The sequence below is a fragment of the Aeromonas dhakensis genome (assembly GCF_000820305.1).
GTDB classification, from domain to species: domain Bacteria; phylum Pseudomonadota; class Gammaproteobacteria; order Enterobacterales; family Aeromonadaceae; genus Aeromonas; species Aeromonas dhakensis.
Window position 1 is genome coordinate 57,672 of record NZ_CDBH01000029.1, and the last position, 198,348, is coordinate 256,019.

Annotated in this window: 182 protein-coding genes, 5 tRNA genes and 1 pseudogene (1 of these 188 cut by a window edge); 118 read left to right on the top strand and 70 right to left on the bottom strand. The window is 60.9% G+C overall.

Translation table 11 applies throughout. The annotated features are described in order from the left end of the window. Nucleotides 1–502, bottom strand: partial view of an acyltransferase gene (locus BN1143_RS06375; protein ID WP_042005579.1) — the 5' portion only. It extends 413 nt beyond the left edge of the window; the window shows 502 of its 915 coding nt (coding positions 1–502); its start codon is at nt 500–502; its stop codon lies off the left edge, out of view. A gap of 115 nt (nt 503–617) precedes the next feature. Further along, entirely contained in the window at nt 618–2,132 is a 1,515-nt protein-coding gene (locus tag BN1143_RS06380) for a YifB family Mg chelatase-like AAA ATPase (protein WP_042050035.1), read from the bottom strand. Between the two features lie 384 nt (nt 2,133–2,516). Here BN1143_RS06380 and ilvG point away from each other — a divergent pair, with 384 nt between their 5' ends. The 6 genes from ilvG (at nt 2,517) to ompA (ending at nt 10,332) form a co-directional block, all read left to right on the top strand. After that, on the top strand, nt 2,517–4,163 hold the full coding sequence (gene ilvG / locus BN1143_RS06385; protein ID WP_042050036.1) for an acetolactate synthase 2 catalytic subunit: 1,647 nt from the start codon (nt 2,517–2,519) through the stop codon (nt 4,161–4,163). After that, the gene (gene ilvM / locus BN1143_RS06390; RefSeq protein ID WP_005306810.1) at nt 4,160–4,411 is read left to right on the top strand and encodes an acetolactate synthase 2 small subunit; all 252 of its coding nucleotides are present in this window, start codon (nt 4,160–4,162) and stop codon (nt 4,409–4,411) included. Before ilvG ends, ilvM begins: the two co-directional genes overlap by 4 nt. A 12-nt stretch (nt 4,412–4,423) precedes the next feature. Then, nucleotides 4,424–5,368, top strand: coding sequence for a branched-chain amino acid transaminase (locus BN1143_RS06395; RefSeq protein WP_042050037.1), 945 nt, complete (start codon nt 4,424–4,426; stop codon nt 5,366–5,368). Between the two features lie 145 nt (nt 5,369–5,513). Continuing rightward, nucleotides 5,514–7,355, top strand: a complete 1,842-nt coding sequence (gene ilvD / locus BN1143_RS06400; RefSeq protein WP_026141908.1) for a dihydroxy-acid dehydratase — start codon at nt 5,514–5,516, stop codon at nt 7,353–7,355. A gap of 104 nt (nt 7,356–7,459) precedes the next feature. Then, nucleotides 7,460–8,980: a threonine ammonia-lyase, biosynthetic gene (gene ilvA / locus BN1143_RS06405; protein ID WP_042050038.1), complete on the top strand. Its 1,521-nt coding sequence runs from the start codon at nt 7,460–7,462 to the stop codon at nt 8,978–8,980. Between the two features lie 245 nt (nt 8,981–9,225). Further along, nucleotides 9,226–10,332, top strand: a complete 1,107-nt coding sequence (gene ompA, locus BN1143_RS06410; protein ID WP_042050039.1) for a porin OmpA — start codon at nt 9,226–9,228, stop codon at nt 10,330–10,332. A gap of 50 nt (nt 10,333–10,382) precedes the next feature. On the opposite strand, the gene BN1143_RS06415 is transcribed toward ompA, so the two are convergent. Beyond that, a complete protein-coding gene (locus BN1143_RS06415) occupies nt 10,383–10,838 on the bottom strand; it encodes an HPP family protein (protein ID WP_041203044.1) in 456 nt (151 codons plus the stop codon). Between the two features lie 80 nt (nt 10,839–10,918). On the opposite strand from BN1143_RS06415, the gene BN1143_RS06420 reads away from it, so the two are divergent. Together BN1143_RS06420 and BN1143_RS06425 are read left to right on the top strand one after the other, a co-directional pair. Beyond that, nucleotides 10,919–11,473: a TetR/AcrR family transcriptional regulator gene (locus BN1143_RS06420; RefSeq protein WP_010635717.1), complete on the top strand. Its 555-nt coding sequence runs from the start codon at nt 10,919–10,921 to the stop codon at nt 11,471–11,473. A gap of 52 nt (nt 11,474–11,525) precedes the next feature. Beyond that, on the top strand, nt 11,526–12,650 hold the full coding sequence (locus BN1143_RS06425) for a hypothetical protein (protein ID WP_042050040.1): 1,125 nt from the start codon (nt 11,526–11,528) through the stop codon (nt 12,648–12,650). Between the two features lie 79 nt (nt 12,651–12,729). Here the strand turns inward: BN1143_RS06425 and priA are convergent, their stop codons facing one another. Then, complete coding sequence (gene priA, locus BN1143_RS06430; RefSeq protein ID WP_082038460.1) at nt 12,730–14,937, bottom strand: primosomal protein N'; 2,208 nt, start codon at nt 14,935–14,937, stop codon at nt 12,730–12,732. A 148-nt stretch (nt 14,938–15,085) separates the two neighbouring features. On the opposite strand from priA, the gene rpmE reads away from it, so the two are divergent. From rpmE to BN1143_RS06445, 3 genes are all read left to right on the top strand, one after another. After that, a complete protein-coding gene (gene rpmE / locus BN1143_RS06435; protein WP_005306787.1) occupies nt 15,086–15,301 on the top strand; it encodes a 50S ribosomal protein L31 in 216 nt (71 codons plus the stop codon). Nucleotides 15,302–15,428: 127 nt separating this feature from the next. Beyond that, the gene (locus tag BN1143_RS06440) at nt 15,429–16,862 is read left to right on the top strand and encodes a DUF2867 domain-containing protein (protein ID WP_042050041.1); all 1,434 of its coding nucleotides are present in this window, start codon (nt 15,429–15,431) and stop codon (nt 16,860–16,862) included. Nucleotides 16,863–17,042: 180 nt separating this feature from the next. Beyond that, nucleotides 17,043–18,299 carry a malic enzyme-like NAD(P)-binding protein gene (locus BN1143_RS06445; RefSeq protein WP_019840331.1) on the top strand — a complete coding sequence of 419 codons (1,257 nt, stop codon included), beginning with the start codon at nt 17,043–17,045 and terminating at the stop codon, nt 18,297–18,299. 76 nt (nt 18,300–18,375) lie between these two features. Here the strand turns inward: BN1143_RS06445 and BN1143_RS06450 are convergent, their stop codons facing one another. The 4 genes from BN1143_RS06450 to trmA form a co-directional block, all read right to left on the bottom strand. Then, on the bottom strand, nt 18,376–18,558 hold the full coding sequence (locus BN1143_RS06450; RefSeq protein WP_010635722.1) for a hypothetical protein: 183 nt from the start codon (nt 18,556–18,558) through the stop codon (nt 18,376–18,378). 54 nt (nt 18,559–18,612) lie between these two features. Beyond that, nucleotides 18,613–19,938 carry a two-component system sensor histidine kinase RstB gene (gene rstB, locus BN1143_RS06455; RefSeq protein ID WP_017784236.1) on the bottom strand — a complete coding sequence of 442 codons (1,326 nt, stop codon included), beginning with the start codon at nt 19,936–19,938 and terminating at the stop codon, nt 18,613–18,615. 116 nt (nt 19,939–20,054) lie between these two features. Next, entirely contained in the window at nt 20,055–20,765 is a 711-nt protein-coding gene (gene rstA / locus BN1143_RS06460) for a two-component system response regulator RstA (RefSeq protein ID WP_042050134.1), read from the bottom strand. A gap of 148 nt (nt 20,766–20,913) precedes the next feature. Continuing rightward, nucleotides 20,914–22,047, bottom strand: coding sequence for a tRNA (uridine(54)-C5)-methyltransferase TrmA (gene trmA, locus BN1143_RS06465; RefSeq protein WP_042050042.1), 1,134 nt, complete (start codon nt 22,045–22,047; stop codon nt 20,914–20,916). Nucleotides 22,048–22,217: 170 nt separating this feature from the next. Here trmA and BN1143_RS06470 point away from each other — a divergent pair, with 170 nt between their 5' ends. From BN1143_RS06470 to BN1143_RS06500, 7 genes are all read left to right on the top strand, one after another. Continuing rightward, complete coding sequence (locus BN1143_RS06470) at nt 22,218–23,360, top strand: DUF5610 domain-containing protein (RefSeq protein ID WP_042050043.1); 1,143 nt, start codon at nt 22,218–22,220, stop codon at nt 23,358–23,360. Nucleotides 23,361–23,450: 90 nt separating this feature from the next. Next, nucleotides 23,451–23,984 (top strand): ATP--cob(I)alamin adenosyltransferase, encoded by a 534-nt coding sequence (locus BN1143_RS06475; RefSeq protein ID WP_042050044.1) that lies wholly within the window; start codon nt 23,451–23,453, stop codon nt 23,982–23,984. A 96-nt stretch (nt 23,985–24,080) separates the two neighbouring features. Next, on the top strand, nt 24,081–25,763 hold the full coding sequence (locus tag BN1143_RS06480) for an HAD-IIIC family phosphatase (RefSeq protein ID WP_042050045.1): 1,683 nt from the start codon (nt 24,081–24,083) through the stop codon (nt 25,761–25,763). Further along, entirely contained in the window at nt 25,756–25,980 is a 225-nt protein-coding gene (locus BN1143_RS06485; protein ID WP_005306755.1) for an acyl carrier protein, read from the top strand. Before BN1143_RS06480 ends, BN1143_RS06485 begins: the two co-directional genes overlap by 8 nt. After that, on the top strand, nt 25,977–26,741 hold the full coding sequence (locus BN1143_RS06490) for an AAC(3) family N-acetyltransferase (RefSeq protein ID WP_042050047.1): 765 nt from the start codon (nt 25,977–25,979) through the stop codon (nt 26,739–26,741). Before BN1143_RS06485 ends, BN1143_RS06490 begins: the two co-directional genes overlap by 4 nt. Then, on the top strand, nt 26,731–27,135 hold the full coding sequence (locus BN1143_RS06495) for a VOC family protein (RefSeq protein ID WP_042050048.1): 405 nt from the start codon (nt 26,731–26,733) through the stop codon (nt 27,133–27,135). The genes BN1143_RS06490 and BN1143_RS06495 overlap by 11 nt, the downstream gene beginning before the upstream one ends. Continuing rightward, nucleotides 27,132–28,469, top strand: a complete 1,338-nt coding sequence (locus tag BN1143_RS06500) for a DUF4910 domain-containing protein (RefSeq protein WP_042050049.1) — start codon at nt 27,132–27,134, stop codon at nt 28,467–28,469. Before BN1143_RS06495 ends, BN1143_RS06500 begins: the two co-directional genes overlap by 4 nt. Before the next feature lie 5 nt (nt 28,470–28,474). Here BN1143_RS06500 and BN1143_RS06505 read toward each other — a convergent pair whose 3' ends face one another. From BN1143_RS06505 to pseF, 6 genes are read right to left on the bottom strand one after another with little or no spacing between them, the layout of a single operon-like run. After that, nucleotides 28,475–29,221: a crotonobetainyl-CoA--carnitine CoA-transferase gene (locus BN1143_RS06505; RefSeq protein WP_042050050.1), complete on the bottom strand. Its 747-nt coding sequence runs from the start codon at nt 29,219–29,221 to the stop codon at nt 28,475–28,477. Further along, nucleotides 29,221–29,481, bottom strand: coding sequence for a hypothetical protein (locus BN1143_RS06510; RefSeq protein ID WP_042005608.1), 261 nt, complete (start codon nt 29,479–29,481; stop codon nt 29,221–29,223). The genes BN1143_RS06505 and BN1143_RS06510 overlap by 1 nt, the downstream gene beginning before the upstream one ends. After that, a complete protein-coding gene (locus BN1143_RS06515) occupies nt 29,478–30,773 on the bottom strand; it encodes a motility associated factor glycosyltransferase family protein (RefSeq protein ID WP_042050051.1) in 1,296 nt (431 codons plus the stop codon). Before BN1143_RS06515 ends, BN1143_RS06510 begins: the two co-directional genes overlap by 4 nt. After that, nucleotides 30,766–31,812, bottom strand: a complete 1,047-nt coding sequence (pseI, locus tag BN1143_RS06520; RefSeq protein ID WP_042050052.1) for a pseudaminic acid synthase — start codon at nt 31,810–31,812, stop codon at nt 30,766–30,768. Before pseI ends, BN1143_RS06515 begins: the two co-directional genes overlap by 8 nt. A gap of 6 nt (nt 31,813–31,818) precedes the next feature. Continuing rightward, nucleotides 31,819–33,075, bottom strand: a complete 1,257-nt coding sequence (gene pseG / locus BN1143_RS06525; protein WP_017779502.1) for a UDP-2,4-diacetamido-2,4,6-trideoxy-beta-L-altropyranose hydrolase — start codon at nt 33,073–33,075, stop codon at nt 31,819–31,821. Then, on the bottom strand, nt 33,065–33,760 hold the full coding sequence (gene pseF, locus BN1143_RS06530; protein ID WP_042050053.1) for a pseudaminic acid cytidylyltransferase: 696 nt from the start codon (nt 33,758–33,760) through the stop codon (nt 33,065–33,067). Before pseF ends, pseG begins: the two co-directional genes overlap by 11 nt. Nucleotides 33,761–33,924: 164 nt before the next feature. Between pseF and BN1143_RS06535 the strand changes: the two genes are divergently transcribed. From BN1143_RS06535 to BN1143_RS06600, 19 genes and pseudogenes are all read left to right on the top strand, one after another. Next, on the top strand, nt 33,925–34,461 hold the full coding sequence (locus tag BN1143_RS06535) for a GNAT family N-acetyltransferase (protein ID WP_017779503.1): 537 nt from the start codon (nt 33,925–33,927) through the stop codon (nt 34,459–34,461). Then, nucleotides 34,458–34,691, top strand: coding sequence for an acyl carrier protein (locus BN1143_RS06540; protein ID WP_005306726.1), 234 nt, complete (start codon nt 34,458–34,460; stop codon nt 34,689–34,691). Before BN1143_RS06535 ends, BN1143_RS06540 begins: the two co-directional genes overlap by 4 nt. After that, a complete protein-coding gene (locus tag BN1143_RS06545; RefSeq protein WP_024942674.1) occupies nt 34,691–35,440 on the top strand; it encodes an SDR family NAD(P)-dependent oxidoreductase in 750 nt (249 codons plus the stop codon). The genes BN1143_RS06540 and BN1143_RS06545 overlap by 1 nt, the downstream gene beginning before the upstream one ends. Continuing rightward, nucleotides 35,440–36,810 carry an AMP-binding protein gene (locus BN1143_RS06550; protein WP_042050055.1) on the top strand — a complete coding sequence of 457 codons (1,371 nt, stop codon included), beginning with the start codon at nt 35,440–35,442 and terminating at the stop codon, nt 36,808–36,810. Before BN1143_RS06545 ends, BN1143_RS06550 begins: the two co-directional genes overlap by 1 nt. Continuing rightward, nucleotides 36,810–37,868, top strand: coding sequence for a LuxE/PaaK family acyltransferase (locus BN1143_RS06555; protein ID WP_042050057.1), 1,059 nt, complete (start codon nt 36,810–36,812; stop codon nt 37,866–37,868). Before BN1143_RS06550 ends, BN1143_RS06555 begins: the two co-directional genes overlap by 1 nt. Next, nucleotides 37,865–39,052 (top strand): acyl-CoA reductase, encoded by a 1,188-nt coding sequence (locus BN1143_RS06560; RefSeq protein WP_042050058.1) that lies wholly within the window; start codon nt 37,865–37,867, stop codon nt 39,050–39,052. Before BN1143_RS06555 ends, BN1143_RS06560 begins: the two co-directional genes overlap by 4 nt. Before the next feature lie 158 nt (nt 39,053–39,210). Beyond that, nucleotides 39,211–40,194: a glycosyltransferase family 2 protein gene (locus BN1143_RS06565; RefSeq protein WP_042050059.1), complete on the top strand. Its 984-nt coding sequence runs from the start codon at nt 39,211–39,213 to the stop codon at nt 40,192–40,194. A 44-nt stretch (nt 40,195–40,238) separates the two neighbouring features. Beyond that, nucleotides 40,239–41,333: pseudogene (gene glf / locus BN1143_RS22880) on the top strand (UDP-galactopyranose mutase); the annotation flags it as partial. 36 nt (nt 41,334–41,369) lie between these two features. After that, nucleotides 41,370–42,293 carry a glycosyltransferase family 2 protein gene (locus BN1143_RS22885; RefSeq protein ID WP_331428970.1) on the top strand — a complete coding sequence of 308 codons (924 nt, stop codon included), beginning with the start codon at nt 41,370–41,372 and terminating at the stop codon, nt 42,291–42,293. A gap of 11 nt (nt 42,294–42,304) precedes the next feature. After that, nucleotides 42,305–43,771: a glycosyltransferase gene (locus BN1143_RS21805; protein ID WP_197069849.1), complete on the top strand. Its 1,467-nt coding sequence runs from the start codon at nt 42,305–42,307 to the stop codon at nt 43,769–43,771. 1 nt (nt 43,772) lies between these two features. Then, nucleotides 43,773–45,194: a glycosyltransferase gene (locus BN1143_RS21810; RefSeq protein ID WP_197069850.1), complete on the top strand. Its 1,422-nt coding sequence runs from the start codon at nt 43,773–43,775 to the stop codon at nt 45,192–45,194. Nucleotides 45,195–45,202: 8 nt separating this feature from the next. Then, nucleotides 45,203–46,171: a hypothetical protein gene (locus BN1143_RS22320; protein ID WP_156141285.1), complete on the top strand. Its 969-nt coding sequence runs from the start codon at nt 45,203–45,205 to the stop codon at nt 46,169–46,171. After that, nucleotides 46,162–46,635, top strand: a complete 474-nt coding sequence (locus tag BN1143_RS22325) for a nucleoside-diphosphate sugar epimerase/dehydratase (protein ID WP_156141286.1) — start codon at nt 46,162–46,164, stop codon at nt 46,633–46,635. The genes BN1143_RS22320 and BN1143_RS22325 overlap by 10 nt, the downstream gene beginning before the upstream one ends. A 1-nt stretch (nt 46,636) precedes the next feature. Further along, nucleotides 46,637–47,632: a sulfotransferase family protein gene (locus BN1143_RS22330; protein WP_156141287.1), complete on the top strand. Its 996-nt coding sequence runs from the start codon at nt 46,637–46,639 to the stop codon at nt 47,630–47,632. Nucleotides 47,633–47,638: 6 nt separating this feature from the next. Continuing rightward, the gene (locus BN1143_RS21815) at nt 47,639–48,169 is read left to right on the top strand and encodes an adenylyl-sulfate kinase (protein ID WP_042050062.1); all 531 of its coding nucleotides are present in this window, start codon (nt 47,639–47,641) and stop codon (nt 48,167–48,169) included. After that, on the top strand, nt 48,156–48,944 hold the full coding sequence (locus BN1143_RS06585) for a class I SAM-dependent methyltransferase (RefSeq protein WP_042050064.1): 789 nt from the start codon (nt 48,156–48,158) through the stop codon (nt 48,942–48,944). Before BN1143_RS21815 ends, BN1143_RS06585 begins: the two co-directional genes overlap by 14 nt. A 95-nt stretch (nt 48,945–49,039) precedes the next feature. Continuing rightward, nucleotides 49,040–51,364 (top strand): PEP-utilizing enzyme, encoded by a 2,325-nt coding sequence (locus tag BN1143_RS06590; protein WP_042050065.1) that lies wholly within the window; start codon nt 49,040–49,042, stop codon nt 51,362–51,364. Between the two features lie 7 nt (nt 51,365–51,371). Next, nucleotides 51,372–51,965 carry a gamma-glutamyl-gamma-aminobutyrate hydrolase family protein gene (locus BN1143_RS06595; RefSeq protein ID WP_042050066.1) on the top strand — a complete coding sequence of 198 codons (594 nt, stop codon included), beginning with the start codon at nt 51,372–51,374 and terminating at the stop codon, nt 51,963–51,965. A 1-nt stretch (nt 51,966) separates the two neighbouring features. Continuing rightward, nucleotides 51,967–52,689, top strand: coding sequence for a phosphocholine cytidylyltransferase family protein (locus BN1143_RS06600; protein WP_042050067.1), 723 nt, complete (start codon nt 51,967–51,969; stop codon nt 52,687–52,689). 25 nt (nt 52,690–52,714) lie between these two features. Here the strand turns inward: BN1143_RS06600 and pseC are convergent, their stop codons facing one another. The 11 genes from pseC to BN1143_RS06655 all read right to left on the bottom strand — a co-directional run bounded on the left by pseC (nt 52,715) and on the right by BN1143_RS06655 (nt 63,381). Next, nucleotides 52,715–53,842, bottom strand: coding sequence for a UDP-4-amino-4,6-dideoxy-N-acetyl-beta-L-altrosamine transaminase (gene pseC / locus BN1143_RS06605; RefSeq protein WP_042050069.1), 1,128 nt, complete (start codon nt 53,840–53,842; stop codon nt 52,715–52,717). Continuing rightward, on the bottom strand, nt 53,839–54,843 hold the full coding sequence (pseB, locus tag BN1143_RS06610; protein ID WP_042050070.1) for a UDP-N-acetylglucosamine 4,6-dehydratase (inverting): 1,005 nt from the start codon (nt 54,841–54,843) through the stop codon (nt 53,839–53,841). Before pseB ends, pseC begins: the two co-directional genes overlap by 4 nt. A gap of 222 nt (nt 54,844–55,065) precedes the next feature. Beyond that, the gene (malZ, locus tag BN1143_RS06615) at nt 55,066–56,895 is read right to left on the bottom strand and encodes a maltodextrin glucosidase (RefSeq protein WP_042050071.1); all 1,830 of its coding nucleotides are present in this window, start codon (nt 56,893–56,895) and stop codon (nt 55,066–55,068) included. Nucleotides 56,896–56,900: 5 nt separating this feature from the next. Then, a complete protein-coding gene (locus tag BN1143_RS06620; protein ID WP_017764864.1) occupies nt 56,901–57,749 on the bottom strand; it encodes an HDOD domain-containing protein in 849 nt (282 codons plus the stop codon). A gap of 80 nt (nt 57,750–57,829) precedes the next feature. Then, nucleotides 57,830–58,249 carry an META domain-containing protein gene (locus tag BN1143_RS06625; protein WP_042050072.1) on the bottom strand — a complete coding sequence of 140 codons (420 nt, stop codon included), beginning with the start codon at nt 58,247–58,249 and terminating at the stop codon, nt 57,830–57,832. A gap of 176 nt (nt 58,250–58,425) precedes the next feature. After that, nucleotides 58,426–59,787: a molecular chaperone gene (yegD, locus tag BN1143_RS06630; RefSeq protein WP_010635764.1), complete on the bottom strand. Its 1,362-nt coding sequence runs from the start codon at nt 59,785–59,787 to the stop codon at nt 58,426–58,428. Between the two features lie 106 nt (nt 59,788–59,893). Beyond that, entirely contained in the window at nt 59,894–60,883 is a 990-nt protein-coding gene (locus tag BN1143_RS06635; RefSeq protein ID WP_042050073.1) for a 2-hydroxyacid dehydrogenase, read from the bottom strand. Between the two features lie 77 nt (nt 60,884–60,960). Next, a complete protein-coding gene (locus BN1143_RS06640) occupies nt 60,961–61,440 on the bottom strand; it encodes a CreA family protein (protein ID WP_042005633.1) in 480 nt (159 codons plus the stop codon). A 21-nt stretch (nt 61,441–61,461) separates the two neighbouring features. Further along, nucleotides 61,462–61,908: an Mpo1 family 2-hydroxy fatty acid dioxygenase gene (locus tag BN1143_RS06645; RefSeq protein ID WP_042050074.1), complete on the bottom strand. Its 447-nt coding sequence runs from the start codon at nt 61,906–61,908 to the stop codon at nt 61,462–61,464. Between the two features lie 53 nt (nt 61,909–61,961). Continuing rightward, nucleotides 61,962–62,819: a hypothetical protein gene (locus BN1143_RS06650; protein ID WP_024942065.1), complete on the bottom strand. Its 858-nt coding sequence runs from the start codon at nt 62,817–62,819 to the stop codon at nt 61,962–61,964. Between the two features lie 175 nt (nt 62,820–62,994). After that, nucleotides 62,995–63,381 (bottom strand): TraR/DksA family transcriptional regulator, encoded by a 387-nt coding sequence (locus BN1143_RS06655; protein ID WP_042050076.1) that lies wholly within the window; start codon nt 63,379–63,381, stop codon nt 62,995–62,997. A gap of 468 nt (nt 63,382–63,849) precedes the next feature. On the opposite strand from BN1143_RS06655, the gene BN1143_RS06660 reads away from it, so the two are divergent. From BN1143_RS06660 to BN1143_RS06700, 9 genes are all read left to right on the top strand, one after another. Further along, nucleotides 63,850–65,181 (top strand): glutamine synthetase family protein, encoded by a 1,332-nt coding sequence (locus BN1143_RS06660; RefSeq protein ID WP_017764859.1) that lies wholly within the window; start codon nt 63,850–63,852, stop codon nt 65,179–65,181. Nucleotides 65,182–65,356: 175 nt separating this feature from the next. Beyond that, entirely contained in the window at nt 65,357–66,718 is a 1,362-nt protein-coding gene (locus BN1143_RS06665; RefSeq protein ID WP_042050077.1) for an aspartate aminotransferase family protein, read from the top strand. 54 nt (nt 66,719–66,772) lie between these two features. Continuing rightward, the gene (locus BN1143_RS06670; protein WP_005306618.1) at nt 66,773–67,870 is read left to right on the top strand and encodes a polyamine ABC transporter substrate-binding protein; all 1,098 of its coding nucleotides are present in this window, start codon (nt 66,773–66,775) and stop codon (nt 67,868–67,870) included. A gap of 122 nt (nt 67,871–67,992) precedes the next feature. After that, nucleotides 67,993–69,072: a polyamine ABC transporter substrate-binding protein gene (locus tag BN1143_RS06675; RefSeq protein ID WP_005306614.1), complete on the top strand. Its 1,080-nt coding sequence runs from the start codon at nt 67,993–67,995 to the stop codon at nt 69,070–69,072. Nucleotides 69,073–69,147: 75 nt separating this feature from the next. Then, on the top strand, nt 69,148–70,302 hold the full coding sequence (gene potA, locus BN1143_RS06680; RefSeq protein WP_005306611.1) for a polyamine ABC transporter ATP-binding protein: 1,155 nt from the start codon (nt 69,148–69,150) through the stop codon (nt 70,300–70,302). Further along, complete coding sequence (locus BN1143_RS06685) at nt 70,299–71,204, top strand: ABC transporter permease subunit (protein ID WP_010635771.1); 906 nt, start codon at nt 70,299–70,301, stop codon at nt 71,202–71,204. The genes potA and BN1143_RS06685 overlap by 4 nt, the downstream gene beginning before the upstream one ends. Next, the gene (locus BN1143_RS06690; protein WP_010635772.1) at nt 71,201–72,046 is read left to right on the top strand and encodes an ABC transporter permease subunit; all 846 of its coding nucleotides are present in this window, start codon (nt 71,201–71,203) and stop codon (nt 72,044–72,046) included. The genes BN1143_RS06685 and BN1143_RS06690 overlap by 4 nt, the downstream gene beginning before the upstream one ends. A gap of 49 nt (nt 72,047–72,095) precedes the next feature. Then, the gene (locus BN1143_RS06695; RefSeq protein WP_042050078.1) at nt 72,096–72,800 is read left to right on the top strand and encodes an MOSC domain-containing protein; all 705 of its coding nucleotides are present in this window, start codon (nt 72,096–72,098) and stop codon (nt 72,798–72,800) included. Nucleotides 72,801–72,955: 155 nt separating this feature from the next. Continuing rightward, nucleotides 72,956–73,032: transfer RNA gene (locus BN1143_RS06700), tRNA-Pro, on the top strand. Between the two features lie 266 nt (nt 73,033–73,298). Here the strand turns inward: BN1143_RS06700 and BN1143_RS06705 are convergent. Both BN1143_RS06705 and BN1143_RS06710 read right to left on the bottom strand, forming a co-directional pair. Then, nucleotides 73,299–73,826 carry an AbiTii domain-containing protein gene (locus tag BN1143_RS06705; RefSeq protein ID WP_005306599.1) on the bottom strand — a complete coding sequence of 176 codons (528 nt, stop codon included), beginning with the start codon at nt 73,824–73,826 and terminating at the stop codon, nt 73,299–73,301. Between the two features lie 124 nt (nt 73,827–73,950). Then, nucleotides 73,951–74,415, bottom strand: a complete 465-nt coding sequence (locus BN1143_RS06710; protein ID WP_029306122.1) for a thioesterase family protein — start codon at nt 74,413–74,415, stop codon at nt 73,951–73,953. 133 nt (nt 74,416–74,548) lie between these two features. Between BN1143_RS06710 and recQ the strand changes: the two genes are divergently transcribed. Further along, nucleotides 74,549–76,384: an ATP-dependent DNA helicase RecQ gene (recQ, locus tag BN1143_RS06715; RefSeq protein WP_042050079.1), complete on the top strand. Its 1,836-nt coding sequence runs from the start codon at nt 74,549–74,551 to the stop codon at nt 76,382–76,384. Nucleotides 76,385–76,473: 89 nt separating this feature from the next. Here the strand turns inward: recQ and BN1143_RS06720 are convergent, their stop codons facing one another. Next, entirely contained in the window at nt 76,474–76,773 is a 300-nt protein-coding gene (locus tag BN1143_RS06720) for a c-type cytochrome (RefSeq protein WP_024942072.1), read from the bottom strand. A 103-nt stretch (nt 76,774–76,876) separates the two neighbouring features. Here BN1143_RS06720 and BN1143_RS06725 point away from each other — a divergent pair, with 103 nt between their 5' ends. The 3 genes from BN1143_RS06725 to BN1143_RS06735 all read left to right on the top strand — a co-directional run bounded on the left by BN1143_RS06725 (nt 76,877) and on the right by BN1143_RS06735 (nt 79,403). Beyond that, nucleotides 76,877–78,304, top strand: coding sequence for a protein adenylyltransferase SelO (locus BN1143_RS06725; protein WP_042050080.1), 1,428 nt, complete (start codon nt 76,877–76,879; stop codon nt 78,302–78,304). A gap of 10 nt (nt 78,305–78,314) precedes the next feature. Then, nucleotides 78,315–78,602: a DUF3630 family protein gene (locus BN1143_RS06730; protein ID WP_042050081.1), complete on the top strand. Its 288-nt coding sequence runs from the start codon at nt 78,315–78,317 to the stop codon at nt 78,600–78,602. A gap of 126 nt (nt 78,603–78,728) precedes the next feature. Further along, a complete protein-coding gene (locus BN1143_RS06735) occupies nt 78,729–79,403 on the top strand; it encodes a 7-cyano-7-deazaguanine/7-aminomethyl-7-deazaguanine transporter (protein WP_010635778.1) in 675 nt (224 codons plus the stop codon). Nucleotides 79,404–79,673: 270 nt separating this feature from the next. Here the strand turns inward: BN1143_RS06735 and rraA are convergent, their stop codons facing one another. Next, nucleotides 79,674–80,159 (bottom strand): ribonuclease E activity regulator RraA, encoded by a 486-nt coding sequence (gene rraA / locus BN1143_RS06740; RefSeq protein ID WP_005306574.1) that lies wholly within the window; start codon nt 80,157–80,159, stop codon nt 79,674–79,676. A 146-nt stretch (nt 80,160–80,305) separates the two neighbouring features. Here rraA and BN1143_RS06745 point away from each other — a divergent pair, with 146 nt between their 5' ends. Next, entirely contained in the window at nt 80,306–82,159 is a 1,854-nt protein-coding gene (locus tag BN1143_RS06745) for a methyl-accepting chemotaxis protein (RefSeq protein ID WP_042050082.1), read from the top strand. Nucleotides 82,160–82,216: 57 nt separating this feature from the next. Here the strand turns inward: BN1143_RS06745 and mgtE are convergent, their stop codons facing one another. The 6 genes from mgtE to BN1143_RS06775 form a co-directional block, all read right to left on the bottom strand. Further along, on the bottom strand, nt 82,217–83,641 hold the full coding sequence (gene mgtE / locus BN1143_RS06750) for a magnesium transporter (RefSeq protein WP_010635780.1): 1,425 nt from the start codon (nt 83,639–83,641) through the stop codon (nt 82,217–82,219). 132 nt (nt 83,642–83,773) lie between these two features. Next, nucleotides 83,774–85,180, bottom strand: coding sequence for a siroheme synthase CysG (gene cysG / locus BN1143_RS06755; protein ID WP_042050083.1), 1,407 nt, complete (start codon nt 85,178–85,180; stop codon nt 83,774–83,776). 12 nt (nt 85,181–85,192) lie between these two features. Beyond that, nucleotides 85,193–86,005: a nitrite transporter NirC gene (nirC, locus tag BN1143_RS06760; RefSeq protein ID WP_042050085.1), complete on the bottom strand. Its 813-nt coding sequence runs from the start codon at nt 86,003–86,005 to the stop codon at nt 85,193–85,195. Between the two features lie 57 nt (nt 86,006–86,062). Next, complete coding sequence (nirD, locus tag BN1143_RS06765; RefSeq protein WP_042050086.1) at nt 86,063–86,380, bottom strand: nitrite reductase small subunit NirD; 318 nt, start codon at nt 86,378–86,380, stop codon at nt 86,063–86,065. After that, a complete protein-coding gene (gene nirB, locus BN1143_RS06770) occupies nt 86,380–88,926 on the bottom strand; it encodes a nitrite reductase large subunit NirB (protein ID WP_042050088.1) in 2,547 nt (848 codons plus the stop codon). Before nirB ends, nirD begins: the two co-directional genes overlap by 1 nt. Before the next feature lie 305 nt (nt 88,927–89,231). Beyond that, entirely contained in the window at nt 89,232–90,143 is a 912-nt protein-coding gene (locus BN1143_RS06775) for a LysR family transcriptional regulator (RefSeq protein WP_042050089.1), read from the bottom strand. A 168-nt stretch (nt 90,144–90,311) separates the two neighbouring features. Between BN1143_RS06775 and BN1143_RS06780 the strand changes: the two genes are divergently transcribed. Next, on the top strand, nt 90,312–91,736 hold the full coding sequence (locus BN1143_RS06780; protein ID WP_042050090.1) for an MFS transporter: 1,425 nt from the start codon (nt 90,312–90,314) through the stop codon (nt 91,734–91,736). An 88-nt stretch (nt 91,737–91,824) separates the two neighbouring features. Here the strand turns inward: BN1143_RS06780 and hslU are convergent, their stop codons facing one another. The 4 genes from hslU to argS form a co-directional block, all read right to left on the bottom strand. Beyond that, nucleotides 91,825–93,153 (bottom strand): ATP-dependent protease ATPase subunit HslU, encoded by a 1,329-nt coding sequence (hslU, locus tag BN1143_RS06785; RefSeq protein ID WP_005306542.1) that lies wholly within the window; start codon nt 93,151–93,153, stop codon nt 91,825–91,827. 92 nt (nt 93,154–93,245) lie between these two features. Next, entirely contained in the window at nt 93,246–93,779 is a 534-nt protein-coding gene (gene hslV / locus BN1143_RS06790; RefSeq protein ID WP_005306539.1) for an ATP-dependent protease subunit HslV, read from the bottom strand. A 186-nt stretch (nt 93,780–93,965) separates the two neighbouring features. After that, nucleotides 93,966–94,805, bottom strand: a complete 840-nt coding sequence (locus BN1143_RS06795; RefSeq protein ID WP_042050091.1) for an SPOR domain-containing protein — start codon at nt 94,803–94,805, stop codon at nt 93,966–93,968. Between the two features lie 3 nt (nt 94,806–94,808). After that, a complete protein-coding gene (argS, locus tag BN1143_RS06800) occupies nt 94,809–96,554 on the bottom strand; it encodes an arginine--tRNA ligase (RefSeq protein ID WP_042050092.1) in 1,746 nt (581 codons plus the stop codon). Between the two features lie 312 nt (nt 96,555–96,866). Here argS and BN1143_RS06805 point away from each other — a divergent pair, with 312 nt between their 5' ends. From BN1143_RS06805 to BN1143_RS06815, 3 genes are all read left to right on the top strand, one after another. Beyond that, entirely contained in the window at nt 96,867–97,433 is a 567-nt protein-coding gene (locus BN1143_RS06805) for an LON peptidase substrate-binding domain-containing protein (protein ID WP_042050093.1), read from the top strand. Between the two features lie 133 nt (nt 97,434–97,566). Next, nucleotides 97,567–98,136, top strand: a complete 570-nt coding sequence (locus BN1143_RS06810; protein WP_005306525.1) for a sigma-70 family RNA polymerase sigma factor — start codon at nt 97,567–97,569, stop codon at nt 98,134–98,136. After that, the gene (locus BN1143_RS06815) at nt 98,129–98,794 is read left to right on the top strand and encodes a ChrR family anti-sigma-E factor (protein WP_042050094.1); all 666 of its coding nucleotides are present in this window, start codon (nt 98,129–98,131) and stop codon (nt 98,792–98,794) included. The genes BN1143_RS06810 and BN1143_RS06815 overlap by 8 nt, the downstream gene beginning before the upstream one ends. Nucleotides 98,795–98,855: 61 nt before the next feature. On the opposite strand, the gene bacA is transcribed toward BN1143_RS06815, so the two are convergent. The 6 genes from bacA to galE all read right to left on the bottom strand — a co-directional run bounded on the left by bacA (nt 98,856) and on the right by galE (nt 105,330). After that, a complete protein-coding gene (bacA, locus tag BN1143_RS06820; protein ID WP_042050095.1) occupies nt 98,856–99,671 on the bottom strand; it encodes an undecaprenyl-diphosphate phosphatase in 816 nt (271 codons plus the stop codon). Nucleotides 99,672–99,863: 192 nt separating this feature from the next. Beyond that, nucleotides 99,864–100,874, bottom strand: coding sequence for an aldo/keto reductase (locus BN1143_RS06825; RefSeq protein WP_042050096.1), 1,011 nt, complete (start codon nt 100,872–100,874; stop codon nt 99,864–99,866). Between the two features lie 98 nt (nt 100,875–100,972). Then, nucleotides 100,973–101,965, bottom strand: coding sequence for a galactose-1-epimerase (gene galM / locus BN1143_RS06830; protein WP_042050097.1), 993 nt, complete (start codon nt 101,963–101,965; stop codon nt 100,973–100,975). A 52-nt stretch (nt 101,966–102,017) separates the two neighbouring features. Continuing rightward, on the bottom strand, nt 102,018–103,166 hold the full coding sequence (galK, locus tag BN1143_RS06835; RefSeq protein ID WP_005306510.1) for a galactokinase: 1,149 nt from the start codon (nt 103,164–103,166) through the stop codon (nt 102,018–102,020). Continuing rightward, nucleotides 103,163–104,209 carry a UDP-glucose--hexose-1-phosphate uridylyltransferase gene (locus tag BN1143_RS06840; RefSeq protein WP_042050098.1) on the bottom strand — a complete coding sequence of 349 codons (1,047 nt, stop codon included), beginning with the start codon at nt 104,207–104,209 and terminating at the stop codon, nt 103,163–103,165. The genes galK and BN1143_RS06840 overlap by 4 nt, the downstream gene beginning before the upstream one ends. 107 nt (nt 104,210–104,316) lie before the next feature. Further along, on the bottom strand, nt 104,317–105,330 hold the full coding sequence (gene galE / locus BN1143_RS06845) for a UDP-glucose 4-epimerase GalE (protein ID WP_042050099.1): 1,014 nt from the start codon (nt 105,328–105,330) through the stop codon (nt 104,317–104,319). 205 nt (nt 105,331–105,535) lie between these two features. On the opposite strand from galE, the gene BN1143_RS06850 reads away from it, so the two are divergent. The 6 genes from BN1143_RS06850 (at nt 105,536) to BN1143_RS06875 (ending at nt 115,442) form a co-directional block, all read left to right on the top strand. Next, complete coding sequence (locus tag BN1143_RS06850) at nt 105,536–106,540, top strand: substrate-binding domain-containing protein (protein ID WP_017764831.1); 1,005 nt, start codon at nt 105,536–105,538, stop codon at nt 106,538–106,540. Between the two features lie 218 nt (nt 106,541–106,758). Then, nucleotides 106,759–109,836 (top strand): beta-galactosidase, encoded by a 3,078-nt coding sequence (locus BN1143_RS06855; RefSeq protein ID WP_042050100.1) that lies wholly within the window; start codon nt 106,759–106,761, stop codon nt 109,834–109,836. Nucleotides 109,837–110,070: 234 nt separating this feature from the next. After that, the gene (gene mglB / locus BN1143_RS06860) at nt 110,071–111,057 is read left to right on the top strand and encodes a galactose/glucose ABC transporter substrate-binding protein MglB (RefSeq protein ID WP_017781207.1); all 987 of its coding nucleotides are present in this window, start codon (nt 110,071–110,073) and stop codon (nt 111,055–111,057) included. Between the two features lie 52 nt (nt 111,058–111,109). Then, the gene (mglA, locus tag BN1143_RS06865) at nt 111,110–112,630 is read left to right on the top strand and encodes a galactose/methyl galactoside ABC transporter ATP-binding protein MglA (RefSeq protein ID WP_042050101.1); all 1,521 of its coding nucleotides are present in this window, start codon (nt 111,110–111,112) and stop codon (nt 112,628–112,630) included. A 16-nt stretch (nt 112,631–112,646) separates the two neighbouring features. Next, on the top strand, nt 112,647–113,657 hold the full coding sequence (gene mglC, locus BN1143_RS06870) for a galactose/methyl galactoside ABC transporter permease MglC (RefSeq protein WP_005306488.1): 1,011 nt from the start codon (nt 112,647–112,649) through the stop codon (nt 113,655–113,657). A 51-nt stretch (nt 113,658–113,708) separates the two neighbouring features. Continuing rightward, a complete protein-coding gene (locus BN1143_RS06875) occupies nt 113,709–115,442 on the top strand; it encodes a methyl-accepting chemotaxis protein (RefSeq protein ID WP_042050103.1) in 1,734 nt (577 codons plus the stop codon). 601 nt (nt 115,443–116,043) lie between these two features. On the opposite strand, the gene BN1143_RS06880 is transcribed toward BN1143_RS06875, so the two are convergent. From BN1143_RS06880 to BN1143_RS21820, 3 genes are all read right to left on the bottom strand, one after another. Beyond that, the gene (locus tag BN1143_RS06880; RefSeq protein WP_005306483.1) at nt 116,044–116,412 is read right to left on the bottom strand and encodes a hypothetical protein; all 369 of its coding nucleotides are present in this window, start codon (nt 116,410–116,412) and stop codon (nt 116,044–116,046) included. A gap of 1 nt (nt 116,413) precedes the next feature. Beyond that, nucleotides 116,414–117,061, bottom strand: a complete 648-nt coding sequence (locus BN1143_RS06885) for a nucleotide-binding protein (protein WP_005306480.1) — start codon at nt 117,059–117,061, stop codon at nt 116,414–116,416. 98 nt (nt 117,062–117,159) lie between these two features. Continuing rightward, nucleotides 117,160–117,336 carry a hypothetical protein gene (locus BN1143_RS21820; protein ID WP_005306477.1) on the bottom strand — a complete coding sequence of 59 codons (177 nt, stop codon included), beginning with the start codon at nt 117,334–117,336 and terminating at the stop codon, nt 117,160–117,162. 746 nt (nt 117,337–118,082) lie between these two features. Here BN1143_RS21820 and arcA point away from each other — a divergent pair. The 4 genes from arcA to BN1143_RS06905 all read left to right on the top strand — a co-directional run bounded on the left by arcA (nt 118,083) and on the right by BN1143_RS06905 (nt 122,906). Further along, nucleotides 118,083–119,303, top strand: a complete 1,221-nt coding sequence (arcA, locus tag BN1143_RS06890) for an arginine deiminase (RefSeq protein WP_017764826.1) — start codon at nt 118,083–118,085, stop codon at nt 119,301–119,303. Between the two features lie 62 nt (nt 119,304–119,365). Further along, entirely contained in the window at nt 119,366–120,292 is a 927-nt protein-coding gene (gene arcC / locus BN1143_RS06895; RefSeq protein ID WP_010635806.1) for a carbamate kinase, read from the top strand. A gap of 79 nt (nt 120,293–120,371) precedes the next feature. Then, the gene (gene argF, locus BN1143_RS06900; RefSeq protein WP_005306471.1) at nt 120,372–121,376 is read left to right on the top strand and encodes an ornithine carbamoyltransferase; all 1,005 of its coding nucleotides are present in this window, start codon (nt 120,372–120,374) and stop codon (nt 121,374–121,376) included. A 123-nt stretch (nt 121,377–121,499) separates the two neighbouring features. After that, a complete protein-coding gene (locus BN1143_RS06905) occupies nt 121,500–122,906 on the top strand; it encodes a YfcC family protein (protein ID WP_005306469.1) in 1,407 nt (468 codons plus the stop codon). A 148-nt stretch (nt 122,907–123,054) separates the two neighbouring features. Here BN1143_RS06905 and BN1143_RS06910 read toward each other — a convergent pair whose 3' ends face one another. The 5 genes from BN1143_RS06910 to BN1143_RS06925 form a co-directional block, all read right to left on the bottom strand. After that, entirely contained in the window at nt 123,055–123,546 is a 492-nt protein-coding gene (locus tag BN1143_RS06910; RefSeq protein WP_005306467.1) for an arginine repressor, read from the bottom strand. Between the two features lie 218 nt (nt 123,547–123,764). Beyond that, the gene (pyrI, locus tag BN1143_RS06915) at nt 123,765–124,229 is read right to left on the bottom strand and encodes an aspartate carbamoyltransferase regulatory subunit (protein WP_005306465.1); all 465 of its coding nucleotides are present in this window, start codon (nt 124,227–124,229) and stop codon (nt 123,765–123,767) included. Nucleotides 124,230–124,245: 16 nt separating this feature from the next. Next, entirely contained in the window at nt 124,246–125,166 is a 921-nt protein-coding gene (pyrB, locus tag BN1143_RS06920; RefSeq protein WP_005306463.1) for an aspartate carbamoyltransferase, read from the bottom strand. Beyond that, nucleotides 125,147–125,341: a hypothetical protein gene (locus BN1143_RS22605; RefSeq protein WP_139431056.1), complete on the bottom strand. Its 195-nt coding sequence runs from the start codon at nt 125,339–125,341 to the stop codon at nt 125,147–125,149. The genes pyrB and BN1143_RS22605 overlap by 20 nt, the downstream gene beginning before the upstream one ends. Nucleotides 125,342–125,440: 99 nt before the next feature. Then, nucleotides 125,441–125,983, bottom strand: a complete 543-nt coding sequence (locus tag BN1143_RS06925) for a hypothetical protein (protein WP_005306461.1) — start codon at nt 125,981–125,983, stop codon at nt 125,441–125,443. Nucleotides 125,984–126,192: 209 nt separating this feature from the next. Between BN1143_RS06925 and BN1143_RS06930 the strand changes: the two genes are divergently transcribed. Together BN1143_RS06930 and BN1143_RS06935 are read left to right on the top strand one after the other, a co-directional pair. Continuing rightward, a tRNA-Trp gene (locus tag BN1143_RS06930) sits at nt 126,193–126,269 on the top strand. A gap of 295 nt (nt 126,270–126,564) precedes the next feature. After that, a complete protein-coding gene (locus tag BN1143_RS06935; RefSeq protein WP_042050104.1) occupies nt 126,565–127,935 on the top strand; it encodes a phosphatidylserine decarboxylase family protein in 1,371 nt (456 codons plus the stop codon). A 49-nt stretch (nt 127,936–127,984) separates the two neighbouring features. Here BN1143_RS06935 and BN1143_RS06940 read toward each other — a convergent pair whose 3' ends face one another. After that, nucleotides 127,985–128,503, bottom strand: a complete 519-nt coding sequence (locus BN1143_RS06940) for a class IV adenylate cyclase (protein ID WP_042050105.1) — start codon at nt 128,501–128,503, stop codon at nt 127,985–127,987. 242 nt (nt 128,504–128,745) lie between these two features. On the opposite strand from BN1143_RS06940, the gene BN1143_RS06945 reads away from it, so the two are divergent. Next, nucleotides 128,746–130,638 (top strand): methyl-accepting chemotaxis protein, encoded by a 1,893-nt coding sequence (locus BN1143_RS06945; RefSeq protein ID WP_042050106.1) that lies wholly within the window; start codon nt 128,746–128,748, stop codon nt 130,636–130,638. Between the two features lie 49 nt (nt 130,639–130,687). On the opposite strand, the gene BN1143_RS06950 is transcribed toward BN1143_RS06945, so the two are convergent. Continuing rightward, entirely contained in the window at nt 130,688–131,215 is a 528-nt protein-coding gene (locus BN1143_RS06950) for a lipocalin family protein (protein WP_042050107.1), read from the bottom strand. Between the two features lie 17 nt (nt 131,216–131,232). After that, a complete protein-coding gene (locus tag BN1143_RS06955) occupies nt 131,233–132,135 on the bottom strand; it encodes an AraC family transcriptional regulator (protein ID WP_042050108.1) in 903 nt (300 codons plus the stop codon). Nucleotides 132,136–132,280: 145 nt separating this feature from the next. Between BN1143_RS06955 and yqhD the strand changes: the two genes are divergently transcribed. The 7 genes from yqhD to BN1143_RS06990 all read left to right on the top strand — a co-directional run bounded on the left by yqhD (nt 132,281) and on the right by BN1143_RS06990 (nt 142,420). Next, nucleotides 132,281–133,444, top strand: coding sequence for an alcohol dehydrogenase (gene yqhD / locus BN1143_RS06960; RefSeq protein WP_017764817.1), 1,164 nt, complete (start codon nt 132,281–132,283; stop codon nt 133,442–133,444). 507 nt (nt 133,445–133,951) lie between these two features. Continuing rightward, complete coding sequence (pntA, locus tag BN1143_RS06965; protein ID WP_010635814.1) at nt 133,952–135,478, top strand: Re/Si-specific NAD(P)(+) transhydrogenase subunit alpha; 1,527 nt, start codon at nt 133,952–133,954, stop codon at nt 135,476–135,478. Nucleotides 135,479–135,489: 11 nt separating this feature from the next. Beyond that, nucleotides 135,490–136,974 (top strand): Re/Si-specific NAD(P)(+) transhydrogenase subunit beta, encoded by a 1,485-nt coding sequence (pntB, locus tag BN1143_RS06970; RefSeq protein ID WP_005306445.1) that lies wholly within the window; start codon nt 135,490–135,492, stop codon nt 136,972–136,974. 96 nt (nt 136,975–137,070) lie between these two features. Beyond that, nucleotides 137,071–137,823, top strand: coding sequence for a substrate-binding periplasmic protein (locus tag BN1143_RS06975; protein ID WP_017781197.1), 753 nt, complete (start codon nt 137,071–137,073; stop codon nt 137,821–137,823). A gap of 315 nt (nt 137,824–138,138) precedes the next feature. After that, the gene (locus BN1143_RS06980) at nt 138,139–139,446 is read left to right on the top strand and encodes an L-cysteine desulfidase family protein (protein ID WP_042050136.1); all 1,308 of its coding nucleotides are present in this window, start codon (nt 138,139–138,141) and stop codon (nt 139,444–139,446) included. Between the two features lie 166 nt (nt 139,447–139,612). After that, complete coding sequence (locus BN1143_RS06985) at nt 139,613–141,013, top strand: L-cystine transporter (RefSeq protein WP_005306439.1); 1,401 nt, start codon at nt 139,613–139,615, stop codon at nt 141,011–141,013. A gap of 78 nt (nt 141,014–141,091) precedes the next feature. Next, nucleotides 141,092–142,420, top strand: coding sequence for a CoA-disulfide reductase (locus BN1143_RS06990; RefSeq protein WP_042050110.1), 1,329 nt, complete (start codon nt 141,092–141,094; stop codon nt 142,418–142,420). A 142-nt stretch (nt 142,421–142,562) separates the two neighbouring features. Here BN1143_RS06990 and BN1143_RS06995 read toward each other — a convergent pair whose 3' ends face one another. Further along, nucleotides 142,563–143,318: an outer membrane protein assembly factor BamD gene (locus BN1143_RS06995; RefSeq protein WP_005306434.1), complete on the bottom strand. Its 756-nt coding sequence runs from the start codon at nt 143,316–143,318 to the stop codon at nt 142,563–142,565. A 117-nt stretch (nt 143,319–143,435) separates the two neighbouring features. Between BN1143_RS06995 and rluD the strand changes: the two genes are divergently transcribed. From rluD to BN1143_RS07015, 4 genes are all read left to right on the top strand, one after another. Continuing rightward, entirely contained in the window at nt 143,436–144,416 is a 981-nt protein-coding gene (gene rluD, locus BN1143_RS07000) for a 23S rRNA pseudouridine(1911/1915/1917) synthase RluD (RefSeq protein ID WP_010635820.1), read from the top strand. 118 nt (nt 144,417–144,534) lie between these two features. Further along, entirely contained in the window at nt 144,535–145,272 is a 738-nt protein-coding gene (gene pgeF / locus BN1143_RS07005; RefSeq protein ID WP_042050111.1) for a peptidoglycan editing factor PgeF, read from the top strand. 173 nt (nt 145,273–145,445) lie between these two features. Then, nucleotides 145,446–148,019 (top strand): ATP-dependent chaperone ClpB, encoded by a 2,574-nt coding sequence (clpB, locus tag BN1143_RS07010; protein WP_010635822.1) that lies wholly within the window; start codon nt 145,446–145,448, stop codon nt 148,017–148,019. 58 nt (nt 148,020–148,077) lie between these two features. After that, nucleotides 148,078–148,902: an MBL fold metallo-hydrolase gene (locus BN1143_RS07015; protein WP_042050112.1), complete on the top strand. Its 825-nt coding sequence runs from the start codon at nt 148,078–148,080 to the stop codon at nt 148,900–148,902. A 209-nt stretch (nt 148,903–149,111) separates the two neighbouring features. Here BN1143_RS07015 and asnA read toward each other — a convergent pair whose 3' ends face one another. Continuing rightward, the gene (gene asnA / locus BN1143_RS07020) at nt 149,112–150,104 is read right to left on the bottom strand and encodes an aspartate--ammonia ligase (protein WP_010635824.1); all 993 of its coding nucleotides are present in this window, start codon (nt 150,102–150,104) and stop codon (nt 149,112–149,114) included. Between the two features lie 153 nt (nt 150,105–150,257). Here asnA and asnC point away from each other — a divergent pair, with 153 nt between their 5' ends. Next, entirely contained in the window at nt 150,258–150,719 is a 462-nt protein-coding gene (gene asnC, locus BN1143_RS07025; protein ID WP_042050137.1) for a transcriptional regulator AsnC, read from the top strand. 100 nt (nt 150,720–150,819) lie between these two features. Here asnC and BN1143_RS07030 read toward each other — a convergent pair whose 3' ends face one another. Next, nucleotides 150,820–151,584, bottom strand: a complete 765-nt coding sequence (locus BN1143_RS07030) for a substrate-binding periplasmic protein (RefSeq protein WP_042050113.1) — start codon at nt 151,582–151,584, stop codon at nt 150,820–150,822. 86 nt (nt 151,585–151,670) lie between these two features. Between BN1143_RS07030 and BN1143_RS07035 the strand changes: the two genes are divergently transcribed. Further along, complete coding sequence (locus BN1143_RS07035) at nt 151,671–152,207, top strand: DUF2301 domain-containing membrane protein (RefSeq protein ID WP_042050114.1); 537 nt, start codon at nt 151,671–151,673, stop codon at nt 152,205–152,207. Here BN1143_RS07035 and BN1143_RS07040 read toward each other — a convergent pair. Further along, the gene (locus BN1143_RS07040) at nt 152,204–152,608 is read right to left on the bottom strand and encodes a CBS domain-containing protein (RefSeq protein ID WP_042050115.1); all 405 of its coding nucleotides are present in this window, start codon (nt 152,606–152,608) and stop codon (nt 152,204–152,206) included. The two genes, BN1143_RS07035 and BN1143_RS07040, sit on opposite strands and share 4 nt — an antisense overlap. A gap of 116 nt (nt 152,609–152,724) precedes the next feature. On the opposite strand from BN1143_RS07040, the gene BN1143_RS07045 reads away from it, so the two are divergent. Further along, nucleotides 152,725–153,429, top strand: coding sequence for an SDR family oxidoreductase (locus BN1143_RS07045; protein ID WP_042050116.1), 705 nt, complete (start codon nt 152,725–152,727; stop codon nt 153,427–153,429). Between the two features lie 3 nt (nt 153,430–153,432). Here the strand turns inward: BN1143_RS07045 and BN1143_RS07050 are convergent, their stop codons facing one another. Beyond that, nucleotides 153,433–153,936: a 2-amino-4-hydroxy-6-hydroxymethyldihydropteridine diphosphokinase gene (locus tag BN1143_RS07050; protein ID WP_005306412.1), complete on the bottom strand. Its 504-nt coding sequence runs from the start codon at nt 153,934–153,936 to the stop codon at nt 153,433–153,435. Between the two features lie 129 nt (nt 153,937–154,065). Here BN1143_RS07050 and cydH point away from each other — a divergent pair, with 129 nt between their 5' ends. The 4 genes from cydH to BN1143_RS07065 all read left to right on the top strand — a co-directional run bounded on the left by cydH (nt 154,066) and on the right by BN1143_RS07065 (nt 157,457). After that, nucleotides 154,066–154,158: a cytochrome bd-I oxidase subunit CydH gene (gene cydH, locus BN1143_RS22340; protein ID WP_005306410.1), complete on the top strand. Its 93-nt coding sequence runs from the start codon at nt 154,066–154,068 to the stop codon at nt 154,156–154,158. 97 nt (nt 154,159–154,255) lie between these two features. Beyond that, nucleotides 154,256–155,656, top strand: a complete 1,401-nt coding sequence (locus BN1143_RS07055) for a sensor histidine kinase (protein ID WP_024942116.1) — start codon at nt 154,256–154,258, stop codon at nt 155,654–155,656. A gap of 8 nt (nt 155,657–155,664) precedes the next feature. Then, nucleotides 155,665–156,180 (top strand): hypothetical protein, encoded by a 516-nt coding sequence (locus BN1143_RS07060; RefSeq protein WP_017764803.1) that lies wholly within the window; start codon nt 155,665–155,667, stop codon nt 156,178–156,180. Further along, nucleotides 156,177–157,457: a sigma 54-interacting transcriptional regulator gene (locus BN1143_RS07065; protein ID WP_017779308.1), complete on the top strand. Its 1,281-nt coding sequence runs from the start codon at nt 156,177–156,179 to the stop codon at nt 157,455–157,457. The genes BN1143_RS07060 and BN1143_RS07065 overlap by 4 nt, the downstream gene beginning before the upstream one ends. Nucleotides 157,458–157,530: 73 nt before the next feature. Here the strand turns inward: BN1143_RS07065 and BN1143_RS07070 are convergent, their stop codons facing one another. After that, the gene (locus tag BN1143_RS07070; protein ID WP_005306399.1) at nt 157,531–158,013 is read right to left on the bottom strand and encodes a DUF1097 domain-containing protein; all 483 of its coding nucleotides are present in this window, start codon (nt 158,011–158,013) and stop codon (nt 157,531–157,533) included. Between the two features lie 370 nt (nt 158,014–158,383). On the opposite strand from BN1143_RS07070, the gene msrP reads away from it, so the two are divergent. Both msrP and msrQ read left to right on the top strand, forming a co-directional pair. Further along, nucleotides 158,384–159,385 (top strand): protein-methionine-sulfoxide reductase catalytic subunit MsrP, encoded by a 1,002-nt coding sequence (gene msrP, locus BN1143_RS07075; RefSeq protein WP_042050117.1) that lies wholly within the window; start codon nt 158,384–158,386, stop codon nt 159,383–159,385. Between the two features lie 19 nt (nt 159,386–159,404). Continuing rightward, a complete protein-coding gene (gene msrQ, locus BN1143_RS07080) occupies nt 159,405–160,037 on the top strand; it encodes a protein-methionine-sulfoxide reductase heme-binding subunit MsrQ (RefSeq protein WP_005306391.1) in 633 nt (210 codons plus the stop codon). 44 nt (nt 160,038–160,081) lie between these two features. Here msrQ and BN1143_RS07085 read toward each other — a convergent pair whose 3' ends face one another. After that, nucleotides 160,082–160,327: a PepSY domain-containing protein gene (locus BN1143_RS07085; protein WP_042050118.1), complete on the bottom strand. Its 246-nt coding sequence runs from the start codon at nt 160,325–160,327 to the stop codon at nt 160,082–160,084. Between the two features lie 63 nt (nt 160,328–160,390). Here BN1143_RS07085 and BN1143_RS07090 point away from each other — a divergent pair, with 63 nt between their 5' ends. The 4 genes from BN1143_RS07090 (at nt 160,391) to BN1143_RS07105 (ending at nt 163,354) form a co-directional block, all read left to right on the top strand. Continuing rightward, the gene (locus BN1143_RS07090) at nt 160,391–160,723 is read left to right on the top strand and encodes a PepSY domain-containing protein (protein WP_042050119.1); all 333 of its coding nucleotides are present in this window, start codon (nt 160,391–160,393) and stop codon (nt 160,721–160,723) included. 84 nt (nt 160,724–160,807) lie between these two features. After that, entirely contained in the window at nt 160,808–161,464 is a 657-nt protein-coding gene (locus BN1143_RS07095) for an AHA_4052 family stress response regulator transcription factor (RefSeq protein ID WP_005306366.1), read from the top strand. Nucleotides 161,465–161,501: 37 nt separating this feature from the next. Next, on the top strand, nt 161,502–162,851 hold the full coding sequence (locus BN1143_RS07100; RefSeq protein ID WP_005306363.1) for a sensor histidine kinase: 1,350 nt from the start codon (nt 161,502–161,504) through the stop codon (nt 162,849–162,851). A 41-nt stretch (nt 162,852–162,892) separates the two neighbouring features. Further along, entirely contained in the window at nt 162,893–163,354 is a 462-nt protein-coding gene (locus BN1143_RS07105; protein ID WP_042050120.1) for a hypothetical protein, read from the top strand. A 145-nt stretch (nt 163,355–163,499) separates the two neighbouring features. Here BN1143_RS07105 and torA read toward each other — a convergent pair whose 3' ends face one another. Both torA and BN1143_RS07115 read right to left on the bottom strand, forming a co-directional pair. Then, the gene (gene torA, locus BN1143_RS07110) at nt 163,500–165,980 is read right to left on the bottom strand and encodes a trimethylamine-N-oxide reductase TorA (protein ID WP_042050121.1); all 2,481 of its coding nucleotides are present in this window, start codon (nt 165,978–165,980) and stop codon (nt 163,500–163,502) included. Nucleotides 165,981–166,002: 22 nt separating this feature from the next. After that, entirely contained in the window at nt 166,003–167,133 is a 1,131-nt protein-coding gene (locus tag BN1143_RS07115; protein ID WP_042050122.1) for a NapC/NirT family cytochrome c, read from the bottom strand. 361 nt (nt 167,134–167,494) lie between these two features. Here BN1143_RS07115 and BN1143_RS07120 point away from each other — a divergent pair, with 361 nt between their 5' ends. Next, entirely contained in the window at nt 167,495–169,462 is a 1,968-nt protein-coding gene (locus tag BN1143_RS07120) for a DNA topoisomerase III (RefSeq protein WP_042050123.1), read from the top strand. A gap of 40 nt (nt 169,463–169,502) precedes the next feature. Here the strand turns inward: BN1143_RS07120 and BN1143_RS07125 are convergent, their stop codons facing one another. Together BN1143_RS07125 and BN1143_RS07130 are read right to left on the bottom strand one after the other, a co-directional pair. Next, nucleotides 169,503–169,937 carry a DUF417 family protein gene (locus BN1143_RS07125; RefSeq protein ID WP_042050124.1) on the bottom strand — a complete coding sequence of 145 codons (435 nt, stop codon included), beginning with the start codon at nt 169,935–169,937 and terminating at the stop codon, nt 169,503–169,505. A 13-nt stretch (nt 169,938–169,950) separates the two neighbouring features. Beyond that, nucleotides 169,951–170,484: a carboxymuconolactone decarboxylase family protein gene (locus BN1143_RS07130; RefSeq protein ID WP_042050125.1), complete on the bottom strand. Its 534-nt coding sequence runs from the start codon at nt 170,482–170,484 to the stop codon at nt 169,951–169,953. 100 nt (nt 170,485–170,584) lie between these two features. Here BN1143_RS07130 and BN1143_RS07135 point away from each other — a divergent pair, with 100 nt between their 5' ends. Continuing rightward, nucleotides 170,585–171,412 carry an AraC family transcriptional regulator gene (locus BN1143_RS07135; protein WP_042050126.1) on the top strand — a complete coding sequence of 276 codons (828 nt, stop codon included), beginning with the start codon at nt 170,585–170,587 and terminating at the stop codon, nt 171,410–171,412. Between the two features lie 27 nt (nt 171,413–171,439). Here the strand turns inward: BN1143_RS07135 and BN1143_RS07140 are convergent, their stop codons facing one another. Both BN1143_RS07140 and BN1143_RS07145 read right to left on the bottom strand, forming a co-directional pair. After that, entirely contained in the window at nt 171,440–172,795 is a 1,356-nt protein-coding gene (locus tag BN1143_RS07140) for a TrkH family potassium uptake protein (RefSeq protein ID WP_017764794.1), read from the bottom strand. Further along, on the bottom strand, nt 172,792–173,445 hold the full coding sequence (locus BN1143_RS07145) for a potassium channel family protein (RefSeq protein WP_005306338.1): 654 nt from the start codon (nt 173,443–173,445) through the stop codon (nt 172,792–172,794). Before BN1143_RS07145 ends, BN1143_RS07140 begins: the two co-directional genes overlap by 4 nt. Nucleotides 173,446–173,572: 127 nt before the next feature. Between BN1143_RS07145 and murB the strand changes: the two genes are divergently transcribed. Both murB and birA read left to right on the top strand, forming a co-directional pair. Further along, nucleotides 173,573–174,610 (top strand): UDP-N-acetylmuramate dehydrogenase, encoded by a 1,038-nt coding sequence (gene murB, locus BN1143_RS07150; protein WP_042050127.1) that lies wholly within the window; start codon nt 173,573–173,575, stop codon nt 174,608–174,610. Next, on the top strand, nt 174,607–175,572 hold the full coding sequence (gene birA, locus BN1143_RS07155; RefSeq protein ID WP_017764792.1) for a bifunctional biotin--[acetyl-CoA-carboxylase] ligase/biotin operon repressor BirA: 966 nt from the start codon (nt 174,607–174,609) through the stop codon (nt 175,570–175,572). The genes murB and birA overlap by 4 nt, the downstream gene beginning before the upstream one ends. A gap of 74 nt (nt 175,573–175,646) precedes the next feature. On the opposite strand, the gene coaA is transcribed toward birA, so the two are convergent. Next, a complete protein-coding gene (gene coaA, locus BN1143_RS07160; RefSeq protein WP_005306328.1) occupies nt 175,647–176,585 on the bottom strand; it encodes a type I pantothenate kinase in 939 nt (312 codons plus the stop codon). Between the two features lie 262 nt (nt 176,586–176,847). Between coaA and BN1143_RS07165 the strand changes: the two genes are divergently transcribed. From BN1143_RS07165 to gmhB, 22 genes are all read left to right on the top strand, one after another. Next, nucleotides 176,848–176,932, top strand: a tRNA-Tyr gene (locus BN1143_RS07165). Nucleotides 176,933–176,970: 38 nt separating this feature from the next. Next, a tRNA-Gly gene (locus BN1143_RS07170) sits at nt 176,971–177,045 on the top strand. A gap of 170 nt (nt 177,046–177,215) precedes the next feature. Next, on the top strand, nt 177,216–178,400 hold the full coding sequence (gene tuf / locus BN1143_RS07175) for an elongation factor Tu (RefSeq protein ID WP_005306325.1): 1,185 nt from the start codon (nt 177,216–177,218) through the stop codon (nt 178,398–178,400). A gap of 53 nt (nt 178,401–178,453) precedes the next feature. Beyond that, nucleotides 178,454–178,530: transfer RNA gene (locus BN1143_RS07180), tRNA-Trp, on the top strand. Nucleotides 178,531–178,590: 60 nt separating this feature from the next. Next, a complete protein-coding gene (secE, locus tag BN1143_RS07185) occupies nt 178,591–178,962 on the top strand; it encodes a preprotein translocase subunit SecE (RefSeq protein ID WP_005306322.1) in 372 nt (123 codons plus the stop codon). Nucleotides 178,963–178,971: 9 nt separating this feature from the next. Further along, nucleotides 178,972–179,523 (top strand): transcription termination/antitermination protein NusG, encoded by a 552-nt coding sequence (nusG, locus tag BN1143_RS07190; protein WP_005306318.1) that lies wholly within the window; start codon nt 178,972–178,974, stop codon nt 179,521–179,523. Nucleotides 179,524–179,656: 133 nt separating this feature from the next. Beyond that, nucleotides 179,657–180,085, top strand: a complete 429-nt coding sequence (rplK, locus tag BN1143_RS07195) for a 50S ribosomal protein L11 (RefSeq protein WP_005306313.1) — start codon at nt 179,657–179,659, stop codon at nt 180,083–180,085. Between the two features lie 4 nt (nt 180,086–180,089). After that, nucleotides 180,090–180,791 (top strand): 50S ribosomal protein L1, encoded by a 702-nt coding sequence (gene rplA / locus BN1143_RS07200; protein ID WP_005306309.1) that lies wholly within the window; start codon nt 180,090–180,092, stop codon nt 180,789–180,791. Nucleotides 180,792–181,047: 256 nt separating this feature from the next. Continuing rightward, nucleotides 181,048–181,548, top strand: a complete 501-nt coding sequence (gene rplJ / locus BN1143_RS07205) for a 50S ribosomal protein L10 (RefSeq protein ID WP_005306307.1) — start codon at nt 181,048–181,050, stop codon at nt 181,546–181,548. A 51-nt stretch (nt 181,549–181,599) separates the two neighbouring features. Then, nucleotides 181,600–181,965 (top strand): 50S ribosomal protein L7/L12, encoded by a 366-nt coding sequence (gene rplL / locus BN1143_RS07210; protein WP_005306304.1) that lies wholly within the window; start codon nt 181,600–181,602, stop codon nt 181,963–181,965. A 224-nt stretch (nt 181,966–182,189) separates the two neighbouring features. After that, nucleotides 182,190–186,218: a DNA-directed RNA polymerase subunit beta gene (gene rpoB, locus BN1143_RS07215; protein ID WP_010635847.1), complete on the top strand. Its 4,029-nt coding sequence runs from the start codon at nt 182,190–182,192 to the stop codon at nt 186,216–186,218. Nucleotides 186,219–186,298: 80 nt separating this feature from the next. Then, a complete protein-coding gene (gene rpoC, locus BN1143_RS07220) occupies nt 186,299–190,603 on the top strand; it encodes a DNA-directed RNA polymerase subunit beta' (protein ID WP_005306298.1) in 4,305 nt (1,434 codons plus the stop codon). Nucleotides 190,604–190,800: 197 nt separating this feature from the next. Then, nucleotides 190,801–191,517, top strand: coding sequence for a helix-turn-helix transcriptional regulator (locus tag BN1143_RS07225; protein WP_005306294.1), 717 nt, complete (start codon nt 190,801–190,803; stop codon nt 191,515–191,517). A 25-nt stretch (nt 191,518–191,542) separates the two neighbouring features. Continuing rightward, complete coding sequence (locus BN1143_RS07230) at nt 191,543–191,923, top strand: RidA family protein (protein WP_005306289.1); 381 nt, start codon at nt 191,543–191,545, stop codon at nt 191,921–191,923. Between the two features lie 86 nt (nt 191,924–192,009). Then, a complete protein-coding gene (tusD, locus tag BN1143_RS07235; protein ID WP_017765117.1) occupies nt 192,010–192,402 on the top strand; it encodes a sulfurtransferase complex subunit TusD in 393 nt (130 codons plus the stop codon). An 8-nt stretch (nt 192,403–192,410) separates the two neighbouring features. Then, a complete protein-coding gene (tusC, locus tag BN1143_RS07240; RefSeq protein WP_025202535.1) occupies nt 192,411–192,767 on the top strand; it encodes a sulfurtransferase complex subunit TusC in 357 nt (118 codons plus the stop codon). Nucleotides 192,768–192,774: 7 nt separating this feature from the next. Further along, nucleotides 192,775–193,053: a sulfurtransferase complex subunit TusB gene (gene tusB / locus BN1143_RS07245; RefSeq protein WP_019840192.1), complete on the top strand. Its 279-nt coding sequence runs from the start codon at nt 192,775–192,777 to the stop codon at nt 193,051–193,053. A 183-nt stretch (nt 193,054–193,236) separates the two neighbouring features. Then, nucleotides 193,237–193,611, top strand: coding sequence for a 30S ribosomal protein S12 (gene rpsL, locus BN1143_RS21830; protein WP_005306278.1), 375 nt, complete (start codon nt 193,237–193,239; stop codon nt 193,609–193,611). Nucleotides 193,612–193,704: 93 nt separating this feature from the next. After that, a complete protein-coding gene (gene rpsG, locus BN1143_RS07255) occupies nt 193,705–194,175 on the top strand; it encodes a 30S ribosomal protein S7 (RefSeq protein WP_005306266.1) in 471 nt (156 codons plus the stop codon). 75 nt (nt 194,176–194,250) lie between these two features. Further along, nucleotides 194,251–196,356 (top strand): elongation factor G, encoded by a 2,106-nt coding sequence (gene fusA / locus BN1143_RS07260; protein WP_005306261.1) that lies wholly within the window; start codon nt 194,251–194,253, stop codon nt 196,354–196,356. A gap of 54 nt (nt 196,357–196,410) precedes the next feature. Continuing rightward, entirely contained in the window at nt 196,411–197,595 is a 1,185-nt protein-coding gene (gene tuf, locus BN1143_RS07265) for an elongation factor Tu (protein WP_005306325.1), read from the top strand. A 113-nt stretch (nt 197,596–197,708) separates the two neighbouring features. Beyond that, a complete protein-coding gene (gene gmhB / locus BN1143_RS07270) occupies nt 197,709–198,251 on the top strand; it encodes a D-glycero-beta-D-manno-heptose 1,7-bisphosphate 7-phosphatase (protein WP_010635852.1) in 543 nt (180 codons plus the stop codon). Nucleotides 198,252–198,348 lie beyond the last annotated feature (97 nt).

Below are 198,348 nucleotides of genomic sequence, written 5' to 3' on the forward strand. Positions count from 1 at the left end.
CACAGGCCTTGCGCGTGGTCTCTATGTCTTTTCCCTTCAGATGGGGCTTCTTTTCCAGCAGTTTGCGGGAATATCGCTGCATGAAGGGGAAGTCCAGCGCCCACCAGGCCAGCCCGAGAAAAGGTACCCAAATCAGTTCTTTCTTGAGGAAAAACTTCAGGAAGGGGATTTTTTGATTAAAAACCCGCTGCAGTACCAGTATGTCGACCCAGGATTGATGGTTGGCAATCACCATATACCACTCATTCCGGTGCCCTTTGTCCACTCCGACCACATCGAAAGGGGTTCTGATGATGGTTTTCTGGATCAGGTTGTTGAAACCGATCCAGCAGCCGGCGCTGCCATCCAGCAGGGCATTGCAGAAGGTGCGCCAGCCCTTGAGGGGCAGCACCAGCTTGAGCAGGCCCAGCGAGAGAATGGGGATAAACCAGAACAGGGTGTTGAGAAAATAGAGCAGGGTCGAGAGGCTGCCGCGCAGTCGCTCAATCAGCTTGTTGGGCATGGGTCGGGTCCGTCTTGCTGTCGATAAAGGGCCATCAAGTGGTCAGATCTGTGGCCATAATATCAGCCGATGGCCCGCGAGACCATGCAGGGCCGTCAGGTGCGCTTGCGACCCATCAACCGCTGCGCAGCCGTGACAGCAGCCGATCCATGGCCCGATAGCCGAGCGCCTCAATCAGGTGCTCTCTTTCGATGGCGGCGTGCCCCGCCAGATCGGCGATGGTGCGCGATACCCGCAGGATGCGGTGCCAGGCCCGGATGCTGAGCCCAAGCTTCTGGATGGCGTTCTCCAGAAACTCGGCATCCTGCGGCGATAAGCGGCAAATTTCTTCGATTTCACGACTATCAAGCAAATTGTTGAGCTTGCCGTTGCGGCTCAGCATGCGCTCCCGCGCGCCCAGCACCCGTTCGCGGATCTGCTGGCTCGACTCCCCCCGCTCCGCCTTGCCGGTCAGGCTCCCCTTGGGCAGCAGCGGCACCTCCACCGTCAGGTCGAAGCGGTCGAGGAAGGGGCCGGAGAGCTTGCCGAGGTAGCGCAGGATCTGATCCGGGCTGGAGCGGGTCTGGCCATCGCCGTAGTGGCCGCAGGGGCTGGGGTTCATGGCGCCGACCAGCTGGAAGCGGGCGGGAAAATCGACCTGACGGGCGGCCCGGCTGATGGTGATGTGGCCCGTTTCCAGCGGCTCGCGCAGGGAGTCGAGCACCTTGCGCTCGAACTCCGGCAGTTCATCCAGAAACAGCACCCCGTTGTGGGCCAGGGATATTTCACCGGGCCGCGGGTGGCTGCCACCCCCCACCAGCGCCACCGCCGAGGCGCTGTGGTGCGGCGTGCGATAGGGTCTGTGGTGCCAGTGACCGGCGCGGGGGGTGAGGCCGCCAATGGAGTGGATGGCGGCGGTCTGCTGCGCCTCCTGTTCGCTGAGCGGTGGCAGTATGCCGGGCAAGCGGCTCGCCAGCATGCTCTTGCCGGTGCCGGGTGGGCCGATGAACAGCAGGTTGTGGCTGCCGGCGGCGGCGATCTCCAGCGCCCGCTTGGCCTGGGATTGGCCGATCACGTCCTGCAGGTCCGGCACATCGGGCAGGGCCTCCGTGGTCTGAGGATCCGGCAGCGGCAGCTCGTATTGACCCGCCAGCCAGGCGGTGACGGCCAGCAACTGATGGGCGGTGCGTACCTCGGCGTCCTGGATCAGCGAGGCCTCGGGGCCGTTCTCCTGCGGTACCAGCAGGGTGCGTCCCGCGTCCCGGCAGGCGAGCACGGCGGGCAGCACGCCGAGCACGGGACGGATCTCGCCGGTCAGGGCCAATTCGCCTAAAAATTCGTGATCGAGCAGGTATTTTGCGGGTATCTGCTTGGAAGCGGCGAGGATGCCGATGGCGATGGCCAGATCGAAACGGCCCCCCTCCTTGGGCAGATCGGCGGGGGCCAGATTAACCGTGATGTGCTTGCTCGGGAACTCGAAATTGCCGTTGAGCAGGGCGCTGCGCACCCGATCCCGCGACTCCTTCACCGAGGTTTCCGGTAGGCCCACCATGTTGAAGGCGGGCAGACCGTTGGAGAGGTGCACTTCCACCGTGACTTGCGGGGCCGCTATTCCCAGGCTGGCACGGCTATAAACCACAGCTAATGACATAAATCCCGTCCTTGGTCTGATGTATATGCTGGTTAACCGTTTTTTATTAGTCTTTTGTTCCAACTGACGCGATTGGACTCAGTGAAAATCAGAGTCTTGTCAGGCAAAAAACGCTTGCCCAATAAAATTCACCGTGCTAGTTCTAATAGCCATTCGCGGTAAAAACCGCCCCAATTTCACAGGATTTCCGGTTGTAACTATGAACATGGCCTCCCGTTTCGTCAGCATTATTGTGGTCCTAGTGGTGATTATTATCTCACCGCTCGGGGCTCGTTTAGCTGCACGGAACAAGGGATAGACCCACCACCGGACAGAACGAAACAAGCGACCCCCGAGCCTCACGGCCCGGGGGTTTTTTTTCGACCAAAGGACAGGATTTTCCAGATGAACGGCGCGCAGTTTTTGGTACAGGCTCTCAAGAAACAGGGTGTGACCCAGGTGTTTGGTTACCCGGGCGGGGCCATCATGCCGGTCTACGATGCCCTGTATGACGGCGGTCTGGCGCACCAGCTCTGCCGCCACGAGCAGGGGGCCGCCATGGCGGCGGTGGGGTATGCCCGCGCCTCCGGTCAGGTGGGGGTCTGCATCGCCACCTCGGGCCCCGGCGCCACCAACCTGGTGACTGGCCTTGCGGAGGCGCTGCTCGACTCGGTACCGCTGGTGGCCATCAGCGGCCAGGTGCCCTGCGCCGCCGTGGGGACCGATGCGTTCCAGGAAGTGGACGTGCTCGGTATGTCTCTCTCCTGCACCAAGCACTCCTTTATGGTGACGGACGTGGCGGATTTGCCTCAGGTGATTGCCGAGGCTTTCGCCATCGCCAGTGAAGGGCGCCCCGGCCCGGTATTGATCGATCTGCCCAAGGACGTGCAACTGGCCGCAGTGCCGGCCCAGAGTCCGCTGTTTGCGGTGGCGGAGCCTGAGCATCTCAATCCGGCCGAGCTGACAGCCGCTCGCACCCTGCTTGCTGCTGCCGAGCGTCCGGTGCTCTACGTCGGCGGCGGGGTGGGCATGGCTAATGCCGAGCAGCAGCTGCGCGACTTTGCCGTCGCCACCGGCATGCCTGCGGTCACCACCCTCAAGGGAATAGGCGCGCTCGACCCCGACAGCCCTGTTTATCTGGGCATGCTCGGCATGCACGGCACCAAGGCCGCCAACTATGCGGTGCAGCAGTGCGACCTGCTGGTGGTGGTGGGCGCTCGTTTCGATGATCGGGTGACCGGCAAGCTGGAGGAGTTCGCCCCCGAGGCCAAGGTGATCCACCTGGATGTGGACGCCGCCGAGTTCGGCAAGCGCCGCGCCGCCGAAGTGGGCATCACCCAGGATCTGAAACAGGTGCTGCCGCACCTCGCCATGACGTTGGCCATCGAGCCCTGGCGTGAGCACTGCGCGAACATGGCCCGCGAGTACGCCTTCCGCTACGACCATCCCGGCCAGCCCATCTATGCTCCGGCGCTGCTCAAGCAGCTCTCTGCCAGGTTGCCGGAGAGCAGCGTGGTGGCCTGCGACGTCGGTCAGCACCAGATGTGGGTGGCCCAGCACATGCGCTTCACCAGCCCGCGCAACCACCTCTCCAGCGCCGGTCTCGGCACCATGGGCTTCGGTCTGCCCGCCGCCATCGGCGCCAAGATGTCGCGCCCGGAAGATGAAGTGGTGCTGGTGAGCGGTGACGGCTCTTTCATGATGAACGTGCAGGAGCTTGGCACCATCCGCCGGGCCCAGCTCAAGGTGAAGATGGTGCTGCTGGACAACCAGCGCCTCGGCATGGTGCGCCAGTGGCAGGAGCTGTTCTTCGACGGCCGCTACAGCGAGACCATCCTCTCCGACAACCCCGATTTCGTCGCTCTGGCCGCCGCCTTCGGCATTCCGGGCGAGACCATCACATGCAAGGAGGAGATAGCCCCGGCCCTCGACCGCCTGCTGGCGAGTGAGAGCGCCTATCTGCTGCATGTGGCCATTTCAGAGGAAGAAAACGTCTGGCCCCTGGTTCCGCCAGGAGTCGCCAACCACCAGATGATGGAGCAACGCCCATGAGTCAGTTCAATACCTTGCAAATCCATGCCCAGCCCAGACCCGAAGTGATGGAGCGGGTGCTGCGGGTGGTGCGCCACCGCGGTTTCAACCTCTGCGCCCTCAACATGGAGCAGGATTGCCAACAACTGCGGATCACGGTTACTGTCGAGTCGGTGCGTCCCATCCAGCAGTTGTGGAGCCAGCTGGTCAAGCTGGTGGACGTCTCCCGGGTCGATGCACTGGAACAGCAACCCCGGATCAGAGCTTAAGGAGCCAAGCCAATGTCACAGCCTTCCCAATCCGCCACTCATCCCCAATACATCTGGTTCAACGGCAAACTGGTGCCCTGGCAGGATGCCCAGGTGCACGTGATGAGCCACGCCCTGCACTACGGCTCCTCGGTGTTTGAGGGGGTTCGCGCCTACGACACCCCCAAGGGGACCTGCATCTTCCGTTTGCAGGAGCACACCCGCCGCCTGTTCGACTCCGCCAAGATCTACTGGATGGAGGTCCCCTACAACGAGGCCGACGTGAATGAAGCCTGCCGCACCGTGGTGCGCGAAAATGGCCTGAAGAGCGGCTACCTGCGCCCGCTGGCTTTCATCGGTAACGTGGGCCTTGGCCTGCATCCTCCCAAGGATGCCAAGGCCGACGTGATCGTTGCGGCCATTCCCTGGGGCGCCTATCTGGGGGAAGAGGGGCTGAAGAACGGGGTGGATGTGTGCGTCACCTCCTGGAACCGGCTCGCCCCCAACACCATTCCCACCGGTGCCAAGGCGGGTGGCAACTATCTCTCCTCCCAGCTGATCAGCCGCGAGGCCAAGCGTAACGGCTTCGCCGAGGGGCTAGCGCTGGACGTGAACGGCTACCTGAGCGAAGGGGCGGGGGAGAACCTGTTCCTGGTGAAGAACGGCGTGCTGTTTACCCCGCCCGCCACCGCCGCCATCCTGCCCGGCATCACCCGCGACACCATCATGACGCTGGCCCGCGATCTGGGTTACGAGGTGCGCGAGCAGGCGCTGCCCCGTGAGGCCCTCTATGTGGCAGACGAGATCTTCATGACCGGCACCGCCGCTGAAGTGACCCCGGTGCGCTCCGTCGATCGGATGCAGGTGGGCGCCGGTTGCCGCGGCCCGGTGACCGAGCAGCTGCAGAACGCCTTCTTCGGCCTGTTCAACGGCCAGACCGAAGACAAGTGGGGCTGGCTGACGCCAGTCAACGACTGATGAGAGAGGGGAGGCGCTGTGCCTCCCCGAGTCGCTTCCGGTCAGGGCACTGCGCTGTGCCCTCACCAGGATCGATTCCCGATCCGAGAGTCACTTTTTCATTTCCAAAGATAATGAGCCCGCTGGGCATTCAGGGAGTAGAGACATGCCGAAGTTGAGATCCGCCACCACCACCCACGGACGTAACATGGCCGGGGCCCGCGCCCTCTGGCGCGCCACCGGCATGACCGATCAGGATTTCGGCAAGCCCATCATCGCCGTGGTCAACTCCTTCACCCAGTTCGTGCCGGGTCACGTCCACCTCAAGGATCTGGGCCAGCTGGTGGCGCGCGAGATCGAAGCCGCCGGCGGCGTCGCCAAGGAGTTCAACACCATCGCCGTGGATGACGGCATCGCCATGGGCCACGGTGGCATGCTCTACTCCCTGCCGTCGCGCGAGCTGATTGCCGACTCGGTGGAGTACATGGTCAACGCCCACTGTGCCGATGCCATGGTCTGCATCTCCAACTGCGACAAGATCACCCCGGGGATGCTGATGGCCGCCCTGCGCATCAACATCCCGGTGATCTTCGTCTCCGGCGGCCCCATGGAAGCGGGCAAGACCAAGCTCTCTGATCAGATCATCAAGCTGGATCTGGTGGACGCCATGATCCAGGGCGCCGACCCCAAGGTCTCCGATGCCCAGAGTGAACAGGTGGAGCGCAGCGCCTGTCCCACCTGCGGCTCCTGCTCCGGCATGTTTACCGCCAACTCCATGAACTGCCTGACCGAGGCCCTGGGCCTCTCCCAGCCGGGCAACGGTTCGCTGCTGGCGACCCATGCCGATCGCGAGCAACTGTTCAAGCTGGCGGGCCAGCGTATCGTGACCCTGGCCAAGCGCTGGTATGAACAAGATGATGCGAGTGCCCTGCCGCGCAATATCACCACCAAGGCGGCGTTCGAGAATGCCATGGCGCTCGACATCGCCATGGGCGGCTCCACCAATACCGTGTTGCACCTGCTGGCGGCGGCCCAGGAGGCGGGCGTCGACTTCACCATGGCCGACATTGACCGCATGTCGCGCAAGGTGCCCCAGCTGTGCAAGGTGGCGCCCTCCACCCAGAAGTACCACATGGAAGACGTGCACCGCGCCGGCGGCGTCATCGCCATCCTGGGCCAGCTGGAGAAGGCGGGTCTGGTGCACGGCGATGCCCGCAACGTGCTGGGTACCTCGCTGGTGGAGCTGCTGGCCGAGTATGACGTCAGCCGTCAGCCGAGCCAGGAGGTGGTGGACTTCTACCGCGCCGGCCCGGCCGGCATCCGCACCACCAAGGCGTTCAGCCAGGATTGCCGCTGGCCGGAGCTGGATCTGGACCGCGCCGAGGGTTGCATCCGCTCGCTGGACAATGCCTACAGCCTGGAAGGGGGCCTGGCCGTGCTCGCCGGCAACCTGGCGCTTAACGGCGCCATCGTCAAGACCGCCGGGGTGGACGAGGAGAACCTCACCTTCCGTGGCCCGGCCCGGGTATTCGAGAGCCAGGACACGGCGGTCGCCGGCATTCTGGACGGCACCGTGAAAGCGGGTGAAGTGGTGGTGATCCGCTACGAGGGCCCGAAAGGGGGCCCCGGCATGCAGGAGATGCTCTACCCCACCACCTATCTGAAATCCATGGGTCTCGGCAAGGCGTGTGCGCTGATCACCGACGGCCGCTTCTCCGGTGGCACCTCGGGCCTCTCCATCGGTCACGTCTCACCGGAGGCGGCCTCTGGCGGCACTATCGGTCTGGTGGAGGACGGCGACATCATCAACATCGACATCCCGGCTCGCAGCATGGTGCTGGAGGTGGCCGACAGCGTGCTGGCCGCCCGCCGCGTCGCCGTCGAAGCGCGCGGCTGGAAGCCGCTCGATCGCCAGCGTCAGGTATCCTTTGCCCTGCGCGCCTACGCCATGTTCGCCACCAGCGCCGATAAAGGTGCGGTGCGCGATCGCACCCTGTTGGGGGAATAAAGATGAATTCCAATATGAACTATGAGCAGTCGACCCGACGGGTCGGTCTTTGCGCCGACAAAGGGTTGATGTGGCGCGATCGCTCGATGCTGGGGGAATAACTCATGGTCTCTGCGGCGGATTATCTACGCAAGGTGCTGCTCTCCCCCGTCTACGAGGCGGCGCGGGTCACCCCCTTGCAAACCCTGAAAAAACTCTCCGAGCGGCTCGGCAATCACGTCAGCCTGAAGCGGGAGGATCTGCAACCGGTCCACTCCTTCAAGCTGCGCGGCGCCTATCACAAGATCGCCACCCTGACCCAGGAGCAGAAGGAGCGCGGCGTCATCGCCGCCTCTGCCGGCAACCACGCCCAGGGGGTCGCCCTGTCGGCCGCCAGGCTCGGCATCAAGGCGATCATCGTGATGCCCAAGACCACGCCGGACATCAAGATCGATGCGGTTCGCCGCCAGGGCGGCAACGTGCTGCTGTTTGGTAACAGCTTCGACGAGGCCTACGGCGAGAGCCGCCGTCTCGCCGAGTTGGAGGGCTACACCCTGATCCCGCCGTTTGACGACGTCGAGGTGATCGCCGGGCAGGGCACCATCGGCAAGGAGCTGCTGGAGCAGGATACCCATCTCACCCACGTCTTTGTGCCGGTGGGGGGCGGCGGGCTGGCCGCCGGGGTGGCGGTCTACATCAAACAGCTGCTGCCGGATGTGAAGGTGATCGGGGTGGAGGCGGAGGGCTCCGCCTCCCTCAAGGCTGCGCTGGCGGCCGGCGAGCCGGTCAATCTGGAGCGAGTCTCGCTGTTTGCGGACGGGGTGGCGGTCAAGCGCATCGGCGAGGAGACCTTTCGCCTCTGCAACCAGTATCTGGACGAGGTGGTGACCGTCTCCAACGACCAGATCTGCGCCGCGCTCAAAGACATCTTCGACGACTGCCGCGCCATTGCCGAGCCGTCGGGGGCCCTGTCGCTGGCGGGCCTCAAGGCCTACAGCGAGCGGGAGCAGGTCAAGGGTGGCCGGATGGCGGCCATTTTGTCCGGCGCCAACGTCAACTTCCACAGCCTGCGCTACGTGTCGGAGCGCTGCGAGATCGGCGAGAAGCGCGAGGGCATGCTGGCGGTGACCATCCCCGAGCGCAAGGGGGCCTTCCTCGACTTCTGCCGTCAGCTGGGGCCGCGCATGGTGACCGAGTTCAACTATCGCTACGCCGATGCCGAGCAGGCGTCGCTGTTCGTCTCGGTGCGCCTCACCGGCGGTGACGAGGAGCTGGGCCAGATCATCGATCAGCTCGGCGGCAATGGCTATCCGGTGGTCAACATGACCGAGAGCGAGCTGGCCAAGAACCACGTGCGTTACATGATTGGCGGCCGCCCTGCCCGGCCCCTCGGTGAACGTCTCTACAGCTTCAAGTTTCCGGAGCAGCCTGGCGCTTTGATGCGCTTTCTGGAGACCCTGGGTTGTCGCTGGAACATCAGCCTGTTCCACTACCGCAACCACGGTGCCGACTACGGCCGGGTGCTCTGCGCCTTCGAGCTGCCGGACGAGGACGTGGCCGCCTTCCACGACTACCTGCACGAGATTGGTTACGGCTGGAAAGAGGTGAGCGACGACCCCGCCTACCGGCTGTTTCTGGCCAGCTAGGTGCGTTGCAAACAACAAGAGGGAGGCCATCGGCCTCCCTTTTTCATGGCGCTGCCGGCGCACCCGCGGATACACCTGCATGGGGCGTTTTGCGGTCGGGAATGCCGGGCGCTTCACACTCTTGAGTCCCAAGTCATTTGAGGCTGACAACAGATGGGATAACCTGATGGGCGGGGCCGGGTTTGCCCCATCAGGGAAGAGAGGCGCAAGAGCGCCCATCACGACTCATTGCAGAGGCTTTTACCATGAACAAATCGATACTTGCCGTGCTGGTCAGCGGCCTGCTCGTCAGCGGGGCCGTGCAGGCTGCCGCTCAGGACAACACCTGGTACGTCGGCGGCAAGGCCGGCTGGTCCAAGTTTTTCGACGTGGATCAGAAGCAGGTCGTCTCCGACACCCTGGGGGCGTTGCAAAACACCAGCACCAGCAAGGATACGCTCGGGCTGGGCGCTTTTGCAGGCTATCAGCTCAACCCCAACCTGGGCTTCGAATTCGGCTATGACTGGTTCGGCAAGTACACCTCGTCCGGCGAATTGAGCGGGGTGAGGGTGGAAGGGGAAGCCAAGAGCCAGATGATCCAGACCACCATGAAGATAGGGTTCCCGGTCAACGATGCGCTGGATCTCTATGGCCGGATCGGCGGTGGCTACGCCTGGACCAACAGCGAACTGTCGGCCCAGACGGCCACTGACTTCATCAAGGATACCGGCAACAAGCATGGCGCCGTGTTCGTCGGGGCGCTGGGGGCCGAATACGCCATCGACCGTGACTGGGCCGCCCGCCTCGAATACCAGTACACCACCCCGCTCGGGGATACCTCCCTCGATCGTTCCGGCATCGAGATGGACAACGGCCTGCTGGCCTTCGCCATGCTCTATCGCTTCGGCCAGCAGGGCGGCGACGTGGCGGCGCCCACGCCGGCCCCGGCGGCGACACCTGCTCCCGCGGTGGTGGTGGTGCCCAAGACCTTCAGTCTGAGCTCGGACGTGCTGTTCGAGTTCAACAAGGCGACCCTGAAGCCGGCTGCCAGCCAGGCGCTCGACGCCCTGTTCAACCAGATAGTGGCGGCCAATCCGAAAGACGGGGTGGCGACCGTGATAGGCCACACCGATCGCATCGGCTCCGATGCCTACAACCAGGCGCTCTCCGAGCAGCGCGCCCGTAGCGTCGCCGACTACCTGATTGCGAAGGGGCTGTTTGCCGACAAGGTGCGGGTCGAGGGGCGTGGCAAGTCCTCACCGGTCACCGGCAACAACTGCAGCAGCGGCTCCAGACCGGCGCTGATCGCCTGCCTGGCACCGGATCGGCGGGTGGAAGTGCGACTGGAGGGGGTCTCCCAGCAGGCGCAATGACCAGGGTGTCAGCATGAACGACGAGGGAGGTCCAGGCCTCCCTCGTCTGTTTAGCCGGTACCAAGCCGTCGCTGCCATTTGACCCGCTGGAAGCCGTAGCCCAGCAGGATCAGCAGCAGGGCGCCGGGCAGCACCGTGTGCCACAGAAAGGGCCACTGTTGCCCCGTCATCAACACCAGCAGGGGGTTGGCGCCGGCGGGCGGGTGGATCAGATCCAGCCCCTGCATCAGCGCGATGGCCAGCCCCACGCCCAGGGCCAGTTGCAGCTCCAGCGGCAGGGGCAGCTCCTGTACCAGCAAGCCGACGGTGGCCGTCAGCAGATGTCCGCCAAGCACATTCCACGGCCGTGCCAGCGGGCTCGCCGGCAGGGAAAACAGCAGCACGCAGCTGGCCCCGAAGGGCGCCATGATCAGGGCGGCATGCCAGCTGATGTTCAACCAGCCCAGCACACCTATCGCCAGTGCCGCCCCCACTCCTGCCCACAAGGGGCCATACCATCTCGTCATCACGGTTTCCTTCTTGGTTTGTCAGCCGTGATTAGGCACATTAGGTAGACAGATCGGTGTACTTCAAGGGGAAAAACGCGATGAGCGAAAAACGGCAGCAGCTGATGGAGACGGCCTACCGTCTGTTCAACCGCCATGGTTTTCACGCCACCGGCATCGATCGCATCTGGGCGGAGGCCGGCAGCACCAAGCGCACCCTCTACCGCCATTTTCCCACCAAGGATGCCCTGATCGAGGAGGTGCTGCAGTCCCGCGAGCGGGAGTTTTTCGCCCTGCTGGAAGCGCGTCTGCAGGGACAGGAAGGGCGGGAGAGCCGTCTGCACGCTCTGTTCGACGGCTTCGGGGAGTGGTTTGGCCGCAGCGACTTCTATGGCTGCAACTTCATCAACGCCAGCGCCGAGTTTGCCGATCCCCGTCACCCGGTTCGCAAGCTGGTGGTGGCGCACAAGCAGGCGCTGCTGGACTGGGTCAGCACCAGGCTCGATTGCCACGAGGCACAAGCCACCGGCATCTGCCTGTTGTTGGAGGGGGCCGTGGTGATGGCGCACAGCTATCAGCAACCGCTGGCACTGGTGCAGGCAAGGTCGCTGGCATTGGCGCTGTTATGCGCCGACGGCGAGGCGTCTGCCGGCTGATATAGCCAATCGGTGTTAAGCCCGCCCCGGCCGCTGGTCGATAACTGACCAGATGTATGGCGCCGAGGGCGAAGATATGCGCATCGATCACTACGACCTCCAGGGGGAGGTGCAATACCAGCAGCAACAGGCCCAGGCCCGCAAGGTGCGCCGGCTCGGCCCCGTGCCGCCAGCCAGCCAGGTGCAGTCCCCTGCCACGGCGCCGGCGGACTCTGCACCCGTTGCTGCCAGCGGCAGCCAGCTCACCTTCACCCGCAGCAGCCTGCTGACGCTGCAGATGGCCAGCCGCAGCGCCGCCGGTGCGGTTCAGAGCGCTCCTGAACCGGCGTCGGCCAAGTCCACCGAGACCGGCAAGAGCGAACAGGATGGCATCCCTAACGACGGGCTCGACAATCGTCAGCGGCTCATCAAGCTGATGATCGAAGCCATGCTGGGCCACAAGATAGAGTTGCCGGAGCCCATCAAGCCGGCCGAGCAGGGCGCGGAGGGGGTGAGTACCCCGACGGGTGAGGGGACCCAGCCTGCTGCCGAGCCGGATCAGCTGGTGGAGGTGACCGACAGCCTGCTGCAAAAAGAGCAGCTCAACGTGGTGGCGGCGGCGAACTTGCAGACCCAGGATGGCCAGACCCTGCAGCTGGATCTGGGCTTTGTGCTGGACTGGCGCCAGCTCGACATCAGCCAGCGCCGCACCACCCTCAATGCCTTAAAGGATCCGCTGGTGCTCAGCCTGGACGGCAAGATAGCCGGCCTGACCGACGCCCGGGTCAATTTCGACCTCGATCAGGATGGCAAGGCCGACAGCCTGCCCGGCCTGAGTGAAGGGAGCGGCTTCGTGGCGCTGGATCGCAACGGCAACGGCACCATAGATGACGGCGGCGAGCTGTTCGGGGCCCGCTCCGGCAACGGGTTTGGCGAGCTGGCGACCCTGGATGAGGATGGCAACGGTGTGCTGGACGAGCGGGACAGCCAGTTCTCGGCGCTGCAGTTCTGGCAGCCGGACCAGTCACCCATCGCCCTGGTGGAGCTGGGGATCGGTGCCATCCTGCTGCATCCCCTCGACACCCCCTTCAACCATCTGGGGGAAAGCGGCAATCAGGGGGTGCTGCGTCAGTCCGGCCTCTATGTGACCGAGCAGGGCAAGGGAGGCTGGGTGCAGCAGGTCGACCTGCGAGTCTGAACCCTGCACCCGCATGGTAAACCCGGTCGCTGACGTTGCACGTTGGCGACCGCTTCACCCTCAGCAACCAGCACCTGACTCAATTCAGCTCGGTGGGGTCTATGTCGAGGCTCCAGCGTACCCGCTTGGTCTCGGGCCACCCCTCCAGCTCCTTCACCGCCCAATCCAGCAGCTGGGCCAGTGGCGCCCGGTTTGGCCCCTGCACCAGCAACTGCATGCGAAACTTGCCCGCCTTGCGTTCCATAAAGCCGCTGATGGGCCCCAGCACCTGCACATGTGGGTAGCGGGCGCTGCGCAGGGTGTCGGCGAGGCGGGCGAGGAACAGCTGCACCTCGTCGCGGCCGTTGGCCTCGGCCCGAAACAGCCCCTGATAGCTGAACGGGGGCAGCCCCAGCAGGCGGCGCTCCTTCAGCGCCGTGTCGGCGAAATGGCCGTAGCCATTCTGGGTCAGATCCTGCAGCAGGGCGTGTTCCGGATGGTGGCTCTGCAATACCACCAGCCCCGGCTTGCTGGCGCGACCGGCACGGCCCGCTACCTGGGTATAGAGCTGGGCCAGCTTTTCGGCGGCGCGAAAATCGGCGCTGAACAGGGCGCCATCCACATCCAGCAGCCCTACCAGTGTCACATCCGGGAAGTGGTGGCCCTTGGCCAGCATCTGGGTGCCGATCAGGATCTTGTACTTGCCCGCCTTGATGTCGCCGAGGTGGGTCTCCAGCTCCCCCTTGCGCCGGGTGTTGTCTCGATCGATGCGTACCACCGGATATTGCGGGAAAACGGTGCCGAGCAGCTGCTCCAGCTGTTCGGTGCCGACCCCGGATCCGATCAGATCAACGCTGCCACACTCGGGGCAGTGGTGGGGCAGGGGGCGCACACTGTCGCAGTGGTGGCAGTGCAGCCGTCGCCCGGCTTGGTGCCAGGTGTACCAGGCATCGCAGCGCTCGCAGGCGGCGCTCCAGCCGCACTGGTGGCAGATGAGGGCCGGGGCATAGCCACGACGGTTGAGGAACAGCATCACCTGGTTGCCGGCCGCCAGATGTTCTGCCATCAGCTGCTCCAGCTGGGGTGAGAGGCCGGCCTGCAGCCGCACGTTCTTGATGTCCAGGATCACCTGGCGGGCGGTCTGGGCGTTGCCGGCGCGCCGGGTCAGGCTGAGGTGGTGATACTTGCCGCTGCGGGCGTTGTGCAGCGTCTCCAGCGACGGGGTGGCCGAGCCCAGCAGGATCGGGATGCCGGCGCGATGGGCCCGCATCACCGCCAGATCCCGCGCGTGGTAACGAAAGCCGTCCTGCTGTTTGAAGGAGCCGTCGTGCTCCTCGTCGATGATGATGATGCCGAGGTCGTGAAACGGGGTGAACACCGCGGAGCGGGTGCCGATCAGGATGGCGGCACCGCCGTCGCGGCAGGCCAGCCAGGCGTCGAGCCGCTCCCGATCGTTCATGGCCGAGTTCATCGCCACCACGGGCACGTTGAAGCGGCGGCGAAAGCGGTTGATGGTCTGTGGGGTGAGGCCTATCTCCGGCACCATCACCAGCGCCTGCTTGCCCGCCTTGAGCAGGGGCTCGAGGATGCTCAGGTAGACCTCGGTCTTGCCGGAGCCGGTGATGCCGTCCAGCAAAAAGGCGCCGAACCTGTCGCTCTGGCTGGTGACGGCGGAGACCGCCAGCGCCTGCTCACCGTTGAGACGCAGCCCCTCGCCCGGCTCGAAGCGGGCGGCCCAGTCACCCTCATGGCTCGGCTCCAGCGAGCGCTTCTCCAGCAGCCCCTTCTTCTCCAGTGCGCTGAGTGCTGCACTCTGGATCTCCTCCTGCTTGAGGGCGGAGGGGGTCTGCGGCCCCTTGCGCAGCAAGGCGAGGGCCTGCTGCTGCTTGGCCGCCCGCTTGAGCTCGTTGAGATCTATGGCCATGCCGGCCTCGGTGGCAAACCAGAACTCCAGCTCGCGATAGGCGGCGGGCTCCCCCTTGCGCACCAGCACCGGCAGGGCGTGGGGCAGTACCTCCCCCAGTGGATGCTGGTAATAGCTGGCACTCCAGTTCATCAGCGCCAGAATATCCGGCCCCAGCACCGGCGCTGCGTCCAATACCCGCTTGATGGGTTTGAGCTTGTTGCGCGGTACCTGGCTCTCGGCCGGGTGATCCACCACCAGTCCGACCAAGGTTTGCGGGCCGAACGGGATCTCGACCCGGCAGCCGGGGGCAGGCAAGGGCAGGGGGGAGAGATAGTCGAAATGACGGCGTAACGGCACCGGCACAGCCACACGAACCAGATCCAGCGTTTGGGAAGAATTCACCAGAGATTGCCTATTTTTTCTGCGAAGCCACTTGCCTGATCTCAGGCATTTCCTATATTATTCGCAGCCTTTGAAACTGTGTTCAACAATCGTGTGGTGTCCGACAGAAGATCGGATGGCGACACGGCCTATTACTTTGAGGTTGTCCATGAAAGCTGGTATCCACCCTGACTACGTAGCCATCACCGCCAAGTGCTCTTGCGGTAACGTCATCAACACTTTCTCTACCGTTGGTAAAGATCTGAACCTGGACGTGTGCTCCGAGTGCCACCCGTTCTACACCGGCAAGCAGAAAGAAGTTTCTAGCGGCGGCCGCGTAGACAAGTTCAACAAGCGTTTCGGTGCGATGACCACCAAGAAGTAATTTTACTTCTGAAGAATTCTGAAAAAGGCGCCCGATGGGCGCCTTTTTTATTGGTCGGCGTTCTGTCAGGGCCCGCTTTGCCCTATGGTGGTGTGGTTGACGAGGGATGCAGAGCAGGAGCGAGTGAATGAGGAATTGTCTGGTGATGGGGGCGGCGGGTTACATAGGTTCTTACCTGGTGCCCCATCTGCAGGAGCTGGGTTATCGGGTGATTGCCGGGGCGCGGCGCCCCTGCCGGCTGCCGCCCGGGGTGGAGTTTCGCCTCGCCGACAGCCTCAAGCCCATCACCCTGTTGCCTGCGCTGGCGGGCATCGACACCGTCTTCTATCTGGTGCATGCCATGGGAGCGGGGGCAGACTTTCACCGGCTGGAGCAGCAGGGGGTGAAGAACTTCGCCGCCGCCGCCCGCGCCGCCGGGGTGCGCCGCATCATCTATCTCGGCGCCATCCAGCCCGAGCCCTGCAACAGCCGCCATCTCAACTCCCGCCGTCACTGTGGCGAGCTGTTTCGGGGGGCCGGCGTGCCGACGGTGGAGCTGCGCGCCGGCATCATCATTGGCCCCGGCTCGGCGGCGTTTGAGGTGATGCGGGATCTGGTGTTCAACCTGCCGCTGATGGTGACCCCCAAGTGGGTGCGCTCGCGCACGCCGCCAATTGCACTGTCCAACCTGTTGCACTATCTGGGCGGGCTGGTGGAGGCCGACGGGGTGGACGGCCAGATCTTCAACGCCGCCGGTCCCGAACTGCTCAGCTACCAGCAGCAGTTGCAGAAGTTTGCCGCCCATATCGGCAAGCGCTGCCCCATCATTCCCATCCCCTTCCTGAGCCCGCGCCTCTCCGCCTGGTGGCTGCAGTTCGTCACCTCGGTACCGCAACCTGTGGCCAAGGCGCTGGTGGGCGGCCTCAAGCACGACATCCCGGCCGATGACGGCTCGTTGCGGGCCCTGCTGCCGCAAACCCTACTCAGCTTCGACGAGGCGCTGGCGGAGAGCCTCTCTCTGGAGCAGCGGCTCGGCGCCGAACAGCAGGGGGAGGAGACCCCGCTCGGCCTGCGCTGGCGCCATCCCGAGTACGGCTTCTATGACCGCACCGCCAGCGGCGATGCCATCTGCCTCGCCTCGCCCGAGGTGGTGTGGCAGGTACTGCAGCAGCTGGGGGGCGAGCAGCGCTACTTCTACATGAACCAGCTGTGGGTGGTGCGTGAATGGATGGATCACCTGATCGGCGGCCCGGCCCTGACCCGTGGGCGCACCAACCCGGATCGCTTCGTGAAGGGGGACATGCTGGACTCCTGGCAGATCCTCGGGGTGGACGAGGGGCGTAGGCTGGATCTGCTGTTCAACATGCGGGCCCCCGGTGTCGGCCGGCTGGAGTTCAACATACTGCCGGAGGAGTCGGGGCTGACCCGGCTCAAGGTGACGGCCCACTGGCATCCGCAGGGGGCCTGGGGGCTGGCCTACTGGCTCGCCATGCTGCCGTTCCACCTCTTCATCTTCCAAGGAATGACGGAGGCGATCGCCCGGAAGGCGGAGGCCAGGGCGGGAATCCCCGTCATGGATTGAAACCATATCTATAACTAAATAGGTATTGGTGGGTGGTATGACATGCTGATTACTGGCTTGTCATTGGCGGGTTGGCGATACTTTCCTCTGTGAAAGCCCGGTGGTTTTCTTTATGATCCCCAGCCCTCGCCCGTGGGCGAGCCAATGCACCACTCATTCACTACCGTATCGGGGTCCCCCATGTCCGATCAGCAGCACGATCTCCGCCAACAGGCACTCGACTATCACGCCCAGCCCGTGCCGGGCAAAATCGCCATCGCCCTCACCAAGCCCGCCGAGACCGCCCGCGACCTGGCACTGGCCTACAGCCCGGGCGTCGCCGAGCCGGTGCGCGAGATCGCCGCCAACCCGGCCGATGCCTACCGTTATACCGGCAAGGGCAATCTGGTGGCCGTCATCTCCAACGGCACCGCCATTCTGGGGCTGGGCAATCTGGGCCCGCTGGCCTCCAAGCCAGTGATGGAGGGCAAGGCCCTGCTGTTCAAGCGCTTTGCCGGCATCGACGCCATCGACATCGAGGTGAAGCACGACACCAGCACCCAGTTCATCGACACGGTCGCCGCCATCGCCGACACCTTCGGTGGCATCAACCTGGAAGACATCAAGGCCCCCGAGTGCTTCGAGATTGAACAGGCGCTGATCGAGCGCTGCGACATCCCGGTGTTCCACGATGACCAGCACGGCACCGCCATCGTCACCGCCGCCGGCCTGCTCAACGCGCTGGAAGTGCAGGGCAAGCAGATTGGCGACAGCCGCATCGTCTGCATGGGTGCCGGCGCCGCCGCCACCGCCTGCATGGACCTGCTGATCAAGTGTGGCGCCAAGCCCCACAACATCTTCATGCTGGACCGTCAGGGCGTGATCCACAGCGGTCGCACCGATCTGAACCAGTACAAGCAGCGCTTCGCCAACGACACCCCTCTGCGCACCCTGATGGAGGTGATGGACGGGGCTGACGTGTTCGTCGGCGTCTCCGGCCCGGACGTGCTGCCTGCCGAGGCGGTGGCGCTGATGGCCGCCAACCCGGTGATCTTCGCCTGCTCCAACCCGGACCCCGAGATCAAGCCGGCGCTGGCCCACGGGGTACGTGGTGACCTCATCATGGGTACCGGTCGCTCCGACTACCCGAACCAGATCAACAACGTGCTCTGCTTCCCCTTCATCTTCCGCGGCGCTCTCGACGCCCGTGCCAGCCGCATCAACGATGCCATGAAGATTGCGGCGGTCGAGGCGATCCGTGGTCTGGCCAAGGAGCCGGTACCGGCCGAGGTGTTGACCGCCGCCGGCGTGAGCGAGCTCGCCTTCGGCAAGGACTACGTCATTCCCAAGCCGATGGATGCCCGTCTGCTGCCGCGCGTCGCCCGCGCCGTGGCGCTGGCAGCGGTGGAATCCGGTGTCGCCCGCATCGCCCTGCCGGCCGACTACATGCAGGGTTGAGTCACGGCAAGCGCGCAGAAAACAGAAGGGGCCCCATCTCGGGGCCCCTTTTCATTACGGGAAGCTTGCTGGTCGATTACTTGGTCTTGGGAGCAACCTTGACGGCCGGCGCCTTGGCGTGGGCAGCCTTGTGGTGTTTTTTCACGACCTTGGTCTGGGTAGCCTGGGGAGCGGCAGCCTTGGTCGGGGTGGCAGCCATGGTGAAGCCGGAGGTCAGGGCGAAGACAGCAGCCAGGCTCAGGGGGATCAGCTTGTTCATATTCCAGTTCCTCATTCGGGTTGATGACATGGAGCGTTTCTCCATGACTTCATCCTAGGGCTGTTCGACCTGTGGTTCAGTGAGTGACTGGTGACGGTTTGTATCCAAATGTACAGGCAGCATCAGGCAGAAACGGGCACCGCTGCTGCTTGGCAACAGCTGCACCTCGCCGCCGTGATGGCGGGCGATGCTGCGCACTATGGCCAGCCCCAGCCCGGCACCGCCGGTGCGTCGGTCCCGGCTCTGATCCAGCCGCACGAAGGGCTCGAAGATCTGCGGTGCCAATGCAGGATCGATGCCGGCACCGTCGTCGGCCACCTCCAGCAGATAGTGATCCTGCTGGCGCGCCATGCTGAGGGTGACCCGGCCGGCGGCGTGGCGCAGGGCGTTGCCGATGAGGTTCTCCAGCGCTCGATCGAGCAGGCGGATGTCGCCGCGCCAGGGCAGGGCCATGGCCGGGCGCACAAAGTCGAGCCGTTTGTCCGGTCGCAGCGCCTGCCAGTCGGCGAGGCGGCTGCCGGCCCAGCTGCCGAGCTCCAGCTCGCTGCACTGCAGCGGCAGCTCGGGGCGATCGAGCCTGGCGTAGGTGAGCATCTCCTCGATGAGGGCGTCCAGCGCGCCGAGATCCCGCTCCAGTCCCTGCTGCTCCTCGGCCGAGGGGGCGGGATCCAGCATGGCGAGCCGGTAGCGCAGCCGCACCAGCGGGGTGCGCAGCTCGTGGGCGATGGCGTCGGTCAGCTGCTTGCGGCTGGCCAGCATGGCCTGCAGCTGCTCGGTCATCTGGTCGAAGGTGCGGCCGACCCGACCCAGGCTGCTGCCGGGGGGCAAGCGGGTGCGGCAGGAGAGATCGCCGTCGCCGACCCGACGGGCGGTCTGTTCGAGCTGCTGCAGGCCGCGCCAGTGCGGGCGCAGCCAGAGCAGGATCGGCAGCCCCAGCGAGAGACCGATGGCCAGCAGCAGTCCCACGTCGACCCAGTGCAGCTCGTGCAGGTAGGAGAGATAGGGGACGGGGCCGACGATCAGCACCTGATCGGTGCCCGGAATGCGCTGCAGGAAGGTGTCATCCTCCTCGACGATGACGATGTTGCCGGCCTCCAGGAAGGCCTGATCCTCGCTGGCCAGCGGCTGGTTGGCGAGGGCGCCGATCTGCAGCGGCAGGGTGAGCTGGCGGCTCTGCTCCGCCATGCGGGCGGGCCAGTGTTCGGCCGGCAAGCGGGCCAGCTCGCCGGTGAGCAGGCCGAGAGAGCCCTGCATCATCCGCTCCAGATAGCGATCTCCCGCCCGCTCGGCGGTGACCTGATAGACCATGCCGACCAGCAGGATGGCTAGGGTGAAACAGCCGATCAGCAGCAGATAGAACTGGATAAACAGGCGTCGCATCGGGCTCTCCTCTTGCCTGGATTACGTCTGGGCATTGCCTTGTTGCCCCCTCATCCCCAACCCTTCTCCCGCAAGGGGATAAGGGAGCAGAGAGCATCAAGGTCATTCGGCGGGGCTTATTCCCAGGCGTGGGGTACCAGTAGATAACCCTTCTGGCGCACCGTCTTGATGCGGGTCGGGTTGCTGGTGTCGTCCCCCAGCTTGCGGCGCAGACGGGAGATGGCCACGTCCATGCTGCGATCCTGGCCGTCGTAGTCACGGCCGCGCAGGCTGCGAAACAGCGCCTCCCGCCCCAGGATCTGGCCGGCGTGGCAGGCCAGCTCCCACAGGAGATCGAAATCGGCGGTGGAGAGGGGGATGCTGTCGCCATCGAGGCGCACATCCCGGCCCGGCCCGTCGATCTGCAACCGGCCGAACTGCAGGCGCTGGGGCGGCGTACCGGCGACCACGGGTTGCGGGGCCTGTTGCCCCTGCTGGCGGAACTGGACCCGCAGCCGGGCCAGCAGCACGGGGGGCGGCGTGGTCTTGAGGATGTAGTCGTTGGCCCCCAGCTCCAGGCTCAGGATCTGGTTCATGTCGCTGTCGAGCGAAGTGAGCATGACGATGGGGCCGGCAAAGCGCGGGCGCAAATCCCGGCACAGGGAGAGACCATCCTGACCCGGCAGCATGATGTCGAGCAGCACCAGGTCCGGCTGCTCGGCCTCGACCCTGGCCAGCGCCAGATCGCCCCTCGGCTCCAGCAGCACTTCCATGTCGTGGCGGGCCAGCCAGCTGCTGATGAGCTGGCCTATCTCGGGATCATCTTCAACAAAAAGAATGCGTTGCATGGTGGCATGACACCCAGACTGTGGCGCGGATGCGCGTGCCGCCAGCATAGCGGCTCCGGCCGCCCCATGCACTGGGATAAATAATCAAACAGGGCCCGCGGGCCCTGTCTTGTCTTGCTGGTCGAGCGGGGGCTCTGCCCTGGCGGCATCAACCCGCCTTGCGCTTGAGATAGACGCCGGCTTCCATATGGTGAGTCCAGGGGAACTGATCGAACAGGGCGAAGCGGGCGATCTCGTGGGTGTCGCCGAGCACCGCCATGTTGGCCTGCAGGGTCTCGGGGTTGCAGGAGATGTAGAGGATGTTGTCGTAATCTTGCACCAGCTTGACGGTGGCGTCGTCGAGGCCGGCCCTGGGCGGGTCGACGAAGATGGTGTTGCACTGGTAGGCGGAGAGATCGACCCCCTTGAGGCGGTTGAACTCCCGCTCGCCGCGCATCGCCATGGTGAACTCCTCGGCCGACATGCGCAGGATGATCAGGTTGTCGACGCCGTTGGCGGCGATGTTGAACTGGGCGGAGTCCACGCTCGGCTTGGCGATCTCGGTGGCCAGCACCTTGCTAAAGTTCTGCGCCAGGGCGATGGAGAAGTTGCCGTTGCCGCAGTAGAGCTCCAGCAGGTCGCCCTCGCTCCCCCTGGTCACGTCCAGCGCCCAGCCCAGCATCTGTTCGTTGATAGCGGCGTTGGGTTGGGTGAAGCTGTTTTCCACCTGCTTGTAGATCAGCTCGCGCCCTTGCACATTCAACCGTTCGATGACGAACTCCTCCCCCAGGCAGATCTTCTGCTTGTGGGCGCGGCCAATCAGCTGCAGCTCGAACCCCTTGGCCCGCAGGTCGGCCTGCAGCGCCTCGGCGGCCTGCTGCCACTCGCTCTCCAGCTTGCGGTGATAGAGCAGGCTGACGCAGATCTGGCCGGACTGGGTGGAGAGGTAATCGATCTGGAACAGCTTGCGGCGCAGTACGGGGTGCGGGCGCAGCCCTTCCAGCAGCACCGGCATCAGCTGGTTGATGAGGCGGCTGGCGGTGGGGAACTGGTCGACCCGGATGATCTCCTTGGTGGCCGGCGCATACATGCAGTGGTACAGGTCGTCACCGTCGTGCCAGATGCGAAACTCGGCGCGCATCCGGTAGTGTTCGGCGGGGGAGGCGTGCACTTCCAGCGCAGGCAGGGTGAAGTCGGCAAACAACCCGCAGAGGCGCTCGCGCTTCTCGTCGAGCTGGGCCTGGTAGTCGGCCGGGGTTCGAAGGGGCGCCGGGTCGGCGGAAACCTGCTGGGATTGGGTCATGATTTACCTCACATGCACACCGGTCTGGCCGGGACGAAATCGGGGGAAGCCTGCGGCCACCCAAAGGGGCCCGATTTTAAAAGGCCGCTGCGGATTGTCCAGCATTTTGTGGTCAAGAAGTGTGCAGTCAGGCCGATAGCTGATCTACAGGCATGGTGGGAGGACACATTATGCAGATCGACGGAGTGGGCGCGGCCCAACCCAAGGGAGTGGGTGTTGCTCCCAAATCGCCCCAGCAGGCGGAATCAAAGCAGACCAACAACGAGGATGAAGTCTCGTTGCACAAGGCGCCGAAATGGGCGCAGGTGCTGGTGCAGCAGGCGCTGCAGTTCGCGCTGGAGATCAACGGCCAGGGCTACAAGGCGCCCAAGGCACAGGATCAGCCGGAGGCGGTGACCCCGGATACCCTGTTTGACTTCCAGTCGGTGGCCGACAACGTGCTGCAGTTCGTCACCGGCCGGCTGGGAGCTGCCCGGGCCGACGGCAAGTCGGACGACAGCCTGACCGGCATGATGGAGCAGGCCCGCAAGGGGGTGGACAAGGGCTTTGGCGACGCCAGAAAGCAGCTCGGCGACTGGGCAGACAACGAAGACATCAAGACCGGCATGGATCAGAGCTACAAGCTGATCCAGGAGGGGCTCGATCAGTTCGAGAAGGAGTTCTTCGGCAAGGTCTCCACCACTGATATGGGGCAGGCCGAGATGGCCAGCCGCCAGCAGGGCTCGCTGGAGATCCAGACCAAGGATGGTGACAAGGTGGTGCTGCGCTTCAACGACAGCTGGCAGACCAAGTCCCAGAAGGATGACAGCGGCAGCCAGTTCAGCCTCAAGTCGAGCCAGAGCTTCAGCTTCTCGCTGGAGGGCAACCTGAGCAGCGAGGAGATGGATTCCATCGGCAAGCTGGTCAAGGGGATCGACGATCTGGCCGGCAACTTTTTCTCCGGCAATTTCGACGACCTGTTGAAGAAGGCGGGCGAGCTGAAGCTGGATGACAGCCAGCTGGCCTCCTATTCGCTCAAGCTCAAGCAGAGCCTCAAGCTGAGCCAGACCTATCAGGGGGCGCACTCCCTGCAGGAGATGCTCAAGCCGCTGGCCGACTACCTGCCCAAGCTGGATCAGGTGCAGCAGCAGGCGGATGCCCTGCTGCCTGCATCCCAGCAGCAGGCGCTGACGCCGGCGGTACTGGCGGCCCGTGGCCAGAGCGATCCGGCCCAGGTGGGCAGTTTCACCAGCTTCAACCAGCGGATGCTGGATGCGCTGCGGATGATCGGCCAGTTCCAGCCGGCGACGGATGCCAGCAGCAAGAGCGTTTGAACCGTTTTGGATTGAGAAGGACCATGACCGGCCGTTTGCCAGCTCCTGCGGGGGCTGGCAAACTGGCCTTTTTCCCGATCCGGCCAGCCCATGAACCCGAAAAAGCCCAGAGACAAGCGCGAGCTTTGCTACCCCTTCATCTTCGAGACCCAGTTCCAGTGTGACTACGAGATCGCCACTGACGAGCTCTGCTGCCAGGTGGGCGCCGTGTTGTCACACCTGACTCCGGATGCCGAGATTGAGCCCATGCAGGCGGATCTCGCGGCGCTGCAGCGGCTTATCTACAACCTCAACGGCTCGGTGCGCGGCAGGCTCGGCATCTTCGAGGAGGATCTGGCGTGGCTGAAGGGGCGTTACGATCACTACAACGAGGCGAGCCGCGGCCGGGTGACCGGTTTCGTGCTGCCGCAAGGGCCGCAGCCGATCCCGACCCTGCATCTGTGCCGCTGCGGCAGCAAGAAGGTGGTGCGGCTGCTGGTGCGGCTGGAGGAGAGCGGGGTGCGCTTCGACCCCATCCTCTATCGTTTCGCCAACCTGCTGGCCAACTTCTTCTTCGTGCTGACTGTCTACCTCAAGCAGCTGTGGCAGGTGGAGGAGGTGCCCTACGTCAGCATCAACTACTGAATACGGCCAAAAAAGCTTTTGTTTTTCATGAAGATCAAACACGATCATCCCATTTTTCGGTTGCCGGGATGGTCCCGGTAGTGCAGGGGGAAGGTCATGACCATGCTTCATCTCAGTGGCAGTTCGTTCTTGATGCCGGGCAACCTCGCCTGGCGCCCCCTGGCTGAATACGGCGAAGTGCAGGTGGCCCCCCATGGCCAGTGGTTGCAGACCCTGATGAACCAGGGCGCCGAGGCTGCGGCCGGGACCCACATCATCATCTGGTTGTGGGAAGATCTGGTGCCTGCCCGGACCCTGCAGGAGTGGGGCCGTCTGGCGCAGGACGATCAGCAACTGGCGGTCGCCGCCTTCGTCGACGCGCTCTGCCAGCCTCTGTTGCAGCATCTGCAGCGCCGCCCGCAGGATCACCTGCTGGTGGGGGCCTGCAGCCATGCCCCGCTCTGTGTCTATGGCCCGGCCCCTGCCGTGCTCGCCGCGCTGGCCAGTGCGTTCGAGCAGCAGATGGCCCGCCTGCGCCTGCAGCAACCCGGCCTGGACGACCTGCATCTGCCGCTCTGGCTGCAGCAGCATGGCCACCAGCACTGCTTCGACCGGCGTAACCTCTATCTGATGTCCTGCCCCTTCTCCATGGCCGGTCTGGCCAGCCTGGCGCAGTGGATGCTTCCCTTGCTGCAGCGGTTGCAGCGACCCGCCCACAAGGTGTTGGTGCTCGACTGCGACAATACCCTGTGGGGCGGCGTGGTCGGTGAAGACGGTGTCGGCGGCGTCCTGCTGGGACAGGACGGGATGGGCCGGCTCTACCAGGCCTTCCAGCAGGCGGCCAGCCACTGGCACGGGCAGGGCATAGTGCTGGCGCTCTGCTCCAAGAATCTGGCGGACGATGTGTGGCGGCTGTTTGACGAGCATCCGGGCATGGTGCTGACACGGGCGCAGATCGCCGCCGCCGAAATCGGCTGGGAGCCCAAATCCCAGGGGCTGCAGCGGCTGGCAGCCCGCCTCAATGTCGGGCTGGACAGCCTGGTCTTCTGGGATGACAGCGAGCTGGAGCGAGCCGAGGTGCGGGCCAACTGCCCCGAGGTGCTGGTGATTACCCCGCCGGCCGATCTCTGGAGCTGGCCGGATGTCCTGCTGACGCTGCCGGCCCTGTGCAGTCGCCACCAGAGCCGGGATGACGGCCTGCGGCAGCACTCCTATCAGGCCCAGGCCGAGGCCGAGGCGGTGCGCCGGCAACTGGGCGACGAGCACGCCTTCCTGCGGCAATTGGCGTTGCAGGCCGACTGGCAGATGCTCTCCCCGGGCAACCAGTTGCGAGCCGAACAGCTCAGCCAGAAGACCAATCAGTTCAACCTCTCCGGCCGCCGCTATCAGGCGGCGGAGCTGGCCCGGCTGGCCGCCGAGGGGGGCTACGTCTGGCTGGCCGGCCTGCGAGACAGATTCGCCGATCACGGCATGACGGCGCTGCTGGTGGTGCGCCCGCTCGATGAGGGCAGGGCGCTGCTGGATACCCTGGCCATCAGCTGCCGGGTGCTGGGGCGCGGTTTCGAATACTGGCTGCTGGCGCAACTGGCCAACCATCTGCGGGCGCAAGGCGTGACCGAGCTGGTCATCAGCCTGGTTGCCACCACCCGCAACCAGCCGGCACGGGATTTTCTGGCGAGCCTGCCAACCCGGCCGATAACCACTCCAGCGGGGTTGCTGCCGCTGGCGGACGAGCTGTTCCTCAGTCTGGATCTCTGCTCTCTTTCTCTCCCGTTTTTGGAGTTTTATGCCAATGAATGACCTTATCGCGCTGGCACACCAGCAGTTCCCCCAGGCCAGCATCAACGCACAATCTGCCCTCGGCAGCTTTCCCGAGTGGGACTCTCTGGGGCACTTCAACCTGCTGTTGTTGGTCGAGCAGCACTATGCCGTGCGGTTCGAGCCGCAGGAGCTGGCCGAGTTGAAGAGCCTGGCCGACATCCAGCAAGCCTTGCAGAGTAAAGGGGTTGCCGTTTGAAACAGGCGCTCGAGCAGGCGCTGACCGAGCTGGGGATCCCCAGAGGCGGCGCCCTGATGGTGCACTCGGATGCCATGGTGGTGGCCCAGTTTGCCGGCATGGGCAACGCCGCGGGTATCGCGGCCTTCTGGACATGCCTCGAGCAGTGGCTGGGCGGGCACCTGCTGGTGCCGACCTTCAGTTACAGCCCGATGGCGGACGAGTGCTTCGACCCTGCGCAGACCCCGAGCAAGGTGGGCTTGATGACGGAGCTGTTCCGCCAGCGCGAAGGGGTGGTGCGCACGCGGGATCCCGTCTTCAGCATGGCAATCAGCGGCCCGCAGGGGCCTGCGCTGGTGGCCCGGGAGTGTCACGACTGTTTCGGTCAGGAGAGCCCGTTCGGCTGGCTGGCGGAGCAGGACGGCTGGCTGCTGGGGCTGGGTTGCCACCCCGACCGCATCACCTTCACCCACTACGTGGAGCAGCGGCTGGCCGTCCCCTACCGCTATCACAAGATGTTTGCGGGCCAGGTGCGCGTCGACGGCCAGGTGCGGGAGTGGCAGGCGGATTACTATGTGCGCGACCTGTCGCTGGCCAGCGAAATCGATCTCTCCCGGCTGGTGGCCCTGCTGCAGGAGCGGGGCGTCTGGCGCCAGACGCTGTGCCAGCGGGTGCCGGTCTGGGCGGTATCGTGCCGCGACTTCATCCTGGCTGCCGGCGAGTTGCTGGCGGCGGCCCCATACGCCCTGATCCGGGCGGGAGGAGAGTCCCATGCAGTTTGATCACATCGGACTGGTGGTGCCGGACCTGGCGAGCGGGGTGGCCTATTGCTGCGACGTGCTGGGGCTGAGCCGCTTCTCGGCGGCGGTGGAAGATCCGCTGCAACGGGTCTGGGTGCAGTTCGCGCACGACGATCATGGTCTCTGCTACGAGCTGGTCGCCCCGGCCGGCGAGGAGAGCCCGGTCGCTCAGGTGCTCAAGACCCGGCGCAACGTTATCAACCACCTTGCCTATCGGGTGAGCAACCTGCAGGAGAGTGCCGAACGGCTGCGCACACAGCGCCACCTGCCCCTCGGGCCCAGCCAGCCGGCCATCGCGTTTGGCGGCGCCCACGTCCAGTTTTTCCTGAGCCCCCTTGGCCACATTGTCGAATTGATCGAGGCACCCACCCCATGAGTTTTTCACCCAAGAGCGGCTATCTGCCCACCGACTGGGACGACCAGGCACAAGTCGGTGAACAGCTGCATCGGCTGCTCACCCTGTTGTTTCCGCTCAACCGCAGCCTGACCGGGGACGGGGTTCGGCAGTCGCTGGCCCTGTGGCGCGAGCACTGCCTGCCCGAGCTGCAGATCCATGAAGTAGCCAGCGGCACCGAGTGCTTCGACTGGACCGTGCCTGACGAGTGGAACGTGCGGGAGGCCTACATAGTGGGGCCGGATGGACGCAGGGTGGTGGATTTCCAGGATCACAATCTGCATCTGGTCGGCTACTCGGAGCCGGTGCGCTGCACCCTCTCGCTGGCCGAGCTGCAACCCCATCTTCACTCTATGCCCGAGCAGCCGGATGCCATTCCCTATGTGACCTCCTACTACAAGCGCCGCTGGGGCTTCTGTCTGCCCCATCGGCTGCGAGAGGCGCTGCCGGAGGGAGAATATCAGGTGGTGATCGATGCCACCCTGGCCCCGGGTTCGCTCACCTATGGCGACTGGGTGCTGCCGGGGGAGAGCGAGCAGGAGATCCTGCTGTCGAGCTACACCTGCCACCCCTCCATGGCCAACAACGAGCTCTCCGGCCCCTGCGTCGGCGTCTTCCTGATGGCCTGGCTGGCGTCACTGCCCACACGTCGCTACAGCTACCGGCTGATGCTGGTGCCCGAAACCCTGGGGGCCATCGTCTATCTCTCTCGCCATCTGGACCAGCTCAAGCAGCACACTCTGGCCGGGTTCAACCTGACCTGTCTTGGCGATGACCGCGGCTACTCCTTCCTGCCTTCCCGCCAGGGCAACACGCTGGCGGATCGCATCGGTCGCCATGTGCTCGGTCATCTGGCGCCGGGCTACAAGGCTTACAGCTTTCTGGAGCGTGGCTCCAACGAGCGGCAGCTGTGCGCGCCCGGCATCGATCTGCCGGTCACCTCGGTGATGCGCAGTCGATACGGCTGTTATGCCGAGTACCACACCTCGCTCGATGACCTCTCGCTGGTGACGCCGGCCGGTCTGGCCGGTGGCTTCATGGCGCTGCGCCGGGCCATCGAGTGTCTGGAGCTGGACGAGCGCTGCGAGGTCACCGTGCTGGGCGAGCCTCAGCTCGGCAAGCGGGGGCTCTACCCGGATTTGTCGACCCGCTATTCGGGCTGGCGGGTGCGGGAGATGATGAATCTGCTGGCCTACAGCGACGGCAAGCTGACCCTGTTCGAGATTGCCGAGACCATAGGGGCGCCATTCTGGCGGGTGGAGCCGCTGGCGCGGATGCTGCTGGATGCCGGGCTGCTGCGTCGCCTCAGCCCGTAACCGGACTACTCGATCACCAGATAGGCCGGGCCCGGGTTGTGCGGGGTGCGGCGGATGGCGTAGCGATCCAGCCCCAGCACCTCCTTGAGGGCCAGAGTCTCCCCCGGAAAGGCGGGCCAGTTGAGCTCATCGAATGCCAGCACAGATCCCTTGGTCAGGTGCGGCTTGATGAGCTCGAGGCAGCGGCGGGTCGGCTCGTAGAGATCAAAGTCAAAATAGGCCAGCGCAACCATGGTCTCCGGCTGACGAGCCAGATAGGCCGGCAGCGTCTCGGTCACATCCCCCTTCACCAGCTCATGTTTGACGATATGGTCCAGAGGACTTTCCGCCTCATGGGCTGTGAGCAGTTGGGCCAGATGCTGCTCGTAGCCCGGCGTTACCCCGTAGGCGCCGGGCTGGATGGCGGCGTCGCTGCCATCTTGCGGGGCGTGGGAAGGGAAGCCGCTGAAGGTATCGAACCCCACCAGTTTGCGGTTGTAGTTGTAAGGCTCATACATGCCGCGAAACGAGGAGAAGAGCGCCAGGTTCTGACCCCAGCGGGTGCCGAAATCCATGATGACGCCGTGGACCGGCACGATCTTCTGATACAGCTCGTGCATGAACAGGATGCGGGAGAGCGACTGGCGCTTGAGGTAGAGGCCCAGGTTGTTCTGTAGCTCGGCTGCAGGCAATGGGCTGGCGTGCAGCAACTCGCTGAAGGTCTGGCGGCGTGACAGCTCTTGCTCGGAGGCGTTGGACATGGCCTTGATCATCAATGGTCTCCTGTGGGGGTGTCGCCGGCCGGGGTCGACAGGCAGTGCACCACTTCATATTCGAGGTAGTCGGCCAGCCCCAGCCAGTCCTGGCGCTCCTGGCACTGCAGCAGGGCAGCCACCAGTCCCGGTGGCAGGTTGCCCTGTTCGGTGAGCACCTCTTGCAGCAGCTCCGGCAATGCCTGACTCGCGGCGACCGACTGCCCCAGCCGAAACTGGTGCGCCAGGGCGGTGAGGCGGGTGATCTGGCCGTTTTTCATTGCACGTACTCCGGGTGATAGTGGCAGCCGGCGATCTCTGCTCCCTCCCTGCTGCAGTTCCAGAACTGCACCTCGGGGTGGCGCGCTATGTAGCGCTCGAGCTCGGTGCGGTAGGCGGAAAAGTTCGGATTGGTCTTGACCCGCCGGCCATGGCCGTCGAGGGTCCAGCTGAGCGCCAGCGCGGCGCTGGGGCCGAGCGCACCGTCGGCCCAGCCAGAGTGGGTGAGCTCGCCGGGAAAGGCGAAGTCGGTGCCCAGCAGGATGACCTGGCGGCAACCCATCTGCACGGCGAGATCCACGGCGGGATGAATGACGCTGCCGCCCGAGTGCAGCACGCCCTTGGGGAGCGTCTGTCGCAGTTGTTGATACATGGGGCTGCGAGAGTAGGCGGTCTTGCGCGGCCCCTGCCAGGCCAGCAGGGCTGCCGTGGGAACCGTGGGGTAATAGACCAGGGTGGTCTGGGCCGACTGGGCGGCGGGTAGCCGGTTGCCGTGGATGGCGTCATCTATGGTGACGACGATGTCGGGCCGGATGCCGTGGCCAAGCAAAAACGCCAGCGCGGTATCGACGCTGATCAGCAGGTAGTCCTGCCGACGGCTCTGCAACTGGGCCTGCAGGGTGGCCAGGTTGTGCTGCAGGGTCGGGCCGCTCGCCACGATCAGCGCCTGCTTGCCCTGGGCCAGACCGAACAGGGAGGCTACGTCGCCGTCTCCGGCCACCAGTTCACGGTTTTCGGCCAGCCGCCGGGTGACGTCGGGGTGTTCGGCGTCGAACCTGGCCCGGGCGAACGGCAAGTCTATTTCACTCACCAGCCGGTCGCGGATGCGGGCGGCGGCATCCTCCACCAGCAGCAGCTCGGGCGGCAGGGCGAAGAAGGGCAGCCGCACCTCCCCCTCGTCGCCGGCCATCATCAGCTCGACCCTGGGGTCCGTCAGCCAGTCCTGCTGGTCCAGCAGCCGCAGCACCAGGGCAAACAGGGCGCCATTCATGATCTTCACTTCCAGCCGCTTGAGGCTGCTGCGCCCCAGCAGGGCGCGCGGCAGATCGCCGAGCCCGGTGCCGTAGAGGTGCAGCACAGCTTGCTCGGGCAGGCTGGCGGCCTGCAGTTCGGCCTCTTTCACCCGATCGTGCCGGCTGGTGAGCTGGATGCCGTGGAGGCTGAGGGTGGAGCCGAGCCCCTCGGTCAGCTCGGCCGGCAGGCTTTCCACGTCCTGTGCCAGCAGGCGGGGCCAGAGGGCGGGCCAGCGCTGACTGATGAGCCTGCCGTGCTGGTTGAAGAGATCATCACTCATCCTTGTCTATCCACTCCCAGCTCAGCGGTTGATTGGCACTCAGGCTGCGGTTGACCCGCTTGCCGATGAGCCGATCGTAATCGGCCGGGGGCAGGCCGAGGGCGGGGCGCACCGACTTGATGTGCTCTGCGGTGAGCACCTCGCCGGCGGCCATCTCCTTGACCAGATAGAGGGAGCGGCGAAACGCGCGGTTGCCCTGTTCACTGGCGGTGAGCTGGTAATCGGCCACCCCGAGGGCGGCATGGGCGGTATTGACCGAGGCCACCAGCTCGGTGAGTTCGGCCGGTTCCATGGAGAAGGCGCAATCCGGCCCGCCGTCGGCGCGGGCCAGGGTGAAGTGTTTCTCGATGAGGGTGGCCCCGAGCGCGGTGGCGGCGATGGCCGTGGCCGATCCCAGGGTGTGATCGGAGAGCCCCACCTCGACCCCGAAGCGCTGGCGCAACATAGGGATGGTACGCAGGTTGTATTCGGCGGCCGGCGCCGGATAGCCGCTGACGCAGTGCAGCAGGGCCAGCTGGCCGTTGCCGTGCTTGAGTGCCATCTCGACCGCGGCGGCGATCTCGGCCTCGTTCGCCATGCCGGTGGACATGATGAGCGGCTTGCCGGTCTGGGCGGCATAGCGGATGAGGGGCAGGTCCACCAGCTCGAAGGAGGCGATCTTGTAGGCCGGACAGTTAAGGGATTCCAGCAGATCCACCGCGCTGAAGTCGAACGGACTGCTGAATACCGTCAGTCCCAGCTCCCGCCCCTTGGCAAACAGCGCTTGGTGCCACTCCCAGGGGGTGTGCGCCCACTGGTAGAGGTCGTACAGGTTGTGACCATCCCAGAGGCCGCCGTGGATCTGGAACTCGGGCCTGTCACTGTTGAGGGTGATGGTGTCGGGCCTATAGGTCTGCAGCTTGACCGCGCTGGCCCCGGCCTCCTTGGCGGCGGTCATGATGGCCAATGCGCGATCCAGGTTGCCGTTGTGGTTGGCCGACAGCTCGGCGATCACGTAGGGAGCCTGCGTCGGGCCGATGGATTGATGGGCGATCTGCATCTGTGTTCAGACTCCTGTGCCAAGTTGCCAGCCTTGCGGCGCCGGCTGCCAGGGGGCAGGCGGCGCTATCTGCGGTGGCTCGGCAAGATAGAGGGGAAATTGGGAGAAAATTGTCTGCAAGCGATGTGCCAGCTCTTGCCACGCCGTGGGCTGAAGTGGCTGAGTGGCCTGCCATGTCAGCCGCTGGCCGTTCAGGGTCAGGGTGAGCAGCAGTTTGCCATCATGGCGTAGTTGCCACTGTTGGCCATCTGGTAACAGCTGATAATCCGGTTGTTGCAGCAACCGGGCGGTGAGCCGATCCAGCCCCAGCCCGTCCACCTGCTGCTGGCCGCGGCGGCGGTAGTCGTCTGACTGTTGTTCAAGCCGTTGCAGGGCCTGCAGCAGCCGCTCAGGCTCGGCCAGCTCGCTCAGGGTCAGCCGCTCGGCCAGTTGGAAGCGGGCGATCACCTGGTCGTTGAACTGCTGGTTGTCGACGATGGGCACCGCCAGGGTCGGCAGGCCGAGACAGGCCCGCTCCCAGGTCATGCCGCCGGCGGCGCCGATGGCGAAGTCGTGCCGGCTCATCAGGTCGGCCATCTGGTCGCTCTGGCGCAGCAGCACCAAATCGAGGTCGGCCAGCTCGGCCACTCTCTGTTCCAGCTCGGGCCAGAAGGGATTGGCGCCACCTGCCACCAGGGTCCAGCGGATGGTGCGGGCCCAGGGCAGCCGGGCCAGGCTGTTGAGGGTGATGAGGCAGGCACCCGCCGGGTCGGCGCCGCCAAAGCAGACAAGCCCCCGTCGCCACTGACTGGCGTGTTGCCGCGCCAGCTGGCGATAGGCGGGGCGCAGCAGGGCATAGTCGGTGCCGAGCAGCAACCGGCAATCGGATGGGGTGAGCGGCTGGTAATCGGCGGCGCGGCGCAAGGGCCCCTGATCCAGCAGCAGCTGGCAGTGGTGCGGTCGGTCGGCCAGATCATCGATCACCAGCACGCGGCCGCAGTGGACCGTCAGTTTTTGTTCGATTGTGTGGTCAATCTGGTAGTGATCGAACACCAGCCAATCGGGCTGCAAGCCGGGCAGCGGGCCGGCGTCATCGAGCGCGCTCAGGGGATGATGGTGATGGGGCCGCAGCAGTGACAGCAGGTGCGCCGGCAGCTCGTGGCAGAGGAAGTGGCACTCTGCCCCGGCGGCGTGCAGCCGATCGGCGATGGCCAGGCAGCGCATCAGGTGGCCCAAGCCGATCTCGGCGCCGGCATCGAGCCGGAAGGCAACCTTAAACGTCATCTTGGGCCAGCACTTGATAGAGCAGTTCGGCCAGGTGCCAATCTTCCGGCGTGTCGATGTCGACCACCCTGTGCCTTGGCAGTATGTGGCCAATCCCTTCTCCCCCCACCGGGCTGATCCCCCCCAGCCAGGCCGCGCGGCTGCCCCAGTAGAACTGGCCGGCATCCTGATAGGCGGGCTCCAGATCCTGGGAGCGTTTCGCCATCTGCTCCGGCCAGAACGGCGTGACTCTGCCTTGCGCGTCCATGCGTACCGCCCGCTGGATCGGGAAACCGAATTCGGCCACCGTGTAGACGAAGGGGGCCTTGCTGGCGAGCAGGCGGTGGTGGGCGGCGCGCAGGTCGGCGGCCTGGATCAGTGGCACTGTGGCATAGATGCAGCAGTAGTGCTCTGCCTGGATGCCAAGCTGGTTGAGCCGCTGGATGGTGTCGATCACCACAGGGGTGGTGCCGGTATGGTCATCGGCCAGCGCGGCGCCGCGCAGGAAAGGCACCTCGGCCCCGAGGCGACGGGCCACCTCGGCGATCTCCGGGTCATCGGTGGAGACCACCACCCGACTGAAACAGCCCGAGTCTCTGGCTGCCCCGATGGCGTAGGCAATCATGGGCAGGCCGCAGAAGGGGCGGATGTTCTTGCGGGGAATGCGCTTGCTGCCGCCCCGTGCCGGGATGATGGCGATGGCCATGATGCTCTCTCCCTGAGGAGCCCGACGTGGTCGCCGAGCCGGATAATTGATGACAACTCGTTGATTATTTTTGAGATTATACCGAGTTTTCATCTTATATTATTGAGCTTTGCTACGGAATTGCCCGGTGATGGTCGATAACATGGGCAAGTGATGGGACGTCGTTGGTATTGAACATGAGTTATGGTGTCGAATTGCGCCCGCTCCAGCCCTGGGATCTGCCCACCCTGCGACGCTGGCGCAACCTGGACGAGGTGCGGTTGCAGATGGTGGAGCAGGCGCTCATCTCCCCCCGCCAGCAACGGCAGTGGTTCGTCAGCAGCCTTGAACGGGCTGACCAGCAGCACTGGGTGCTCTGGTGCCGCGGCCTGCGGGCTGGCTACGTCAATCTGAAAGGGGAGACGCGGCAATCGTTGCAGGGGCAGCCGGTGGCCGATGCCGGCCTCTATCTGGGCCGCTCCAGCGTGCGTCACCCCATGCTGGCCGTCGCCGCCGCCCTGTCACAGCTCGATCAGGGCTTCGATACCTTCGGGCTCGGCTGCATCCGCACCCTGGTGCGCACCGGCAACGACGCCGCTTTGCGCCTCAATGCACAGCTCGGCTATCGCCAACAGGGGCAACAGGGTGACTTCATCGCCCTCGAACTGCAGCCAGCCGACTATTATGCCGCCCGAGAACGGCTACGGAGATTTTTCAGATGACTACAGCGTTGGAACAGGTTTTTGCCGATGCCCTCGGCATCGACGTCGGCAGTGTCAGCGATCAGCTGGCCTACAACAGCATTCCCCAGTGGGACTCCGTCGCCCACATGGGCCTGATCGCCCAGCTGGAGGACTGCTACGGCGTGCTGCTCGATACCGATGACATCATCGACATGAGCTCGGTCGCCAAGGCGCGGGAGATCCTCGCCAAGTACGGGGTCGCCCTCTGATGCAGGGGCTGCTGCAAGGCAAGCGGGTGTTGATCACCGGTGCCGGGCGCGGCATCGGGCTCGCCATTGCCCGGCTGTTTGCCGCGCAGGGGGCCGAGCTGTGGCTGGCGGGACGCGACGAGGCGGCCATGAGCCGGCTGGCCGATGAGCTCGGCGCCGAGTTCGGCGTGCCTTGTCAGCCGCTCTGTGTCGACGTGGCACAGCCGCAGGCGGTCAAGCAGGCCTTTCAGCAGCTGTTTGCGCAGACGCGCCAGCTGGACGTGCTGGTCAACAATGCCGGCATGCTGGAAGAGGGGCTGCTCGGCATGGTCAATCAGGCCCAGCTGGAGCAGACCTTCAGTCACAACACCTTCAGCGTGGTCTATTGCAGCCAGTATGCCGCCCGCCTGATGCAGCGCAGCGGCGGCGGCAGCATCATCAACCTGGCCTCCCTGATGGGGCGGGTGGGTGCAGCCGGCCTTTGCAGCTATGCCGGCAGCAAGGCGGCGGTGATCGGCATCACCCAGTCGCTGGCCAAGGAGCTGGCCGCCAGCCGGATCCGGGTCAATGCCATTGCCCCCGGCTTCATCGACACCGAGATGGCTCACGCCATCCCGGACGACAAGTTTGCCGAGCGGCTCGCCAGCATCGCCATGGGGCGCATCGGTACGCCGGACGAGGTGGCCAAGGTGGCGCTGTTTCTCGCCTCCGACCTGGCAAGCTATGTGACCGGCCAGGTCATCGGCGTGGATGGAGGCATGACCGTCTGATGGATCACGCGCACGCACTGCTCGTCCACCTGCGGGAAGACAACCCGGCGCCGGCCTGGCGCGACCCACAAGAGGGCTGGCTCTCCTACGGCGAGCTGGCACGGCGGGTGGCGCGGCTGGCGGCCAGCTATCCGGACGAGCGCAGCCTGATCTATCTGCCCTTTTTCACCCGCACCGTCCACCTGCTGCACTATCTGGCTGCGCTCAAGCTGGGGCATGTCGTGATGCTGGCAGACCCGGCCCTCCCAGCGAGCCAGCACGATGCCAGCTGCCGGCAGTTTGGCGTGAGCTGGCGGGTCAATGATGTCGGCCAGCTGGAGCGGCTCGCCGCGGCGACGCCCGCCCTGCACCCGGCGCTGGCGGTAATGCTGCCAACCTCGGGTAGCACCGGCAGCGCCAAGTGGGTGCGGTTGTCGGGGCGCAATCTGGCGGCCAACGCCGCCTCCATCGCCGATTATCTGGCGCTGACCGCGGCCGAGCGGGCCATCACCAGCCTGCCGCTGTACTACTCCTACGGCTTGTCGGTGCTCAACAGCCATCTGCTGGTGGGCGCCTCCCTGGTGCAGCACGAGGGGAGCGTGCTGGAGCGCGACTTCTGGCAGCAGGTCGATCTGCACTGCGTGAGCAGCTTTGCCGGGGTGCCCTTTACCTATCAGATGCTGGCCCGGCTGCGCTTTGACTGGGCCCGTTACCCCTCGTTGCAGACCCTGACCCAGGCGGGCGGGCGTTTAGAGCCCGCGCTGGCGCAGCAGTTTGCCGAGCAGGCCCTGCGACTGGATCGGCGCTTCTTCGTCATGTACGGCCAGACCGAGGCCACCGCTCGCATGGCCTGGCTGGCGGCGCCCGAGGTGGCCGCTTATCCGGATGCCATCGGTCGTGCCATTCCCGGCGGCCAGTTCGCCTTGCGCGAACTGGAGGGGGGCAAGCCCGGGGAGGGGGAGCTGGTCTATCGCGGCGACAACGTCATGCTGGGTTACGCCGTTACGGCCGAGGATCTGGCGCTGGGCGCCCAGCTGCAGGAGCTGGCTACCGGCGATCTGGCCCGCTGTGACGAGGCGGGTCGCTACTACATCTGCGGCCGGCTCAGCCGTTTTCTCAAGCTGTTCGGCAAGCGGGTCAGCCTGGCGGAGGTCGAGAGCCAGCTCCATCGCTGGGGCTGGACGGGGGCCTGCGGCGGGCGTGACGACTGCCTGCTGGTGGCTGTCGAGCCCCGCGATGACTTGACGACCGACTGCTTGCAGCGCGAGCTGGCGCAGTGGCTGCAAGCCCCGCCGCGGGCGGTGCAGGTGGTACAGGTGACACAACTGCCGCGCACCGCCAATCACAAGATTGACTACGCCGCCCTGGCCAGACTGGCGGAGGAGGCGTGATGGAGCAGTTGCTGAGTGCGCCGGTCTTCGCCCTGCCCCAGGCCGCCAAACAGGCGCTGCTGCTGGCGCGACTCAACACCTTGACTGCGCACCATCAGGCACACTGCACAGCCTATGACAATGTGCTGCAAGCCTTCGGCTGGACGGCCGCGGCGACCGACTACGATGCGCTGCCCTACCTGGCAGCCCGGCTGTTCAAACTGGCCCAGTGGCAGAGCGTGCCGCAGAGCGAAGTGTTCAAGGTGCTCACCTCGTCGGGCACCACGGGCTCGCCATCACGGATCGTGCTGGACAGGGAGACCGCCGCCCTGCAGAGCAAGGTGCTGGTGAAGATCCTGCAGGAGTTTGTCGGCAAGCAGCGCCTGCCCATGCTCCTGGTAGAGCAACCCGCCCTCATCCAGAACCGCAGCGGCTTTTCGGCGCGCGGCGCGGGCGCGCTGGGGCTCTCTTTCCTCGGTCGTGACCATACCTATGCCCTCGACGAGCAGATGCGGCCCAACTGGCCCGTCATCGAGGCCTTCTGCGACAAATATGCCGGCCAGCCTGTGCTGCTGTTCGGCTTCACCTTCATGGTCTGGCAATGCCTGCTGGAGCCGCTGCGCGAGCGCGGCCTGCAACTGCCGCTGACGCAGGGCATTTTGTTTCACAGCGGCGGCTGGAAGAAGCTGCAGCACCTGGCGGTGGACAATTCCGCCTTCAAGGCCCGCTGCCGTGACCAGCTGGGGCTGGGCCGGGTGCACAACTTCTACGGCATGGTGGAGCAGGTAGGCTCCATCTTCGTCGAGTGCGAGCAGGGACACCTGCATGCTCCCGTGTTTGCCGATGTACAGGTGCGCGATCCGCTCACCCATCAGCCGCTCGGGATTGGCAGCTCAGGCCTGCTGCAGGTGCTCTCCACCATTCCCGGCAGTTATCCTGGCCACAGCCTGCTGAGCGAGGATCTCGGCGTGCTGCTGGGGGAGGATGACTGCCCTTGTGGCCGCCATGGCCGTTATTTTCACGTAGTGGGACGCCAGCACGGCGCCGAGGTGAGGGGATGCAGCGACACCTTCCAATGACCCTGTCCGGGGCGACCACCGGGCCCTGGCAGGAGGGGCCGGCGGTCAGCTTCGTGGCCCCGACGGCGGGCTGGCAAACTTTCTGCCCGCAGCCGCTGCCCTGCTTTGCCCCCGTCATCTGCGATTTCGTGGCGGCGCTGTCGGCCCGCCTGCAGCAGGAGGGGCGTCGTCATCCCGATCTGGCCGCATTCGGTTTCTGGCTGCGGCCCCGCCAGCTGGCCAGAGAACAGCAGCGTTTGCAGGGACGGGGGCCGCTGGGGGTCACCTTTCACCTGGTGCCCTCCAACGTGCCGACGGTGGCTTTCTACTCCTGGTTGATGGCCCTGTTGATGGGCAACCCCTGCGTAGTGCGGCTGTCGTCACGCCGCGATCCGCAGCAGGAGGCCATGCTGGCGATCCTCAACGAACTGTTCAGCCTCGGTGAATGGCAAGAGATTGCCGCCCGTACCCGCTTCATTCGCTATGATCACGACGAGGGCATCACCGCCTGGCTGTCGGCGCGCTGCCGGCTGCGCATCATCTGGGGCGGCGACGAGACCATTCGCCAGGTGCGGGCCATTCCCCTGGCGCCGGCGGCGCAGGAGGTGGTGTTTCCGGATCGCCGCTCGATGGCGGTGCTCGACAGCCGCTGGCTGGCCGGGCTGGATCCGCAAGAGTGGCAACGGACGCTGGCTGCCTTGCAGCAGGACTGCACCCGTTTCAACCAGCAGGCCTGCGCCTCGCCAACCACCCTCTGCTGGCTGGGTGAACCCGACGAGGGACTGCGCCGCCGCTTGCTGGAAGCCCTGTTTGCTCCCTTTGCCGCCGATCCCGCCCTGGCGATGGAACGATTCATCCACAGTCAACAAAATGCCGCCGAGCAGGGGGCAATGAAGGTGACCAGCTTGCCCGGCGTCACCTTATTGACTCCGGCGAGCGCGCTGCGGCTCGCACACGTCGGAGGAGGTACAGTTGCCGAATTTGTGGCCGATACCCTGAATGAGCTGCTGGCACAGCCCTGGGACATGCAGACCTGCGTCTGGGTCGGCGGTGACAGGGGCGGGGTCGAAGCGGCGCTGCCGACTGCCCCCACCTGCCGGATTGACCGGGTGGTGGCACCGGGACAAGCGCTCGCATTCGAATGGAACTGGGATGGCATCGACATGCTGCAACTGTGCAGCCGTGGCCTCAGCCGACGTGAATAATCAGGTGTGGCTCACATAAATCCAGCAGCTTCAATGGATTAGCTTGGTCAGGCATACCTCTTGCAGTAAAACCTGACAGAGAGGGAGAAGGGTTGACAGGGACCGTGCGGTAGCCTTGCCCATTTTCTTCCATCCGCTTCTTTTCTATTCATTTTCCCTTGGATTTCCCTATGAAAGTCAGCGTATTGGTGCCCGTCTACAATCTGGCGCGCTTCATCGAACCCTGCCTGCTCAGCCTGCTCGAACAGCAGACGGATTTCGAGTTCGAGGTGATCGCCATCGATGACGGCTCGAGTGATGACTCCTGGTCCATCATGCAACGGCTGGCACAGCAGTGGCCGGCCCTGCGGGCCCTGCAAAACGAACAGAACATGGGGCTGGCCAGAACCCAGAAGCGGCTGCTTGGTGAAGCAAAAGGGGCCTACCTTGCCTATGTGGATGGCGACGACCTGGCTTTGCCGGGCAAGCTGCAGCGTCAGGCCGACTATCTGGACGCGCACCCCGGCTGCACGCTTTGCTATCACGAGGCGGAGATGTTTGATGATGAGACCGATGCGCGCATCAAGCTCTTCACTCGTGATTACTACAACGCCCGTTACCTCGAACCCGTGATGACGCGGGAGGCGCTGATCCGCTTCGGAGTCTTCGTCAATGCCAGCTCCATCATGTTCCGCCGCTATGACGGCATGGCCGATGCCATCGATGAAGGGTGCAAGATCATTCTCGATTATCCCTGGCACATCCTGAATCTCTCCCTCAATCCGGGCACCCTGGATTTCATCCCCGAGCTGCTGGGGCGTTATCGCTTCCATACCCAGAGCTTCGGCGGGCAGACCCGCAAATCCGCAGAGCGGCGTGAGCAGTCGCTGCGCGACCTGCTGCGCGCCTGTGACAATGCGGCTGCATTCGGTGCAGACCCGGTGGTCATTGCCCAGGGGCGTGCCCATCACTACTACTCTGCCGCGCTCTACTTTTTGCGGCAGGATGATGTCGCCCGTTTTACTCAGCTCATCGAGCTGTCGGCGGCAGAGGTTGCGGAGCTGGCACCCGGCTGGTTCTTCGACGAGCGCCATCAACTGGCGTGGACGCAGCGGGCCCATCCCGCCCGGGTCGTGCAACAACTGTTTGGAGAAGCGGCGTGAGTTATCAGGCAATCGTCATTGGCGCCGGGCTCTCCGGTGCCGTTATGGCTGAACGAATGGCCAGCCAGCTTGGCTGGAAGGTACTGGTGCTGGAACAGCGCGACCACATCGGGGGCAACTGTTTCGACGAGTATGACGAGCATGGCGTGCTGATCCATCGCTATGGGCCGCACCTCTTCCATACCGACAGCAAGGAGGTGTGGGATTACCTGTCGCAGTTTACCGAGTGGTTGCCTTACGAGCATCGCGTGCTGTCACGTATCGACGGGCAGTTGGTGCCTATCCCGTTCAACCTGACCAGCATCGAGCGCTGTTTCCCCGCCGACAAGGCCGGCGCCATGATTGAGGCCCTGCGCACCCGGTTCGGGGATAACGCCAGAGTACCGATTCTCGAACTGCGCAAGGAGCAGGATCCCCTGCTGGGCGAACTGGCGGATTTCATCTATCAGAAGGCCTTCGTCAACTACACCAGCAAACAGTGGGGGGTACCGCCCGAGCAGATCTCCCCCGAGGTGACGGCGCGGGTACCCGTGGTGGTCAGTCGGGATGATCGCTACTTTACCGACTCCTGGCAGGCGGTGCCGGCCGCAGGCTATACCTCCATGTTTGAGCGCATGCTCGCGCACCCGCTGATTGAAGTGAGGCTGTCGACCCCCATGGCACAGCATGTCAGGCTGGACTGGCAGCATAAGCAGGTGCTGCTGGATGGTGAGCCATTTGACGGCCCCTTGATCTATACCGGGATGCTGGATCATCTGCTGCCGGCAGAGGGGAATTACCTGCCATACCGCTCACTGCGTTTTGAGCATCGCCATCTGGCGCAGGAACAATTTCAACCGGTTACCACCGTCAATTATCCGAATGAAGAAGCCTTCACGCGGATCACCGAGTTCAAGCATTTCAGTGGGCAGGTACATCCCGGTACCAGCATCGTTTACGAATATCCCTGTGACTATCAGCCGGAACAGGGTCTCGAACCTTATTACCCGCTATTTACCGATGCAGCCAAACAGCATTATCAAGCGTGCCGTGATGAGTTGAGCAATTTCCCACAGCTGATCGCCCTAGGACGCCTTGCCGAGTATCGCTATTTTGATATGGATGATGCAGTTATAAATGCTCTATTGTATTTTGATAAAATACGGAATATTCGGTTGCCATTAGTATCAGTGGTTATGCCCGTCTACAATTGCGAAGAGTTTGTTGGAGAGGCTGTCAATAGTATTCTTTCTCAAACCTTTAGAGATTTCGAATTCATTATCATAGATGATGGGTCAACAGATAATACACACCACATCCTACAAGCTCTTTCCAAACAAGATCAGCGAATAAGACTATATCGTCAGAGCAATAAAGGTCTGGTATATAGTTTGAATAAAGCTATTAAGCTTGCACGAGGGACTTTTATCGCTCGGATGGATGCTGATGATATCTCTATAAAAGATAGATTCGAACTGCAAGTTGAATTTATGAAGAGCAATCCTGATGTATATATATTAGGAGGGTGGGCTAAGCTTTTCGGTGAGATAAATGAAGTATGGCATCACAGACAAGATGACAATTTCATAAAAAATCTTCTTATGTTTAGAACATCTGGTTTTCAGCATTCGTCGGTGTTAATTAGAAAGTCTGTGTTTGATAAATATGAATATGAGTCTCAGTGGCCTCATATTGAGGATGCAGCCCTTTGGTGCAAAATAGCGGCCAATGAGAAATGGAAGTTTCACAACCTGAGATGTATTCTTGTTTACTACAGGACACATCACCAACAGGTAAGCGAGATATATCGAGAAGTACAGTCAACAGGCTTCACCAAAATGACTGAACTATATGTTAATCAGCTTGGTGGAAATATTGGCTCTCTTGCTCTATGGCGTAAAATAATTGAATTATCCTCAATGGATACGTCGGAAGTGGTAGCCGCTGGCTCGATTTTAACTGATATCAGGACAGAGCTAAAACTGCCTGATGAGTTTTTCGTAATTGAAGAGCGATGGTTAAAAATTTGCTTGGTAAACCAGGTGTCACACCACCTTTATAAAAGCCATGGGCCATGTCGAGATGATTTTGTATTCTTGGCAGAGTCGCAGCTAGCTTGATGGACATAAAAATGAAGAAAGTGATTGTCTTTGGTGCTGGTGGGTTGTTTAGAGTATTTCTTCCATTCATAAAATCCAGGTATCAACTGGCGGCTATTTCAGACAACGATACAACGCGACATGGACAATTTGTTGATGGGGTTAGGATTGTATCGCCTTCGGATATTATATGTTTGGATTTTGAACTTGTTATTGTCGCGAGCATGTATTTTGAAGAGATAAAAGAAAAGCTAATTTCTCTTGGTATAAATAATAATTCTATCGTAAATATATATGTTGATCTTTTGATTCGTGAAAGTGTTGCTAATTATTTGAATGAGCATGATGAGTTCCTCATAGCCGTAAATAAAATAGCATCTCTTTCATTAACAAAGAAGAGATTGATAGTGATGAACTCTTTAGGGAATGGTGGGGCTGAAAGAGCATTATTAAACTTATGTCGCAGAATTGAAGAGAAAGAAAAAATATTTCTGATTGTCATTGAAGGAGGTGGAGAGTATTTTGATGCGCTTAGCCATATTCTTCCCGTAGTAGAGATCTTTTCATCTACCGAAAACAGGCTGCTATCTCGTTGTTTTTTTATGCATTTTTCCGCCAATGACATATGTGCTCGATTATTCGGCCAAAATGAATACGATATTGCTATTGCATATATTGAAGGACTTTCTACTTATCTTGTCTCAGGAATAAATAGCAACGATAAAGTCGCTTGTGTACATGCGAATCTATTTTCTCATCATATTAGTGCCCCTTATTACGCATCATTGAAAGCAGAGTATGATGCTTATGCTAATATGGACCGGCTTATCTTTGTATCTAATTCTGTCAAGAATGGGTTTAATGAGAGAATAGGATTGAGGGACTATGAGTCAAACGTAATAGGAAATATCTTTGATGTTGAGGTTATCACTAATAACTCCAACATGGAGAATGACTCTCAAATACTATATCCATATATCGTTGCTGTTGGGAGACTAGTTGAAGTTAAAGGGTTCGATAAGTTGATTCGAGCCTTCACCAAGATTAAAAAAAATGGTCAGGAAGATCTCAAGCTGGTTATTATAGGGGATGGTCCCCTAAAGTCAGCTCTGGATGACCTGATATATACATTGGGAATGAAAGAGCATATTATTTTATTAGGAAAGAAAGAGAATCCCTATCCATATATTAAATCTGCTCAATGTTTAGTATCGTCCTCAGTTAGTGAGGGACACCCACTGTCCATTGGCGAGGCTATAATCCTCGGTACACCGATCATTGCAACTTGTTGTGAAGGAAATGTAGGGCTGCTAGCACATGGCCGTTATGGTTATCTATGTGAAAATGATGAGGATGGCTTAGCGTCAGCACTCTATAGTTTAAGTGTCATACCGATGTATTATGCAACCTTGATTTTTAAATCAACAGATGGTCAGAACAGCCTGTCTGGGAAAAATGAAATTAATCAATGGAATGAGATGTTATCAGGGGAAAGATAGTATGAGGAAAAGAATTATCATATTTGGCTTAGGCAGTTTGTATAAACGAGCGATTATTTATATCAAAGATCTGTATGAAATAGTTGCGTTAACAGATAACAATCAGTCTCTGCATGGCACCATATTTGACGGAGTTTTGGTAATTCCTCCCTCTGAAATTTCATCAAAGAAATGTGATGGCATTATCGTCCTCAGTTCATTCTACAAAGAAATACATAAACAGATAATTAGCTTTGGTATTGATTCCACACTTATCAACAACGGTTTAAGTATTCTTGTGGATGTATTCAGACCTCTACTTGAAAGCTCCTTGATTAATAAAGATGAAAACATGAATGACACCGAAAGCAACGTGTCATTTTTTATCGATACATTGGGCAATGGTGGCGCTGAAAAAGCTTTAGTTGATCTTACAAAGATGCTTTCAAATGAAAAGATTTCAGCATCTATAGTGGTTACTTTTAATATCGGGGATTACTTCAGTTCGATCCCTAGCCGATTTCCAATAAGAACACTATTTGATTATAAAGATAAAGAGTTGATCGATCTTATTTTTACATTAGTTGAATGGCAAGTCATAAGAAAGATAGTCAAAATTCATGATAGTCGGATTGAAGTATCCTTCCTTGATGGGATTAGCTCATGCCTTGTTGTCGCTGGCAGTGCAGGTAAAAAAATTGGGTGGGTGCATTCAGATTTATCTTATTATCTAGATAATGAGCAGAAAAAGAAAGAGGCATCAGCTTTATATTCATTGTTCACCGATGTTGTCTTTGTGACAGAAAATTCTAAAGTAGCATGGGAAAAGTTATTCCCTGATAATTCAAGTATTAAAAAACACGTAATTTACAATCTGGTAAGTGTACAAGATATTACAGCTCATAAAGGAAATAATAGTCTAACATTTGATAAGTTGACATTTATTTCTGTAGGGCGCCTTGATTATGTAAAAGGTTTTGATTTACTGATAGAGATTTGTCACAGATTAAATAATGAAGGTTATGATAATTATCAACTTATTATTATCGGAGAGGGAGGTGATAGACCTCATCTTGTGAAGAAAATAGAAGAGCTTCATATACCAAATATTAGTCTTTTAGGGCATCTCGCATATCCATATCAGTATATTGAGGCTGCGGACTTTGTTATCTCATCGTCCCGAGCAGAAGGTTTTTCTCTGGTTATTCTCGAAGCTCTCTTACTCGGCACCCCAGTGATTGCGACAAAAACAGCAGGCTCTATGGAGCTGATAGCTCGTTTAGGGGGAGGGGTACTAGTGGACAATAATATTGAAGCTCTTTATTCTGCCATGAAGAACGCATGTGAAGGAGACCTAGGTGCCCTCCCTCCTACTAGAGAGAGCTTCGAAGATATATACAAGGAAACATGTGATGAAATAATCAGCACCTTAGGTGTTAGGTGAGGGAACGGATGTATTTTGATGTCACAATTATCACGACGTATCGGGTGGGTACTGATTCACTTTGCAAATACATATCAAAACACCATGATATATACTGCCCTGGTTTTTATGGAATGGGATTTAGAGCCAATCTTTATTCAAAGAAAACCTTTGCAGAAATAATCGCATGTAAACGAAAAGTTTTTATGTGGCATGATGGATATACTGACATTTTATATAATGGTAAAATTCCAATTCTTCCAAAATACTTAATCCATCCGATAAGACACCCATACGAACAAGCAATTGCCTGTTATAATGCCTCTCTACAAAACGCTATTTTAAATAATATTGAAAATAATATTTTAAATGTTGAGGACTACTTAATTCAACATGGTAAATATATATTTGGGAACTCGTTACACCATGTAAATCATCATTCTAATTTTGATTGCGTTAAAATAATTGACTTCTCAGGTTTATCTAGTGGCAATATTAATCGCACTATGAATGATATATATCGGTGGTTAGGGGTTGATACGTGTGCAAACTTTGAGAATGATAGTGCTTTTCATAAGTCAGAAGTCGACTTTTACCTAGAAAAACTCCCTTTAAGAGTAGAGGCAATAAACTTAAGTTGGAACTTTTATTTTATTAGAGAAAATGTTGAAACACCAAATAACTTATATCCTATTGGTATTATAGAATGTAGTGATTTTGGCACTCTAAAAGTATGTCTTATGAAAGATGAGCTGCACACTAATAGATTTGGATATTCCAATATCATGGCTGATGATGTTGCTCATATTATTAGAGATCACTTTTCTAATTGGTTGTACTTATTGCAGGAAAAGATTATGGCGTTTAGCCAGTATAAAATTAGTTCACTACCCACAAATGTTATTAATTTGATAAATAAAGAAAGTTTTTTTGACTATCAAAAAATATTGAAAAATAACCCTGAGATTGAACAGTTATGGAGGGATAAATGGATGTAAAAATTGATTTCGATTTTGAAGCCGTATACAAAACATTAGAGCTAGATGGAGAACAAGATAAGTGCTCGTTTCTCTTTATTGCAAAGTTAAATCAGCTATTAAATGTCCTACATATGTCACATGGTTCTCCAGTATTTATATTTGGATTGGGAGCTGGAGGCCGAGCCCTAGTTAGATCTGGATTTTTTAACTCTTTATTAAGTGGGATTATAGATAATGATAGCAGTAAATGGGGGAGTAATTATAATGGTGTAAATATATTTTCTCCTGAAGTGTTGGAGGATGAGAATAACGCTGTGGTGCTTATTGCAAGCGATTGGCTCAATGATATTAAACAACAGCTTATTCAGTATGGGGTGAAAGAGAACCACATAATTAATGTAGTTCCTTTATATACTGCCTACCAGTGGTTATTGGATACATCACCAATCGAATATTATATATCTTCTTGTGAGGGATTATAGTATGGAGGATGATTTACAAGCTGATAAATATGATCTCTTTGTTCTTTCCTTGGCAAGATGTGGAACGAATTTTATATCAAGATGTTTGGATTCGCACCCAGACATAAATCCATTAGGATATACAAGGAATGAAATAATAACACGTCATAATAGAGTTGATATATTTAGAAAAAATAGGCTTTCATATTATCACCTACATGTAGTGAATAATTTATGCTATTGGGAAAAAATAAAGAAAATTATAACCCGTAAGTTCTTTCTCTACTCTGTCAGAAACCCTCTTGATTTAGCTTTATCATATTATAATTTTTGTATATTGCAGCATCATTTTGGATATAGAAAGATAAAGCCTATAGCTGATGAGATATTATTGCACAGAGATTTTATTATTAGACAAAACACTATATCTATCGGGATGAGTTTGGAACGTGAATTTAGTTATTCGAAGTGTATTGCTTTCTCTTCGTTAAAACTAGAACAAGCACAAAAAACAATGAATGACATATCATCATGGTTAAATATTAAAGAACATGATATTAAAGATATATCGGCGAAGGCTGAGTCATCTTTATCTATTGTTTTGTCATATATCCCAATGAACTTAGAAATAAATGGAAAATTAATCCAGATCTATTTCTCTGAATTATCTGAGGGGCCCGCCACAAGTGGATTGCCAAAGCATATCTTCAGGGAGTACATTAAGTTTGTTACTTTAGAGAGCGTAAGCTTTGGAAAAATACACGGATTTATAGACAGGGAGTTTTTGTGGAGTTTAGGTAATTTTAGCTCTGTTGATGAATGCATGGATGAGTTATTTTTTAAGGTAAACGCTGAGTCTATGAGATGGCTGGAAGGGGCTCTAAATATAGTGCATGCTGCACGAAATGAGTATTTAGATAGAATTCCTAAAAATATAGAAAAGAAGATATCATCCTATTACAAACCTTATATAAAACAGCTATCTATACGTCACCCAAATGTTATAGAAGAATGGTAGTGAAAAATGGTTATATGGATCACAGGTCTTTCCGGTGCTGGAAAAACAACGGTTGCAAAGCATTTGGCATCCATGCTTAGAAATCAAGGAGAATATGTCGTTCACTTGGATGGTGATGAGCTTAGGAATTTATTTTTTACAGATGTTAAAGGTGACCCTCATTCACCTGAAAATAGATTAAGAATTGCATATAAATACTCTGCTTTGTGTTCCCTTCTGTCTAAGCAGGGTATTATTGTCATAATATCTACAATATCACTATTTAACGAGATTCACCAATGGAACCGAGATAATATAAAGGGTTATTATGAAGTGTACTTAGATGTCCCTTTACATATTCTTGTCTCAAGGAATCAAAAAGGGCTCTATAATGATTATGCTGCTGGTAATATAGATAATATCTGTGGGCTTGATATCAAAAGTGAATTTCCAAAGCATCCAGATTTAAAGATAGAATACTCAGAAAAAATTAATGCAGAAGAAAATGCTGAACATATATACAATAAATTAAAGGAAGTGATAAATGAATGTAAATAAAGGTGACTTTACTGGTCTGGCTGAAAGATATTCAAAAAATCGACCTGATTATAGTGCTTCTGTATTAAGAGCCCTACTGTCTCTTGTTGATAAGCCCGTGCATGAGATCGATTTTGTTGATGTTGGTGCTGGCACTGGAATTTGGACTCGAATGGTCAGGGAGGCTGGCGTTAAGAGTGTTATTGCTGTTGAGCCTAATGATGATATGAGAAGATTTGGTATTTCTGATACATCTAATGATACTAAGTTTCCCGATGTTATATGGAAGCCTGGCTCTGGTGAAAATACGGGGTTATTATCCGAAAGTTGTGACTTGATTTCGATGGCATCATCATTTCACTGGGCTGATTTTGATAAGGCGACGCAAGAATTTCATCGAATATTAAAAGACAATGGTCGATTTGTTGCATTATGGAATCCTCGCCTGATAGAAACCAATCCACTTTTAGTTGAAATAGAGAACCATTTAACTTTCTTAAAAAGTGATATAAATAGAGTATCATCTGGACGATCAGGTATTACTGATATTTTAACAAAAAAATTAAACGACAGCCCATACTTTGATGATGTGATATACATAGAAGGGCGTCACTCTGTATACATGACACCAGAGCGTTATTTAGGGGCATGGCATTCAGTTAATGATCTTCAGGCTCAACTTGGTCGCAAGCTGTTTGATGATTTTATTAATTTCGTTGAGTCTAAGGTTAAAGGACTGGATTTTATTGAAGCTGAGTACTTAACAAGAGCCTGGTCTGCCAGAAAAGCCATCTAAATAATCATCATTAATAATAATTTACATGGCTTAGTTAAAATAAAATCAACGGTCACTGTTTAGATACCGTGGCCTTTTATTATATATGGTGACTAATGATGCTTAAATTTGGTACTAAAGCGGAAACACTGGCTACCTTAAATGGGGTCAGACTAAGTGCAAGCATTCCATTTTCTATATATTTTACTTATGGGGAGTGGATTGAGAATCACCATACTATCATAAGGTCAGTACACGATAACATTCCTGGTCGATTAATTGTAAGATCCAGTTGTTTGGCAGAAGATAACCATTTTCATTCTAATGCAGGGGCATTTCTCTCTGTTGCGAATGTCGAAATTGACTGTTTGGCATCAGCTGTCTCCCAAGTCTTTTCATCGTATGGCGATCACCATGACGACAATGAACAGGTGTTAATACAGCCAATGCTGGAGCATGTTGTCTTGTCCGGTGTCGCGTTCAGTCACGATCCAAGTACTTGCTCTCCTTATAGAGTTATTAATTGGCATGAAGGTAATGACACTGCTTTTATTACATCAGGATGTGGAGGGAGAATATGGGTCTCATCCAGCCATGTCTCTTCAAATAAAATTGAAAATCCTTATATATCACAAGTTATAAAATTGATTGATGAGCTTTTGATATATTTTGGAGGGACGCCTGTCGATTGTGAGTTTGCTTTTACAAAATCAGGTGACCGTTTGACACTGTGGTTATTACAAGCCAGGCCTCTCATATTGAAAGTTCAACCTGACTCGGATAAAGAGCATCATAATAAATTAAGGCAAATTGCAGATAAAGTGGAATTGGGCATGTGTGAACACCCATTTCTGATGGGAAAGAGGACGGTTTACGGTGTGATGCCTGATTGGAATCCTGCTGAAATAATTGGGTTAAGACCAAAGCCACTGGCTTTATCACTATATCGTGAACTTATAACAGATAGCACATGGGCCTATCAACGAAATAACTACGGCTATCGTAATCTTAGAAGCTTTCCTTTGATGCTACATTTTTATGGTATGCCGTATATTGATGTTCGCATATCATTCAACTCATTCATTCCTGCCCACTTGCCAGATAATGTTGCCGGAAAATTGGTCGATGCTTATATAGACAGATTACTTGAGAAACCTTATTTACATGATAAGGTGGAATTCGAGATAGTTTACTCATGCTATACACTTGACCTTCATGAGCGACTGCAGTCATTGAAGAATGAAGGTTTCTCTGAGCGTGAGATAGCGAGTATTACTGAGCATCTCAAAAAATTGACCAACAAGATTATTGATCCGGAGTTGGGGCTTTGGAAAGAGGATGCAAGCAAGCTTGATATTCTTAAAGAGAGAAGAGAAATACTTCTGCAATCAAGCATTGGTACATTAGATACAATTTACTGGTTAATCGAAGATACCAAGCGTTATGGAACTTTACCTTTTGCGGGATTGGCACGTGCCGGTTTTATTGCAGTGCAATTTCTAAAGTCTCTGGTTAGAGTCGGTGTGTTTACTCAACATGATTATGATGCTTTTATGAATAGCTTGACTACAGTTAGTGGTCAGTTATCCCATGATAGAGCCATTTTAAGCAAGGAGCTTTTTTTAAATAAATATGGGCACTTACGCCCTGGAACATATGATATAGAATCCCCCCGTTATGATGAGGCCCCAGATTTGTATTTTGATTGGAGCTCTTCCTCATCAAGTTCGACAGCAATAAATCCCCCTTTTTCGCTGACCATTAATCAGATGAAGGCGATCTCTGAGTTGCTTAAAGAGCATGGGTTAAAATCGGATGTAGTGGGCTTGTTTGATTTTTTGGAGTCAGGAATTGAGCTAAGAGAATGGTCTAAATTTGAGTTTACGAGGAATTTATCTGATATTCTTGCGTTAGTAGGTTCCTACGGTGAGTCTTTAGGCTTTAGTCAAGATGAAATGTCATATTGTGATATTGCTGTCTTCAAGGAGTTGCAAGTCGGAGCTATGAATCCAGTCGATTCCATTAGACGCTCTATTGATGTAGGAATGAGCAGATATAAAGACAGTTTGAAAATAATTCTGCCTCCCGTGATTACATCACCGAATGATGTTTGGGGATTCGAATTGTCCGAAGCAAATCCTAATTTTATCACCCAAGGGATGACGACTGGACATGTGGTAACTGATTCCAATAGAGATAACTTCAGTGGAGCAATTATATTTATTCAGAGTGCAGACCCTGGCTATGACTGGATATTTTCATATCCGATAGCAGGTTTGGTTACCGCCTGGGGGGGGGCAAACTCTCATATGGCTATTCGTGCTGGTGAGCTGGGTATTCCTGCAGTGATTGGTGCCGGTGAGGTTCTGTTTAAAAAATGGTCATCATTCAGCAGAATAACAATCAATTGTGCTGCTAAGAAAGTTGATATATTGAGTTGAACCAGATATGTTCAAAGTGATAATTACTCAGCGTGTGGACCATCTCAAGGAGCGGAATGAGAGTCGTGACGCCTTGGATGAGAATCTCTGTCGATGGGTGATAGCTGCTGGCGGGCTACCTTTTCCTGTATCTAATGTATTTGATGATGTATTGCTACTTAAATATCTTCATCATATAGATCCTGATGCGGTCATTCTCTCTGGCGGGAATGATATTGGTGATTTTCAGTGTAGGGATAATACGGAGACCCAGATACTGAACTGGGCTCACTCACATAAAGTACCTACCTTGGGTATTTGTCGTGGAATGCAAATGCTTATTACTTGGTCTGGGGGTACATTGAATGAGGTGACCGGGCATGTAGGGCAAAGGCATAATATACATGGTGATATCTCTGCCAGCGTTAATAGCTTCCACCGTTACGGTGCATTATCTGTTCCCGAAGAGTTCAGTGTTATAGCAAGATCAGCAGAAGGCTGTATTGAGGCGATTACACATAGAGATTGGCCGTGTGAAGGGTGGATGTGGCACCCAGAGAGAGATTTACCTTTTAGTCCATTATGGCTTGATCGATTTTATAAAATGGTGACGAGAGGATAATATGACAAGAGCGATTATTTTGGCTGCAGGGCGAGGTAGCCGAATGAAAGAAATGACAGCAGAGAAACCAAAATGTCTTACCATGCTGTATGGTAGACCTCTTCTAGAGCATCAACTTTCAGCCTTAAGAGCGGCCGGCATTACAGATATCGCAGTTGTAACAGGTTATATGAGGGAGGTTCTCACATCCTATGATTTAGTAGAGTTTCATAATTCAAGATGGGCTGAAACCAACATGGTTGCCTCACTATGCTGCGCACGAGAGTGGCTTATGGATGAAGAGTGTATTGTTTCATACTCTGATATATTTTATAGCCCCGAGGCTGTAACTAGCTTGCTTAATACTAATGATGATGTTGCTATTACTTATGATCCAAACTGGTTGAATTTATGGCGCCAGCGTTTTTCTGACCCCTTATCTGATGCCGAGAGCTTTAAGCTAGATGAGGAGAGCTATCTCATCGAAATAGGAAATAAAACTACAGATACTGCTTTGATTCAGGGGCAGTATATGGGGCTATTGAAGTTTTCCCCAGTAGGTTGGAAGCGTGTAGAGGAATATCGTGAACAGTTACCTGTTGTAATACAAGATAATATGCATATGACTGGAACTTTAAATTCAATTATCCAAAAAAATGATATAAAGATTAAAGCTATTCCTTATGAAGGCGAGTGGGGGGAAATTGATTCACCAGAGGACTTGGCGTGTTATGAACAATCATGAGTTACCGTTGGGTAACTCATGACTATCAAAGATATTGTATCTGATGAATTACCTCTGTCAGAGCTTCTTCTTGTTCCAATAAGGTAGGGTACAGCGGTAAAGTAATCAGTTGTTCGTAGAAGTATGCAGCCTCCCCACAATCACCTGTATGATAAGGATGATTCCCTATCGGGATGTAGTGCACGTTTACGCCTATGCCATGTGCTCTGAGCTTTTCGAACTGTGTTTTACGATGTTTCGCTGGAACTTTGATAACAAACAGGTGCCAAGCTGAGAGTCGATTATTACGGTCTGATAGAACTTCCAAGCCAAGACGTGGTAATTCAGCCTGATAACGTGCGGCAATTTTCCGTCGTTTAACCAAGAATTCCTCGAGTCGAGCCATCTGGCTCAACCCCAGTGCTGCCTGGATATCGGTCATTCGGTAGTTGAAGCCCAGCATCTGCTGCTCGTAGTACCAGGGGCCGTCCGGCTCATTGATAAAGTCTTCCGGATCCCGGGTGATGCCGTGGCTGCGCAACATGCTCATGGTTTTGGCAATTGCGGGGTCGTTGGTCATTGCCATGCCGCCTTCGCCGGTGGTGATGATCTTCACCGGGTGGAAGCTGAAAACGGTGATGTCGCTGTAGCGGCCGTTGCCGGTAGGCTCGCCGTGATAGCGGGCGCCGAGAGCGTGGCAGGCATCCTCGATGATCCGAAAGCCGTACTCTTGTCCCAGGCGATGGATCTCCTGCATATCGCAGGGCAGGCCCGCGAAGTGTACCGGGATGACCACCTTGGGCAGACATCCTTGAGCCTTGGCGGCTACCAGCTTGCGCTCCAGCTCGATGGCGCACATGTTGCCGGTATCGGGCTCGATGTCGACGAAGTCGACCTGAGCCCCGCAATAGAGAGCGCAGTTGGCCGAGGCGACAAAGCTGATGGGGGAGGTCCAGACCCAGTCACCCGGGCCGACACCCAGCGCCAGACAGGCGATATGCAGGGCGGCCGTGCCTGAGTTGACCGCCACCCCGAAGCGGGCTCCGCAGTAATCCGCCACTGCCTGCTCGAAGCGGGGCACCACGGGTCCCTGGGTCAGAAAATCTGACCTCAATACTTCGACCACGGCTTCGATATCCGCTTCGCTGATCGACTGTCTGCCGTACGGGATCATTCCATTACCACCTTGCTGTTCAATGCTTTCAGCTGTTCAACCGTCAGAAAATCAGCGTTGTCACGGGAGTTGTATTCGAATCCCTGGGCCACCATGGTTCCCTTTTCACCCGAGGCGGTGACGGAGAAGTCATTGTTGCGATTGTTGAAGTTGATGGTCGGTCCGATGATGAAGAAGTCGTCGAACTCGAAGGTGTGGTAGGAGTCGTCACACGGGCACATCACTTCATGCAGTTTCTCACCAGGGCGGATGCCGATGATCTCCTGCTCCAGCTGAGGGGCCATGGCGGTAGCCAGGTCGGTGATCCGTACCGAAGGCAGCTTGGGCACGAAAATCTCACCCCCCTTCATGCGCGGGAAGTTGTTCATCACGAAGTCCACCCCCTGCTGCAGGGTGATCCAGAAGCGGGTCATCTCGGCGTGGGTGATGGGCAGGGTGGTGGCGCCCTGATCGATCCGTTTCTGGAAGAAGGGCACGACCGAGCCGCGCGAGCCCACCACGTTGCCGTAGCGCACCACCGCAAAACGGGTTGGATCCTGGCCGGCGATGTTGTTGGCGGCGACAAACAGCTTGTCGGAGGCCAGCTTGGTGGCGCCGTAAAGATTGATGGGGTTGGCGGCCTTGTCGGTGGAGAGGGCGATCACCTTCTTGACCTGATTGAGCAGGGCGGCCTGGATGACGTTCTCGGCCCCGTGGATATTGGTCTTGATGCACTCCATGGGGTTGTATTCGGCGGCCGGCACCTGTTTGAGCGCCGCTGCATGCACCACATAGTCGACCCCGCGCATCGCCATGGTGAGCCGGTTGGCATCCCGCACGTCACCGATGAAATAGCGCATGCAGGGGGCGTTGAAGACCTGCTGCATCTCGAACTGTTTCAGCTCGTCGCGGGAGTAGATGATCAGCCGCTTCGGCTTGTAGCGTTCCAGCACTGTCTTGACCAGCATCTTGCCAAACGAGCCAGTGCCGCCGGTAATCAATAGGGTTTTATTGTCGAACATGACGGATTCTCGCTAGTGATGCCAAGTGACAAGCAATTTATGTGCCTTGGGCCAGTTTAGCCGAAAAGGGGCGGAAGCGGCCTTGTATGATGCCAGTTTTATTCCACTCTGAGTGAACTAACTAGATGATTCATAGAGAAATCCAACCCAGTTCAAACAACTTTATGCGATCTCGGGGGCTTTAACAAAAAGCGGAACACAGGGGTTCCGCTTTTTTGACGCCTAGCTGGAGAGCAACACTCTGGCCGAGTTGGCGGGGATGGTGAGCTGTATTTCTCCCTGCACCACTTCGAATTTGTCGCCGTTGAAGGCGTCTGTGAAGCGGCTGGCCGGGCTCGCGGTCTGCCACAGGGGCAGGCTGATGGTGCGCGGCTCGCTGGGGTGACTGTTGCAGGCCACCACCACCTGATCGCTTTGCAGGGTGCGGGCGAACACATAGCTGTGGGGGCCGGCATAGAGGGTCTGGATGTCGCCGCGGCGCAGGGCCGGACGTTGCCGGCGGATCTGGATCAGCCGGCGGTAGTGGTCGTGCAGCACATGGTCCCAGGCGGTGGTCTCCCACGGGAAGCAGCGGCGGCAGTCCGGATCGTTGCCGCCAGAGAGCCCCACCTCGTCGCCGTAGTAGATGGACGGCACGCCGATATAGGTGAGCAGCAGGGTGGCGGCGAGCCGCATCCGCTGCTTGTCCTCCCCCAGCAGATGGAGGAAGCGGGCGGTATCGTGGCTGTCCAGCAGGTTGAACTGGGCCAGCTGGTTCTTGAACGGGATGTGGGCCCGCGCCAGCTTGAGCCAGCGATCCAGCTCCTCGGCGCTGATCTTGATAGGGTGGTAGGCGATGTCCTGGCCGGCCAGGAAGGCGCGGATCGGGTGGGCGAAGCCGTAGTAGTTCATGGCGCCATCCTCCTGATCCCCCTGCAGCCACTGGCTCGCCTCGAAGAAGTGTTCGCCCAGCACGTAGGCGTCCGGGTTCTCCTGCTTCACCGCGCAGCGAATGGCGCGCACGTGGCCGCGGTTGCCCTCGGCGGTGCCGCGTTCCCCCAGCATGTGGATGACGTCGAAGCGCCAGCCATCGATCTGGTAGGGGGCGCGCATCCAGTAGCGCAGGATGGCGTCGTCGGCGCGGTAGATGGCGTCCTGCACCTGTTCGCTGGAGAAGTCGAGCTTGGGCAGGCTGCGGATGCCCTTCCAGCTGACGTAATCCCCTTCGCTGTCAAAGGTGTAGAAGCTGCGCCACGGCGAGTCCGGGTTGCGCTGGGCCCCCAGCGGGGGGCAGAACCAGGGGTGCTCGGTGGAGGTGTGGTTGACCACCGCATCCAGGATGATCTTCATGCCGCGCTGGTGCAGGTTGCGGGTCAGCTCGGCAAACTGGGCGTTGGTGCCCAGATGCGCATCCACCTTGAAGTAGTCCTGGGTGTCGTACTTGTGGTTGCTCGGCGAGTCGAAGATGGGGTTGAGGTAGAGCGCCGTCACCCCGAGGGACTGCAGGTAGTGCAGCTTGGCATCGATGCCCGCCAGGTCGCCGCCGTAGAACTCGCAGGCGCCGTGCCCCTCTTCGTGGCGGCTGACCGGCTCGCCCCACGCCTTGCTGATGACCGCCTTGCCGCGGTACTCGTATTCGTGATGTTTGACGCTGAGGGACGGGTCGCCGTTGCAGAAGCGGTCCGGGAAGATCTGGTAGAACACCTGATCCTGCACCCAGGCCGGCGGCTGGTGCAGGCTGTTGAAGCGAAAATGCTGTTCCCGCGGCGGCATGGCCGAGCTGACGCCGGCACCGTGCAGCCACCACTGCTCCTCGTCGGTGAGACACTTGAAACAGTAGAGGTGGATATCCTGCCCCTTGTGAAGCGGCAGGGTGCCCTGCCATACCTGCAGCCGATCGCGGGTGGAGACCGCCGTCATCGGCACCAGATACTCCTCGTTGTCCGGCTCGTGGCGCAGCCACACCTCGCGGATCGGCGCGTCCAGCTCGCTGAACAGGGTGAGTTGCAGGGCGTCGGCGCTCTCTTTGAACCAGGGCGCCACCTGGGGATGGAACAGAAACGGATGGGTCATGATGCTTATTGAGTCAGAAGATCGGCGAGGGCATTACCCTGTTCATGCAGTGTTTCGAGCTGACCGGCGAGGGACTTGGGATCCAGTCCCAGCTGGTCGGCCAGCGGCTTGGGGAAGCGGGCTATGATGGCCTGGGCCGGCACCCCGGCGTTCCAGGCGAAGGAGATGAAGACCGCCAGGCGGATCAGTACCGCCTCCTTGCTGACCGGATCGTGGGAGAGGGGATCCAGCTGCTGGGAGATGGCGTCAACGAAGGCCTCCGACAGGTTCCAGCGCCGTGCCAGCTCGGCACCGAGCTGGGCGTAGTCGTACCCCAGCATCTCGCGCTGGGCCTCGACCCGGCTGCTCCCTTTCTGGATCGCCAGATTGATGAGCTCCGCCTCTTCCGGCAATGTGCTCTGGATCAGCAGCTCGCCGATGTTGTGGATGAGGGCGCAGGTGAAGGCGGTCTCGGGGTCGAGCACCTTGGCCTCCTGGGCCAGCGTCTTGGCGATGGTGGCGACCTGGAAGGTCTCGGTCCAGAACTTGTTCTTGTCGAAGCTGGGAGGGGCCTTGAAGCTGCCGATGATGCCGGAGGCGACCACCACGGAGCGCAACCGGTTGAAACCGAGGCGGATCACCGCCTGTTCGATGGAGGTGACTTCGTTGCCGCGGCGCAGGGCGGCCGAGTTGGCCATCCGCAGCACCTTGACGCTGATCACCTGATCCATGGCGATCTTGGCCGCGATCTGGTCGATGCGGGCATTTTCATCGCTGAAGCTCTGCATCAACTCATGCAGCAGCTGTGGAATAGTGGGGAGTTGTTTGATCTTGTCAAACAGACGGTCCATCGACATGGCTGAGGCAGCCTCCATTGCGAGCACTGCCTCATATTGTGCCACAGGCGGGGCACATGTTCCTGTTTGTGATCCGGCTTTGTGATGCGAAGGGGGGGTTACAGCACCCAGTCGCGCAGGGTGTATTCCAAACGATGCCGTTTTCCCTGCAGGATCAGGGTCTGGGTGGTGCCATCCAGGGTGGCCCCTTCGGTGAGGGTGGTCAGCACCGCCTGCTCCACCGCATCGAGCGGGGCCTGGCAGGCCATCTCTGTGCTGCCCAGACTGGTCACCCAGAACTTGTTCCCCTCGAGGTGGCCCTGACCGAAGTAGCGGTTGCAACCGGCGATGCCGTTGACGGTGAAGTGCTCACCTATCTCGAAATCGGGCGGATTGTCTCGCGCCGCGGTGACGGATTGGCCATCCAGCTTGTCGAGCACCCAGTGGTGGTGCTGCAGGTCTTGCGAGGCAAAGCGGGGAGTACTGCTGCAGGCGCTGAGCAGAAGCAGGGCGAGCAGCAGTAGCAAGAATCTGGGCATGAAAGGGCTCCGGTAGTGGGAGTGACAAGCATACCCTCTGTGCGGCCCCCCAGGCAGGGCAAGGGGGAGTGCCCCCGACCGCTTCTGTCGTCCCGCGGATTGGGCCTGTGTCGTTAAATGGCAACACCGGCCTTGCAAAGGGTGCCTGCGTCGTCGCTGGCACCCTCGCCGGGGCGTCAGTTGCCGAACAGCCGCTCGGCGTAACGGGCCAGACCGGAGGCGACCGAGCCGAAGTCATCGCCCCCTTCCAGCGGTACCTGGGGCAGCTTCTGGCGGATGAAGGCCTGGATGAGGGGCGAGCGGGCGCTGCCGCCGGTGATGAAGACCCGGTCCGGCTGGACGCCGGCGGCGGCAATGGCTTCGTCCATCAGCTCACCGATCTTCTCCAGCAGCGGGGTGGAGGCGCTGGCCAGCTGATCGCGCCTGAGCTCGGCCGTCAGCCCGCGCTCCAGCTCGGCCAGAGATTGCTGGGCCGACTCCTCCTGGGAGAGGGCGATCTTGCCCTGCTCGGCGCGCCACACCAGCTGGTGGCTCAGCTTGTGGGCACGCAGGCTGGCAAGGCGCCCCAGCTTGCTGCCGGGCAGGCTGTCGAGCTGCAGATCCTGCAGCTGGCGGCCCGTCTCCAGGCTGTAGAAACGGCTCTGGGCGCTGACGTCGTTGATGGCGGCGGCGTCCCAGAACAGCGGGTGGGGCAGCGGCTTGCCGGTCTTGAGGGTCTCGTGCATGCCGAGCAGCGGCATCATGCCCTCCACCGTCAGCCGGATGTCGAAGTCGTTGCCGCCGATGCGCTGACCGCTGTGGCCGAGCAGATCGCCGCTGCGATCGAGCTGGGCACGATGGCTCGGGCCCATCCGCAGCACCGAACAGTCGGTGGTACCGCCGCCGATGTCCACCACCAGCACCACCGCATCCTCGTTGAGGCGGGCCTCGAATTCGAAGCCAGCCGCCACCGGCTCATAGAGAAACTCCACCTGCTCGAATCCGGCGAGGCGCGCCGCCTCGCTCAGGATGGCGATGGCCTGACGGTTGCTCTCTTCCCCCGCCAACCCCTGGAAGTTGACCGGGCGGCCAACCACGGCCCGGCGAATCGGCGCGCCGAGCTGCTGCTCCGCCTCGCGCCGCACGTGCAGCATCATGGCGCAGACGATGTCTTCGAACAGGGCGATCTGCGGTGCCTTGAGGCCGTAGGCGCCGAGGAAGGATTTGGGCGACTTGATGTAGTAGCCGTCGTCCGGCTCTTCCAGGTAGCGCTCCAGCGCCGCGGCGCCGAAGCTGAGCTCGTCGATCAGCCCCTCTTCGCGCATCTGGCGGCGTACCGCCTGGGCCCGGGTTACCACGGGGCCGCGCAGCTTGAGGTACTCGCTCTGCTGGGCAGGCGCCAGCCCTTCGGCCAGCAGGCCGGCGATGGCATCCCGATGGGGGGCGTGCAGGGTGGAGGGAAGGTAGTGGGCACCGCTCAGGTTCAGCAGCCGGGGGCTGCCTTGTTCCATCACGGCGACGGCACAGTTGGAGGTACCGTAATCAAATCCGATAAACATGGGCAGCCAGACTCCTGAGCAAAAAAGGGCTGGTAGCCTACCCGAAGGCGCCGGGTCTCACAACCCGGCGCACGGCAATGAACCGCTGAGGGGCAGGGGAGGCCCCTTATTCCACCTCGTTGTCAGAGCGGCCCTGACTGTCGATGGCGCGGATGTTGCTGAGGGTGGTGTCGGCGATGGCGTGCAGCGCCTCGCGGGTCAGGAAGGCCTGGTGACCGGTGAACAGCACGTTGTGGCAGGCCGACAGGCGGCGGAACACGTCATCGGTGATCACCTCGTTGGACTTGTCGGCGAAGAAGAGATCCTCCTCCTCCTCGTAGACGTCCAGCCCCAGCGCGCCGATACGGGCGGTCTTGAGCGCCTCGATGGCGGCGTTGGAGTCGAGCAGGCCGCCCCGGCTGGTGTTGATGATCATCACCCCGTCCTTCATCTTGGCGAACGCCTCCTTGTTCAGCAGGTGGTAGTTCTCCTTGAACAGCGGGCAGTGCAGGCTGATGACATCGGACTGGCGGAACAGGGTATCGAGATCCACGTACTCGGCGCCCAGATCGATGGCCGCCTGGTTCAGATAGGGATCGCTCACCAGCAGGCGCATGCCGAAGCCCTTGAGGATGCGCAGGGTGGCGATGCCGATCTTGCCGGTGCCGATGATGCCGGCGGTGCGGCCGTGCATGTTGAAGCCGACCAGCCCCTCCAGCGAGAAGTTGGCATCGCGGGTGCGCTGATAGGCTTTGTGGATGCGACGGTTGAGGGTCATCATCAGGCCCACCGCGTGTTCGGCGACCGCTTCCGGGGAGTAGGCGGGCACTCGCACCACCTTCAGCCCCAGCTCCTTGGCGGCGGCCAGATCCACGTTGTTGTAGCCGGCACAGCGCAGGGCGATCACCCTGGTGCCGTTGGTGGCCAGCTCGGTCAGCACCTCGCGGTCGGCATCATCGTTGACGAACAGGCACACCACGGGGAAGCCGTGGGCCAGCCGGGCAGTCTTGGCCTCCAGCCGCACGTCGAAGAACTCCAGTTCATAACCGTACTGGCTGTTGGCCTGATTGAAGTGCTCTTTGTCGTAGCTCTTGGTACTGAAAACGGCGACTCTCATGGTGCGCTCTCCGTAGATAATGATGTAGTTAAATTACAACAAATATGGGTCGTCATCACGGGATAAATGGTGGGAATTCAGCCCCATGGCATGATGGGCACGGCGCTGACCGCACTCTTGTAAGAACCATCCACCAGCTTGGTGCTGTAAGTCAGATAGACCAGGGCGTTGCGCTTTTGATCGTAAAAGCGCACCACTTTCTGCTCCTTGAACACCAGCGAGGTGCTGACGTCGAACACCTCTTCCCCTGCCTTCAGCTTGGCAGGCAGGGTGATGGGACCAATCTGGTGGCACGAGAGGGAGGCATGGGAGGGGTCTTCCGCCAGCCCGAGTCCGCCCTTGACGCCGCCGGTCTTGGGGCGCGCCAGATAGCAGGCGACGCCGTCGATGCGCGGGTCGTCGAACGCCTCCACCAGGATCTTGTGGTTGGGGCCAAACAGCTTGAAGGCGGTGCTCACCTCGCCGACGGGGTCGGCCTTGTCGGCCAGTGCCGGGCCGGCAATCAATGCGCCCAGCAGCAGCGGCAGGGCGCGAGCAAGGGTGTAACGGTATCTCATGGTCTCTCCTGTTGGCTTCCCTCAGTAGGGAATGCCCAAACGACGATAGAGGCTGGCCAGCACCCAGGCGGGGCCGATAAGCAGAAATTGCAGGTCGGCAAGGAAGGAGGGGCGCTTGCCCTCGATCTTGTGACCGACGAACTGGGCTATCCAGAGCAGCACGAACCCGGCCAGTGCCGGCCACAGCAGCGGGCCCTGCCAGCTGTGGCAAGCGACCAAGCCCAGCGCGGTCAGCACCACCATCCCCACGAACAGCGCAAACGACAGCCGCAGGTAGAAGGCCAGCACCGGGATGGCGACCAGCGCGGCCCAGTTGAGCGACGGCGGCAGCGGCCCGGCTGGCAGGCACCAGAGCAGGGCCAGGGCACAGAGATAGATGCCGGGTACCGCCAGCTTGTGGATCGCCACATTGACCGGGTGTTGGTGGCTCTGGCCGTACAGTTCAAACCACTCCTCGATTCCCTTCATGGCACCTCCCTGGCGCGCTGTGTGTGCCACCTCGTTGTGAGGTGGCCGATTCGTTATCCCTGCGGGGGATACTCCCAATATTGGGCCGGAATGCTCTTGAGCAAGGGTGTCATGTCGGGATTGGGCAGGGCGATGGTGACCCGCTGGTCGAGCTTGGCACTGGCCAGCGCCTCGCGGATCTTGGGGTTCTCCCGGAAGAATTTCATGAAGCTGCCGTCGGCATAGGCCCGCTCAAGCCCGGTCTGAATCGCCTTGGCCAGTTTCGGCGCCTCGGGACTGACGAAGAAGAACTCGGCGAAGGGGTAGCGGATCAGCAGATGCTGATCGATGACCAGGTTGGGGTATTGCGCCACCAGCTCGCTGCGCTCGGCGAAGATCTCCACCAGGTTGCGCGGGAAGAAGTCCAGCTTGTCACCGTCGTTGATCAGCCGAAACAGGTTGCTGTAGCGCCCCGAATAGGTGGGGATGCCCGCGTTCTCCAGGATCTTGTTGTCGGCCCAGCCCACCCCTTGCGCCGCCTTCAGCTTCTTGAGATCGGCCAGCGAGTTGATCTGGTTGAACTTCTCCTGGGCATCGGCGTGGATGAAAGAGAGCCGCAGCCCTTCCAGACCGCGAAACAACGGGATCGGCACGGCGATGAGGGAGGATTCGAGGGCGCTGGAGGTTCCCATCCAGAACACATTGATGGTTTTGCCCTTGCTGAGCTGCTGCTGCAGGCTGTACTGGTTGAGGTTGAGTTCGACCTGCTGGATGCGAAACGGCTGGTCGGCATGGGTGAGGGCCAGTTCCAGCAACTTGAGCTGGTACTCTTTGTCGAGGTCATTGATCGGTCGGCTGGGCACCTTGACCGTGAGGGTCTGTGCTTGTGCCAGCAACGGCAGACACAAGCACAGTTTGAGGAACCATTTCACTCTCTGCTCTCCTGTAGATTCCGGGGCTTGCCCGGAGTCTAACAGAACTTGTCACTCTGTTGCTGCGCCGCCGTGGAACGGGGAGCGACGAGGCAGGGAACCCCGCCTGCATCGAGGCAGACAGGGGCCTGCTCGTCATCCCGCCGGCGAGCGCCAGTGACGGTGCCGGGAGGCGTCAGGCGACGCGACGATACACGTGGGTATCGTTGAACTCCTTGGTACTCTGGCATTCGACGCAGAAGCGGGACTCGGGACGCGCCTGCAGCCGCTTGAGGGAGATCTCGTCACCGCAGGATTCGCAGTAACCGAAATCCCCTTCGCTGATGCGCTTGAGCGCACCACGCAGCTTGCGCAGATGCAGCTTGTCATGCTCGATGCGGTTCAGCTCCAGACGGCGGGCTTCCTCGATGCTGGCACGGTCAATTTCATCAGCCATCTCGTTGGTATCGGTGGCGATGGCCTGGCTGGCCTGGGAGTTGAGACGTTCTTCGAGCTCGACGATCTGCCCCTCGATCTGTCCCTTGTAAAAGGCCAGTTGGTCTTCAGTCATGAAATCACACATACGATTTACTACCAGTCAGTTTACTAACCCAATTATCCCTGTTTATGGGGGCTGTCTGCCTGCAGACCAAGCCCTGTGTCCTGTATTTGCACCAAATCCATGCAGGAGAGTGCAAATCAGGGCGGGCCTTGTACCAAAAAAATGCAGGCATGCAAAGCAAAGAGGACAAGGATTGTGCGCCCTTGCAAAAAAATGGCCCGATTCCGACAGGGTCTGACTGAGAACATACGGGGGTAACACGCCTCGTTGGCACCGGCTTTGCAGTGAGTCGTTACCATGACAGGGTGTTTAGTATTTGTCCCCGCCATGGTCATTATATGCGCCGTTATTTATAGTTTTTTAAACACCACTGCTTGACATTGCCCCTGATGGCGGGCTTTTATGGTGGTGTTGATTACAATTTGATAACAAGGGTGTTCCATATATTAGACACCCTTGCCAATGGCAACCGTAGAGTCGGGGTTTAACATGGACAGTATCAAGGGCTGGATGGAGAGCAATCGCATCACGGAAGTGGAGTGCCTGTTTCCGGATTTCACCGGTAATGCCCGAGGCAAGATCATTCCAGCCAACAAGTTTCTGCGCGAAGGGGGCATGCGCCTGCCCGAGGTCATCTTCACCCAGACGGTGACCGGCGAGTATCCGGATGACGACAGCATGATCGACCCGCTGGAGCGGGACATGCAGCTCTATCCCGATCCCAACACCATTCGTTTCGTACCCTGGGCACTGGAGCCCACCGCCCAGGTGATCCACGACTGTTTCGACATCAATGGCAAGCTGATCGACATAGCGCCGCGCTCCGTGCTGCGTCGGGTTCTGTCATTTTACGAGAAGCAGGGCTGGAAGCCGGTGGTGGCCCCCGAGCTGGAGTTCTACCTGGTCAAGCGCAACGAAGATCCCGACTATCCGCTGGTGCCGCCCACCGGCCGCAACGGTCGCCCCGAGACGGCCCGCCAGTCGTTCAGCATCGACGCGGTCAACGAATTCGACCCCATCTTCGAGGACATGTACGACTACTGCGAGGCGCAGGAGCTGGAGGTGGACACCCTGATCCACGAGTCCGGTGCCGCCCAGATGGAGATCAACTTCCTGCACGGGGATGCCATCGATCTGGCCGACCAGGTGTTCCTGTTCAAGCGTACCATGCGCGAGGCGGCCCACCGCCACGGGATTTACGCCACCTTCATGGCCAAGCCGATGAGCGACGAGCCCGGCTCCGCCATGCACATTCACCAGAGTCTGGAAGATGAGAACGGTCGCAACCTGTTCGGGGTTGAGAACGGCGGCAACTCCGAGCTGTTCATGCACTTCATCGCCGGCCTGCAGAAATACACCCCGGCGGTGACCGCGCTGCTGGCCCCCAACGTCAACTCCTACCGCCGCCTCACCTTCGGCGAGAGCGCGCCGCGCAACGTCCAGTGGGGGGTGGAGAACCGCACCTGCGGGCTGCGGGTGCCCTTCTCCGAGGCCAGCGCCCGCCGGGTGGAGAACCGCTTCGCCGGCGCCGATGCCAACCCCTATCTGGCGCTGGCCGCCACCCTGGCCTGCGGCTACCTCGGCATGATGGAGAAGCTGGAGCCGCTGCCGGAGATGAAGTCGAGCGCCTATGAGCTGCCCTACAGCCTGCCCCGCTCGCTGGAGGAGGCGCTGAGCCACCTGGAGCAGTGCGATCCCATCAAGGAGATGCTGGGCGAGCGCTTTACCCGCGCCTTCGTGGCGGTGAAGCGCAAGGAGTATGAAACCTACTTCGGGGTGATCAGCCGCTGGGAACGGGAGTTCCTGCTGCTGAACGTGTGACCCGGGTGCGCGCTTGACGCGCATCGGCCTGCCGGGAGCGCCCGAGGGTGTTCCCGCTCATATCGACAATGCCGGGGCCAAGGTCAGGCTCTCCCACGCGTGAGTGGGGGAGCACCCCTCCCTCATCCGTTGACGAACAAACATCGCTTACATCGAAGGAACCGAGGAGCAAGCAATGCAGCACACCACCCGTGAGTGGCAGCAACTGGAAGCCAGCCATCACCTGCATCCGTTTACCGATTTTCAGGCGCTGAACAAGAAAGGCAGCCGCATCATCACCCGTGCCGAGGGGGTCTATCTGGAAGACTCTGAAGGCAAGCGCATTCTGGATGGCATGGCGGGTCTGTGGTGCGTCAACCTGGGCTACGGCCGCCAGGAGCTGGTGGACGCCGCCACCCGCCAGATGCAGCAACTGCCCTACTACAACCTCTTCTTCCAGACCAGCCACCCGCCTGCCGCCGAGCTGGCAACCCTGCTGGCCGAAGTGACGCCCTCCCATCTCAACCACGTCTTCTTCACCGGCTCGGGTTCCGAGTGCAACGATACCGTGCTGCGCATGGTGCGCCACTACTGGGCCAGCAAGGGGCAGCCGGAGAAGCAGGTGATCATCAGCCGCCACAACGCCTACCACGGCTCCACCGTGGCAGGGGTCAGCCTGGGTGGCATGAAGGGGATGCACGCTCAGGGCGGGTTGCCGATCCCCGGCATAGTGCACATCGATCAGCCCTATCACTTCGGGGAAGGGCAGGGGATGAGCGCCCACGAATTCGGCCTGGCTCGTGCCCGTCAGCTGGAGGAGAAGATTCTGGAGCTGGGGGTGGACAAGGTGGCCGCCTTCATCGGCGAGCCGATCCAGGGCGCCGGCGGCGTCATCATCCCGCCCGACAGCTACTGGCCGGAGATCCAGCGCATCTGCGACAAGTACGGCATCCTGCTCATCGCCGACGAGGTGATCTGCGGCTTTGGCCGCACCGGTCACTGGTTCGCCAGTGAAGGCTTCGGTATCAAGCCGGACCTCATGTGCCTGGCCAAGGGGATCACCTCCGGCTACCTGCCGATGGGGGCCGTGATGGTGGGGGACAGGGTCGCCAAGGTGCTGGTGGAAGAGGGGGGCGAATTCAACCACGGCTTCACCTACTCCGGTCATCCGGTGGCCTGCGCCGTGGCCATTGCCAACATTACGCTTATGCAAAACGAAAGCATAGTTAAGCGAGTTCATGATAGTATCGGCCCCTATTTGCAGCGTCGCTGGGCGGAGCTGGCGGACCATCCGCTGGTGGGCGAAACCCGTGGCAAAGGCCTGGTGGCCGCGCTGGAAATAGTGCAGGACAAGCAGACCAACAGCCGCTTCCCGGCTGAGCTGCAGGCCGGTATGACCTGTCGGGAGTTCTGCTTTAACAATGGCTTGGTGATGAGGGCGGTCGGCGATACCATGATCATATCGCCCCCCTTGGTGATCACCGAGGAACAGGTGGATGAATTGGTCAATCTGGCCAGGCTCAGTCTGGATCTGACGGCGGCAAAGCTGCGGGGATAGGCGGGCGCCGGGCAGGTTGGCTTGCGCATACAATTTGCTTAGGAGACAAGGACGATGTCTTTCAAAACGGGAATGATTGCAGCCTCGGTGGCGCTGGTCATGATGAGCGGCGCGGCGATGGCCGAAGACAAGGTGTTGCACGTCTACAACTGGAGCGACTATATCGCGCCGAACACCCTGGAAGACTTCCAGAAAGAGACGGGCATCAAGGTGGTCTACGACGTGTTCGACAGCAACGAGGTGCTGGAAGCCAAGTTGCTGGCGGGCAGCTCGGGCTATGACATCGTGGTGCCGTCCAACCCCTTCCTGGCCAAGCAGATCAAGGCGGGCGTGTTCCAGAAACTGGACAAGTCCAAGCTCTCCAACTGGCAAAACCTGGATACCTCGTTGCTCAAGGCGCTCGAACCGAGCGACCCGGGTAACCAGTACTCCATTCCTTACCTGTGGGGCACCATCGGTTATGCCTACAACCCGGAGAAGGTGAAAGCCGTGCTGGGTGACAAGGCGCCGGTGGACTCCTGGGATCTGGTGTTCAAACCGGAAAACATGGCCAAGTTGAAGGAGTGCGGTGTCTCCTTCCTCGATTCGCCGACTGAAATGCTGCCAGCCGCCCTGCAATACCTGGGCTTCAAGCCGGACAGCCAGAAGCCGGACGAGCTGAAGAAGGCGGAGGAGCTGTTCCTCTCCATCCGTCCCTACACCGCCTACTTCCACTCCTCCAAGTACATTTCGGATCTGGCCAACGGCAACCTGTGCGTGGCGGTCGGCTATTCCGGTGACTTGCAGCAGTCCAAGTCCCGGGCGATCGAGGCCAAGAACGGCATCAATCTGACCTACGTGATCCCGAAAGAGGGGGCAGGCAGCTTCTTCGACATGCTGGCCATTCCGGCCGATGCCAAGAACGTGGAAGCGGCCCATGTATTCCTGAACTATCTGATGAAGCCCGAGGTGATCGCCCAGATCTCCGACGCCGTCAGCTATCCGAGCGGGAACAAGGCCTCCGTGCCGCTGGTGTCCGAGAAGATCCGCAACGATCCGGGCATCTACCCGAGCGACGAGACCCTCAAGAAGATCTACACCTTCCCGGATCTGCCGGCCAAGGTGCAGCGTCTGATGACTCGTAGCTGGACCAAGATCAAGTCAGGCAAGTAAGTGAAGAGTGCCCCTCCCGGTCCGCAGTTCGGCCGGGAGGGTGGTGACCCACCCGACAGGTTGGACGGCGCGTATGGATGCGCACTGGCAAATCACACATAAAGAGGACTGAGTAAGTGCACATGACCAAGATAGCTACGCTGGCCCTGACCCTGGGGTTTGCAAATCTGACCCAGGCAGCCCCTGTGGTTCATTTTTACAACTGGTCCGACTATATCGGCGAGACCACCCTCAGCGACTTCCAGCAAAAGACCGGGATCAAGACCGTCTATGACGTGTTTGACTCCAACGAGACGCTGGAAGGCAAGCTGCTGACCGGCCGTACCGGTTACGATCTGGTCGTGCCCTCCAACAATTTCCTGGCCAAGCAGATCAAGGCGGGGGCCTTCCAGAAGCTGGATCCCGCCCTGCTGCCCAATCTGGCCAACCTGGATCCCGTGCTGCTCAAGCAGCTCGACAAGGTGGATCCGGGCCATCAATACGCCGTGCCCTATCTGTGGGGCACCAACGGCATCGGTTACAACGTCGAGAAGGTCAAGGCGGTGCTGGGGGTCGACAAGATCGACTCCTGGGCGACCATCTTCGAGCCGGAAAACATGAAGAAGCTCTCCCACTGCGGGGTGGCCTTCCTCGATTCGGCGGACGAGATGATCCCGGCGGCGCTCAACTATCTGGGGCTCGACCCCAACAGCCATGAGCCGGCAGACCTCAAGCGTGCCGAAGAGCAGCTGCTCAAGGTGCGCCCCTACGTGGCCTACTTCCACTCCTCCAAGTACATCGGTGATCTCGCCAATGGCAACATCTGCGTGGCGGCCGGCTTCTCCGGCGACATCCTGCAGGCGGCGGCGAGGGCCGAGGAGGCGGGCAAGGGGATCAAGATCGCCTACAGCATTCCGAAGGAGGGGGGCAACCTCTGGTTCGACATGATGGCGATCCCAGCCGATGCCACCAACGTGAAAGAGGCGCACGCCCTCATCAACTACATTCTCGAGCCTGACGTCATCGCCAAGGTGAGCGACTACGTGGGGTATGCCAACCCCAACAGCAGGGCGGGAGAGTTCATGGAGAAACGCGTGCGCGAAGACGAATCCGTCTATCCACCCCAGGCGGTGCTGGAACGGCTCTATGTGCAGCAGGCACATCCCCGTGCGGTGCAGCGTCTGATCACCCGGAGTTGGACCAGGATCAAGTCCGGAACCTAACCTTGGCGCCCGTCCCGGGGCGCCAGACTGTTTTATGGATCGGCCCCGGCCGGTATTACCTTTGGGAGTTTGGTAATGGCGATAGCCTCCAGTGCCTACAAGAAAGCCCTCGAGGGCAGCCAGCAACGCAAAGAAGTGCTGGTCAAGATAGACAGGGTAAGCAAGCAGTTCGATGAAACGCTGGCGGTCGACAACGTGTCCCTCAACATCCACAAGGGCGAGATCTTCGCCCTGCTGGGCGGGTCCGGCTCCGGCAAGTCGACCCTGCTGCGGATGCTGGCGGGGTTCGAGCGCCCCACCGAGGGGCGGCTGTTCCTCGACGGCGTCGACATCACCGACATGCCGCCCTATGAGCGTCCCATCAACATGATGTTTCAGTCCTACGCCCTGTTCCCCCACATGACGGTGGCCCAGAACATCGCGTTCGGTCTCAAGCAGGACAACCTGCCCAAGGCGGAGATCGACGCCAGGGTGGAGGAGATGCTCAAGCTGGTGCAGATGACCCAGTATGCCCGCCGCAAGCCCCATCAGCTCTCCGGCGGCCAGCGTCAGCGGGTGGCGCTGGCGCGCTCGCTGGCCAAGCGGCCCAAGCTGCTGTTGCTGGATGAGCCCATGGGGGCGCTCGACAAGAAGCTGCGTTCCCAGATGCAGCTGGAGCTGGTCGAGATCATCGAACGGGTCGGGGTTACCTGCGTCATGGTGACCCACGACCAGGAAGAGGCCATGACCATGGCCGAGCGGATCGCCATCATGCACCTGGGCTGCATCGAGCAGATCGGCAGCCCGATGGATATCTACGAAACCCCGGCCAGCCGGCTGGTGTGCGAGTTCATCGGCAACGTCAACCTGTTTGACGGCCTGCTGGTGGAGGATGAGCAGGACCACGCCACCATCGCCTGCGCCGATCTGGAGCAGCCCATCTACGTGGGCCATGGCATCAGCTCCCGCGCCGAGAACAAGAAGGTGACCTACGCCCTGCGGCCGGAAAAGCTGCTGATGAGCCTGCAAAAGCCGGTGGAGATCGAGCATCCGGACTTCAACTGGACCAAGGGCGAGGTCTACGACATCGCCTATCTGGGCGGTCACTCGGTTTACTACATCCAGTTGCCCTCGGGCAAAATCGTTCAGGCTTTCATCGCCAACGCCGAACGCCACGGCAAGCGGCCGACCTGGGATGACCAGGTGTTCCTCTACTGGGAAGATGACAGCGGCGTGGTGCTGCAATCATGATGGCATTGAAACGACTGAAGTCGTTGGGGGGGCGGCAGCTGGTGATCGGCATCCCGTTCTTCTGGCTGTTCCTGTTCTTCCTGCTGCCCTTCATCATCGTCGTGAAGATCAGCTTCGCCGAAGCGGACGTGGCGATCCCGCCCTACACCGACGTGGTGAGCTGGGCGGACAATCAGCTCACCATACTGCTCAACATGGGCAACTACCTGCTGCTGCGAGAGGATGAGCTCTACATCGCGGCCTATCTCGGCTCCCTCAAGATGGCCCTGGTCAGCACCATTCTCTGCCTGCTGATCGGTTATCCCATGGCCTACTCCATTGCGCGGGCCAACAAGGAGACCCAGACCGTACTGCTGCTGCTCATCATGATGCCGACCTGGACCGCGATCCTGATCCGGGTCTACGCCTGGATGGGCATTCTCAGCAACAACGGCCTGCTCAACAGCCTGCTGATGGGCATCGGCCTCATCGATGAGCCGCTGCAGATCCTCAATACCAACCTGGCGGTCTACATCGGCATCGTTTACTCCTACCTGCCGTTCATGGTGCTGCCGCTTTACGCCAACCTGGTCAAGCATGACCAGAGCCTGCTGGAGGCGGCCTCCGACCTCGGCGCCCGCAACCTGACCCGGTTCTGGCGGATCACGGTACCGCTCTCCAAGAACGGCATCATCGCCGGCTGCATGCTGGTGTTCATTCCGGTGGTGGGCGAGTTCGTGATTCCGGAGCTGCTGGGCGGCCCCGAGACCCTGATGATAGGTAAGGTGCTGTGGCAGGAGTTCTTCAACAACCGCGACTGGCCGGTGGCCTCCGCGCTGGCGGTGGTGATGTTGGCGGTGCTGATCATCCCCATCATCCTGTTCAACCGTAACCAGGCCAAAGAGCTGGAGGGCAAGGCATGATGAGACGTTTCGGTTTTGCCAAGCTGATGCTGTGGCTGGGGCTGCTGTTCATCTACCTGCCCATGATCATCATGGTGATCTACTCCTTCAACGCCTCCAAGCTGGTGACGGTATGGGGGGGCTGGTCGCTCAAGTGGTACTTCGGCCTGCTCGACAACAAGCAGTTGATCAGCTCCGTGTTGCGTTCGCTGGAGATCGCTTTCTACACTGCCATCTCGGCGGTGGCGCTGGGGACGGTGGCGGCCTTCGTGCTGACCCGGATCCCGCACTTCCGCGGTCGGACCCTGTTCGGCGGCATGGTGACGGCGCCGTTGGTGATGCCCGAGGTGATCACCGGTCTGTCGTTGCTGCTGCTGTTCGTTGCCATGGCCCAGCTGGTGGGCTGGCCTGCCGAGCGGGGCATGGTGACCATCTGGATAGCCCACACCACCTTCTGTACCGCCTATGTGGCGATCGTGGTGTCGGCACGGCTGCGGGAGCTGGATCTCTCCATCGAGGAGGCGGCCATGGATCTGGGGGCCAAACCCTGGAAGGTGTTCTTCCTGATCACCATTCCGATGATCGCCCCCTCTCTGGCGGCGGGCGGCATGATGTCGTTTGCCCTGTCGCTGGATGACCTGGTGCTGGCGAGCTTCGTCTCTGGCCCTGGCTCGACCACGCTGCCGATGGAGGTCTTCTCGGCGGTGCGGCTCGGGGTGAAACCCGAGATCAACGCGGTGGCCAGCCTGATCCTGCTGTCGGTATCGCTGTTCACCTTCGGCAGCTGGTATCTGATGGCCAAGGCGGAGAAACGCCGCCGTGCCGAGATCGCCATGACCACCCAGATGCAGGCAGTCGCCTGACCCCTCACATGATAAGATCCGCATTCTCTCGTCAATCCGGAGGATGAGAATGCGGATCTCCATCTTTAGCGGCCAGGGTGCCGAACTGGTTCCCGGTCTTGTCAGTGCCATCCACAAACAAGCCACCACCATACCGCTCTGGTGCGGCGTCAGCGGTCTCGCGGGCGACGAACAGTGCGACCAGCGCCACCATGGCGGCCCGGATCGGGCGTTGCACTACTATCCCGCCGATCACTACCCCTGGTGGCACAACTGGCAGATGGCGCTGGGTTTGGCGGCCCCGCGTACCCCCTGGCAGCCCGCCGCCTTCGGCGAGAATCTCTCCGGGGTCGGGTTGACCGAGGCGCAGGCCTGCATCGGCGATGTCTATCGGCTCGGCGAGGTGCTGATCCAGATAAGCCAGCCCAGATCCCCCTGTTTCAAGCTCAACCAGCGTTTCGGCTATGGCCAGATGTCGCAGGTGATGCAGCTCAGTGGCCGCTGCGGCTGGTTGCTGCGGGTGCTGGAAGAGGGGATGGTGATGCCGCAGGAGCGACTGGAGCTGGTGGACAGACCCTACCCTGAGCTCACGGTGAAGCGTACTGCCGATATCCTGTTCAATCAGCTACGCAACGAGGCGGACCTGCTGTTGCTGCTGGAAAATCCGGCCCTCTCGCCCAACTGGCGCAAGCATGCGGCGGACTGGCTGGAGCACGGCACGATTGCGGATTGGCAACGCCGGTTGCTGGGGCCTGAGTCGCTTCGTCTGCCCTGAGGCTGGGTTAGCGAAATGTCACAGTCCGGCTGCATTTCGGTAAAACGGCGGGGAGAGTGCTGAATAGTTGAGCGAACAGCACTTTTTTTCCTTTTTAATGCAAAAAAGGCTTGTGTCGGGTCGGGGCTTTCGGTAAATTCCCGTCCCGCAGACATCGGTGTGTAGCGCAGCTTGGTAGCGCACTTCGTTCGGGACGAAGGGGTCGGAGGTTCGAATCCTCTCACACCGACCACATTAGAAAAGGCCGCTCAATAGAGCGGCCTTTTCGCATTTGGCTTTCGCCTCAGCAGAGGCTGGCTCCAGCGCTGGCAGTCGTACGATGGTATGCGATGCTTTCCTGCCTCGCTGCCTCGCTGTCTCGTTTGTTGGAACCTGACAATAAAAGGGCCACCGCTCGGTGGCCCAGGGTGGAGTCTGATCCTGACTCCGGCATTCTAGATTGTGGCAATCTCTCGTTGGGTTCTGTCTATGGTGCCCTCCTTGCGCGCCAGGCGCCTGTTAGATATGCCAGTGCTGATGCCGCAATGCCTTGAAGCTGTGTTGAGGTTGCAAGGCCGCGTGCTTGGGGTACTCACTAATGAAATGTTCTATTCCCTCCATCAGTTGTTCGCGTAATGAAGACACGGGCTCATGCCAGGCTTGCAGGCACAGATGGCCAGGGATCAGCTGCTCCTGATAATCTTCCAGCAGCTGTTCTGGCCAGGGCTCAATACCGGAATTGCGTTGCAGCAAATAGTGGGCGGCGGGTTCACGGGCATAGATGAACTGAATCTGGGCCAGATCGCGTTGGCTTAGCGTTTGACTGTTGATGTGACAGGTCAGGTATTTTCCCGTCTTCAGATCCAAGAAGTGACCGCGTTGCCGACAGGCTATGATGCGATACCAGGGCAGGGGCGAACAGAGAGAGTATCCCTCAAGCTCCTGTTCCAGCCAGTGGCGACACTCGGGTGTCTGCACCTCGTCGAGCATGGACTCGAGCTGCCTCAACAAGGCTCTGGATGGTTTGGTGGCCAGTTTCGCACTCATCGCCTGCAATCCTCCCTCTGCACACAATCCCGACTTTCAGTATGAACCCCGTGGCGGTAGAGGGGGCAAGGTTTCTAATGATTAAAATCAGATTAGCAGCGCTGTTTTTATGCAATGAGCGGGTTCAGCCCACCAGATAGGTGCCGGTACCGAAGGCGATATGGGTGCCCTCTTCGTTGTGCAGCTCCATGCGGGCAACGGCGACCTTGCTGCCAGCGCGGATGATGTGGGCGGTGGCGATGAACTCGTTGCCGCGCCCCGGCCGCAGGTAGTCGACCCGGAGATCGATGGTGCCGAGGCGGGAGAAGCGCTCCTTGAGGTAGCTGGGGGAGAAGTCTTCCAGCTCGTCGATGCAGGAGGCGGCGACTATCATGCCGCCGGCCACGTCGAGCAGGCTGGCGGTGACGCCGCCGTGCAGTATGTTGTGGAAGGGGTTGCCGATCAGCTTCTCCTCCATCTTGATGCGCAACTCCACCTTGTCGAAGTCGTAGTGGGTGACCTGCATGCCGATCAGCTTGTTGAAGGGCATCCTCTCGGCGAACAGGTTGGCAATGCCACTGAGCGCCATCTTCTTGAGCATCTGTTTCATTCCTTGAGTCCAATCCCTGTCGGCATAGCCGAGTAAAAACTCCAGCCAGTCTGCAACACTTCCTTAACAGTCGCAATGGCAGGTTTATTGTGGGCGGCGGCTGCTTTAGAATGGCGACCCCAAAGGAGAGCCCATGACCGTCATTGCCGAAACCCTGCCTGACCCTCAGCCAGAGAACCCCCTTGCCCTGTTGCAGGCGGTGTTCGGCTATCAGCAGTTTCGGCCGGGTCAGCTCGAGATCATCGAGCAGATAGTGGCGGGGCGCGATGCGCTGGTGCTCAAACCCACCGGCGGCGGCAAGTCGCTCTGCTACCAGATCCCGGCGCTGCTGCGGCCCGGGCTCGGGGTGGTGGTCTCTCCCCTCATTTCGCTGATGAAGGATCAGGTGGACAGCCTGCGCGCCAACGGGGTGGCGGCGGTCTATATCAACTCGGCCCTGAGCCGGGAGGAGATGATCCAGAACTTTGCCGCCATGCGGCGCGGCGAGATAAAAATCGTCTACGTCTCCCCCGAACGCCTGCTGCAGCACGAATTCATGGATCGGCTGGCGGAGTTGCCGCTCGGCCTGTTCGCCATCGATGAGGCGCACTGCGTCTCCCAGTGGGGGCACGACTTCCGGCCGGAGTATGCGGCGCTGGGCCGGCTCAAGCAGTGGTTTCCCCAGGTGCCCGTGGTGGCGCTCACCGCCACCGCCGATGAGGCGACCCGCAGCGACATGCTGCACCGGCTGGAATTGCAGGATCCCTTTATCCACACTGCCAGCTTCGACCGACCCAATATTCGCTACAGCCTGGTGGAGAAGTTCAAGGCGGCCGAGCAGCTGTTGCGCTACGTGCAGAGCCAGAAGGGCAACTGCGGCATCGTCTACTGCTCCAGCCGCAACCGGGTGGAGGAGGTGGCCGAGCGGCTCTCCCGTCACGGCTGCAAGGCGGCCCCCTATCATGCCGGTCTGCCGCTCGAGCTGCGCCAGCAGACCCAGGAGGCCTTCCTCAAGGATGACATCGAGATAGTGGTGGCGACGGTGGCGTTCGGCATGGGCATCGACAAGCCCAACGTGCGCTTCGTGGTGCACTACGATATCCCGAAGAACATCGAATCCTACTATCAGGAGACCGGCCGCGCCGGCCGCGATGGCACTCCGGCCGAGGCGCTGCTGCTCTACGATCCCGCCGACATCGGGCGGGTGCGTCGGCTGCTCGACAACATCGAAAACCCCCAGCAGTTGCAGGTGGAGCAGTACAAGCTCAACGTGATGGCGGCCTTCGCCGAGGCGCAGACCTGCCGCCGTCAGGTGCTGCTCAACTACTTCGGCGAATACAACGACAAGCCGTGCGGCAACTGCGACATCTGCCTCGATCCGCCCAAGAGCTATGACGGCACCGAAGACGCCCAGAAGGCGCTCTCCTGCGTCTGGCGGGTGGGTCAGAACTTCGGGGTAGGTTATGTGGTGGAGGTGCTGCGCGGTTCGCTCAATCAGCGCATCAAGGAGCACGGCCACGACAAGCTCTCGACCTACGGCATCGGCAAGGATCAGAGCCACGAGTACTGGATGAGTGTCATCCGCCAGCTGATCCACAAGGGGTTACTGACCCAGAACATCACCCGCAACCTGGTGCTGCAGCTGACCGAGGCGGCCCGCCCCGTGCTGCGCGGCGAGGTGAAGCTGGAATTGGCGGTACCCCGCCTGCAGCCCATCTCCAGCCGCAAGGAGAAGCGCAACGGTCTGCTCGACAACGCCAACTACGACAAGCGGTTGTTCAAGGAGCTGCGCGCCCTGCGCAAGCAGATCGCCGAGGATGAAGAGGTGCCGCCCTACGTGGTGTTCAACGACGCTACTCTGGTGGAGATGGCGCAGCTCATGCCGATGACGGAAGACGAGATGCTGGCGATCAACGGCGTCGGTCACCGCAAGCTGGAACGCTTCGGCGAAGCCTTTATGGACCTGATCATCGACTACTGCCGTCGGTAGGAGAGATTCGCAAGGCGTCATCGGCCGCGGCAGACTCAGGCCCGTGCGGCACATCAGGGGAGTGGCGCCCGTTGGTCGGACGCCATGAATTATTTCAAGCTGGCGTAATAGGCTGCCAGGTTCTCCATGTCTGCCTCGGTGAGCGGCGCCATGAAGGGCACCATCAAAGGTTCCTTGCGGCTGCCATCCTTGAAAGCCTTCAGCTGTTTCACCAGATAGGCGGCGTTCTGTCCCGCCAGATGGGGATAATTGGGGATCAGAGCCCTGCCTTCGGCCCCATGACAGGCGGCGCATACGGCGGCCTTGGCCTTGCCAGCCTCGACATCGGCCGCCTGGGCCGGCCCCCACAACAACAGCAACAGGGGCAGGGCGCCCAACCATCTTTGCATCTTCTTCTCCTTGAAATGAAATAGCGCATCGCCCATTAGCCACTGCTGGCCGACGGCGGTATAAAGAGTGACACGAGCATACGCAGGGACGAACCGCACCACCATGAAGCTGATCAACACTTTTGCCACCGAACTGCCCTGGGCCTGTGAGCCCGTCGCCCCCCAACCATTGCATGCCCCCGGCCTGCTGCACCTCAACCGTGCGCTGCTCGGCGAGCTGGGGCTGGGGGCGGTGAGCGAGGCCGACTGGCTGGCCTGCTGTGGTCATGGCCAGCCTTTGCCCGGCATGCAGCCGGTGGCCCAGGTCTATGCGGGCCATCAGTTCGGCGGCTACAGCCCGCGTCTCGGTGATGGCCGTGCCCTGTTGCTGGGGGAGCAGCTGGCGCCGGATGGCAGCCGCTGGGACCTGCACTTGAAAGGGGCGGGCAAGACCCCTTTCTCCCGCTTCGGCGATGGCCGTGCCGTGCTGCGTTCCAGCATTCGCGAGTATCTGGCCTCCGAGGCGCTGCATGCCCTCGGCATCCCCACCACCCGGGCACTGGTGCTGGTGGGCAGCCAGGAGCCGGTCTACCGCGAACAGGTGGAGACGGGCGCGACCGTGCTGCGCACCGCCCCGAGCCATCTGCGCTTCGGCCATGTCGAGTATTTCGCCTGGAGCGGGCAGGGGGAGAAGATCCCGACCCTCATCGACTATGCGCTGCGTCATCATTTTCAGGAGCTTGCGAACGGGGCCGAGCTGTTTGCCGAAGTGGTGCGCCGCACCGCGCGGCTCATCGCCAAGTGGCAGGCGGCAGGCTTCTGCCACGGGGTGATGAACACCGACAACATGTCGCTGCTCGGGCTGACCCTGGATTACGGCCCCTACGGCTTCATCGATGCCTATGTGCCGGACTTTGTCTGCAACCACTCGGATCCGGGCGGTCGCTATGCGCTGGATCAGCAGCCGGCGGTTGGTTACTGGAATTTGCAAAAGTTGGCGCAGGCGCTGGCCGGCCACGTCGATGAGGACGAGTTGGCTGCGGCCCTGGCCCAGTACGAACACCAGTTGATGCTGCACTATTCCGAGCTGATGCGGGCCAAGCTGGGGCTGGCGGTGTGGGAAGAGGAGGATCCGGCGCTGTTTCGCGAGCTGTTCAGGCTGCTGGCGGCGCATAAGGTGGATTACCACCTGTTCCTGCGTCGGCTGGGGGTGCTGACCGCTCAGGGCGACTGGCCCGCCAGCCTGCTGGCTCTGCTGCCGGAGCCTGCCGCCTGGCAAGGGTGGCTTGAGGCCTATCGGGCACGCCTCGCCCGGGAGGGGAGCGAGGATGCTGTGCGCAAGGGGCTGATGGATGCGGTCAATCCCAAGTATGTGCTGCGCAACGCGCTGGCCCAGCGGGTGATCGAGGCTGCCGAGCGAGGAGACATGGCGCCGTTCGAGCGGCTGTTTGCGGCCCTGCAGCATCCCTATGATGAACAACCCGAATACGAGGATCTCGCTACTCCGCAACCAGCATGGTATTGCGGTGGCGAGCTCTCTTGCAGCAGTTGAGGAGCAGCCGATGAACTGGCGGATCACGCAGATAGACAGGGAGGCCGGGGTGGTGACGCTGGAGCACCCCGCGCTCGACTGGGACAGCTTTCCAACCCTGGCCGATGCCCTGTTGCAGGAGTGGGAGCTGGCGGCGCTCGAGCGTGAGTGTGGCGCCGATCGTCACAGCTGGCTGCTGGAGTTCGAGGGGAGCCGCTTTCGGCTCGAGTACGAACACTACAGCGGCTGCTGGCTGGCGGCGGAGCAGCCGGCCGATGCCGAGGCGTTGCTCTGGCTGGCCCGCCAGCATCAGGGCTGAGCAGGCGCCTCAACCCACAGCATAAAGATTGAACTATCAATTTGGGGGCGTATAATCTCGCCCCTCAATTATCGCCAATGGTGGCGGTATGGGTTCCCTAACCCCATTAACCAAAAAGGTCACAATATGAATCTGACCCCTGCTCAGCACCAGACGGCGCTGGTGCGCCTCTCGTTGTTCCACATCCTGATCATTGCCAGCAGCAACTACCTGGTGCAGCTGCCGATCACCATCTTCGGCTTCCATACCACCTGGGGCGCCTTCAGTTTCCCGTTCATCTTTCTGGCCACCGATCTGACGGTGCGGATCTTCGGTGCCGGTCTGGCGCGCAAGATCATCCAGACCGTGATGCTGCCGGCGCTGGCCATCTCCTATGCGCTGTCGGTGCTGTTCTTCGAAGGCAGCTTCCAGGGCGTTGGCAATCTGGCCGAGTTCAACTTGTTCGTGGCACGCATCGCCCTGGCCAGCTTTATGGCCTATCTGGTGGGCCAGTTCATGGACGTGGTGGTGTTCAACCGGCTGCGGCTGCTGAAAGCCTGGTGGGTGGCACCGGCCGCCTCCACCCTGTTCGGCAATCTGGTGGATACCATCACCTTCTTCACCATCGCCTTCTGGCGCAGCACGGATCCCTTCATGGCCGAGCACTGGGTCGAGATCGCAACCGTGGACTACGTGTTCAAGCTGCTGATAAGCCTGGGATTGTTTGTGCCGCTCTACGGCGTGCTGCTGCGTTATCTCAGCCGCAAGCTGGTGGGCGAGGCCGGTTTGAGCGGCCTGCAAACGGCCACACGGCAAGCCTGACGACATTGACCACCCCTTGGGGTGGTCAATTTTTTTGCATTTATGGCAAATAAGGGTTGCTTAGTTAAATGAGAATGATTATTGTTACCTTGTTTTCCGGGAAAGACTTCATTCGTTCCAACGTGATGGACTTCTTGTGAAGGCACGACATTGCTCACATTGCTTCCAGTTAAGGGGCCAGTTTTTACTGGCCCTCTTTTTTTGTCCGCGTCCGGCAGCACGCGGGCATAAAAAATGGGAGCCTTGGCTCCCATTTTCACTCTGCTCTGCTTACTCGATGTCGAGCGCATCGGGGGAGAGGATCACCCCTGTGGTATCGGCGTAGAGGTGGTCGTCCGGCAGGAAGGTGACACCGCCGAAGTTGACCGGCAGATCGGTCTCGCCTACGTCCTTGCTGTCGGCACCCACCGGAATGGCCGCCAGCGCCTGAATGCCGATATCCAGATCTTCCAGAATGTCGACCTCGCGCACGCAGCCGTAACAGACGATCCCTTCCCACTCGTTCTCCGCCGCCGTGGTGGCGATCTCGCTGTCGATCAGGGCACGGCGCATGGAGCCGCCGCCATCGATCAACAGTACCCGACCAACGCCGTTTTCTTTGACGAGTTCACGGATCAGGCCGTTCGATTCGAAGCATTTGACTGTGGTGATGACGCCGCCGAAGGAGGCGCGGCCGCCGAAGGAGCAGAGCATGGGTTCGAGCACATCCACCATGTCCTGATAGATGTCGCACAGTTCTGAAGTGTTGTATTCCATTGTGTCAAATCCACCGCTGGAAACAGGTGGGATCCAGTATAAGGAGTGGGACTGGCATTTCAATGAATATTCCTTGAACAACAACAGGGATAACGTTTTCTGCATAAGCTCAATGCATGCCACCCCATGTTTGTGAGAGGTTCATCGTGCTCATCCGTCATAAATTGATCCTGAATACCGCGCTGGTCGCCGTGGCCATGCTGGTATTGAGCAGCCTGTTTTTCTACTCCAACCAGGTGAGTCGCCATCTGACCGAGGCCCAGCGCAATGTGGACAGCCTCGAGATCGCCATGCTCAACCTGCGACGAGCGGAGAAAGACTTCCTGATCCGCAAGGATCTGACCTTCGTTGCCCGCTTCAATGAAGTGCTGGCTGACTTTCATCGGCTCAACCAGACCCTGAGCCAGGATGACAACCTGAGTGCCGTGCAGGGCGAGCTGACCATGCTGGATCAGCAGATGGAGGCCTATGGCAAGGCCTTCAACGAGCTGGTGGTCCAGCAGCAGAAGATCGGGCTGGGGCCGGAGGATGGGCTCTACGGTCGCCTGCGGACGGCGGTGCACGAGGTGGAGGAGGGGCTCAAGCAGCTGGATGAGCAGGGACTGCTCATCACCATGCTGCAGCTGCGGCGGGCGGAGAAAGACTTCATGCTGCGCTCCGACATCCAGTATCTGGAGCGCTTCCAGACCCTGCACAAGGATTTCCAGCAGCGGCTGGCAACCTTGCCGGAGGCTGAACGCGGCAAGCTGGAGCAGGCCAGCGAGCAGTACAAGCAGGACTTCATCGCCCTGGTGCAGGGAATGCAGGTGCTGGGGCTGAATGAGGGGGAAGGGCTGCGCAGCCAGATGCGGGATCTGGTGCACCAGACCGAGCAAGGGTTCGCCGCGGTCGACAAGCACATCGCCGACGAGCTGGTACGGCAGACCTCGCGCCTCAACACCCTGATGCTGGTCTGTGGCGGCGTCATCATAGTGCTGATGGGCATCATGAGCATGTTGCTGGGCCGCAGCATCGATCGCCCCATCTCGCGGGTGAACGACACCGTCAACCGCATCCGGCAGGACAATGACCTGCGCCTCAAGATCGAGTTGCAGGGGGCGGACGAGATGGCGCAGCTGGCGAGCAACCTGGACGTCATGCTGGGAGGTTTTCGCCACCTCATCGGCGACGTGAAGCAGAGCGTGCACACCCTGACCGAGGCGGCGGATCACCTCTCAGGCAACGTCCGCCGCACCAGTGAGGGGGCGGCCCGCCAGCTGCAGGAGACCGACATGGTGGCGACCGCCTCCACCGAAATGGGCTCCACCATAGAGGAGATCGCCCGCAACACCGAGCAGGCCGCCAACAATGCCCAGACCACCAACAACAAGGCGATGGAGGGGCGCAGTGCGGTGGAGAACACCGTCAGCCAGATCCGCTCCCTGGCCGACAACCTGGAAAACTCCTCCCGCGAAGTGGCCCAGCTGCAGCAGGAGAGTGAAACCATCGGCTCTGTGCTGGACGTGATCCGCGGCATCGCCGAGCAGACCAACCTGCTGGCCCTCAACGCGGCCATCGAGGCGGCGCGGGCGGGGGATCAGGGCCGCGGCTTTGCGGTGGTGGCGGACGAGGTGCGCAGCCTCGCCATCCGCACCCAGAAGTCGACCCAGGAGATCGCCGGCATCATCAGCTCGTTGCAGAAGCAGACCGGCAACATAGTGGGCATGATGGCGACCTGCCGCGAGCAGGGCAACAGCAGCTCGGAGCAGGCCAGCATGGCGGGTGAACTGCTGGAGCAGATCACCCAGGACGTCACCCACATCATGGACATGAGCACCCAGATTGCCGCCGCCATCGAGCAGCAGAGCCTGGTGGCCAACGAGGTGAACCGCAACGTCAACAACATCCGTGACATCGCCCAGGAGTCGAGCCTGATGGCGGAGGAGAACGCCAAATCGAGCCACGGCCTGACCGAGCAGGCCAAGCTGCTCAACCAGGCGGTGGCCAAATACCGGGTATAGCGGCCGCACCGAATGAACAAGGGAGCCATTAAGGCTCCCTTTTTACTGCAGACCGGATTAAAGCAGGAACAGGGTGGCCAGCCCCAGGAAGATGAAGAAGCCGCCGGTGTCGGTGATGGCGGTGATCATCACGCTGGCGCCCACCGCCGGGTCGCGGCCTAGCCGGCTCATGGTCATGGGGATGATGACCCCCATCAGCGCCGCCACCAGCAGGTTGAGCATCATGGCGAGCGTCATCACGGCGCCCAGCGCCGCATCCTGATAGAGGATGTAGGTGGCGACCCCCATGGTGCCGCCCCAGACCAGGCCGTTGATCAGGGCCACCCCCAGTTCGCGCCACAGCAGGAAGGAGACGTTGCCGGTCTGGATGTGCTGCAGCGCCAGCGCCCGCACTATCATGGTGATGGTCTGGTTGCCTGTGTTGCCGCCGATGCCGGCGACGATGGGCATCAGTGCCGCCAGCGCCACCAGCTGGGAGATGGTGTGCTCGAACAGACCGATCACCCGCGACGCCACGAAGGCGGTGCAGAGGTTGATGGCGAGCCAGGCCCAGCGGGTCTTGACCGCCTTGGAGACGGGCGCGAACACGTCCTCCTCCTCGCTGATCCCCCCCATCCGGCGCAGGTCGGTGTCGCTCTCCTCATAGACCAGATCCACCACCTCGGCGACGGTGAGCCGGCCCATCAGTTTGCCCCTGGCATCCACCACGGCGGCGGAGACCAGGTCGTCCCGTTCGAAGGTTCGGGCGGCGGCCTCATCGTTGTCCTCCGGATCGAAGGTGACCGGATCCTTCTCCATCACATCGCTCACCCGGGTCTCGGGTCTGTGCAGCAACACGGTCGTGAGCGGCAGTTCTCCCTGCAACCGGTTGCGACGGTCGATGACGAACAACTTGTCGGTGTTGTCGGGGATCTGGCCGCGCAGGCGCAGGTAGCGCTGGACGGTGGCCAGGGTCACGTCCGGACGCACAGTCACCAGGTCGAAGTCCATCATGGCGCCAACCGTGTGCTTGCCGTAGCGGATCACCTCCCGCACCCGATCCCTGTCCATGGGCGCCATGGAGGTGAGCAGCCGCCCCATCAGGTTGCGGGGCAGGTACTGGCCCAGATAGATCTGATCGTCGATGTCGAGGGTGCTCAGGGCATGCAGCAGCTCCTTGTCGCTCATGCCGCTGATGAGGCTGTCCCACACCGTCTCCGAGGCCTCCACCAGGATCTGGCCGTGCTTGTCCGCGTCCACCTGTTGCCACAGTACGTGACGCTCGTCCGGCGGCAGGGACTCCAGTGCATCGGCGATATCGGCGGCGGGCAGGCTGTTGACCAGTCGGGTGAGCTCGCTGGTCTGGTCCCGAAGTTCGGCGTCCTGCTCCCCTTGCGGGTCTAGCAGGCTGTCGGTGAGGGCGTCGTCGGCGAGCAGCAGGGTGAGGATGCGGGCTCTGTCCTGTTCACGCTGCTTGGCGTTGTTCTTGGCGGGGAGAGACATGAAACTGAATTCCTGAATTCGGTGGTCCGGCTGACACACCCCATAGGATACCAGACTCAAAACAAGAGGTTATGACAGTAAATGCAGGAAAAGAAACGCCACCCCTGGGTGGCGTTTGCATATGAGGTGATATCAGGCCGAAGCCAGCGCCCTCTCCGTGGCAGCCCCTTGCCCGAACCAGGCGAGGGAGTCAGCTAGGGTTACCACCGAGCCCACCATGATAAGGGCCGGGCTTTCGACGCCGATGGCGAGCGCGGGCAACTGGTCAAGGGTGCCGCGAATGACCCGCTGGCTCGGCTGGGTACCGCGCTCGATCAGCGCCACCGGGGTGTCGCCCCCCTTGCCGTGGGCCAGCAGCTGCTCGCGGATGGTGGCGCAGGATGAGAGCCCCATATAGAACACCAGCGTCTGCTTGTCTTTGGCCAGCAGTGGCCAGTCGAGATCCCGGGCGCCCCCCTTGCCGTGGGCGGTGACGAAGCGCACGCTCTGGGCGTGGTCGCGGTGGGTGAGCGGAATGCCGGCGTAGGCGGCGCAGCCGCTGGCCGCCGTGATCCCCGGCACCACCTGAAAGCCGATGCCGCTGCCCACCAGCGTCTCCAGCTCCTCGCCGCCGCGGCCGAAGATGAAGGGATCGCCCCCCTTCAGCCGCACCACTCTCTGCCCCTTCTTCGCCTCCTCCAGCAGGAGCTGGTTGATCTCCTCCTGCGGCACGCAGTGGTTGCCCGCCTGTTTGCCGACAAAGATTCGTTTGGCGTCGCGGCGCACCAGCGCCATCACCTCGTCGGAGACCAGCCGGTCATAGACCACCACGTCCGCCTGCTGCATCTGACGCAGGGCGTGCAGGGTGAGCAGACCCGGATCCCCGGGGCCGGCACCGACCAGCACCACCTCGCCACCGGTCTGGCTTTCATCGGCAAACAGGTTGTCGGCCAGCTGGTGGGCAGAGGCTCTATCCCCCCGAGCCAGCGCTTGCCCGAGCCGGTCGGCCCCGAGCAGCCGTTCCCAGAAGCGGCGCCGCTCCCCCATGGTGGCGAAGCGCGTCTTGACCCGATCCCGCAGGCTGCCGGCGAAGGCCGCGACGGCCCCCAGATGTTGCGGCAGCATGGCTTCGAGTTTCTCTCGCAGCAGCCGGGCCAGCACCGGGGCCTTGCCGCCGGAGGAGATGGCCACCATCAGCGGCGAGCGGTCGATGATGGACGGCATGATGAAGCTGGAGCGTTTCGGGTCATCCACCACGTTGGCAAAGATCCGCGCCTGATTGGCGCTCTGGTAGACCAGGGCGTTCACCTCGCGCCGATCGGTGGCGGCCACCACCAGCCACTTGCCCGTCAGGTGCGCCGGTGCAAACTCGGCGTCCAGCCACTCGATGCTGCCGTTGGCAGCCAGTTCCGCCAGCTCGGGGTCTAGCTCGGGAGCTACTACTGTGAGCTGGGCACCGGCATCCAGCAGCAGGCGCGCCTTACGCTCCGCCACCTCGCCGCCGCCGACCAGCAGCACGGGTTTGTTGTCGAGTCGGCAAAAGATGGGCAAGTAGTCCATGGGGCCTCCTGATCAGGCGGTTTGGGTCTGGCTGGCAGTGCTGGTGGTCTCGTTCACCGCGACTGGGCGCTCAGCCTTGGGGGTGGCATACCAGTAGCCCAGACCCATAAAGAGGGCGCCGGAGACGGTGTTGCCCAGGGTCACCCACAGCAGGTTGTGGCCGATGCCGCCCAGGGTGTAGGCCTCGGAGTGGGCGCCGAACCAGGAGAGGGCGAACAGGGTCATGTTGGCGATGGAGTGCTCGTAGCCGGAGGCGATGAAGGCCAGCAGACACCACCAGATGGCGATGAAGCGGGCGGCCCCTTCGGTGCGCAGCGCCATCCAGATGGCGAGGCAGACCAGCCAGTTGCAGAGGATCCCCTTCATAAACAGGGTCAGGGCCGGTGCCTGGGTTTTGGCCAGCGCCACCTTGTGGGCCAGGCTGCCCGCATCCGGCAGCAGGCTGCCGCCGTAGGAGTAGATCAGCGCCACCACGATGGAGCCAATCAGGTTGCCGGCCCAGGTCTGCGGCAGGATACGCAGCAGGTCGGCCATGGTGATCTTGCCCGTCTTCACCCCGAAGGTGAGGAACATGGTGTGGCCGGTAAACAGCTCGGAGCCGGCGATGATCACCAGGGTCAGGGCGATGCCAAAGGTGGCCCCCATCACCAGCGGCCGGATGGCGGGGTCCACCAGATTGCCGAGGGTGAAGATGAGGATGATGCCGAGGCCCACATAGGCCCCCGCCATGGCGGAGCTGAGCCAGAAGCCGAGCTTGTCGCTGCGCTCGAAGCGGTTGATGCGGGCCGCGTTGGCGGCGCACTTGTTGATGGTTTCCGTGTACATCTTGTGAGTCCTTGAAAGGGCTGCCCACAGGCAGCCCTAAAGAGAGTGAATTTGGTTTTAGACGGCGACCCAGACCTGCTGGTCGCGCACTTCAACGGGATAGCTCTGCACCGACATAGCGGGGTTGTCGAAACAGTGGCCGTCCCTCAGGCGAAAGCGCTGCTTCTTGAGAGGGCTGGCCACCCAGAGCTCGCCGTCGTGTTCGCAGAGGATGCCCCGCGACAGCACGTTGGCGGCGAAGAAGGGATCCCGGTTGTCGATGGCGAACACCTCGGCCGCCGCACTTGGGCGGAACAGGGCGATCTGGCGCCCCTCGAGCAGAGCGCAGACGCCGGTTCCAGGGAGGATGTCATTGAGTTGGCAGGCTAATTTCATCATTTTGTCTCCACCTCGATCTGGTAGACGGGGATGCGCTCGGCCGGGGTCGCCGGTCGGTGCTGGTCACGCTCGCTGACGAACTGAACGTCCGGATCGCGCTTGTCGCTGTTGATGAAGTGGCTGAAACGCTTGAGCGCTTCCTCTTCGTTGAGGGTGCGCGACCATTCGCACTCGTAGCTGTCGATGAGGGTCTGGATATCGCGCTCCAGGGTCTCGGCCAGTCCCAGCTTGTCGTCGACGATCACTTCGCGCAGGTAGTCGACGCCCCCTTCCAGGTTGCCAAGCCAGACCGAGGTGCGCTGCAGTTTGTCGGCGCTGGTGACGTAAAACATCATAAAGCGGTCGATCAGCTTGATCAGGGTCTCGCGGTCGAGGTCAGATGCCAGCAGATCGGCGTGGCGCGGCTTCATGCCGCCGTTGCCGCCCACATAGAGGTTCCAGCCCGCGTCGGTGGCGATGATGCCGACATCCTTGCCCTGGGCTTCCGCACATTCGCGGGTACAGCCGGAGACGCCGAACTTCATCTTGTGGGGGGTGCGAATGCCCTTGTAGCGGTTCTCGAGGAAGACCCCGAGGCCGACGCTGTCCTGCACGCCGAAGCGGCACCAGGTGCTGCCGACGCAGGTCTTGGCCATGCGCAGCGCCTTGGCGTAGGCCTGACCGGTCTCGAAGCCGGCCGCCAGCAGCTTGCGCCAGATGGCGGGCAGATCATCCTTCTGGGCCCCGAACAGACCGATGCGCTGGGCGCCGGTGATCTTGGTGTAGAGCTTGTAGTCGCGGGCCACTTCGGCCACCGCCAGCAGCCCTTCCGGGGTCACCTCGCCGCCGGCCATGCGCGGGATGACGGAGTAGGTCCCGTCCTTTTGCATGTTGCCGAGGAAGATGTCGTTGGTGTCCTGCAGAGGGGTGTTGAGCGGGCTCAGCACATAGTCGTTCCAGCAGGAGGCGAGGATGGAGCCGACCGTCGGTTTGCACACCTCGCAGCCATGGCCGTGACCGTGCTTGGCCAGCAGCTCGTCGAAGCTCTTGATCCCCTCCACCTTGACCAGGTGGAACAGCTCCTGGCGGGAGTGGGGGAAGTGGGCGCAGAGGTGGTTGTTGACCTCGATGCCCTGCTTCACCAGCTCGGCGTTGAGCACCTGGCTGATGAGGGGCACGCAGCCGCCGCAGCCGGTACCGGCTTTGGTGTGCTGCTTGATGGCGGCCAGCGTGGTGTGACCCTCGGCGACGGCCTGGGCGATGTCGCCCTTGGTGACGTCGAAGCAGGAGCAGATCTGGGCACTTTCGGGCAGGGCATCCACCCCCAGGGTCGGTTTGGCCCCGGCGTAGGCGGGCAGGATCAGGGTGTCCGGGTGGTTCGGCAGGGGCAGGGCGTTGAGCATCATCTGCAACAGGTTGCCGTAATCCTCCACGTCACCTACCAGCACGGCGCCGAGCAGACGGCTGTTGTCTTCGCTCACCACGATCTTCTTGTAGACGCCGGCCTGGTCGTCCTGGAACACATAGCTGTGGCTGCCCGGGGTGCGGCCGTGGGCATCGCCGATGGAGCCGACGGAGACGCCGAGCAGCTTGAGCTTGGCGCTCATGTCAGCCCCTTCGAAGCGACTGTCGCCGCCCAGCAGATGGTCGACGGTGATCTGGGCCATCTTGTAGCCCGGCGCCACCAGGCCGAAGAAGCGGCCCTGCCAGGCGGCGCACTCGCCGATGGCATAGATGTCGGGGTCGGAGGTGAGGCAGTGATCGTCGATGACGATGCCGCCGCGTTCGGCGATGGCCAGATCGCCGTAGCGACCGAGGGTATCCTGCGGGCGGATGCCGGTGGAGAAGACCACCACGTCCACTTCAAGCGTGCTGCCGTCGGCGAAGGCGAGGCGGTGTTTCGCCTGTTCGCCGCCATGCATCAGGATCTCGCTGGTGCTCTTGCTGGTGTGCACCTGCACGCCCATGGATTCGATCTTGCGGCGCAGCAGCTGGCCGCCCTGACCGTCGAGCTGCTCGGCCATCAGTACCGGGGCAAACTCCACCACGTGGGTCTCGAGGCCCAGCGCCTTGAGGGCGCCGGCGGCTTCGAGGCCAAGCAGGCCGCCCCCGATCACCACGCCACTCTTGCCGCTCTTGGCGGCGCTGCGGATGGCCTTCAGATCCTCGATGGTGCGATAGACGAAGCACTCGTGGTGCTGACTGCCCTGGATGGGCGGCACCCAGGGGTAGGAGCCGGTGGCCAGCACCAGCTTGTCGTAACCGACCACAGTGCCCTTGTTGGAGTGCACCTCGCGGGCCGCTTTGTCGATTTTTTTCACCGCTTCGCCGAGCAGCAGGCGGATGCCGTGCTTGTCGTAGAAGCCGGGTTTGACGAGAGAGAGATCTTCGCTGGTGTGGTGGGAGAAGTAGGAGGAGAGATGGACGCGATCGTAGGCGGGGCGGGGTTCTGCACCGAAGACGGTGATCTCGTAGCGGCCCGGCTCGGCCCGCTCGATCAGCTCTTCGATGAAGCGGTGCCCCACCATGCCGTTGCCCACAACGACCAGTCTGACTTTGCTCATGATTGCCTCTAGTTTGGAGTAATAAAACATCATTCTGAGGCTAGGCTACCCAGTCGGCAGGGGCGGGCGATTGATGCAAATCAAGTGTCTATTTATATATCTCCTCAGGGGTAATTCCTGATAATTCAAAGATATACATAAATAGGTATACCAGTGGTGCAATTGGTTATGGCGTGGGGAGCGGAGCCACCGCTGCAGGGGCTGCCTGGCTGACCCTGCAAAGAAATGCCCGTACCGTCAAAAAGCGTGAAAAATTCCTTCATGGGATGGCGGCAGCCATGGGTTGCCAGCAGAACCGGGGGGCGTCAGGGAAGGGGGCGGTAAGGCTCCTGGGCGCAGATATCGCGGATGAGGGTGCGCAGCCAGCGGTGGGTCGGGTCGGCATCCAGCCTGGGGTGCCAGAGCAGGGCGACCCGGATCGCTGGCAGCGCGAAGGGCAGGGGACGAACAACCAGCTCCCCCAGCAGGGCGGCGCAGTGACGCTCAGGCACAGTGGCCACCAGATCGCTGCCGCGCACCAGCGCCAGCGCGGTGGCAAAGCCGGGCACCAGGGTGGCGACGGTGCGCGAGAGCCCCTGCTTGGCCAGCGCCTCATCGACCGGGCTGTGGGGTTGGCCGCGGCGGGATACCAGCACGTGGCGCGCCCCGGCGTAGCGGCTGGCGGTGAGTAGGCCGTCGCACAGTGGATGACCGGGGCGCATTACGGCGACGAAGTGGTCCTGAAACAGGGCCTGGGTACGCAGCTCGGGCGCCGTGGTGGCGCTGATGACCCCGGTCTCGAAATCCAGCTCGCCGCTGCGCAAGGGGCCGCTCTCCTTGTCCGGCTTGGCCAGAAAGTGGAGCCGTACTCCGGGCGCCTCGGTGGCGAGCCGGCTCAGCAGGGCGGCGCCGAACAGTTCCACCAGCCCCTCGCTGGCGCGCAGGGTGAAGGTGCGCTCCAGCCGCGCCGGGTCGACCGCCTGTCGGGGGCTCAGCATGCTCTCTGCCTCCTGCACCAGCCGACCGACCTGCTCGCGCAGCAACTGGGCTCGAGGGGTCGGCACCAGGCCGCGGCCGGCCCGCACCAGCAGCGGATCGCCGGTGGTCTCCCGCAATCTTGCCAGGGCCCGGCTCATGGCGGAGGGGCTCAAGCCCAGTCGTCTGGCGGCGCCCGCCACGCTGCCTTCGTCCAGCAGGGCATCCAGGGTGATCAGCAGGTTGAGGTCGGGAGTGCTCATGTGCATGCCTTCATCGGAGTGGGAGCAGAGGGGTCAGCTTCATCATACCCGAGAACGGGCACCCTCATATGGCGTCCGCTGCATTGATAAGCTGCAACTGGTGCGTCTTCCGCCTGCTCACCGGCCCCACTAGCCTTGTCGTCATCACCCCTATGTGGAGCCCGGCTCATGTCAACACCAACCCATTTCCCGCTCCTGGCGGCGTCTCGTCTCGGTCTGCTGGCGCTTGGCCTCGCCACCCTGTTGCCCATGCTGGCGGCCAGCATGGGCGGCATCTTGCTGCCGGCATTGGGGGCAGCCTTTCATCTGCCCTTCGCCGCCTTGCAATGGGTGTTGGTGGCTTACCTGCTGGGGCTCACCTGCCTGACGCTGGTGGCGGGCCGGCTGGGTGACAGGTTCGGTCGGCGTCGGTTGCTGCTCTGTGGCATGGGGGGCTTTGCGCTGGCCTCCCTGCTCTGCGCGCTGGCGCTGCCCATCGGCTGGCTGATCGCCGCCCGGGCGCTACAGGGGGCGAGTGCGGCCTGCATGCTGACGCTGTCGCTGGCCATGGTGGGGCAGCTGGTGTCACCGGCCAGACGGGGCTGGAGCATGGGATTGCTCGGCACCCTGTCTGCCTGCGGTACGGCGCTGGGACCCTCGTTTGGCGGCCTGCTGCTGGAGGTGGCGGGCTGGCAGGCTGCCTTCCTGGCTCTGCTACCCCTCGGCCTGCTGGCGCTGCTCTGTGCCCGTGCCGGTCTGCCCGATGACGGGGTGAGCGGGCAGGGGGCACGACTCAACCTGGCCAGCCTGTGGTGGTTGCTGGTGACGCTGCTGGGCTACGGACTGGCGCTCACTACGACAGGCGTCCTGGCCCTCTGGCTTGGGGGCGGGGCGCTGCTGGCCGCCGCCTGGCTGGTGCGCAGCGAACTGGGCTCCCCCGCCCCTCTGTTGCCGTTGGCGTTGCTGCGAACCCGGCGGCTGCGCGGTGCTCTGGCGGCCAGTGCGCTGGTGGCCGGGGTGATGGTGGCGACCCTGCTGATCGGCCCCTTCTATCTGCAGGGGGTATTCGGGCTCGGCCCGCTGACCAGCGGGCTGCTTATCTCGGGTGGACCCCTGCTGGCGGCACTGAGCGGGATGCCAGCAGGCTGGCTGGTGGACAGGGTCGGCGCCACCACAGTGGTGCGACTGGGCTTGCTGGTGATGAGCGCGGCGGTGGTGCTGCTGGCCACCCTGGGCAGCGGCGGGGGCCCGGTGGGATACCTGCTGCCCGTGTTGCTGCTGACTGCCGGTTACGCCCTGTTCCAGACCGCCAACAACAGCCTGGTGATCGGCGCCGCCGACGAACAGACCCGTGGCGCCGTGGCCGGGTTGCTGACCCTGTCGCGCAATCTGGGCCAGCTGACGGGGGCGGCGGGACTGGGGGCCCTGTTTGCCGCCCTGGCGGGAGGCGGCAATCCGGCCGTCGCCAGTACGAGCGAGCTGGCGTTCGCCATGCGAGCCACCTTCGCCCTGACGGCTCTGCTGCTGATGAGCGCACTCTGGCTGGCGGGGAGAGGTGAACGCGACGTGCCGGGCAATGCGACCCGGGAAGGCTGCGAGCTGGGAGAGCGCTGAAAACGAAGACGCCTCCACAGGGGAGGCGTCTTGCTACGGGGTTGAGCAGGATAGTAAACCGCTCGGATCCTCGTCTCCGATCAAGCTGTTACAGGATAAAGCGGCTCAAATCCTCGTCTTCAATCAGCTTGCCGAGGTGGGCGTTGACGTAGTCGGTGTTGATGACGAAGGTCTCGCCGGATTTCTCGGAGGCGTCGTAGGAGATGTCTTCCATCAGGCGCTCCATCACGGTGTGCAGACGGCGGGCGCCGATGTTCTCGGTGCGCTCGTTGACCTGCCAGGCCGCTTCGGCCAGACGGCGGATACCGTCCTGGGTGAACTCGATGTTGACCCCTTCGGTGGCCATCAGCGCCTTGTACTGATCGGTCAGGGAGGCATTCGGCTCTGTCAGGATCCGCTCGAAGTCTTCGGTGGTCAGCGCGGTCAGCTCGACCCGGATCGGCAGACGACCCTGCAGCTCGGGGATGAGGTCGGACGGCTTGGCGATCTGGAAGGCGCCGGAGGCGACGAACAGGATGTGATCGGTCTTGACCATGCCGTGCTTGGTGTTGACGGTGCAGCCTTCGACCAGCGGCAGCAGGTCGCGCTGAACCCCTTCACGGGAAACGTCCGGGCCCGAGCTCTCGCCGCGCTTGCAGATCTTGTCGATCTCGTCGAGGAAGACGATGCCGTTGTTCTCGACCGAGGCGATGGCCTTCTGCTTCAGCTCTTCCGGGTTGACCAGGCGGGCGGCTTCCTCTTCGATCAGCGCCTTCATGGCCTCTTTGACCTTGATCTTGCGCTTCTTCTTCTGGTTCTGGCCCAGGTTCTGGAACAGCCCCTGCAGCTGGTTGGCCATCTCTTCCATGCCCGGCGGGGTCATGATCTCGACGCCCATCGGGGAGGCGGAGAGCTCCAGCTCGATCTCCTTGTCATCCAGCTGACCTTCCCGCAGTTTCTTGCGGAAGATCTGGCGGGTGTTGGAGTTGTCGGCCTTCTCTTCCTCGCCCCAGCTGTTGCGCGGGTTGGGCAGCAGGGCGTCGAGGATGCGCTCTTCGGCGGCCTCTTCGGCGCGGTATTTCATCTTCTCCATCTCGGTCTCGCGCACCAGCTTGATGGCGACATCGGTCAGATCGCGGATGATGCTGTCCACTTCCTTGCCCACATAGCCCACTTCGGTGAACTTGGTCGCTTCGACCTTGATGAAGGGGGCGTTGGCCAGCTTGGCCAGGCGACGGGCGATCTCGGTCTTGCCGACACCGGTCGGACCGATCATCAGGATGTTCTTCGGGGTCACCTCGTGGCGCATCTCCTCGGAGAGCTGCATCCGGCGCCAGCGGTTGCGCAGGGCCACGGCCACCGCACGCTTGGCGTCGGCTTGACCAATGATGTGTCTGTCCAGCTCGTGGACGATTTCTCTCGGGGTCATCTCGGACATGATGGTGTTCCTGTATCCGGGGCGGGCAGGGCCCACCCCTTGGAAAATGGGGTTTGGCTGGCGGCCTTATTTGGCGGCCCTATTTCGCCGACTTATTTGGCTGAATAATCCAGCACTTCGATGGTGTGGTTGCCGTTGGTGAAGACACAGATGTCGCCCGCAATCTTGAGGGACTTCTCGACGATGCTCTTGGCATCCAGCTCGGTGTTCTCCAGCAGGGCGATGGCGGCGGACTGGGCGAAGTTGCCGCCGCTGCCGATGGCGATGAGATCGTGCTCCGGCTGTACCACGTCACCGTTGCCGGTGATGATGAAGGATTTGTGCTCGTCGGCGACGGCCAGCAGCGCCTCGAGGCGGCGCAGGGCGCGATCGGTGCGCCAGTCTTTGGCCAGCGCCACGGCGGCGCGCTCCAGGTTGCCCTGATGAGCCTGCAGTTTGGCCTCGAAGCGCTCGAGCAGGGTGAAGGCGTCGGCGGTGCCGCCGGCAAAACCTGCCAGCACCTTGCCGTTGTAGAGGCGATGAACCTTGCGGGCGTTGCCCTTCATGACGGTGTTGCCAAGAGAAACCTGGCCATCGCCACCGATGACGACCTGACCGTTGCGGCGAACTGAAACTATGGTAGTCACTTTACTTACCTCGCTTGAGCCGAATGACGGCCTGACTGTGCATGGCAAGAGAGATGGGGATGGCAATCCGGCTTTTCAAGCCTGCGCGCTGGCGCGGCCAACGGGGTTGGCTGGGAGTGGTGGCGACTGGCACCAAAAGAAACAGGGCCGGGTGTTGCCACCCGGCCCTGTTTATGGACGCTGCGATCACCCCTTCTTGGGGATGCAGCCGCTGATGCCTGAGCCCTGCAGCTTGCGGTTGGCCGCGTCGGCCGCCGCCTTGCCGCTGAAGGGGCCCACCATCACCTTGTAGACGGCGCCACCGGCCCCGTTGACTACCTGCAGGCTGGAGGAGAGCCCGGCGGTGAAGGCGATGCGCGCCTTGAGGGATTCTGCGGAATCCTGCGAACGCAGGGCGGCGCACTGCATCATGTAGCGCTCGTTGTCGGCCGTTGCAGGCGGGGTCGCCGCCTTGGCCTTGGCGGCCTCGGCCCGTTCCCGCTCCAGTTCGGCGCGCAGCTCCCGCTCCATCCGATCCCGTTCGGCCTTGCGGTCGATTACCTGCTCCTGGGCACTGGCTACCGGCGCACCGGTCGCCGGCTTGGCCGGTTGTACCGGTTGCGGCTTGTAGGGCTGCACCTGGCCGATGGGGGTTCCGGGCTGGGGAATATTGGTCGGCACCGGCTGCGGCAGCTTCTCCGGCTGCAGGGTCATGGTTTCCGCCGGTGGTGGCGGCAGCACGCCCGGCTGGGGCGGCGGCTCGACGATGTCGACCTGCTTGTTCTCCAGCCGTTCGATGTAGCTCCATTTCTCCTGCGGCAGGCCGTTGCTCTGGGCCTTGGGCTTGTTGGCTTTCACCTGCTCCTCAATGGTGGGGGCGTCGTTGCCCTTGCCACTGATCATGTAGAGGAAACCGCCGAACCCCGCCAGCAGCACCCCGGCCAGCAGGGCCGGGATAACAGGAAAGCGGCGAGGTGCCGCTTTCCTGGTGTTGCGACCACCCGCCCGACGTCGCGGGCGGCTGCCGACATAATCCCGGGTCGCCATCTATTACATGCGCTCCAGGGTGTGGATGCCCAGTACGCCCAGGCCCAGCTTGAGGACCTTGGCGGTGGCGGCGCACAGCAGCAGGCGGCTCTGACGGGTCGCCTCGTCCACGCCATCCTTGTTGATCGGGCAGGCTTCGTAGAAGGTCATGAAGTTGCCGGACAGCTCGTACAGATAGGTACAGAGCAGGTGCGGCATGCCCTTGTCCGCCACGCCGTTGACTGCGTCGGAGAACTGGATCAGCTTCTGGGCCAGGGTCTCTTCCGCTTCCTCGCTCAGGACCACCTTGCCACCCAGGGTGTCGGCATCGACGCCGGCCTTGCGGAAGATGGACTGGATACGGGTGTAGGCGTACTGCAGGTAGGGCGCGGTGTTGCCTTCAAAGGAGAGCATCAGATCCCAGTCGAAGATGTAGTCGGTAGTGCGGTTCTTGGAGAGATCCGCATACTTGACCGCACCCATGGCGATGGCGTGCACCACCTGGGCCTTCTCCTCGGCGGAGAGGTCGCTGTTGCGGCTCTCCAGCAGGGCGGCGGCGCGCTCTTCTGCCTCATTCAGCAGATCAACCAGCTTGACGGTACCGCCGGAGCGGGTCTTGTAGGGGCGGCCATCCTTGCCCAGCATCATGCCGAAGGCGTGGTGCTCGAGGGGCACGGATTCCGGCACATAGCCCGCCTTGCGGGTGATGGTCCAGGCCTGCATCAGGTGCTGGTGCTGACGGGAGTCGATGAAGTACATCACCCGGTCGGCGCCCAGGGTCTCGTAACGATACTTGGCACAGGCGATGTCGGTGGTGGTGTAGAGGAAGCCGCCATCGCTCTTCTGGATGATGACGCCCATGGGCTCGCCATCCTTGTTCTTGAACTCGTCCAGAAAGACGACGGTGGCGCCTTCACTCTCGACCGCCAGGCCGCGCGCTTTCAGATCGGCGACGATTTCCGGCAGCATGTCGTTGTACATGGACTCGCCCATGATGTCCTTGTTGGTCAGGGAGACATTCAGGCGGTCGTAGTTGCGCTGGTTCTGCTCCATGGTCATGTCGACCAGCTTCTTCCACATGGTGCGGCAGTACTCATCACCACCCTGCAGCTTGACCACGTAGTTGCGCGCGCGCTCGGCGAACGCTTCGTCTTCGTCGTAGTGACGCTTGGCCTGGGTGTAGAAGGCTTCCAGATCGCGCAGCTCCATGTCGGAGGCGTGCTCGTTGGCCATCTTCTCCAGATAGGCGATCAGCATGCCGAACTGGGTACCCCAGTCGCCGATGTGGTTGGCACGCACCACCTTGTGGCCGAGGAACTCGAGGGCGCGGGCAGCCACGTCACCGAGGACTGTGCTGCGGATGTGATGCACCGCCATCTCCTTGGCCACGTTGGGGGCGGAGTAGTCCACCACCACGGTCTGCGGGGTTGGCAGTTTCACGTTGGCGTTGGCTGAGGTCACCATGTCCTCTACCTGACCAGCCAGCCAGCTGGGGTCGAAGAAGAAGTTGATGAAGCCGGGGCCGGCGATCTCGACCTTGACGATCAGATCGGAGGCGGGCAGGTGCTCGATGATGGCAGCGGCCAGCTCACGGGGATTCTTGCGGGCCGGTTTGGCCAGCAGCATGGCCAGGTTGGTGGCCAGGTCACCGTGAGCCTTCTCCTTGCATCGGTCTACTTGCACGCGGGCTTCCAGGTCCGCCGGCAGGATGCCCGCTGACTTGAGATTGGCTACCGTTTGTTCAAGTAGATGATGAATATGCTCTTTCATAACTGACCACCAAGGTTGCGCGTCGAAAAATGACTGATATATAAGGGCGTGAATTTTACCCGCATCGGCCCGAGAAAACTATAGGGATGACCCGCCGCTCGCAGTCGGGCGGATATTTCACTGCATTTGGCACCAGATACCAGAATATTGGACGGAAATTACGGTGCTTATCCATTTCTACTGCATATTGAAGCGGCTTGTCCAGGCTATTTTCCCCTGATTGTTAAGGGTTTTTTATTCCAACTCGTTCTGAATGATCTGCCCCGCCGCTCCGGTCGTATCAACAGGTACCTTTTACCGAGGAATCTGTCGATGAAACTGGCGCTGTTTCCCCTCTCGGCCCACCTGCTGCCCGGTGGCATCATGCCGCTGCGCATCTTCGAGCCCAGATATCAGCGCATGATCGCCGAGGCGGGAGAGCAGGGGTTTGCTATCTGCATGCTGGATCCCCGCCAGCCCGATGCGCTGCGCAACATGTACCCCATCGCCACCCGGGTACGGATCGTCGACTTCGATCAACTGCAGGACGGTCTGCTCGGCATCACAGTGCTCGGCATGGAGCGGGTCAGGATCACCGATCTGTGGCAGGAGTCGGACGGCTTGCGGGTCGGGGAGGTGGAGGTGCTCCCCCCCTGGCGCACCGGCCGGCTCAATGCCGACCAGCACTCGCTGGCCAGGGCGCTGCAGGAGGTGTTCAACGACTACCCGGAATATGCGGCCCTCTACCGCAACCCCGACTGGGACGATGCCAGCTGGGTGGCCCAGCGCTGGCTGGAGGTGCTGCCCATTCCGGTGGAGCAGAAGCAGTGGCTGGTGGCGGCGGAAGACAACCAGCCGGCGCTCTCCCTGCTGAGCGGATTGCTGGTCGCCAGCCACTGAGCCGTTTTTGATGGCCGCGCCGGTGATCCTTTTGCCGCGTCGCACGTATTGGCACTCACCACCCTCTTCAAGGCATGGCGCAATGGCATATACTGGCCAATCACAATCGACTCCGTACAGGATATCGCCCCCCATGGATGACCCAGCCGGCGATCTCAAGTCCCTGCTCGTCAGGGTTGCCGAACATGGCGACAAGGTCGCCTTTGCCACCCTGTTCCAGCACTTCGCGCCGCGCATCCGCAGCTATGGGCTGCGCCACCTCGGCAGCGAGGCCAATGCCATGGAGCTGGTGCAGGAGACCATGCTGCTGGTCTGGCAGAAGGCCCGTCTCTACCACCCCGACAAGGGAGCCGCCACCACCTGGATCTACACCGTCATGCGCAACCAGGGCTTCGACATGCTGCGCCGGCGCCGCGCCAGCAAGGAAGATCTCTGCGCCGAGGAGCTGTGGCCCATGCTGGAGTACAGGGCGGAAGAGGAGCACCTGAGCGGCGGCGAAGACGCGGTGCTGACCCGCCAGATGGCCCACTACCTCGGCACCCTGCCGGAACCGCAGCAGCAGGTGGTGCGCGGCATCTACCTGCAGGAGCTCTCCCAGCAGGAGCTGGCGGACCGGCTCGGTGTGCCGCTCGGCACCATCAAATCCCGCCTCAGACTGGCGTTACAGAAATTGAAGGAACAAGTGGAGCAAGGCCATGATTAAAGCCCATCCCGTTCAGGCCATGTTGCGCGCCTTTGCCGCCGACGAACTGCCCCTGCCGCTGGCCGTCGGCGTCTCTGCCCACTGCGAGCTCTGCCCCGACTGTGCGGCCCGGCTGCGGGCCTGCGAAGAGGAGCTGGCCCGGCAATACCTGACCCCGGCTGAAGAGTGCGAGCCACTGCCGGCAGAGTTCGATGCCATGCTGGCCGGCATACTGCAACAGCCGGTGGCCACTGTGGCCGCAGTGACCCAGTCGGCGGTGGCCCAACCCGAGCTGCAGGTGGCGGGCCAGTCGTATCGGTTGCCGAGGGTACTGGCCCGTCACCACGCCCCCAACTGGCGCCACATCGGCGCCATCCGGCAGGTGAGCCTGCCGCTCGACGAGCAGGGGGCCCGTGCCAGCCTGCTGCACATAGAGGCGGGTGGCCGCATCCCTGAGCACACCCACAAGGGTTATGAGCTGACCCTGTTGCTGGCTGGCACCATCGAAGATGGCGACACCCGCTATCAGGCGGGGGACTTCATCTGGCGCGATGCCAGCCACGCCCACAGTCCGCACACGCCGGACGGCTGCCTCTGCTACACGGTGCAGGACGCGCCGGTGCAGTTCACCAAGGGGTTGTCGCGGCTGCTGAACGGCATCAGCCATCGCCTCTACTGAGCCATGGCGACAATAAAAAAGGGACCCTCGAGGTCCCTTTTTGCATGGTGTCGCGGCCGGATCAGGCGACGAACACCAGATAGACGGCGAAGGCCACCACGAAGCGGTAGATGGCGAACGGGATGAAGTCGAGGCGACGGATCAGCGCCAGGAAAGTCTTGATGGCGATCATGGCCACCACGAAGGCGGTGACGAAACCCACCGCGAACATGGGGAAGTCGGCCATGGAGAGGAAGTCGCGACTCTTGTAGAGATCCAGTCCGCTGGCCGCCACCATCATGGGCACCGCCAGGATGAAGGAGAACTCGGCCGCCGCCTGACGGCTGATCCCCATCAGCATGCCGCCGCTGATGGTGGCGCCGGAGCGGGAGAAGCCAGGCCAGAGTGCCAGGCACTGGAACAGGCCGATACCGAACGCCTGCTTGTAGCTGATGTCGTCCAGGGTTTCGGAGCATACCGCCGGGCGAAACTTCTCGGCGATGATCAGCAGGATGCCGCCGGCCACCAGGGCGTACATCACGGTCTGCGGGCCGAACAGATGGGCCTTGATCCAGCTGTGGATGGCGAGGCCGATGACGACGGCGGGCAGCATGCCGAGGATGATGTGCACCAGCGAGAGGGTGGCGTGTCCCTGCGCCGGCTTCTGGCCGAAGTGGATGCCGATGAGGCCAAACAGGCGGCGCCAGAACACGGCGACCACCGCCAGGATGGAGCCCATCTGGATCACCACTTCGAAGGTGGCAGCCTTGGGGCCGTCGAAGCCAAGCAGGTGGCCGACGATGATCATGTGGCCGGTGGAGGAGACGGGGAGGAACTCGGTCAGGCCCTCCACTATGCCCAGCACGAAGGCGACAAACAGGGCGTAAGACTCTGTCATGTTTCAGATCTCTTGATTATTGGTCCGGTTGAAGTCGGCCCCGAGCCGAGCCGGGGGCGACCAATGATGGAGGAAAATAGGGCGGGCAACCAGTGAATATTGTGTTGGCGCCAGGCCCCGCCAGCGGGATCGACGGCGAGGTCATTGGTTTTCATTCGGACTCGCATGGCGTTCTGCGCTCAGCGCCCCCGATCAGGCGGGACCCTGACCGGCCAGGATCCCCTCGATTTGCTGCAGCAGCGCCGCATCCAGCGGGGGCTGGGCCTGGGCCTCCACCGCGCTGACAATCTGCTGCGGGCTGCTGGCTCCGAGCAGGGCGCAGCTCACCACAGAGTCGCGCAGGACCCACTGCAGCGCCAGTTGTGACAGCGGCTGGCCCCGTTGCTGCGCCAGCGCTTGCAGGGCGCGGATGGTGGCCAGCTTGTCGGCGGTGATCTGCTCGGGCTTGAGAAAGGGGCTGGCACTGGCGGCGCGCGAATCTGCCGGAATGCCCGCCAGGTAGCGATCGCTCAGCAGTCCGCCCGCCAGCGGGGAGAAGGCGACCACCCCCATGCCGTGCTCGCGGCAGACCGGCAGGGTTTCAGCCTCGATGTCGCGCTGGAACAGGGAGTATTTGAGCTGGTTGACCAGACAGGGGGTGCCCAGCTCCGCCAGCCGGGCGGCGGCCTGCGCAGCGAGCGGGGCCGGGTAGTTGGAGAGGCCGACGTAGAGCGCCTTGCCCTGACGCACCATCAGCGCCAGCGCCTGGCAGGTCTCCTCCAGCGGGGTGCGCGGATCCGGCCTGTGGTGATAGAAGATGTCCACATAGTCGAGGCCGAGCCGGCGCAGGCTCTGGTGCAGGCTGGCAAACAGATATTTGGCGCTGCCGCCGTCGCCGTAGGGGCCATCCCACATGATGTATCCCGCCTTGCTGGCGATGATGAGCTCGTCTCGATAGGGAGCCAGGCTCCTCTTGAGCAGCTTGCCGAAGGTGATCTCGGCCGACCCCGGCGGCGGCCCGTAGTTGTTGGCCAGATCGAAGTGGGTGATACCCAGATCGAACGCCTGGTGCACCATGGCTTTCGCGGTGGCGGGATCGCACTCGGCGCCGAAGTTGTGCCAGAGGCCGAGAGCTATGCCGGGCAGGCGCAGACCGTGGCGACCGGCGGGTCGATAGGGCTGGCGCTGGTAGCGGTCGGGGGCGGCGAGGTAGTGATCATCCATAACGACTCCTTGCGTGGACTTGTGTGCGAGCGGATGTGATGGGTGACCCCGAGCCCTCTTCGCTCGGCATGTCTGCGCGGGAGAAGAGGGGGCCGGGGTCAGCTGGCAGCGATAAAGCGGTAACGGGTCTGATGGCGATAGGTCTGCCCCGGCAACAGCCAGGGATCGCCCAGCTCGGGCCGGTTGGGGCTGTCCGGCAGCTGCTGGGCCTCCAGACAGAAGCCGGCGTGATCCCGATGGAGCCGGCCATCGCGTGCCGGTGTATTGGCCAGCCAGTTGCCGCTGTAGAACTGCAGCGAAGGCTGGTTGGTGTAGACCTCCATCGCCAGCTGACGATCCCCCGAGACCACCCGCGCCGCCCACTCGGCGCTCGGCCCGTTGAGCACAAAGGCGTGATCGTACCCCTTGGCCTGTTGCTGCTGGGGGTGGCTCAGCCAATCTTGTCCGATCAGGCGTTCGCGGCGCAGATCGAACGGCCCCTCCACCGGTGTGATCGCGAGCGGCAGACCGCTTTGGTCGGTGGGCAGGAAACGGTCGGCGTTGAGGTGGATGAGGTGGTCGCGCACATCGCCACCGTCCGGGTTGTCGTCGAGATTGAAGTAGGTGTGGCTGGTGAGGCTGACCGGGGTCGCGGCATCCGTGCTGGCGACGCAATCCACCACCAGATCGCACTGCTCCAGCCGGTACTCCAGCATGACCCGCAGGTTGCCGGGAAAGCCCTGATCCCCGCTACGGGAGAGCAGGGTCAGTCTGACCCGGTCCGCCTCCCGCTCCTTGATCTGCCAGTGCTGGCGATGAAACCCCGCCCGTCCGCCGTGCAGGCAGTGAGGGGGCTGGTTGGCATCCAGCGGCCAGCGCTGGCCGTCGCGCAGCAGCTCGGCGTTGCCGATGCGGTTGGCAAAGCGCCCCGCCACCGCCCCCAGCCACACCTGTTGAGCGGGATAGGCCTCATCGGCGCAGCCCAGCAGCACTTCACGGCGCCCACCCGCCACCGGCAGGGTGAGGGAGGTGAGGGTGGCGCCGAAGTCGAGGCCGCGCAGGCGCAGCCCCTCCTCGTTTTCCAGTTCGAACGGGATCATGGCGTCGTTCATAGTCTGCCTGCACCTGTGTTGCCGATCCGGCAGGCCTGCATCATACATGGGCTCATAGTTTTCCCGCCCCCGCGCTGGCGCGGCAGACGTAGCTGTCGGCCTTGAGGCCGAAGCGGGCCGGGTACTCGGCATCGACCGCGGCGATCACCTCGGCCACCTTCTCCGGGCGCAACAGGGCGACCACGCAGCCACCAAAGCCGCCACCAGTCATCCGCACGCCGCCCTCGGTACCGATCCTGGCCTTGATGATCTCCACCAGACCGTCGATGGCGGGCACGGTGATTTCGAAGTCGTCGCGCATGGCGGCGTGGGAGTCGGCCATCAGCTCGCCGAGGCGCACCAGATCCCCCTGCGCCAACGCATCGGCAGCGGCCAGGGTGCGGCTGTTGTCACCCACCACGTGACGGGCACGGCGATAGCAGACCTCGTCCAGCCCGGCCTTGCCCGCTTCCAGCGCCGCCAGATCGAGATCGCGCAGCGCCTTGACCCCGTAGTGACGAGCGGCTGCTTCGCACTGCTGACGACGGGTGTTGTATTCGCTGTCCACCAGGCCGCGACGGACGTTGGAGTTGACGATCAGCACCGCCAGATCGGTGGGCATGGGGATGAGGCGGGTCTCCAGCGAACGGCAGTCGAGCAGCAGGGCGTGATCCTGTTTGCCGCTGGCGGAGATCATCTGGTCCATGATGCCGCAGTTGCAGCCGACGAACTGGTTCTCCGCCTGCTGGCCGTTGAGGGCAATCTCGGCCTGGCTGATGGTGAGCCCCAGCGCCTCCTTGAAGGCCTGGCCGATGGCCACCTCCAGCGAGGCGGAAGAGGAGAGGCCGGCCCCCTGCGGCACGTTGCCGGAGACCACCAGATTGAGGCCGCGCAGGGGATAGCCGCGCTCCTGCAGGTACTTCACCACCCCGCGGATGTAGTCGCTCCAGCGCTGGTCGGCATGATGATTGATGGGCTGGCCGAGATCGAACAGGTCGCGCTGGTTGCCGTAGTCGGCGGCGACCACGTGCACCAGGCTGTCATCGCGCAGGCCGATGGCGACGCAGGTCTCGTAGTCGATGGCGCAGGGCAGCACGAAGCCGTCGTTGTAGTCGGTGTGCTCGCCGATGAGGTTGACGCGGCCGGGGGCCCGCACCAGCAGGTCGGGTTGTTGCTCAAACTGCTCGGCAAAGACGGCGCTGACGCGCTGGCTCGGGGTCATGGGGTCACCTCATTGGCTTTGTAATGAACGGGGGAAAGGGTACGCAGGCGCTCCGCGGCTTGCTCCGGGGTCAGGTCGCGCTGGGTCTCGGCCAGCATCTCGAAGCCCACCATGAATTTGCGCACCGTGGCGGAGCGCAGCAGGGGCGGATAGAAGTGGGCATGCAGTTGCCACGCCTCTGGGCAGTCGGAGCGGGGCGGCGCAAAGTGCCAGCCCATGGAGTAGGGAAAGCTGCACTCGAACAGGTTGTCGTAACGGCTGGTGAGCTCCTTGAGCGCGATGGCCAGATCCTGCTGCAGCTCGGGGGTGAGGTCGAGCAGAGAGGGGACATGGCGCTTGGGCAGCAGCAGGGTTTCGAACGGCCAGGCCGCCCAGAAGGGCACTACCGCCAGCCAGTGTTCGGTCTCCACCACGATGCGGGAGCGATCCAGCAGCTCCCGCTCCACGTAGTCGACCAGCAGCGGGCGGCCGTGCTCCGCCAGCCAGGCGCGCTGGTGCTGCTCTTCGCGGGCAATTTCATTGGGCAGGAAGTCGCTGCCCCACAGCTGACCGTGGGGATGCGGGTTGGAGCAGCCCATGACGGCGCCCTTGTTTTCAAACACCTGCACCCACTCCCACTGGGCCGACAGCTCGGTCACCTGCTCCATCCAGGTGGTGATCACCTGCTCGATGGCGGGCAGGGGTAGCTCGGGCAGGGTTTTGCCGTGATCCGGCGAGAAGCAGATGACCCGGCTGGTGCCACGGGCGGCTTCCAGCTTGAGCAGGGGATCCTGCTCGCCACTGGCGGCCGGGGTGTCCTGCATCAGGGCAGCGAAGTCGTTGGTAAAGACGAAGGTATCCCGATAGTCGGGATTCTGGTCACCGGTGACGCGCTTGTTGCCGGCACAGAGGAAGCAGTCGGGGTCATGGGCCTGGCTCGGTGCCTGGCTCACCTTCTCGACCTGGCCCTGCCAGGGGCGCTTGGCTCTATGAGGGGAGACCAGCACGTATTGGCCGGTCAGCGGGTTGAAACGACGGTGGGGGTGATCAACCGGGTTGAACATCATCACTCCTCAAGCTCAATAAAAGGAATTGCGGGCAGGGATGAGGGCGGGTGCGCCCCTCATCTGTGGCCCTTCCCCCACAACGGGAGAAGGGAGCAAAACGGACATCACGCCTCGTACCCCTGCGGGTTGGCGGATTGCCAGCGCCAGCTGTCGGCGCACATGGCGGCCAGATCCCGCCGGGCACGCCAGCCCAGCTCGCGCTCGGCCCTGGCGGGATCGGCCCAGCATTCGGCGATGTCGCCCGGGCGTCTTGGCTCGATGCGGTAGGGCAAGGGGCGACTGCTGGCCGCCTCGAACGCCGCCACCATCTGCAGAACGCTCTGGCCCTGGCCCGTACCCAGGTTGTAGACGTGCACGCCACCCTTGCTGGCGCAGTGCTGCAACGCCTTGACGTGCCCCTCGGCCAGATCCATCACGTGGATGTAGTCGCGCACGCCGGTGCCGTCGACGGTGGGGTAATCGTTACCAAAGACCGAGAGGCAGTCGCGCCGGCCGATGGCGACCTGGGTCAAAAACGGCATCAGGTTGTTGGGGATCCCCTGGGGATCTTCCCCCATGGTGCCCGACTCGTGGGCACCGACCGGGTTGAAGTAGCGCAGCAGGGTCATGCTCCAGTGCGGCTCAGCCCGCTGCAGATCCTCGAGGATCTCTTCGATGATCAGCTTGGATCGGCCGTAGGGGTTGGTGGCACTGCGCGGGAAATCTTCCCGGATGGGCGTGCTGGCCGGGTCACCGTAGACGGTGGCCGACGAGCTGAACACCAGGTTGTGGACGCCGGCCCGCTTCATCGCCTGCAGCAATACCAGGGTGCCGCTCAGGTTGTTCTCGTAGTAGTCGAGGGGGATGCGGGTGGACTCGCCGACCGCCTTGAGGGCGGCGAAGTGGATCACGGCATCGATCTTTTGCTCGCTGAAGATGCGATCCAGCAGGAGCGGGTCACGGATGTCCCCCCGATAGAAGCGGGGCTCGCGTCCGCTGATGGCAGCGATACGGGTCAGCACGCCCGCCTTGCTGTTGCAGAGGTTGTCCACCACCACGGGCTCCATGCCGGCCGCCTGCAGTGCCAGGCAGGTATGGCTGCCGATGTAACCGCAGCCGCCGGTGACCAGTACTTTCATCCTCATCTCCACGCTCAGAAAAAGCCTGTGAAGGAGTCTAGCCGAGGGGCTGGCGGGCAAACTGTGAACTGGCTAACAAATATGTGTAAACGATTACACTTGTTTGGGTGGTCATCATTTCAGCAATATGGTTTTTCCCCCTGTTATCAGTGACATTGCTCGGTATAATGGCCTAGTCCCGAACCGTGAAATAAGTGAAAACAGCATGAGTACCATCAAGGATGTCGCCCGTTTGGCCAACGTATCGGTGGCAACGGTTTCACGGGTGATGAACAACTCACCCAAGGCCAGCGCCGCCTCCCGCGAGGTGGTGCTGAAAGCCATGGCCGAACTGGGCTACACCCCCAATGCCAACGCACGGGCGCTGGTCAGCCAGACCTGCGACACCATGGGAGTGCTGGTGGGCGATGTGGCGGATCCCTTCTTCGGCGCCCTGGTCAAGGGGGTCGCCGCGGTGGCGGTGGAACAGGGGCTGCACCTGCTGATGGGTAATGGTTTTCACACGGCACGGCAGGAGCGCGAATCCATCGAGCTGCTGATCGGCAAGCGCTGCGAGGCGCTGGTGGTGCACAGCAAGGCGCTAAGCGACGAGGAGCTGATCGACTACGCTCTGCGGGTACCCGGCATGGTGCTGATCAACCGCGACATCCCGGCACTCAAAGGGCGCTGCATCGCCCTCAACAACCGGCAGGGGGCCGCCACGGCGACCCGGCATCTGCTGGAGCTGGGCCACCGTCACATCGCCTTCCTGAGCTCCGATCACGCCATCGAGGATGCCATCCTGCGGCTGCAGGGCTATCAGGATGCGCTGGCCGAGGCGGGCGTGCGCGCCGACCCCGAGCTGGTGGAGAGCGGCATGCCCAACGAGGAGGGTGGCGAGCGGGCCATGCTCAACCTGCTGGCCAAGGGGCTGCCCATCACGGCCGTGGTGGCCTACAACGATGCCATGGCGGCGGGGGCCATCTCGGTGCTGGCGGACAACGGCCTCAAGGTGCCGGAGGAGGTGTCGGTGGTGGGTTTCGATGACATCATCTATGCCAGATACCTGCGCCCCAAACTCTCCACCATGCGCTACCCGGTTGAACTGATGGCAGCCCAGGCGGCCAAGCTGGCCCTGCAGCTGGCTGCGGGGGAAAGCGAGGTGGTACAGAGCCGCATTTACACCCCGACTCTGATCAACCGCCACTCGGTGGCGCCCGTTCGAAGCTGATCCCTTTCATTTACCTCCGTTTATCGCTCCGGATCGCCGTTTTTGAGGCGCTCGATCCGGAGCCTTGGTCTTTTACCTGCATTTAGCGCATTTTTACCCTGTTTTACTTAACAAATTCAGTGTAATCGTTTACATCTGTGTGAGCGGGATCGCCGATCACCGGGCAAATCTCCCCTACACTGCATACGTTTTCGGCGTTCATGCAGGGAGAGAGACGAATGCTCAGGGAGATAGTGGCCCGTCAGGACTGGCAGACCCAGGCGATTACCGCAGTGAATCGGTTGCCCGCCCATACCCCCTTGTTCAGCTGGCGCAACGAAGCAGCTGCGCGGGATGATCACGCCTCGCCATCGCGCACCCTGCTGGATGGGGAATGGCGCTTCTCCTTCTTCGCGGCGCCCGAGCGGGTGCCGGAGCAGTGGCTGGCGCAGGATCTGCCGGATGCCTGTCCCATCCAGGTGCCGGGCAACTGGCAGCTGGATGCGGCCTACCCAGGGTTGCGGCCTGTCACCGACGTGCCCATCTACACCAACATCAAGTATCCCTTCCCGTGCGATCCACCGCGGGTGCCGGCCGAGAATCCCACCGGCTGCTATTCCCGCGAGTTCAGCGTGCCAGCCGACTGGCTTGCCAGCGGTCAGACCCGGATCATCTTCGACGGGGTGGACAGCGCTTTTCACCTCTTCTGCAACGGTCGCTGGGTCGGTTACTCCCAGGACAGCCGGCTGCCTGCCGAATTTGACCTGACCTCTTTCCTCTGCCGTGGTGACAACCGGTTGGCAGTGCTGGTGCTGCGCTGGTCCGACGGCTCCTATCTGGAAGATCAGGACATGTGGCGCATGAGCGGCATCTTCCGCTCCGTCAGCCTGCTGCACAAACCGGCTCGTCATCTGATGGATATCCGGGTAACGCCCGAGCTCGACGCCTGCTACCGGGATGCCCGCCTCAAGATCGCATTGCAGGTAGCCAATGCGGCTGGCCTCTCGGTAGAAGCCAATCTCTATGACGGCGGCGAGCGGGTGGCGACCCTGTGCCAGCCGATCGGCACGCAAGCCATTGACGAGAAAGGGGCGTATGACGATCGTGCCGAGTGCTGGCTCGAGGTGGCGACCCCGCGCAAATGGAGCGCCGAGACCCCCCACCTTTATCGCCTCATCCTGACCCTGCTGGACGAGCAGGGGGAACCCATCGAGAGCGAAGCCTGTGACGTGGGCTTTCGGGCGGTGGAGATCCGTGGCGGCCTGCTGCGGGTCAACGGTCAGCCGCTGCTGATCCGTGGCGCCAACCGCCACGAGCATCACCCCGCAACGGGGCACGTGGTGACCCCCGCCGCCATCGAGCAGGATCTGCTCTTGATGAAGCAGCACAACTTCAACGCGGTGCGCTGCTCCCACTACCCCAATCACCCCGAGCTTTATCGGCTGTGCGACCGGCTCGGCCTCTATGTGGTGGACGAGGCGAACCTGGAGACCCACGGGATGACTCCCATGGGGCGGCTGGCGCGGGATCCCGCCTGGAGCAACGCCTTCCTGGAGCGGGTGACCCGCATGGTGGCCCGCGACTTCAACCACCCCAGCATCATCATCTGGTCCCTTGGCAACGAGTCGGGTTACGGCCCGGCCCACGATGCCATGTATGGCTGGGTCAAGCAGTCGGATCCGAGCCGCCCGGTGCAATACGAAGGGGGTGGGGCCGATACGCCGGCCACCGACATCATTTGCCCCATGTATGCCCGCACCCATCAGGATCAACCCTTCCCGGCGGTGCCCAAGTGGGCGCTGGCCAAGTGGATCGGCCTGCCGGGGGAGAGCCGCCCGCTGATCCTGTGTGAATACGCCCACGCAATGGGCAACAGCCTGGGGGGCTATGCCCACTACTGGCAGGCATTTCGCGATCATCCGCGGTTGCAGGGTGGCTTCGTCTGGGATTGGGTCGATCAGGGATTGGACAAGCTGACCGATGACGGCCGCCACTTCTGGGCCTATGGCGGTGATTTCGGCGATACCCCGAATGATCGCCAGTTCTGCTGCAACGGTCTGGTTTTCCCCGACCGTACCCCCCATCCCGCCCTGTTTGAGGCAAAACGTGCCCAGCAGCCGTTCGTGCTGACCTTGCAACACCGCCAGCCGCTGACGGTCGAGATCCGCAGCGAGTACCTGTTTCGCGAGACGGATAACGAGCGGCTGCAGTGGCGGCTGTGTGAAGACGGCGTGGTGGTGAGCCAGGGTGAATGCCCACTCACCCTGGCGCCGCAGGGGAGTGTGACGCTGACCCTGCTGGAGCGGTTGCCGACCTTTGCGCCGGGGGCGCTCGCCTGGCTGGACCTCGCCATCGTGCAGCCCGCCGCCACGCCCTGGTCAGCGGCCGGTCACGTGGTGGCGCGCCAGCAATGCATGTTGCCCGCGCCGCTGGCGCTGCCCATCGCCCGCACACCGGCCACCTTTATCGAGCTGGCGGATGGCTGGCAGATCCGGGCGGCCAATAGCGAGTGGCGGCTGGACAAGGCCAGCGGCCGCATCCACAGCTGGCACAAGCTGGGGCGCGAGCAGCTGAAGGAGGCCATCGCCGATCACTTCTATCGGGCGCCGCTCGATAACGACATCGGCACCAGCGAGGCGGACCACGCCGATCCCAACGCCTGGATCGCCCGCTGGCAGGCGGCCGGGCTCAATGAGTTGCAGCATCGCTGCCTCGAGCTGGTAGTGAGTCCTGACCAAGGGGTTGTGACGGTGCGTCACGGCTACTTCGTCGGCGAGGCGCTCAAGCTGCTGACTTGCTGGCGCCACACCTTCGATCAGGATGGGGCCATGCACCTCGCCATCGAGGTGGAGGTGGCAGCCGAGATGCCCTCCCTGCCGCGCATCGGCGCCCGGCTCTGGCTGGCCGACGAGGTGCTGGCGGTAGGGGAGGAGGTGAGCTGGCTGGGGCGTGGTCCGCACGAGAACTATCCGGATCGCCTGCTGGCTGCCGACCTCGGTCGCTGGCAGTCGCCGCTCGATGCGCTGCACACCGCGTATGTGTTCCCGACCGACAACGGGCTGCACTGTGACACCCGTCAGCTGCGATTCGGCTCCATCGAGGTCGAGGGGTTGTTTCATTTCAGCCTGAGCCGTTTCAGCCAGCAGCAGCTGACCCAGGCTCGTCACCAGACCGATCTGGTGGCCGCAGGCGGGCTCCATCTCTGTCTGGATGGTTTTCATATGGGGATTGGGGGCGATGACTCCTGGAGCCAGAGCGTACGACCGGAATATTGGCTGCAACCAGGCAGCTACTATTGGAACTGTGTTCTACGCTGAACCTGAGCGATTGCTTAACAAGAAAGAGTCCCGTTCAGAGCCTTAGTGTCACCAGTTAAACATAACTATATGATTTTTAATTGATTTGTTGCTATGTAACAGAGTGTAAACGTTTTCATTTTGTTGTCATGATCACAGAACGACATACAACAAACTGATTACATTAGGCTGGCGCCAGTTCACTTGGTGTACAGCATTCCCTACAAAAACAGATAGAGAGATCGGAGCATAACAATGAAAAAGATCACGACCATTGCCGCCGTACTGATGAGCCTGATGGCAGGAGCCACCGCCCATGCCGAAACCCGTATCGGGGTGACCGTCTACAAATACGACGACAACTTCATGGCGGTAGTGCGCAAGGCAATCGAGAAGGAAGCGGCTGCCAATCCGGGGGTGGAGCTGCTGATGAACGACTCCCAGAATGACCAGTCCAAGCAGAACGACCAGATCGACGTGCTGCTGGCCAAGGGGGTGAAGGCGCTGGCCATCAACCTGGTTGACCCGGCGGCGGCCCCGGTCGTGATCGAGAAAGCCCGTGGCGAGGACGTGCCCGTGGTGTTCTACAACAAGGAGCCCAATGCCGCCGATCTGGCCAGCTATGACAAGGCCTACTACGTGGGTACCGATTCCAAGGAGTCTGGCATCATCCAGGGTCAGCTGATCGCCAAGCACTGGAAAGCCAACCCGGCCTGGGATCTCAACAAGGATGGCGTCATCCAGTACGTGCTGCTGAAGGGCGAGCCGGGTCACCCGGATGCCGAAGCCCGTACCACCTACGTCATCAAGACCCTGAACGATGGCGGCATCAAGACAGAGCAGCTGCACATGGATACCGGTATGTGGGATACCGCCATGGCCAAGGACAAGATGGACGCCTGGATCTCCGGCCCGAACGCCAACAAGATCGAAGTGGTCATCGCCAACAACGATGGCATGGCGATGGGCGCCGTGGAGTCGCTGAAGGCTCAGGGCAAGACCGCCATCCCGGTGTTCGGCGTGGACGCACTGCCTGAAGCGCTGGCGCTGGTCAAAAGCGGTGCCATGGCCGGTACCGTGCTGAACGATGCCGCCAACCAGGCCAAGGCAACCTACGAGCTGACCAAGAACCTGGCTGAAGGCAAACCGGCTGGTGAAGGCACCAGCTGGAACATCGTCAACAAGGTCGTGCGTGTTCCCTACGTCGGCGTAGATGCAGACAACCTGTCCAAATTCGAATAATTCCCTCCTCCAGGGCAAGGGAGATCCCTTGCCCTTTTTTCAACCAGATGTGATGGCTGATATGACAACACAGCAACAATCAGAATGGCTGTTGGAGATGATTGGCGTCAGTAAGAGCTTTCCTGGCGTCAAGGCACTCGATAATGTCAATTTACGGGTCCGTCCTCATTCTGTGCATGCGTTGATGGGCGAGAACGGGGCAGGAAAATCGACGCTGCTCAAGTGCTTGTTCGGCATTTACGAGAAGGATGAGGGCAAGATCTTCTTCAAGGGGCAGGAGATCAACTTCACCTCCTCCAAGGAGGCGCTGGAGAACGGTGTCTCCATGGTGCATCAGGAGCTGAACCTGGTATTGCAGCGCTCCGTGATGGACAACATGTGGCTCGGCCGCTATCCCACCAAGGGGCTGTTCGTCGACCACGGCAAGATGTATCAGGACACCAAGCATATCTTCGACGAGCTGGACATCGACATCGACCCGCGGGTCAAGGTCGGTACCCTCTCCGTCTCCCAGATGCAGATGATCGAGATCGCCAAGGCGTTCTCCTATGACGCCAAGATCGTCATCATGGACGAGCCCACCTCCTCGCTGACCGAGAAAGAGGTGAGCCACCTCTTCAAGATCATCAACAAGCTCAAGGAGAAGGGCTGCGGCATCGTCTACATCTCCCACAAGATGGAAGAGATCTTCCAGCTGTGTGACGAGATCACCATATTGCGGGATGGCCAGTGGGTGGCGACCCAGCCGCTCAAGGGCATGACCATGGATCAGATCATCGGCATGATGGTCGGTCGTGAGTTGACCCAGCGCTTCCCGGAGAAGACCAACCAGCCGAAAGAGGTGATCCTCGAAGTCGAGCACCTGACGGCGAAGAACCAACCCTCCATCCAGGACATCACCTTCAACCTGCACAAGGGGGAGATCCTCGGCATCGCCGGACTGGTGGGGGCCAAGCGTACCGACATCGTCGAGACCCTGTTCGGCATCCGCGACCGCAGCGAGGGTTCCATCAAGCTGCACGGCAAAGAGGTGGCCAACCACAACGCCCACGAGGCGATCCGCAACGGTTTTGCACTGGTGACCGAGGAGCGTCGCTCCACCGGCATCTATTCGCGCCTCGACATCGCCTTCAACTCCCTGATCGCCAACATGGACAACTACAAGGGCTCCATGGGGCTGCTCAGTGACAACAAGATGAAGAGCGACACCCAGTGGGTCATCGACTCCATGCGGGTCAAGACGCCGACCCAGCAGACCCAGATCGGCTCCCTCTCCGGGGGCAACCAGCAGAAGGTGATCATCGGCCGCTGGCTGCTGACCCAGCCGGAGATCCTGATGCTGGACGAACCGACCCGCGGCATCGACGTGGGGGCCAAGTTCGAGATCTATCAGCTCATCCTGGAGCTGGCGAAGAAGGACAAGGGCATCATCATCATCTCGTCGGAAATGCCCGAACTGCTCGGCATCACGGATCGCATCATGGTGATGAGCAATGGCCGGGTCGCCGGGATCGTCAATACCAAAGAAACTGACCAGAGCGAGATACTGCGCCTGGCATCTCTGTACCTCTAGAGACAGGAAGACATTTATGGAGTCGGCTAAAAATTTCAATCTGATGCGGGCACTCAAGGAGAACGGCATCTACGTGGTGCTGCTGGTGCTGCTCATGATCATCGTGATCAAGGAACCCTCCTTCCTGAGTCTCACCAACTTCAGCAACATCCTGACCCAGTCTTCGGTGCGGGTCATTATCGCGCTCGGGGTGGCTGGCATCATCATCACCCAGGGGACGGATCTCTCGGCCGGTCGTCAGGTCGGCTTGGCGGCGCTTATCGCGGCGACCATGCTGCAGGCGCTGACCAACGTCAACAAGGTGTTCCCAAGCCTGGGCGAGGTGCCCATCCCGGTGGTGATCCTGCTGGTGTGCGCAGTGGGGGCCCTGATTGGCCTGGTCAACGGCCTCATCGTGGCCTATCTGAACGTCACCCCGTTCATTACCACCCTGGGCACCATGATCATCGTCTACGGCATCAACTCCCTCTACTTTGACTCGGTAGGGGCTTCGCCGGTGGCCGGTTTTGACCCCCGTTTCTCCAGTTTCGCGCAGGGGTTCATCAAGCTGGGTGGCTTCAAGCTATCCTATCTGACCTTCTACGCCGCCATCGCCAGCGTGTTCGTCTGGGTACTGTGGAACAAGACCCGCTTTGGCAAGAACATCTTCGCCATCGGCGGCAACCCGGAAGCGGCCAAGGTCTCCGGTGTCAACGTGGCGGTCAATCTGGTGATGATCTATGCGCTGGCGGGGGTCTTCTACGCCTTCGGCGGTATGCTGGAAGCGGGCCGGATCGGCAGCGCCACCAACAACCTGGGCTTCATGTACGAGCTCGATGCCATCGCCGCCTGCGTGGTGGGCGGGGTGTCGTTTGCGGGTGGCGTGGGTACGGTTGCAGGGGTGATCACCGGCGTGCTCATCTTCACGTTGATCAACTATGGTTTGACCTATATCGGCGTCAGCCCTTATTGGCAGTTCATCATCAAGGGCGGCATCATCATTCTGGCGGTGGCACTGGACTCCATGAAGTACGCCAAGAAGAAATAACGATTGGCAGGGAGGGCTGGCAGTGTCAGCCCTCTCTTCTGGAGGGATCCCATGCCATTCAAGGTCAAGATTTACGTTCTGTTGCTGCTGGCCATCCTGGTCACCATCGGTACCGCCTGGTTCAGCGTCAATCACTTCATCAGCGCCTACATCCGCACCCAGGCGACCAAGAACATCAACGAACAGATCTCCCTGGTCAAAGAGAAGCTGGCCGGCGACATCAATCATAAAATCCTGCTGGCAGCCAACCTCAACTTCGGGGTGACCAACGTCAAGAAGACGCTGGAAGAGACTGGCTTTCACAACATCGTCAAGGTGATCGGCGACATGGCGTTCGACGTGAGCGGCGTCATCAACGACAGCAGTAAGGTCGATGCCCTGCGCAAACTTATCCCAGCCGCCAACAACCAGATCACCGTCAGTCCGCTGCAGCAGGTGGATGGCAAGCCCGTCATCTCGATTCTGGTGCCGCGCGGTGCCGACTCTGCCTACCTTTATTACCTCGACATGAGCGAGTTCAAGAACCTGCTGGCCAGCGTCAGTGGCGAGGGGCGCTACTTCTCGTTGGCCGATGGCCAGGGCAATGAGCTCTACAGCAGCAAGCCGCAGGGAGAGAGCGAAGCGCGCCCCAATTCGCTGGATATTCGCGGCAGCAGCTGGATCCTGACCGGCTACATAGATCTCGATTACATCCGCACCATGACCCAGGCACTCAACGGCCAGATCATCATGGCGCTGCTCGGGGTGGCCGTGGTGGTGATGGTGCTCGCCGTGCTGGCGCTCAATGTGGCCTATCGTCCGATTCTCTCGCTGCGGGACCTGGTGCTGGAGCTCTCCCGTGGCAGCGGCGACCTGACCCGTCGGCTGGCGGTAACCAGCACCGATGACCTTGGCCAGATTTCAGCCGGTATCAACCGCTTTATCGAGCGGCTGCAGGAGATGATGAACGAGGTACGGCAGGCCAGCGGCCAGCTCAACAGCGGTATCGAGGGTCTGGCCAGCCAGACCGGAGCCGCCCAGTCCCTGCTGGCGGATCACGTGCGGGAGACCGAGCTGGTGGTGACCGCCATCAACGAGATGAGTCGCACCGCAGTCTCTGTCTCGGAGAGCGCGGCCAGCACGGCCCAACTCACCGGCCAGAGCCAGCAACTGGCGAGCCAGTCCCGTCAGGTGGTCGATCAGGCCATGGCCAGCGTGATGGCGCTGGTGCATGAGGTGGAAGCCACTGCCCGCTCCATCGAGGCGATGCAGCAGGATGTGCAGCAGATTGGCTCGGTGCTCGGGGTCATCGGCAGCATAGCCGAGCAGACCAACCTGCTGGCCCTCAACGCCGCCATCGAGGCAGCCCGTGCTGGCGAGCAGGGGCGCGGTTTTGCGGTGGTGGCCGACGAGGTGCGTTCACTCGCCGCCCGTACCCAGCAGAGTACGGCGGAGATCCAGACCATGCTGGCCAGCCTGCAGCAGGGGACCCGGACCGTGGTGAATGCCATGAGCAATACCAAGCAGAGTTGTCAGGGCGCCGCCGAGAACACCACTCGGGTCAACGAGTCACTGGATCTGATGGCGGGCGAGGTAGTGGAGATCAACGATCTCATCAGCCATATCGCCACGGCTGCGGAGCAGCAGAGCGCGGTAGCCGAGGAGATCAATCGCAACATGAGCGCCATTGCCGAGGTGATCCGCCAGCTGACCCACAACGGCGAGGCGACGGTGGCCAGTGCCGGCTCGATGCAGCAGACCTATGACAGGCTGCGGGAGATTGTGGGGCACTTCCGGCTGGAATGAGCAGATAGAAAGGTAGGCCGGGGTAAAAATGGCCAAAAAAGATGGGGGCGACTTGCGTCGCCCCCGATAGTCTTATCGCTCATATCCTTGAACGAAGTTGCTCCCTGCAATCCCTGACTATACCTCTTCCTTTAGGTTTCCCCTTCCCAATCCTTTGGGGTGTCCTTTAGCCATCATGGCCTGACGAGTCATCCATTCCCGTCGCACTTTCTCCGTCCTGGGAGGTGTCCTTTACCACATCCTGTGGTGAGTCCATTTGCCCAACCCTGGCAGCCAGTCTTCCTGACCGACTTCATTGCGTCCGTGCAGGAGTAACTATAAGGATTTCATGGGGCGGGACAACGGCAGAGTGAAAAACGTTTTTACGTATCTCGTTACGAAGGAAACTTGTTTCAATATTTATCCTTTAATTTCATTGGTATAGGTGTTTTTTGTTCATGTTTTACGATCTTATCTTCCGACTATCGCGGGATCTTTTATGGCGCTTTACCTACATCGTCTATGGCGAATGTCTTACACTTTGTTCAACTGTGATTCAGAAAGGGGGAGGCGAGCAGATAAGAGCCTGCTGGCAACGAAGCATGGCTGGAGGAAGATAGCGTCAGTTGTGTGCCTGCAGCCGCTCATAGATGGTCTGGCGTTCTTCCGGGCTCAGGGAGGAGAAGTAGTGGGTAAACAACCGCAGCAGCAGGGACTTGTTCATGCCGTCCTGCTGGGTCAGGTTGCCAAGCTCATCGATGGCTGTGGTGCTGAGCGAGAAGGTGGCTTTCTTGAAGCTGGGTTTGAGATGTTCACCGCTCTCGATGAAGGCGAGTGCGGTCAGAGCCTCGTCCCGATGCAGAGTCAGCTCCAGGCTGACGACCTTGGGCTTGCCCTTGGCATAAAAATCCGCGTCCTCGATGAACTCGTCTATGGTGAACTTCTTCTGGTGATGCAGATTGTGTTTCTTCTTCAGGTCGGCAAGTCCCATCTCATACCCCCAGCTCCAGAAACTCCTTGGCGATGGCGCGGATCTCTTCGGCAGACTTGCCATCCGGCTCTATCTCCATCACCGACAATCCCTTCTCCTCGCTGTCGTCGTAGACGTTGCGGCCATAGGTGATGGAATTGAGCACGTCGACACCGAAGGAAGAGCAGACCTCCTTGGCTTCCAGTATCCGCTTCGCCTGGTTGGGCAGGGCGGGGCATTGGGTCAGTACTACGGCAGCCCGCAAGGTCGGGTTGACCATCTTGCAGGTGGTGATGAGGTCTTCCATGTGCGGCAGAGTCTTGAGATCGCGACGCTTGGGACGCAGCGGGATCAGGGCATGGGTGGCGACGGCCATGGTGGAACGCAGTGCCCGGTTGTCCTGGCCGCCACAGTCGACGATCAGGTAGTCATAGCGGTTCTTCAGGCTGAGCAGATCGTTGCGGATGTTGCCGTAGAGCTGGACGCAGTTTATCTGGGGCAGATCCGGATTGTCGTTGCGCTCCTGGATCCAGTCCGAGGTGGTGCGCTGCGGATCGCAGTCCACCAACAGTACTTCGCCGTGAAACTGGGTTCTGAGGTAGACCGCCAGATTCTGGGCCAGACAACTCTTGCCGCTCCCTCCTTTCTCACCACCGACCAGCAGGATCATGACCGTCTCCTATCCCTATGAAAAACAGCTGCATTGAGTATAGGAGGGGGTTGGGCCATGACAAGCCAGGAGGAGAAGACCTCCTCCCGGGGTTTCGCTCAGTAGTGCTGACTGCCGCCGTGCCACTGACACACGTAGGCGGGTACCAGCATCTGGGGGGCCTGATCGACATGGCACACCACCAATGGCATGGCAGGGGCACCCTCCGCATGGACCAGTGCCGGGGTCATGGGCAGCAGCAGGGCAGAAAGCAGCAGCAGTGACTTCATCTTCATGGCTATCTCCTTGGTGACATAACAGGTGTGATCCTGATCACTTTCTGAGTTAAGCCGAGCCGGCTTGTGACGCAAGCTGCTGAAATAAATTCAACTAATGAAAAAAGTTTGAAAAAGCCCCAGTGCCGGCCAGTTGAAAATTGGCCGGCCAAGATGCGCAATTCGTGCATATCCATATAAGAGGTGAAGAGGCAACACTGCCTGTAGTCTGGCCCGGCAAGCGGAACAGACGCGATGCCATGATCTGGAACAACAAACAGATTATTCAGCGCGGAGCCTGGCCGTGACTTTTTATTTGCTGCGAGCACCTCGTAAAGAGCGCGGAAAATTCAAATATCTGCATATAAAATTCACTCTGTGTTTGTTGTGTTTTTATCTTCATGAAATTAAAGGTTTTTTGTTTTTGCGTTTATCCCTTTGTAGATATTTTGCGTGAATGAAACAAGGTAAAATATGAAATATGTGCCGAAGAAAGTGCGTATTTAAACGGGAGGGGTGAATGGGATATTGTCAGTTCTGTTACCCCTATCAAAGAATAAACCGTGAATTTATTCAGTTCTGGGTGAATGTGATCAATGTCTAAGTTTATCGTGATTGGCAGGTCTAACCTCGGTCTCGAAAGGCAAGGGCAGGATAGAACACAAGCCGATTACCCTACATAAAGAATATCCCGCCTTAGCCACGAGCATGAATAGAAGGAATCTATTCAATCACTCGCAGGGACCACTGCTAGACGGAATATAATCATGAGCAAATTTTATGTAGGTTCTGAAGTTGGCCAATTGCGCCGTGTCATGTTGCACCGCCCCAACCTCAGTCTGAAGCGTCTGACTCCTTCCAACTGCCAGGATCTGTTGTTCGATGACGTCCTGTCCGTTGAACGTGCCGGTCAGGAGCACGACAAATTCGCTCAGGTACTGCGCGATCAGAATGTCGAAGTTTTCCTGCTGACCAATCTGCTGGCGGAAACCCTGGACGTGCCGGAAGCCAAAACCTGGCTGCTGCAACATCAGGTCTCCGACTATCGCCTCGGCACTTCTTTTGCCAACGACGTACGCTGCTTCCTGGCCGACATGCCGCACCGCGAGCTGGCCCGCATTCTCTCCGGTGGCCTGACCTACTCCGAGATGCCCTACAGCGGCGTCAACATGGTAGTGGGCATGCACGCACCGACCGACTTCATCATCGAGCCGCTGCCCAACCACCTCTTTACCCGTGACACCTCCTGCTGGGTCTATGGTGGCGTCTCCATCAACCCGATGGCCAAACCGGCCCGCCGTCGCGAAACCAACCACGTGAAGGCCATCTATCGCTGGCACCCGCAGTTTGCCGGTCAGGACTTCATCAAATACTTCGGTGACGAGGATCGCGACTACGACAACTCCACCATCGAAGGGGGCGACGTACTGGTCATCGGTCGTGGCGCCGTGCTCATCGGCATGTCCGAGCGCACCACACCGCAAGGGGTCGAGCACCTGGCTCGCGGCCTGTTCAAGCACGGCCAGGCCAAACAGGTCATCGCCATGCAACTGCCGAAACACCGCAGCTGCATGCACCTGGATACCGTCATGACCCACATGGACATAGACACCTTCTCCGTCTATCCGGAAGTCATCCGCAAGGATGTGAACTGCTGGAGCCTGACTCCGGGCGGTGCCACCGGCATGAACATCAAGGAAGAGGGTTACTTCGTCACCGCCATCGAGAAGGCACTGGGTGTCGATCAGCTCAAGCTCATCACCACAGGTGGCGACACCTTCGAGGCCGAGCGCGAGCAGTGGAACGATGCCAACAACGTGCTGACCGTGCGCCCCGGCGTGGTGGTGGGTTACGAGCGCAATACCTACACCAACGAGAAGTACGACAAGGCCGGCATCACTGTGCTGCCCATCCCGGGTGAAGAGCTGGGACGTGGCCGCGGCGGCGCCCGCTGCATGAGCTGCCCGATGGAACGCGACGGCATCTAACAAGACGGCGTGGCGCCGGCAGAGGCTGGCGCCACACAGCACCAAACTCGAGAGTAACACTCATGAAAAAACCAACTGTCGTCGTCGCCCTGGGTGGCAATGCCCTGCTCCGTCGTGGCGAGCCCCTTGAAGCAGATATCCAGCGCAAGAACATCGCCACCGCCGCCAAGACCATCGCCCTGATCGCTCAGGAGTACAACGTGGTGCTGGTGCATGGCAACGGCCCGCAAGTCGGTCTGCTGGCCCTGCAAAACAGTGCCTACACCAAGGTATCCCCCTATCCGCTGGATGTGCTGGGTGCCGAGTCCCAGGGCATGATCGGCTACATGCTGATCCAGGAATTGAAGAACCTGATGCCGAGCCGCAACGTCACCGCGCTGCTGACCCAGGTGCAGGTTGACCCGCAAGATCCGGCCTTCGTCAATCCGACCAAATTCATCGGTCCCGTCTACGAAGAGGCTGAAGCCCGCGCCCTGGCCGCAGAGAAGCAGTGGGTGGTCAAGGCTGACGGCAAGTTCTTCCGCCGCGTGGTGCCGTCTCCACTGCCCCAGCGCATCGTCGAAGGCGACGCCATCGAAACCCTGATCGCCCAGGGCCACCTCATCATCTGTACCGGTGGTGGTGGCATCCCTGTGACCTGGGATGGTCAGAGCCTGACCGGTATCGAAGCCGTCATCGACAAGGACATGTCTGCCGCCTACCTGGCCAAGCAGATCAAGGCCGACGCCCTGCTGATCCTGACCGATGCCGATGCCGTCTACCTGGACTGGGGCAAACCGACCCAGCGTCCGCTGCGGATCACCAGCCCGGACGAGCTGGCCGGGGTCAAGTTCGACGCAGGCTCCATGGGGCCCAAGGTCGAAGCCTCCTGCGAATTCGTCAAGGCGACCGGCGGGATGGTCGGCATAGGTGCACTGGACGATGGCCTGGCCATCCTCAAGGGCGAAGCCGGCACCAATATCGTCGCCACCCGTACCGTGAATGCGTAATTACCGACATATGTACTGAGAATGCGTAGTCAACACTACTGCCTGAATTGGTCTGAAACAAATATAGAGAGAACTCATCATGGCTTTTAATCTGCGTAACCGTAACTTCCTGAAACTGCTGGACTTCACCCCGCGCGAAATCCAATACATGATCGATCTGGCCATCGACCTGAAGAAAGCCAAATACGGTGGCTATGAGCGCAAACACCTGACCGGCAAGAACATCGCCCTGATCTTCGAGAAGACCTCCACCCGTACCCGTTGTGCGTTTGAAGTGGCGGCCTTCGACCAGGGCGCGCAAGTATCTTACCTCGGCCCGAGCGGTTCCCAGATCGGCCACAAGGAGTCCATGAAGGACACCGCCCGGGTGCTGGGCCGCATGTATGACGGCATTGAATACCGTGGCTATGGCCAGGAGATCGTCGAAGAGCTGGGTGCCCACGCCGGCGTCCCGGTCTGGAACGGCCTGACCAACGAATTCCACCCGACCCAGATCTTGGCCGACTTCATGACCATGCTGGAGCACGGCAAGGGCAAACGCCTGGATCAAATCAAGTTCGCCTACTTGGGTGACGCCCGCAACAACATGGGTAACTCCCTGATGGTCGGTGCCGCCAAGATGGGCATGGACATCCGCCTGGTCGCGCCGAAAGCCTTCTGGCCGGAAGAAGAGCTGGTTGCCAAGTGCCGACTGATCGCCGAAGAGACAGGCGCACGCATCACCCTGACCGAAGATGTGAAAGAGGGTGTGCTGGGGACCGATTTCCTCTACACCGACGTCTGGGTTTCCATGGGTGAAGCGAAAGAAGCCTGGGATCAGCGCGTCAAACTGATGACCCCGTATCAGGTCAACATGGACGTCATCAACGCCACCAAGAACCCGGATGTGAAGTTCATGCACTGCCTGCCGGCGTTCCACAACGATGAAACCACCATGGGCAAGGAAGTGGCTGACAAATACGGCATGAAAGGCCTGGAAGTGACCGAGGACGTGTTCGAATCCGAGCACAGCATCGTGTTCGACGAGGCCGAAAACCGGATGCACACCATCAAGGCAGTGATGGTTGCTACGCTGGGCGACTAAGGTCGCAGTAGTGGTGCCGGGGGGTGACCCCCGGCTTTTCGACCATGTGACAGCGGCATAATACCTCCAACCCTACGACCCGCAGCCTGCATGGATACCACACCCACAGAAGGAAGCTGGACCATGACCAAATTCAAGTTCCCGTCAGCCTACACGATACTATTCGTGCTGATCGCCCTGGTGGCCGCCCTGAGCTGGATAGTGCCGGCCGGCAAATACGAAATGACCATGAACGAAGCCCTCGGCAAGGAAGTGCCGGTGGCCGGTACCTACAAGCTGGTAGAGGGCAATCCCCAGGGGATCGTCGACGTGCTGCTGGCGCCGATCGATGGTCTCTACAACCATGACACCTACGAGGCAGGCGCCATCGACGTCTCCCTCTTCATCCTGATCATCGGTGGTTTTCTTGGCATAGTGACCAAGACCGGTGCCATCGATGCCGGTATCGAACGGGTGACCGACCGCCTGCGCGGCCGTGAAGAGTGGATGATCCCGATCCTGATGGCACTGTTCGCCGCAGGGGGCACCATCTACGGCATGGCGGAAGAGTCCCTGCCGTTCTATACCCTGCTGGTGCCGGTGATGATGGCCGCCCGCTTCGACCCGGTGGTGGCTGCTGCAACTGTGCTGCTGGGGGCCGGTATCGGTACTCTGGGTTCCACCATCAACCCGTTTGCCACCGTGATCGCCGCCAACGCCGCCGGCATCTCCTTTACCGATGGCATCTGGCTGCGCGTCGCCATGCTGGTGGCCGGCTGGCTGCTCTGCGTGGCCTATGTGATGCGCTACGCCAAGATGGTGCGCAGCGACCCCAGCAAATCCCTGGTGGCTGACAAGTGGGAAGAGAACCGTGCCCACTTCCTCGGCAACAAGAGCGACCAGATGCTGGAGTTCACCCTGACCCGCAAGATAGTGCTGGGCATCTTCGTCGCCGCCTTCGCCGTGATGATCTACGGGGTAGCCGTGCTGGGCTGGTGGATGGCGCAGATCTCCGGTGTGTTCCTGGCTGCCGCCATCATAGTCGGCGTCATCTCCCGCATGAGCGAGGAGGAGCTGACCTCCAACTTCATCGACGGTGCCCGCGACCTGCTCGGCGTGGCCCTGATCATCGGTATCGCCCGCGGTATCGTGGTGGTGATGGACAACGGCATGATCACCCACACCATACTGCACAGCGCGGAAGGGATAGTGACCGGCCTCTCCACAGTAGTGTTCATCAACGTGATGTTCGTGCTGGAAGTGGTGCTCTCCTTCCTGGTGCCGTCCTCCTCCGGCCTGGCCGTGCTGACCATGCCGATCATGGCGCCGCTGGCAGACTTTGCCAACGTGGGTCGCGAGCTGGTGGTCACCGCTTACCAGTCCGCCTCCGGTCTGGTGAACCTGGTGACCCCGACCTCTGCCGTGGTCATGGGTGGCCTGGCCATCGCCAAGGTTCCCTATGTACGTTGGCTGAAATGGGTAGCCCCGCTGCTCGGCCTGCTGACCGTGCTGATCGTGGTCTGCTTGAGCCTGGGTGCCGTGCTGGCATAAACACCGACAGACATAGCCGTAAAAACGGGAGCCGCTGGCTCCCGTTTTTTATGGCAGACCACGAGGCGCAGCGCACAGATGGGATAAAAAGCCGATTGGCAGACAACAAAAAGGCGACCCTGGGTCGCCTTGCTGCATTGGGGGGAGTCTAGCGCGCCTGTTCCAGAGTGCGCACCACGGCGGCGTGGGCCTGACGGGTGCGGCTGATGTGGCGCGGGGCGACCAGCACCACGTCGTTGCCGGCGACGGCCCCCATGATCTCGGGATTGGCGTTGCGATCAAGCAGACGAGCCACCACGGTGGCGGCCCCTGGCGTGGTATGGATCAACACCATCTGCTGGTTGTGCACCACGGCGCGCACCATGTCGTGAATGGAGCGAGTGCTGCCGGCGGGTTCCAGCTGTTCGTCAACCAGGGTGTAGACCTTCTTGCCGTTGGCATTCTGCGCCTTGGCGACGCCGAGACGGCGCAGCAGGCGGGAGATGGTGGACTGGCTGATGTCGGCAAAGCCGCGCTCCGACAGCTCGCGGCGGATCTCTTCCTGGGTGCTGTAGCAGTGCTGGCCGATGATCTGGCGACAGGCATCCAGCTGGGCCAGATCGGGCTCTTGGGCAACGGGACGGCTGAGGGTCTTGACCACGGCGAATTCCTTTGATGATGACCGACGGTAAACGCTCGATATCTGCCGCATTTGCTGAATATCAGCAAAAAATACTGGCAATCAATGCACTGGCAGGAAATGAGCGGGAATAGCTCTCTTTGGATGGCAAATTATAACCAACTGGTTATTTGGTGATGTGACAGGGGTCAAAAATGGGCCCCTTGGGGCCCACCTGGATATCTTTTTGAGTCTGGTTCTCAGTAACGTTCGCTGACGATGTCCTGGGTGAAGGACTTCTCGCAGTATTTGCACTTCATCCGTACCGCGCCTTTCACCTCGCGCACCCGGAAGTAGCTCTCCACCGGCTCGTTGTGGGAGATGCAGTTGGAGTTGGGACAGTGGAACACCCCGGCGATGAACTCCGGCAGCTTGAGCTGGTGCTTCTTCACCACGGCGAAGTCTTCGATGATGTTGACGGTCGCCTTGGGGGCGAACAGCGCCAGCTGGTTGGCCTGCTGCTCGGTCAGGCGGGTGTTCTCGATCTTGATGAGATCCTTTTTGCCGAGGGCGCCGGATTTGAGGTTGAAGCCGACGGTGATCCGCTCCTGGGTCTCTACCAGCTGGAACAGCTTGAGGATCTTGATGCCCTGGCCGGCGGGGACGTGGTCGATGACGGAGCCGTGACGGATGGCTTCGACTTGCAGTTGGTTCTTGTCAGACATGATGTTCCCCTTTCCGTTAGACAGTTTCGTTCAGTACCAGAGCCAGCAGTGCCTGGCGCGCATAGACCCCGTTCTCCGCCTGCTGGAAGTAGTAGGCGTGGGGCGTCTTGTCGACCGCGACGTCGATCTCGTCGACGCGGGGCAGGGGATGCAGGATCTTCATGGTGGGCTTGGCCCCTTCCAGGGTGGCCAGTTCCAGCACGAACTTGGCGGCCATGTGCTTGTACTCGGTCTCGTCGAAGCGCTCTTTCTGGACCCGGGTCATGTAGAGGATGTCGAGCTCAGGCATCACCTCTTCCATGGTTTCATGCACGCTGAACTGGATGCCCTTCTCTTCCAGCTCTTCGCAGATGTAGTCCGGCATCGCCAGCGCTTCCGGCGAGATGAAGAAGAAGCGGCAGTTGAACAGGCTGAGGGCCTGGGCCAGGGAGTGCACGGTGCGGCCGTACTTGAGGTCACCGACGAAGGCGACGTTGAGGCCGTCCAGCTTGCCCTGGGTCTCGCGGATGGAGAAGAGGTCGAGCAGGGTCTGGGTCGGATGCTGGTTGGAGCCGTCGCCGCCGTTGATGACCGGCACGCGGGAGAATTCGGAGGCGAGGCGGGCCGCCCCCTCTTTCGGATGACGCATCACCACCGCATCCGTGTAGGAGCCGATGATCTTGATGGAGTCGGCCAGGGTTTCACCCTTCTTGGCACTGGTGTTGCCACCGTCGGCGAAGCCGATGATGTTGCCACCCAGGCGCTGCACCGCGGTCTCGAAGGAGAGGCGGGTGCGGGTAGAGGCTTCGAAGAAGCAGCTGGCGACCAGCTTGTCTTTCAGCAAGCGGGTGTCGGGCTCGGCCTTCAACCGTTGTGCGGTTGAGACTACCAGTTCCATTTCAGACCGGGTCAGGTCCGTGATGGAGATGACATGTTTCTTATAGAGTGGATTGGTCATCGTCTGCATTCCCTTTGACATCAATGAAGGTTTTTCGGGCACAAAAAAAAGCCCCTGAAACAGGGGCTTTTTTTGAAAACAATTGGGGATCTGTGGGTCGGGAACCGGAAACAACGGGGCCGCTCTGGTGCGCTCCACCCGTCTGCAAGGCTGTTTTTTTCATCAAAAACTGCATCGTCCTGTCCTGACCTTTTTTCAAACCGGACAGATTATAGAGTCGCATTTTGAATTGTCAAAAATTTATTTCAAAGGCAAGATTTACGCAGAAAAACGTTTAAGTGCTGCGAACAGGTCGGCAAACCCACACCTGATGCTGGGGCTGCAGTGGCTCGTCATCATGCACCATGGCACGCAGATAGCCGAGCCTGTGGTGCCCTTCCAGCAGGCAGTAGGGGTGGGGCAGGGGTTGTCCGTTCGGGTAGCTGTCCCCTGCCGTCGATGCCAGCACTATGATGGGTTCTGGCCAACTCCCTTCACGCAACATCCTCTCCCCGAGCCAGGAGCTTCGCACGTAGCGGTTGCTGCGCAACATCTCGCCCCAGCGTTCGATCACCTCCATATGGCGGGAATCTATCTGGTCGATGATCCGGGCGGTGGGCCAGCTCTCGCACTCGAACTGATGGCGGGCGAGATCGATAAAGCTCCAGTTGGACTCAAAACCGCGCCAATGGCGATAAATCCACTGGATGAGCACATTTTCGGGAATGAAGGGCACCAGCGGGGCGACCCGCGCCAGATAGTCGGGCAGCGTCTCGGTTTTGCTTTCATCCCTGAAGTTGAGCGGTGCAAGTTGTTGCAGTAACCGGTAATTGAGCATGTGCAGCCCCCTTCTTGCCTGGCCCCAAGCTTAACCCTACCCCCATTGCGGTCAGTTTCCTACCCAAACAAGGCTGTAAATACAGCAGGTTACCCATTGGAGCTGCATAAATTGGCGGGATCTGCTCGTCCTTTGCTCAATCGCACCGAAAGTGAGAAAAAAGCCTTTACCTTTGAAACCCGCTTTGTATACTACGCCTCGTTTGTTGCAGGGGCGTAGTTCCAATTGGTAGAACAGCGGTCTCCAAAACCGATGGTTGCGGGTTCGAGTCCTGCCGCCCCTGCCATTTTCAGAGAAGCCAGCTCATTGAGCTGGCTTTTCGCTTTTCCGGGCCTGCCACTCTCCTTTTGCACATCCCCTTGTGCCGCCTGCTCTCCTGGCCTGGTTGCTCTCCCCATACCCGCATATCCCAACCCGCTAGTCGCTATTGCGCCACTCTGCCCTGTCGTTTCTGGCAATCGTGCCGCCGGGCCCCCTGTGCTACATAACAGGGTCGGTGCCCTGGCATGCTGCTGGCAGGCCGGCACTCAATGCTCAAGCCGTGGATTGTGGGCGTGAACATCAGCTGAGGAGAGCGAACCATGAACAAGGCAGTGGAAACCCGATTGAACAAGTCCCGACCCGGCGGCTGGATCCCCCAGGATGGGGCCCATGTCGAGCGCTGGATCCGGCGGATCAAGCACTACGTGAACCAGCAGCCGAGAGCGCTGGTCCCCCCCATCGCCGAGCTGCGGGATCTGGTCAATGCCGACCCGGCGCTGCATGCCCAGGCCGAGGCCATGTTCAAGGAGGCCTGGCGCCACAAGCACCAGACCCCGCTCGGTCAGCCTGAGGTGCGTTCGTTCGAGGAGTTCCTCGGTCTGCTCAACGGCATCATGACCACGGCCCCCGAGGCCTATCAGGACATCCCCAGCCAGGAGCCGTCCGGCCTCATCGGCTTTCCCATCAATGCCCTGCTCGACTGGCCCATGGCCACCCGCTCCGGCTACCAGTTTTTTGCCAATGCCCTGGTCAACCAGCAGTTCAAGAAGATCCTCGACTACTGGGCCCAGTTCCTGCAAAGCCCGGCTTCCCGCTATGTGCTGACCGAGCCGGTAAGCCGGCTGGATCGCGAGACCCTGGTGGTGCCCTGGCTTGGCAAGGCGGCCAAGGCCGAGATGGTGCAGGTGGCGAACGAAGCGGTCGGGGAGGGGCCCAACCCCACTCCGGGCAGCTTCGAGCAGATCTTCGAGTGCGAGCCGGCGGCCGATTACCACGGCTTCGGCTGCTGGGACGACTTCTTCACCCGGCGTTTTCGGGCCGGGGTGCGGCCGGTATCTGCGCCGACGGATGACAGTGTCATCGTCAACGCCTGCGAGTCGGCGCCGCTGCAGGTGCGCAAGGAGGTGAGCCGCAGCGATCAGTTCTGGCTCAAGGGGCAGCCCTATTCGCTGGAGAACATGCTCGATTTTGACGATCTGGCCCCCCGTTTCGAGGGCGGCACCGTCTATCAGGCCTTCCTCAGCGCGCTCAGCTACCACCGCTGGCACAGCCCGGTGAGCGGCACCATCCGCAAGGTACGCGTCGTCAACGGCACCTACTATCTGGAGAACCAGTTCGAAGGCTTTGCCGACCCGCAGGGGGCGGATCCCAGCGCCCCCAACAACTCCCAGCCGTTTCTCACCTCGGTGGCGACCCGGGCACTCATCTTCATCGAGGCGGACAACCCCAAAATCGGTCTGATGTGCGTGGTGCCGGTGGGGATGGCCGAGGTGTCGAGCTGCGAGATCACGGTGCAGGCGGGGGATCGGGTGCAGAAGGGGGATCCGCTCGGCATGTTCCACTTCGGCGGCTCCACCCACTGTCTGCTGTTTCGCCCCGGCGTCAGGCTGGAGTTTGACTTCCATGGCCAGACCCCAGGGCTGGATGCGACCAATATGCGGCTCAATACCGCCATCGCCCGGGTCAAGTAGCTCTGCCGGGCAGAGTATGGGAGGCCGCCTGCGGGCGGCCTTGTTGCATTCAGGCCTGCTGCCGGAGAAGCAGATCCAGGTAGGCGCCTTCTATCAGCCGGGAGGGCTCTACCCCAAGCAGTGCCATGATGTCGTTGGCTTCCTGCATCCCCGCCTCAAGCGGCTCGTCCTCCTCCAGCACCACCTCCAGTTCGAGGAAATGGCCGAGCCCCTGCACCCGATCTAGGTGGATCCGGGTTCTGCCGACCAGCAACAGGGTGCGCTTCTTCTGCACCCTGCCGATCTGGCCCCAGGCCAGGCTGAGGGTCTCCCGCAGGCGATCCGGTTCATGTGTCGGGGTCAGCTGATAGAAGCTCTCCTTGGGGCCTTGTTGATCGGCGCGGCGGTAGAAGATGAGCTCGCCGGCCGAGGGGGAAAAGGTTCGCAGCTTCAGACGACCGGCGTCACAGCGAAAGAAGGTGTCATCCTGCTCGATCTCGACGGGGCCCTGATCGGCGATGGCGAGTGCCTTGGAGAGCAGGTCATCTATCCGCTCTATGCTGGCTTTGATCTCGATATTTCGGGGCATGGCAGGGTTATCCATCAGGGTTTGAAGGAGTCCAACCTAGCACGGATTGCGTCCCTGCATAGCCATTTGTCGAGACGGATATCGGACGAAGAGTGGGTGGTTTTTCGTGAGCTGTGGCACAACCTGTTGCCGAGTCATGATAAATCGACAGGATTCACTAAAGTCTGTTCAGCATGTGGCCGATAGCCTTGATTAAACAAGGGTCTCTCCCTGGCCCGTCACAACAACAAGGATCCGTAGTCATGACACTTTCGTTGCGCGGCAAGCTGCTGGCCACCAGTCTGGGGGTGGTGCTGCTGATGGCCTCACTGCTCGGCATCGTTGCCTTTCACACCCTCAAATCCCGCACCATGAGCGCCATCCAGAGCGAGGCGGTCAACTATGGCCACGCCTACTCGGTCGCCATCGGCGACTGGATGGCGGATCGCAAGAACGCGGTGCACGCGCTGGTGAACCTGATCGCCGACAACCCGCAGGCCGAGCTGGTGCCGCACCTGAAGCAGGCCTACACCTCGGGCGGCTTCGGGCTCACCTACTTTGGCTCGACCCAGGGGGTGATGACCCGCCAGGACCCCTCCCTCAATACCGGCAACTATGACCCGCGCGAGCGTCCCTGGTATCAGGACGCGGTGAAGGCGGGGCAGCTCATCGTCACCGCCCCCTATGTCAGCGTCACCATGCAGAAGCTGGTGGTCACCCTCTCCGAGCCGGTACGTCATCAGGGCGAGCTGGTCGGCGCCGTGGGGGCCAACCTGGCGCTCGACAAGCTGATCGACGAGGTGTTGGCGATGCAGGTGCAGGGGGATGGATACGCCATGCTGCTCGACAGCAGCGGCCTCATCGTCGGCCACCCCAACAAGGAGCTGGCGCTCAAGCAGATTGGCGAGCTCTCTCCCGACCTGTCGGCGGCCACCTTCCAGCAGTGGGGCCGCGAGAACAACGAGCTGCACGCCGCCACCCTCGACGGGCGCGACGTGTTGCTGGCGGTGCAACCGGTGGCGGGCACCGACTGGCTGCTGGCCATGGTGATGTATCGCGACGTGCTGGAGGCACCGCTCGCCACCCTGCTGTGGCAGCTGGTGGGGCTGACCCTGGTGCTGATGCTGGTGTTCAGCGCCCTGCTCACCGCCATGTTCAAGTATCTGTTTGCCGATCTGGGTCGGGTCGCCGGCGCGCTGCACGACATCGCCCACGGCGAGGGGGACCTCACGGTCCACATCAACACCCGCAGCAAGGACGAGGTGGGTCAGCTGGCGGAGAGCTTCAACCAGTTCGTGGCGCGGCTGCACGGCATCGTCAGCCGACTGCGTGACGTCACCGTCGAGCTGGCGGCCCAGTCTCGCGCCCAGGCGGCCGGGGCCCAGTCCCGCAGCCAGCGGGTGCGCCAGCAGCAGGACGAGATCGTGATGGTGGCCACCGCGGTGACCGAGATGGCCTCCGCCACTCAGGAGATCGCCGGCAACGCCGAGTTTGCCGCCACTACCTCGGGCGATGCGGTCAAGCTGGCGGTATCGGGCCAGTCGCAGGTCGGCCAGAGCCAGCGCAGCATCACCGGGCTGGCAGACGAAGTGGCCGACGCCAGCCAGATCATTGTGGAGCTGGATGCCCATGCCCAGAAGATCAGCGGCATTCTGGCCACCATCAGCGGCATCGCCGAGCAGACCAACCTGCTGGCGCTCAACGCCGCCATCGAGGCGGCCCGGGCTGGCGAGCAGGGCCGCGGCTTTGCGGTGGTGGCGGACGAGGTGCGGGTGCTGTCGCGCCGTACCCACGACTCCACCGACGAGATCCAGCAGATGATCGAGACCCTGCAGCAGACCACCCGCCGGGCGGTGGGCGGCATGGAGACCAGTCGCCAGCTGGCGGGCACCAGCGTGGAGGATGCGGAGTCCGCCAACCAGAGCCTGGCGCGGATCAACGAGGCGATCGGTTCCATCAGCGACATGGCGACCCAGATTGCGGCGGCGGCCGAAGAGCAGACCTCGGTCACCAGCGAGATCAGCCGCAACACCGAGAACATCCGCCACGTCTCCCAGGAGCTGGCCGAGCAGGCCAATCAGGAGGCGGCGCAGGCGGCCGAATTGAAGGGGCTGACCGAGCGGCTGGAGCAGGAGGTCGGCCGCTTCCGGCTCTGATCATCGCTCGAACGTCCATGAAAAAGGGCAGCCCGCGGGCTGCCCTTTGTTATTTCACGACAGGCTTAGGGGTCTGCTTGACCCAGATCAGCTGATCGGTGGCAAAGCCCAGCCCCTTGGCCTTGGCGATCAGCGCATCCACGTTGGCTTTGGGCGGATTGGGTGAGCGGGCGAGGATCCAGAGATAGTCGTGGTTGTAGCTGGTTACCAGCGAGAGCTGGTAATCGGGATCCAGTTCGATGACGTTGTAGCCGCCGTAGAAGGGGCCGAAGAAGCTCACCTTGAGCCGTGCCTCGTCCGGTTTGTCGACGAAGTAGGCCTTGCCCTCTGCCTCGCGCCAGCTGCCGTCACTCTGCTTGCCGCGATTGAGCACCCTGACCCCGCCGTCGTCGCGCAGGCTGTAGGTGGCGCTCACCTGCTCCAGTCCGCGCTCAAAGCTATGGTCGAGGCGGGCTATCTCGTACCAGGTGCCGAGGTAGCGGTCGAGCTGGAAGCCGGTAACGGGGCGGATGCCGTAGGCGAGGCCGGTACAGGCCGTCAGCAGGCAGGCGGTCAGCAGGCAAAGCAGTGTACGCATGAACAATTCCTCTCTGGTTATCCCTCTATGATGCGCAGCTGGCCTTCCCGGAAGCGGGAGGCCTGATCCGTCGGCGTGCTGCCGAAGAAGCGCTTGTACTCCCGGCTGAACTGGGAGTTGCTCTCGTAGCCGACCCTAGCCGCCGCGGTGCCCGCCTTGATGCCGTCGTGCAGCATCATCATCCGCGCCTTGTGGAGGCGAAACGACTTGATGTACTGCAACGGCGAGGTGGCGGTGACCGCCTTGAAGTGGTGGTGGAACGCGGAGACGCTCATGTTCACCTCCCGCGCCAGCTCCTCCATGGTCAGGTTGTCGGCGAAACGCTGCTCTATCATACGCAGCACCCGGGCGATCTGGCCCACATGGTTGTGGCGGTTGGCGAGCGCCTGCAGCGCCGGGCCGCCCCCCTCGTGCAGGGCGTAGAACAGCATCTCCCGCACCGTCTGCGGCCCCAGCACCCGGGCGTGGTGGGGTTTGTCCATCAGATCGATCAGTCGCTCGGCGGCGCAGAACATGGCCTCCGACAGGGGCACAGAGTGCACGCCGCTCTTTTGCGGAGCGGGAGCGGGCAGGGCATCCCCCAGCTCCAGCAGCAGCTCCTGCAGGGTCACCAGGTTGATCTCGAGGGAGAAGCCGATGAGGGGCTGCTCGGGGGAGGCGAAGCACTCGCACTCGCAGGGCAGCGGCAGGGTCATCAGCAGGTAGTGGTTGGGGTCGTAGCGAAACACCTGGTCCGCCAGATAGCCCACCTTGTGTCCCTGCAGGATCACTATCATCCGCGGCTGGTAGAGCACCGGGGTGCGGCCGTGGTATTCGGTGGTGTAGATGAGGCTCACCTGATCCACCGGCGAGGGAGTGATGCCGGGAGCGGTGACGTGGTGAGCCAGCTTGGCGGCGAGGTCGGTGTAGCGTGTCTGCATGGGATGCTCTTGGAGTCTGTTCTGGCTGCTTTGTAGAAATAGGCAAAGAACGAGCAGGATGTTGTCTTGATGGTATTGGTTGTCTGGAGAAAAATGCAATCACATTTTTGCGGCCTGGCCGCCAGAGACTAAAAAGGCAATGTCGATGAACAACTTCACCCTGCATACCCCGACCAAGATCCTGTTCGGCAAGGGCCAGGTCGCCCAGCTGCGTGCCCAACTGCCACACGACGCCCGCATCCTCATCACCTACGGTGGCGGCAGCGTGGTGCGCAGCGGCCTGCTGGCCCAGATCCGCAGCGAACTGGCCGGCATGACCCTGTTTGAATTCGGCGGCATCGAGCCCAACCCCACCTACGAGACCCTGATGGGGGCGGTCGAGCTGGCCCGCGCCGAGCGGGTCGACTTCCTGCTGGCCGTCGGCGGCGGCTCCGTGCTGGACGGCACCAAGTTCATCGCCGCGGCCGCCCACTACGATCCGGCCCGGGATCCCTGGCACATCCTCGAGACCGTGGGCAATGAAGTGCGCTCCGCCATCCCGCTCGGCGCCGTGCTGACCCTGCCGGCCACCGGTTCCGAGATGAACATGGGCGCCGTGGTGACCCGTCGCAGCACCGGCGACAAGGTGCACTTCTTCTCGCCGTTCGTGATGCCGCGCTTCGCCGTGCTCGACCCGGTGCTCACCTACACCCTGCCGGCCCGTCAGGTGGCCAACGGGGTGGTGGATGCCTTCGTGCACATCCTGGAGCAGTACCTCACCTACCCGGTCAACGCCAAGGTGCAGGATCGCTTCGCCGAGGGCCTGCTGCTGACCCTGCTGGAAGAGGGCCCCAAGGCACTGGTGGAGCCGGAAAACTACGAGGTGCGCGCCAACATCATGTGGAGTGCCACCCTGGCGCTGAACGGCCTGATCGGAGCCGGTGTACCGCAGGACTGGGCCACCCACATGCTGGGCCACGAGATCACCGCCCTGCACGGCCTCGACCACGCCCAGACCCTGGCAGTGGTGCTGCCGGCCCTGCTGCAGGCCAAGCGCCAGCAGAAACACGCCAAGCTGCTGCAATACGCCGAGCGGGTGTGGGATCTGCGCAGTGGCAGCGAGGCTGAACGCATCGACGGCGCCATCGCCGCCACCCGCGACTTCTTCGAGCGGATGGGGATCAAGACCCGGCTGCGGGATTACGGCGTGGCGGACGCAGGAATTGATACCCTGCTCGGCAAGCTGGCGGAACACGGCATGACCGCCATCGGCGAGCACGGCGATATCGACCTGGTGCAGAGCCAGCATATTTATGAGGCGGCCTGGTAAGCCGGGCACACCGGTCAGTCACCATCGAAACGATTAAATAACAGGGGCCGGATCCGCCTATTTGGCGGGTAGACGGCCCCTTGTCTGTTACAAAACAGTTACTTTTTTCGTTTTCGGCCTGATATCTGTGATCCGTGCGGATTTCGTAAGAACAAAAAGCGCTAAGATAGAGGGCCGGTAAAACATTTTTTTTGACTGGTTGGATCACTTTTTCCAGCGCTTTTTACTGGTATAAGTCGCTAATTTGGTTTGTTTTTTTAAATCATGGTCCGGGACTGGCTGAATTCTGTACGCGCGCTGCCGGGACTGCGGTTGTAATAAAACTCCAAAATTTGATACTAATCACCTTCGCGCCTGAAAAGCGGGGGCCTGACCATGACAGGAGGTTGAGGTAAAGCCTACTGATTTTCATAACAAAGGGCCCGTGACCTGCACTTTGGTCATGTCTTGTTTCGCCAGAAATGCGACACTGGGCAGCGATTGTTTATTAACCATCAGGGAATAGTCATGCAGATTGGAATACCGAGAGAGAGTCTCGCCGGTGAGACCCGGGTCGCAGCGACCCCGGCCACCGTTGAGCAGCTGAAAAAGCTCGGCTTCGAGGTCGCTATCGAGGCCGGTGCCGGCCTGCTGGCCAGCTTCGATGATGCCGCCTTCGAGGCTGCCGGTGCCAGCGTGGTGCCGAGCGTCTGGCAAGCCGACCTCATCTTCAAGGTCAATGCGCCGACCGATGCCGAGATCGCACAAATTAAAGATGGTGCCACTCTGGTGAGCTTCATCTGGCCCGCCCAGAACCCTGAGCTGGTCAAAAAGCTGTCCGAGCGCAACATCAATGTGATGGCGATGGACATGGTGCCGCGGATCTCCCGTGCCCAGTCCCTCGATGCCCTCTCCTCCATGGCCAACATCGGTGGCTATCGCGCCGTCGTTGAAGCCGCGCACCAGTTTGGTCGCTTCTTCACCGGCCAGATCACCGCCGCCGGTAAAGTGCCGCCCGCCAAGGTGCTGGTGATCGGTGCCGGTGTCGCCGGTCTGGCCGCCATCGGTACTGCCGGTTCCCTCGGTGCCATCGTGCGTGCGTTCGATACCCGTCTGGAAGTGGCCGAGCAGATCGAGTCCATGGGTGGCGAATTCCTCAAGCTCGACTTCGGCGGCGAGGATGGTTCCTCCTCCGATGGTTATGCCAAGGTCATGAGCGAAGAGTTCATCGCGGCCGAGATGGCGCTGTTTGCCCAGCAGGCCAAGGAAGTGGACATCATCATCACCACCGCCCTGATCCCGGGCAAGCCGGCACCCAAGCTGATCACCAAAGAGATGGTGGACAGCATGAAGCCGGGTTCCGTCATCGTGGACATGGCTGCCCAGGCTGGCGGCAACTGCGAATACACGGTATCGGGTGAACTGCATGTCACCGACAACGGCGTCAAGGTGATCGGTTACACCGATCTGCCGGGTCGTCTGCCTGCCCAATCCTCCCAGCTCTACGGTACCAACCTGGTCAATCTGATGAAGCTGATGTGCAAGGAGAAGGACGGCAACGTCGCCATCGACTTCGAAGACGTGGTGCAGCGCAACATGACGGTGATCCAGGCCGGTGAAGTGACCTTCCCGCCGCCCGCCATCTCCGTCTCTGCCGCCCCGCAGAAGCCGGCCGCCGCCAAACCGGCTGCCAAGAAAGAAGAGGCCAAACCCTCCAACAAGAAGTTCGTGTTCGGTGCCCTCGGCATCGCCGCCTTCGGCTGGGTTGCTGCCGTGGCGCCTGCCGCGTTCCTCTCTCACTTCACCGTATTCATCCTGGCCTGTGTGGTCGGTTACTACGTGGTGTGGAACGTCTCTCACGCCCTGCACACGCCGCTGATGTCGGTCACCAATGCCATCTCCGGCATTATCGTGGTCGGTGCCCTGCTGCAGATTGGGCAAGGGTCGACCCTGGTCACCGCATTGGCCTTCATCGCCGTGCTGATTGCCAGTATCAACATCTTCGGCGGCTTCACCGTCACTCAGCGCATGCTGAAGATGTTCCGTAAGGATTAAGGGGGTTTAACGTGTCTCAAGGACTGGTAACAGCATCCTATATCGTTGCCGCCGTGCTCTTCATCCTCAGTCTCGCGGGACTGTCGAAGCAAGAGACGGCCAAACATGGCAACCTGTTCGGTATCGCGGGTATGGCCATCGCCCTGCTCGCCACCGTATTCAACCCGGAAACCAGTGGCGTTCACTGGATCATCCTGGCCATGGTGATCGGCGGTGCCATCGGCGTGCGTCTGGCGCTCAAGGTCGAGATGACCGAAATGCCCGAGCTGGTGGCCGTGCTGCACAGCTTCGTGGGTATGGCGGCCGTGCTGGTGGGCTTCAACAGCTTCATCGATCTGCACCCGTCTGCTCCGGCTGAAGTGGTGGTCTCTGTCGGTTCCAACCTGGATGCCACTCTGGCTGCGGCCCGCGCCGCCTTCGAACAGGCCAACAGCGTCGCCCAGGTCGAGCACCTGACCGGCGCCATGCTGAACATCCACCTGGTGGAAGTGTTCCTGGGCGTCTTCATCGGTGCGGTGACCTTCACCGGTTCCGTGGTGGCGTTCGGCAAGCTGCGTGGCCTGATCTCTTCCAAGCCGCTGATGCTGCCGCACCGCCACAAGCTGAACCTGCTGGCCGTGGTGGTCTCCATCGCGCTGATGATCCACTTCGTCAACGCCGGTGGCTCCACCTTCGCCCTGCTGGTGATGACCCTGATCGCCTTCGCCTTCGGCTGGCACCTGGTTGCCTCCATCGGCGGCGCCGACATGCCGGTGGTGGTCTCCATGCTGAACTCCTACTCCGGTTGGGCGGCAGCGGCGGCGGGCTTCATGCTCTCCAACGACCTGCTGATCGTCACCGGTGCCCTGGTGGGTTCTTCCGGTGCGATCCTCTCCTACATCATGTGCAAGGCGATGAACCGCTCCTTCATCTCCGTGATCGCCGGTGGCTTCGGCTCCGACGGTGTGGCCTCCACGGCCGACCAGGAGATGGGCGAATACCGCGAGACCAGTGCCGAAGACGTGGCCGAGCTGCTGAAAAACTCCAGCTCCGTCATCATCACCCCGGGCTACGGCATGGCGGTGGCGCAGGCCCAGTATCCGGTGGCCGAGATCACCCAGAAGCTGCGTGATCGCGGCGTCAAGGTGCGCTTCGGTATCCACCCGGTTGCCGGTCGTCTGCCTGGCCACATGAACGTGCTGCTGGCGGAAGCGAAAGTCCCGTACGACATCGTGCTGGAAATGGACGAGATCAACGAAGACTTCAGCGATACCGATACCGTGCTGGTGATCGGTGCCAACGACACCGTCAACCCGGCTGCCATGGAAGATCCGGGCAGCCCCATCGCCGGCATGCCGGTGCTGGAAGTGTGGAAGGCGCAGAACGTCATCGGCTTCAAGCGTTCCATGAACACTGGCTATGCCGGTGTGCAGAACCCGCTGTTCTTCAAAGAGAACACCCAGATGCTGTTCGGCGATGCCAAGGCCAGCGTCGAGGCCATCCTGAAAGCGCTGTAAGCGCCGGAGAGGAAAGCAAAAAGGAGGCTGCGGCCTCCTTTTTTATTACTTACTTTTTGGTATATCCTCAGCCAATGCACAGAGGGAGAGCGCGGCATGGTGTGGCGGAAAGGATGGATCCTGTTTTGTCTCTGGTGGGGGAGCCTGGTGCAGGCCGCCGAGCCGCCGACCCTGACTCTGCTCACCGAACTGTGGCCGCCTTATGTGATGCGCCTCGACGACGGCAGTCTGGGTGGTGCCGATCTTGAGCTGGCCCGCACCGTGCTCAAACGGATGGGCTACCAGACCACGGTCAAGGTGCTGCCCTGGAAGCGGGTGCTGCAGGAGGCCAGGTTCCAGCGCGGCGATGCCGTGGTCGACGTCTTCTTCGAGGAGCGGCGGCTGGAGTGGCTGCACTATCCGGATGAACCCCTCTCCCAGAGCGGCGAAGTGATCTTCTTCCCCTTCAGCAAGCCTGTCGACTATCAGAGCCTGGAGAGCCTCAAGGGGCTGCGTATCGGCACCCAGGCAGATTACGCCTATGGCGAGCCCTTCCTGACCTCGGCCCTGTTCACCCGGGTGCCCATGACCGGGGAGAGCAACATGATCAAGCAGCTGCACCTGATGATGGCCGGCCGGCTGGATGCGGTGGTGATGAACCAGATAGTGGGCCGTTACCTGCTCAAGGGGCAGGGTCTGCAGGATCAGGTAGGTCACAGCGAAAAGATGGTGACCGAGAGCAACCGCAACTTTCTCGCCTTTACCCACAGGCCCGGCAACGAACGGCTGGCCTATCAGTTCTCCCTCGCCCTCAAGGCCTTCAAGCAGACCCCCGAGTATCAGGCCCTGCTGACCCGCTACGGGCTCTGACCCCGTCTTGAACCGGCGGTACCGGGCCGCTATCACCCTGTTGTGCGCCTGTTCACATTTTGTGGCACTTCACCGCCAGTGGGGCATAATGCCTGCGCAAAAAGCGAGTCGGCTCAATTTTATTTGAGTCCTATTGCTTTAGAGTTACCAAAAGTTGATCGGATTGCCCAGCGCCACAGCGGCTCCGATCATAGGCGCGGCCCTCATTCGGCTGCCGCCAGCCCGGCATCTCCCGCCATACTGGTTATATGTCGCTCCGCCGTTGCACGGCGGGCCGGACTGCACAATACACGCCCCCATGCGGGCACCATGAACATGAGACACATCGCAATGAACGCACAATGGACCGACTTTATTACCCTGCTCAAGCGTGAAGTGGTGCCGGCCCTTGGCTGCACCGAGCCCATGTCGGTGGCGCTGGCGGCGGCCAACTGCCGCAAGCTGCTGGGGCAGGTGCCGACCCGCGTCAGCGTCTGGGTCAGCGGCAACCTGTTCAAGAACGGCATGGGGGTCGGGGTGCCGGGCACCGGCATGATAGGGCTGCCGGTGGCGGCCGCCGTCGGCATCACCGGCGGCAACCCGGATGCCGGGCTGGAGGTGCTCAAGACCCTCACGCCGGATCAGGTTGAAGCCGCCAAGGCGCTGCTGTCCGCCATCAAGGTGGACGTGAAGGATGTGCCGGACGTGCTCTACGCCGAGGTGCTGGCAGAGGTAGAGGGCCACAGCGCCCGGGTGGTGATCTGTACCGACCACACCCGCATCATCCTGATGGAGCGCGATGGCGAGGTGCTGATGGCGCAGGACAGCGCCCCCGGCGTGCAGATCCAGGCCGCGCCTGCCAGCAAGCCCGCCATGACCCTGCGCGAGATCGTGGAGTTCGCCCTGCAGGTGCCGCTGGCCGAGATCGACTTCATCCGCGAGGCGGCCACCATGAACCAGGCGCTGGCGGACGAAGGGCTGCAGGGGTATGGCCTGCGCATCGGCAAGATCCTCACCGAGCAGGTGGAGCGCAAGCTGCTCTCCGATGACCTGATGACCCTGGCCATGCGCCTCTCTTCCGCCGCCTCCGACGCGCGGATGGATGGTGCCATGCTGCCCGCCATGTCCAATTCAGGCTCCGGCAACCAGGGCATTGCCGCGACCATGCCGGTGGTCGCCGCCGCCCGCTTCCTGCAGGCGAGCGACGAGCAGCTGACCCGGGCGCTGGTGATGAGCCACCTGGTCGCCATCTACATCAAGACCTACCAGAACAAGCTGTCGGCCCTCTGTGCCGCCAGCACCGCCGCCATGGGGGCGGGGGCCGCCATCACCTGGCTGCTGGGCGGTCAGTTCGAGCAAATTAGTCACTGCATCAACAACATGATTGGCGACGTTTCCGGTATCATCTGCGACGGTGCCGGCAGCGCCTGTTCCATGAAGGTCTCTACCTCGACCTCGGCGGCGGTGAAATCCTCGCTGATGGCCATCAACAATCTGCGGGTCCCCCAGAGCGAAGGCATCGTCTCCGACGACGTGGATCAGACCATCGCCAACCTGGGCCGCCTCTCCAAGCAGGGGATGCTGGATACCGATATCGAGATCATCAACATCATGCGGGCCAAGCAACAAGGCAAGGCCGAGTGATGCAAGAGGGTGGCGCAGGCCACCCTCCGTTTTTCTGCCAGCTGACGCCACCCCGGCCACACCGGGGGGCACGCCGCCACGACGCGGCAGGTTTCAGGGAGGAGTGCGTACCGGGCACTCGTCCGCACACTTCGGGCCTGGCCCGATCATTTTGGGGAATATCGTCATGACTCTTAGCGTTATAGGTAATCTGGCCATCCTGGCCATGTTGCTGCTGTTTCTCTATCGGTTGCAGCAGACCCACGTCAGCTTCACCCGCCGGGTCTTCTCGGGGCTGGGGCTGGGCATCCTGTTCGGCGCCGCTCTGCAGCTGCTCTACGGGGCCGGTTCCGACGTGCTGGTGCAGACCGGCGACTACCTGGATATCGTCGGCAGCGGCTACGTGAAGCTGCTGCAGATGATCATCATCCCGCTCATCATGGTCTCCATCATAGGGGCCATCCTCAAGCTCAACGGTGGCACCGCCCTTGGCAAGATCAGCGCCATGACCATAGGGGTACTGATCTTCACCACCATGATCGCCGCCGGGGCGGGCATCCTGATGTCCAACCTGTTCGGTCTGACCGCCGAGGGGCTCACCGCCGGCGCCGCCGAAACCGCCCGCGGGGCGGCCTTGCAGACCACCCTCGGCAGCGTCGAGAGCATGTCCTTTGCCAAGATGGTGCTGGAGTTCATCCCGGCCAACCCCTTCCTCGACATGACGGGGGCGCGCAAGACCTCCACCATCGCCGTGGTGATCTTCTCAATCTTCATCGGCCTCTCCGCCACCGGCATCGCCCGCAAGAAGCCGGAGATCTTCGCGAGTTTCGGCCACTTCATGCAGGTGGCCCACGTCATCGTGATGCGGATGGTGACCCTGGTGCTGCGCCTCACCCCCTACGGTGTGCTGGCGCTGATGACCAAGGTGGTGTCCGGCTCCAACTACGCCGACATCATCAACCTGCTCAACTTCGTGCTGGCCTCCTACGGTGCCATCGCCATCATGTTCGCCGTGCACCTGCTGCTGGTGGCGCTGGTGGGCATCAACCCGGCCCGCTTCCTGAAGAAGATCATGCCGGTGCTGGCCTTTGCCTTCACCTCCCGCACCAGCGCGGGTTCCATCCCGATGAACGTGCAGACCCAGACCAAGGCGCTCGGCATTCCTGAGGGGATCGCCAACTTCGCCGCCTCGTTCGGTTCGACCATCGGCCAGAACGGCTGCGCCGGTATCTATCCGGCCATGCTGGCGGTCATGATTGCGCCGACCGTGGGGGTCAATCCTATGGACCCGGCCTTCATCATGACCCTGATCGCCATCATCACCGTCAGCTCCTTCGGGGTGGCCGGCATTGGTGGCGGCGCCACTTTTGCCGCGCTGATCGTGCTCTCCGCGCTGGACTTCCCGGTGGCGCTGGCCGGTCTGCTCATCTCCATCGAGCCGCTGATCGACATGGGCCGTACCGCGTTGAACGTCTCCGGCTCCATCACCGCCGGTACCGTCACCAGCCGTCTGCTGGGGGAGACCGACATGGCGGTGTTCAACAGCGAGCAGGAAGTCTGTCTGGACGGCGAAGAGTCCACCATCTGATCCGCCGCGGGAGGGGATCCCTTCCGCCATCAACCACAGGGAGGGCATGCCCTCCCTGCGTCATTGACAGGAGCAAGTATGAGAATCGTGATCATCGGTGGCGAAGCCGCCGGCATGAGTGCAGCCGCCAAGGCGCGCCGACTGGCCATTGATGCCGAAATCGTGGTGTATGAGGCGTCCGAGGTGATCTCCTTCGGTGCCTGCGGTCTGCCCTATTTCGTCGGCGACGAGTTTCAGGAGCCCAGCTACATGGCCGAGTTCACCCCGGAGCAGTTCGCCGCCAAGGGGATCGAGGTCAAGACCGGCCACCGGGTGCTGGGCCTGGATGCTGCCGCGCAGACGCTGACCGTCGAGCACAACGGCGACACCTTCACCGATCGTTACGATCGGCTGATGATCGCCACCGGCGCCCGCGAAGTGATGCCCCCCATCCCCGGCCTGCAGCAGGAAGGGGTATTCGGTCTGCGCCGGATGGCCGATGGGCTGGCCCTCAAGGCCGCCGTGCAGGAAAAGGCCAACCGCCGAGCCCTGGTGATCGGCTCCGGCTTTATCGGGCTGGAGGTGGTCGAGGCGCTGGTCCATCAGGGCAAGGAGGTGCGCCTGATCGAGCTGGCGGAGCGGGTCATCCCGGAGGCGTTCGACAGCGAAATCACCCAGCATATCGAGACCGAGCTGCGCGAGCAGGGGGTCTCCCTTCATCTCGGCGAGCGGGTCGAAGCCCTGCTGGGGGAGGGCCGGGTGACCGGTGTGTGTACCAGCCATGGCGAGTACGAGGCCGACATCGTGGTGGTCTGCACCGGGGTCAAACCCAACACCGAGTTTCTGGCCGATACCGGCATCGAGCGGCTCGGCAACGGCGCCATCAAGGTGGACCGGCAGGGCCGCAGTTCGCTGGCCAACGTCTGGTCGGCCGGTGACTGTGCCAGCGTCTGGCACAGCGTGAAGCAGCAGCAGGTCTATGTGCCTCTCGCCACTATCGCCAACAAGCTGGGGCGCATGGTGGGCGAGAACCTGGCGGGCGCCGAGCAGGAATTCCCGGGCACCCTCGGCTCTGCGGCACTCAAGGTGCTGGGGCTGGAGGCGGGCCGTACCGGCCTCTCCGAGCAGGAGGCCAAGGCGATGGGCCTCGATTATCGTACCGTGGTGATCAAGGACAAGTGCCACACCAACTACTGCCCGGGCCAGTCCGACATCCACGTCAAGCTGGTCTACGAGGCGGGCAGCAAGCGGCTGCTGGGTGGCCAGATCCTCGGGCGCAAGGGGGCGGTGCACCGCATCGATGCGCTGGCGGTCGCCATCACCATGGGGGTGACCACGGAGCAGCTCGGCATACTGGACTTTGCCTACGCGCCGCCCTTCTCCCGCACCTGGGATGTGCTCAACGTGGCGGGCAACGTCGCCAAGTAATACAAGGCATGACGGCGTGGCTGATGTGTGCCGTCTTTCCCCATGCCGCCGGCACGGGGGGGTAAAGGGGCATGTCGTTCATGAACAGCGCTCATAAAAAAACCGGAGCCAAGGCTCCGGTTTTTCATGGTGCAGCAAGCGATCAGCTGCGACCGAGACGATTGTCCGGGTAGTTCTTGGCCAGCACTTCGCGGGCATGCTGGGCCAGGGTCGGCATCTTCAGGGTGTCGTAGGAGTTGATCATGATCTCCAGCGCCTTCTCGGTTTCGGCCGTGTCGGGATAGGTCTCGACGATTAGCTTGGCCCGGTTGGCGGCGGCGATCAGCGCATCACGCTTCACATAGTACTCGGCCACGCTCAGGTCGTAGCGGGCGAGCCGGTTCTTCAGACCGATCATGCGGGCACGAGCATCGGCGGCGTAGACGCTGTTGGGGTAGTTCTGCAACAGGGTCTTGAAATCCTGGAAGGCCTGACGGGCATAGGAGGGGTCTTTGTCGTCCCGATCGATGCCCAGGAAGTCCTGGAAGAAGTTGTAATCGCCGGCCATGTTGGTCAGACCGCGCATATAGAAGACGTAATCGATATTTTTATGCGCCGGGTTGAGGCGGATAAAACGGTCGATATTGGCGATCGCCTGGGCAGTGTCATCCTGCTTGTAGTAGGCGTAAATGAGGTCGAGCTGAACCTGGTTGGAGTAGGCACCGAAAGGATAGCGAGAATCCAGCGCTTCCAGTAACTCGATAGCATTCAGGTAGTTACCGGCATCCAGCTTGACGCGTGCTTTCTGGTACAGGGTCTCCGGCGGTTCGTCCGGTACCTTGGGTTTGGTGCTGGAACAGCCTGTGATCAAGGTAGCGACCAAGGCGAGTGACATCAGCAGGTGAGACTTCTTTCCCATCAACAACATCCGGTCCATTTCCACGAAATTGGCAAAGTATCCGTTATGCTTGGCTAAAAGAAAAGCTAGAATACCCGGATTATTTCGAATTGATACCCCCCGCTCAAGAGACCATACATGAGCCAGCATATTGAACTGACAGGCGAATTCCAGGATCACCAATTCGGGCAGCGACTCGACCAGGCCCTGGCCGAATTGTTTCCAGACTACTCCCGCACCCGCATCAAGGAGTGGATTTTACAGGACAGAGTGACCCTGGATGGTCAGGTTGCCAATACCCCGCGCGAGAAGGTGCTGGCCGGGCAGAAGGTACATGTGGATGTCGAGCTGGAAGATGACACCCGCTTCGATGCGCAGGATATCGAGCTCAACATCGTTTACGAAGATGAACACATTCTGGTGATCGACAAGCCGGCCGGCCTGGTGGTTCACCCGGGCGCCGGTACGCCCGATGGCACCATCCTCAACGCCCTGCTGCACCGCTACCCGGACATCGCCGAAGTGCCCCGCGCCGGTATCGTGCACCGTCTGGATAAAGACACCACAGGTCTGATGGTGGTCGCCAAGACTGTGCCGGCCCAGACCCATCTGGTGGAAGCGCTGCAGGCGCGCCAGATCACCCGTGAGTACGAAGCGATCGCCATCGGTCACATGACCGCCGGCGGCACCGTCGATGCCCCCATCGGCCGTCACCCGACCCAGCGTACCCACATGGCCGTGGTGCCCAATGGCCGTCCCTCCGTGACCCACTACCGGGTGCACGAGAAGTTCCGCGGCCACACCCGGCTGCGGCTGCGGCTGGAAACCGGTCGTACCCACCAGATCCGTGTGCACATGGCCCACATCAAGCACCCGCTGGTGGGTGATCCGGCCTACGGCGGTCGTCTGCGTCCGCTGCGCAACGCCATCCCCGAGCTGACCGAAGCCCTGCGCAACTTCCATCGCCAGGCGCTGCACGCCACCATGCTGCAGCTGGCGCACCCCATCACCGGTGAGGTGATGCAGTGGCACTCGCCGACGCCGCAGGACATGCTGGATCTGATGGAAGTGCTGCGGGCTGATACCCTGGCCAATCCGGACGATCTGGTCTGGAACTGATGAAGAGGGCGGCTCTGCGACGATTCCTGCCGTAACCTGCCCTGCATGACCTGATATGGGGCCCCTTGACTGGTTGCAGCCAAGGGGCCCCGTTTTATATGAAGGAAAGGAGCCACAGATGAAATGGATCGAACCCGACTGGCCGGCCCCGGCCAAAGTCAGAGCCCTGTCGACCACCCGTGACGGCGGCGTCAGCGAGGGGGTCTTTGCCGGCCTCAACCTGGGGGCCCACGTGGGGGACGAACCGGCCAGGGTCGAGGCCAACCGGGCCCGGCTGCAGCAGGCGGCCGCCATCCCTGGGCCCCTCAACTGGCTCAACCAGGTGCACGGCACTGCGGTGCATGGTGTCAGCAGCGACTATGGCTGCGCGCCGGATGCGGATGCCGCCTGTGCCCGAGACGCGGGGCAGGCCTGCATCGTGATGACCGCCGACTGCCTGCCTGTGCTGTTCTGCGATCGGGCCGGCACCGTGGTGGCCGCCGCTCACGCCGGTTGGCGCGGGCTGCAGGGGGGCGTGCTGGAAGCGAGCATCGCCGCCATGGGTTGCGAGCCGGGCGAGATCCTGGCCTGGCTTGGCCCGGCCATCGGTCCGCAGGCCTTCGAGGTGGGTGGCGAGGTGCGCGGGGCCTTTATGGCGGAGCAGGCTGCAGCAGAGGCAGCGTTTGTGGCTTCGCCCAACGAAGGCAAGTGGCTGGCGGACATCTACCAGCTGGCCCGCCTGCGCCTCGCCCGCGCCGGCATTACCGCCGTATATGGCGGCGAGCACTGCACCTTCAGCGACAGCGAGCAGTTCTACTCTTATCGTCGCGACGGCCAGACCGGCCGTATGGCCTCCATCATCTGGCTGGCCGAATAAACACTGAGCGGCCCCTTGTTTGCCAAGGGGCCGTGATCCCCTCACGCCAGCATCTGCAGAAAAAATAACCAGCCTCACCCCTTGAAATAGTCCGTACGGGCCTCATCTTTCATCTCAGAAAGTTATGTTGTTTGCCGCGCAAGCGGCGTCTGCCTGTTTGAAGGGGGAGTGCAATGCGCCTCGATCGCCTGACCAGCAAATTCCAGATTGCTATTTCCGATGCCCAGTCTCTTGCGCTGGGTCGTGACCACCAATTCATCGAACCCGTTCACCTGATGACCGCCCTGGTCAATCAGGATGGCGGCTCCATTCGCCCGTTGTTGACCCTGACCGGGCTGGACATCAATGCCCTGCGTTCGCGTCTGGGTGAAGAACTCGACCGCCTGCCGCGTGTCAGCGGCGTGGAGGGGGACGTGCAGCTCTCCAACGGCCTCGGCCGGCTGCTCAACGTCTGCGACAAGCTGGCCCAGCAGCGCAAGGATCAGTTCATCTCCTCCGAACTGTTCGTGCTGGCGGCCCTCGACGAGAAGGGGACGCTGGGCGAGCTGCTGCGTGCCCAGGGGCTGACCAAGGAGAAACTCGAAGCGGCCATCGACAAGGTGCGTGGCGGCAAGAAGGTGGAGGATGCCAACGCCGAGGAGAATCGTCAGGCGCTGGAAAAATACACCATCGATCTGACCGAACGGGCCGAGATCGGCAAGCTCGACCCGGTGATCGGGCGGGATGACGAAATTCGCCGCACCATCCAGGTGCTGCAACGCCGTACCAAGAACAACCCGGTGCTGATCGGGGCTCCCGGCGTCGGCAAGACCGCCATCGTCGAGGGGCTGGCCCAGCGTATCATCAACGGCGAGGTGCCGGAGGGGCTCAAGAACAAGCGGGTGCTCTCCTTGGACATGGGGGCCCTGGTGGCCGGTGCCAAGTATCGCGGCGAGTTCGAGGAACGGCTCAAGGCGGTGCTGAACGATCTGGCCAAGGAGGAGGGCAACGTCATCCTCTTCATCGACGAGCTGCACACCATGGTCGGCGCCGGCAAGGGCGAGGGGGCCATGGACGCGGGCAACATGCTCAAACCGGCGCTGGCGCGGGGCGAATTGCACTGCGTCGGGGCTACCACGCTCGATGAATATCGCCAGTTCATCGAGAAGGATGCCGCGCTGGAGCGCCGCTTCCAGAAGGTGCTGGTGGAAGAGCCGAGCGTGGAGGATACCATCGCCATCCTGCGCGGCCTGAAGGAGCGCTACGAGCTGCACCACCACGTGCAGATCACCGACCCCGCCATCGTGGCGGCGGCCCAGCTGTCGCACCGCTACATCGCGGATCGCCAGCTGCCGGACAAGGCCATCGACCTCATCGATGAGGCGGCGGCCAGCATCCGGCTGCAGATCGACTCCAAGCCCGAGTCCCTCGACCGGCTCGAGCGGCGTATCATCCAGCTGAAGCTGGAGCAGCAGGCGCTGATGAAGGAGGATGACGACGCCAGCCGCAAACGGCTCGAGCTCATCAACCAGGAGATCGGTGAAAAAGATCGGGAATACAATGAGCTGGAAGAGGTGTGGAAGGCCGAGAAGGCCGCCCTCGCCGGCACCCAGCACATCAAGGCGGCGCTGGAACAGGCCCGTCAGGATCTCGACGTGGCGCGCCGCGCAGGGGACTTGGGCCGCATGTCCGAGCTGCAGTACGGCCGCATTCCGGAGCTGGAGAAACAGCTGGATCTCGCTACCCAGGCCGAGATGCAGGAGACAAGCCTGCTGCGCAACCGGGTCACCGACGTGGAGATCGCAGACGTGCTGGCACGCTGGACCGGTATTCCGGTGGCCCGCATGCTGGAAGGGGAGCGCGAGAAGCTGCTGCGGATGGAAGATCAGCTGCACAGTCGGGTGATCGGCCAGGAGGAGGCGGTCGAAGCGGTCTCCAACGCCATTCGTCGCTCCCGTGCAGGTCTCTCCGACCCGAACCGCCCCATCGGCTCTTTCCTGTTCCTCGGGCCCACCGGGGTGGGCAAGACCGAGCTGTGCAAGGCGCTGGCCGAGTTCCTGTTCGATACCCAGGATGCCATGGTGCGGATCGACATGTCCGAGTTCATGGAGAAACACAGCGTGGCCCGTCTGGTGGGGGCGCCTCCCGGCTACGTGGGTTACGAGGAGGGCGGTTATCTGACCGAGGCGGTGCGTCGTCGCCCCTACTCGGTGATCCTGCTGGACGAGGTGGAGAAGGCCCACCCCGATGTGTTCAACATCCTGCTGCAGGTGCTGGATGACGGCCGCCTGACCGATGGTCAGGGTCGTACCGTGGACTTCCGCAACACCGTGGTCATCATGACCTCCAACCTGGGGTCGGATCTGATTCAGGAGCACCACTCCGAGAAGGATTACGACGAGATGAAAGCCATGTTGATGGAGGTGCTGGCACGCAGTTTCCGGCCGGAGTTCATCAACCGGATCGACGAGACAGTGGTGTTCCACCCGCTCGGCGAGGAGCACATCAAGTCCATCGCCCGCATCCAGCTCAAGAGCCTGATGAGCCGGCTGGAGGCCCAGGGCTACGAGGTGGAGGTGAGCGAAGCGCTGCTGAACAAGCTGGTGCACGCCGGGTTCGACCCCGTCTACGGGGCGCGTCCCCTCAAGCGGGCGATCCAGCACAAGGTGGAGAACCCGCTGGCGCAGGCGCTGCTCTCCGGCCGCATCGTCCCCGGCAAGAAACTGTTGCTGGGGGCCGACAGCAACGGCCTCACCATGACCCAATAACTGGATCGCTGATAAAAACGCAGGCCCCGAGCCTGCGTTTTTTTTGAGGGGTAATTGCATGCTCACCTTTTCCGTACTGGTGGATGACGATGTCCATCTGCCTGGCTGTCTGCCCGAGAAGGGGCTGTCGTTGCTGCTGGAGTGCGACGGCCTCAGGGTGCTGTTCGACAGCGGCCGTGGCCGGGCGCTGCGCCACAACGCCGCCGTGATGGGGATCGATCTCGCCTCGCTCACCCATGTGGTGCTCTCTCACGGTCACTACGACCATGTGGGCGGGGTAGGCTCGCTGCCCGTCTATCCGACTCCCATTCCTCTCATCGCCTGTCCGGACGTGTTCTGCGAGCGGGGCTACTTCCTGCCGCTTCCCTTCTGGCGGCGCAACCTCTATCGCCTGTCGGGAGTGCTGGAGCGGGAGTCGCTGGCGGCCAGAGGCTTGCTCTCCCACTGCTCGGCCGAGCCGGTGTGGCTCTCGGAGCGTCTGGTGTTCCTCGGCAGCATAGCGCGGCGCGAGCGGGCCGCCCCCTCGCTGCTTGGCTACATCATGCGGGACGGACGAGTGGAGAAAGACCTCATCAGCGACGACTCGGCGCTGGCCTACAAGAGCGAACAGGGGCTGATCGTCTTTATCGGCTGTGGTCACGCTGGGACCGAGAACATCATCGAATGGGCCAGGGAGGTGTGTGGCGATGAGCGGATCCACGCCGTCATCGGCGGTCTGCACCTGAAGTTTTCCGGTCCGCAGCGGGCGGCGGCGCTTGGCGCCTATCTGCAGGAGGAGGCGGTGGAGAAGCTGTTTGCCTGCCACTGCACCGGCAGCAGGAAAGCGGATTTGCCGCGCCAGTGCCAGATCGGAGCCGGTTTCGAATACCGGTTTTCGGCGTAAAAAAACGGCAATCCGAAGATTGCCGGGAGGAATGTAGTGAAGCGACCTGACGTGGGTTGAGCGGGTCGCAGGGGCAAGCCCCCGATGGCGAAGCAAGGCCGCTGCCGGTCTTGCCTCTTACAGCCTGCCGGGGTTGCGCTCGCTCAACCCCGATGGCCACTTGCCTGTTGCCATGCCGGTGGCGATCGCGCCGGCCTGGCCTTCATTCGTTACAGCATGCCTTGCACGGCGGCCTTCATCTCGGCCGGCCAGACGCCGACCTGGACCTGACCTATGTGCTCTTTTTGCAGCAGCAGCATGGCCAGACGGGATTGACCGATGCCGCCGCCGATGGTTTGCGGCATCCGCGCGGCCAGCAGATCCTGGTGCCAGTCGTACTGCAGGCGATCCTCGTCACCTGTGATGGCGAGCTGACGGCGCAGCGCCTCGGCGTCGACGCGGATCCCCATGGAGGAGATCTCGAAACTGTCCTGCAGCACCGGGTTCCACACCAGGATATCGCCGTTCAGACCTGCCAGGCCCAGCTCGCTGTGGCTGCTCCAGTCGTCGTAGTCCGGGGCACGCACGTCGTGGCGCTCGCCGTGGGAGAGGGCACCGCCGATACCGATCAGGAACACGGCACCCAGCTCCTTGGCGATGGCCCGCTCGCGCCCCTTGGCGTCGAGATCCGGGTAGCGGGTCAGCAGCTCTTCGCTGTGCACGAACTGGATTTCGGCCGGCAGGAAGGGGGTCAGCTCATGTTCGGCACAGACCGCGCGCTCGGTGGCCTTGATGGCGGCCCAGATGCCACGCACCGTCTCCTGCAGGTAGGCCAGATCGCGGCGCTCGCTCGGCATCACCTTCTCCCAGTCCCACTGATCCACGTAGACGGAGTGGATGGGGGTGAGGCGATCCTCGTCCGGACGCAGTGCCTTCATGTGGGTGTAGATGCCTTCGCCCGGACCGAAGCCAAAGCGGCCCAGGGTCTGGCGCTTCCATTTGGCCAGTGAGTGCACCACTTCGTAGCTGTGCTGCGGCAGAGTCTTCACCTTGACCTGCACCGCATTCTCGTGGCCAGAGAGGTTGTCTTGAGTGCCATCACCGACCCGGCTCAGGATGGGGGCTTGTACCTCCATCAGACCCAGTTGCTGGGCGAGTTGGCGGGAGAACATCTCTTTGACGAAGCTGATCTGTTGCTGGCTGCGAATGTAGTGCTGTTTCATGCTGAATACCTGTCTTGAACCCGTTGGATGTGAGGATTCTTCAACAGATCGCCAACTAAATTCAATATTCTATATTATAAATAGGCTTTGTGTGTTTTTTTCTTCAAAATATACGGATGATTAATGATGAATCATCAAAGGGAGTGCAAAAAAGTGTCGGAAAATTATCGGATCGATAATCTCGATCAGGCCATCCTCACCGCCCTGATGGAGAATGCACGGCTGCCTTACGCCGAGCTGGCCAAACAACTGCTGGTCAGCCCGGGTACCATCCATGTGCGGGTGGAGAAGATGAAGCAGGCGGGCATCATCGAGGGAACGCGGGTGCAGGTGAACCCCAAGAAGCTGGGCTACGACGTCTGCTGCTTTATCGGCATCAACCTGAAGAGCGCCAAGGATTACCCCTCGGCGCTGACCAAGCTGCAGGCGCTGGACGAGGTGGTGGAGGCTTACTACACCACGGGCCACTACAGCATCTTCATGAAGGTGATGACCCGCTCCATCGACGAGTTGCAGACCGTGCTGATCCACAAGATCCAGACCATCGACGAGATACAGTCCACCGAGACGCTGATCTCGCTGCAGAACCCGATCCTGCGGGATGTAAAACCTTGAGCCGGGTTGCATGAGAGGGATGTAGAGATCCACTCCCGTGCGAGACGCTTGTCTTGTTGCAGAACACGAGTCTGCGGGATATGAAGCCCTGACCGGCCGATCAGGGTTCGATATAGGGGATGCCGTACTTGTCGTAGAGGGCCTTGAGCCGGCCGTCGCGTTTCATGCGCAGCAGCTCGGCGTCGTAGGCCGCCATCTGGGCCGGGGTATTCTGGTCGGCGCGGGCGCGGGCCCAGGTGTTGAAGTAGGGGCTGCTCTTGAGCGGTTTGGGCAGGTAGTCGAGCTTGCCCTCCAGTCCCTCCTCCCTGATCTGGGCGAAGGCGGTGACCAAAGGCATGGGGACCGTATCGATCCGTCCGGCCAGCAGCTTGCGCAGCTGCAGCTGGTTCATGGTGATCTCCTGGAAGTGATAGGAGGGATCGGTGAGGGCGGCGGCCAGCTCGGGGGTGTAGGAGAAATCCTTGGTCACCCCGATGCGCCAGGATTTGAGGTCGGCCAGCGTCTCGTAGCGGATCTTCAGCAGGTCGGCCTTGCGCACGAAAAAGTGCCAGCTGTGGCGGATATGGGCCTGCTGGGGGTAGATGAGGTAGCGTTCCCGCTCCGCCTTGTAGGAGTGGGTCATCACCAGATCGCAAACACCGGTTTCTGCGTTGCGGGTGAGACGGGCACCGGAATCGGCCAGTTCGATCTTGATGGGGATCTTGAGTCTGCCAAAGATGGCGGTGACGATGTCGACATCGAGCCCTCTGGACTGCTGAGCGGCATCGAGGTATTTGAGCGGGGGTTCCATCGTGCCACAGACGATCAGCTCCCTGGCAAAGGGGCTGAGCGGGAACAGTAGCCAAAGCAGGTGGATTACACGCAAACTACCTCTCCTGAACCCATTTGAAGATTATTTGGCGCCTGATACCAGTATATTGGGTTGCCCCTGATAAGTAGAGGCGACTGTATATGGCAAACCCTGAAATTGAAAGCGAGCTGGACGGCATCGACAGGCTGTCAGTCTGCCTCTATCGCCTGGGCTTGAGTCTGGCAGCCTTGCTGCTGCTGTGTCGAGGGGCAAGCTTGCTGATCGGGCAGGATTTTTTGACGCCGGCACAGTGGCTGACGGCGCTGGCCGTGGCCAGCGGGGTATGCGGCCTGTGCCTGCATGTCTATGACAAGCGCATTCGCTTCTTGCTGCAGGGATTGGGCTGGGGCGCCCTGTTGCTCAGTGCGAGCGGGGCGCCGGGTGTGCTGGTGCTGGGAGCGGCCCTTGCCACGCTGGCGGGGCTGGCCTTCAAGGAGCAGTTCTGCTTCGCTATTCCGGGGATCAGGGCGGTGCCCCTGCTGCTACCCCTGTTGTGGCTGCTGGAGCTGACCGGCATCGGCTGGGCCGCCGCCCTGGTGGCGCTGGTGTGCGGCGCGCTGCTCTGCCTGCTCGCGCTGGCAAAATGGCGGATGCCCCTGCACTTCGATATCGGCGACAAGGGGCGTTACCAGATTTAGGTGGGCAGGCAGGCCTTCATCTGGGCGTTGAGGACCTGCATCACCTGCCGGCGGCTGATGATGCCTATTACCCGATTGCCCTCCAGCACCGGATAGACCTTGGGTTTGGCCCCGGTCATCTGGCGGGCCAGCTCCAGTATGCTGTCGTCCGGGCTGACCGAGAGCGGTGTCCGGCTCATCAGATCCTCGATCCGGGTGCGGGTATCGCAGTGATAGCTGCCGGTGAGCAGGCTGGGGATGCAATCCTGCTCGGAGAGAAACCCGATCAGCCGCTGCTGCGGGTCCAGCACCGGCAGGCCGCTCAGGCCGGCGTCATGCAGTCGGTCCAGCGCCTCGGCCAAGCCTAGCTGCGGGGTGAGGGAGTGGGTCAGACGGCTCATGTAATCGCGGATCTGCAACATGGAAATGGCTCCGTAAGGTGATGATAGGGCCACTATGCCCGCCGGATGGCGGCAACGGCCAATGGCTTGTGCCGTGGGGATCGATAGGCATTCCTGCGGATAAGAGAGGAGGGATTATGCGTGCATTGGTGACAGGATGTGGCCGTCGGCTCGGTTTCTATCTGTGCGAACAGCTGGTGGCGGCAGGCTGGCAGGTAACCGGCAGCTATCGCAGCGAGCGACCGGAGCTGGCGCGGTTGCGGGCGCTGGGGGTGACGCTGGTGCAGGCCGACTTCAACCGGGAGCAAGAGGTGGGCCGGCTCATCGAGGTGCTGGCCTCCCAGCCGGATCTGGCGCTGGTGATCCACAACGCCTCGGCCTTTGAGCCGCAGGCGAGCGAGCCGGCGGCCCAGCTAGCCCAGTTTGAGCAATTCTACCGGGTGCACATGGCGGCCCCCTTCCAGCTCAACCGGGCGCTGGCCCCTCAGCTGGCGCGCCATCCCAACGCCAGCATTATCCACATCACCGACATCTATATCCACGCCCCGGCGCCCCAGTTCGCTAGCTATGTGGCCACCAAGGCGGGGGCCCATTCGCTCGCCATGAGCTTTGCCCGCGAGCTGGCGCCGGCCATCCGGGTCAACACCATAGAGCCTGGCCCCATTCTGTTTCTCGACGAGCATGGGGATGCGTGGCGTGAACAGGTGCTGGCGAAGACGCCGCTGGCGCGGGAAGGGGGGCTGGCGCCCATCTGGCAGGCGGTGCAGTTGCTGATGCAGAACGACTACATGACCGGGGCCAGCATCCGGGTGGATGGTGGCCGCGGTCTGGCCGTCATCTAGCCATCAACAGGGGATGGCCATGTCGCGCTGCAGGGCGACGGGGGCCAGGCCGACCAGCCCCTCCTCGATCACCTTGCCCGCCATCAGCCGGGTGTGCAGCGGCAGGGTCACCTTGGGGTCGTGCACCTCTCCTTTGCCGTAGAGTTCTGCCAGCAGCTCGTCGAGGTAGGCGTCAACCCGGGCGGCGGAGAAGTCGTCGTCCTCGCTGCTGGCCAGGATGTCGATGTCCAGCGGGCGGTCCCGTACCTTGCAGTGCGGATCGCTGCGATCCCGCCCGTGGGCCAGCTCCATGGCGACGAAGTGTGCCTTGAGTCTGGGCTGGGCCAGCTCGCTCTCGGCGACAAACAGGCAGTTGAGAAAGTCATGGCTTGAATGCATGCCGACCGGCTTGGTCTGGATCACCGAACTGAGCCGCAGGCGGCCAAAGTGGGCAAGCAGCTCGGCAACCGCCTGGCCGACATGCTGGTGGGGGTCAAGATTCGACCCTATGCTACACAGATAGAACATGTCATCAGTCCTTTGATAGGGCTCATCTGAAATTCTTACACAGCTCACGGTTATCGGCTTAACTATGCATTAACATCTGTTTGTCTGTTGTGATCAGGCTCTATCATCTTGGCAAGAAAGGAGATTTGCATGAGTGTGGAACTGAAATGGGCACTGCTGACCGCCTCGGGTGCGTTGGCCATGATCCTGATTATCTGTGTGGTATCCGTGGGTCTGGCATGACCCCGGAAGAGAGCATGAACCGGCCTTCTGGCCGGTTTTGCTTTTTGGGGGAGTGCGGATATGCTGACCCACCCCAGATGAAGTGAGACCGCACAAGATGACCAAGGTACGCCCACGCTCCCTGCTGCAAGTGGTATTGATGGGGTTCGTCCTGGTGTTGATGCCGCTAGGCGGCATGATCTGGCATGACAGCCAGGCCCTCGACCACCTCAGCCAGTTGACCAGCGACGAGCTGGAGCGGGCGGTGCGCGATACCCGCCGGGCCACTCTGCTGACCACCCAGGCCATCGATCTTGAGCGGACCCTGCGCCGTTATGCGGTGCTCGGGGATGAGCGCATCCTGACCAGCTACCAGCAGCAGCTGGCGAGCTACCGCGACCAGCTGGCCGCCCACCAGAGTTCCATTCCTGACGCCGAGGCCTATGGCGGCATCGAGCAGGCCCTCGTCTGGCTCGACAGCCTGCAGGATCTCGCCCGTGCCAAGGCCGAATCAAACAGCCCCAAGTTTGACGAGTTCAACGAGGCCAACCAGCAGCTCGAGATCATCACTCGCAGTCAGGTAGACGATCACGTCAGCAAGGTGCGGGCCACCATCGCCGCCCTGATGACCGAGATCTGGTGGGTCAGCGGTTTCGTGGCAGTGCTCAGCCTGCTGCTGGTATTGCTGTTTACCTACCTGATCATCCACCCCGTGCGTCAGATTGAGTCGCGGATCTTGAGTCTGGGGGCCGGTGTGGAGCCGGACAAGCGACCGGTGGACGGGCCGGCCGAACTGGTGCTGCTGGGGGAGCGGATCGGCTGGCTGCACGACAAACTGAAGGAGCTGGAACAGCAGAAATACCAGTTCCTGCGCCACGTTTCCCACGAGCTGAAGACCCCGCTGGCGGTGCTGCGGGAGGGGGCGGATCTGCTCTCCGAGCAGCTTGTAGGGCCGCTCACCCAGGATCAGCAGGAGATCTGCCAGATGCTGGAGGAGAACAGCCGGCGCCTGCAGACCCTTATTGAGCGGCTGCTCGATTTCAACCGGCTCAGCCAGCAGGAGGTGTTCACTTTGACGCCGGTGGCGCTGGCGCCCCTGCTGTCAGAATTATCTGCAGAATACCGGCTGGCGCTGGAATCCAAACAAATCAGTGTACACTTGCCGACCGATCCGATCACGCTGAAAGCGGAGCCATATCGCTTGCGGCTGATCCTCGATAATCTGTTCTCCAATGCGGTTAGCTACGGCGCCAAGGGGGGGCAGATCTGGATCCGCGCCGGGCAGGATGACAACGGCAGCTGGCTGGAGGTGGCCAACGAGGGGCCCGCCATTCCCGTGGCCGAACGGGAGCGGATCTTCGAACCCTTCGAGCAGGGCAGTATTGTGCGCCAGGGCTTGCTGAAAGGCTCCGGAATGGGGCTCTCCATCGCCCGGGAATCGGCGATGAGCCTTGGCGGCGAGTTGGTATTGGTTGAAGATGAACAGGCGGATGTCTGTTTCCGGTTGACGTTGAAGTGAAGCCCAAGATGAAACAATGTGTTGTTCCGGTATTGATGATGAGCCTGCTCACAGGCTGTTCCCTGCTGCCAGCGCGTGACCCAGCGGCGTCGCCGGATCTCGCCCTCGCCAAGCGGATGGAGTTTGCCAACAAGGAGATGCAGGTGCGCCTGCAATACTCGGACTGGCTGCTGGCCAGCCATGCCCAGCAACGGGCCCAGGAGCGCCAGCGCCTCAAGGGGGCAACTGACCTCGAGAGCCGGGTCAGCCTGGCCATGGTCAACACCCACCCATCCGAATCGGTGGCCAGTCGGCGAGCCGGTCTGGACAAGCTCAAGAGCCTGCTGCCCGAGCTCGGCCTGGATGCCCAGGCCTTCCTGCGCAGCTGGATTGCCCTCGGCGAGGAGCTGCTGGCCCGTGACAGCCGGCGTGACGATCAGAGTCAGGAGGTGCAGCGTCTGCGCCGCCAGATCGAACAGCTCTCAGCCATCGATGAACAGCTCAATCAGCGCAAGCTGAACGGCAACGGCGAGGCGCTGAAATGAGTCGCATCCTGCTGGTTGATGATGATGCCAGCCTGCTCAAGCTGATGAGCATGCGTCTGCGCAGCCAGGGTTATGAGGTGGATACCGCCGACAGCGCCGAAGGGGCGCTGGACCGGCTGCGTCAGCAACGGGCCGATCTGGTGCTGAGCGACTTGCGTATGGCCGGCATGGACGGGCTGGCGCTGTTCGAGCGGATCCAGTCCCAGTGGCTGGGGCTGCCGGTCATCATCATGACCGCCCACGGCACCATTCCCGATGCCATTCAGGCGACCCGCTCCGGGGTATTCAGTTTTCTGACCAAGCCCATCGACAAGGACGAGCTGTTCGCCACCATAGAGCATGCGCTGAGCCTGACGCGCCCAAAGCAGCGCCAGGAGTGGCAGTCGCTGATCCTGACCCGCAACCCGCAGATGGAGCAGTTGCTGATCCAGGCCAGCAGCATCGCCACCATGGAGGTGCCGGTGCTGATCATGGGCCCTTCCGGTTCCGGCAAGGGGGTGATGACTCAGGCGCTGCACCAGGCCAGCAGTCGGCGTGATCAGCCGCTGTATGTGATCAACTGTGCCGCGCTGCCCTGGGCGGCACTGGATCTGCAGCTGTTCGGCGAGGATGGCCAGTCCGGCCTGTTTGAGCAGGCCAAGGGGGCGACCCTGTTTCTCGACGAGATAGGGGATCTGTCGGAGTCGCTGCAGGCCAAGCTGCTGCAGGTATTGCAGGAGTACGGCCAAGGCACGCCTGAGGTGCGAGTCATCAGCTCCAGCCATCAGGATCTGGTGGCGGCGATGGAGGAGGGGCGCTTTCGGGAAGACCTCTTCTATCGGCTCAACGTGGCCAACATCACAATGCCGCCCCTCAGTGCCCGCAGCGAGGATATCCCCTTGCTGGCCAGGCAGGCGCTGGACGAGTATCGCAGCCGCCACGGCGAATGCGCCGCCCTCGGCTTCTCGCCGGAGGCGCTGGCGCTGCTGGCGGCGGCGGCCTGGCCCGGCAACGTGCGCCAGCTCTACAGTGTGGTGGAGCAGCTGGCCAGCCTCTGTTGCAGCCCGGTGATCGGCGCCGCCATGGTGGAGTCTGCCCTGAGTGGCGGCAGTGGTGGCATCCCCTCGTTCAACGAGGCGCGGGCCGAGTTCGAGAAGGAGTATCTGATCCGGCTGCTGCGCACCACCGAGGGCAATGTCACCCTGGCGGCCAGCATGGCGGGCAGAAACCGCACCGACTTCTACAAGCTGTTGAACCGGCACGGCATAGAAGCGGCGAACTTCAAGTCGAAGGGATAAATGACAGAGGGGCGGCCCGTTGATGGCGGGCCGCCCCTCTGGTTTCATACCGGATCGGTCACGTTAGGCCGGTTCAAGCCGGGTCGGTGACGCCCGCCGTGGCCTGGGTTTTCTGGGTTTTATGGGAGAGCCAGAGGCCGCTCGCCTTCATCAGGTAGCCGAACAGCGCACCTATCACCAGGGAAGGCAGGATCAGTCGCCACTCTCCCGCTGCCCCGAAGGTCGCGCAGCAACCGGCGAAGGTGCCGGGAATGTAGGAGAGCCACTGCTGCCTGGCCTGCACGCACATCAGGGTCGCCACCACCCCGGTCATCAGGTAACCCGCCACCCCGGCGCCCCACCAGGCGTCGCCATGGATCAGCAGCAGGGCCCACAGCATGCCGCTGGCATTGCACAGCAGGGTCTGCAGCAGCGCCTTGTAGCCGCCGCTGGAGGCGAAGTAGCTGGTGCAGCCGAGGAAGCCGACCCAGGAGATGAGGCCGAGGGTGACGGCGACCCAGCCCCAGACGGCGGAGAGGATCCCGGTCGTGATGGCGATGGCGATCAATGGGCTCATGGCGTGACTCTTCAGTAGTGAAATCCGGAAAAAGGGGAGCCTACCCCGCGCAGGGGGGGCGGCAAGCAGGGGCGGAATTGTGTGTGATCTGCATCACTCATTTCAACTCAGGAATACGCTTGCGCTCGCGAAAAAAATTCATGGTGAGGCGGTCGTGTCTGCACCATAGTTAGAGGCCCTGTCCTGCTCATGGAGTGAGTCTGATGGTGCCAAATGTGATCGTTCCCCTGCTGGTGTTCGTAGTGCTGTTTCTGGTCGGAACCATGGCCAAGGCACTGCCCCTCTATCAGTTCATGTAATTTTCCGTGAAATAAAACTCGGCCGGGGCGGGTCTTATGATTGTTACCCTCATCGCCCCGGGAGTTTTTCCATGTTGCTCAAGCGCCGCTCTGCCCATCACCTCATCGAACAGGACGTCACGCCGGAAGCCGTCTATCAGGATCGTCGCCTGATCCTGAAAGGGCTGGGGCTCGGCGCCGCCACCCTGGCGTTGCCGACCCAGGCCGGGGTGCTCGATCTCTTCTCTGGCGACAAGCCGGCACCGGTCGCCACCCGGGCGCTCAACATCCACGCTGCCGCTAGGCCGGAGGGGCTGACCCTCACGCCGGAGGAGAAGGCCACCACCCACAACAACTTCTACGAGCTGGGTACCGACAAGGGGGATCCGGCCCGCAATGGCCACTACCTCAAGCCCGAGCCCTGGACCCTGAAGGTAGAGGGGGAGGTAGCCAAGCCGTTTACCCTGGACGTGTGGGATCTCATCAACAAGAGCACGCTGGAGGAGCGTATCTACCGGCTGCGCTGCGTGGAGGCCTGGTCCATGGTGCTGCCCTGGAGCGGCATCGCGCTGGCGGACCTCATTCGCCGGGCCGAGCCCACCAGCCGTGCCAGGTTTGTGGCCTTCGAGACCCTCTATGATCCGGAGCAGCTGCCCGGTCAGGCTTCCCGCTCCCTCGGCGGCGGCATCGACTATCCCTATGTCGAGGGGCTGCGCATCGACGAGGCGATGCATCCGCTCTCCTTCCTGGCGATGGGGCTCTATGGCAAGGCGCTGCCGGCCCAGAACGGTGCGCCGATCCGGTTGGTAGTGCCCTGGAAGTACGGCTTCAAGAGCATCAAGAGCATCGTCTCCATCCGGCTGGTGGAGGAGATGCCGCCCACTACCTGGAACCTGCTGGCCCCCAACGAATACGGCTTCTACGCCAACGTCAATCCAGCGGTGGATCACCCGCGCTGGAGTCAGGCCAGCGAGCGCTTCATCGGCGAGGGGGGCATCTTCGGCGCGAAGCGCCAGCCGACCCTGATGTTCAATGGCTATGCCGACGAGGTGGCGTCCCTCTATCAGGGCATGGACCTGCGCAAGTGGTATTGAGACGAAAGGAGCTGACATCATGACTCTGCGACTGACGGCGCGTCACATCACCTTGCTGCGGGCGCTGGTACACCTCGCCTCGCTGGGGTTTCTGCTCTGGCTGCTGGTGGCCGTGCCCGGCGGTCTGCTGGGAGGGGATCCGGTACAGGGGCTGACCCACTATCTGGGTAAGGGGGCGCTCAATCTGCTGTTGCTCACCCTGCTGGTGTCGCCGCTGGCCAAACGCTGGCGGCAGGGGCAGCTCATCAAGCTGCGCCGCCCGCTCGGGCTCTGGTGCGCCGCCTGGGCCGGTCTGCACTTTATGGTCTGGCTGGGGCTGGATCTGCAGTTTGACTGGCGGCTGATTGGCGGCGAGCTGGTCAAGCGCAGTTATATAGTGGTGGGTATGGTGGCGCTGCTGTTGCTGCTGGCGCTCAGCCTCACCTCGATCCCGGCCCTGCTGCGGCGCATGGGGCCGGCCTGGCAGAAGCTGCACAACTGGATCTACGCGGTGGCCCTGCTGGTGCCGGTGCACTACTGGTGGTCGCTCAAGAGCGGCTGGCAGGAGCCCCTCATCTACCTGTTGCTGGCCTGTGCCCTGCTGGTGCCACGCCGCGACAAGCTGCTGCGCCCCTGGCGCCGGCTTCGGCCACAGAAACTGAGGGAGGCATGAGGTCTTAAGTACGCCGCCCCGACAACCCGCAATAAAAAAGAGGCCTAGTCGGCCTCTTTTTTGATGTCACCCGTATGGGCGTCCACCAGGAGTCGCACCCGCTGCCCCTGGGCATCCAGGGTTTCCACCTCGAATTTGTCCCCTTCCAGCTCCACTTCCCGAATGTCGTGATACCCTTGGGCCACCAGCAGTTTGACCAGCCCGGCCATGTCGAGACGGCTCTCGGCCGCCCAGCCGAGGGTGGCGAAGAGGCAAAGGATCAGCAGGAAACTGCGTCGGATCATATTCATTCCGGATTCATGGCTGGCAGACTATAAACGGCATTATGTTAGGTTTTGGGAGATGAATCATCCATGAATAGAGCCCTGTCTCTGCTTGGGTTGCTGCTGTCGGCACTGGCACTGGCGGCCACGCCGAACGAGGCCTTGCTGCAGCAGGCGGTCAGCGAGGGACGGGTGCGCCCCTTTCATGAGGTGATGGAGGTGGCTGCCCGCCTGCCGGTACGGGTGCTGCGGGTCGATCTGGGGGAGGAGGACGGCATCTGGCTGTACGAACTCAAGCTGATCGACAGCGAGAACAGCGTCATCAAGGTGGGCTATCGGGCCGACAACCTGGAGATGGTGTGGCTCAAGGGCCACCATCTGGAGCGGCTGTTCGAACCGCGCCCGCCCCCGGAAGAGGAGTAACGGCGTGAGCCCGCGAACCCACCGTCCGGTTCGTTCCCCCAACCGCTGCCGGTTCCGGCACAACCCTGCTTTGGATACCCATTTATGCGAATTCTGATAGTTGAAGATGAGAAGACCCTGGCTGGCCAGCTGGCGGAACAGCTGCGCCTGTCCGGTTTCGTGACCGACCTCTGCCACGACGGCAACGAGGCCGGCTTTCTCGGCGAGACCGAACCCTACGACGCCATCATTCTGGATCTCGGTCTGCCGGGCCGCGACGGCCTGAGCGTGCTCAAAGAGTGGCGCAGCAAGGGGATCGACACCCCGGTACTGGTGCTGACCGCTCGTGGCCAGCTGCACGAGAAGATCGAGGGGCTCAATGCCGGGGCCGACGACTACCTCACCAAGCCGTTCCAGGTGGCCGAGCTGGTGGCCCGGGTCCATGCCCTGGTGCGGCGGGCGGCGGGCAACGCCAGCTCGATCCTGGAGATCGGCGGGGTGCGTCTGGACATGGCGGCCTCCCAGGTGTGGTACGAAGGCACCCCCATCAAGCTCACCGCCCACGAGTTCCGGGTGCTCGGCTATCTGATGCAGCACAGGGGCAAGGTGGTGTCGCGCAGCGAGCTGATCGACCACATCTACGCCCAGGATTTCGACCGCGACTCCAATACGGTGGAGGTGTTCATCGGCCGGATCCGCAAGAAGACCCACGCCGATCTGATCGAGACGGTGCGCGGCCTCGGCTACCGGATCAACGAATGAACCAGCTCTTGATGCCCCCTTGCGCAGGAGTGGCTGAATGAGGCTGGTGCGCACCCTGCGCGGGCGGCTGGTGGTCATCGCCATGGTCTGGTGCGGCCTGTTCCTGTTTGCCACCGGCTTCAGCCTGCAGACCATGATGCGCAACTACTGGCAGGAGGCGGAGGCCGACGGCCTGCGCCTGCAGCTCTACGATCTGCTCTCCCGCCTCGAGATCCAGCCGGATGGTTTGCCGGTGGTCACCGAACCCATGGCCGACCCCCGCTTTCGCCAGCCCTACTCCGGCTACTACTGGCAGCTGGAGCTGGGGGAGAGCGTGGTCAGCCGCTCCCGCTCCCTGTGGGATGTGCACCTCGACGTGCACGGCCTGAAGTCGGCTTTCGGCGATCCGGATCTGTTCGTTGGCAAGGGGCCCAACAAGGAGCCGCTGCTGATCATGACCCGTACCGTGCTGCTGCCCGGTTCGGATCGGGTGTTCACCCTGGTGATGGCCAAGGACAGCAGCGCCCTGACCCAGACCCTGAAGAAGACCCGCATCAGCCTGTTCCTCGGCCTCGGCTTTGCCGCGACCGGGCTGGTGCTCGGCTTCATGTTCCAGATCGTCTACGGCCTGCGGCCGTTGCACCTGTTGCGCCGCGAGCTGAGCCGGGTCCATCAGGGCCATCAGGAGGGGTTCCGGCTGCGCTATCCGCTGGAGATCCAGCCGCTGGTGGAGGACATCAACCGGCTGCTGCACCACTACGGCGAGCTGTTGCAGCGGGCCCGCTCCCACACCGGCAACCTGGCCCACGCCCTCAAGACGCCGCTCAGCATCATGCGCAATCAGGTGGCCCAGCTGCCGCCGGAGGATCAGGCCGCCCTCGGCGAGCAGCTCGATCAGATCCAGCGCCACATCGACTACCACCTCGGCAAGGCGCGGGTGACCGGCGCCGCCAAGATCCTCGGGGTGTCGACTCCGGTGCGGGCGCGGGTGGAGTACATCTGCCGCGCCTTCTCCCGCCTCTATCCGGGCCGGGAAGTGGACCTGCAGGTGCCGGCCACCCTGGCGGTCGGGGTGGAGGAGCAGGACTTCGACGAGATGGTGGGCAACCTGCTGGAGAACGCCTTCAAGTGGTCGGCCGGCCGGCTGCGCATCTCCAGCGCCGAGCTGGGGGGCTGGATCACCCTGCGCATCGAGGATGACGGTCCCGGCATGAGCGAGGATCAGATCGCCAAGGCGGTGCTGCGCGGGGTGCGGCTCGACGAGAAGGTGCCGGGCTCGGGGCTGGGCCTCAACATCGTCTCCGATCTGGCGGAAGCCTACCGCGGCAGTCTCATCATGGGGCGCGCCGAGCTCGGCGGGCTGGCGGCTTCTCTCTCGCTGCCCAAGGTGGCAAGAGTGGAGAGCTAGGCATAAGATATGGCACCTGTTTTAGCCTGAGGAAGAGAACTATGACCGATGATCCATGGGCACTGTGTCACCTCGACGATTCGTTCGATGCCTCCGTGCTGGGCACCAAGGGGGCCCAGATCCAGTGGTTTGAGGATCGCGACAGCCTGATTGCCTTCCTGCTGGAAGATTTCGTCGACCTGCTGGCCGACGTGGGCGAGCTGGATGAGGATCAGACCGAGCGGGCGCGTGAGCGCTTCACCCTGCTGGTGGAGCAGAGCTTCGACGATCGCGGCCTGATGGACGCCATCAACGATCTCGCCTCCGGCCTGCGCCGCATCGCCTGGCTGGGGCCACTCTCCGAGCTGGCCGAGCTGAGCGATGACTTCGCCTCCGGCCTGCGCCGCTACTTCTGGAGCCAGTACGACGGGGATGAAGATGACCTGGATGCCTGGGTGCCGGAAGAACTCTGGCCTCAGCTGGTGGAGTGTGCGGAAGAGTACATGGTGGAAGGGGACTTCTGATTCTGAGCCCTTGTCCGCGCTCTGGCTGCAAGGTGGTGGCGTGTGCACAAGAGTAAATGGTTTAGGGTGACTTCTGAGTCACACCACAAACCGCGATAAGAAAACGGCGCCTTGATGGCGCCGTTTTTGTTGCTCAGTCCTCTGCTCAGGCGTTGGCCGGCACCGCGTGGGCGGTGTTGACCGGGGCCGGGCCCTGGTACTTCTCGATCTGCAGCTGGGCCATGTGACCGCAGTTGCCCTGCGCCAGGCTGGAGGTGCCCTCGTCGAAGGTGAGGCAGTTGACGTTGCCGTTCTTGCACAGGCTCCCCGCCTCGCCCGGTTTGGCCGGATCGAACCAGGCCCCTTCGCACACCCGCACCACCCCGGGGCGGATGTCGGTCGAGAGCAGGGCCCCCACCAGGATCTGGCCGCGGTCGTTGAAGGCCCGCACCAGATCGCCATCCTGGATGCCGCGTGCCTTGGCGTCGTCCGGGTGGATCAGGATCGCCTCGCGATCGGCGACGGCGAACTTGTCCCGCAGCGGGGTGTTGTCGAGCTGGGAGTGCAGCCGCTGGGTCGGGTGGGAGGTGTTGAGCGACAGCGGATAGCGGGTCGCCTCCTTGCTCTTGATCCACTCCTTGGGCTCATACCACTTGGGATGGCCGGCGCAGTCGGTATAGCCCATGCCGGCCACCGTGCTGGAGAAGATCTCGATCTTGCCGGACGGGGTACCGAGCGGGTTGAGCAGCGGGTTCTCGCGAAAATCGGCGTGACGGATCCACTGGCGGTTCGCCTCGGGCACCGGGAAGCGGATGTAGTTGTTGGACTCCCAGAACATGTTGAACGGCGGCAGCGCCACCCGGGCGCCGCGGGCCTGGGCGGCCATGCCATCGTACATCTGCTTGAGCCACAGCATCTCGTCCTTGCCTTCGGTGTACTGCTCCTGCAAGCCCAGCTTGGCGGCCACGTCGCGGAAGATGTCGAAGTCGTTGCGCGCCTCGAACTGGGGCGGCACGCACTGGTGCATCGGGAAGACGTAGCGCTGGGAGTAGTCGCCGCCCATCTCCAGATCGTTGCGCTCGTAGCTGGTGGTGGCCGGCAGGACGATGTCGGCGTGCTTGGCGGTGGCAGTCCAGTAAGGCTCGTGCACGATCACGGTCTGCGGCTTGCGCCAGGCCTTGACCAGGTTGTTGGTGTCCTGATGGTGGTGGAAGGGGTTGCCGCCCGCCACGTAAACCAGCTTGATGTCCGGATAGGTCACCTTGCGGCCGTTGAAGTCGATGGTCTTGCCGGGGTTGGCCAGACAGTCAGCGATGCGGGCCACCGGGATCGGCGCCGGCCCGTTCTTCGGCGCATTGCCGGCGGAGATGCCCGCCAGGATGCCGCCCTTGGCGGTGGGGCTGCCACCGGAAGAGTAGTGGTAGCTGAAGCCGTAACCGCCGCCCGGCAGGCCGATCTGGCCCAGCATGGCGGCCAGGGTGACCAGCATCCAGTTGGGCTGTTCGCCGTGCTGCTGCCGCTGCATGCCCCAGCCCGCCATGATCATGGTGCGCTTGGACGCCATGTCGAGGGCCAGCTGACGGATCACCTTGGCGTCGACGCCGCAGATAGTGCTTGCCCACTCGGCGCTCTTCGGCTGGCCGTCTTCCTTGCCGAGCAGATAGGTCAGGAACTTGTCGAAGCCGGTGGTGTAGCGGTCGAGGAAGGCTTGATCGTGCTTCTGCTCGCTGTAGAGGGTGTGGGCCACCCCCAGCATCATGGCCACGTCTGTGTAGGCGTTCGGTGCAATCCACTCGGCCCCGGCCAGCTTGGCGGTTTCGTTGTAGACAGGGTCGATGCTGATGATGCGGGTGCCTTTATCTTTCAGCGCCTTGAAGCCGGCCTGACCCTCGTGATCCGGCATGTTCCAGCTGTTCTTCAGGGTGACCTGGGCGTTGACCCCCCACAGCACCACCAGTTCGGCGTGCTTGATGACGTTGGGCCAGGCGGTCTGCTGTTCATATACCTCGATGGAGCCCATCACGTGGGACATGATCACCTGGGCGGCGCCGGCGGAGTAGTCGCCGGCATAACCGGTGAAGCCGCCCGCCAGGTTCATCAGGCGGTGCAGCAGGGTGCGGCTGTTGTGGAACATGCCGACACTCTTCCAGCCGTAGGAACCGGCGTGGATCGCCTGTGGGCCGAAGTCGCTCTGCACCCGGCTGATTTCGCCGGCCACCAGGGCGATGGCTTTCTCCCAGCTCACCCGCACCCACTCGTCGGCGCCGCGCAGTTCGGGCTTGGCCCCCGGGCCCTGCTCCAGCCAGCTCTTGCGCACCATGGGGTACTTGATGCGGTTCTTGGCGTGGACCTGGAACGGCGCCATGTCGATGAGATCGTTGGGGGCCGGATCATCGGCCACCGGCTGGACCCGCACCATGCGGCCCTCTTCGACGATGGCCTCGAAGGCCCCCCAGTGAGCGCCGGTCAGGATGCCTTTCTGGGCCGGCACCAGGGTCGGGAACTGTTCAAGGGCCGTGCTGATGGCTTTGGCCAGCGCGCTTTTCGGGAAGACGCCGGCCAGCAGCGGCAGGGCGGCGCAAGCGCCCAGCCCCTTGAGCAGATTGCGGCGGGAGAGATTGGTTTGCTTATCGGTAAAAAAAGTCATGACGATTTCCTCTGTGCCAGCCTTAGTGCGCCGCGTTCATGTCACTGGCATGTTTCTGGACGTATTGGGTCAACATGCGTGCCTGTTCCGGGGTCAGGGAGGTGCGTGATTCCATCCCCTTGATGACGCCGATCCACTGGTTGGCGTTGAAGTGATCCAGTGCGGTGAGGCCGTGGCAGCCGGTACAGTTGTTGGACATCAGGGTGGAGGCGTACTGCCACAGCTTGCCCTGATCGCCGATGAGCTGGCTCTGATCCACCCAGGCGGTCAGGCTGACCTGATGCCAGGTGAGGTTGGTGGCGCTGTCGGTTTCGCTCTTGCCGGTGGTGAGCTGCGCCTTGGCCTTGTCGCCGAGCAGGGTGCTCAGGATGCGCTTGCCGGGGGCGGCGTAGAACACCTCGCTCACCCCGTCCTGCTGCCAGCCGTCGATGCGCACCTGGGCGCGGCCGTTGTCGTTGGCCAGCACTTCCACCTGGGTGGAGGGCATCAGGGTGCCTTCGTCAGTCTTGGCGCCGGCATCCAGATAGAGCGGGGTGGTGGCGATGGCATAGCGGGTGCTGACGTTGGCCGGGGTCTGGGCGGCAGCCTGCGCCAGCTCGCTGGCACCGGCGGCTGCCAGACCGCTCATGTCGGGCATGATGTGGGCGACGCCGCGGTGGCAGTCGATGCAGGTCTGGCCCTCCTTGATGGCGACCGGGTGCTCGGCGCGGGCGTTGGGGCGCTGGGCCAGGATGTCCATCGCCGCGTAGCTGTGGCAGCTGCGGCAGGTGGCGGAGTCGTTGGCCTTCAGCTCGTCCCACACCGACTGCGCCATGCGCAGCTTGTGGGCCTCGTATTTCTCCGGCGTGTCGAGGGTGCCGATCGCCTCGTGATAGATGTCTTTCACGGCGCGGATCTTGGTCCACAGATAGGAGGTGGGATCACCCGGAATGTGACAGTCGGCGCACTCGGCGCGGATGCCCTTCACGTTCTGGAAGTGGACGCTGCCCTGATACTCGGCCAGCGGGGTCTGCATGGAGTGGCAGGAGACGCAGAACTCGGTGGAACTGGTCTTGTGCATGACGGTCACCGTGACCCCCAGCGCTGCAACGCCCAAGAGGGCTCCAAGCAGCAGTAGCCAGAACCAGGTTTTTCTCAACAGTTTTCCAAGCATGACGGCGTTTTCCTACGTTCAAATATTACCAATATAGTAGTATCCATGGAGAGGTAGTTGATTGACCTCTATCATGATTTATATTTTGTATTGTTATTTTAAATGCAATTATTATTTTGTTATTTATCATTTAACTGAATTTAATTTAACATCCTGCAATTTCACCGTCTTTTCGCTCCTCGTTTGAGGCGTAATTGATGCCGCTGCACCACTTTCTCTCCACTTTTTATCGTTGGGCCATGACTCCCTGCTCCCTTCTCTTGCCTGTGCAGCAGCCTGTCGTCTCGCGCCAGGCAGGGGCTTGGGCTTTGCCCTGGGCCCGGTATATACTGTTCGCATATACAGTGTTCAGGTGTTTGCCATGCGACTCTTTATCGCCGAGAAGCCCAGTCTGGGGCGCGCCATTGCCGACGTGCTGCCCAAGCCCCACAAGAAGGGGGAGGGCTTCATCGAAACCGCGCAGGGGGATGTGGTGACCTGGTGCATCGGCCACCTGCTGGAACAGGCCGAGCCCGATGCCTACGATGCCGCTTACAAGCAGTGGCGCATGGAATCCCTTCCCATCATCCCGAGCCAGTGGCAACTGGTGGCCAAGCCGAAGACCAAGACCCAGCTCACCGTCATCAAGCGCCTGCTCAAGCAGGCCGACTGCGTGGTCAACGCCGGTGACCCGGACCGGGAGGGGCAACTGCTGGTGGACGAGGTGATCGATTTTCTCGGCTATGGCAAAACCCGACCGGTGCTGCGCTGCCTCATCAGTGATCTCAACCCGCCGGCGGTGCGCCGCGCCCTCGACAAGCTCAGAGACAACAAGGAGTTCGTGCCGCTGGCGGTGTCGGCGCTGGCCCGCAGCCGGGCCGACTGGCTCTACGGCATCAACATGACCCGCGCCTATACCCTGCTTGGTCGCAAGGGGGGTTGCAGCGAGCTGCTCTCGGTCGGCCGGGTACAGACACCGCTGCTGGGGTTGGTGGTGCGGCGGGATCTCGAGATCGAGGCCTTTGTGCCCAAACCCTTCTTCGAGGTGCTGGCCCATCTACAGACCGAGGGCAACGAACGCTTCAGCGCCAAGTGGCTGCCCTCCGAGGCCTGTCTGCCCTGGCAGGACGAGGAGGGGCGGGTGCTCAACCGGGCGCTGGCCGCCAAGGTGGTGGAGCGGATCCAGGGTCAACCCGCACTGGTGGAAGAGGTGGAGGAGCAGGCCCGCAAGCAGGCGGCGCCGCTGCCCTACAACCTCTCCAGCCTGCAGATCGATGCCGCCAAGCGGTTCGGCATGGACGCCAAGCGGGTGCTGGATGTCTGTCAGAGCCTCTATGAACGGCACAAGCTCATCACCTACCCCAGATCCGACAGCCGTCATCTGCCGAGCGAGCACTTCAACCGGGCCGGCCAGGTGCGGGAGGCCATCGTTAGCACGGCGCCGGCGTTGGCCAGGGCGGTGAGCGAGGCGGACGGCAAGATCCGCAGCAAGGCGTGGAACGACAGCAAGGTGGATGCCCACCACGCCATCATCCCCACCGAGAAGCACGGCAACGAGGGGAGCCTGAGTGGCGATGAAGCCAGGCTGTATGGCCTGATCGCCCGCCAGTACCTGCTGCAGTTCTACCCGCCGTTCGAGTACAACGACAGCAAGGTGCTGCTGCGCATTGCTGGCGGGCAGTTTCAAGCCAAGGCGCGGCGGATTCTCAAGGCGGGCTGGAAGGCGCTGCTGGGGGTGGAGGAAGATGACGAGGAGGAGGCGGGAACCCTGCCAGCCCTGCGTCAGGGCGAGCAGCTTCTGTGCGAGCGGGGGGAGTTGCTGGAGAAGATGACCCAGCCCCCCAAGTCGTTTACCGATGCCACCCTGCTGGCCGCCATGACCGGCATCGCCCGCTACGTGCAGGATCCCGAGATCCGCAAGACCCTGCGCGAAACCGACGGCCTCGGCACCGAGGCGACCCGGGCCGGCATCATCGACCTGCTGTTCAAGCGCCGCTTTTTGGTGCGCCAGGGCAAGAGCATCAAGGCGACCCCGACCGGGCGGGCGTTGATCCAGGCCCTGCCGGCCACGGCCACTACCCCGGACATGACGGCGCTGTGGGAGCAGCACCTCGGCCGGATTGCCGAGCGACAGGCGAGCTATCAGCAGTTCATGGGGCCGCTCACCGAGCAGCTGAACGGTTTGATCGACGGCGCCAGGCAGGATTCGGGGGCCAGCTTCAGCGCCTTGCCCAAGGCGGCGCCCGGGGCCGACAAGCGTCGCTTCACCAAACGCAAGCGCAGCCCGACGAGTGGTGGCACGACGGGGGCTGGCAAGCGGGGGAGCAAGCGGCCAGCCAGGGCCGCCTGATAAAAAAACGCCCCTTCCGGGGCGTAAAAAGGCATTGTCGTCAGGCGTCGGCCAGGCTGGCGCGACTCAAATTCAGGTAGTGCAAGGCAACACCGAGCAGCACCAGATCCTTGAAAATAAAGAACTCGGTGACCGGCACCCCGTCGACCAGCTTCCAGACGCCCGGCAGGGTCAGCAGAAAGCTGAGGGTCACGAGGAAGGTCAGGATGGCCCCCAGACTGCTCCAGTAGCCCAGACGTGGCCGCCACAGGCCGGCAATCAGGCCGCCGGCGATCAGGATCTCGACCAGCCCGATCAGATTGGAGACTGCCTGCTCCGAGAGCACGGCATAGAGCCAGCTCATCAGCGGGTGGCTTGCCACCAGCGGCCGGATGGCCGCCGCCTCGGTCGGCGTGAACTTGAACACGCCGATCCAGAGCAGGGTCAGTACCACCCCCGCGAGGGCGATCAGAAAACCTCGGTCATGACGTTCCATTTCTGCTCCTCTGTCATGGGGTGAGCGTGACGGGCGGAAAGTCGATGTCGGTTTCTGCCAGATGATTGCCGTAGTTGGTCAGGGTATTGATGACCACCTGCCCCAGCACCTCCATCATCAGCTCATCATCCACGCCCGCCGCCCGGGCGGCGGCCAGTTGCGCATCACTGATGACACCGCGCTGGGTGACCACGGCGACCGCCAGCTGCAACAGGGCGTGATCGAGCGGATCCGTCGCCTGAGCGAGACGGGCAGCCCGGATGGCGTCGTCATCGAAACCGGCCCGGCCAGCCAGCAGGGTATGGGCCGACAGGCAGTACTGGCAGGCGTTGGCCTGACCGATGGCCAGTGCCAGCAGCTCCCGCTGGCGGGCGCTGAGCCGCCCCTTGCCCAGCGCGTCGGCAAAGCCGAGCAGACCGTTGAGCAGGGCCGGTGAGTGGGCCAGGGTTGCGTAGAGGTTGGGGACCATGCCCAGGCTGCTTTTAAGAGCGGCGAAGGTGGGGGCGGCTGCCGGTTTGGGCTGCACGACGGCGTGAATGCGACTCATGATGTGCTCCTGTTTGGGTTGGGTACGGGAGACACTATGCCGGTTTTAATGGTACGGTTTATCACCCAGAGTCCATCATTGACTACCAAGCGTCTCAAATATGGATCCACTCTCGATATTGCTGGCCCATGCCGCTCCCCAGGCCAGTCTCTTTTTCGCCGGCAACCTGTGTCAGCACTCTCACAGCAGCGACTATCCCGCCGGCGGCCATCTGCACTTGTTGCGCCGTGGCGAACTGCTGCTGCGCGAAGAGGGGGGTGAACCCCTGTTGCTGACCGAGCCGACCCTGATACTCTATGCCAGGGGACTGGTTCACAGGCTCGAACCCCGCCAGCTGGCGGGCTGCGACCTGGTGTGTGCCAGCGTGTCGTTCGGGCCGGCAGGAGACTCACCACTGCAGCTGGCGTTGCCGGATACCTTGGTGCTGCCGCTGCAGACGATCCCGGCCATTGCGCCGGTACTGACCCTGCTGTTCGAGGAGGCCTTCGCCGAGCGTTACGGTCAGCCGCCGATCCTCTCCCGTCTGCTGGAGGTGCTGCTGATCCTCTTGCTGCGTCATCTGGTGGAACAGGGGCTCTGCCGGCAGGGGATGTTGGCCGGCCTCTCCGACCCACGGCTGGCTCGGGCCATCGCGGCCATGCATCAGCGCGGGGACGAGCCCTGGACGGTGGCGACCCTGGCGCGGGAGGCGGGCATGTCGCGCGCCCGCTTCGCCGCTCATTTTCAGGCGCTGACCGGGCAGACGCCGCTGGACTATCTGACGCGCTGGCGGATGGTGCTGGCCAGTCAGCAGCTGCTGGCGGGGGAGTCCATTACCCAGGTGGCGCTGGGGGCGGGGTACAGCGGGGGCACCGCCTTCGGGCGGGCGTTCGAGCGGGAGTTTGGCATGAGCCCGGGGCGCTGGCTCAAGGCGCGGCAGCGCGAGTGACCGGGGCCGCGACGGGCCCCGGTGTCATCAGCCGGTGTAGACGGTCTCTTCCGGGTACTTGATGCGGGTTTCGACCGGGCGAGCCAGCATGAAGGCCAGAGTCAGCGGGCCGAGACGGCCACAGATCATCACCAGCACCAGGATGAGCTTGCCAGGCTCGCTCAGGGTGGCGGTGATGCCGGTGGAGAGCCCCACGGTGGCAAACGCCGAGATGGTCTCGAACATGATCTTGTCGAAGGGCTGCTGCTCGGTGAGCATCAGCAGGAACATGGCCAGCATCAGCACCATGGTGCTGACCATGATGATGGCCAGCGATCGGGTCACTATCTGGGACGAGAGGGTGCGGCCAAAGGCGGTGACATGGGGGCGCTTGGTCAGAAACGCCTTGGTCGCCAGCAGCACCACCGCGAAGGTGGTCACCTTGATACCGCCACCGGTGGAGGTGGCGCCCGCCCCGATGAACATCAGCATCATCAGAAACAGCAGGGCGGCCGGGGTCATCAGGCCGATGTCGATGGTGTTGAAACCTGCGGTACGGGCGCTGGCAGACTGGAAGAAGGCCGCCAGCCACTGGCCGCCGAAGGAGACCTTGCCGAGGGTGCCCGGGTTGTTGTGCTCCAGCAGCCAGAACATCAGGGTTCCCAGCAGCAGCAGACCCGGGGTCATGATCAGCATCAGCTTGCTGTGCAGCTTGAGCTTGCGCCAGCGGCGGTTGCGCACCAGATCGACGATGACGGTGAAGCCGATCCCGCCGAGGATCAGCAGACCGGCGATGGTCAGACTGATGACGGGGTCGTCCCGGTAGTCCATGAGATTGTTGGCAAACAGCGAGAAGCCGGCGTTGTTGAAGGCCGATACTGCGTGGAAAAAGCTGACGTAGAGGCCGCGCTCCCACCCCATCTCGGGCACCCAGCGAATGGCCATCAGGGCGGTGCCGATGAGTTGGGCGATGAAGGCGAACAGCACGATGCGCTTCACCAGCTGGATGATGTTGACCGAGCCCTCCTGGCCCAGCGCCTCCTTGGCCAGCACCTGCTGGCGCAGGCCGACCCGTTTGCTGAACATGGCGATGAGCAGCAGGGTCATGGTCATCTGGCCCAGGCCGCCAATCTCCATCAGCATCAGCAGGAAGATCTGTCCCTGCAGGGTGAAGGCGGTACCGGTGTCCACCACCCCGAGCCCGGTCACGCTGATGGCCGAGGTGGCGGTGAACAGGGCATTGATGAAGCTCACCTGGCCGTTGTGGCTGGAGGGCTGCACCAGAAACAGGGTGCCGATCAGCAGGATGACCAGAAAACTGCCGAGGATCAGCTTGGCTTCACTCCAGCGGGACTCGTCTTCCCGCTGCAGGGCAAAGGCGTAGCTGCTGCGCCAGCGGGTCATAGGGTTTCCAGCCAGTGGTCGATGGCGTGCTTGTTGCCGGCCAGGATCAGGATGTCACCCAGCTGCAGCTCCATCTTGCCGGTCAGCACGTTGTGCAGGGTTTCGCCACGCTTGATGGCGAGCAGCTGGAATTCGCTCTGCTGCAGCAGATGGAAGTCGCTGAGGGCCCGACCGTTCAACTGCAGGCCGATGACAAACTCGGTCAGCACCATGTCGTGACCCAGCTCCAGATAGTCGAACAGCCGGTTATCCAGCATGCTCTGGGCGACCCGACGACCCATGTCCCACTCCGGGTTGATCACCTTGTCGGCACCCACCTTCTGCAGGATCTTGGCGTGGAACTTGTCGCGCGCCTTGACCCAGACCTTCTTCACCCCTGCCTCCTTGAGGACAAGGGTGGTGAGTATGCTGGTCTCGAGGTTGTCACCGATGGCGACGAAGACGATGTCGAAGTCGGCCAGGCCCAGTTCGGCGACGGTGGCCTCGTCGGTGGCGTCGGCCACGATGACGTGGTTGCAGAGGGTGGCGATCTGGCGGGTCTTGCTCTCGTCGATGTCAATCGCCAGCACCTCGGCATCCTGGCGCTGCAGCTCTTCACACAACGCGCTGCCAAACAGCCCCAGGCCGATGACGGCAAATTGGTTGTTCATGAGTACTTCCTCAAGAGTCGGAGCGAGATACTCTACTCCAGCTATATGAGTCCGAAAAGAGGGCGGGATTTTTCGTCCGGCGGCAATATAAGGTAGACTGCCCGCTTGCCATTGTCGGAACACGCAGATGAAACTCACCCCGCACGCCTCCCTGTTGACGCTCAACACCCTCGCCCTCGATGCCCACTGCCACTGGCTGGCCGAAGTGGAGCAAACCGACGACCTGCCGCAGCTGGTTGCCAACGCCGAGCTGGCCGGCTTGCCGCGGCTGGTGCTGGGCGGTGGCAGCAACGTGCTGTTTTGCGATGACTTCGCCGGGGTGGTGGTGCTCAACCGGCTCAAGGGGATAGCGCTGCAGGATGAGGGAGATTACTGGCTGCTGCACGTAGCCGCCGGCGAGAACTGGCACGAGCTGGTGTGCCACACCCTGCAGCAGGGCTGGTACGGTCTCGAAAACCTGGCGCTCATCCCCGGCACGGTCGGGGCGGCACCGGTGCAGAACATCGGCGCTTACGGGGTCGAGCTGGCCAGCGTCTGTGCCTACGTCGAGGCGTTCAACTGGCAGAGCGGCGAGATGGAGCGCATCGCCGCGGCCGACTGCCGCTTCGGTTATCGCGACAGCATCTTCAAGCACGAGTATCAGGACAGCCACTTCATCACTGCGGTCGGTCTGCGACTGGCCAAGGCCTGGCAGCCAAGCCAGGGCTATGGTCCGCTGGCCGCACTGGGCGAACAGCCCTCGGCACAGGCCATCTTCGACACCGTCTGCGCCACCCGCATGGCCAAGCTGCCGGATCCGGCCGTGCTTGGCAACGCGGGCAGTTTCTTCAAGAATCCGGTGGTGCCTGCCGCGCTGGCGGCGTCGCTCAAGCTGAAATATCCCCAGATGCCGCTCTATCCGGCGGGTGAAGGGCTGGCCAAGCTGGCTGCGGGCTGGCTCATCGATCAGTGCGGCCTCAAGGGCTTTGCCATCGGCCGTGCCGCCGTCCATCAGGAGCAGGCGCTGGTGCTGGTCAATCTGGGCGGCGCCAGCGCCATGGAGCTGATCGCGCTGGCGGCCCACGTGCGTGACAGCGTGGAGCAGAAATTTGGGGTGGTGCTGGAGCACGAGGTGCGCTTCATGGGCCGCCGTGGTGAAACTTGGCTCGACGAGGTACTGGCATGACCCTGACTCCCATCCGGCAAACCCTGATCTCTCTGCTCAGCGACGGGCAATTCCACTCCGGTGAGCAGCTTGGCGAGCAGCTCGGCATCAGTCGGGCGGCGGTCAGCAAGCACATGGCGGCGCTCAAGGAGCTGGGACTGGATCTCTTCAGCCTGACCGGCAAGGGGTACCGGCTGGCGGTGCCGATGGCGCTCTATGACGAAGAGCAGCTGCAGGCGCTGGCGCCCATGGCACCGGTGCACTGCTTCCCGGTCATCGACTCCACCAACCAGTACCTGCTGGAGCGGGTCAACCAGCTGCAGTCGGGCGAGAGCTGCCTGGCCGAGTGCCAGACCGCCGGGCGCGGCCGGCGCGGCAAGCCCTGGGTTTCCCCCTTCGGCTGCCAGCTGATCTTGAGCATGTACTGGCGGCTGGAGCAGGGCATGGCGGCGGCCATGGGGCTGAGTCTGGCGGTCGGGGTGGCCGTGGTGCAGGCGCTGGAGTCCCTCGGTTATCCGGGAGTTGAGCTCAAGTGGCCCAACGATCTCTACTATCAGGGCCGCAAACTGGCGGGCATTCTGGTGGAGATGAGCGGTAGCGCCGGCGCCAGCTGCCACCTGGTGATCGGGGTCGGCCTCAACCTGGCGATGCCGAGCCGGGAGGCGGAGCGGATCGATCAGGCCTGGTCCGAATTGCGCCACATCCAGCCGGAACTGGTGGATCGCAATCTGCTGGCCGGCCGGGTGATTGAGCATCTGCAGCAGGCCATGCTCACCTTCGAACAGGAGGGGCTCGCCAGCTTCGTGGCGGACTGGAACCGGCTCGACCATTTCGCCGGCCGGCCGGTACGACTGCTGATGGGCGAGCAGGAGATCCGCGGCGTGGCGCGCGGCATCGATGATCGCGGTGCGCTGCGGCTGGAGACGGAGGAGGGGATCAAGTTCTATCTGGGCGGGGAGATCTCCCTGCGCCGGGGCGACTGATGACGGCGCTGACCGTCACCCAATGAAGAGGGGGCCTGCGGGCCCCCTCTTCATTGATGCGTGATCTGCCGCCGTTACTTGCGCAGCTTGATCTGCTCGATGGCGTGCTCGTTGCCCTTGGTCAGGATCAGGTTGGCCCGCTCCCGGGTAGGCAGGATGTTCTCTTTCAAATTCAGATAGTTGATGTCTTGCCAGATGTTGCTGGCGATCTTGGTCGCCTCGCTCTCGGCCAGCTTGGCGTAGTGGTGGAAGTAGGAGTCCGGATCCGAGAAGGCGCCGCTGCGGAACTTGAGGAAACGCTCGATATACCAGGTGCGCAGCAGTTCGGCATCGGCATCCACATAGATGGAGAAGTCGACGAAGTCCGACACGAACACGCGGTGCGGATCCTGCGGGTAGTCCATGCCGCTTTGCAGCACATTGAGCCCTTCCAGGATCAGGATGTCCGGCTGCTCCACCACCTTCTTCTCATCCGGAATGATGTCGTAGATGAGGTGGGAGTAGACGGGGGCCTCGACTTTCTCGTGGCCGGCACGGATGTTGGCGACAAACTCCACCAGATGACGGATGTCGTAGGACTCCGGGAATCCCTTGCGGCGCATCAGGCCGCGCTCTTCCAGCACCTTGTTGGGGTAGAGAAAGCCGTCGGTGGTGACCAGCTCCACCCGCGGGTGCTCCGGCCAGCGCTCCAGCAGTGCCTGCATGATGCGCGCCGTGGTGCTCTTGCCGCCTGCCACACTGCCGGCGATGCTGATGATGTAGGTGCCCTTGCCGCGAGACTGACCGAGGAACTGTTCCAGCACCCGGCTGCGGCGCTGCTTGGCCTTGACGTAGAGATTGAGCAGACGGGAGAGGGGCAGATAGATCTCTTCCACCTCCTGCAATGACACCTTCTCGTTGATCCCGCGCAGGGTCTGCAGATCGTGCTCGGTCAGGGTCAAAGGGACCGAGTCGCGCAATAACGCCCATTGTTCGCGGGTGAATTGCAGATAGGGGTTATGCTCTGTCGTCATGGTGTCGTCACTGTTTCTTGGGCAGGGCGACCATACACCAAGGGGGGCGGGAGCGACAAGAGAAGCGACGGTTTCGAGCGGAGAGTGAGTCCTTTTTTGCCTGGTTCCTGGCAATAATGCACATTTTGCAAGGCGCAATGGTTGCATCCCCAAAATCCTTACCATAAAATGCGCGACGCTTAGATGTCTGTCGTCTATTTGCCCAGCAAAAGCGATAAATCAACGGGTGCAAGCAGAATTACCGTTGTGACATTGACGTAACGGAGGGGTTCCCGAGCGGCCAAAGGGATCAGACTGTAAATCTGACGGCTCTGCCTTCGAAGGTTCGAATCCTTCTCCCTCCACCATATTTCTCTGCGGTTTGAGTTCTTTGGGTTAGAGAAATGCGGGCATCGTATAATGGCTATTACCTCAGCCTTCCAAGCTGATGATGCGGGTTCGATTCCCGCTGCCCGCTCCAAGATGCTGATTGGCTCAGGCGATAGCAGAGTCACACCCTAGGGTGAGTTCGGCAATCGAACCAGCCTGTCAGCACCAGCCTCTCTTCCCCACCAGATTCAAATCCATCATATAAACTGTTCTGTGGTTAGCTTGCCACCGCGTACTCAGCGTTAGTTTAGAGGGACGATCATGTCTAAAGAAAAATTTGAGCGTAATAAACCGCACGTTAACGTGGGTACCATCGGCCACGTTGACCACGGTAAAACCACCCTGACCGCCGCCATCACCAACGTGCTGGCCAAGCACTTCGGTGGTAAAGCTTTCGCCTTCGACCAGATCGACAAGGCGCCGGAAGAGCGTGAGCGTGGTATCACCATCAACACCTCCCACGTAGAATACGACACTGCTACCCGTCACTACGCCCACGTAGACTGCCCGGGTCACGCCGACTACGTTAAAAACATGATCACCGGTGCTGCCCAGATGGACGGCGCGATCCTGGTAGTAGCAGCGACTGACGGCCCGATGCCGCAGACTCGTGAGCACATTCTGCTGGGTCGTCAGGTAGGCGTTCCGTACATCATCGTGTTCATGAACAAGTGCGACATGGTAGATGACGAAGAGCTGCTGGAACTGGTCGAGATGGAAGTTCGCGAACTGCTGTCCGAGTACGACTTCCCGGGTGATGACCTGCCGGTAGTCCGTGGTTCCGCACTGAAAGCGCTGGAAGGCGAAGCTCAGTGGGAAGAGAAGATCCTGGAACTGGCTGGCCACCTGGACACCTACATTCCGGAGCCGGAGCGCGCAATCGACCAGCCGTTCCTGATGCCGATCGAAGACGTATTCTCCATCGCAGGCCGTGGTACCGTAGTAACCGGTCGTGTAGAGCGCGGTATCGTTAAAGTTGGTGAAGAAGTGGAAATCGTTGGTATCAAAGATACCACCAAGACCACCTGTACCGGCGTTGAAATGTTCCGCAAACTGCTGGACGAAGGTCGCGCAGGTGAGAACGTTGGCGCGCTGCTGCGTGGCGTGAAGCGTGAAGACGTAGAGCGTGGTCAGGTACTGGCCAAGCCGGGCACCATCAAGCCGCACACCAAGTTCGAATCTGAAGTGTACGTACTGTCCAAAGAAGAAGGTGGTCGTCACACCCCGTTCTTCAAAGGCTACCGTCCGCAGTTCTACTTCCGTACAACCGACGTGACCGGTACCATCGAACTGCCGGAAGGCGTAGAGATGGTAATGCCGGGCGACAACATCAAGATGGTTGTTACCCTGATTGCGCCGATCGCGATGGACGATGGCCTGCGTTTCGCCATCCGTGAAGGTGGCCGTACCGTAGGTGCTGGTGTTGTAGCTAAAGTTATCGCTTAATCTTTGGCTTACATAAATAAAGCAAAGCCCCTATAATAGGGGCTTTCTTATGCAGGGGCGTAGTTCGAATTGGTAGAACAGCGGTCTCCAAAACCGATGGTTGCGGGTTCGAGTCCTGCCGCCCCTGCCATATACCTCGTCTCGTACGGGGCTTTTGTGTCTTTGGTTACGTCAGATACAGGTGGGTTGTATGAGTGTTAGTTCTGAGAGCCAGGGCGGAAGCAAGGATACCCTGCTTTGGGGCCTGGTTTTCATTATCCTGGCGGCCGCTGTAGTGGGTAATTACCTGCTCAACGATGTTGTCGCTGCCGTCCGCGCCCTGGGTGTGGTCGTTGTCATTGCTGCTGCCGGTGCAGTAGCCCTGCAAACCACCAAGGGAAAGGCAACACTGGCATTTGCCCGTGAGTCTCGCCTGGAAGTACGCAAGGTCGTATGGCCAACCCGTCAGGAAGCCATTCAGACAACCCTGATTGTGCTGGCGGTGACTGCCGTGATGGGGCTGCTGCTGTTCGTTCTGGACGGTGCCCTGGTCTGGTTGGTCAACCTGATTACCGGTGTGTAAGGATAAGCCATGACTGAACAACGTGAACAGCGTATGAGATGGTATGTCGTGCAGGCGTTTTCCGGCTATGAAGGCCGTGTCGCCAAATCCCTGCGTGAACATATCAAGATGCATGGCATGGAAGACATGTTCGGTGAAGTGCTGGTCCCGACCGAAGAAGTGGTCGAGATGCGTGCTGGCCAGAAGCGCAAGAGTGAGCGCAAGTTTTTCCCGGGCTACGTCCTGGTTCAGATGATCATGGATGAAACCACATGGCACTTGGTACGCAACGTACCGCGCGTCATGGGCTTCATCGGTGGCACCTCTGATCGTCCTGCTCCTATCTCCGATAAGGAAGCGGATGCCATCCTCAATCGTCTGCAAGATGCCCACGACAAGCCGCGTCCGAAAACCCTGTTTGAACCGGGTGAGATGGTGCGGGTTGCCGATGGTCCGTTCGCCGATTTTAACGGTACCGTTGAAGAGGTGGACTACGAAAAGAGCCGCGTGAAGGTCTCCGTACTGATCTTCGGCCGTTCTACTCCGGTCGAGCTGGATTTTGGTCAAGTCGAAAAAGGCTGATTAAACTCTGTTCGTTAACGGTTGTCAGGGGCAGCGAATGTCATTATAATTCGCTGCCCCTTTATTAGTTGGGGAGCCGTTTGCAGGAGCATGTCTCCGAGGCGTTAGAACCCATTTCTGAGGTATTTTTGTAATGGCTAAGAAAGTCACAGCTTATATCAAGCTGCAAGTTAAGGCTGGCAGTGCTAACCCCAGCCCTCCCGTTGGTCCTGCTCTGGGTCAGCACGGTGTTAACATCATGGAATTCTGTAAAGCGTTCAACGCTCGTACAGAGAAGCTGGAAAAAGGTTCTCCGACTCCGGTCGTGATCACCGTTTACAGCGACCGTTCCTTCACCTTCGAAACCAAGACTCCGCCCGCTTCCTTCCTGCTGAAGAAAGCCGCTGGTATCCAGTCTGGTTCTGCCAAGCCGAACAAAGACAAGGTTGGTAAGGTGACTGTTGCCCAGCTGCAAGAAATCGCCAAGACCAAAGAGCCGGATATGACCGGTGCCGATCTGGATGCAAAAGTACGTTGCATCGCCGGCTCCGCTCGTTCCATGGGCCTGGTAGTGGAGGAGTAAGACAATGGCTAAACTGTCCAAGCGTATGCGCGTTATTCGCGAAAAAGTTGACGGTACCAAAGAGTACTCCATCAACGAAGCCATTGCCCTGCTGAAAGAACTGGCTACCGCCAAGTTCGTTGAAAGCGTTGACGTTGCCGTTAACCTGGGTATCGATGCTCGTAAATCTGACCAGAACGTACGTGGTGCTACTGTACTGCCGCACGGTACCGGTCGTGATGTACGCGTAGCCGTGTTCACCCAAGGTGCCAACGCCGAAGCTGCCAAAGCTGCCGGTGCTGAGCTGGTTGGCATGGATGACCTGGCCGATCTGGTCAAGAAAGGCGAGATGAACTTCGACGTCGTGATCGCATCCCCGGATGCCATGCGCGTTGTTGGTCAACTGGGTCAAATCTTGGGCCCGCGCGGCCTGATGCCGAACCCGAAAGTTGGTACTGTAACCCCGAACGTAGCCGAAGCCGTCAAGAACGCCAAGGCTGGTCAGGTTCGTTACCGTAACGACAAGAACGGTATCATTCACACTACCCTGGGCAAAGTTTCCTTCAACGAAGTTCAGTTGAAAGAGAACTTGGAAGCTCTGCTGGTTGCCTTGAAAAAGGCCAAGCCGTCCTCCGCCAAGGGTCAGTACATCAAGAAGGTAAGCATCTCCACCACTATGGGTGCCGGTGTTGCCGTAGACCAAGCTACTCTGGAAGCTCAGGCCTAATTGATGGATTTTACAAGGCGCAAAATTTAATCTATAATTTTGCGCCTTGATTGGTTGGGGGCTTCGACCTCCGTCCAAGACCGCAGGAGGCCGCTAGGCCTTAATACTTCCTGCGTAGACGGTGCCGGAAACCCAGCGAGAAAGATTCTTTCTCTTCTGGAATCCTGCTACCGCATCGTTCCCCTCTGTTGTAAAGGTAGGGGGGATGTGTCAGTACTGGGTCAATTGACCCGGATTCAATCCAGGAGTTAAGCCAATGGCATTGGGACTCGAAGACAAAAAGGCAATTGTTGCTGAAGTCAACGAAGCTGCCAAAGGCGCTCTTTCTGCAGTGATTGCCGATTCTCGCGGCGTGACTGTAGACAAGATGACCGTCCTGCGTAAAACCGCTCGTGAAGCTGGTGTGTACATGCGCGTTGTGCGTAACACCCTGCTGCGTCGCGCGGTAGAAGGTACCGAATACGAGTGCCTGAACGACGCATTTACCGGTCCTACCTTGATTGCTTTCTCTAACGAACACCCGGGCGCTGCCGCTCGTCTGTTCAAAGAGTTTGCCAAAGCGAACCAAAAGTTCGAAATCAAGGCTGGCGCTTTTAACGGTGAGTTTATCGCCGCAGCACAAATTGATCGTCTGGCCACGCTGCCGACTTACGAAGAAGCAATTGCGAAGCTGATGGCTACCATGAAGGAAGCCTCTGCTGGCAAGCTGGTTCGTACTATCGCTGCTGTTCGCGACCAGAAACAAGCTGCTGCTTGATTCTCGCCTATCTAGGCTGTTTGAGTTTATTCAACATCAGGAATTTTTGTCATGTCTATCACTAAAGACCAAATCATCGAAGCCGTTGCTTCCATGTCCGTAATGGAAGTTGTTGAGCTGATCGAAGCTATGGAAGAGAAGTTCGGTGTTTCTGCCGCTGCTGCCGTAATGGCCGGCCCGGCTGCTGCTGAAGCAGTAGAAGAGAAGACCGAGTTCGACGTAGTTCTGACTGCTGCTGGCGCCAACAAAGTTGCCGTTATCAAAGCCGTTCGTGGCGCTACCGGTCTGGGCCTGAAAGAAGCCAAAGATCTGGTAGAAGCTGCCCCGGCTAACCTGAAGGAAGGCGTGTCCAAGGACGAAGCTGAAGCTCTGAAGAAAGAGCTGGAAGCTGCCGGTGCTTCTGTTGAGATCAAATAATCTGCATTTATGTAGATTAGCCTGATAAAACAGGCTAGGGCTGGTGAATTTTTGTTCACCAGCCTTTTTGCGCTGTAGACTGAGAGCATTTCACACCGTTTACGACTCTCGGTGCACCAGCAATCCGGACTGTTTTCTTTCGCCCGGGCCAACACAAAACGGTGTTGAGACAGAGCTGTCCCGTGGGACAGAGTGGGTCACTTATCAGCGAGCTGAGGAACCCTATGGTTTACTCTTATACCGAAAAAAAACGCATTCGTAAGGACTTCGGTAAGCGAGACCAGGTACTGGACACGCCTTATCTGTTGTCCATTCAGCTGGACTCCTTCAAGCAGTTCATCGAGGCTGACCCGGAAGGTGAATATGGCCTAGAGGCCGCTTTCCGTAGCGTTTTCCCGATCACCAGTTACTCCGGTAGTGCTGAGCTTCAGTATGTCAGCTATCGCCTGGGTGAGCCGGTATTTGACGTAAAAGAATGCCAGATCCGTGGAGTGACCTACTCCGCGCCGCTGCGTGTCAAGCTTCGTATGGTTCTGTACGACCGTGAAGCAGCTGCCGGCACCGTCAAAGACATCAAGGAACAAGAAGTATACATGGGCGAAATTCCGCTCATGACCGAGAACGGCACCTTTGTCATCAATGGTACCGAGCGGGTAATCGTCTCCCAGCTGCACCGCAGCCCGGGCGTCTTCTTCGACCACGATAAAGGCAAAACACATTCATCCGGTAAGGTGCTGTATAACGCTCGCGTTATTCCCTACCGTGGCTCCTGGCTGGACTTCGAGTTCGATGCGAAAGACAACCTGTTTGTCCGTATCGACCGTCGTCGCAAACTGCCGGCATCCATTATTCTGCGTGCCCTGGATTTCAGTTCCGAACAGATTCTGGCCACCTTCTTCGAGACCATCGGTTTCGAAGTCAAAGATGGCAAGCTGATGATGGATCTGGTGCCGGAGCGCCTGCGTGGTGAAACTGCGACCTTTGACATCGTGGCCAATGGCGCCGTGGTGGTTGAGACCGGTCGTCGAGTGACTGCGCGTCACATCCGTCAGTTGGAAAAAGATTCCGTTACCCAGATTGAGGTACCGGTTGAGTATGTTGTTGGCAAAGTTGCTGCTAAGGACTACGCACATCCGCAAACTGGCGAGATGGTAGTGACTGCCAACCAGGCGCTGAGCCTGGAAGCGGTAGCCAACCTCTCCCAAGCCGGCTTCAAGCATTTCGAGGTTCTGTTCACCAACGAACTGGACCACGGTGCCTACATGTCCGAGACCCTGCGTATCGACTCCAGCTCCAGCCGCTTGGAAGCCCTGGTCGAGATCTATCGCATGATGCGTCCGGGTGAGCCGCCGACTCGCGAAGCCGCAGAGCAGCTGTTCGAGAACCTGTTCTTCTCTTCCGAACGTTACGACCTGTCTACCGTAGGTCGGATGAAGTTCAACCGCCGTCTGGCTCGTGAAGACGAGACCGGCGTGGGCACTCTGACCAAAGACGACATCGTCGATGTGATGAAGCGCCTGATCGACATCCGTAACGGTAACGACGAAGTGGACGATATCGACCACCTGGGTAACCGTCGTATCCGTTCTGTCGGTGAAATGGCCGAGAACCAGTTCCGTGTCGGTCTGGTGCGTGTCGAGCGTGCGGTCAAGGAGCGTCTCTCCCTGGGCGACCTGGACACCCTGATGCCGCAGGATCTGATCAACGCCAAGCCGATCTCCGCCGCAGTCAAAGAGTTCTTTGGTTCCAGCCAGCTGTCCCAGTTCATGGACCAGAACAACCCGCTGTCCGAAGTAACCCACAAGCGCCGTATCTCCGCGCTGGGCCCGGGCGGTTTGACTCGTGAGCGTGCCGGCTTTGAAGTTCGAGACGTACACCCGACCCACTACGGTCGTCTGTGCCCCATCGAGACTCCTGAAGGTCCGAACATCGGTCTGATCAACTCTTTGTCCGTGTACTCTCGTACCAACGAGTACGGTTTCCTCGAGACCCCGTACCGCAAGGTCATTGACGGTGTGATCACCGACGAAGTGGACTATCTGTCTGCTATTGAAGAAGGCAAGTACGTGATCGCACAGGCTAACGCCGCGACCACCGAAGATGGCCGTCTGAAAGATGAATTGATCCCGTGCCGTCACAAAGGTGAATCCACCTTTATGAACGCCGACCAGATCCAGTATATGGACGTGAGCCCGCAACAGATCGTCTCTGTGGCAGCGGCCCTGATCCCGTTCCTGGAACACGATGACGCGAACCGCGCATTGATGGGTTCAAACATGCAACGTCAGGCTGTACCGACTCTGCGCGCCGACAAGCCGCTGGTTGGTACCGGTATGGAACGCGCAGTGGCCGTTGACTCCGGTGTTACCGTAGTGGCCAAGCGTGGCGGCATGATCGACTACGTCGATGCCTCCCGTATCGTTATCAAGGTCAACGAAGATGAGCTGCTGCCTGGCGAAGCCGGCATCGACATCTACAGCCTGACCAAATACACCCGTTCCAACCAGAACACCTGTATCAACCAGCGTCCGTGCGTGATGTTGGGCGAGCCGGTAATGGCGGGCGACGTACTGGCTGATGGCCCGTCCACCGATCTGGGTGAACTGGCGCTGGGTCAGAACCTGCGCGTCGCGTTCATGCCGTGGAACGGTTACAACTTCGAAGACTCGATCCTGGTGAACGAGCGTGTTGTTCAGGAAGACCGCCTGACCACCATTCACATCCAGGAACTGGCCTGTATCTCCCGTGACACCAAGCTGGGTCCGGAAGAGATCACTGCCGACATCCCGAACGTGGGTGAAGCCGCTCTGTCCAAGCTGGACGAGTCCGGTATCGTCTACGTGGGTGCGGAAGTGAAGGGCGGCGACATTCTGGTCGGCAAGGTGACCCCGAAAGGTGAAACCCAGCTGACCCCGGAAGAGAAGCTGCTGCGCGCCATCTTCGGTGAGAAGGCGTCCGATGTGAAGGACTCTTCCCTGCGTGTGCCGAACGGTGTGTACGGTACCGTGGTTGACGTGCAGGTCTTTACCCGCGATGGCGTGGAAAAAGACAAGCGCGCCAAAGAAATCGAAGAGATGCAGCTGAAGGAAGCGAAGAAGGACTTGACCGAAGAGTTCAAGATCCTGGAAGACGGCATTTTCGGCCGCTCCCGCAACCTGCTGCTGGCCGCCGGTTACAGCGAAGACCGTCTGAACAAGCTCGATCGCTCCAAGTGGTTTGAACTGGCCATCGAAGATGAAGCCAAGCAAATCGAGCTGGAACAGATCGCTGAACAGCACGTTGAGCTGAAGGCCGAGTTCGACAAGAAATTCGAGAACAAGCGTCGCAAGATCATCCAGGGCGATGACCTGGCGCCGGGCGTCCTGAAGATCGTCAAGGTCTATCTGGCCGTCAAGCGTCGCATCCAGCCAGGTGACAAGATGGCGGGTCGTCACGGTAACAAGGGTGTTATCTCCAAGATCTGTCCGGTCGAGGATATGCCCCATGACGAGTACGGCCGTCCGGTCGACATCGTTCTGAACCCGTTGGGCGTACCGTCCCGTATGAACATCGGTCAGATCCTTGAAGTGCACCTGGGCCTCGCGGCCAAGGGTATTGGCGAGAAGATCGACCGCATGGTCAAGGAACAGCGCGAGCTGCACGAGATGCGTGACTTCCTGCAACAGGTCTATGACCTGGGCGAGAAAGATACCCAGCAAGTGAACGTGGCCGAGCTGTCCGACGACGACGTACGTACCCTGGTCGGTAACCTGCGCAAGGGTCTGCCGGTGGCAACTCCGGTATTTGATGGCGCCAAAGAGCGTGAAATCAAGGCCCTGCTGAAGCTGGCCGACCTGCCGGAATCCGGTCAGATCGCCCTGTTCGACGGTCGTACCGGTAACGCCTTCGAGCGTAAGGTCACCGTGGGTTACATGTACATGCTGAAGCTGAACCACCTGGTAGACGACAAGATGCACGCGCGTTCTACCGGCTCCTACAGCCTGGTTACCCAGCAGCCGCTGGGTGGTAAGGCGCAGTTCGGTGGTCAGCGTTTCGGTGAGATGGAAGTGTGGGCCCTGGAGGCTTACGGTGCGGCATATACCCTGCAGGAGATGCTGACCGTCAAGTCTGACGATGTGAATGGCCGTACCAAGATGTACAAGAACATCGTGGATGGCGACCACCGTATGGAGCCGGGCATGCCCGAATCCTTCAACGTATTGCTGAAGGAAATCCGCTCTCTGGGTATCAACATCGAGCTGGACGAAGAGTAAGAGCTCGCTCTTATTGTTCGAGAATTGACGTGGGCGCCCCGAGAGGGGCGCCGAGGTTAGACTCCTGACAGGGGAAACACGTGAAAGACTTACTCAAGTTTTTGAAGGCTCAGACCAAGACCGAAGAGTTTGACAGTATCAAGATCGGTCTGGCCTCTCCTGACATGATCCGCTCCTGGTCATTCGGTGAGGTCAAAAAGCCTGAGACCATCAACTACCGGACTTTCAAGCCGGAGCGTGATGGTCTGTTCTGCGCCCGTATCTTCGGACCGGTGAAGGACTACGAGTGTCTGTGCGGCAAGTACAAGCGCCTGAAACACCGTGGTGTGATCTGTGAGAAGTGCGGCGTAGAAGTGACCCAGACCAAGGTCCGTCGTGAGCGTATGGGCCACATCGAGCTGGCCAGCCCGACTGCCCACATCTGGTTCCTGAAGTCCCTGCCGTCCCGTATCGGCCTGCTGCTGGACATGACCCTGCGTGACATCGAGCGCGTGCTGTATTTCGAATCCTATGTAGTGATCGAACCTGGCATGACCAACCTCGAGCGCAGCCAGATGCTGTCCGAAGAGCAGTACCTGGACGCACTGGAAGAGTGGGGCGACGAATTCGACGCCAAGATGGGTGCCGAAGCAATCCTGGCATTGCTGCGCGCCATCGATCTGGAAGGCGAAGTGCGCACCATGCGCGAAGAGCTGGATCAGACCAACTCCGAGACCAAGCGCAAGAAGACCACCAAGCGTCTGAAGCTGATGGAAGCCTTCCTGCAGTCCGGCAACAAGCCGGAGTGGATGATCATGACAGTGCTGCCTGTGCTGCCGCCGGACCTGCGTCCGCTGGTACCGCTGGACGGCGGCCGTTTCGCGACCTCCGATCTGAACGATCTGTACCGCCGCGTGATCAACCGTAACAACCGTCTGAAGCGTCTGCTGGATCTGGCTGCACCGGACATCATCGTGCGCAACGAAAAGCGCATGCTGCAAGAGTCCGTGGATGCCCTGCTGGACAACGGTCGTCGTGGCCGTGCCATCACCGGCTCCAACAAGCGCCCGCTGAAATCCCTGGCCGACATGATCAAGGGTAAGCAAGGTCGTTTCCGTCAGAACCTGCTCGGTAAGCGTGTCGACTACTCCGGTCGTTCCGTTATCACCGTAGGTCCGACCCTGCGCCTGCATCAGTGCGGTCTGCCGAAGAAGATGGCGCTGGAACTGTTCAAGCCCTTCATCTATGGCAAGCTGGAAACTCGCGGTCTGGCGACCACCATCAAGGCCGCCAAGAAGATGGTTGAGCGCGAAGAAGCTGTTGTCTGGGACATCCTGGACGAAGTGATCCGCGAACACCCGGTCCTGCTGAACCGTGCACCGACTCTGCACCGTCTGGGTATCCAGGCGTTCGAGCCGACCCTGATCGAAGGCAAGGCCATCCAGCTGCACCCGCTCGTCTGTGCCGCCTATAACGCGGACTTCGACGGTGACCAGATGGCGGTCCACGTACCGCTGACCCTGGAAGCCCAGCTGGAAGCGCGCGCGCTGATGATGTCCACCAACAACATCCTGTCGCCTGCCTCCGGTGAGCCGATCATCGTTCCGTCTCAGGACGTGGTCTTGGGTCTGTACTACATGACCCGTGCCCGTATCGCCGCCAAGGGCGAAGGTATGGTGCTGTCCGGTCCGAAAGAGGCTGAGAAGGTCTACCGTGCCGGCCTGGCCGACCTGCATGCGCGCGTCAAGTGCCGCATCACCGAGTACGTGAAGAACGAAGCCGGTGAACTGGTTGCCAAGACCGAGATGAAGAACACCACCGTTGGTCGTGCGATTCTGAGCCTGATCCTGCCGAAAGGCATGGAATACGCCCTGATCGACGAGCCGAAGGTGCTGACTGCCGCCGAACAGGCTGATCTGGATGCCAACCCGCAGAACTGGATCAAGTGCGTCTCCAACAAGGCGCTGGGCAAGAAGCTGATCTCTCGTCTGCTGAACACCTGCTATCGCAAGCAGGGCCTGAAGGACACCGTTATCTTCGCTGACCAGCTGATGTATACCGGTTTCCACTACGCGGCCCTGTCCGGTGCGTCCGTTGGTATCGATGACATGGTCATCCCGGATGCCAAGAAGGACATCATCGCTTCTGCCGAAGCCGAAGTCGCCGAGATCCAGGACCAGTTCCTGTCCGGTCTGGTGACCGCGGGCGAACGTTACAACAAGGTTATCGATATCTGGGCCAGCGCCAACGAGCGTGTTTCCAAGGCCATGATGGAGAACTTGTCCAAAGAGCGTAACGTCAACTCGCTGGGTGAAGAAGAAGAGCAAGCCTCGTTCAACAGCATCTTCATGATGGCCGACTCCGGTGCGCGGGGTTCCGCAGCCCAGATTCGTCAGCTGGCCGGTATGCGTGGCCTGATGGCCAAGCCGGATGGCTCCATCATCGAGACGCCGATCGTCGCGAACTTCCGCGAAGGTCTGAACGTACTGCAGTACTTCATCTCCACTCACGGTGCTCGTAAGGGTCTGGCGGATACCGCACTGAAGACTGCGAACTCTGGTTACCTGACTCGTCGTCTGGTAGACGTGGCACAGGACATGGTGATCACCGAGGACGATTGCGGCACTACCGAAGGTCTGTGGATGACTCCGCTGATCGAGGGTGGCGATGTGGTCGAGCCGCTGCGTGAGCGCGTACTGGGCCGTGTGGTTGCTGATGACGTGATCAAGCCGGGTACTGAAGACGAAGTGCTGGTAGCACGCAACACCCTGCTCGACGAGCAGCTGTGTGACCTGCTGGAGCGCAACTCCGTCGACCGCGTGAAGGTACGTTCTGCCATCACCTGTGAGACCGACTTCGGTAACTGTGCTCACTGCTACGGCCGTGATCTGGCCCGTGGTCACCTGGTTAACAAGGGTGAGGCTGTCGGTGTTATCGCTGCCCAGTCCATCGGTGAACCGGGTACCCAGCTGACGATGCGTACCTTCCACATCGGTGGTGCCGCATCCCGTGCCGCTGCCGAGAGCAGCATCCAGGTCAAGAACACCGGTAGCATCAAGCTGCAGAACGCCAAGTTCGTTCACAATAGCGACGACAAACTGGTTATCACCTCTCGTTCTACCGAACTGACCATCATGGACGAGATGGGCCGTACCAAGGAAAGCCACAAGCTGCCTTACGGTGCCGTGCTGGAAGTGAAGGATGGCCAGGCCGTGAGCGCCGGTGAAACCGTCGCCAACTGGGATCCGCACACTCACCCGATCATCACCGAAGTGGCGGGTCGCCTGCACTTCGAACACATGATCGACGGCGTGACCATTACTCGTCAGACCGACGAGCTGACCGGTCTCTCCTCCATCGTCGTGCTGGACGTCAACGAGCGTCCGAGCGCCGGTAAAGAGATGCGTCCGACCGTGAAACTGGTCGACCTGAACGGCAAGGATGTGATGATCCCGGGTACCGATGTAGCCGCCCAGTACTTCCTGCCGGGCAAGGCGATCGTGAACCTGGAAGATGGTGCCAACGTGGGCGTGGGTGACGCGGTAGCGCGTATCCCGCAAGAGTCCGGCGGTACCAAGGACATCACCGGTGGTCTGCCGCGCGTTGCGGATCTGTTCGAAGCACGTCAACCGAAAGAGCCGGCCATCCTGGCCGAGATCTCCGGTACCATCTCCTTCGGGAAAGAGACCAAGGGCAAACGCCGTCTGGTCATCACCCCGACCGATGGTGGCGACGTCTACGAGGAGATGATTCCGAAGTGGCGTAACCTGAACGTGTTCGAAGGTGAAAAAGTTGAGAAGGGTGAAGTGCTGGCGGACGGTCCTGAGTCTGCTCACGACATCCTGCGTCTGCGCGGTATCAGCCCGGTCGCCAACTACATCGCCAACGAAGTTCAGGACGTTTACCGTCTGCAAGGCGTTAAGATCAACGACAAGCACATCGAAGTCATCGTTCGTCAGATGCTGCGCAAGTGCGAGATCCTGACTGCTGGCGACACCGACCTGATCGAAGGCGAACAGGTTGAAGTGGCTCGCGTGAAGATTGCCAACCGTAAGCTGGTTGCCGAGGGCAAGACCCCGGCCACCTACCGTCACATCCTGATGGGTATTACCAAGGCATCTCTGAGCACCGAGTCCTTCATCTCCGCGGCTTCCTTCCAGGAAACCACCCGTGTTCTGACCGAAGCTGCCGTTGGCGGCAAGCGCGACGAACTGCGTGGCCTGAAAGAGAACGTGATCGTGGGTCGTCTGATCCCGGCTGGTACCGGCTTTGCCTACCACCACAGCCGGATCAACCAGCGTGCCGCAGCCGCTCGTGCCGTTGCCGCACCGCAGGTGACTGCCGATGAAGCTCAGCAAAACCTGGCGGATCTGCTCAACGCAGCCGGCAGCTTTGACGAAGAGTAATCTTCTGCTGCAGTGATTGAAAAAGGGCCCCTTTATGGGGCCCTTTTTATTGGCTGTTTTCTCGGCAAAGCCTGATGCCACGCGGATATTCGGATGATCCAGAGCAAGGTTGCGGAGTAAAAAATCAAAAAAAGTTGACATTGAACCCTCGCAACTGAAAACTCGGGAAAGTTGAATGGGTATTACAGGGGTAGAACATGACTGTCGGTATCGAGGAAGTGATGCTTCCCGAAGAGCAACTGATCGGTCGCACTTTTACAGACGAAGACAGGGAATTGTTGCGCTCATATGACGGGCTTATCGACGGCTTGGCTGAGCTGTTCGGCAAGCACTGTGAAGTGGTGCTCCACTCCCTGGAAAATCTGCACGAGTCCGTGATCAAGATTGCCAACGGGTTCAATACGGGACGTAATGAGGGGGCCCCCATTACCGATCTCGCGCTGCGTATGCTCAAGGACATAGAGAATACCGGCCAGGATTACACCCAGAGCTATTTTGCTCGCAGTCGCACCGGTGCCCTGATGAAGTCGAGTACCATCGCCATCAGGAACAGTGACAAGCAGGTGATCGGCCTTATCTGCATCAACCTGCACATCAATGCACCTTTTCACGAGTTTGTCGCCGAATTCTTCCCGACGCCGCAACAAGTCGAGCGTCAGTCGCCGGAGACCTTTGCCAACAGTGTGGAAGAGCTGGTTGCCCAGACGGTGGACAATACCATCGACGAAATCAACCGCGATCCGACCGTTGCCAACAATGCCAAAAACAGGTTTATCGTGACCCAGTTGTTCGAGAAGGGCATATTTGATATCAAGGACTCGATCAACCTGGTCGCCGACAAACTGAATATTTCCAAACACACCGTTTATCTGTACATCCGACAGCGCAAGCAGGGTGAAGACGAAAACGAATAAGCGCCATAGAAGGGGATAGACAAGAATGGCTAAAGAAGTTATTGCAACCGACAAGGCTCCTGCCGCAATTGGTCCATATGTTCAGGCCACCAAACTGGGCGAGCTGGTCTTCACCTCAGGGCAGATCCCGCTCGATCCGGCCACCATGGAGATCGTGGCTGGCGGCATCGAGGCTCAGGCCGAGCAGGTGATGAAGAACCTGGTTGCAGTATTGAAGGCAGCGGGTGCCGACACCAGCAAGGTGCTGAAGACCACCTGTTTCCTCAGCGACATGAACAACTTTGTTGCCTTCAACCAGGTTTATGCCCGTTACTTCGGTGAATCGGCCCCGGCCCGCTCCTGCGTGGAAGTGGCGCGCCTGCCCAAGGACGTGCTGGTTGAAGTCGAAGCCATCGCTTACGTCTGATCCAAGGCGGTACGAAGAGCCCCTCCCAGGAGGGGCTTTTTCGTATTTGGCGTAGAATGGGCTGATACATGCGCAGGAGTCCGGATATGAGTCTCAATTTCGCCTTGCTGGTGACGGGGCCGGCCTATGGTACCCAGTCGGCCAGTACGGCCTATCGCTTTGCCCTGAGTGTCATCGAACAGGGTCATCGACTGTCTCACCTGTTTTTCTATCAGGATGGGGTCTGCAACGGCAACGGTCTGCATGCTCCCGCCTCTGATGAGAGCAACCTGGTCGCCCTGTGGCGCGAGCTCGCCATCCAGCAGGGGATCCGTATCGACGTGTGCGTGGCGGCGGCCATGCGTCGTGGCGTGCTGGATGAGCAGGAAGCCAAGGGGATGGGCAGAGCGCAGTTCAATCTGGAAGCGCCCTTTTGCCTGAGCGGGTTGGGTCAGCTGGCGGAAGCCAGCCTGACCGCCGACCGCTTTGTCCAGTTCTAGGGGGAAGCATGCACAAGATTGCGTTCATTTGCCGGCGCGGGCCTCATGGTACTGCGGCTGGCCGGGAAGGTCTCGACGCCCTGCTGGCAACGTCTGCCATGACGGAGTCGCTGGCGCTGTTTCTCATCGAGGACGGCGTGCTGCAACTGCTCAAGGACCAGCAGCCACAGGCCATCTTGCAGCGTCATTATGCGCCGACCTTCAAGATGCTCGAGCTCTACGACATCGAGGAGGTCTATGTGTGTACCGACTCGCTGGCGGAACGGGGGCTGACCCCCGAGGATCTGCTGATCCCGGTGACCGGTCTCTCCCGATCCGACATTCGTCGCCAGTGGGGCGACTGCAGCACCCACATCTGTTTTTGAGGTAGTCATGATACAGCTGATATTGACGTCTCCGTTCCAGAGCCAGGAGCTGGAGCAGGCACTGGCCTATCGCCAGCCGGACGATGTGTTGGTGCTGATGCAGGACGCCGTCGTCGCGGCAACTGCCCCGTTGTGGAGCGAGCGGCTGACAGGCGTGCCGCTCTATGTGATGCGGGAGGACCTGCAGGCGAGGGGGTTGCAGTCACGGATCGGGATGGATCTGGAGATGGCCGGCCTGGTTGCGCTGATCGCCGAAAAAGGCTCGCCGCAGACCTGGGGTGGCTAGAAACTGTTTTTATAAAATAATTTCAGTAACTTACCGTGCCTTTACACACATTCTGCCGTGCCTTTCCCGACACGGATTGTATAAATCTTGACTCCCTTGACAACAGGGCATAAAATTTCGCGTCCCCGTATCTGCGGGGAGGATTTTTCACATGTTTATGAAGTCATTATCAGGAGCCTTTTGATGGCAACTATTAACCAGTTGGTTCGCAAGCCACGCATCAAGCTCGTTGTGAAAAGCAACGTGCCGGCGCTGGAAGCGTGCCCTCAGAAGCGTGGCGTGTGCACTCGTGTATACACCACCACCCCGAAGAAGCCTAACTCTGCACTGCGTAAAGTGTGCCGTGTACGTCTGACCAACGGCTTCGAAGTCACCTCCTACATCGGTGGTGAAGGTCACAACCTGCAAGAGCACTCTGTTGTTCTGATCCGTGGCGGTCGTGTAAAAGACTTGCCAGGTGTTCGTTACCACACCGTTCGTGGTGCGTTGGACTGTGCCGGTGTTAAAGACCGTAAGCAGGCTCGCTCCAAGTACGGCGTGAAGCGTCCGAAAGCTTAATGGTTCTCCGTTAAGTAAGGCCAAACGTTAATTCGTTTCTAGTTAGATAACTTTCTAGTTTTGGGTAACCCCTGAAGTTACGGAGAATTTGAAATGCCAAGACGTCGTGTTGTTGGTCAGCGTAAAATCCTGCCGGATCCCAAGTTCGGATCAGAGCTGCTGGCTAAATTCGTCAACGTAGTAATGGTTGACGGTAAGAAATCTGTTTCCGAAGCCATCGTATATGGCGCGCTGGACATCATTGCCACCAAGACTGGCAAAGAGCACCTGGCCGTATTCGAAGAAGCCCTGGACAACATTCGTCCGGCCGTCGAGGTTAAATCTCGTCGTGTCGGTGGTGCAACCTATCAGGTACCGGTAGAAGTTCGTCCGGTTCGTCGCAATGCCCTGGCAATGCGCTGGTTGGTTGATGCCGCTCGTAAACGTGGTGAAAAATCAATGGCTCAGCGTTTGGCTGGCGAGCTGCTGGATGCCGCTGACAATAAGGGTTCGTCTGTCAAGAAACGTGAAGACGTTCACCGTATGGCTGAAGCGAACAAGGCCTTCGCTCACTTCCGCTGGTAATCCGCTTGCGCAGGGTCTTTTGGCTCTGCGCACCTTCAATTATCTGGGGACAAGTGCCCTAGTAAGAGGATGACAATGGCTCGTACAACCCCCATTGAGCGTTATCGTAATATCGGTATCTCCGCTCACATCGACGCCGGTAAGACTACTACTACCGAGCGCGTTCTGTTTTACACCGGTGTAAGTCACAAGATCGGTGAAGTTCACGATGGCGCTGCCACCATGGACTGGATGGAACAGGAACAAGAGCGTGGTATCACCATCACCTCCGCCGCGACCACTGCTTTCTGGTCCGGTATGGGTAAACAGTTCCAACCGCACCGTATCAACATCATCGATACCCCGGGCCACGTTGACTTTACTATCGAAGTAGAGCGCTCCATGCGTGTTCTGGATGGTGCCGTGATGGTGTACTGTGCCGTAGGTGGCGTACAGCCCCAGTCTGAAACCGTATGGCGTCAGGCTAACAAGTACAAGGTTCCCCGTATCGCGTTCGTCAACAAGATGGACCGTACCGGTGCCAACTTCCTGCGCTGCGTTGAGCACATCAAGACCCGTCTGAAAGGTAACCCGGTTCCGCTGCAACTGAACATCGGTTCAGAAGAGAACTTCAAGGGCGTTATCGACCTGGTCAAGATGAAAGCCATCAACTGGAGCGAAGCCGACCAGGGCGTTTCCTTCGATTACGAAGACGTGCCGGCCGAGCTGCTGGAACAAGCGCAAGAAATGCGCATGAACCTGGTTGAAGCCGCTGCTGAAGCGTCTGAAGACCTGATGGAAAAATACCTGGGTGGTGAAGAACTGACCGAGGAAGAGATCAAGAAAGCTCTTCGTCAGCGTGTTCTGAACAACGAAATCATCCTGGTTACCTGTGGCTCCGCGTTCAAGAACAAGGGCGTACAGGCCATGCTGGATGCCGTGATCGAGTATCTGCCGGCACCGACCGACGTTGCTGCGATCGATGGTCTGAAGCTGGATGGCGAGACCAAAGACGAGCGTCACGCTTCCGATGACGAGCCGTTCTCTGCTCTGGCGTTCAAGATTGCTACCGACCCGTTCGTGGGCAACCTGACCTTCTTCCGCGTTTACTCCGGTGTGGTTAACTCCGGTGACTCCGTGCTGAACTCCGTTAAAGAGAAGCGCGAGCGTTTTGGCCGTATCGTTCAGATGCACGCCAACAAGCGTGAAGAGATCAAAGAAGTTCGCGCAGGCGACATCGCTGCTGCCATCGGCCTGAAGGACGTCACCACCGGTGATACCCTGTGTGACGAGAACGCGCCGATCATCCTGGAGCGTATGGAATTCCCGGAGCCGGTAATCTCCATCGCCGTTGAGCCGAAATCCAAGGCCGACCAGGAGAAGATGGGTCTGGCTCTGGGCCGTCTGGCTCAGGAAGATCCGTCCTTCCGCGTATGGACTGACGAAGAGTCTGGCCAAACCATCATCGCCGGTATGGGTGAGCTGCACCTGGATATCATCGTTGACCGTATGCGTCGCGAGTTCAAGGTAGAAGCGAACGTAGGTAAGCCGCAGGTTGCCTACCGTGAAACCATTCGTAACACCGTCAAGGATATCGAAGGTAAGCACGCCAAGCAGTCCGGTGGTCGTGGTCAGTACGGTCACGTCGTTATCGACATGTACCCGCTGGAAGAAGGCAAAGCCTACGAGTTCGTCAACGACATCAAGGGTGGCGTCATTCCGGGCGAATTCATCCCGGGTGTTGACAAGGGTATCCGCGAGCAGCTGAAGTCCGGCCCGCTGGCAGGCTATCCGGTAATGGATCTGGGCGTGCGTCTGCACTTCGGTTCTTACCACGATGTCGACTCTTCCGAACTGGCGTTCAAGATCGCTGCTTCTCTGGCGTTCAAGGCTGGCTTCATGAAGGCCAACCCGGTACTGCTCGAGCCGATCATGAAGGTCGAAGTCGAGACTCCGGAAGACTACATGGGCGACGTTATCGGTGACCTGAACCGTCGTCGCGGCCTGATCGAAGGCATGGAAGATGGCCCGTCCGGCAAAATCGTACGTGCTCTGGTGCCGCTGGCCGAAATGTTCGGTTACGCCACCTCCCTGCGTTCTGCTACCCAGGGTCGTGCTTCCTACGCCATGGAATTCGCCAAGTATCACGATGCCCCGACTAACGTCGCCCAGGCCGTGATCGAAGAGCGCAAATCCAAGTAATTTAAGATTCCCCGCCTACGACGGTAGGCGGGTTTAACCTAGAAGGACTACGTCGTGTCTAAAGAAAAATTTGAGCGTAATAAACCGCACGTAAACGTCGGCACCATCGGCCACGTTGACCACGGTAAAACCACCCTGACCGCCGCCATCACCAACGTGCTGGCCAAGCACTTCGGTGGTAAAGCTTTCGCCTTCGACCAGATCGACAAGGCGCCGGAAGAGCGTGAGCGTGGTATCACCATCAACACCTCCCACGTAGAATACGACACCGCTACCCGTCACTACGCCCACGTAGACTGCCCGGGTCACGCCGACTACGTTAAAAACATGATCACCGGTGCTGCCCAGATGGACGGCGCGATCCTGGTAGTAGCAGCGACTGACGGCCCGATGCCGCAGACTCGTGAGCACATCCTGCTGGGTCGTCAGGTAGGCGTTCCGTACATCATCGTGTTCATGAACAAGTGCGACATGGTAGATGACGAAGAGTTGCTGGAACTGGTCGAGATGGAAGTTCGCGAACTGCTGTCCGAGTACGACTTCCCGGGTGATGACCTGCCGGTAGTCCGTGGTTCCGCACTGAAAGCGCTGGAAGGCGAAGCTCAGTGGGAAGAGAAGATCCTGGAACTGGCTGGCCACCTGGACACCTACATTCCGGAGCCGGAGCGCGCAATTGACCAGCCGTTCCTGATGCCGATCGAAGACGTATTCTCCATCGCTGGCCGTGGTACTGTAGTAACCGGTCGTGTAGAGCGCGGTATTGTTAAAGTTGGTGAAGAAGTGGAAATCGTTGGTATCAAAGATACCACCAAGACCACTTGTACCGGCGTTGAAATGTTCCGCAAACTGCTGGACGAAGGTCGTGCAGGCGAGAACGTTGGCGCGCTGCTGCGTGGCGTGAAGCGTGAAGACGTAGAGCGTGGTCAGGTACTGGCCAAGCCGGGCACCATCAAGCCGCACACCAAGTTCGAATCTGAAGTGTACGTACTGTCCAAAGAAGAAGGTGGTCGTCACACCCCGTTCTTCAAAGGCTACCGTCCGCAGTTCTACTTCCGTACTACCGACGTGACCGGTACCATCGAACTGCCGGAAGGCGTAGAGATGGTCATGCCGGGCGACAACATCAAGATGGTTGTTACCCTGATTGCCCCGATCGCAATGGACGACGGCCTGCGTTTCGCCATCCGTGAAGGTGGCCGTACCGTAGGTGCTGGTGTTGTAGCTAAAGTTATCGCTTAATCGATACTTTATATGCACACATGAAAGGGGTGGCTTCGGCCACCCCTTTTACTTTTGGGGCTTTAAATGGCCTGTGAGATACTTTTGCGAAATTATCTATAGAGGTAGCTGCTGTGAGTAAACCCGCCATTTTTCTGGATCGCGATGGTGTCATCAACAAGGACACGGGTTATGTCAGCCAGGTTGATGACTTCCATTTTCTGCCCGGGGTGATTGAGGCCATGCAATTGCTGAAGAAAAAGGGCTATTTGCTGGTCGTGGTGACCAACCAATCCGGCATCGCCCGTGGCTACTTCACTGAAGATGACTTCATGAACCTGACCGAGTGGATGGATTGGTCCCTTGCCGATCGCGATGTGGATCTCGATGGTATCTACTTCTGTCCCCATCACCCGGACCACGGTGCTCCCTGCGACTGCCGCAAACCCGAACCGGGTATGCTGCTGCTTGCCCAGCGGGAGCTCGGCATCGATATGAGCCGCTCTTATATGGTGGGTGACAAACCTTCGGACCTGAAAGCCGCCATCAATGCCAAGGTCGGTCACAAGGTCATGGTCAGAACGGGCAAGCCGATTACTGATGCGGGGATTGAGCTGGCCGATGCCATCTACGACAACCTGCATGATTTTGCCGTTGCTGCGCCTGTCGCAGGCTGATTTCGCTGGATTAAGATGCTTTTTGGTGGCTTTGTGAGCGGTTGAGCGATGAAAGCCATCTTTTTGCAATAATCCTCTTGCCAGAACGAATTCACTC

What these genes read in the sequence shown, in the direction of transcription:
- BN1143_RS07140 (WP_017764794.1), bottom strand. Translation starts at nt 172,795, where the DNA reads ATGACCCGCTGGCGCAGCAGCTACGCCTTTGCCCTGCAGCGGGAAGAC.
- yegD (WP_010635764.1), bottom strand. Translation starts at nt 59,787, where the DNA reads ATGTTTATCGGATTTGATTACGGTACCTCCAACTGTGCCGTCGCCGTG.
- BN1143_RS07045 (WP_042050116.1), top strand. Translation starts at nt 152,725, where the DNA reads ATGCGTGCATTGGTGACAGGATGTGGCCGTCGGCTCGGTTTCTATCTG.
- BN1143_RS06450 (WP_010635722.1), bottom strand. Translation starts at nt 18,558, where the DNA reads ATGAACAAGCTGATCCCCCTGAGCCTGGCTGCTGTCTTCGCCCTGACC.
- BN1143_RS07095 (WP_005306366.1), top strand. Translation starts at nt 160,808, where the DNA reads ATGCGAATTCTGATAGTTGAAGATGAGAAGACCCTGGCTGGCCAGCTG.
- ompA (WP_042050039.1), top strand. Translation starts at nt 9,226, where the DNA reads ATGAACAAATCGATACTTGCCGTGCTGGTCAGCGGCCTGCTCGTCAGC.
- BN1143_RS22605 (WP_139431056.1), bottom strand. Translation starts at nt 125,341, where the DNA reads ATGCAGTTTTTGATGAAAAAAACAGCCTTGCAGACGGGTGGAGCGCAC.
- BN1143_RS06625 (WP_042050072.1), bottom strand. Translation starts at nt 58,249, where the DNA reads ATGCCCAGATTCTTGCTACTGCTGCTCGCCCTGCTTCTGCTCAGCGCC.
- BN1143_RS07050 (WP_005306412.1), bottom strand. Translation starts at nt 153,936, where the DNA reads ATGTTCTATCTGTGTAGCATAGGGTCGAATCTTGACCCCCACCAGCAT.
- pseF (WP_042050053.1), bottom strand. Translation starts at nt 33,760, where the DNA reads ATGGCCATCGCCATCATCCCGGCACGGGGCGGCAGCAAGCGCATTCCC.
- BN1143_RS06805 (WP_042050093.1), top strand. Translation starts at nt 96,867, where the DNA reads ATGAAACTGGCGCTGTTTCCCCTCTCGGCCCACCTGCTGCCCGGTGGC.
- BN1143_RS06560 (WP_042050058.1), top strand. Translation starts at nt 37,865, where the DNA reads ATGACCCTGTCCGGGGCGACCACCGGGCCCTGGCAGGAGGGGCCGGCG.
- galK (WP_005306510.1), bottom strand. Translation starts at nt 103,166, where the DNA reads ATGACCCCGAGCCAGCGCGTCAGCGCCGTCTTTGCCGAGCAGTTTGAG.
- BN1143_RS06380 (WP_042050035.1), bottom strand. Translation starts at nt 2,132, where the DNA reads ATGTCATTAGCTGTGGTTTATAGCCGTGCCAGCCTGGGAATAGCGGCC.
- rplJ (WP_005306307.1), top strand. Translation starts at nt 181,048, where the DNA reads ATGGCATTGGGACTCGAAGACAAAAAGGCAATTGTTGCTGAAGTCAAC.
- BN1143_RS06555 (WP_042050057.1), top strand. Translation starts at nt 36,810, where the DNA reads ATGGAGCAGTTGCTGAGTGCGCCGGTCTTCGCCCTGCCCCAGGCCGCC.
- tusD (WP_017765117.1), top strand. Translation starts at nt 192,010, where the DNA reads ATGAGTCTCAATTTCGCCTTGCTGGTGACGGGGCCGGCCTATGGTACC.
- BN1143_RS07015 (WP_042050112.1), top strand. Translation starts at nt 148,078, where the DNA reads ATGCTCACCTTTTCCGTACTGGTGGATGACGATGTCCATCTGCCTGGC.
- BN1143_RS06945 (WP_042050106.1), top strand. Translation starts at nt 128,746, where the DNA reads ATGACACTTTCGTTGCGCGGCAAGCTGCTGGCCACCAGTCTGGGGGTG.
- rluD (WP_010635820.1), top strand. Translation starts at nt 143,436, where the DNA reads ATGAGCCAGCATATTGAACTGACAGGCGAATTCCAGGATCACCAATTC.
- BN1143_RS06730 (WP_042050081.1), top strand. Translation starts at nt 78,315, where the DNA reads ATGAACTGGCGGATCACGCAGATAGACAGGGAGGCCGGGGTGGTGACG.
- clpB (WP_010635822.1), top strand. Translation starts at nt 145,446, where the DNA reads ATGCGCCTCGATCGCCTGACCAGCAAATTCCAGATTGCTATTTCCGAT.
- BN1143_RS06950 (WP_042050107.1), bottom strand. Translation starts at nt 131,215, where the DNA reads ATGCGTACACTGCTTTGCCTGCTGACCGCCTGCCTGCTGACGGCCTGT.
- BN1143_RS06670 (WP_005306618.1), top strand. Translation starts at nt 66,773, where the DNA reads ATGTCTTTCAAAACGGGAATGATTGCAGCCTCGGTGGCGCTGGTCATG.
- BN1143_RS07055 (WP_024942116.1), top strand. Translation starts at nt 154,256, where the DNA reads ATGACCAAGGTACGCCCACGCTCCCTGCTGCAAGTGGTATTGATGGGG.
- BN1143_RS07125 (WP_042050124.1), bottom strand. Translation starts at nt 169,937, where the DNA reads ATGGAACGTCATGACCGAGGTTTTCTGATCGCCCTCGCGGGGGTGGTA.
- BN1143_RS06710 (WP_029306122.1), bottom strand. Translation starts at nt 74,415, where the DNA reads ATGAAACAGATGCTCAAGAAGATGGCGCTCAGTGGCATTGCCAACCTG.
- BN1143_RS06540 (WP_005306726.1), top strand. Translation starts at nt 34,458, where the DNA reads ATGACTACAGCGTTGGAACAGGTTTTTGCCGATGCCCTCGGCATCGAC.
- BN1143_RS06645 (WP_042050074.1), bottom strand. Translation starts at nt 61,908, where the DNA reads ATGAAGGGAATCGAGGAGTGGTTTGAACTGTACGGCCAGAGCCACCAA.
- BN1143_RS07070 (WP_005306399.1), bottom strand. Translation starts at nt 158,013, where the DNA reads ATGAGCCCATTGATCGCCATCGCCATCACGACCGGGATCCTCTCCGCC.
- BN1143_RS06880 (WP_005306483.1), bottom strand. Translation starts at nt 116,412, where the DNA reads ATGGGACTTGCCGACCTGAAGAAGAAACACAATCTGCATCACCAGAAG.
- recQ (WP_042050079.1), top strand. Translation starts at nt 74,549, where the DNA reads ATGACCGTCATTGCCGAAACCCTGCCTGACCCTCAGCCAGAGAACCCC.
- BN1143_RS06585 (WP_042050064.1), top strand. Translation starts at nt 48,156, where the DNA reads ATGAATGTAAATAAAGGTGACTTTACTGGTCTGGCTGAAAGATATTCA.
- BN1143_RS06815 (WP_042050094.1), top strand. Translation starts at nt 98,129, where the DNA reads ATGATTAAAGCCCATCCCGTTCAGGCCATGTTGCGCGCCTTTGCCGCC.
- argS (WP_042050092.1), bottom strand. Translation starts at nt 96,554, where the DNA reads ATGAAAGAGCATATTCATCATCTACTTGAACAAACGGTAGCCAATCTC.
- murB (WP_042050127.1), top strand. Translation starts at nt 173,573, where the DNA reads ATGAAACTCACCCCGCACGCCTCCCTGTTGACGCTCAACACCCTCGCC.
- BN1143_RS06590 (WP_042050065.1), top strand. Translation starts at nt 49,040, where the DNA reads ATGATGCTTAAATTTGGTACTAAAGCGGAAACACTGGCTACCTTAAAT.
- BN1143_RS06690 (WP_010635772.1), top strand. Translation starts at nt 71,201, where the DNA reads ATGATGAGACGTTTCGGTTTTGCCAAGCTGATGCTGTGGCTGGGGCTG.
- pyrI (WP_005306465.1), bottom strand. Translation starts at nt 124,229, where the DNA reads ATGTCTGACAAGAACCAACTGCAAGTCGAAGCCATCCGTCACGGCTCC.
- BN1143_RS21815 (WP_042050062.1), top strand. Translation starts at nt 47,639, where the DNA reads ATGGTTATATGGATCACAGGTCTTTCCGGTGCTGGAAAAACAACGGTT.
- BN1143_RS07060 (WP_017764803.1), top strand. Translation starts at nt 155,665, where the DNA reads ATGAAACAATGTGTTGTTCCGGTATTGATGATGAGCCTGCTCACAGGC.
- pseG (WP_017779502.1), bottom strand. Translation starts at nt 33,075, where the DNA reads ATGACGTTTAAGGTTGCCTTCCGGCTCGATGCCGGCGCCGAGATCGGC.
- trmA (WP_042050042.1), bottom strand. Translation starts at nt 22,047, where the DNA reads ATGACCCAATCCCAGCAGGTTTCCGCCGACCCGGCGCCCCTTCGAACC.
- BN1143_RS06500 (WP_042050049.1), top strand. Translation starts at nt 27,132, where the DNA reads ATGAGTTTTTCACCCAAGAGCGGCTATCTGCCCACCGACTGGGACGAC.
- BN1143_RS06875 (WP_042050103.1), top strand. Translation starts at nt 113,709, where the DNA reads ATGCCATTCAAGGTCAAGATTTACGTTCTGTTGCTGCTGGCCATCCTG.
- BN1143_RS06705 (WP_005306599.1), bottom strand. Translation starts at nt 73,826, where the DNA reads ATGAGTGCGAAACTGGCCACCAAACCATCCAGAGCCTTGTTGAGGCAG.
- nirC (WP_042050085.1), bottom strand. Translation starts at nt 86,005, where the DNA reads ATGTACACGGAAACCATCAACAAGTGCGCCGCCAACGCGGCCCGCATC.
- BN1143_RS07100 (WP_005306363.1), top strand. Translation starts at nt 161,502, where the DNA reads ATGAGGCTGGTGCGCACCCTGCGCGGGCGGCTGGTGGTCATCGCCATG.
- BN1143_RS06995 (WP_005306434.1), bottom strand. Translation starts at nt 143,318, where the DNA reads ATGGGAAAGAAGTCTCACCTGCTGATGTCACTCGCCTTGGTCGCTACC.
- torA (WP_042050121.1), bottom strand. Translation starts at nt 165,980, where the DNA reads ATGACTTTTTTTACCGATAAGCAAACCAATCTCTCCCGCCGCAATCTG.
- mglC (WP_005306488.1), top strand. Translation starts at nt 112,647, where the DNA reads ATGGAGTCGGCTAAAAATTTCAATCTGATGCGGGCACTCAAGGAGAAC.
- BN1143_RS07225 (WP_005306294.1), top strand. Translation starts at nt 190,801, where the DNA reads ATGACTGTCGGTATCGAGGAAGTGATGCTTCCCGAAGAGCAACTGATC.
- nusG (WP_005306318.1), top strand. Translation starts at nt 178,972, where the DNA reads ATGACTGAACAACGTGAACAGCGTATGAGATGGTATGTCGTGCAGGCG.
- BN1143_RS07145 (WP_005306338.1), bottom strand. Translation starts at nt 173,445, where the DNA reads ATGAACAACCAATTTGCCGTCATCGGCCTGGGGCTGTTTGGCAGCGCG.
- ilvD (WP_026141908.1), top strand. Translation starts at nt 5,514, where the DNA reads ATGCCGAAGTTGAGATCCGCCACCACCACCCACGGACGTAACATGGCC.
- BN1143_RS06725 (WP_042050080.1), top strand. Translation starts at nt 76,877, where the DNA reads ATGAAGCTGATCAACACTTTTGCCACCGAACTGCCCTGGGCCTGTGAG.
- BN1143_RS06955 (WP_042050108.1), bottom strand. Translation starts at nt 132,135, where the DNA reads ATGCAGACACGCTACACCGACCTCGCCGCCAAGCTGGCTCACCACGTC.
- BN1143_RS07130 (WP_042050125.1), bottom strand. Translation starts at nt 170,484, where the DNA reads ATGAGTCGCATTCACGCCGTCGTGCAGCCCAAACCGGCAGCCGCCCCC.
- pseC (WP_042050069.1), bottom strand. Translation starts at nt 53,842, where the DNA reads ATGATCCCGTACGGCAGACAGTCGATCAGCGAAGCGGATATCGAAGCC.
- BN1143_RS07040 (WP_042050115.1), bottom strand. Translation starts at nt 152,608, where the DNA reads ATGTTGCAGATCCGCGATTACATGAGCCGTCTGACCCACTCCCTCACC.
- BN1143_RS21810 (WP_197069850.1), top strand. Translation starts at nt 43,773, where the DNA reads ATGAGGAAAAGAATTATCATATTTGGCTTAGGCAGTTTGTATAAACGA.
- BN1143_RS06685 (WP_010635771.1), top strand. Translation starts at nt 70,299, where the DNA reads ATGATGGCATTGAAACGACTGAAGTCGTTGGGGGGGCGGCAGCTGGTG.
- BN1143_RS06595 (WP_042050066.1), top strand. Translation starts at nt 51,372, where the DNA reads ATGTTCAAAGTGATAATTACTCAGCGTGTGGACCATCTCAAGGAGCGG.
- BN1143_RS06600 (WP_042050067.1), top strand. Translation starts at nt 51,967, where the DNA reads ATGACAAGAGCGATTATTTTGGCTGCAGGGCGAGGTAGCCGAATGAAA.
- tuf (WP_005306325.1), top strand. Translation starts at nt 177,216, where the DNA reads ATGTCTAAAGAAAAATTTGAGCGTAATAAACCGCACGTTAACGTGGGT.
- BN1143_RS06905 (WP_005306469.1), top strand. Translation starts at nt 121,500, where the DNA reads ATGACCAAATTCAAGTTCCCGTCAGCCTACACGATACTATTCGTGCTG.
- rplK (WP_005306313.1), top strand. Translation starts at nt 179,657, where the DNA reads ATGGCTAAGAAAGTCACAGCTTATATCAAGCTGCAAGTTAAGGCTGGC.
- BN1143_RS21805 (WP_197069849.1), top strand. Translation starts at nt 42,305, where the DNA reads ATGAAGAAAGTGATTGTCTTTGGTGCTGGTGGGTTGTTTAGAGTATTT.
- malZ (WP_042050071.1), bottom strand. Translation starts at nt 56,895, where the DNA reads ATGACCCATCCGTTTCTGTTCCATCCCCAGGTGGCGCCCTGGTTCAAA.
- BN1143_RS06485 (WP_005306755.1), top strand. Translation starts at nt 25,756, where the DNA reads ATGAATGACCTTATCGCGCTGGCACACCAGCAGTTCCCCCAGGCCAGC.
- BN1143_RS06505 (WP_042050050.1), bottom strand. Translation starts at nt 29,221, where the DNA reads ATGATCAAGGCCATGTCCAACGCCTCCGAGCAAGAGCTGTCACGCCGC.
- BN1143_RS06980 (WP_042050136.1), top strand. Translation starts at nt 138,139, where the DNA reads ATGAGACACATCGCAATGAACGCACAATGGACCGACTTTATTACCCTG.
- BN1143_RS06675 (WP_005306614.1), top strand. Translation starts at nt 67,993, where the DNA reads ATGACCAAGATAGCTACGCTGGCCCTGACCCTGGGGTTTGCAAATCTG.
- BN1143_RS06885 (WP_005306480.1), bottom strand. Translation starts at nt 117,061, where the DNA reads ATGATCCTGCTGGTCGGTGGTGAGAAAGGAGGGAGCGGCAAGAGTTGT.
- BN1143_RS07120 (WP_042050123.1), top strand. Translation starts at nt 167,495, where the DNA reads ATGCGACTCTTTATCGCCGAGAAGCCCAGTCTGGGGCGCGCCATTGCC.
- mgtE (WP_010635780.1), bottom strand. Translation starts at nt 83,641, where the DNA reads ATGTCTCTCCCCGCCAAGAACAACGCCAAGCAGCGTGAACAGGACAGA.
- BN1143_RS06665 (WP_042050077.1), top strand. Translation starts at nt 65,357, where the DNA reads ATGCAGCACACCACCCGTGAGTGGCAGCAACTGGAAGCCAGCCATCAC.
- BN1143_RS06480 (WP_042050045.1), top strand. Translation starts at nt 24,081, where the DNA reads ATGACCATGCTTCATCTCAGTGGCAGTTCGTTCTTGATGCCGGGCAAC.
- yqhD (WP_017764817.1), top strand. Translation starts at nt 132,281, where the DNA reads ATGAACAACTTCACCCTGCATACCCCGACCAAGATCCTGTTCGGCAAG.
- BN1143_RS06935 (WP_042050104.1), top strand. Translation starts at nt 126,565, where the DNA reads ATGAACAAGGCAGTGGAAACCCGATTGAACAAGTCCCGACCCGGCGGC.
- BN1143_RS06415 (WP_041203044.1), bottom strand. Translation starts at nt 10,838, where the DNA reads ATGACGAGATGGTATGGCCCCTTGTGGGCAGGAGTGGGGGCGGCACTG.
- BN1143_RS06395 (WP_042050037.1), top strand. Translation starts at nt 4,424, where the DNA reads ATGTCACAGCCTTCCCAATCCGCCACTCATCCCCAATACATCTGGTTC.
- BN1143_RS06545 (WP_024942674.1), top strand. Translation starts at nt 34,691, where the DNA reads ATGCAGGGGCTGCTGCAAGGCAAGCGGGTGTTGATCACCGGTGCCGGG.
- BN1143_RS07105 (WP_042050120.1), top strand. Translation starts at nt 162,893, where the DNA reads ATGACCGATGATCCATGGGCACTGTGTCACCTCGACGATTCGTTCGAT.
- rplA (WP_005306309.1), top strand. Translation starts at nt 180,090, where the DNA reads ATGGCTAAACTGTCCAAGCGTATGCGCGTTATTCGCGAAAAAGTTGAC.
- cysG (WP_042050083.1), bottom strand. Translation starts at nt 85,180, where the DNA reads ATGGACTACTTGCCCATCTTTTGCCGACTCGACAACAAACCCGTGCTG.
- BN1143_RS06775 (WP_042050089.1), bottom strand. Translation starts at nt 90,143, where the DNA reads ATGAGCACTCCCGACCTCAACCTGCTGATCACCCTGGATGCCCTGCTG.
- asnA (WP_010635824.1), bottom strand. Translation starts at nt 150,104, where the DNA reads ATGAAACAGCACTACATTCGCAGCCAGCAACAGATCAGCTTCGTCAAA.
- BN1143_RS06780 (WP_042050090.1), top strand. Translation starts at nt 90,312, where the DNA reads ATGTCAACACCAACCCATTTCCCGCTCCTGGCGGCGTCTCGTCTCGGT.
- BN1143_RS06640 (WP_042005633.1), bottom strand. Translation starts at nt 61,440, where the DNA reads ATGAGATACCGTTACACCCTTGCTCGCGCCCTGCCGCTGCTGCTGGGC.
- BN1143_RS22320 (WP_156141285.1), top strand. Translation starts at nt 45,203, where the DNA reads ATGTATTTTGATGTCACAATTATCACGACGTATCGGGTGGGTACTGAT.
- nirD (WP_042050086.1), bottom strand. Translation starts at nt 86,380, where the DNA reads ATGAAATTAGCCTGCCAACTCAATGACATCCTCCCTGGAACCGGCGTC.
- tusB (WP_019840192.1), top strand. Translation starts at nt 192,775, where the DNA reads ATGATACAGCTGATATTGACGTCTCCGTTCCAGAGCCAGGAGCTGGAG.
- mglB (WP_017781207.1), top strand. Translation starts at nt 110,071, where the DNA reads ATGAAAAAGATCACGACCATTGCCGCCGTACTGATGAGCCTGATGGCA.
- secE (WP_005306322.1), top strand. Translation starts at nt 178,591, where the DNA reads ATGAGTGTTAGTTCTGAGAGCCAGGGCGGAAGCAAGGATACCCTGCTT.
- BN1143_RS07085 (WP_042050118.1), bottom strand. Translation starts at nt 160,327, where the DNA reads ATGAATATGATCCGACGCAGTTTCCTGCTGATCCTTTGCCTCTTCGCC.
- msrP (WP_042050117.1), top strand. Translation starts at nt 158,384, where the DNA reads ATGTTGCTCAAGCGCCGCTCTGCCCATCACCTCATCGAACAGGACGTC.
- BN1143_RS06940 (WP_042050105.1), bottom strand. Translation starts at nt 128,503, where the DNA reads ATGCCCCGAAATATCGAGATCAAAGCCAGCATAGAGCGGATAGATGAC.
- BN1143_RS07230 (WP_005306289.1), top strand. Translation starts at nt 191,543, where the DNA reads ATGGCTAAAGAAGTTATTGCAACCGACAAGGCTCCTGCCGCAATTGGT.
- BN1143_RS22330 (WP_156141287.1), top strand. Translation starts at nt 46,637, where the DNA reads ATGGAGGATGATTTACAAGCTGATAAATATGATCTCTTTGTTCTTTCC.
- arcC (WP_010635806.1), top strand. Translation starts at nt 119,366, where the DNA reads ATGAAAAAACCAACTGTCGTCGTCGCCCTGGGTGGCAATGCCCTGCTC.
- pgeF (WP_042050111.1), top strand. Translation starts at nt 144,535, where the DNA reads ATGAAATGGATCGAACCCGACTGGCCGGCCCCGGCCAAAGTCAGAGCC.
- BN1143_RS07115 (WP_042050122.1), bottom strand. Translation starts at nt 167,133, where the DNA reads ATGCTTGGAAAACTGTTGAGAAAAACCTGGTTCTGGCTACTGCTGCTT.
- BN1143_RS06495 (WP_042050048.1), top strand. Translation starts at nt 26,731, where the DNA reads ATGCAGTTTGATCACATCGGACTGGTGGTGCCGGACCTGGCGAGCGGG.
- BN1143_RS06795 (WP_042050091.1), bottom strand. Translation starts at nt 94,805, where the DNA reads ATGGCGACCCGGGATTATGTCGGCAGCCGCCCGCGACGTCGGGCGGGT.
- BN1143_RS21820 (WP_005306477.1), bottom strand. Translation starts at nt 117,336, where the DNA reads ATGAAGATGAAGTCACTGCTGCTGCTTTCTGCCCTGCTGCTGCCCATG.
- bacA (WP_042050095.1), bottom strand. Translation starts at nt 99,671, where the DNA reads ATGACAGAGTCTTACGCCCTGTTTGTCGCCTTCGTGCTGGGCATAGTG.
- galE (WP_042050099.1), bottom strand. Translation starts at nt 105,330, where the DNA reads ATGAAAGTACTGGTCACCGGCGGCTGCGGTTACATCGGCAGCCATACC.
- BN1143_RS06660 (WP_017764859.1), top strand. Translation starts at nt 63,850, where the DNA reads ATGGACAGTATCAAGGGCTGGATGGAGAGCAATCGCATCACGGAAGTG.
- potA (WP_005306611.1), top strand. Translation starts at nt 69,148, where the DNA reads ATGGCGATAGCCTCCAGTGCCTACAAGAAAGCCCTCGAGGGCAGCCAG.
- rpmE (WP_005306787.1), top strand. Translation starts at nt 15,086, where the DNA reads ATGAAAGCTGGTATCCACCCTGACTACGTAGCCATCACCGCCAAGTGC.
- tusC (WP_025202535.1), top strand. Translation starts at nt 192,411, where the DNA reads ATGCACAAGATTGCGTTCATTTGCCGGCGCGGGCCTCATGGTACTGCG.
- pseB (WP_042050070.1), bottom strand. Translation starts at nt 54,843, where the DNA reads ATGTTCGACAATAAAACCCTATTGATTACCGGCGGCACTGGCTCGTTT.
- rpsG (WP_005306266.1), top strand. Translation starts at nt 193,705, where the DNA reads ATGCCAAGACGTCGTGTTGTTGGTCAGCGTAAAATCCTGCCGGATCCC.
- BN1143_RS07090 (WP_042050119.1), top strand. Translation starts at nt 160,391, where the DNA reads ATGAATAGAGCCCTGTCTCTGCTTGGGTTGCTGCTGTCGGCACTGGCA.
- galM (WP_042050097.1), bottom strand. Translation starts at nt 101,965, where the DNA reads ATGAACGACGCCATGATCCCGTTCGAACTGGAAAACGAGGAGGGGCTG.
- mglA (WP_042050101.1), top strand. Translation starts at nt 111,110, where the DNA reads ATGGCTGATATGACAACACAGCAACAATCAGAATGGCTGTTGGAGATG.
- rpoB (WP_010635847.1), top strand. Translation starts at nt 182,190, where the DNA reads ATGGTTTACTCTTATACCGAAAAAAAACGCATTCGTAAGGACTTCGGT.
- rstB (WP_017784236.1), bottom strand. Translation starts at nt 19,938, where the DNA reads ATGCGACGCCTGTTTATCCAGTTCTATCTGCTGCTGATCGGCTGTTTC.
- ilvG (WP_042050036.1), top strand. Translation starts at nt 2,517, where the DNA reads ATGAACGGCGCGCAGTTTTTGGTACAGGCTCTCAAGAAACAGGGTGTG.
- BN1143_RS06825 (WP_042050096.1), bottom strand. Translation starts at nt 100,874, where the DNA reads ATGGATGATCACTACCTCGCCGCCCCCGACCGCTACCAGCGCCAGCCC.
- rstA (WP_042050134.1), bottom strand. Translation starts at nt 20,765, where the DNA reads ATGCAACGCATTCTTTTTGTTGAAGATGATCCCGAGATAGGCCAGCTC.
- BN1143_RS06720 (WP_024942072.1), bottom strand. Translation starts at nt 76,773, where the DNA reads ATGCAAAGATGGTTGGGCGCCCTGCCCCTGTTGCTGTTGTTGTGGGGG.
- pntA (WP_010635814.1), top strand. Translation starts at nt 133,952, where the DNA reads ATGCAGATTGGAATACCGAGAGAGAGTCTCGCCGGTGAGACCCGGGTC.
- pseI (WP_042050052.1), bottom strand. Translation starts at nt 31,812, where the DNA reads ATGCAGATCGCCCATCAATCCATCGGCCCGACGCAGGCTCCCTACGTG.
- BN1143_RS06515 (WP_042050051.1), bottom strand. Translation starts at nt 30,773, where the DNA reads ATGAGTGATGATCTCTTCAACCAGCACGGCAGGCTCATCAGTCAGCGC.
- BN1143_RS22325 (WP_156141286.1), top strand. Translation starts at nt 46,162, where the DNA reads ATGGATGTAAAAATTGATTTCGATTTTGAAGCCGTATACAAAACATTA.
- BN1143_RS06925 (WP_005306461.1), bottom strand. Translation starts at nt 125,983, where the DNA reads ATGCTCAATTACCGGTTACTGCAACAACTTGCACCGCTCAACTTCAGG.
- BN1143_RS07035 (WP_042050114.1), top strand. Translation starts at nt 151,671, where the DNA reads ATGGCAAACCCTGAAATTGAAAGCGAGCTGGACGGCATCGACAGGCTG.
- BN1143_RS07135 (WP_042050126.1), top strand. Translation starts at nt 170,585, where the DNA reads ATGGATCCACTCTCGATATTGCTGGCCCATGCCGCTCCCCAGGCCAGT.
- nirB (WP_042050088.1), bottom strand. Translation starts at nt 88,926, where the DNA reads ATGAGCAAAGTCAGACTGGTCGTTGTGGGCAACGGCATGGTGGGGCAC.
- BN1143_RS06475 (WP_042050044.1), top strand. Translation starts at nt 23,451, where the DNA reads ATGAACCCGAAAAAGCCCAGAGACAAGCGCGAGCTTTGCTACCCCTTC.
- BN1143_RS06425 (WP_042050040.1), top strand. Translation starts at nt 11,526, where the DNA reads ATGTATGGCGCCGAGGGCGAAGATATGCGCATCGATCACTACGACCTC.
- BN1143_RS07065 (WP_017779308.1), top strand. Translation starts at nt 156,177, where the DNA reads ATGAGTCGCATCCTGCTGGTTGATGATGATGCCAGCCTGCTCAAGCTG.
- rpsL (WP_005306278.1), top strand. Translation starts at nt 193,237, where the DNA reads ATGGCAACTATTAACCAGTTGGTTCGCAAGCCACGCATCAAGCTCGTT.
- BN1143_RS06470 (WP_042050043.1), top strand. Translation starts at nt 22,218, where the DNA reads ATGCAGATCGACGGAGTGGGCGCGGCCCAACCCAAGGGAGTGGGTGTT.
- BN1143_RS06850 (WP_017764831.1), top strand. Translation starts at nt 105,536, where the DNA reads ATGAGTACCATCAAGGATGTCGCCCGTTTGGCCAACGTATCGGTGGCA.
- BN1143_RS06510 (WP_042005608.1), bottom strand. Translation starts at nt 29,481, where the DNA reads ATGAAAAACGGCCAGATCACCCGCCTCACCGCCCTGGCGCACCAGTTT.
- BN1143_RS06695 (WP_042050078.1), top strand. Translation starts at nt 72,096, where the DNA reads ATGCGGATCTCCATCTTTAGCGGCCAGGGTGCCGAACTGGTTCCCGGT.
- rplL (WP_005306304.1), top strand. Translation starts at nt 181,600, where the DNA reads ATGTCTATCACTAAAGACCAAATCATCGAAGCCGTTGCTTCCATGTCC.
- BN1143_RS06810 (WP_005306525.1), top strand. Translation starts at nt 97,567, where the DNA reads ATGGATGACCCAGCCGGCGATCTCAAGTCCCTGCTCGTCAGGGTTGCC.
- coaA (WP_005306328.1), bottom strand. Translation starts at nt 176,585, where the DNA reads ATGACGACAGAGCATAACCCCTATCTGCAATTCACCCGCGAACAATGG.
- BN1143_RS06990 (WP_042050110.1), top strand. Translation starts at nt 141,092, where the DNA reads ATGAGAATCGTGATCATCGGTGGCGAAGCCGCCGGCATGAGTGCAGCC.
- BN1143_RS06985 (WP_005306439.1), top strand. Translation starts at nt 139,613, where the DNA reads ATGACTCTTAGCGTTATAGGTAATCTGGCCATCCTGGCCATGTTGCTG.
- rraA (WP_005306574.1), bottom strand. Translation starts at nt 80,159, where the DNA reads ATGGAATACAACACTTCAGAACTGTGCGACATCTATCAGGACATGGTG.
- BN1143_RS06840 (WP_042050098.1), bottom strand. Translation starts at nt 104,209, where the DNA reads ATGTTCAACCCGGTTGATCACCCCCACCGTCGTTTCAACCCGCTGACC.
- argF (WP_005306471.1), top strand. Translation starts at nt 120,372, where the DNA reads ATGGCTTTTAATCTGCGTAACCGTAACTTCCTGAAACTGCTGGACTTC.
- msrQ (WP_005306391.1), top strand. Translation starts at nt 159,405, where the DNA reads ATGACTCTGCGACTGACGGCGCGTCACATCACCTTGCTGCGGGCGCTG.
- birA (WP_017764792.1), top strand. Translation starts at nt 174,607, where the DNA reads ATGACCCTGACTCCCATCCGGCAAACCCTGATCTCTCTGCTCAGCGAC.
- BN1143_RS06550 (WP_042050055.1), top strand. Translation starts at nt 35,440, where the DNA reads ATGGATCACGCGCACGCACTGCTCGTCCACCTGCGGGAAGACAACCCG.
- hslU (WP_005306542.1), bottom strand. Translation starts at nt 93,153, where the DNA reads ATGTCCGAGATGACCCCGAGAGAAATCGTCCACGAGCTGGACAGACAC.
- BN1143_RS06420 (WP_010635717.1), top strand. Translation starts at nt 10,919, where the DNA reads ATGAGCGAAAAACGGCAGCAGCTGATGGAGACGGCCTACCGTCTGTTC.
- BN1143_RS06620 (WP_017764864.1), bottom strand. Translation starts at nt 57,749, where the DNA reads ATGGAGGCTGCCTCAGCCATGTCGATGGACCGTCTGTTTGACAAGATC.
- ilvA (WP_042050038.1), top strand. Translation starts at nt 7,460, where the DNA reads ATGGTCTCTGCGGCGGATTATCTACGCAAGGTGCTGCTCTCCCCCGTC.
- BN1143_RS06440 (WP_042050041.1), top strand. Translation starts at nt 15,429, where the DNA reads ATGAGGAATTGTCTGGTGATGGGGGCGGCGGGTTACATAGGTTCTTAC.
- BN1143_RS22885 (WP_331428970.1), top strand. Translation starts at nt 41,370, where the DNA reads ATGCCCGTCTACAATTGCGAAGAGTTTGTTGGAGAGGCTGTCAATAGT.
- BN1143_RS06635 (WP_042050073.1), bottom strand. Translation starts at nt 60,883, where the DNA reads ATGAGAGTCGCCGTTTTCAGTACCAAGAGCTACGACAAAGAGCACTTC.
- pyrB (WP_005306463.1), bottom strand. Translation starts at nt 125,166, where the DNA reads ATGACCAATCCACTCTATAAGAAACATGTCATCTCCATCACGGACCTG.
- BN1143_RS06855 (WP_042050100.1), top strand. Translation starts at nt 106,759, where the DNA reads ATGCTCAGGGAGATAGTGGCCCGTCAGGACTGGCAGACCCAGGCGATT.
- ilvM (WP_005306810.1), top strand. Translation starts at nt 4,160, where the DNA reads ATGAGTCAGTTCAATACCTTGCAAATCCATGCCCAGCCCAGACCCGAA.
- BN1143_RS06445 (WP_019840331.1), top strand. Translation starts at nt 17,043, where the DNA reads ATGTCCGATCAGCAGCACGATCTCCGCCAACAGGCACTCGACTATCAC.
- cydH (WP_005306410.1), top strand. Translation starts at nt 154,066, where the DNA reads ATGAGTGTGGAACTGAAATGGGCACTGCTGACCGCCTCGGGTGCGTTG.
- BN1143_RS06655 (WP_042050076.1), bottom strand. Translation starts at nt 63,381, where the DNA reads ATGTGTGATTTCATGACTGAAGACCAACTGGCCTTTTACAAGGGACAG.
- arcA (WP_017764826.1), top strand. Translation starts at nt 118,083, where the DNA reads ATGAGCAAATTTTATGTAGGTTCTGAAGTTGGCCAATTGCGCCGTGTC.
- BN1143_RS06975 (WP_017781197.1), top strand. Translation starts at nt 137,071, where the DNA reads ATGGTGTGGCGGAAAGGATGGATCCTGTTTTGTCTCTGGTGGGGGAGC.
- fusA (WP_005306261.1), top strand. Translation starts at nt 194,251, where the DNA reads ATGGCTCGTACAACCCCCATTGAGCGTTATCGTAATATCGGTATCTCC.
- BN1143_RS06735 (WP_010635778.1), top strand. Translation starts at nt 78,729, where the DNA reads ATGAATCTGACCCCTGCTCAGCACCAGACGGCGCTGGTGCGCCTCTCG.